Genomic DNA, 225,376 nt, shown 5'->3' on the forward strand with positions numbered 1-225,376 from the left:
CAGCTTTGGTGGCGTTGGGGTTCTGGATCGGGTTTCCGGGCATTGTCGCACACCAGGACATGGCCGGACTGGTTTCCGGAGAAGAGGGCACGGGGCCGCGCTGGGCGGCCTTCGTGGAAAAATCGGTCGCCGGTTCGATCCATCAGGCAGAGATGCCATTTGTCGATGGCGACCTGAAGACAGGCGGCATTTCCGGTTCCGGGATCGCTGCACCCGGCATCGGCAAGATCGCCTTCCGCGGCAAGAAAGGGTTCACCGGAACCACGCCCGACGAGGAGCGCATCAACCGTAAAGAAAAGACCGGGCGTCTCGTGCAGGTCGTACCTGTGCAGCCCCCGAAGCTTTTTGAAGCCGGCACCATATTTGAAAAGACCAGTTTTCTCCTCGAAAAGCCGAAATCCGATCAACCGCTGATGGCGTTTGTTGATCCCGACATCAAGGGCAAGGAAGTACGCATCGCCTCGGCATTCTATATGAAAAAGGACGAGAAGGCCGATCCTTCGCTGCCGCGGGCGATCGCCGAGCTGGTTAACAACGATCAGCCTGATGTTCTTGCCACGGCTTACGCGCCGCAGAAGCCCGACTATGCGAAAGCCTCGCCATTTGCCAGCATCCTGCGCGAAGAGGAGCCGACAGGCGGGCGGTTTATTCCACCCGTTGACGCGAAGGATCATTCCTGGGCGCGGCAACCTCTGCCGGAAACGGTGTTCTCGAAAAGTGAGCAGCAATGTCTTGCGGCCGGAATTTACTTTGAGGCGCGCGGCGAGTCCGTGAAGGGGCAGGCAGCTGTCGCCCAGGTGATCCTGAATCGCGTGCGCAACCCCACCTATCCGAACACGATCTGCGGCGTCGTCTACCAGAACGAGAAATGGCGCAACCGCTGCCAGTTTTCATTCGCCTGTGACGGGATTCGCGACCGTGTGGCTAGCCCGGCGCACTTCAAGACGGCACAGGAGGTGGCGATGGCCACGACGGCAGGCAAGATCTGGCTCCCCGAAGTAGGCTCCTCCACTCACTATCATGCGACTTATGTGCACCCGCGCTGGGCCAATGCAATGCAGCGCATGAAAAAGATCGGCCAGCACATTTTCTACCGCACTTATGGCGGCGGCTGGAACTGACCAGGGCGGCGAAATCCCTCAAATGACGGGTTGAAAAGCGGCATGACCTGCCGCGATTCCCGCTTTCAGCATGGCATTTGGCGCTGCGCGCATTGTCGCATCTAGCCATCATGTTGTTTTTCAAAGAATTTTCGACTTTGTGAATGGCGTCGACAGCGGCTTGACTGGGGCGTGGGCGCTCACTATGTTGCGCGCGACTTTCAAGCGGATAGCCGCTGACCAGCAAACCCGGTACGGAGATTGCGGTGGCCGACAAGGATCAGCCGGACGACCTGGAGCGCCGGCGCGCCGATCTGGAGAAGGCTCTCGCAGAGAAACGACCGGCCAGGCAAGACGGCGGTGAAGGGAAGACGAAGGGCGATATGGCGGGCGCCGCGCAGGCGCTCAGACTGTCCAGCGAGTTTATTGCCGGCGTGGGTGTCGGCGCTGCTCTTGGATGGTTCATCGACCATTTTGCCGGTACGTCTCCCTGGGGACTGATCATTTTCCTGCTCCTCGGTTTTGGGGCAGGTGTTCTGAATGTCCTGCGTTCGGCGGGACTTGTTGCTGAATTTGGGATCCGCTCATCGGATGACGGGCGGGATCCTGAGAAGAAGTGAACGGCGCCCGGGCGCCAGACCAGAAGTGAGGGGGGCCAGGTGGCCAACGATCCGATCCATCAGTTCCAGATCTCCAAGTGGATTCCCATTGAGGTCGGCGGACTGGATTTCTCCTTTACGAACTCGTCCGCCTTCATGGTTGCGACGGTGGTCGCTGCCGGGGCTTTTCTGTTCCTGACGACGTCGAGCCGTGGCCTGGTGCCTGGCCGCCTGCAGTCGATCTCGGAGATGAGCTACGAGTTTGTGGCTTCCATGCTGAGAGATTCGGCGGGCTCGCACGGGATGCGGTTCTTCCCGTTCGTGTTCTCGATCTTCATGTTCGTCCTGATGGCCAACCTTCTTGGTCTCTTCCCTTACTTCTTTACAGTGACCAGCCACATCATCGTCACCTTCGCGCTCGCGCTTCTGGTGATCGGAACGGTTGTCGTCTATGGTTTCTGGAAGCACGGTTTCGGCTTCCTCAGGCTTTTCGTGCCGCAGGGGGTGCCCGGTGTGGTTGTCCCGCTGGTGGTTCTGATCGAGATTGTCTCGTTCCTGTCGCGTCCGGTCAGCCTTTCGGTTCGTCTCTTCGCAAACATGCTGGCGGGACACATCACGCTCAAGGTTTTTGCCGGCTTCGTCACCTCCATGAGCGCGCTTGGTGCGGCCGGTGTGGCCGGTGCCATTCTGCCGCTGATCATGACCGTGGCGATCACCGGTCTCGAATTCCTCGTCGCCTTCATGCAGGCCTACGTCTTTGCCGTTCTGACCTGCATGTATCTGAACGATGCCGTCCATCCGGGCCACTGATCAAGAGGTTTGAAAAGTCTGGCTTCGTACTGGCCTCAAGGGTCGGTCAGAGGAAAACAGGTTTCACCGGCGGTTTCCGCCAAGTCTGAAGAAAACACGCAAATCCGCGATCACAAGGAGTTTTAAAATGGAAGTAGAAGCAGCAAAGGCTATCGGCGCCGGTATCGCTTGTTTCGGCATGGCCGGTGCAGCGCTTGGCCTCGGCAACATCTTCGGCAGCTATCTTTCGGGCGCCCTGCGCAACCCGTCGGCAGCAGACGGCCAGTTCGGCCGCCTGATCTTCGGCTTCGCCGTGACGGAAGCTCTCGGCATCTTCTCGCTGCTCATCGCTCTGCTCCTCCTCTTCACCTAAGCGCGCCTTTCGTGTGCGTGGCCGGCCGCTTTCGGGCGTCCGGCCGGTTTTAAAAGAGGTAGACAATGTTTGTGGCATCGGCATTCGCAGCCTCGGCGCAAGACGCCGCGGAAGCGACCCATTCGGAAACCGGCGTGGCGTCTGACGGCGCACACGAAGCCGGCTTCCCGCCTTTCGATTCGTCCACATTTCCGTCGCAGATCCTGTGGCTGGCGATTACCTTCGGGCTGTTCTACCTGTTCCTGAAGCGCGTCGTGCTGCCGCGCATCGGCGGCATTCTGGAAGTGCGGCGTGACCGCATTGCCCAGGATCTCGACCAGGCGGCGCGGATGAAGGAAGAGGCGGACGAGGCTGTTGCTGCCTATGAGCAGGAGCTGGCTGACGCCCGCAAGAAGGCCAATGTCATCGGCCAGGAAGCCCGTGACGCCGCCAAGGCGGAAGCGGACGCGGAACGTCGTGAGATCGAGAAGCAGCTAGACGCCAAGCTCGATGAGGCCGAAAAGCGCATCGCCTCGATCAAGGAAACGGCCATGAAGGACGTGGGTACGATTGCCGAGGACACGGCAGCCTCCATCGTCCAGGAACTGGTCGGCGGCCAGCTCGACAAGACTGCGGCGAAAGCCGCCGTCAAGTCCGTGAAGCAGTAGGAGAGGGCCATGGACGCGACATTCTGGGCGTTTGTAGCCCTGATCATCTTCCTGGGGGTCCTTGCTTATTTCAAGGTGCCCGGCATGATCAACGGGGCGCTCGACGGGCGTGCCGAACGCATCCGCAACGAGCTGGATGAAGCGCGCAAGCTGCGCGAGGACGCGCAGCAACTGCTCGCCGAGTATCAGCGCAAGCGGCAGGAAGCCGAGCAGGAGGCGCAGGACATTGTCAGCGCCGCCAAGCACGAGGCCGAACTGATCGTCAAGGAAGCCAAGCAGAAGACGGATGAATATGTCGCCCGTCGCACGGCCCTTGCCGAACAGAAGATCGAACAGGCCGAGCAGGACGCGGTGAACGAGGTGCGCGCGAGCGCCGTGGACCTCGCCGTGGAAGCCGCGCGCAGCATTCTGGCCGAGAAGGTCGATGCCAAGACCGGCGGAGAGCTGTTCAAGGCTTCGATCCAGGACGTGAAGTCGAAGCTGAACTGACGGGCTTTCGGAAGCTGAACATTTTGAAACGCCGCCGTTTCCGGCGGCGTTTCTTATTGAGCATCACACTGGTGGCTCATAGGGCACATCAAGCAGGGAACAGAGCTCGCTCAGGCATTCCTCGAACGAGGGCTCCATGTCGGTATAGGCAAAGGCGACCTGCTGGAAGACCTCCATGCACAGATGACCGTAGAGCCTGATCCAGCATTTTAAAAAGACATGGGCCGCGTCGGGCGGCAGGAGGCCGTCGATACGGCTGCTGAACGCGATGAGCTGGTCGACCTGCGTGGTCGGCATGTCGTCGAGGTCCGGGATGGGAAACCGTTGCGTGTGCCAGATTGCGGCGACCTGTTCGAGAAATACCTGACCGAACGCACCGGGGGATGCCTGTTCCGTGACATGCGGAAGCGCGGCAGCCCGACTGACGGCCACGGGGTCTGCGAACAGCCAGCCAAACTCGGCTGAGTGCGCGAGCGCCCAATGGCGCAGCGCCCGGCAGATGGCATTCAGACGGCGGCCCGGCGTGTCGGCCCCGGGATGCTTGCCAGCCGCGCGCATGAAAGCAATCAACTCCTCGAAAAACTGCTCGCGCAGTGCTTCGATCAGAGCAGCCTGGCTTGGATAATAGCGATAGAGGGCCGGGCCGCTCATGCCCATTCTGCGCGCAATCGCGTTGATGGTGACCGCGCCGCTTCCTTCATGAACAAGCAGGTCCCGGGCGATCGTATGGATCTCACGAAAAGTGGCAGCACGTAGAGCCGCTTTTCGGCTCGGCGTGCGTACTCTCTCGGCAGTTTTCATTTTCACCGCTATGCCATATAATTTTAGTTATGCTATCTAACAAAAATTAAATGTGCAAACAGGGATTGTCATGTCGGTACTCGTGGTCGGACTCCTCGTCTTTCTTGGCATTCATTCCCTGCGCATCTTCGTTCCGGACCTGCGCACCGGGGTGATGGAAGCCCATGGAGAGCGCGCGTGGCTTTTGCCCTACACCGCAGCTTCGATCCTCGGGCTCGTCCTGATCATCTGGGGCTACGGGCTGGCGCGTCTCGACCCAGCGCTGGCTTACTCGCCGCCGGCTTCGCTGCGTCACCTGGCCATTCTTCTCCTGCTGCCGGTCTTTCCCCTGCTGATCGCCGCCTATGTCCCCACGCGACTGCGAGTGGCAGTGAGGCATCCCATGCTTCTGGCCACGATTCTGTGGGGCATCGCTCATCTGATGGCGAACGGAACGCTGGCGGACCTCGCCCTTTTCGGCGGCTTCGCGGTCTGGGCGGCAATCGACTGGATCTCGGCGGCTAACAGACCAGGCAACGGCAAGATCAGACAGCCTGACGGCTGGACGCGGGATATGATTGCCATTCTAGGCGGGCTGGTGATCTATGGCCTGATTATCGGCGGCCTCCACCAGTGGCTGATCGGTGTTTCGCCTCTCTGAGGCGGGTAGCGACGGTCCAAGATCGCGCAGCGGGGCGAAGCTCATCCGGTGCAGGCGCGATACCGCGCCATGCTCGGTCAGGGCGGAGCGATGGCGCTTTGTCCCATATCCCATATGTGCCTCGAAACCGTAAGCGGGCGCGACGCCGCCGGCGCGCATCATCATGCGGTCCCGCGTGACTTTTGCGACGATTGAGGCAGCGGCTATCGACTGGCTGCGCTGATCGCCCTTCACCACGGCACGTGCCGGGCAGCAAAGCCCCGGCGGCACATCGCGGCCATCGGCCAGCGCAAACAGCGGCGTGACGCACAGCCCGGCGGCAGCTCGGCGCATGGCCTCCAGGCTGGCGCGCAGGATGTCGGACCGGTCTATGTTTGCCGCGCAGATAGACGCTACGGAGACGCTGACGGCCATCTCGATAATGGCTTCGAAGAGCCGGTCGCGCGCCTCGGCGGGCAGCCGCTTGGAATCGTCAAGCCCATCGGGCAGGCGGTTTGCATCGAGGATGACAGCGGCGGCGACTACAGGACCGGCGAGCGGACCGCGCCCAGCCTCGTCGAGACCTGCAACAGGGGCGAGACCCTCGCGCAGGAGCGCGGCCTCCATCTGGAAGTCGGGACGAACAGGCAGATCAAAAAGAGTGGGAGAATCGGAACGCGTGCGAGCCATAATGCGGCGATGCTCGCATCGCTTCCGATTCTCCGCAAGGGCCTCCCGGCAACGAGGGGGCGGATGGGCCGGGAAGCGCCCGTCGGCTACGGGGATGCAAAGCCGGACGGGAAGTGGGGGCGTGAGAAGCAGTACTTTCTCATGGAAACACGGTACCGCTCCGATGCGTCAATATTCCAATCCAAGCCTGGAACAGGCGGGCGGACCGGCCGGGAAACGGTCAAAGCAGCATGAGCTGTTCGCCTCCCGGTTGCGGTTGTTTGAACAGGTCCGTCCTCAGTTTGCGTTTTTCCTGGTTGAGCCCGAGCCGCTTTGCCGCGATCTCGAAGCGCCGGCCGATCTGCCAGGCATAGGGGCCTGTGCCCTTCATCCGCTTGCCCCATTCGGCGTCGTAATCCTTGCCGCCGCGCATGGAGCGGATCAGCGAGAGAACATGACGATAGCGGTCGGGCGCGTGGCGCAGGAGCCATTCCTTGAAGATGGGGCTGACCTCCAGCGGCAGACGCAGGATGATATAGCCCGCCTCGCGCGCGCCGGCGGTGGCTGCCGATTCCAGAATGCGCTCGATCTCGCAATCGGTGAGGCCGGGAATGACGGGGCCCATCATCACGGATGTCGGTATGCCGGCGTCGGTCAGCGCACGGATGGCTTCCAGTCGCCGCGAGGGCGTTGCCGCGCGCGGTTCCATGGTACGCGCCAGCTTGCGGTCCAGTGTGGTGACGGAAAGAGCGACCTTGGCCAGTCCCTTCTCCGCCATGCGCGAAAGAATGTCGATATCGCGCATGACGAGAGCCGATTTGGTGACGATGCCCACCGGGTGCGCGTGCGCCTCCAGCACTTCGAGGATTTCGCGCATGATGCGGTATTTTTTCTCGATGGGCTGATAGGGATCGGTGTTGGTGCCGATGGCGATCGTGCGCGGCTGATAGCCCGGTTTGGAAATCTCACGCTCCAGAAGCCGTGCGGCATCCGGTTTGGCAAAGAGCTTTGCCTCGAAGTCGAGCCCCGCCGACAGGCCCATATAGGCGTGGGTGGGGCGGGCGAAACAATAGACGCAGCCATGCTCGCAGCCGCGATAGGGATTGATGGAGCGGTCAAAGGAGATGTCGGGCGAGGTGTTGCGCGTGATGATGGTGCGCGGCCTCTCCACCTGGACCTCGGTCTTGAAGGGTGGCAATTCCTCAAGCGAGCCCCAGCCATCGTCAAAGACATGGCGGGAGACAGGCTCATAGCGGCCCGATGGATTGATGCCCGCAGCACGGCCCCGCCGGCGCTCGGAATCGATGCGAATGCCCGACCGGTCGATCACCGTGTTGGCCATCGCGGCCCCGCCGCCATCGAAGGCGGCTGCATCTGCTCTCACAATCTGTTCCATGGCTTGCTCCATGACTGAGCGATTTCGCTGGCTTTCCAGTACGCGGGGCCAGGTTATGACCCTGGAGCCGAAAGCAGAATCAGCGTCGCTGCCGATGAATCTATTCCTATTCGAATAATGAGAACAAAGCAAGAACTTTTGGCGAGATTGAGGCTGGTGAATATTCCACAGGCGTGCGGAAGGGCTGGCGGGGGCGGTGCCGCGTTCTCCGGCTTTTCAGGGGCGGGAAGGGATCAGGCGGACTTGCCGCCGCCGCGCTTCAGGTGTTCGGCAAGGCGCGGCATGATTTCCACGAAATTGCAGGGCATGTGCCGGTAGTCGAACTGGTCTTTCAGAATACCGTCCCAGGCATCACGGCAGGCGCCGGTGGAGCCCGGCAACACGAAAACAAAGGTCTGGTCGATCAACCCGGCCGTGGCGCGCGACTGGACGGTGGACGTGCCGATTTTTTCGTAGGAGATGCGGTGGAAGACCTGCGAGAAGCCATCCATGCGCTTGTCGAACAGCGGTTCCAGCGCCTCTGGCGTCACGTCGCGCCCGGTGAAGCCGGTGCCACCCGTGGTGATGACGGCATCGACGCCGGGATCGGCGCACCACAGTTTGACGGCCATCTGGATGGCTTCGATATCGTCTGCGACGATCTTTCGATCGGCGAGCGTGTGGCCGGCCTCCGCGATGCGCTCGGCAAGGGTCTGGCCGGAGCGGTCGTCCTCAAGACCGCGCGTGTCGGAAACGGTCAGCACCGCGAAGCGGACGGGGATGAATTCACGCGCGGGCGTAGTTGAAATGGGCATGGTCAGCTCGGGTGCTTTGGGACGCTCTGGTTTCGGTGGCAAGGACAAACCAGTCCGGATGGCGCTCTTCGAGAAGGGCAGCGGCCTGATATGCCTCATGACGGGAAGAAAAGACGCCGAAGCACGTGGCACCGGAGCCGGACATGCGGGAAAAGAGCGCACCGGCTCGCCTCAGCGCGCCACGGGCATCCTCGATCTGTGGCACAAGCTGACAGGCCGGCTCCTCCAGATCGTTGCGCGCCTCTTGAAGCCAGTTGGCGGCCGAAGCCGTGTCGGCAAACACGGCAAGGGCGGGCAGGGGAGGATTCTCGCGCCGCTCGAGTCTGGAAAAGACCTCGGGCGTGGAAACCGGAATATTGGGGTTCACCAGAACAAGTGGCAGGGCCGGGAATTGCGGCAGTTCCTCAAGCGCCTCGCCGATCCCGCGTGCAAGAAGCGGTTTCGATGAAAGACACATGGGGACATCCGCGCCGAGGCTGAGGCCAAGCCTGGCGAGCGCGGCTTCATCGACGTCGATCTGCCAGTGGCGGACGAGCAGCCTGAGCGCGGCAGCCGCATCTGCCGAACCGCCACCAATGCCGGAGGCGACAGGCAGGTTTTTTTCAAGGTGCAGATGAACGGGAGCGCGGGCTCTCTCCCCGAATGTTTCGCGCAGAAGATCGCGGGCGCGGGTGACGAGATTGGTCTCGCCGATGGGGACATGAGCCGCGAAATGGCCGGAAACGAAGAAATCGTCTTCCGCCCCGTCTTCCACTTCGAGCAGGTCGCCATGGCTGGAAAAGGCCACAAGACTGTCCAGCAGATGAAATCCGTCCGCACGCCGTCCAGTGACGTGCAGCGCCAGGTTCACCTTCGCAGGGGCGATCATGCTGGACATCGCTTGTCTCAGGTATCAGTCTTTGGCGACGCGGTATTCGCCGGTCTTCGGGTCGTAGACGAGCGTTCCCATGCTGCCATTCGCCGCCTCCTTGCGGGCGCGCCGGGCCTTCGCGGTCACGCGCTCTGCCTCGCGGACGAATTTGCGGTAGCCGACATAGGCCACCACGCCGACCGCGGCAAAGAAGATCAGTTGCGGCATTGTCGATCCTCCGGTTTCACGCGCGCGAGTTTAACGCCCGGTCGCGCCTCGTCAAAGTCCAAAGCGGCGCCAGAGCGCCTGTTCCTCGGCCGCCTCGATCAGACCCGTCGCGGCATTGCCGGCGATTGCAGCACCAAGATCCGGAATGCTACCGGCGCTGCCGGAAATGCCGAGCTTGCGCCCGAACAGGCCGCGCGGCTGGGTGATGAGAGCGAGCTTCGTCTTATTGCCATAGCGCTCCTTCAAAACGGAGCGCATGTCGCCGAGGCCGTCGACCAGTCCCAGTTCAAGCGCGTGCGTGCCCGTCCAGAAGGCGCCGGTGAAAAGCTCCGGATCGTCGGCGAGCTTGGCGCCGCGCCGCTCCTTGACGAGATTGATGAACATCTCGTGCATTTCGAGCTGCAGGGCCTTGAGACGCTCCACGTCTTCCTTCTTTTCCGGCTGGAAGGGATCGAGGATCGCTTTGTTCTGGCCGGCCGTGTGAACCCGGCGCTCGACGCCGATCTTCTTGATAAGCTCCTGAAAGCCGAAGCCGGCGGACACGACGCCGATGGAGCCCACGATGGAGGAAGGGTCGGCGATGATCTCGTCGCCCGCTGCGGCAATCATGTAACCGCCGGACGCAGCAACATCCTCGACGAAGATGAAGACCTTCCGGTCTTTCTCCACCGCCAGATCGCGGATGCGGCGGAAGATCAGGCGCGACTGCACGGGCGAGCCGCCCGGCGAATTGAGCGCGATGGCAACGGCCGGCGCATCGGGGACAGCAAACGCCTTCTCGATCACGGTCGCGGTGGTGGCGAGCGAGAGGTTCTGGCGCGTCAGGCTGTTGGACGGCATGATCGCGCCGGAAAGCCGGATCACCGGAATGGTGACGGCATCACCGCGAAGTTTTTTGGGGACGAGGCGGCTGACAAGGCGTCGCAAGGGCGTGCTTACTCCAGAAAAATGGAACGTGTTGCTCGTGAGCATGTAGGCATTTGCGCGGTTCGTGCAATGGCCGGGCTCGTTCAATCGCCGAAAAGCGCCGCCTGTCCGTTGGTCAGCGCCTCGGCGCGTTCGGTCACCTGGTTGTCGGCGTCGCGCAGGATGAGGGGCGGCTCCAGTGTCAGCCCGGCACGGTTGCCCTTCTGGGCACGCAGGAGGATACGGATTGCCGGGTTCCCGGAACGTCCATGCACCGGCACGATGCGTGCGGCACCGAACCGGCCCTTCAACGCGTCGAGAATGGGCGAGAGCGAAGCGGGACGGGCGATCAGCGCCAAAAACCCTCCGGGCATGGTGATGGCGGCTGCCGTGCGCAGCCAGGTTTCGAAAAGCGTGTCGTCCATCACATGGGCCACCCGTTTCAATGCATCCGGCGTGGCACGGTCGCTGGGGCTGTTGAAGGGCGGGTTCATGATCGTCGCCGCATAGGCATTGCGCAAAAGCCCGGCCCTCTCGCGTGCATCGCCTGAAAGCGTGACATCGGCCTCAATCAGGCGCACGCGGCCAGACAAAGCCGAGTTGTGCGGCAGCGCGATGCTGCGGCGGGCGCATTCGGCCATTTCGGGTGCGTTCTCGATGAGGGTCACAAGGGCTTTCCCACAGCGGGCGGCAACCGCGAAGCCGGCAGCCCCCGCGCCGGCGCCGAGATCGGCAATTGCGCCTTCAAGGCCTTTCGGGAGGGCGGAGGCGAGCAGCATCGCGTCGACGCCCGAGCGATGACCGCGACCGGCAGGCTGCACGAGCCGAAACGCATCGCGGTGGAAAGAATCGACGCTGTACCCCGCTTCGGCACTCGTGTCAGGGATTCTGTTCATCGTCGAAACGTGCTTCGTTCTCGATACCGGCGTCTTTTAGCAATTGGAGGGCCGCCGCCTGGTCATCCTCGTCGATCATGACACGGCGCGGCAGAATCCCGAGCGAACCTTCCATGATGCTCATGTTCTGGTCCGCGACGAAAAATGCAATGCCGGCGTCGCGCAGGAGGCTTTCAACGAAGGAAATGACCACGGGATCATTGGTGCGGATGAGTTCGATCATGGGCGCGACGTTGACAGTTTGCGCAACCCCTGTAAACGACTTCGTGATTGGCGGGTAAGCGCACCGTGCGCATTCGCCGCTTGCCCCGCGTGGGGGCGGGGCACTAGATTGCCGGGAAGTTTGGACGTTTCGGTCGGGTTTTTCCTGTCCGTGCCTGGTCGTGATTGGAGGACCATCTGTGGGTGTAGTGTTGAATCTCGATGGCAAGCGTGGCGCAGCCTCCGTCGCGAGCCTCATGGACCTGACCGCCGACGAAATGGCGCGCGTCAACGAACTGATTCTGTCGAAGGCGGGTTCGGATGTCGAACTCATTCCCGAACTCGCGAAGCATCTCATTGATTCCGGCGGCAAGCGCCTGCGCCCCATGGTGACGCTCGCTGCCGCACAGATGTTCGGCTATGAGGGCGAGGGGCATGTGAAGCTCGCCACCAGCGTGGAATTCATGCACACGGCCACCCTGCTGCACGACGATGTGGTGGATGAAAGCGATTTGCGCCGGGGCCGCAAGACCGCCCGCATGATCTGGGGTAACCAGGCAAGCGTTCTGGTGGGTGATTTCCTGCTTGGCCAGGCGTTTCGCATGATGGTCGAGGTCGGATCGCTCGATGCGCTCGACATCCTGTCCACGGCGGCGTCCGTCATTGCCGAGGGCGAGGTGCTTCAGCTCAGCGTCGCCAAGAATCTGGAGACGACAGAGGACGAATATCTGGCGGTCATCAAGGCCAAGACGGCTGCGCTTTTCTCGGCTGCTGCCGAAGTTGGACCGGTCGTGGCAGGTGCAACCCGCAACGACCGCGCGGCGCTGCGCTCCTACGGCACCAATCTCGGACTGGCGTTCCAGCTCGTCGACGATGCACTCGACTATGGCGGCAAGAGCTCGGACCTCGGCAAGAATGTCGGCGACGATTTCCGCGAGGGCAAGGTGACATTGCCGGTAATCCTGAGCTACCGCCGTGGCAGTCCGGACGAACGGGCCTTCTGGAAAAGCGCCATTGAGGAGAATCAGTGCGACGATGCAGCGCTCGAAAAGGCGATCGGGCTTCTGCACAAGCATGGCGCCATTGGCGACACGATCGGGCGGGCGCGCCATTTCGGCGAGATCGCCCGCGACGCGCTGGCTCCGCTCAGGCCCACCCCGCAGAAAGATGCGCTGCTTGACGTGATTGATTTCTGTATCAGCCGCGTGACCTGATAACAGGGGAGACAGTTCTCGTTGAAGCGTTTCCGCAAAAAGGCCATGCTTGTCTGCGAGGAAAGCAGGGATTCCCCAACTTCTTCGCTTCGGCAGAAAAAGGGGAGATGAGGACAAGTATGCAGCGGGATGGTCAATGAGAAAGTGCTTCAACTCGGGACTGTTGGCAACGGTCGGCCTTGCGGGGTTTCTCGCATTCGCTCCTCAGGCAGCGATGGCGAGAGAGGGAGGAGCCGACGATCGTGACCTGATCGCGATTTCCTCTTTCTCCGGTGCTTTCCTGGCCGCACGCGCTGCTGAGGCAGACAATGATTTCGAGAGCGCCATCGACTACTACGAGCGGGCGCTCGCCTTTCAGCCCGACAATCAGGCCATACAGCAAAGCCTGCTCCTTGCCCTGGTCGCTGAAGGTCGGTTTGCCGATGCACTGCCGCATGCACGAGCGCTGAAGTCCGTTCCTGAGATGGAACGCTTCTCGCGGCTTGGGCTCGCCGTCGATGCGCTACGCCATGAGAAATATGCACAGGCGGAAAACTGGCTGAAGCTGGTCCTGGAATCGGATCTTGACCGCCTGATTACATCGATCATGTCTGCCTGGGCGGAGTTGGGGCAGGGGCAGACCGACAGGGCGCTGGCATCTCTCGACGAGCTTGAAGGGCCGGACTGGTATCGCCTGTTCCGCTCCTACCACCGTGCGCTGATGCTCGCGCAGAGCGGGAAAAATGCCGATGCCGAGAAGGCTTTTGATGCCTTGTTGGGCGATGTGACAGCAGCATCGGCCGGGCCGGACACCTATATGCGCGCGGCTGAAGCCTATGCATCCTGGCTTGCCGAACGCGGCGAGAAGGACAAGGCGCTCACAGCGCTTGAAAATGGCGAGAAATACATCACCGGCCGCGCTGCCACGACAATTCTGCGCGAGAAGATCGAGGCTGGCGATACGGTGACCTTTCCGGTCCCTGATCCACGCGCCGGTGCTGCGGAAATCCTGCTCAACATCGCCACCGCTCTCAATCGCGGAGGCGGTGAGCCGTTTGTGAAGCTCTATCTGAATTATGCGCTGGCGCTAAGTCCGGACAATGACGACATCCTGATCCAGCTTGCCTCGTTGGCCGAGCAGCAGAGTGAGCCGGAAAAAGCCATCAGCTTCTATGACCGGATCAAACCCGGCTCGCCCTGGCGCCGGCTGGCCGAACTTCAGACCGGGCTGAACCTTGCCGACCTCGACCGGCATGAGGAGGCGGAAACCTATCTCAATGCCGCCATCGAGAAAGACCCTGACGATATTCGTGCCTATCTTTCGCTGGGCCGCGTTTTTGCGGTTCAGAAGGATTACCGTTCTGCCGCCAATGTCTATGATCGGGCGGTCGAGCGCATTGCAGAGCCGGAGCGCGAACACTGGAGCCTCTTCTACCAGCGCGGCATCGCCTATGAGCGGTTGAAGGAATGGGAGAAGGCAGAGCCGAATTTCTTCAAGGCGCTCGATCTGTACCCGGATCAGCCGCAGGTGCTGAATTATCTGGGTTATTCCTGGGTCGACATGAACATGAAGCTGGAAGAGGGGCTCGAGCTTATCGGCCGGGCGGTCGAACTGCGCCCCAATGACGGCTATATCGTCGATTCGCTTGGCTGGGCGCATTACAGGCTCGGCCGTTACGAGGAAGCGGCAAAGGAGCTTGAGCGTGCCGTTTCGCTGCGTCCCGAGGACCCGGTTCTGAATGATCATCTGGGCGATGCCTACTGGCGCACCGGCCGCAGGCTGGAAGCTACCTATCAATGGTCGCACGCACGCGATCTCGATCCCGAGCCCGATCTTCTGGCCGAGGTGGAGAAGAAATTGAAGGAAGGCCTGCCCGACGAAGAGCCGAAGAAAATTGCCGATGCCTCGACGCCGGAGAAGGTGATCGCCGACGGGACGGCCACCCCCGAAGAATCGCCTGCCGTAAAGGCTGCAGAGCCAGAATCCACCGAAGAGCCGAAGACCGAAACCAAGGCGGTCGAGACCCCGGAAAAGGCAGCTACGGGTGATGCATTTTATACGATCAAGGACGGTGAGACGCTCTGGTCCATCGCTGTCGACCAGCTTGGTGATGGGGAACGGTTCCGCGATATTCTGGCAATCAATCCCGATCTCCAGCGCAATCCTGACCTGCTTCGGGCCGGACAGGAAATCCGTCTCCCTTCCAAGGAACAGTGAAACAGTGAACGGGTAGGCTCATCGGGTTTCCTTCACGACAAACGGGCGGATCACGCGTGGGGATGTTTCAGAAACTGGGGCGATCGATCGCCAAACGCAGATTGACGCTGTCCTTGCCACCCATTGCACGGGAGGTGATGAGAGACGGTCTGACCTATCTGCCGCTCGAGCGCATGGCATCACTCAATTCCGAGCTTGAGCGCGTTGTAGCACAAGATGTTCCCGGAGATATTGCCGAGTTCGGCATGGCGCTGGGTGGATCCGCGATTGTGCTGGCCAGGCGTCGTGGCAGGCGACGGTTTTTCGGGTTCGACGTGTTCGGCCGGATACCCCCGCCAACCGATGACGATGGGGCGGATGCCCACAACCGGTTCAAGGTGATTGCCGAGGGAAAGTCGACCGGCATTCGCGATGGCGAATATTACGGGTACATGGATGATCTGTATGGCCGGGTCGTATCGTCCTTCGGGAAGTATGGGCTGAGCGTTGACAACCAGTCGATCATCCTTCGGAAAGGCTTGTTTCAAGACACGTTTTCTCCCTCGGAGAGCGACCGTTTCTGCCTGGTGCATATTGATTGCGACTGGTACGATCCTGTCTTCTTCTGCCTCACATCGGTGTCCCCGTGCCTGAACCCGGGTGGAGCCATCATCGTTGACGATTACAACGATTATGAAGGGTGTCGAAACGCGGTGGACAAGGTGCTGGCCGAGGATGCCTCATTGTGGCTGGAGCGCACGGTGCCGCACGCCGTCATCAGGAAGCGGCCATCATGAAAAACGCGCTGTGCCTTGACGCTCGGCAGGGCGCGGAATAGGACGTGCCGGCATCATCCGGAGAAGCATTGTGACCGCGCCAAGCACCGATCTGCCCATCACGCACCCTACGCGCTCGTTTCAGGGCCTCATCCTGACCCTGCACAATTACTGGGCTGCGCATGGCTGCGTGATCCTGCAGCCCTATGACATGGAAGTGGGCGCGGGCACGTTTCACCCGGCAACGACGCTGCGTTCGCTGGGGCCAAAGCCGTGGAATGCCGCTTATGTGCAGCCCTCGCGCCGGCCAAGCGATGGGCGCTATGGCGAAAACCCGAACCGGCTCCAACACTATTACCAGTATCAGGTGATCCTGAAGCCTAACCCCTCCAACCTGCAGGAGCTTTATCTCGGCTCGCTGGAGGCCATCGGCCTCGACATGGCGACGCATGATGTGCGCTTCGTGGAAGACGACTGGGAGAGCCCGACGCTTGGCGCATGGGGCCTTGGCTGGGAGTGCTGGTGCGATGGTATGGAGGTGTCGCAGTTCACCTATTTCCAGCAGGTTTGCGGCATCGAATGCGCGCCCGTGGCCGGCGAACTGACCTATGGTCTTGAGCGGCTGGCCATGTATGTGCAGGGCGTGGACAATGTCTACGACCTCAACTTCAACGGCCTCGAAGGCGATGCCAAGGTGACCTATGGCGACGTCTTTCTGCAGGCCGAGCAGGAATATTCGCGCTTCAACTTCGAATATGCCGACACGGACATCCTGTTCCAGCATTTCAAGGATGCCGAGGCCGAGTGCCGGGCAATTCTTGCGGCCGGCGCACCGGCGGATGAGGGGCACCTGCACAAATGCGTGTTCCCGGCCTATGACCAGTGCATCAAGGCGAGCCATGTCTTCAACCTGCTCGATGCGCGCGGCGTGATCTCGGTGACGGAGCGGCAGAGCTACATTTTGCGCGTGCGCGAACTGGCGAAAGCCTGCGGTGAGGCGTTTTTGCAGACGGATGCGGGCGGCGCGGAGAAAGCTGCTGCCTGAACAACTTCCTTTGGCGATTGAAGCGGCGGGGCGTATCATGGATGCGCCCCGTTTTTCGTACGGGGCCAAGGGAGGAAATCATGACACAGCATGGCTATTTCCACTGGAACGAACTGATGACCCGCGACACAGAGAAGATGAAGGCCTTCTATGCGGCGACGGTGGGCTGGACCTTTGAAGGCATGGATATGGGCGGCGGACAGACCTATTGGATTGCCAGGGCCGGTGGTGAGCCGGTTGCAGGGCTGTTTCCGATGGCCGGGCCGGATTTCGAAGGTGTCGAAGAGCACTGGATGCCCTATCTGGCGGTTGATGGCGTGGATGCGGTTCTGGAGAAGGCGAAGGGTAGCGGCGCCGAGGTTTTGCGCGCACCGTTTGATGTGCCCGGCATAGGCCGCATCGCCATTCTGCGCGAGCCCGGTGGCTCGAAGATCGGCTGGATGACGCCTGCCAACCCGGCTTAGCGCTCAGGATTGGACGGGGCAAACCGACGAGGGGACAGTCCCGACGCGTTTGAGAGCGTTGCGCGAAGCCCGTTGCGTTGCCCTCGTGCGTGGTTCGACAGGCTCGCCATGAGGGATGTGGTTGGCGGCAGGGAACCTGACCGAGAGTGTAGAGGCAGGCTCGAGGCAAATCCGCTCCTCATGGTGAGCCTGTCGAACCACGCACGACCATCCCGAAAATCGTCAGGCTGGATCGATCGAACCTGCAGGATGCAGGGCTTCGGCTGCAACAGCCATGGCGCGGGGCTCCTTTTGCTCTGCCGAAAGCGTCTGCAGGGCGCGGCGGATGCCGGAGGGGCGCTCGGTGCTGCCGGGCATGACCTGAAGGACCAGGCAGGCGCTGAGCGCGATGGAATGCAGAAGGGCGGGGGCGGCTGTCATTGTTCTCGTCCGGGTGGTGATCTGATACCGGTCAGTCGCAGCTGGCGACGAAAAGGTTCATTCGCACCGCGTGACGGGTGACATTGGCGGGCGGAGTTGCTATTGCCGGGCGCGATACAGTCCGCTTTTCAGAGATCTCCCAATGCCCGATCTTCTTCTCGAACTCCGCTCCGAGGAAATTCCAGCCCGCATGCAGCGCAAGGCCGCCGGCGACTTGAAGAAGCTGGTGACGGACGGTCTGGTGGATGCGGGGCTGACCTATGAGGCGGCGACCGAATACTGGACGCCACGCCGGCTGGCGCTCGATATTCGCGGCGTGACCGCCCGCTCGAAGGATGTGCGCGAAGAGCGCAAGGGCCCGCGCACCGACGCGCCGGAAAAGGCCATTCAGGGCTTTTTGCGCGGGGCGGGGCTTTCCTCCATCGATGAGGCCGAGGTTCAGAGCGACCCGAAAAAGGGCGATTTCTATGTCGCGGTGATCGAGAAGCCCGGCCGGGCGGCCGAAGACATCGTCGCCGAGATCATGCCGGGCATCATCCGCAATTTCCCGTGGCCGAAATCCATGCGCTGGGGCGCTGCATCGGCCAAACCCGGCAGCCTGCGCTGGGTGCGCCCGCTGCAATCGATCCTGTGCACCTTCGGGCCGGAAACCGAGGAGCCGGTGGTGGTGGATTTCGAGATCGATGGCATCCGCTCCGGCAATGTCACCTATGGCCATCGCTTCCATGCGCCCGACGCCATCACCGTGCGGCGTTTTGACGATTATGCGGAGAAGCTGGAAGCGGCGAAGGTCGTGCTCGACCCCGATCGCCGCAAGCGCATCATCCTCGATGACGCGCGCAATCTGGCCTTTGCCAACGGGCTGGAACTGGTGGAGGACGAGGGGCTTCTAGAAGAGGTCTCCGGCCTCGTGGAATGGCCGGTTGTGCTGCTCGGCGAATTCGAGGAAGACTATCTGACCATTCCGCCGGAGGTGATCCGGTTGACCATCCGCGCCAACCAGAAATGCTTTGTCTGCCGCCCGCAGGGCGAGACGGAAAAGCTGTCCAACCGCTTCGTGATCACCGCCAATATCGAGGCGAAGGATGGCGGCAAGGAGATTGCGCATGGCAATGGCAAGGTCGTGCGGGCGCGGCTTTCCGATGCGCTCTATTTCTGGAAGACGGACCAGGCTTCGCTACCCGATCTCGGCAAGCTTGAGGGCTCGGCAAAGACGTTCGGGCTCGATCTTTCAAAGCCGCTCGACCAGCGCATGGCGCGGCTCGACCATCTGGGCGTGACCTTCCATGCCAAGCTTGGCACGCAGGGTCAGCGCGTGTTGCGGATTGCGGCACTGGCGAAAGAGCTTGCGCCCGTGGTGGGGGCGGACCCGGCGGAGGCCGTGCGCGCGGCGCATCTCGCCAAGGCCGATCTTCAGACGGAAGTTGTGGGCGAATTCCCCGAGCTGCAGGGCTTCATGGGCCGCAAATATGCCGAATTGCAGGGCGAGAGCGATGCGGTGGCAGCGGCCATCGAGGATCACTACAAGCCGCAGGGGCCCAACGACGCCGTGCCGACCGATCCGGTGGCCGTGGCCGTCGCGCTGGCGGACAAGCTGGACATGCTCACGGGCTTCTGGGCGATTGACGAGAAACCGACGGGATCGAAGGACCCCTATGCGCTGAGACGCGCGGCGCTGGGGATGATCCGGATCGTGATTGAGAATAGGGTCACTCTTAATCTACTGGATCAATTTAGATTTTCGGAGACCAACGCTTCAGACAATGTAGACGCTGCTACGGTTGTTTCTTCGGAGGATATGCGTTCGGCCAGGAATCTGGACCTCCTCTCCTTCTTCCATGATCGCCTCAAAGTCTATCTGCGCGATCAGGGGGCGCGGTATGATCTGATCGATGCGGTGATCGCCGATGATGCCGACGATCTCCTCCTGATCGTGCGGCGCGTGGAGGCGCTTTCGGAGTTTCTGGCGACCACGGATGGCGAGAACCTTCTGGCAGGTGCCAAGCGGGCAGCGAACATCGTGGCCGATGCAGAGAAGAAGGGCACTGCCATCGCTGACAAGGTCGAGGCGAAGCTGTTTGAGACCGATGAGGAGCGGGCGCTGTTCGATAGTCTGGAAGAGGCGGAGAATTTTGCCGCTCAGGCCATCGCCGCCAATGATTATGTGAAGGCGCTCTCCTTCCTGGCGCGGCTGCGCCAGCCGGTCGATGCCTTCCTCGATGGCGTGATGGTCAATGCGGATGACGAAGCCGTCCGGGCAAACCGTCTGGCGCTGCTTTCACGCATTCGCAGCGCCACGGCACAGGTTGCCGATTTCTCCCGCATCACGGGCTAGAGCATCGGGCCGAAAAGTGGAAACCGGTTTTCGGATTATTCCGATGCTCCATCAATCGTTTAGATCGTCCATTGTGCGTCCGATGGACGCACGGCGATCTAGTCAACCGAAAACGTAGACCGCCAGCGCCACGGCGATATAGGAGGCAAGGCCCGCCAGCGGGCCGAGCCGCTGCAGATAGGCCGGTGGCGGGGTGCCGGGATGGCCGCGCCGGACGGCCATGAAACCGAGCACGGCGACGGCGAGAATGAAGGCTGCCGCCACAAGCTTGAGCAGGAAGGCGGTGCTCAAAAGCGCACCCTCATAGCGCACCAGCCATAACCACAAACCTGTCAGCCACAGGAGCACAACGCCTGAAAGCGTGATGAGCGTGAAGCGCGGGCGCAGCGCCAGAAGGCCCGGCGGCGGTGCGCCCTCGGAGCGCTTGGCCTGTATGGCCACCATCATCCCGCCCAGACCGCCGGCTGCCCCCAGCATGAGGCCGAACAGGTGCAGGATTTTCATGAAGGTCAGCATGGCGTTGGTCTCCGGACAATGATGCGCGGAGGGTGCGCCGCCCTGCGTGGAACGTCAAGCGTACCGGGAAGTGCTTTCCTGCCAGCCTGATGGCAGGAGCCTATTCGGGCTGTCCCACCGGCCCGCCGGAAGGCGGAGGTGCGGACGCAGGAGGCTTCGCCGCGGCGGTGCTTTCCGGCTCCGGCTTCGGGCGAGAGGCGGGCTTGCGCTCCGTCTGAGCTGCAGGCTCGGCCGGGGTCGGTTGGGGTGCGGTGGCCTGTCGCGGTGGCGTGGTCGCGGTTTCTCCGCCACGGATGATTTGCGGCATGCGGCGAGCGGCATGCGGGATGGCGCTCGTGGTCTCTCCGGCTTCGGGATGCATGTCGGGCAGTGCTGTTCCGATGCCTAAAATGGAGGGCGAAAGCCGAAGTTTTTCCGCCGACAGCGACGGGTTCAGCGAAGGGGCCGGGTAGGACAGGGGCACTTCAAGCAATGCAGGTGGAGCAGGGTTTTGCTGCTCGTATTCCTGCAGAGTGACTGTCGATGTTTGGTGCTGGGAAGCCTCGCCTGTCAATTGGAGCAGGGAAGTCGCGTGCGTGCCGCCCGCCAGAACGAGCAGCATGATGACGAGCAGTGGCTTGACCAGCCATGGCTGCATTCTCCCTTCCCCCCAATCATTGGCGGTTCTGGCGCGCGTATCATGGCGCATACGCCATCAAACGCGAAATGCATTAAGATTCAACAAACCCCTTCGTCGGCAAAGCTGTTGGCCCTGTCGCAGGTCTCCGGGATGTCGTTGCGAGGGACTGTGGGACCATGCCTGTCCTGTTGCCCGCGAGACCGGCCACAAACGAAATCCGCGCCGTGCCGTTTGCCATGCTTGCCCACATTCGGAAGGCGCGATACTCAACGGTGGGATTTTTGAAAGGACGTGCTGATTGGCTGACATTGTGCCGGAGAGTGAGGCGCTGCCACGGGCCGTGGAACAGCTGTGCGCGGGGGAGGCCATCGCCATCCCCACGGAGACGGTTTACGGGCTTGCCGCCGACGCCACCAATGGCGAGGCGGTGGCGCGCATCTATGAAACCAAGGGACGCCCGCAGTTCAACCCGTTGATCGCCCATGTGGCGGACCGGGAGATGGCCGAGCGCATCGCGGTTTTCAACCCGCTTGCGCATCGTTTGGCAGAGGCCTTCTGGCCGGGGCCACTGACGATTGTTTTGCCGCATCGCGCCGGTTCCGGCGTTCATCCGCTGGTGACGGCGGGGCTCGACACGATTGCGCTGCGTTGCCCGAAAGGCTTTGGTGCGCGGGTGATCGAGGCGCTGGGGCGGCCCGTTGCGGCGCCGAGCGCCAACTCGTCAGGCCGCATCAGCGGCACGACGGCTGAGGCTGTGGAGGCTGATCTCGGGTCTCGCATTCCGTTGATCGTGGATGGCGGGCCGACGCCTGTTGGGCTTGAATCCACCATCGTGAAAGTGGTGGAAAACGGCATTACGCTGCTGCGCCCGGGCGGCGTTGCAGCTGATGAGATTGAGCGTGTGGCGGGCATGGAGCTTGAACGCGGAGCCAAGGGCGTGCAGGCGCCCGGCATGCTTGCCTCCCACTATGCGCCCAGTGCCCATATGCGGCTTGGCGTGACAGAGGTGAAACCGGGAGAGGCGTTGCTGGCCTTCGGGCCTGAGCGAGCGGCGGGTGCGCAGAGCGCGGTTGCCATGCGCAACCTTTCGCAAAGCGGCGACCTGCGTGAGGCGGCGACCAATCTGTTCTCGCATCTCTTCGCGCTCGACAGGTCGGGCGCTGCCACAATCGCTGTCGAGCCGGTGCCCCTTGAAGGGCTTGGCGAAGCCATCAATGATCGCCTCGCGCGCGCTGCCGCACCCCGTGATTTTGACTATTGATGGAGCATCGGAATAACCCGAAAACCGGATTCCACTTTTGGTCCGATGCTCTAAAACTTCAGGAAACAGCATATCCATGACCATCGATGCTCGTCTTCTCGCCCGCTTTGCCGAAATCGTCGGCGAGCGCCACGCATTGACCGCTGCGGACGAGATCGCGCCTTATGAGGAAGAACCGCGCGGGCTGTTTCGGGGAAAGACGCCGCTGGTGCTGCGCCCCGGCTCGGTGGATCAGGTGAGCGCCATTTTGAAGCTTGCCAGCGAAACCGGTACGGCGATCGTTCCGCAGGGCGGGAATACGGGCCTTGTGGGCGGCCAGATGCCTGACGACGATGGCAACGAAATCGTGTTGTCGCTTTCGCGTCTCAACAGAATCCGTGAGATCGATTTGAAATCCAACACGGCGACGGTGGAGGCCGGAGTGGTGTTGCAGGTGCTGCAGGATGCGGCTGCCGAAAAGGATCGCCTTTTTCCCCTGTCGCTCGGTTCGCAGGGCTCCTGCCAGATCGGCGGCAATCTTTCGTCCAATGCTGGTGGCGTGGGCGCGCTGGCCTATGGCACGGCGCGTGATCTTTGCCTCGGTGTCGAGGTCGTTCTGCCCACGGGCGAGGTCCTTGACGATCTGCGCAAGCTCAAGAAGGACAACACGGGCTACGATTTGAAAGACCTGTTCGTGGGCGGCGAGGGCACGCTGGGCGTGATCACTGCGGCGGTGGTGAAGCTTTTCCCCATACCCAAGGGGCGGGAACTGGCCTGGGCGGCGCTGCCGACCCCTGCCGACGCGCTGCGCTTTTTCGAGCTGGCCAATGACCGCGCCGGCAACGGACTGACGGCCTTCGAGCTCATCGAGCGCACGCCGCTTGCCTTCACGCTGGCGCATGTGCCGGGCTCTGTCGATCCGCTTTCCGAGGCACATCCCTGGTATGTGATGATCGAGATTTCCTCCGGGCGTTCGGGCGACGATGCCAAGGAGCTCATGGAGGAAGTGCTGACTGTCGCCTTCGAGGAAGGGCTGGTGGTGGACGCCGCAATTGCCCAGAACGAGGGGCAGGCCAATGCCTTCCGCCATCTGCGCGAATCCATGTCGGAAGCGCAAAAGCCGGAAGGCGGCTCGATCAAGCACGATATTTCCGTGCCAGTGGCTGCGATACCCGAATTCATCGAACGTGCGGGCGAAGAGGCGCAGAAGGTCGCGCCGGGCTGCCGCGTGGTCTGCTTCGGCCATATGGGCGACGGCAATCTGCACTACAACATATCGCAGCCGAAGGATGGCGACCGCGACGCCTATCTCGCCCTCTACCGGAAGATGAACGACGCTATCCACGCCATCGTGCGCGATCTCGGCGGATCGTTCTCGGCCGAACACGGCATCGGGCGCATGAAGCGCGATGAGCTGATCGCCACGCAACCCGCCATCGCCACGGAGCTGATGCGCCGGGTGAAGGCAGCATTTGATCCCGCTGGCATCATGAACCCGGGTAAGGTGATCTGAATTCATCAGCTTTGGGCAGGGCGCGCAACGCACTCAACACTCCGGCATCGTCATGCCCGAGCTGCCCGCATTTACCTTCCGGTCATGCCTCTTGCCAGATCGTTACACTTGGTTGGAAATCGCTAACCAACTGTAAGGTCAGCAAAATTTAACCGACTTTCTAAGCCTGACGGTAACGGGCGCGGCGCTAGGGTGCCTTCCATAACGAGGCCGAAAACGGCCCGGTGAGAGAACCGGAAAACCGGCTCTCAGGAGTGACAGGAAGGCAAGAATATGAACAGTGGGCTCAAGCCAGTCTGGGCGGGCCGCGCAATGCGGCTCGACCCCTTTCGCCTGCCACAGGCGGTGAGCTATGCATCGCACGACGATTTCGGCGAAGTGTCCTTTACCGTGGACAATCGCGGCGTGCGTATGAAGCGCGTTCTCAACAAGAGCGGTCTGCCGGTGACCTTCGCACTGCCGACACGCGCGTTTCGCGGCGTTGCGGCACGCGCCATCGAGGATGATCTCGGCGATGTGACGGTGACGCTCGAACTGCTTCACACGGATGCGATGCTGTGCGTGCCGCTTCTGGTGGCGGGTGATCTGGACGATGTGGCTGCCGACTGGCGTGCATGGTCGGAGGCGCTGGGGCTTCCCATGCTGATGATCGAGGCCGACGGACTGGCCCGCCCGCTCGAAGAGAGCATTGGAGAGGTGAAGGCAAACCCGCCGAAGCACCGACGTCAGGGCCACGCGGTGCGGGCGCGCCGCCCGCGCTTCCTTGCACGCCGTCGATGCGGCAGCCTGGGTGTGCGCATGGTTGTTGGCGGAGCGGAGATCATCGCCCGCGACTGACTTGGGGAATCAGAACTGCGGGCTGATAACGGCCCACAGGCCCCCGCCGATCAGGCCGAGGAAGATCAGCCAGCCGACCACATTGTTGGAGCGGAAGAGCGCCAGACACTGATCCGGGTTGTCGATGTCGATGACCCGGATTTGCCGCGCCATATGGGCACCTGCGGCCACAAGACCGGCAAGTGCTGGCATCGGCACTTCGGCAAGCGCGAAGGCGACCGCAAAGAACAGAAGCGCGCCGCCATAAAGCGCGATCAGCCATTGGCGGGTTTTGTTTCCAAACAGGCGTGCGGTGGAACGAACGCCGACAATGGCATCGTCTTCCTTGTCCTGATGCGCGTAGATCGTGTCATAGCCGATGACCCAGAGGATCGAGCCGAAATAGAGAAGGACCGGAGCGAGCGACAGGCTCTCGAAATCAGCCGCCCAGCCCATCAGCGCACCCCAGGAAAAGGCAAGTCCCAGAAAGAGTTGCGGCCAGTCCGTGAATCTCTTCGCGAAGGGGTAAATCGCCACGACGATGAGCGAAGCAAAGCCGAGCGCTATGGCAAAGGCGTTGAATTGAACGAGCACCAGAAGCCCGAGCAGCGCCTGCGCCAGAAGGAAGGCCCAGGCCTGGCCGCGCGAAACCTGTCCGGAGGGCAGGGGGCGGGAGCGCGTGCGCTCGACCGCTTTGTCGATACGCTCATCCACCAGATCGTTATAGGTGCAGCCGGCCCCGCGCATGGCAATCGCCCCGACGAGGAAAAGCAGGATGTGCCAGAGCGAGGGAAGCACCTCGGCGAGCGGTGCGCCGGGCTGTGCATAGGCGGAGGCGGCAAGGGCGGTGGACCAGAGGCAGGGCCACAGAAGCAATTGCCAGCCGATGGGGCGGTCCCACCGCGCAAGCTGCGCATAGGGCCACATGCCGCGCGGCAGGATGCGATAGACCCAGTGGCCGGAAGGGGCATCGGCAACGCGGCCCTGACCTTGGCGGGACTGGATCTTTTCCATTGTGCAAATTGTCCGTTTTTGTGGGTCCTTCCTGCAGGGAGTGGCAAGCCCGCCTCTCCACGTCAAGCGTTTCTGTCGGGGAACGGCGGACAAGCGCCTTGATTTTCGGCGCGAAGGGCCATAGCCCGAAGCAAAGATTGAACAAGCGGGGATGCGCACGATGAATGTTCTCCTGATCGGGTCCGGTGGCCGCGAGCATGCACTGGCCTGGAAGCTGGCTGCATCTCCTGTGCTGACGAAGCTCTATGCCGCACCCGGCAATCCCGGCATGGCAGGGGATGCCGAATGCGTGGCGCTCGACGTGGCAGACCACGCGGCTGTTGTCGCCTTCTGCAAAGAAAAGGCCGTCGCGCTCGTCGTAGTCGGGCCGGAAGCGCCGCTCGTGGCAGGCCTTGCCGATGTGCTGAATGCGGCGGAGATCCGTGTTTTTGGCCCGAGTGCGGCCGCTGCCCGGCTTGAAGGGTCCAAAAGCTTCACCAAGGAACTGTGCGACCGCTATGCGATACCCACGGCAGCCTATGGGCGTTTCGACAACGCGCTGGCCGCACGCGACTATGTGCGCGAGCAGGGCGCGCCCATCGTCATCAAAGCGGACGGACTTGCTGCCGGCAAGGGCGTGACCGTGGCCATGACAGAGGATGAGGCCATCGCGGCCATCGACGACTGCTTTGACGGCAGCTTCGGCGAGGCGGGCGCTTCGGTCGTCGTGGAGGAGTTTCTTGAGGGCGAGGAGGCGAGTTTCTTCTGTCTGTGTGACGGCAGGACCGCGTTGCCCTTTGGCACCGCACAGGACCACAAGCGCGTCGGCGATGGCGATACGGGACCGAACACGGGCGGCATGGGAGCTTATTCACCGGCGCCTGTACTGGACGAGGCAACGCTTGCCCGCACCATGGCCGAGATCATCGAGCCGACGCTGAAGGGCATGGCGGAGATGGGCACGCCCTTCACCGGCGTTCTTTATGCGGGGCTCATGCTGACGAAGGACGGCCCCAAGCTCATCGAATACAATGTGCGCTTTGGCGATCCGGAATGCCAGGTGCTGATGATGCGGCTCAAGGAAGACCTCCTGCTCCTCATCAACGCGGCGGTGGACGGGCAGTTGGCGCACGTCTCGGCCCGCTGGCGCGACGAGGCTGCGCTGACGGTAGTGCTGGCGGCCAAAGGCTATCCGGCAAGCCCCGAAAAAGGCACCGTGATCGGCGGAGTGGACGCGGCGGGTGCTGATGAAGGTGTCGAGATATTTCACGCCGGCACCGCGATGAAGGATGGCGCGCTGGTGGCCAATGGCGGACGGGTGCTGAATGTCACCGCACTGGGCGGGTCGGTGAAAGAGGCTCAGGAAAAGGCTTACCGCGCGGTCGATCTGATCGACTGGCCGGAAGGTTTCTGCCGTCGCGATATCGGCTGGCGCGCGGTGGAGCGCGAAGGCTGACACGGGCGGTTCAATTCCTGTTCTGCGAACGTCCGAAATGCTCCTCGATCCGTGACTGCATGAATTCCAGGCAGATGGAGAGCATCCAGTAGATGAAAGCTGCGGTGATCAGCATTTCGATGTGCCGGAATTCGGTCTGCCCGAGGGTGCGGGCGAGATACATGATCTCCCAGACACCGACCACAGAAACCAGCGATGAATCCTTCAGCATCGAGATGAACTGGTTGCCTGTCGGGGGGATGATGACACGCATCGCCTGTGGCAGGATGATGAGAAACATCGTCTGATTGGGGCCGAGGCCCAGTGCTGACGCGCCTTCCCACTGTCCCTTGGAGATGCTCTGGATACCGGCACGGAAGATCTCTGTCATATAGGCGCCGTAGCAAAGCGAAAGCGCCATGATGCCTGCAGGTACGGCATCAATAACGAAGCCGAGTTGCGGCAGGCCCAGGTAGATTATGTAAATCTGCATCAGCAGCGGCAGGCCGCGAAACAGCGACGTGTAGAACGAGGCAAATCCGTAGATGAGCCCGTTCTTCGATAGTTTTGCGATCGCGCCGAACAGGGCGATCGTGGTGGCGATCACGATGGAAAGCACGGAGATATAAAGCGTCGTGACGACACCCTTTGTGACCAGAAATCCGATCTTCTTGGCGATGAATTCGAAGCTCAGGTCAAAGGAGTAGAAGAAGGCGAGAAGCAGGGCAAAGAGCGTGACCCAGCTGACGATGATCTGCTGACGCCTGGGCAGAAGCGAGGCTGCGCGCCAGAAGGCGGTGATGATGAGCGCGAGAACCAGCGCTCCGGACATGCTACCCAGGAGGGATGCGGGAGCAGCGGGTTCGCCAGCACCGTTCAAGGCGCTCATCACGCCTTCGCCAGCGCCCAGGAAATACAGCACCATGGACATGGCCACCATGAGCAGGGCCTGGCCGCTCCAGTACATCGCGCGCGGGTAGTCCAGCACCAGCCGGCCGATCAGCTCCATTTCCTCATCCCCCCCTTTGAGACCGCCATTCCTGCCATTTGTCCTGCATCTGCAGCTTCCAGAACGTTGCCTGGGCGACTGCAAGACCAGCCGCCCCGCCAGCCCATGAAAGGCCGAATGGCGCGAAAAGGCGCAGGCGTTCCGGTTCGCCCAGGATGGCTTCCGCGACCACTTTTCCCCCGATTGCCGTGGTGTTCATGCCATGGCCGCCAAACGCGGTGCAGTACCAGACATTGTCGCCGAGGTTTCCGATCTGAGGCATGCGATGGCGCGCGTAAGACATCATCCCCGACCAGGCGAGTTCCACCTTCAGGTCGGTGAGTTGCGGAAAGGTCGAGGTCATCTCGGCACGCAGCTCGCGCGTCAGGGCTTTGGTGTCTGCTGCCCGCGTGGTGATGCGGCCACCCCACAAAATGCGCTTTCCTTCGTCGACAAGCCGGTAATAATCCCCGGCGCGCCGGTTGTCGCCGACCGCATGGCGGGTGCGGATCGCCTGCTCGATGAGCGCCGGATTGCTCTCGCTGAGCATCACATAGGTGGCAATTGGCAGATAGGCGCGCTGCATTCGGCTCGACAGCGAACCGGTGTAACCGCCGGTGGCGATGACGAGATCGCGGACACGGACTTCGCCGTGAGCCGTTTTTATCAGCGTCGACGCGCCTTTGCGCTCGTAGCTGACAGCGCGAGACTGTTCGAATATCTCTCCGCCCGCCTTCTCAACGGCGCCGGCCAGACCGTGTACATAGTTGAGTGGGTGGAAATGGAAGGCCTGATCGTCGCGCAGAGCCTGGAAGTAGCGCTGACTGCGCAGCACTTCACGCACCTGCGAAGTGTCCATGAAGGCCAGGGGATAGTCGAAGCGCTCGCTCATGATGTCGGCATCGCGGCGCAGGCTTTCGCCCGTATCGTAGCGAACCACGCTCATGATGCCGTGCTGTGGGTCGGCGTGGCTTATGCCGAGAAGAGCGATGTGCCGGCGCACGAGCTGCATGCCTTCGATGGAAAGACGGTGTAGGTCATCGGCATGCGCCTGACCAACCATACCGGCAATGGCGGAACGACCGTGGGCGTAGCCGGGACTCACGAAGCCACCATTGCGCCCGGAAGCCCCCCAGCCCAATCGGTTTTCTTCGAGGAGAATGACGCTTTTACCGGCTTCTGCCAGATGAAATGCAGTGCTGAGACCGGCCAACCCACCGCCGATGATGCAGCAATCGGCTTCGTGCAATCCTTCAAGGCGTGGTTTTTCGCCCGATGCGGTGAGCGTGCGTGAATAGAATGTGTCGATATAATCCATGCGAACCCATCGATTGCCCCGCGGCAGGCCGCGGGGCTGACAATGATGATTACTTGTCGCTGAAGTCTTTACCGTACCATTTCTCGGTCAAGGCGCTCAGCGTACCATCGGATTTCATCTCTTCAAGCACGCCAGACACTTTGGTGACCCATTCATCATCCCCCTTGTCGGCAATCACGACCAGAGGTTCGCGGAACGCATATTCGTTTTCGATAATGCGGACCTTGTAGCCGTTCTTGATGGCGTTTTCCGCGGTCTGGACCGGTGCGATCACCGCATCAAGGCGCACGCCCGCGCCGAGGCGCAGGTCATCGAAAGGCAGCATGGAGGAGGCGTAGGTGCGGATCTCACCAGGCTCCACCTTGTATTCGATTGGAGGCATGCCCGGGGCATCGATCTCAAGACGGCGATTGATGAAATCTTCCGATGTGGTTGCCGTTTCGACCCCGATCTTGCGGCCGTTCAGCTGTTCGACGGTCTGAATGTCGGAATCTGCATGCACCACATAAACATAGGGGCTGTAGTAATAGATGCTGACGAAGTCGATCACCTTGGAGCGCGCTTTCGTCGGGGTCACCGATGCGACACCGATGTCGTAGCGTCCCTTCCAGTGACCGCCGGTCATGATTGCCCAGTCAGGGGTTTCATAGGAAATTTCCACCCCGAGGCGCTTGGCGATTTCGCCGGACACGTCGATGTCGAAGCCGGTGAGATTGCCGGAGTCGTCAAGAAAGCTCTGCGGCGGCCAGCTCGCATTGGTGGCCACCACCATGCTTTTCTTTTCCATGACCCGGTCGAGCGTTTCGCCGGCCACTGCGGTGCCTGTCAGCCCGAACAGTGCGATTGCCGTCCAGGCACCCATCTTCAGTTTCTGTAAGGTCTTCATAACTTCCCCTCCCGGTTGTTGCCTATTCCTGTGGGCCCTCGCTGACCACGAGTAGAACCCGACTTGCTGAATTGAGCCCAAGATCCTGGCGGATCACGGGGCTGGCGAGCGCCCGCGTCAGACCGGCCAGTCCGGCGCCGCCTGAAGGTGTGGTGGCAATCGCGCCTGTCTGTGCCAACAGGGCCGGCGCAGCCATCAATTGTTCTTCCGAAACGGTAATTGTTCGGGCTTTGCTTGCCTGAAGTATCCTGAGAGCAGGCGCACTCGCGCGGCCGCAGGAAAGCATGGATGCACAGGTGCGCAACTCGCCCGATATCGTCTCGGGATAACCAAGCTCCATCGCAACCTGAACGCAGGCTGCATTTGCCGGTTCGACGACCACGACGATGCCGGGGGCCTCCATGAAGGAATAAAGGCCACGTGCCATGGCGGCCGCCAGTCCACCGACGCCTGCCTGAATGAACAGATGCGTTGGTTTCTGAAAATTCTGTTGGGCATATTGCTCGCGGGCTTCGCCTGCGATCACGCCGTAGCCGGCCATCACATGGCCTGTCATCACGTCGTTTTCGTTGTCGCTCGTATCGGCGACGAGAACCGCTCCGTCGGATTTCGCTGCGTGAGCGGCCGCATTGACGGCATCATCGAAGGTCCCAGGCACGATGACGACCTGCGCACCGGTTTGCTCGATCCGGTTCACGCGGGCCCGGGCTACTTCCGAATGCAGAAAGACCTTTGCCGGTATGCCGGTGTGACGGGCTGCAGAAGCCACGGCCAGCCCATGATTGCCATCGCTGGCGCAGACCAGAAGTCGCACCGTCTCTCCCCCGGTCGCAATCGCCTCCAGCCCGGCGAAAGTGCCGCCCAGCGACTTGAAGCTGCCGAGAGGGCGCCTGCTTTCATCTTTCAGGTGAATTTCCGCAACACCCAGATGGGCGGCCAGTTTCGGAGCCGAAGACAGGGGCGAGACCTGATAGGCGCTGTCCAAACGCTTAAGGCGAGCCATGATGAGATGATGATCCGGCGCGATGTTCATGAAGTCCTCCAACTCCCAACAGCTTACAGGCGCGATCCTATGCAATTCGCCGTTTTTCGCTGTAGGATGGTGTTTTCAGGCAGAGTTAAGGCAGTTCATGACAGAATCCGTCATCATTGATCAATTTGATCGAAAGCTTCTGGCTCTTGTTCAAAAGAACAATCTGCAACCGGCACGCGAGCTGGCCGAGGCTGTCGGTCTTTCCGAAAGCGCTGTTCTTCGGCGCCTGCGGCGCATGCGCAGTGAAGGGGTGATCGTAGCCGATGTCGCCGTGGTAGACCCTGCGATTGCGGGGGAAGCGGTCACCATTCACGCGCTTGTATCGCTCGAACGCGAGCGGTCTTTCGATCTCAATGCTTTCGTCCGTAAGATCAGGCAGCGGCCAGAGGTGAAGAAGATCTGGTATGTTACCGGGGAGGTGGATTTCGTGCTGCTTCTGCGCCTTCCGGGAATGGATCAGTATGCGGACTTCGTGCAGGAGGTCTTTCACGCAGATGAGAATGTGAAGTCGTTCAGGACCATTGTCGCCATCCGCGAAATCGAGACCGGCGGAGGCGTTTAGGCAGGGGTTCGAGCAAACATCTGTTTCACGCAGATGTCTGTTTTCAGAATGCTGTCATTCGCATCGGGTAGACACATGTTGGAAACCGGAAGCGACATGTCACACATCATCTTTCTGCACGGTGCTTCGAGCAGCGGTAAGTCGACGCTTGCGCGGGCGCTTCAGGCCCGGATCGAACTGCCATTCTGGCATATTTCGATTGACCATTTGCGCGATGCCGGTGTCTTGCCATCGGAGCGTTTCCGGCGCGGCGATTTCGACTGGCCGGCACTCAGGCCAGCCTTCTTTGAGGGATTTCACAGGTCGCTGGCTGCCTATGCCGGCGCGGGAAACAACCTGATCCTCGAGCACATCCTTGACGATGAGAAATGGCTGCCCGGGTTGCAGTCTTTGTTCTCGCCGTTCGATGTGTACTTCATAGGTGTTCACTGCCCCTTGCCTGTGCTGATCGAACGTGAGGCAGGGCGGGGAGACCGCCCTCAAGGCAGCGCACAGCGTGATTTTGAAACCATCCATGCAGGAAAGACTTACGATCTGGAAGTTCAGTCGCTGGACGGTGTTTCCCTCAACACCGAACGCATTCTGAACGGCTGGAGAACGGGACGGCGGGACTCGGACTTCTCAAGAAGTGCTGGCGCCGCCTGAGAGCGCTCAGTCCTCGAACAGATGCTCCATCTCGAAGGGATCGGGAGCGGGTTTTTCAGGCACGGTGCCTTCCGCCATCCGCTTTTTATAGTGGGTGAACGAACATTCGATGGAACAGAGAATGCCGCGATCCGTCCAGTAGGCCGGACCGTTCTCGATCAGGCCTTCATGACAGGCAAAGCCCGGCGTTCCGAACATCTTTCCACATTCGATGCAGCGGTTCTTTTCCGGTCTTGCAAGCATTGAGGTTCCTTCCTTTGGACGGTTTCTATCCTTCGGGTGGCCGGGTCGCAAGGTTTTCAATATTGACGTTTACGTAAAAAGAAACTAGCAATCTTGCGCCAAGGTATGATGGCGGGGGTGTGGTCGAGCGGCTAGATTTTGGTGCCGGGCGCACGCTGGACAGTTTGGCGCGCGCCGCATTTCCAGGCGCAGGCGGGACATCAGGAGGATTGCAGCATGTATCGAGCCCCGGTCGACGAAATCGCCTTCACCCTGAAACATGTCACCGGGTTTGCCGCTGATCTGGATGCCGGCCGGTTTGGCGACCTTTCCGAAGATCTGGTCGATGCGATTGTAGGCGAGGCCGGGCGCTTTGCGGCAGAAGAAATCGCGCCGCTTGCGAAAGTGGGCGACGAAAAGGGTGCGGTTCTGAAAGACGGTACGGTCACCACGCCGCCGGGCTGGGCCGATCTCTACCGGCGCTGGTGCAAGGGCGGATGGAACGGCCTTTCAGCCCCTGAGGCATTCGGCGGGCAGGGGCTGCCAACGCTGCTCTCTGTTGCGGCCATCGAGATGTGGAATTCTGGCTCCATGGCTTTTGCAATCGGTCCGACACTGACGGTTGGCGCCATCGAGGCGCTGGAAAAGCACGCGACGCCGGAACTGCAGAAGACCTATCTGGAAAAGCTCGTCTCGGGCGAATGGATGGGCACGATGAACCTGACGGAGCCGCAGGCCGGGTCCGATCTCAATGCGCTCAAGGCGCGCGCGGAACCGGTGGGCGACGGCACCTATCGCATCTTCGGACAAAAGATCTTCATCACCTATGGCGAGCACGATTTCACCGACAACATCGTGCATCTGGTGCTGGCAAGGCTGCCGGATGCGCCGGCGGGAACGAAGGGCATTTCGCTGTTTCTCGTGCCAAAGTTTTTCGTCAATGACGACGGATCGTTGGGTGCGCGCAACGATGTCTTCTGCGCTTCCATGGAGCACAAGCTGGGCATTCATGCCTCGCCCACCTGCACCATGATCTATGGCGACGGAAAATTCGGCGAGACGCCGGGCGCTGTCGGCTGGCTGATCGGCGAGGAAAACCGGGGGCTCGCCTGCATGTTCACCATGATGAACAATGCACGTCTGGCCGTCGGTATGCAGGGCGTTGGGATTGCCGAGGCGGCAACGCAGAAGGCACTTGCCTATGCGCAGGAACGCCGGCAGGGCCGCGCCGCCGGTGCGCCCAAGGATGGCGGAATGAGCCCGATTGTCGAGCATCCCGACATCAAGCGCACGCTTTTGACCATGAAGGCTCAGACCCAGATGGCGCGCGCGATCACCTATGCCTGCGCCTATGCGATCGACCGGGCTCGGCTTGGCGAGGGCAGCGAGGCGAAAGCCTGGCAGGCGCGCGCGGATATTCTGACCCCCATGGCGAAGGCCTTTTCCACCGATGTGGGCGTGGAGGTCGCCTCGCTTGGCCTGCAGGTTCACGGCGGCATGGGCTATGTGGAAGAGACGGGGGCTGCTGCACTCTACCGGGATGCGCGGATCGCGCCGATCTATGAGGGCACCAACGGCATTCAGGCGATCGATCTCGTCATGCGAAAACTGCCGCTGCAGGGCGGCGAGGCGGTGGCGGCTCTGATTGACGAGTTGCGGGCCGATCAGAAGGCGGCTCATGCGACATCCGCTCTTGGCAAGACCGGTGAGATGCTGGCTACGGCGCTCGATGATCTCGAAGCGGCGACCGACTTCACGACCGACGCGCTTTCCAATGGTCGGGTGAACGAGGCGCTGGCGGGTGCTACGCCCTATCTGCGGCTCTTTTCGCTTGTCATCGGTGTCGCGTTCAATGCGCGTGCTGTCGCCGGCAACGAAAACCCCGGCCATGCAGCGCTGGTGCGTTTCATGGCGGAGAATCTGCTTGGTGAGACGGGTGCACTAAGACAGAGGGTGACGGAGGGGGCGGCGAGCCTCGATGCGGCGGCCGACGCCCTTCTTTCGGCCTGAGGAGACAGTCATGAGCGAGCATGTTCTCATTGAGCGGCGCGGTGCCGTACAGGTGATCCGGCTGAACCGCCCGGAAAAGAAGAATGCCATCACGCGCGCCATGTATGCGGCGATGGCCGGGGCGCTGCAGGCCGGAGATGCGGATGAAGCGGTGCGCTGCCATGTGCTTCTGGGGCAGCCCGGCGCGTTTTCGGCGGGCAACGATCTTGCCGATTTCATGGCGGTGGCCGCCGGTGGCGAAGGCGGTGAGGAGGTCTATGATTTTCTTCTGGCGCTGGCCGGGGCGGAGAAGCCGCTCGTCTCGGGCGTGGACGGTATTGCGGTGGGGATCGGCACGACGATCCACATGCATTGCGACCTGACTTTCGCCACCCCGAAAACGGTGTTTTCAACGCCGTTTGTGGATCTGGGTCTCGTGCCGGAGGCGGGGTCGAGCCTGCTTGGGCCGGCAATCATGGGGCATCAGCGCGCCTTTGCCATGCTGGCGCTGGCCGAGGGGCTGCCGGCGGAGGACGCGCGCGCGGCGGGGCTGATCCACCGCGTGGTGGATGAGGGAGAGCTGGAGAGTGCGGTCTTCAAGGCGGCGGAAGCGCTCGCCGCAAAACCGCCCGAGGCTTTGCGCATTGCCCGCAATCTGTTGCGCGGGCCGCGCGACGATGTTGTCGCGCGCATTCGCGAAGAGGGCGAGCATTTTCGCGCCCGTCTGAAATCTGATGAAGCGCGGGCTGCCTTCATGGCTTTCATGAGCCGTAAATAGGGTGGGCCTGGCCTGGTTCGAAGTTACGGATAGAGCCGTTCGGTCTGCCAGTCGCCCTTTTCGTCGCGGGTGAAAACCACGCGGTCGTGCAGGCGGAAGGGGCGGTCGTGCCAGAATTCGATGGATTGCGGAACGATGCGGAAGCCCGACCAATGCGAAGGGCGTGGAATGGTGCCGACGGCGAATTTCGCCGTGTATTCAGCGACGGCCTTTTCCAGCGCGAAGCGGCTTTCAAGCGGGCGCGACTGCTTTGAGGCCCAGGCACCGATGCGGCTGCCGCGCGGGCGCGAGGCGTAATATTCGTCGGCCTCTTCATCGCTTACAACTTCGACCGGGCCACGAATGCGCACCTGTCGGCGCAGGCTCTTCCAGTGAAAACACATGGCGGCTTTCTTCGCGCTCAGGACTTCCTGCCCCTTGGCGCTTTCGAAGTTTGTGTAAAACACAAAGCCGCGCTCATCGAAGCCCTTCAGAAGAACCATGCGCACATTGGGCATTCCATCGGGATCGACGGTGGCGAGAGCCAGCGCATTGGGATCGTTGGGCTCGGACCTGGTGGCGTCGTCCAGCCATTCGGCAAAGAGCCGGAAGGGCTCGTCGCGCTCCGTGAAGTCACCGGATTTTAACGTCTCGTCAATCATACTGGCTGCCTGTTCGCTTATTCTACGGGGAGAATGCCGATTGTCGGGGGCAACGCAAGCGCCAGTTCGGGGTGTGGCCTTGGGTCTGCGTCTTTTTCGGCGCCTCTCCGTCCCGGTTGTCCTTATCACTCTGGCCGGCTGTAGCGTATCAGCACTCGATCTTGAACAGCCGGATATCGATCCTTCCATCGTAACCGGTTCGATTAACCCTGCCGCGGAGACGTCTCAGTCCCCAATGCTGCCAGCCGGAACGGAAGCGATGCTTCATGCAATGGTGGCGGAGATGGGAGAGGGGCTGGATGGTGCGCTGCCGCTCTCATGGACGGATGAGGACAATGGTGTTCGCGGTGTTATCTCTCATATTTATGATGACGGAACGTGCCGGAGTTTTGTGACCACACGCGAAAGTTTTGATGGAATCAGCCTCTATCGCGGCACGGCTTGCCCAAGCCCCGAATTCGGATGGCAGATTCAGGCTTTCGAGGCGGTTTGACGGGCCAAACTTGAGCAGGGTCTGGAATTTCTTCCTAGCCGATCGCATATAGAAGGCGACATCCCCAATTCACGAGCGTTTTGCCCTATAATGGGTGACGACCAAAGACAGAGTTGCACATGCGCAATCCATATGACGTTTTGGGCGTGGCCAGGAACGCCTCGTCCAAGGATATAAAATCGGCTTACCGGAAGCTGGCGAAGCAGTATCACCCGGACCAGAAACCGGACGACCCGAAGGCCAAGGAGCGCTTCGCGGAGATCGGTCAGGCCTATGAAGTTCTGGGTGACGAGAAGCAGCGTCGCGCATTCGACCGTGGCGAGATCGATGCCGAAGGCAAACCCCGCTTTGCGGGTTTCGAAGGTGCCGGAGCCGGTGGCGATCCGTTTGCGGGTTTTCGCCGTTCCGCGCGGGGTGGGCCGGGTGCGCAGCATTTTGAGTTCAGAAGCGGCGGTGCCGATGGCGCAGGCTTCGGCGGCGCGGATATTTTCAGCCAGATTTTTGGTGATGCGTTCTCACAGGCCGGCAGCGGACGCGGGCGCCGTGGGGGAGCTGGCGGTCGCCCCAGTGGCATGGGCGATCTGAACGCGACGCTCGATGTGGACATCGAGGATGTGGCGAAGGCGGAGAAGGTGACGGCGATCTTCCCTGGCGGTCGGCGCATTGCGGTGAAACTTCCGCGTTATGTGGAGGATGGTCAGACCATCCGTCTCAAGGGACAGGGTGAGGAAACGCCGTTCGGCGAACGGGGCGATGCACTGGTCAAACTGCGGTTCCGGCCCCATCCGCGCTATCGGGTTGAAGGGCGTGATCTCCATGTGGATCTGCCGGTAAGCCTGCGCGATGCGGTTCTGGGAGCCAAGGTTCCGGTTGAAACACCGACCGGCAAACTGGCCCTGACGATCCCGGCCTGGACCAGTTCGGGCAAGACAATGCGTCTGAAGGGACGCGGCCTGCCGCGCAAGACCGAGGGCAATGGCGATCTTTATGCCCACATCCAGATCGTGCTGCCGGAAGGTGGGGACCCTGCTCTGGAGGCTTTGTTCCGCCAATCCGCTTGATGCCTTGGCCGCGCTGTGCGATAGGGCTGCCGGCTTATCGCATTGCGCCGTCGGAGAATCGCGGACAAGTGCGGGTGATGAACACAGGATGATGAAGCGCCGCGCCTTCAGGTGAAAGCAAGACGCTTCGGCAATTGAATTCGGAGAACCATTCCATGACAAATGGCAATGGCCTGATGGCCGGAAAGCGCGGGCTCATTCTGGGGGTCGCCAACAATCGCTCGATCGCGTGGGGTATCGCGAAAGCATGTGCCAATGCCGGTGCTGAATTGGCGCTGACCTATCAGGGAGATGCGCTGAAGAAGCGGGTTGAGCCGCTTGCCGCAGAACTGGGCGCGATTGTCGCCGGTCATTGCGACGTGACGGATATGGACAGCGTCGATGCAGTGTTCGCAAAGCTTGAGAAGGATTGGGGCAGGCTCGATTTTCTCGTCCACGCAGTCGCCTTCTCCGACAAGGACGAACTGACTGGCCGCTATGTCGACACGAGCCGCGAAAACTTCCTGCGCAGCATGGATATCTCGGTTTACTCACTGACGGCGCTTGCCAAGCGCGCCGAGCCGCTGATGAGCGACGGTGGGTCGATCCTCACACTGACCTATTACGGCGCCGAGAAGGTGATGCCGCACTACAATGTCATGGGTGTCGCCAAGGCCGCGCTTGAGGCAAGCGTGCGCTACCTGGCAGTCGACATGGGAGGCAACAACATCCGCGTCAACGCCATTTCGGCAGGTCCCATCAAGACGCTGGCCGCCTCGGGCATTGGCGATTTCCGCTATATCCTGCGCTGGAACGAGTACAACTCGCCGTTGAAACGTGTTGTTACCACCGACGAAGTGGGCGATTCGGCACTTTACATGCTCTCGCATCTCTCGCGTGGCGTGACCGGCGAAATACTGCATGTGGATTCAGGCTATCATGTTGTCGGCATGAAGGCGGTCGACGCTCCGGATATCTCCGTGGTGACGGAGTAGGTACGAAGGCGCGTCGTGCTTCCATTATTGTATGTCATTCGCCATGGTCAGACCGCGTGGAACGCCGAAGAGCGTCTCCAGGGGCAGGCCGATACAGATATCAATGCGGTGGGCCAGGTTCAGGCTGACCGCAACGGCATCCGTCTTGCCGATCTGCTCAATCACGATGCGGGTGGCTTTGATTTTGTTGCCAGTCCATTGCGGCGCACGCGCGAAACCATGGAGCGTGTGCGTGCCGGGCTTGGTTTGCCGCGCGAGGGCTATCGCACGGATGCGCGCCTGATGGAACTGAACTTCGGCGACTGGCAGGGTTTTACCTATGCCGAGCTTGAAGCGGCCAACCCGGGATGCACGGCCGGTCGTTCAGAAGACAAATGGGGTTTCGTGCCGCCTGGCGACGCGGCCGAAAGCTATGAGAAACTCGCAGAGCGCATCAAACCCTGGCTTGATGAAGTTCGGGAACCGACGATCTGTGTGACCCATGGCGGGGTCATTCGCTCGCTTCTTTATCTGACCGGAAACGCATCAAGCGATGAGGCGGCAGCCCTTGCCATCCCTCAGGACAAAATTCTTAGGTTCCAGAGCGGTTCGGCAGACTGGTTCTGAGCTTAATCGGGCAGAAGCATGTCGGTGATCTGTCTCACCCCGTTTTCCACCTCACGATAGGCAAGGATGACAGTCATCCCGGTTTCGATGGCTGAAACGTCCATCTCGCCGGGGAGTCTGTATGTCTCTCCGTTCTCAAGCGTAATGGTCAGCTTCTCGGGGTCGACATTCGTGATTCTTCCCTCGGTATCCAGGGCAAAGGCCGCGGATACAAGCATCAGTAAGCCCCCAACAGCAGCGAAAATGCGCATTCAGTACCTCTTGGGTTTCAATGTGGGCATCAATTGTCCATGACGCAGACACTGAATTTTTCTAACCATATAAATGTGTCAAAACTGGTGCGATTGGCAATGCGGTTTGACGGTGTCCGCAAACGCCAATAGAAGCGGTGCGAGCGGCTGGCGGCTTGAGCCCGATGGCCGCCATGTCTGGATCTCTGGAAGCCCACATTCATGTCTCACAACACTTTCGGCCACCTGTTTCGTGTCACCACCTGGGGCGAAAGCCACGGACCGGCTATCGGCTGTGTGGTTGATGGGTGCCCGCCCGGTATTCGTTTCACTCAGGCCGACATCCAGGCCGAACTGGACAGAAGGCGGCCCGGCCAGTCGCGCTTCGTTACCCAGCGGCGCGAGCCGGACGCGGTGAAGATTCTTTCGGGCGTGCTGCCGGAGGAAGATGGCGCAACGCTGATCACCACCGGAACTCCGGTCTCCATGCTGATTGAGAATGTCGACCAACGCTCAAAGGATTATGGCGAGATCGCGAAGCGTTTCCGGCCTGGCCACGCAGACTACACCTACGAGACCAAATATGGCCTGCGCGACTATCGCGGGGGCGGGCGGTCATCCGCGCGCGAAACGGCAACCCGGGTCGCTGCCGGCGCGCTGGCGCGCAAGGTGGTGCCGGGGATGACGGTGCGTGCTGCTCTGGTCGCCATGGGCGAGAAGGAAATCGACAGGGCGAACTGGAACTGGGATTTCATCGGCGATGCGGAGAACCCGTTCTTCACGCCGGATCCTGGTTCCATTGCAATCTTCACAGAATATCTCGATGGCATCCGCAAGGCGGGCTCTTCGGTGGGGGCGGTCATCGAGGTCGTGGCCGAGGGTGTTCCGGCGGGGCTCGGCGCGCCGGTCTATGCCAAGCTCGACCAGGATATCTGCGCCAATCTGATGTCGATCAACGCCGTGAAGGGCGTGGAGATCGGCAATGGTTTTGAGGCGGCACGCATTACGGGCGAGGAAAACGCTGACGAGATGCGCATGGGAAATGACGGCACGCCGCGTTTTCTGAGCAACAATGCAGGCGGCATCCTGGGGGGCATCTCCACCGGTGAGCCCATCGTGGCGCGCTTTGCCGTCAAGCCTACCTCGTCGATCCTGACTCCGCGTCAGAGCATCGACAGGGATGGCAATGAAGTCGATGTTATGACCAAGGGCAGGCATGATCCGTGTGTGGGCATTCGTGCCGTGCCTATTGCCGAAGCGATGGTTGCCTGCGCCATTGCCGATCATTATCTGCGCCATCGTGGCCAGACCGGCCGCATCTGACGGAGTTTGCTGATGCCCTATGATCAGAAGAAGGTCGTCGAAGCCCTTCGTGCCTTTGAAAAGGGCGAGATGGTTGTCGTCATGGACGACGATGGTCGCGAGAACGAGGGCGACATCATCGTTGCGGCAGTGCATTGCACACCCGAGAAGATGGCCTTCATCGTGCGCCATACATCCGGCATTGTCTGCGCGCCGATGCCCCACGGCGAAGCAAAGCGGCTGAACCTTGCACCGATGGTTGCCGAGAATGACGCCCCGCATTCAACCGCTTTCACGGTGAGTGTCGATTTCAAGCATGGCACCACGACGGGGATTTCTGCTGAAGATCGAACGCTGACCGTCCGCAATCTGGCAAACCCCAATGTCGGAGCGGGCGATTTCGTGCGCCCCGGACACATCTTCCCGCTGGTCGCACGTGAGGGTGGTGTGCTGATGCGCTCGGGCCATACGGAGGCTGCTGTCGATCTGTGCAAGCTCGCCGGACTGCCGCCCATCGGGGTCATCTGCGAGCTGGTGAATGATGACGGCACGGTGATGCGCGGACCGCAGGTTTCGGCATTTGCCGAGCAGCACGGGCTCCTGCAGGTTTCGGTTGCGGATCTCATCGCCTATCGCCAGCGACAGGAAACGCTGGTGGAGCGCGTGGCGAGCTTCGACATCGACACACCGAGCGGCCCGGCAAAGGCGCATGCCTACACGCTTCCCTGGGAAGCGATGCAGCACGTCGCAATTGTTTTTGGCGACATCCGGGACGGGGTGGATATTCCCGTCAGGCTCCACACCGAGGATGTGGTGACGGATGTTTTTGGCAGGGAAGAGCGGCTGCGCGAAGCCATGGAACGCATGGCGCGGCTCGGCCGCGGCGTTCTTGTCTATCTGCGTGAGGGCTCGCTGGGTGTCGCCCATGAAAACCGTCGCCGTCCAGCGGGAAGCGACCGTGAGGACCATGACGAAGCGTTGCGGCGTGAGAGTGAATGGCGCGAAATCGGTCTTGGCGCACAAATTCTCAGGGATCTCGGCATCTCTTCCATCAAACTGATGGCCTCGCGTGAGCGTCACTATGTGGGGCTTGAGGGCTTCGGCATCGAAATCGCCTCGACCGATATCGTTTGAACCCTGTGAGACAGGCCCGACTTGTCCGAGCCTGTCTCAGTATAAATTCAGGGTAAAGTCTGGATAAAGTCTGGCGGCACTATTCCGCCGGCTGGAATGTCGCACCGGCTGCCGCGCGGCGTTCGCCCGCAAGGCTTTTTTGACCGACCAGCACCGTCAACAGGGCGGAAAAGCCCGCTGCGACCGAAACCCAGAAACCGTTCTGCGGCCCGAATGCATCGATCACCCAGCCGGCGACGAACGAACCCAGCGCCATGCCGATCCCGATGCCGGTCATAACCCAGGTGATACCCTCTGTCAGCATGGCCGGGGACACACGGCGCTCGATCACGCCGAATGCGGTGATGAATGTTGGCGAGACGGCAAGGCCGCTGACAAAGACGGCCAGCGCGAGCAAGGCAACGGTGTTGGCGAAGAGAAGCGGAACCGTGGTGAACGCGATCACGGCCACTGCGATGGCGAGCTGACGTTGCAGGGGCATTTTGAGGTTGATTGCGCCGATGACGATACCAATCAGGAATGAGCCCACGGCGTAGACACCGATGACAAGACTGGCGGCACCCGGCTGGCCAAGAGCCTTGGTGATGGCCACGGAACTGACTTCGGCGGTGGCGAAGATGGCACCGACGAAGATCAGGGCAAGTGTGACGATCTGCACCGAACGCAGGCGGATCGCGGAGTGCGACGGCCCATCTTCGGCAGGACGTATGCCGGGTTCGGTCGAGCGCTGCAACACGAAAGCCGCAGTTCCGAAAGCCAGAAAGAGCGTACTGGCCAACATGCCGGCTTCCGGAAAGAGCGAGACGCTCAATCCCACCGAAAGCGAAGCGCCGGCGATATAGACCAGCTCGTCGGCGACAGATTCGAAAGCGAAGGCCGTGTTGAGTTCGGGCCTGTCGTGAAAGATCTCGGTCCATCTCGATCGCACCATTGCCGGGATGCTGGGCATGGTGGCTGCGGCGAGGGCGGCAACAAACAGTGTCCACAACGGCCAGTCACGGTTTGCTGCCGTAATGAGCAGGAAAAAAGCGATCACGGAGATGGCAGTGAAAGGCGTCAGTATGGCACTTTGGCCACGCCGGTCCACGAGGCGCGAAATTTGCGGGGCAACGAAGGCGTTGGTTAGGGCAAAGGTGGCCGAGACAGCGCCGGCGAGCCAATACTCACCGTGGGTCTGTGATAGCATGGCGACAATGCCGATGGGGGCCATGGCAATAGGCAATCGGGCGAAGAAACCGGCTGCGGCGAAGCCTTTGGAGCCCGGTGCCTTGAAAATCTGGCGATAGGGGTTGGCCATTGGAATGATCCTTGATGCAGAAGCAGGGGTGTTTTACATACGCAGCGTATGTGGATCAGATAATGACATACGTCTCGTATGTCAATTGATATACGTCGCGTATGTGAATGGAGAGTTGAATGGTGCATAAGCCGCGCAGTGAAATGATTGCCGAAACCAGAGCAAAACTGGTGGCCGCAGCGCGGGATGCCTTCGGCAGGGTTGGCTATGCGAATGCTTCAATGGATGACTTTACCGCAGGCGCAGGCCTGACGCGCGGCGCGCTCTATCACCATTTCGGCGGCAAGGAGGGACTGTTCGAAGCGGTCATCATGCAGATCGACGGGGAGATGACCGAAAGGCTCAAAGGCGTTTCACGGAGCGCCCGCGATCCCTGGCAGGGCTTCGTGAACGAATGCGTTGCTTACATCGAGATGGCTCTCGAGCCGGAGATCCAGCGCATCATGCTGCTCGACGGCCCCTCGGTCCTTGGCGATCCGTTCAACTGGCCCAATCAGCCATCCTGTATACGCTCACTGACGGCCAGCCTTCAAAGACTGGTGGCGGAAGGGCGTGCGGATGTCGCCGACCCCGAAGCGATGGCTCGTCTTGTAAGCGGGGCCAGTCTGCACGCCTCGTTATGGATTGCCAATTCGGATGACCCCGAGGAGACGTCGCAACGAGCTGTATCTGCATTCAAGCGGCTGCTTGATGGCCTTCGCAACGCGGCGCCTACTCCAGGTTGACAATCCGGCGTCATCGGTCATGATTTCGCCAATTGGCGGGGGCGGTTTGGGGCTGTTTCATGTGGGATTTCGATATTGGCAGGACGCTGGCGATCATGGGCCGGACATGGCCCTTCATCGTACTGCGCATGCTGGTCTATTTCGGAATTACCGTCGCCTATATCTTTGCCACCGGAACAGGGGCGGGCGTGGGTTATGGTGTAGGCCATGTTTCCACCGACCCCGGTGGCCCCGGCACATTTGCGCTTTGGGGCGGAATTGTCGGTTTCGGACTGGTTTCCGCAATCGTCTACTGGATTCGCGAGTACATCCTCTACATCGTCAAGGCGGGCCACATCGCGGTGATGGTGCATCTGATCGACGGGCGCGATGTGCCTGACGGCAAAAACCAGATCGCCTATGCACGGCAGGAAGTGACGGCACGTTTTGCCGAGGCGAACGTTCTTTTCGTTCTCGACCAGCTCGTAAAAGGCGTGATTCGCGTTCTGACCGGACTTCTGGGCGGCATAGCCGGCTTTCTTCCTATTCCGGGCCTCGATACGCTGGTGCGTTTCGTCAACACGGTGATCCGCATTGCGCTTACTTATGTGGACGAGATCATTCTCGGCTATAACATCCGCATCGGTTCAAGCACGCCGTTCGAGACTGCTCGGCAGGGCGTGGTGCTCTATGCCCAGAATGGCAAGACCATGCTCAAGAATGCCATCTGGCTGGCGCTCTTTATGTGGCTTCTGACCTTTGCCGTGTTCCTTGTCATGCTGGCCCCGGCCGGGGCGATCCTCTATGCCATGCCGGGGCAACTGGCGGGCTGGGCCTTTGTGCTGGCCATAGTGTTTGCCTGGGCCGTGAAAGCTGCGCTCATCGAACCTTTTGCCATTGCCGCGCTCATGTCGGTCTATTTCAGGGCCATCGAAGGACAGACCCCCAACCGCGAATGGGACGAGCGGTTGAGCAGCGCATCCAGGCAGTTCCGCGAACTGAAGGAACGGGCATTGGAGACGGTGGGTGTTCGCTCCGGTGCAGCCCCTGCAAAACCCGGCGGGTGAAAGCCTGTTGACATGCGGGCAAAGCCGGGAAACCCGTCATGGCCAAGCCATGGTTTGGCCACTACACTTGCCGGATGAAAACCCGCTTTTACACACACCCGATCTGTCGTGAGCACCTCACGCCGCCCGGCCATCCCGAGCGGCCGGATCGCCTGCGGGCGATTGTCGACCGGCTGGACGACGAGCCATTCGCCTATCTCGAGCGGCTGGAAGCGCCGCTGGCCGATGAGGAGACGGTGTTGCAGGCACATCCGGCCGAGCATCTCGAAAGGGTAAAAGCCAGCATTCCGGAAGAGGGCCTGGCCGTGATTGACGATGACACGACCGTGAGCCCGAAGAGCCTTGAGGCCGCCCTGACGGCCATTGGCGGCGCTCTGGCCGGTGTGAATGATGTGTTTTCCGGTGAGGCCGGCAATGTCTTCGTGGCGGGGCGTCCGCCTGGACATCATGCCGAGAAAAACCGTGCCATGGGGTTTTGTCTATTCAACAATGCCGCCATCGCGGCTCGCCACGCGCAGAAGAAACACGGTGCAGAACGCGTCGCGATCGTTGACTGGGACGTGCATCACGGCAATGGCACGCAGGACATTTTCTGGGATGATCCGAGCGTACTCTATTGCTCCACGCATCAGATGCCGCTTTATCCGGGCACGGGCGCAGCCCATGAGACGGGTGCCGGCAACATCGTCAACGCGCCCCTGCCTGCCGGTTCGGGTTCTGCGGCGTTTCGCGAGGCGTTCGACAAAAAGGTATTACCTGCGATCGACCGGTTTTCGCCGGACCTGATCATCATTTCTGCCGGTTTCGACGCACACCGGCGCGATCCGTTGGCGGAACTGAATCTGGAAGCCGGGGATTTTGACTGGGCGACCGGCATGCTGATGGAACGGGCCGACCGTTTGTCACAGGGGCGCCTTGTCAGCCTGCTTGAAGGTGGGTACGACCTGCAGGGACTTTCCGTGTCGGTCGCTGCGCATGTCGGCCGTTTGTTGAAGGGGTGAGAGATGGCCGAAGAAGCCAACAACGACATCAAGAGCATGAGCTTCGAGCAGGCACTTGAGGCGCTGGAGAAGATCGTTGAGGATCTCGAGCGCGGCGATGTGCCCCTCGATCAGTCGATCAAAATCTACGAGCGGGGCGAGGCGCTGAAAAAGCACTGTGACCAGCTCCTGAAGGCCGCAGAAGACAAGGTGGAAAAGATCCGCCTGTCACGTGAGGGACAAGCCGTCGGCAGCGAGCCGCTCGACGAGACTTGAGACCAAAACAATCCCGAGACAGGCAACCTCTGTACATTTGTTTGTACGGAGGTTGTTTTGTATTCTCTGACCGAAAATCAGGTTCCGGTGAAACTGTACTGTTTCATCGCATTGCGTTTACTTTGCGTGGCCGAAGCCCTATGTCGAAGTGATGCAAACAGCCGAGGTGATGTGCGTGAAATCGCCGCCCGACACTCCCCTTCTTGATACGGTCGGCACACCCGCCGATCTGAAGTGTCTTTCGCAGGATGATCTCCCCCAGCTTGCAGACGAATTGCGCGCGGAACTGATCGATGCGGTTTCGAAGACCGGTGGGCATCTTGGTGCCGGGCTCGGCGTGGTCGAACTGACCGTGGCGCTGCACTACGTGTTTGACACGCCCGGCGACCGGCTGATCTGGGATGTGGGCCACCAGGCCTATCCGCACAAGATATTGACCGGGCGGCGCGAGCGCATCCGCACGCTGCGCCAGGAGGGCGGGCTCTATGGTTTCACCAAGCGCTCGGAGAGCGAATACGATCCCTTTGGCACAGCCCACTCGTCCACCTCCATTTCGGCTGGCCTCGGCATGGCTGTTGCGCACAGGCTGAAAGACGAGAAGCGTAATGTCATCGCGGTGATCGGCGACGGTGCCATGTCTGCAGGCATGGCCTACGAGGCGTTGAACAATGCGGGGGCGCTGGGTGAGCGGTTGATCGTCATTCTGAACGATAATGACATGTCGATTGCCCCGCCGCAGGGCGCGATGAGCGCCTATCTGGCCCGCCTCGCCTCGGGGCGCACCTATCAGGGCGTGCGCGATCTCGGCAAGAAGCTGACATCCTATCTGGGAGAAGGGGTCGACCGCGCCATCACGCGCGCGGTGGAACATGCGCGCGGCTATGTTACCGGTGGGACGCTGTTCGAGGAGCTGGGCTTCTTTCACATCGGCCCGATCGACGGGCACAATCTGAAACATCTCGTACCGGTTTTGAAAAACGTGCGCGATAACGGCACCGGACCGGTGCTCATCCATGTGGTGACGAAAAAGGGCAAGGGCTATCCGCCAGCCGAGGCGGCGGCGGACAAGTATCACGGTGTCAACAAGTTTGACGTCATCACCGGCGCGCAGGCCAAGGCACCTGCCAATGCGCCGAGTTACACCAAGGTTTTCGCCCAGTCGCTCATCCAGGAAGCGCGCGAGGACGAGCGGGTCGTCGCCGTGACGGCTGCCATGCCCTCGGGCACCGGGCTCGACCTGTTCGAGAAGGAATTTCCGGAGCGGACCTTCGATGTGGGCATTGCCGAGCAGCACGCGGTTACATTCGCTGCCGGTCTCGCAACCGAGGGCTTGCGCCCGTTTGCGGCGATCTATTCGACCTTTCTGCAGCGCGGCTATGACCAGGTGGTGCATGACGTGGCACTGCAGAACCTGCCGGTGCGTTTTGCCATCGACCGGGCGGGGTTTGTGGGCGCGGATGGCCCAACCCATTGCGGCGCGTTCGACATCACCTATCTGGCCAGCCTGCCGAATTTCGTCGTGATGGCGGCTGCCGACGAGGCGGAGCTGCGGCACATGGTGCGCACCGCCGTCGAGCACGATCAAGGCCCCATAGCCTTCCGCTATCCGCGTGGCAATGGCGTTGGTATCGAGATGCCGGAACGCGGCGAAGTGCTGGAACTCGGCAGGGGACGGGTGATGCGCGAAGGCTCCAAAGTGGCGCTTCTCTCGTTTGGTAGCAGGCTGGAAGACTGTTTGAAAGCGGCCGACGAACTGGATGCGGCTGGGCTCTCGACCACGGTTGCCGATGCGCGGTTTGCAAAGCCGCTTGATCGGGAATTGATCAGGCGGCTGGCGCTGGAACACGAGGTGCTGATCACCATTGAAGAAGGTGCGATTGGCGGCTTCGGCTCGCATGTGCTCAATTTCCTGGCGCATGAGGGCCTGCTTGAAAGCGGCGTGAAGGTGCGGCCCATGGCCATGCCCGACCGTTTCGTCAACCACGCAAAGCCCGAGCGCATGGTGGAGGATGCCGGGCTCGATGCGGGCGCGATTGTGCGCACGGTGTTTGCGGCCTTGGGCCAGCGTGCGGAAAGCGCAGCGCGTGCCTGACCGCGTTCAACCGCTTCCGCAGAAAACCCATCAAGAGATGGCCGGATGAGGCTCGACCAGTTTCTCGTGGACAGGGGCTTGTTTGCGAGCCGTGCGCGGGCGCGTGATGCGATCCTGCGCGGCACGGTGAAGGTGGACGGAACACCGGCGAAAAAGCCCGGGCAGACTGTTACGCCCGCCGCCGAGGTGAAGGTGGACGATCCGGCAAGTGCTTATGTCTCTCGCGCCGCTGTGAAGCTCTTGCATGGTCTCGACGCTTTCGGGTTTGACCCGGCAGGTTGCCATGCACTCGACATTGGAGCTTCCACGGGCGGGTTCACGCAGGTGCTTCTGGAGCGCGGCGCGGCCCATGTGACGGCCATTGATGTGGGCACTGGGCAGATGGACCCGCGAATTGCAAGCGATGCACGCGTGACCTCGCTCGAAGGGGTGAACGCCCGGCACCTGACGATGGAAGATCTGACAGGGCGCGTGCCGGCTTTCCTGGTGTCGGACGTAAGCTTCATTTCACTGAAACTCGCTTTGCCTCCGGCGCTCGCGCTGGCGGCGCGAGGGACATGTGGTATCTTTCTTGTGAAGCCTCAGTTCGAGGCGGGACGAGAGGCCATTGGCAAGGGCGGTTTGCTGCGCGATCCGGCAAAGGCCGAAGAAATCGCCGCAGAGCTGGAAAAATGGCTGGGGACGAATGCCGGCTGGCGGGCCGTGGGGCTTGCGCCGTCACCCATCGAAGGCGGAGACGGAAACCGCGAATTTCTACTGGCCGGACGCAAGGACCAATGAGCGAAACGCTTACGATCGATCATCTGGGAGCACAGGGCGATGGCGTCGCGCTTACGCCCACGGGACCTGCCTATGTGCCGTTTGCGCTTCCGGGCGAAGTGGTGGAAGCGGAACTGCGCAAGGGGCGTGCTGCGAAGAGGACATTGCGCGAGGCCTCGCCCGACCGCATCGAGCCTGCCTGCCGGCATTTCGGTGATTGTGGGGGCTGCGCGGTACAGCACCTTGAGAGCGAAGCCTATCTCGCCTGGAAACGTGAGAAGGTCGTGACCGCACTGGAGACGCGCGGTATCAAAACCGAAGTGGAAGAGACGCTCGCCTGCCCGCCGCATTCGCGCCGCCGCGTGACGTTTACCGCAAGGCGGCTGGGATCCGAGGTTCTTCTGGGTTTCAATGCGGCGCAATCCCATCGCATCGTCGTGATTGAGGAATGCCCGGTGGCAACACCCGAAATTGTTGCCGCGCTTGAGGATCTGCGGGTCCTGGCCAAGGCCATCGCGGCGACGCCGAAGCCCTTTCACCTGACGGTGACGGAAACCCGCACCGGGCTCGACATTGCAGCGGTGGGCGCGGGACGGCTCGGTGAAAAACAGCGCCGGGCGGTGATCGACCTGGCGCTGGAAAAGGGATTTGCCCGGCTTTCTGCCGATGGCGAGATCATTGTGGAGGGCCGGAAGCCCAGCGTGATGTTTGCAGACGTGCCGGTGGCCATTCCGCCGGCAGGGTTTCTACAGGCCACGGTTGCCGCGGAAGAGGCGATGGCCGGATTGGTGACGGGGCATCTGGAGAGTTGCAAACACGTTGCCGACCTCTTCGCCGGCAGCGGCACGTTTGCGCTGCGGCTGGCACACAAGGCGCGGGTCTATGCGGCTGAAGGCGATGCGATTGCACTGTCGGCGCTCGATATTGCTGCGCGGCAATGGCCGTCTTTGAAGCCGGTGACGGCGGAAAAGCGCGATCTCTTCCATCGTCCGCTGCCGATGAAGGAACTGGCGCAATTTGATGGGCTGGTATTCGATCCGCCCCGCGCGGGGGCCGAGTTCCAGTGCCGGCAGATTGCACGCTCCGATGTCAAGCGGGTCGCGGCGGTTTCCTGTAATCCTGGCACGCTGGCGCGGGATCTGGCGATCCTTGTGGAAGGAGGTTATCGGGTCACGCGGGTTGTACCAATCGACCAGTTCCTCTGGTCGCCGCATGTGGAAGCGGTGGCGCTTTTGGAGAAGAAGCAGAAGCGGCGCTGATCAGCTTTTCAAAAGCATGTCGACATAGGATGGCACCACGCGGCTGGCCGGTCCGTGGATGGCCTCGTCGAAATCATCGAACGTGTCGGACGGTTCCAGATTGAGCTCGATCGTGCGCGCGCCGTGGCGACCTGCCTCCTGCACGAATTGTGCTGCCGGATAGACATTGCCTGACGTGCCGATGGAGATGAAGAGATCCGCAGCGCGGAGCGCGCCGTAGATGCGCTCCATCTGGTAGGGCATTTCGCCGAACCACACGACGTCGGGGCGCAAATGTCCGCCCGTGGCGCAGGCGGGGCAGGGCGTTTCGAGGGACATATCGCCGTCCCACGGGCTGCGATCGCCGCAATGGGTGCAGAGCGCGCTTCGGTGTTCGCCATGCATGTGGATGAGGTTTTTCGAGCCGGCGCGCTCGTGAAGATCGTCGATGTTCTGGGTGATGAGCAGGACGTCACCTGAAAATTCCCGCTCCAGTCGGGTGAGTGCGCGGTGGGCGTCGTTGGGCTCCAGCTCGGCGATCCTGCGCCGGCGCATATTGTAGAAGTCATGTACCAGCGTGGGATTGGCGGCAAAGCCCTCGGGCGTTGCCACGTCGCGGTAGTCGATCTTCGACCATAGCCCGTTCTTGTCGCGGAACGTATCCACGCCCGATTCGGCAGAGACACCCGCACCGGTGAGTATGACGATGCGCCGGTAATCCATCAGGTCTGCGTGCCGCCGACAGTCATCTGGTCCATGCGCAGGTGCGGCTGGCCGACGCCGACCGGTACGCCCTGTCCGGCCTTGCCGCACATGCCGATGCCATTGTCGAGGGTCATGTCATTGCCGACCATGGAGACGCGGTGCATGGCGTCTGGTCCATTGCCGATCAGCATGGCGCCCTTCACGGGCTGGGTAACCTTGCCGTCCTCGATCATGTAGGCCTCGGTGCAGCCGAACACGAACTTGCCGGAGGTGATGTCCACCTGACCGCCACCGAAGGACACCGCGTAAATGCCTTTCTTCACCGAGGCGATGATTTCCTCGGGCGCCCTGTCGCCACCGGTCATGTAGGTGTTGGTCATGCGAGGCATGGGCTCATGGGCATAGGATTCGCGGCGTCCGTTGCCGGTGGGGGCCATGCCCATCAGACGGGCGTTCTGGCGGTCCTGCATGTAGCCGACCAGCCTGCCGTCCTCGATCAGGACGTTGCGGCCCGACGGCGTGCCTTCATCGTCGATGGTGAGCGAGCCGCGCCGCTCCGAGATGGTGCCGTCATCGACAACGGTTACGCCCTTTGCTGCGACCTGTTCGCCCATCAGGCCGGCAAAGGCTGAGGTCTTCTTGCGGTTGAAGTCGCCTTCGAGCCCGTGGCCCACGGCCTCATGCAGCATCACGCCCGGCCAGCCATTGGCGAGCACGATATCGAAGGTTCCGGCAGGTGCGGGCACGGCGTCCAGATTGACGAGCGCCTGGCGCAGCGCCTCGCTGGCGGCGAACTGCCAGGAATCTTCGGCCAGAAACTCGCCAAAACTCTTGCGCCCACCCATGCCATAGGAGCCGGTCTCCTGCCGGTCGCCATCGCCGACCATAACGGAAACGTTGACGCGGACGAGCGGGCGGATGTCGCGGGCGATCTGGCCGTCGGCACGCACGATTTCCACATGCTGCCATGAGGCGGCGAGCGAGGCGGTGACCTGCCGCACGCGCGGGTCTTTCGCGCGAAGCCAGCCGTCGATTTCCTGCAGGAGCTTTGCCTTTTCCTCGAAGTCTGGCGAGGCAATCGGGTTCTCGTCCCCATAAAGACGCTGATTCGTGCCGGCGGGAGCTGTGGCGAGCTTTCCCGAATATCCGTCCTTCACTGTAGAGACGGCATCGGCGGCTCGGCGCAGTGAGGCTTCGGTCAACTCGCTGGAATGAGCATAGCCCGACGCTTCACCGGCAACGGCGCGCAGCCCAAAACCCTGATCGGTGTTGAAGCTCGCGGTCTTCAGGCGCCCATCGTCGAAAACAAGCGCTTCTCCTTCCCGGTATTCAAGGAAGAGTTCCCCGTCATCCGCGCCGTGGATCGTATCGGCAACGAGAGATTTCAGACGATCGGGAGAACAATCGAAGGCGTCGAGAAGCGATTTGGCGGTCATGAACAATATCCTGTCGAAACTCCCTTTCATTTAAGGGAGCACGGGCACGCAATCCAGTGCGGCTTGGACAGGAACTTCCGCGATTAGCGGGGCAGGGCGTCGAAACCTTCAGCAAAACCGTTGAGATCCACGGGGATTCCAATGCCTTCTTCCGGAGTCTGGAAGACGATGAATGTCGCGGACTGTCCGGTCTTGAAGGTTTCCACAAGCTGATCCTCGAGGATCACCTCAGCGTAGCAGCCATCCTGAAAACAGCGCACGAAATAGGCGCGGCCGATATCCTTGCCATCCACATTGAGCCCAAGGCCATTCGGCAGGAGCACACCGAGCGGAGCCAGAACACGCAGGATCTCCGCTTTTCCGTCGGCGGTGCGAAGCACGACGACTGAAAGCCCCATCTCCGGCCGGTCTTCAGCAACGACGTTTTGCATCATCGCGCACTGTTCGCTGGAGGCGCCAGCAGGCGTGTCACACAGGATCGACCACGCCCCATGAGTCGAGCGAACCGTACCGCTCTGCTGCGCATGCGCGCCCAGGACGGGGAAAACGGTCATCGCGAGCGCTACAGCGGCGCATTTGAGGAAGGACGTGCTCATGGTTCCTGGCTCCCGTACGAATCAGGGCAATTTATCCTGCGATTGCAGTTGGCGAAAAGGGAGGGCTTCGGCAAAAGATTGGGAAAACCCGATTACGCGAAAACAATAATGACATTTGCGGGCAATTCCGACCGAAATGGGACGCCCCGGTGTTTTGTGCTATTGCACTTTCAATATGGACGGCAGTATGAGCCTGCCGAAGGGGCGCAAAAATGCCGCACGTCGCATCCAACGCCTTCCTTGCGGTTCAAATGAGAGTATGGTTTGAACGCGCCTATAAAAAGCCAGAATTCCCTTTGCGGCAAAACCGGACGTTCCGGCTTGCCGTGTCGCCACGGGAGATGACGAGGGTTATGAAGAATATCGCTGTTGGCCTTGCCACTCTGCCGTTTCTCGCCACGGGCGCCGTTGCTGCGCAACCTGAGCCCTGGCAGATGCGCTTTCAACCGGCTGCAACCGGCATCATGCACGAGATCACCTGGTTCGAGGAATACACTTTGTGGTTCATCGTGCCGATCACCATTCTGGTGATGGCCCTGCTGGCCTGGTGCATTGTGCGTTTCCGCGCAAAGGCAAATCCCACGCCGTCGCGCACCAGCCACAACACACTGATCGAAGTCATCTGGACCGTTGGTCCCGTGATCGTGCTGCTGTTCCTGGCGGTGCCGTCGTTCCAGCTTCTGACGGCGCAGTACACGCCCGAGGAGGAACCGGCCCTTACCATCAAGGCCACGGGCGTGCAGTGGTACTGGGATTACGAATACCAGCTTGAAGAGCCCGTTTCCTTCAGCTCTCTCATGCTCAAGGAAGACGAGCGTGCCGACGCTGGCAAGGAAGACAAGTCTGTCTATCCGCGTCTTCTGGCCGTGGATAATGAAATCGTCGTTCCCGTCGACACCACTGTGCGCGTCCTCGTGACGGCGAGCGACGTGATCCATGCCTTTGCCATGCCGGCCTTCGGCGTCAAGGTTGACGCCGTTCCCGGCCGCATCAACGAGACCTGGTTCAAGGCCGAGAAGGAAGGCCTCTACTACGGTCAGTGCTCGGAACTGTGCGGCAAGGATCACGCCTATATGCCGATTGCCATCCGCGTTGTGGCTCAAGACCAATATGACACCTGGATCGCAGCCGCGGGTGAAGACCTCGCCGGTGCCAACAAGGCTTTGATGGCCGCGATCGAGGGCAAGACGAAAGTTGCGTCTGCTGGCGAATGAGCCGGCAGACGACCAGAGAGGAAATGGAGCGGTAGGAAATGGCAGGCGCTACAACCCATGACGCCCATGGCGAACACAAGCCAACCGGATGGACCCGGTGGGTTTATTCCACCAACCACAAGGACATCGGCACGCTCTACCTGATCTTCGCCATCTGCGCGGGTATCATCGGCGGCTTCCTGTCCGTCATGATGCGCTGGGAGCTTGCTGAACCCGGCATCCAGATTTTCCATGGCCTTGCCGCCATGGTCTACGGTTTCGAGGGCGATGCAGCCATCGACGCCGGCAAGCACATGTTCAACGTGTTCACAACGGCGCACGGCCTCATCATGATCTTCTTCATGGTCATGCCCGCGCTGATCGGCGGATTCGCTAACTGGATGGTGCCGATCATGATCGGCGCGCCGGATATGGCGTTCCCGCGCATGAACAACATTTCGTTCTGGCTTCTTCCGCCGGCTTTCATCCTGCTGCTCATGTCGCTTTTCGTTCAGGGCCCGGCCGGTGCCTACGGAACGGGTGGCGGCTGGACGATCTATCCGCCGCTTTCGACCTCCGGTCAGCCCGGCCCCGCTATGGATCTCGCCATTCTGTCGATCCACATTGCCGGTGCGTCGTCGATCCTCGGTGCGATCAACTTCATCACCACGATCTTCAACATGCGTGCTCCGGGCATGACGCTGCACAAGATGCCGCTCTTTGCCTGGTCGGTGCTGATTACCGCGTTCCTGCTGCTCCTGTCGCTTCCGGTTCTGGCCGGCGGCATCACCATGCTTCTGACGGACCGCAACTTCGGCACGACCTTCTTTGCGCCTGAAGGCGGCGGCGACCCGATCCTGTTCCAGCATCTGTTCTGGTTCTTCGGTCATCCGGAAGTGTACATTCTGATCCTGCCAGGCTTCGGCATTGTCAGCCACATCGTCTCGACCTTCTCGAGAAAGCCGATCTTCGGTTATCTCGGCATGGCCTACGCCATGGTCGCCATTGGCGCCGTCGGCTTCATCGTGTGGGCGCACCACATGTACACGACCGGCCTGTCGCTCGACACGCAGCGTTACTTCGTGTTCGCAACGATGGTGATCGCGGTTCCGACGGGCGTGAAGATCTTCTCGTGGATCGCTACCATGTGGGGCGGTTCCATCGAGTTCCGCACGCCGATGATCTGGGCCATCGCCTTCATCTTCCTGTTCACCGTTGGCGGTGTGACGGGCGTGCAGCTCGCCAATGCCGGTCTCGACCGCGCCATGCACGACACCTACTACGTCGTTGCACACTTCCATTACGTGCTTTCCATGGGTGCCGTGTTCGCGATCTTCGCTGCCTGGTACTACTGGTTCCCGAAGATGACCGGCTACATGTACAACTCGTTCATCGCCCGGGTGCATTTCTGGATTACCTTCATTGGCGTGAACGTCATCTTCTTCCCGCAGCACTTCCTGGGTCTGGCCGGCATGCCGCGCCGCTATATCGACTATCCGGATGCGTTTGCCGGCTGGAACATGGTGTCGTCCTACGGCTCCTATCTCGCGGCCATCGGTGTGCTGGTGTTCCTGTTCGGTGTCTTCGAGGCATTCGCCAAGAAGCGTCCGGCTGGCGCCAACCCATGGGGCGAGGGTGCGACGACCCTCGAGTGGCAGCTTTCTTCGCCGCCGCCTTTCCACCAGTGGGAACAGCTGCCGAAGATCCGCTGATCGCAGGCAAATTCAAAGCATGAAGGTTGCGCGGCCCGTCTTCGAATGTGCCGCGCAACCGATTAACAGAACGAAGGCACAACATGGCACTGGTTGATCAGGAGCATATGGACGATACGGGGCTGCGCCTTTCTGAGGCCGCACCCGGCGATTTCATTGCGCTGTTGAAGCCGCGCGTCATGTCGCTTGTCGTCTTTACGGCTTTTGTGGGCATGGTGATGGCTCCCGGTGTGCAAAATCCGTTGCTCGCCATGATCTCCATCGCGGCCATCGCCGTTGGTGCGGGAGCCTCGGGCGCGCTCAACATGTGGTATGACGCCGATATCGATGCGGTGATGGGGCGCACGGCCCGCCGGCCAGTTCCGGCCGGTCGCGTCACGCCGGGCGAGGCGCTTGGCTTCGGTCTGGTGCTCTCGGCGTTTTCCGTGGCCACACTCGGCCTGATGGCCAACTGGACGGCCGCAGCGCTGCTGGCCTTCACGATTTTCTTCTACGCCGTGATCTACACGATGTGGCTCAAGCGCTCGACGCCGCAGAACATCGTCATTGGCGGTGCCGCTGGCGCGCTGCCGCCGGTCGTTGGCTGGGCCGCGGTCACCGGCACGGTGAGCATGGAAAGCCTCGTGCTCTTCCTCATCATCTTCCTGTGGACGCCACCGCACTTCTGGGCGCTGGCGCTTTTCAAATCGGGCGACTACGAGCGCGCGGGCATTCCGATGCTGCCCAATGTCGCCGGACATGCCGCGACCAGGAAGCAGATTTTCATCTATGCGCTGCTTCTCGCCGCAAGCGGTATCCTGCCGGTGGTGGCAGGTTTTGCGAGCTTTGCGTATGGCGCGGTTGCCGCCATTCTGGGGGGCGGCTTCGTCTGGTATTCTTGGCAGGTGCTGCGCATGCCGGAAAGCGATACGAGCATGAAACCCGCCAAGGCGCTTTTCGGCTATTCGTTGCTCTATCTTTTCGTCCTGTTCACGGCGCTTCTCGCCGACCGGCTGCTCATAAGCCTTGGCCTGGTTTCCTGAGGTGAGATAATGGACAAGGATCTTCTCAAGCCCACCGAAGCGCAGCTCAGGGCCCGCCGCAGGCGCAACATTGCACTTGCCATCGCGCTCGCTGTCTTCGTCGTGATTGTCTATGTCGGCAGCCTGGCCAAACTTGGCCCGGGCCTGTTCGAGCGCGCGATGTGAGGTTTGACATGAGCGACGAACCGGAAATCCGGAAAGAGACAGCGGAACATCGAAATCGCAATGCCGCGATCCTTTGCGTTGCCGTGGTGGGCGGCATGGTGGGTATGGCCTACGCAGCAGTCCCGCTTTACCAGCTTTTCTGCCAGGTGACGGGTTATGGGGGAACCACTCAGCGTGTCGAGCAGTATTCCGATACGATTCTGGACCAGACCATCACCGTCCGCTTCGACGCGAACACGAACGGCGTTCCGTGGGAGTTTCAGCCGAAGCAGCGCGAGGTGACCCTGCGCCTCGGCGAAACGAAGCAGATCTCCTACGTGTCGCGCAACCTGTCCAGCGAGCCCACTTCGGGTACGGCGACGTTCAACGTTTCGCCGGCGCGGGCCGGAGCCTATTTCAACAAGGTTGAGTGCTTCTGCTTCACGGAACAGGAGTTGCAACCGGGACAATCCTATGACATGCCGGTCGTCTTCTTTGTCGACCCGGAGATCGTCAACGTGCCTGAGTTGAAGAACCTGAAAACGATTACGCTTTCCTACACATTCTTCCCGCTTGAGAAGAAGGCGCCGGTGGCTGCCGCGCCCAAGACCAACACCAATCAGAACGAGAATCTCGGGGGCTGACATGGCCGACGCGCACGCAAAACATCACGACTATCACATCATCGACCCGAGCCCATGGCCGTTCCTCGGCTCGCTCGGCGCCCTGATCATGTCCATTGGCGGCATCGCCTGGATGAAGGCGCTCAACGGCTCCGATTTCACCATTTTCGGTGTTGATCTCGCCGCGACCAACTTCTGGCTTTTCCTGATCGGTCTCTTTCTGGTGCTTTTCACCATGTATTCCTGGTGGGCCGATACGATCCGCGAAGGACATGAGGGACATCATACCCGCGTCGTTTCGCTTCATCTGCGTTACGGCATGATCATGTTCATCGCCTCGGAGCTGATGTTCTTCGTGGCGTGGTTCTGGGCGTTCTTTGATGCCAGCCTGTTCCCGGGCGAGGCCGTACAGGCTACGCGCGCCGAGTTCACCGGGGGCATGTGGCCGCCGGCGGGCGTCGAGGTTCTCGACCCCTTCCACCTGCCGCTCTACAACACGATCATTCTTCTGCTCTCCGGTACGACGGTAACCTGGGCGCACCATGCCTTGCTCGAAGACGACCGCAAGGGCCTCGTGTGGGGACTGGCTCTGACCGTGGCGCTGGGCGTGCTGTTCTCCTTTGTTCAGGCCTATGAGTACATGCACGCACCGTTTGCCTTCTCTGATTCGATCTATGGGGCAACATTCTACATGGCGACTGGCTTCCACGGCTTCCACGTGTTTGTCGGCACCATATTTCTGCTGGTCTGCCTGCTGCGCGCCATGGCCGGTGATTTCACGCCGAAGCATCATTTCGGCTTCGAGGCGGCTGCCTGGTACTGGCATTTCGTTGACGTGGTGTGGCTCTTCCTCTTCACCTTCGTCTACGTCTGGGCCTCTGCGGGCGCGACCATCGCGCATGGCTAAGAAGGCAGTGTGAGAATGCGAAAGGCGGCTGGGGAAACCTGGCCGCTTTCTTTTTTGGAGCACATTCTCGTCCTATCCCGGGGTGCGTCATGAGGCGGCGTCGACCGGGCGGGCCCGCCATGTTAGAGCGCAGGGACATTCAGTGAAACGGGCGGCGCACATCCCCGGGGCTTGCGCCGGGTTGAAACGACATGATCGAGCGACAGGAAAACTCATGCAGTGACAAACCGGTCGTCGATCGGGCGATCTGGCCACCGGTTGATCCGGTCAGCGCCGGGCTTGGCGGTCGTTGCCCGCGCTGCGGGGAAGGGCGGCTCTTTTCCGGTTTTCTGACCGTGGGACGAGAATGCCACAATTGCCGGCTGGACTATAGCTTTGCCGATGCCGGCGACGGACCTGCGGTCTTCGTCATTCTGATCATCGGCTTTCTGGTTGTGGGACTGGCTCTGTGGGTGGAAGTGTCGCTCGGCCCTGCGCTCTGGGTGCATTTCATACTCTGGATACCGCTTGCGCTGGTTCTTTGTCTTACGGCGCTACGCCTGATGAAGGGCCTGCTGATCTCACTGCAATACCGCAACAGGGCAGCGCAGGGGGAACTCGAACGATAATGACCGTGCCTGAAGTCAAATCCTCCCGGTCGGGCTTTACCTGGCTTCTGCTGCTTCTGAGCCTTATCGTACTCGTCTGCCTTCTGGCGCTCGGGACATGGCAGGTGCAGCGACTTCAATGGAAGGAGGCGCTGCTTGCGCAGATCGAGGCGCGGATCAATGCAAAGCCGGCGGATCTCGCCAGCATCGAGCGCATCTACGCTGAAACCGGTGATGTCGAGTACCGGCCGATGCGCGTTGAGGGCGCCTTCCGGCACACGGGCGAGCGCCACTATTTCGCAACCTGGAAGGGGCAGTCGGGCTATTTTGTTCACACACCGCTCAGACTTGACGACGGCCGCTTCATTTTCGTCAATCGCGGTTTCGTGCCCTTCGATCGCAAAGAGTCGGAGATGCGCACCCAAGGACAGATTGTCGGCGGCGTGCGCATCAGCGGGCTCGCCCGCAACGGGATTGGCGAGAAGCCGTCTTTCATCGTTCCAGACAATGATATCAGCAAGAACATATTCTATTGGAAGGATCTCGATGCGATGGCGCGCACTGCCGGATTGCCGGATGCCGCACGGGTTCTCCCGTTCTACGTTGACGCTGATGACACGCCCAATCCCGGCGGACTGCCCGTGGGCGGCGTAACGCGTATCGATCTGCCGAACAGCCACTTGCAGTATGCGATTACCTGGTATGGGCTTGCCCTGGCGCTATGCGGGGTGCTCTTCGTCTGGTGGCGAAGAAACCGGCGGAGCGTGTGATCGCGTTCTTTGGCTCCGGGGCCTTGACATTGAGGGCCCCACACCCCCAATTCCGGCATCAGCAAGGGGACAAGAGATGACGGCTGCCGACATGACAAGACAGAAGCTGACGGTACGGCTTTGCGGGCCTCGCGGTTTCTGTGCAGGCGTTGACCGCGCCATTCAGATCGTCGTGCTGGCGCTGAAGAAATACGGCGCGCCGGTCTATGTGCGCCACGAGATTGTTCACAACCGTTATGTGGTGGAGGGGCTCCAGGAACGCGGGGCCGTCTTCATCGAGGAACTGAGCGAAATTCCCGAAGATCATCGTGATTGCCCGGTCGTTTTTTCCGCACATGGCGTGCCGAAATCGGTCCCGGCGGATGCCCAGAACCGCAACCTCTTCTATCTGGATGCAACCTGCCCGCTGGTCTCCAAGGTTCATAAACAGGCAATGCGTCATCACCGGCTGGGCCGTCATGTTCTGCTCATCGGCCATGCGGGTCATCCCGAGGTGATCGGCACGATGGGGCAACTGCCCGAGGGCACGGTGACCCTGGTGGAGACGGTGGAAGGCGCCAACACGCTTGTACGGCCCGATGGCGCGGAACTGGGCTTTGTGAGCCAGACAACTCTGTCTGTGGAGGACACGGCAGACATTCTCAAGGCTCTGGAAGACCGTTTCCCGGATCTGCATGCGCCAGCGGCCGAATCCATCTGTTACGCGACCACCAACCGGCAGGAGGCTGTGAAAAAGGCGGCACCGGGTTCGGACCTGTTCCTCGTTGTCGGTGCACCCAACTCGTCAAACTCACGTCGTCTTGTGGAGGTTGCGGAGAGGGCAGGGGCCAAACGATCCCTGCTCGTGCAGCGGGCGTCTGAAATTCCGTGGGACGAAGTCGATGGCATTCGTGTTCTCGGCCTCTCCGCCGGCGCCTCGGCGCCCGAAATCATCGTCAACGAGATCATCGATGCATTCCGCGAGCGGTTCGACGTCACGGTCGAGCTTGCAATCACCGCCGAAGAAACCGAGAATTTTCCCGTCATGCGTGCAATCCGCGACGTGGAACTGACCAGCGCCGACATGGCCTTTGTGAATGGCAACGCATAAGCATGGCAGTCTATACGGATATCTCCGAGGTCGAGCTGGGTGCGTTCCTCAAGCAATACGATGTTGGGGACCTGCTGTCCTACAAGGGCATCGCCGAAGGTACGGAAAACTCCAACTACCTGCTTCACACCTCCAGAGCAGCCTACATCCTGACCCTCTATGAACAGCGTGTGGAACGCTCCGACCTGCCATTCTTTCTGGGTCTGATGGAGCACCTTGCGCAACATGGCGTGAACTGTCCGCTTCCGGTGCGTCGGCGCGATGGGGCCGTGGTAAGCGAAATTGCCGGTCGGCCGGCTGCACTCATCACCTTTCTGGAAGGCATGTGGCTGAGAAAGCCTGCTCCACGCCATTGCCACGAGGTGGGCAAGGCCATGGCGAGCATGCATCTTGCGGCGCGCGGCTTCGAACTGACGCGCGCGAATGCGCTCACCATCGGCGACTGGCGGCCGCTATGGGAAAAGGCGAAGTCTCGGGCAAACGAGGTGGAGGCGGGGCTGGAGGCCGAGGTGGAGGCCGACCTGGACGCGCTGAACGAAGGCTGGCCTTCGGATCTGCCTACCGGCGTTATCCATGCCGACCTCTTCCCTGACAATGTCTTCTTCCTCGGTGACAAGGTATCGGGGATCATCGATTTCTATTTCGCCTGCAACGATCTCCTGGCCTATGACATCGCCACCGGACTCAACGCCTGGTGCTTCGAAAAAGACGGTTCCTACAACCTGACCAAGGGCACGGCGCTGCTGGAAGGCTATCAGTCGGTGCGCCCTCTGGATGAGAACGAGATCGAGGCGCTGCCGCTACTGGCTCGAGGTTCCGCGCTGCGCTTCATGCTGACCCGGCTCTATGACTGGCTGACCATTGCCGATGGAGCGCTGGTGAACAAACGCGATCCCATGGAGTATATACGCCGCCTGCGCTTTCACCGGCAGATCGGATCGGCATCTGAGTACGGGATCGGCATAAAGTGACAAGCGTGGAAATTTTCACCGACGGAGCCTGTTCGGGTAATCCAGGGCCCGGTGGCTGGGGCGCGCTGCTGCGGCATAACGGCGTGGAGAAAGAACTCTCTGGCGGCGAGGCCGAAACCACCAACAACCGGATGGAATTGAAAGCCGCCATTGAAGCCCTCAACGCGCTGAAACGGCCTTGCGATGTCGATCTCTACACCGACAGCGTTTATGTGCGCGACGGCATTTCCGGCTGGATCGAGGGCTGGAAACGCAATGGCTGGAAAACGGCCGCCAAGAAGCCGGTGAAAAATGCCGAGCTCTGGCAGGCGCTGGACGAAGCAAGCAAGCGACACAAGATCAAATGGCACTGGGTCAAGGGCCATGCTGGCCATCCCGAAAACGAGCGGGCCGATGCGTTGGCGCGCGCGGGTATGGAGCCTTTCAAGAAAAAGCGGCGGTAACGCGCGTTAACGGGACTGGTGGAGCAGCGGCCAGGCGAGGCCCCTCCGTCGCACCTTTAGGGCGGAACACTATTTTTCGCTCCTGCCCGAGCTTTGCCCGGGGTATCCTCGGAGCATGGCTCCGAGGATGAAGACGCATTGGATTGCGATTCTTCAGAGAAGGGCGGTGTCTCAGCCCTGAAGTTGCTCAAGAATGCGGGCGGCACCGCTCGTTTCAGCCTGGCCCGGATTCTCCTCAATGTTGATCGCGCTGACGACACCGTCGTCCACGATCATCGAATAGCGCTTCGACCTGTTTCCGAGCCCGGCGACGGACAGATCCGCATCGAGCCCGAGTGCGCGAGTGAAGTCACCATTACCATCGGCGATAAAGGTGATCTTGTCTTCCGCGCCAGTGAAGCCGGCCCAGGCCTTCATCACGAAAGCGTCGTTCACGGAGACGACGGCGATGTCGTCGGCACCGCGGGCACGGATCGCATCACCATTCTCTACGAAACCCGGCAGATGGCTGTTGCTGCAGGTCGGGGTGAAGGCTCCCGGTACCCCGAACAGAACCACTTTGCGACCGGCAAAGAATTCGGGCGCTGCAACCTCGTTTGCACCTTCGGTGCTGACTTTCTTGAAGCGTGTATCGGGGATGCGGTCACCAACGGAAATTTTCATCAGAGGCTCCTGAAAACGATCTAGTATCAATGTGATTCAAGGGATTTGGATACCCCCCGAGACGGCCTCTCCACCGGCCGTCAGCGTATATATAAGCGGAGTGCTTTGAAGTTTCTCGATATCACCGTTCATTATTTCAACAATAAAGCTGGCCGTGTCACCCTCGCGGTTTTCCAGCCGTGGTGTACCGAGCAGGTGCGCGCGCTCGTGATCGAGAAAGAGGGTCGGATCCCGCATTGAAGCGGGGACATGGCCTCTAAGCAGAATGGCGCCGTCCGTGCTTTCAGCGGAAACTATCCCGAACGCCGCCGCTGCGGGCGACGGAAGCGATGCGAAGGCGCGGCGGACTGTAAGTGCATCGCTGACATTGTCGGCATCTGCCGCGGGATCGAAAGTGAAAGATGCCTGAAAAGGAATACAAATTGTCTCGCATATCCCCAGAAAGACATCCACATCGATCAGCGTGACAGCGTTTGCCTGATCGAGTGTGAAGGTGACAGGCAGAGCCACGGACTGCGTATAACCTGCCCATTGCGTTTCGCCATCGTGAATACGTTCCGGCGCCGGGTATTGCAGCTCGGCGGCGCTGATATGCGCACTGCGTGAGATGTCGATCTGCGGTGGAATGCCGGCAGAACCGGGATTGCGCCAATAGGTCTTCCAACCAGGCTTGAGATCGATCTCGAGGGCACCCCGCAGGCGACCGTCGTCATCTGGAAGTCCGACGGTGACGAGGCGAACCGATCCGCCTTCGCTCTCCTGCCATTGGCTGGAGGCAGCATGTACCTGCGCGCTCATCAGGAGCATAAGGATCAGGGAGGCAGTTCGAATCATGGTGAGAGATTGCAGTCGGGTCGCCCCACCTGCAAGGCACACTTCCGCACGGCAGCATCATAAATGCGTGAGCGGCATCCCGCAGCGTCGTGATATCCGTCTTTCAAGCCATGGGAAAACCGGCTAGGTTGAAACATGGAAAGCCGAGAAAATACCACAGACCAAGGGCACAGTGAGGAAATGTCGGGACTTCCATATCTGGAAAACCATTTCCTGATCGCCATGCCTGGCATGCGCGATGAGCGCTTTGCGCGGGCGGTGATATATCTGTGCGCCCATAGCGATGAAGGCGCGATGGGGCTGATCATCAACCAGCCGCAACAGCTCGCCTTTCCGGATATCCTCGTCCAGCTCGGAATTCTGGAGGAGTCGGAGGCCATCCGCCTGCCGCATGAAGCGCGAAACATGCCGGTCCGCAACGGAGGACCTGTCGACCGGAGCAGGGGCTTCGTGCTCCACACGGACGATTATGTCGTGGAATCCTCCATGCCCGTTTCCGACAGTATCTGTCTCACGGCCACGGTCGACATGCTCAGGGCCATATCGCTCGGCCAGGGCCCGCGACATGCCCTGATGGCGCTTGGCTATGCGGGATGGGGAGCCGGGCAGCTTGAGATGGAAATAGGCGAGAATGGCTGGCTGACCTGTCCGGCGACACCGGAACTTCTGTTCGAAGGCGATATCGACCAGAAATATGATGGCGTCCTGGCCTCCATCGGTATCGATGTGGCAAATCTCAGTCAGATTGCCGGCCACGCGTGACGGCCCTGCCGGATCACGCGCGCGGGCGGAAAAGCGCGGGCGAAAAAAGAGTGTTTTGCCGAGTTCTAATGCCGGGTTTCGCTGTTTAACCGCGATCCTCGGTGGCCTTCCGTCCGGCTTTCGAGAGTGAGCCCTTCTGAAGCCCGTTCGATTTGCGTCAGGACTTGGCTGCGGTCGTGTGTTCGAACAGCAGCCTGCCGATGGATTCTGCGTCTTGCGGTTCGCCGAATACAAAGCTCTGCGCGTAATCGCATCCCATCTCGGCCAGCTGCTGCGCATCCTGCTGGTCGACGACACCTTCCGCCACCACAGAGAGTTCGAGCTCCTTGGCCATCTTGACCATGGAACGCACCAGAACGATGCCGCGCGCGCTGTGATCTTCGAGGAAGCGCCGGTCGATCTTGATCGTGTCAAACGGAAAACTCGAGAGGTAGGAAAGCGACGAATAGCCAGTCCCGAAATCGTCCAGCGAGAGACCGATGCCGATGTGCCTCAGCTTCTGCAGCACGTGGGCGGATTGTTCGGGGTTGTCCATAACCACCGATTCGGTGAGTTCGAGCCGGAAGCTCTCAGGTGACACGCCTGACCGGGCGATGACGGAGCGTACGTCTCCGACGAGATCGCGGCGTATGAGCTGGCGACTTGACAGATTGACCGACATGAAGAGCGGTGTATCCGCAAACTGCTTCTGCCAGCGATAGAGGTCCTCGGCCGCCTGCTGCATGGCGAAGAGGCCGAGCTGGACGATAAGACCTGAACTCTCGGCAATTGGGATGAAGTCTGCTGGCGGAATTGCACCGCGCCTCGGGTGATCCCAGCGCAGAAGGGCTTCGAAACCGGCGATGGACTGGTCTTCAAGGCGAACGATCGGCTGATAGACCATCTTGAGCTCTGAGCGCTCGATTGCACGGCGCAGATCCGACTCCATGCGCAGGCGGTTGTTGTCGATGGAGCGGAATGCAGGCCGGAATGGCTCGATCCGGTCACCGCCGAAGCGCTTGGCCTGATACATGGCAAGCTCGGCGTCCTTGAGCATTTCCTCCGCCGATTCCTGGGTGGTGGTCCAGGAGATGAGACCGATGGAAGAGGTCAATACAATCTCGCGACGCGCGAATGTCACGGGAGTGCGGATTGCCTGCTTGACCGAATCCGCCACGGTGGCGATGCGCGCCGGCTCCTGCTCGGAGAGCAGGATCATGGCGAACTGATCGCCGGACAGGCGGCAAAGCGAATCGCGCGGTTTCAGGAGCCGGTGAAGCCTGCGGGCAATGGTGAGGAGGATCGTGTCGCCCACCGAGATGCCGAGTTCCTCATTGACCTGCTTGAAGCGGTCGATGTCGATCACGAAAACAGTTGGCCGAACCTGCTGTTCCGTGCGGGCAATGGAGATGATTGCATCGAGCCTGTTGAGGAACAGTTCGCGGCTCGGCAACCCGGTGAGATTGTCGTGGACAGCGTCATGCAGGAGGCGCTCCTCGGCCTTTTTCTGCTCGGTGACGTCGACCATCGTGCCGACGCAACGGATGACCTGCCCGTCGGAGCCGATAACGGGGCGCGCGCGCAGATCGAACCAGTGATAATGGCCGTCGGCCCCGCGCAGCCGGAAGCTCTGGGAAATTCGTCCTCGCCTTTGCTCGAGCACCACGTCCAGGGTCGTGCGAAATGTGTCGCGGTCTTCGGTATGAAGCGTGGAGAGCCAGTCTCGAGCGGGCCCGTGCAGACTTCCCGAAGGAAGCCCGAGCTGGCGGCTCACATCCGGTCGCGTGATGATGCGATCTCGCGAAACATCCCAGTCCCAGACCACATCGCCGGAACCGGAGATTGCAAGCGCCTGACGTTCCATATCGCTGAACAGGCCCTGGAAGAGAGCGCCGCCCGCGAAGGCATGCTGCATGACGGTGAATCCGATCAGCAGAATAATCAGGATGAGCCCGCCGCCAATGGCCGGCTGGACGATGTCATTGTCGAGAATTCCGGTGATCGCCATCCACGATCCGACCATCCAGGCGATGATCATGACCCAGCTGGGCACCAGCATGATGGCACGATCATAGCCCTGAAGACTGAGGTAGATAATGATGCCGAGCCCGACAACGGCCGTGGCGGCAAAGGAAATGCGCGCGATGCCGGCGGCCACGGCGGGATCGATAATAGCGAAGCCGGCGATGATGCCAAGACCCATGATCCACGCGAGCACGCCATAGCTGAAATGGTCGTGCCAGCGATTGAGATTGAGATAGGCAAACAGGAAGACGACGAGTGTGGCGGCCAGACCGACCTCGGTGCCCGCGCGCCAGATTTGCTCATTGCCCGGCGTGATCTCGATCACCTTGCTCAAAAAACCGAAATCGATGGAGATATAGGCAAGCACCGCCCAGGCAAGCGCTGCGGTGGCCGGGAACATGGATGTTCCCTTGACCACGAAAAGGATGGTCAGGAAGAGGGCGAGCAGCCCGGCAATGCCGATCACGATGCCGCGGAAAAGCGTGTAGGCGTTCACAGTGTCCTTGTAGGCGCCGGGATCCCACAGATAGACCTGCGGCAGGCTGGGCGAAGAAAGCTCGGCAACAAAAGTCACAACGGAACCGGGATTGAGGGTGACGTGAAACTCGTCGGCATCCGGGCTTTCCTGTCGATCGAGCGTGAAACCCGAACTCGGCGTGATGGCTGCGATGCGTTGGGAGCCAAGGTCGGGCCAGATGAGCCCCGAACCCACCAGCCGGAAATGAGGTGCGACGATCAGCCGGTCAAGCTGCTGATCCGTGGTGTTGGCGAGTGCGAAGACCGCCCAGTCCCCCGTGGAGCGCTCATCCTGTGCCTCAACCTCGATACGCCGGACGATGCCATCGACATCCGGCGCGGTCGACACCTGGAACGCATCTCCCTGGCCACGATAGATTTCCACCGCCCCCGACAGATCGAGCGCCACATCGTCGCGGGCGATCTTGATCGGCTCGATGGCATCTGCCGGCCCGACTGCTGAGACAAGGGTTATGACAGCAGCGAACAGGGCCACCATGAGTGCTGAGATGAGGGAACGCGACAATGCGGGGAACAAGGAAATCAGCCTCGTGATTCTAGTACAGGCACGTGATGCTCCTCGGCGATCAGCGCATAAAGATAATGATCACGCCAAGAACCATTGATCCTGAGATAGGACCTGAGCAGGCCTTCGCGCTGAAATCCGGCTTTTTCAAGTAAACCGACAGAACGTTTATTGTCTGGAATACAGGCGGCTTCCAAACGGTGCAACCGTAAGCCACCGAAAGCATAGGGAATGAGCAGCTGCAGGGCAGCCAGCATCATCCCGCGACCGGCATACCGCTCCCCCATCCAATAGCCAATGCTGGCGGTCTGAGCGACGCCGCGCCTGATGTTTGAGAGAGTGATACCGCCCGCCAACGCTTCCGTTGGTGCGTCAAAGACGAAAAAGCTGATGCCGGTTCCGTTTTCATACTCGGCACGATAACGCTTCAGGCGAAGCCGGAACGCACGTCTGGACAATTCGTCAGGAGCCCAGCTCGGCTCCCAGGGCACGAGAAACCCGCGGCTCTCATCGCGCAGGGCCGCCCATTCCGCATGGTCGTTCATGACCGGTGTTCTGAGGAACACGGTTTCGCCCTTGAGCGCCGGAGGCGGGCGGCGGAAGAAGGGCACGTCCAGCATATGTCCGCGACGGTCCTACACGGCGAGCTTGCGTGGCATTGGCCCCTGATCGGCCAGTGCATCCTGGATCGACTCGAAAGGTGCAAGGCTACCGACCGGACCAATTGCCGCAAGGGTCGGCTTGGAGGTGAAAAGGCGCTGCGAAAGATCGGTCAGCCGATCAACAGTGAGGTTCGAAAGACGATCCATCAACTCGTCAACATCGATGGGGCGGCCATAAAGCAAGAGCTGGCGAGCGATCTGCGAGGCGCGGCTTGCGGGGTTTTCGCGAGCCATCATGAGACCGGCACGATATTGCGCCCGCGCCCGGTCCAGCTCGTCCTGTCCGATGGACTGGCCAGCTTTCTGCAACTCTCCGAGGAGCAGGGGCACCAGTTGTTCAATGTCGTTCTTTCCGGTCGCCGCATGAACCCCGAAAATACCGGTATCCGAAAAACCCCAATGGAAGGCATAGACCGAATAGCAAAGACCGTGCTTCTCACGAACCTCCTGGAACAGTCTCGAGGACATGCCCCCGCCGAGGATGGTGGAAAGCACCTGGGAAGCGTAGAAGTCGCGCACATGGTAGGCGCGCCCTTCGAAGCCGAGAATAATCTGGGCATCCATCAGGTCGCGATGTTCGCGGAAATCACCACCAACATAATGCGCAAAGGGCGGTGTTTTGCCTTCGGCCTTGCTGCGGAAACTGCCGAGACGGTTCTCCACCTCACGCACGAAGTCGTCGTGCTTTAGCCCACCGGCAGCGACAATGACCATACGGTCGGCCGAATACTGACGTTCCAGAAAACCGCGCAGTTGCTCGGAGGTGAAAGACTGGACCGTTTCCGGCGTACCCAGCACGGAGCGGCCAAGTGACTGATGGCGAAACGCGGTTTCGGTAAAACGGTCGAAGACGATGTCGTCGGGAATGTCGTGCGCGGCACCGATCTCCTGAAGGATCACATGCTGCTCGCGTTCAAGCTCGTGCGGGTCAAACTTTGAATCGGTCAGAATGTCGGACAGAAGCTCGACCGCCAGCGGCATGTCCGCGTTGAGAACACGTGCATAAAAGGCTGTTGTCTCGACACTCGTCGCGGCATTGATTTCACCGCCGACATCTTCGATATCAGTCGCGATCTGGCGTGCGGTGCGCTTGCTCGTCCCCTTGAACGCCATGTGTTCCAGGAGATGCGCAATACCGTGCTCATTCTCGTGTTCGTTGCGCGAGCCGGACTTGACCCAGATGCCCAGCGCAACGGTTTCCAGATGAGGCAGGGTTTCGGTTGCGACCGTCAGGCCGTTCGACAGACGGCTTACCTCAACACCCATATGCTTTTCACTCCTTGAACAAACTCAACGCGCCGCTCTCGTATGGCGGCTAATGTGATCCTGCAGCATTCTTAAATCTGAGGGAAGGACTGTAAAGGACTCTTTCCGATTCATCAGATCACCCAGCCATTCAGGCAGAGCCGGTTCGATACCGCTGGCATCCTTGACCGCCGCCGGAAACTTCGCCGGATGGGCGGTCGACAGCACCACCATGGGCGATGCGGATGCCGGCATATCACGCGCGACCTTCACGCCGGTGGCCGTGTGCGGGTCGAGCAGATAGCCGCTCTCACGCCGAACCAGGCCGATCATTGCGGCGGTCTCCACCATGTCCGAACGGCCCGCAGAAAAGCCTTCCCGAATGACCTCCAGTGTCTTTGGCTCCACCGTGAAGTTGCCCGACTGCTTTAGCATCTGCATATAGCGCCGGATTTCATCCGAATTCCTGTTCGAAGCGAAATAGAGCAGGCGTTCGAAATTGGAAGACACCTGGATGTCCATGGAAGGAGAGGTGGTCGCAACGACCTCACGGGTCGCATATTCACCGCTCGCCAGCGTGCGGGCGAGAATGTCGTTGTCATTGGTGGCGATCACAAGCCGGTCGACGGGCAGGCCCATTTCTCTGGCTGCGTAGCCAGCGAAAATATCACCAAAGTTGCCGGTGGGTACGGTAAAGGATGCGGGCCTGTCGGGGGCGCCGAGCGAAAGGCTAGCGGTGAAGTAGTAGACGATCTGAGCCATGACGCGGGCCCAGTTGATCGAATTCACACCGGACAGGGCGACACTGTCACGGAAACCGTGATCGTTGAACATGTCCTTGAGGAGACCCTGGCAATCGTCAAAATTGCCTTTGACGGCGAGCGCATGCACGTTGGCCGCGCCCGAGGTGGTCATCTGGCGTTGCTGAACCGGGGAGACGCGCCCTTCGGGGAACAGGATGAAGACATCGGCGCGCTCAGTCCCGGCAAAGGCTTCGATCGCCGCACCACCGGTGTCGCCGGATGTTGCGCCCACAATCGTCACGCGCTCGCCGCGCTCGGCAAGAACGTGGTCCATCAGCCGCGCCAAAAGCTGCATGGCGACGTCCTTGAAGGCGAGGGTAGGACCGTGGAAGAGCTCCAGAATGAACTCGTTGGGGCCCGTCTGAACAAGGGGGCAAACGGCGGGGTGACGGAAGGTGGCGTAGCTTTCCTCAATGATGCGGCGCAACGTCGCACCGTCGATTTCCTCCCCCACAAAAGGGGACAGGACGCGCAGGGCGATCTCGCTGTAACTCAGACCGCGCATGGCACGGATGTCGTCAACCGAGAAACGCGGCCATTCACGCGGAACGTATAGACCGCCATCGCGGGCAAGCCCCGCCAGCATCGCATCGGAAAACCCAAGCGCCGGCGCGTCGCCACGCGTGCTGATATAATCTGTCGCCATTCGTCGTGTTGCCTCATGAAGTGCGAGGAGGGAGCACCGGTGCGCGCACGAGCCCGTCGCATTCCGGCTGCGCGTCTGGTATAGAGCATGATCTGGACGGGTGGGAACCGGTTTTCCACTCAAACCGCATGGAAATTGATTGTCGACGACGGGTTTTCTGGAAATTGCCGGAAAAATCTGTCATCTCTCCGCAGCCTTTCCGCATGGGCTTCACCGAATGCTTGAAGGGCGCGCAGATCCACGGGGCATGTCACTTGGTCAATTATCGTCTTTTCATAAGTTCCATCCTGCTTTCCGCCACCGCAATTGTTTCGGGCTGTCAGTCCGATAACGCCACAAGCGGTCTCGACGTTCAGAATGGGAATGTTCAACAACAGGACGAGAACGTGATCCGCGAGAGCGAACTGCGCGCTTATTGCCCGCCGGTCTCGCTGCGTGAGGGGACAGCATATTTTACCACCTATGAGAAAGGTGGGCAGGATCAGCCTGAAAGCGTTGTCTACCAGGCATCGATCAGCGATGCGACGCGCAAATGTACCTATGGCACGGGTTCATTCACGATGACTGTGGCTGTGGCCGGGCGAGTGGTGCCGGGACCGAAGGGCAGCACTGGTACGATCACGATGCCGATCCGTATCGTTGCCGTTCGCGGCGGTGAGGTGGTCTATTCCAAACTGTTCCAGCACCAGGTGGCGATCAGTGACACCGCTGGCGCGACCCTGTTCATCTTCAACGATCCGAATGTGATGATTTCGGGCGCGCCCGATCGCAGCATTCAGTTGATGGTGGGATTTGACGAGGGACCGAACGGCGGCCGCTAAGCTGCTTCAGCGTTTCGGTGAAACGGTGAACCGCGCCAGTCTGAACCATTTTGTGAGATACGCCATCAGGCATCCTCGCTCCATTCAGACAAGGCTGCAATAACAACATTGAGGTCCTGGTGGCGGTGAATGACCGTCTCGGCACCGGCCTCCATCAGGAGGTCGGCGTGCCCGGGTTGAATGTGCGACCCGCCGGTGAATCCGATGACACGCATGCCCGCCGCTTTCGCGCCGGCGGCTCCATGCACGGAATCCTCGATGACAAAACAGCGCCCCGGATCGGCTCCCAACTTTTCGGCGGCATACAGAAAAACGTCGGGGGCAGGCTTGGGGCGGCCCGTGGGCGTTTCCAGAGAAGAATATATGCGGTCTTTGAAGAAAGGCAGGAGCCGTGTGCGCGACAACATCGCCTCGACCCGCTCATGGCTTGAATTCGAACAGACGCATTTTGGCACACTGACGGCGGCGACTGCGTCATGTACGCCTTCAAGAGGTTTCACTTCCTTGCGTACCTTCTTGTCGACTTCGCTTTCGGCGCGATCGATCAGCGTGGCCTGTAGCGGTGCGTCGGCGTTTTCCTCAATGGACAAAAGGATGTCCTTGAAGGTGAGGCCGGCATAGCGGCTGGCCAACTCCTCCGGAGTGATCGCAAAACCCGCCTCAGTCAGTACCTTGGCCTCGACGCGCGAAGCAATGATTTCCGAATCGACAAGAACGCCATCGCAATCGAAGATGACGAGTTCGGGAGCTGGCATGGCAAGACCTGTTCTGATGTGGAGCCTGATGGGTGCGAGGTGGGGGCATAGCCGTTATGCCGCCCGGAGACAACTCCATAGAAACCATGCCTCAAGCCACTATTCTATGATGACCTCCGTGCGTTCGCCTGCAGTTACGGTTGCTTTCCGGCCCTCTTCCGCCCTGTCGCCTTCATAGCGAACGCGCACCTCATATTCGCCCGGATGCAAGGTCTCCTGCGCTTCCTCGTCATAAGCGCCACTCAGATTCTTCTGATTGCCCTGTATGTCCTTCTTTCCTTCCAGGAAATCGATCCTGTAGGCACCGGGAGCGGAGACGGCGAGAACGCCGGCGTTAATGTTGACGGTCGCCTCTGTGCGCTCGCCCGCCTTGACGCTGATGGGCGTCATAGCCTCGGCCTTTCCGAGCCTCGCGTGAAGCATGTAATCGCCCGGCGGAACGTCCATACCCTGCTTGCCTGGTCCATACTGGCCGCTGAGCGTCTTGCGGTTTCCATTGATGTCGGCCTTGGCCTCCAGAACCTCGAAGCGGATGGCGCTGCCTTCCACATCCGGTCCGCTTTCCGTGTAAACGGCAGAGGGGACAACAAGCCCGGAGCCGATGACCAGATCAAGCGTGAGGGTCTTGCCAGCCGCAAGTTCGTGGCTCTCTTCGATCGTGGCCTTGCCGATACGCCCGGTGACCTTGATGGGGCCTGCCTTGGCCCAGACCCGGGTCTCGCCATAGCCGCCATCATTCGTGCCGTCGAAATGCACGTCGACACGCGCACTCTGGTCGACGTCGGTATCTTCGGGGGTGCGTTTCGGGGTGACTTCGACCAGGCCTGCATCGAGCACGGCGAGCACGTCGGTCGTGGTGTCGGCAGTCAGTTCAACATCGCTCTCGACGATGATACGGCCAAGCCGCGCTTTTGCGCGGTAGGCCCCGGGCGGAACGCTGGCTGCGAACACGCCGCGATAGCCGCCTGCGGTGCTGCGATTTGCGGGTGCGCCATTCTCGCCAAGCGGAATGAAATCCCAGCGCACCTCGGTGCTGTCGGTCATGTCCGGCCCATCCCTGGAAAGGCGTGCGATACCACGCACGTTGAACTCGACGGCAGCCGGTTCCGGCTTCGGCTCGGGCTCGGGCTCGGGCTCTGGTTCGGGAGCCTTTGCAACCGTGGTCTGCAGTGCTTCGGCAAGCTGCCCTGCGTCGTCTGCCTTGAGATAGAGACCGCCCGTGTTTTCTGCCAGGCAGGCAACTTCCTGCCCTTCTTCCTCGGAAAGACCGAAGCCGACCACATGGGCCGTGAAATCGACACCGGATGCCTCAAGCTCGCGGCCGAGCGCGCAAGGGTCTGCGTTGCAGGTCTCCAGACCGTCCGTGACGAGTATCACGGTTGCCGGGTTTTCTTCTATGCGCAGTTCCCCGGCTGCCTTCCGAACGGCATCGGTGAGGGGCGTCTTGCCCTTCGGATTGAGGCTGTCGGCGAAATCCGCGACAGCGCCTGCCGTTCCCCTTGCAGGCGGTATGGCGATCTCGATGTCGGAACAGGAACCTTTTTCCCGGTGCCCATAGGCCACGAGGCCAAGCTCGGTGTCCTGCGGAAGTGTTGCCATGACCTTGCGCAGCGTGTCGCGCGCGATCTCGATCTTTGTTGTCCCGTCTATCTGGCCCCACATGGAGCCGGAGCCATCCAGAACGATGATCGTCTTGCCGGCGGCCATCGCGGGGAGGGCAAGAAGAAGGGCTGCGAATACGCTTAACAAGCGGATACGGATCATGCCGGGTCTCCATGGGTGAAACTTGACGCAAGGGAAGATTGCACAGCTTCGCATGGGCAGCAAATCGCCCGCGTCCCTTACGGAATATTTACCATCTTCCGTAACCATAACGGCAGGTAAACAGTCCGAGTTAGAGGTCAGTCCATGTCCGCCGTGCGTCGTATCGATGAGCTTGCACCCGAACCGAAAAAGGCCGAATGGCTCGATACGATCATCAAGGGGGACTGCGTCGCCGCACTTGACCGTCTGCCGGAAAAATCGATCGATGTGATCTTCGCCGATCCACCTTATAATCTACAGCTTGGCGGGGATCTTCACCGTCCGGACCAATCGCGTGTCGATGCGGTTGACGATGACTGGGACCAGTTCGACAGTTTTGCCGCCTATGACGCCTTCACACGGGCATGGATGCTGGCCGCGCGCCGCGTTCTGAAGCCCAATGGCACGATCTGGGTGATCGGTTCCTATCACAACATATTCCGGGTCGGCACGGTGATGCAGGATCTGGGCTATTGGCTGCTCAACGACATTGTCTGGCGCAAGACGAACCCGATGCCGAATTTCCGTGGCCGCCGGTTCCAGAACGCGCATGAGACGATGATCTGGGCCTCGCGCGACAAGTCCTCCAAGGGCTATACCTTCAACTATGAAGCGCTGAAGGCATCCAATGACGATGTGCAGATGCGGTCCGACTGGCTTTTCCCGATCTGCACGGGCAAGGAACGCCTGAAGAACGAGGATGGCGGCAAGCTGCATCCCACGCAGAAGCCGGAAGCGCTGCTTGCACGAGTGATGATGGCCTCGACCAAGCCGGGCGACGTGGTGCTCGACCCGTTCTTCGGTTCAGGCACGACCGGAGCGGTGGCCAAGCGGCTTGGTCGACACTTCGTTGGCATCGAGCGGCAGGACGATTACATCGAGGCGGCAAGCGCCCGCATTGCCGCCGTTGAACCGCTGGACAATATGGATCTTGCCCAGATGCAGGGAAAGCGCGCCGCACCGCGCGTCGCTTTCGGGAGCCTTCTGGAAGCAGGCCTCGTACAGCCGGGCACACAGTTGCACGATTCCAAGCGTCGATGGACGGCCAATGTACGGGCTGATGGCACGATTGCCATTGGAGACGAGGCCGGCTCGATCCACCGGATCGGTGCCCGCGTTCAGGGGCTCGAAGCCTGCAACGGCTGGACTTTCTGGCATTTTGAGGAAAAGGGCAGCCTGAAGCCGATCGACAGCCTGCGCCAGATCATGCGCGAGAACATGCAGGGCGTTGCTGCCTGAGCCTGACGGAAAAGCGGCTCCGGCGACATACCCCGGAGCCGTGAAACGCGGGTTCAATCAATGCCATGAAACGCTTTCATGAATCATTGCATGATTCGAAAGTGCATGGGTTTCTCAGACGGTGAAGCCCAACCTGGCGAGATCCTGGCGCAGCTTCTCCGCGCCACTGAAATGCACGGCCTGCCAGCCCGCATCTCTTGCCCCTTCCACGTTCTTCTCGCTGTCGTCGATGAACAGTGTCGCTGCAGGTTCAAGACCGAAACTTTCGACATGGGTGTCGTAGATCGCCCGATCGGGCTTGATGAGCCCGATTTCACCTGAAACGGTGACACCGCGCGGCCTGTTGAGGAAGGCAAAACGCCTGCGCGCCTCGACGAATGTATCGGCGGCGAAATTGGTCAGCATTGTCACGTCATGACCGGCATCGATCAAAGTTTCGAGGATGGCGACCGAAGCGTCATAGGCGTGGGGCACCATCTCGTGCCAGTGACGACGGAAGCCTCGGATGTTCTCTTCCTCGGCGGGATGCTCGGCAATCAGCAGCGCTTCGGCGTCTTCCCATTTGCGCCCCCGATCCTGCTCTACATTCCACTCGCCGGTGCAGACATTTTCCAGGAACCAGCGGCGCCGGCCATCATCCGGGATCAGGTGACGGTAGGGAATTTCCGGATCGTAGTGGATCAGCACGCGACCGATGTCGAATACGACGTGTCGAATTTGGCTCATGCGGTTCTATCCTTTGCGGCGTTTCTTCGTGGCTCCGGGTATCGCAGCTTCGATGACCTTTTTCATGACAGTGGGCAGAGCCTCCCCCGGAAGGGCGTCGGGGAGAGACCACCATCCATCACCCGGCGAAGCGTTGTCGGGGACATCGGCCTTAAAAACAAGAAGCTCCAGCGCGAAATGGGTGAACACGTGGCGGATCGAACCGGATGGGCGCCAAGCGGCGGTGAAAGGAGCGGCGGAGACATCCGTGATGCCATCATGGCGCGCCGTCCAGTGGCTGCCGGGAACCTCCGCCATTCCGCCCAGAAGGCCTTTCGCAGGGCGCTTTCGCAGGAGCACGGAACCATCGGAGCGCATGGCGACAAATGCTGCGCCGACACGCGTGGGTTTTTCTGTCTTCGGCGCCTTGACCGGAAAACGCTCGGCAATGCCTTCGCGCCGCGCCGCGCAGCTCCCGGTGATGGGGCACAACACGCAAGCCGGCTTGCGCGGTGTGCAGATGGTTGCCCCGAGATCCATCATGGCCTGGGCGAAATCGCCCGGCCGGTCATGTGGCATGGCTCTCGCAACCAAAGCGCGAATCTCGGGCTTAGCCTGCGGCAGCGGTGTCTCTATGGCGTGAAGGCGGGTGATGACGCGCTCGATATTGCCGTCGACCACCGCTGCAGGGCGGTTGAATGCAATGGCGGCAATGGCGGCGGCGGTGTAGTCGCCGATGCCGGGAAGAGCCTTGAGTCCGGCCTCCGTATCGGGAAAGCGGCCGGCATGTTCGGTCGCGACGGTCTCGGCGCATTTCTTCAGATTGCGGGCGCGCGAATAATAGCCCAGCCCCGCCCACGCCTTCATCACATCGTCGGCACTGGCAGCGGCGAGGGCCTCGATTGTCGGCCAGGCATCGGTAAAGACTTCAAAATAGCGCTTGACCGCGCCGACGGTGGTCTGTTGAAGCATGACCTCCGAGAGCCAGACGCGGTAGGGATCGGGCAGAACGCCGATTTTGGTTTCGTCCGGGGGGGTGCGCCAGGGCAGGCTCCTGTGATGGCGGTCATACCACGCAAGCAGCGGAGATGAAAAATCGGTCGAAGAAGCCTGTGCGTCGGTGACCGACGCTTCCCTGCGTGCCATACTGGAGCGGAACTCAATATGTGTTGCGGATCAATTCGAGACTTCATGTCATGACAGGGAAGAGGCAATCGGGCAATCCCGTCGCTGTCAGCGATCTTGCCACCGCTATTCTCGATCCGGTGATGCGCAAGCGTGCGGGCCTTTCCGTTGAGCTTGTCCAGTGCTGGGGCGAAATCGTTGGCGAGCGGCTGGCGCTCAGCACGCGGCCTGAAAAGCTCGCCTGGCCGCGCCGCCGGCACGAGGATGATCCGTTTGAACCGGCCACGCTGGTGATTGCCTGCGAAGGGGCGGCTGCCCTGCGCCTGCAGCACGAGACGGGTGAAGTGATCGCCAGGGTGAATGCTTTTCTTGGCTTTGCGGCGGTGGGGCGCATCAAGATCGTGCAAAAGCCCGTGGCCCAGCCGCAGACGCGCCGCGCTCCGGCCATGCGACCGCTCACCGGATCGGAGACCGCGCGGATCGACGCGCTGGTCGCCGGGGTCGAGGACGAGGGCTTGCGTCTATCGCTGCAAAAGCTCGGCGCAAGCATTCTTGGCCGCCGCAAATGAACGACGATCACCAAAACGTGATGGGGCGCCTGCTTCAGAAAATCGCGCCCCTGACCCAAATTCGCCCGAAACGCCCGCTTTGTGGCGTGAACGCAGGTAACACTCCAAGACGAACAGGTGAGATTTCATGTCCGAACTGATCCAGCGCCGCAGACTCCTTCTTTCCATGGCCGCCTTGCCGGCGCTCGGGCTGGGACTGGCCGCATGTACCGAAGGCAATGCCGAAGCGGATGCGGCAGCACCGGCCACGGATCCTGTCACCACGGCTGCGGTTGAGGCTCCACCGTCAAGCGGAACGGTGGACATGGAGAAACTGCTTGAAGAGGGTGCTCTGGAGGACAAGGTTCTTGGCGATGAAAACGCGCCGGTGACCATTGTCGAATACGCTTCGATGACCTGCAGTCATTGCGCCACCTTTCACACCAGGACCTATCCGGAACTGAAGAAAAAATACATCGAGACGGGCAAGGTGCGCTTCATCCTGCGCGAATTTCCTTTCGACCCGCGAGCGGAAGCTGGCTTCATGCTGGCGCGCTGCTCGGATGACAAGTATTTTGCCATGGTCGACGTTCTGTTCAAGCAGCAGGGCAATTGGGCACCTGTGCAGGATGCGCAATCTGCGTTGCTGAAGATTTCCAAGCTCGCCGGCTTCACACAGGAGAGCTTTGAGGCCTGCCTGACGGATCAGGAGCTTTTGAACAAGGTTCGCGCTGTGCGCGCTCGTGGTGCCAGCGATTTCGGCGTCGATGCAACGCCGACCTTCTTCATCAACGGAAAGAAATATTCCGGCGCAATGTCGATCGAGGAAATGTCGGCGGTCATTGACGGCATGCTCTGACACACGCCTGAAACGCCCGGGTTCATCGACACCACCGGCATTGTCGGTGGTGTTGTGCGTTTTGCGGCTCGTGCAGGGCCCTGGGAGACATGCGCAGGTCACCGAAAACGATCAGGCGCGAAGGCTCTATCCTGTTGAAAACCGCCCTGTATGTGGGTTTCTGGCCAGAGAATATTGAAGCTTGCTTGACGGGCCGTAAGCTTCCGGATGAAGTCAGGGAAATGCGCAATGGGGGTTGGAGCGTCCGCACAGCGAGGCTGTTCCAACATTCTTCATCAACGGGATGAAGCACTCGGGAGCCATATCGATTGACTAAATGTCGGCGATCATCGACGGCATGCTTTGGCGGGCAACGCGTTTGCCCGCGGCTTTTCTATGCGCCGGTTAAGGTGCGGCCAGCATGAAATTCACCAAGCTGCGCCTTTTGGGATTCAAGTCCTTCGTCGAACCGAGCGAGTTCGTGATCGAGAACGGGTTGACGGGCGTTGTCGGTCCGAATGGCTGTGGTAAATCCAATCTGGTGGAAGCCTTGCGCTGGGTGATGGGCGAAAGCTCGTACAAAAACATGCGCGCCTCCGGCATGGACGATGTCATTTTTTCCGGTTCTGGCACGCGTCCGGCGCGGAACACGGCCGAGGTGACGCTTTTTCTCGACAATGCCGATCGCACAGCACCTGCCGCATTCAACGATGCGGACGAATTGCAGGTCTCGCGCCGGATCGAACGTGAGGCGGGGTCGGTTTACCGGATCAACGGCAAGGAGGCACGCGCCCGCGACGTGCAGCTTCTCTTTGCCGACCAGTCAACCGGCGCACGCTCGCCCTCCATGGTGGGGCAGGGGCGGATCGGTGAACTGATCCAAGCAAAGCCTCAGGCGCGCCGCGCGCTTCTGGAGGAGGCAGCCGGCATATCCGGGCTCCATTCACGCCGTCACGAGGCCGAACTCAGGCTGCGCGCCGCCGAACAGAATCTCGAGCGGCTCGACGATGTGGTGAGCGAACTCGACAGCCAGATCGAGAGCCTCAAACGACAGGCGCGCCAGGCTTCGCGCTTCAAGAAGCTCTCCGCGGAAGTGCGCAGGGCCGAGGCGATCCTGTTGCATTTGCGCTGGTCATCCGCCAAGGCACAGGAAGCCGAAGCCCAAAGTGCGCTGTCGCAGGCGACGGCCCTGGTGGGTGAAAACGCCAGCGGCCAGATGGAAGCGGCCAAGGCCCAGGCAATCGGTGCGCACAAACTTCCTGCGCTGCGCGATGCCGAGGCAGCCGCCGCCGCCGCCCTGCAACGGCTGACCATTGCCCGCACGCAGGTCGAGGAAGAGGCCAAGCGCATTGAAGCCCGCATGCAGGAACTGAAGAAGCGCATCGACCAGTTGAATGCCGATGTTGCGCGTGAAGAGCAGATGGTGCGCGACAATGCCGACGCACTGGCGCGTCTGGCTGAAGAGGAAGACGCGCTGAAGGACGCCGAGGATGGTGCTGAAGGGCGCGAAGCCGAGTTGCAGAGTGTCTTCGAAACGGTTTCCTCAGATCTTTCGACTGCCGAAGAGCTGCTCTCGCGGCTGACAGCCGAGAAGGCAGAGGCTTCTGCCACGCGGCAACAGGCCGAGCGCGCAATCCGCGAGCAGGCAGATCGCCGTGACCGGCTTGCACGGCAGATCGCCAACATGGATGCCGAGCTCGCTGAGATCGCCAGCCGGATAGCCGGTCTGCCGGATCCTGCCGAAAAACGCATGCTTGTCGAGGAAGCGGCCGAGCGCCTTGAACTGGCGGAAGCGGCTGTCGGCGAAAGCGAAGAGCGTGTTGCCGCCGCCCGCGAAGCGGAGCAGGCCGCCCGCGCGCCCCTGCAGGAAGCACGGGCCGAGCTTGGCCGGGTGGAAACGGAAGCGCAGACCCTGCGCAAGATTTTGAATGCCGGTGGGTCGGACCTCTTCCCTGCGGTTCTGGAACAACTGCGCGTCGAACGCGGGTTCGAGACGGCGCTGGGTGCCGCATTGGGTGAAGACCTCGATGTGCCACTCGACAGTGCCGCGCCCGTCTATTGGGGACCTTCGGAGATTGCATCGGACGATCCGGCTCTTCCCGATGGCGTGATGGCGCTGGCCTCTGTGGTGAAAGCGCCCGCACAGCTTGCGCGTCGCCTTGCACAGATCGGTGTCGTGGATGCCGAGGACGGACCGCGGCTGCAAAAAAAGCTGAAGCCCGGGCAGCGGTTGGTCGCGCGGGACGGAGCTTTGTGGCGTTGGGACGGATATCGCGCCAGCGCCGACGCTCCGACAGCAGCAGCGCAGAGACTGGCACAGAAGAATCGCCTCGCCGAGCTTGATGGAGAGGTGATCGAGGCGACGGCGCGGCTTCGCGCTGCCGAAACCGCGCTGACTGATGCCGAGCAGGGCGTGAAGAGCGCGGTGGAAGGCGAGCGCCGCGCGCGCGAAGAAGCGCGCGAAGCGCAGGCCGCGCTCAGCCGTGCGCGTGAAGCGTTGGCAAGTGCCGAAAAGGCGGCCGGTGAGCTTTCAAGCCGGCGCATGAGCCTCGAAGAGGCGCGTGGCCGGGTGGTCGAAGACCACGAAGAGGCCGTGGCCGCGACCATGACGGCGGAAGAAGCGCTTGAAGGCGCGCCGGATCTGACCGAATTGCAGGCACAGCTTGAGCGTCAGTCCGCCGAGGTTTCTGCCAAGCGTGCAGCGGTGGCCGAGGCGCGGGCGGCCTATGAAGGTTTGCGGCGCGAGGCTGACGGTCGCCGGCGCCGTCTGGAGGCAATCGCTGCGGAAAGACGGAGCTGGCAGTCGCGTGCGGATAATGCCGACCGCCACACTGCCGCGCTTCTCCAGCGGCGCGCCGATACGGAAGCCGAACTTGAGGTCCTCGCAGAAGCTCCCGAAGAGGTAGAAGCGCGCGGGCGTTCGCTGCTTTCCGAGATCGCAAAGGCGGAGGCCGTGCGCAGGGAAGCCGCAGACGCGCTGCAGGAAGCCGAAAACCGCCAGACGGAGCTCGACAAGCGCGCGACCGAGAGCATTCAGGCGCTTTCTTCTGCACGCGAAGCCAGAGCCCGTGCCGAGGAGCGTGTGACGGCTGCCGAGGAGCGACGCAAGGAAGCCGAGGCCCGTATTCAGGAAGTGCTGAATGTCCCACCCCACAAGGTCCTGGCGATGGCCGAGCTGGAGCCTGACGAGGCCATGCCGGAGATCGCGGAAGTGGAGCGCCGACTGGAACGGCTGAAGATGGAGCGGGAACGGCTCGGCGCGGTCAACTTGCGTGCCGAGGAAGAACAGACCGAACTGACGGAACGTCATGGCACGATTGTCGCCGAGCGGGAGGACGTGATCGAGGCCATTCGCAAACTGCGCCACGCGATCCAAAATCTGAACAGGGAAGGGCGCGAGCGTTTGCTGGCCGCCTTTGATGTGGTCAATGAACAGTTCCAGCGACTGTTCACGCATCTCTTCGGCGGCGGCACGGCAGAACTGCAGTTGATCGAATCAGATGATCCGCTCGAGGCGGGACTTGAAATCCTCGCCCGCCCCCCAGGCAAGCGTCCTCAGACGATGACGCTTCTGTCAGGCGGTGAACAGGCACTCACCGCGATGGCATTGATATTTGCCGTGTTTCTGACCAATCCTGCCCCAATCTGCGTGCTGGACGAGGTGGATGCGCCGCTCGACGATCATAACGTCGAGCGTTTCTGCAATCTCATGGATGAAATGGCGGCATCAACGGATACCCGCTTCGTGGTCATCACGCACAATCCCATCACCATGGCCCGCATGAACCGGCTTTTTGGGGTGACCATGGCCGAGCAGGGCATCAGCCAACTCGTCTCGGTCGATCTCGAGACCGCCGAGCGCCTGCGCGAGGCAGGCTAGCATCTCCTCCCGTCCGGCGGTTTCATGCAGGCAGTGCCTGCCATTCACCAGGGGCGCGGTACTCGACGAGCTCATGTCTCGCTCCAGACCGCCAATTCATTGCCTGCCGGGTCCATGAAATGAAAGCGGCGGCCACCGGGAAAGGAAAAGATCGGCTTCACGATCTTGCCGCCGGCGTCCTCGACCGTCTTCAGCGTGGCCTCAAGGTTCTCGGAAAACAGAACGGGGAGCGGTTTATCTGTGCCGTCCGGATTGCCGTCGAACCCTCCATCCAGGCCTTCGCTGAAAGCTGAATAGCCGGGACCATAGTCAGTGAACGACCACGAAAAGGCATTGGCGTAAAACGCCTTTACGCTATCGATACTGCCGCCGCCCGCGGGCATTTCGATGTAATCGAGCTTTCCGGTCTTGCGCATGGCTCTCTCCAATGTTCTTATTTTGTTCTATTCGACATCTGGACGTTTGGCAAGGCCCGAATACCTGTTCTGGTGTGGAAGAAGGTTCATGGTGGTTGTGCGAAAAAGCATGCGGGAGGGCTGAGATCGCACTGGATCCATTCAATCTGCGGCGTTTCATCAAGGCGCAGGAGGGCGTGTTTGATACGAACTCCACGAATTGCGATCCGGCCGCAAGCGAACCCACTGGATATGGTCTGTGTTTCCGCAGTTGCACGGCCTTGGCCGTTCTCGGGACGCGACCTGCTACGGCATTTCCTTCTTGCAGGAAGCACACGCCTGTCTTGCGCATCCGGTTCTGGGGCCGCAACTGCAGGAAGCGACAAGGGCGCGATGCTGAAGGCATCTGGCCAGTCTCTGGCGGCCATCCCTGGGGCTCCGGGCGATCAGAAATTCTGTTCATGCATGACACTTCTCGCGCAGGCTTCGCGAGAGGAGGACGCCCTTTTTTCCAAGGGGCTTGCACGGTGGTGTGGTGGGGCGATGGATGAGGCCACGCTTCGCCTCACAGGGCTTTCGAAGCCGGAGCGGAAGGATGATGGCCCGTAGCGGCAGGGCGCGATCGGGGCTGCGCGACGCGCACCGCGCCTGGTGGCTTCCCGATGATGCGCTTGAAAGCGCGACTGAATGCGGCCTGGGAACCGTATCCCAAGCGTTGCGCTGCCGTCTCTATGGGCATGCCTTCGCGGCTGATCCACTGCGCGGCAAGCCGCATTCTCAGTTCTGTGAGATACCGGACCGGTGTCATGCCCGTGACGGCCTGGAACCGGTCTGCGAAGACGGACCGGGAACTGCCCATCTGTGCGGCCAGTTCAGCCACCGTCCAGTCACGGCCGGGATCGCGGTGAAGGGCTGCAATGACACGTCCCAGACGCGGATCGCGCAAGGCTGCCACCCAGCCGCGGGTGCCGCCGCAGCCGCATTCCACCCATGCCCGCACGATGAAGGCTGAAACCACGTCGGCGAGCCGGGCAAGAATGCCCGCAAAGCCGGCGCGATCTTCATTCGCCTCGCGCTCCATGGCATCAAGGATCGGCAGGATTTCCGGGTAGCGCTCCAACAGGGTATTGACCTGCATGACGTCTGGCATCAGGGCGACAAGCGGATGCATGCTTCCAAGGTCAAACTCCATACAGCCCGAGAAGATCAGGACATCGGGTGACTGGTCTCGCTCATTCGGGCGCGCCATGATCTCGCTGACGTCTCTGCACAGCGCTTTGGGCTGAAACTCTGTAATGCACTGACACTTCAGCTTCGGATCCGAGACAAGTGAATGCTCTCCACCGCGCGGAAGAAGGACGGCATCGCCTGTATCCAGTGCATGAAGCGCCTCACCGGGACCGCGCAGATACACCGGCCCCCGGCCCACGAAATGAAATTGAGCGCGCCCCTCAATGGCGGGAAACCGGAGGCCAAAAGGGGGCGAGACCTGGGTGCGATTGTACTCGAGCCCATAAAGGCGCATCCCCATCAACAGGTCGCTGACCAGATCGGGATTGGCGTGCGTCGATGAATTTTCGGCGTTTCGATCAATCATTTCGGATTTTCTGACATGGTACGTCCGAAAAGTCCAGTCTATCTCTTTTGCACTGCACAACAGATTGCATTTTGAAAGGACAGACAGATGGACGAAGTCCCGCAGCGGACCACTGCCCAGGCCAGCCGGACGCCAGCCTGGGGAGCGGTGATTTCCATGGCGCTTGGCGTGTTTGGACTGGTGACGGCGGAGTTTCTGCCCGCAAGCCTTTTGACGCCCATGGCGCAGGAACTGGAAGTGTCGGAAGGGATGGCCGGCCAGGCGGTGACGGCCACGGCCGTGGTGGCACTGATAACGAGCCTGCTGGTTTCGGCTGCAACGCGCAACATCGACAGGCGGCACGTTCTGCTCGGCTTCACCGTGTTGCTGATGGCCTCGAACCTCATGGTGGCTTTCGCGCCAGACATCATGGTGTTGCTTGTCGGGCGGGTTCTCCTCGGTATCGGTCTGGGTGGTTTCTGGACCATGTCGACGGCGGTCGCCATGCGGCTTGTGCCGGATGCTCTGGTGCCGAGGGCGCTGTCGATGATCGTCAGCGGCGTGGCCGCCGCCACCATCATTGCCGCGCCCGTCGGCAGCTATGTGGGCGACATGTTCGGTTGGCGCAGTGTCTTTCTGCTGGGAACCGGGCTGGGCGCCATCACCTTTGTGGTCCAGTTTGCCACGCTGCCGAGCATGGCTCCAAATCCGGCAACCCGGCTGCGCACGCTGCTTGATGTTCTGGTGCGTCCGGGCGTTGGGCTGGGCCTCTTGTCGGCGATGCTGGTTTTTGCCGGCCACTTCGCGTTCTTCACCTACATCAGGCCGCATCTGGAAAACATCACGGATGCAAGCATTACGGCGGTCTCGGGAATGTTGCTGGGGTTCGGTCTTGCCAATTTCCTGGGCTCGTTGTTCGGCGGCTTTCTGGTCGAGCGGAGTTTGCGCCGTACGCTGATGACCGTTCCGCTGGTGTTGAGCATTCTCGGCTTCGGGCTGATCTCGGTCGGCTCCACGCCCGCGGCCAGTGCTGTGATGATCGCTCTCTGGGGGCTTGCGTTCGGAGCTGTTCCGGTTGGCTGGTCCACCTGGTTGGCACGCACCGTACCCGATCAGGCCGAAAGTGCCGGCGGTCTGCTGGTGGCTGCCATCCAGCTTGCGATCGCCCTCGGAGCAGCCGGCGGCGGGCTGATCTTCGACACCAGCGGCGCACAGGGCGTGTTCAGTGCGGCAAGCATTGTGCTGGTGCTGGCGGCGGCGATGATCTTTGTGGGGGTTCGCCCACGAGCTGTTATTGCCACGGCGTGATCTTGTTGTAGCGCGGCGGCCCGGACGAGGCGGTGAGCATTCGCCGCCTCGCACCGTCTGAACGGCCCTGCCGCTCCACCTTGATATGGCCAGCCGAGAAAAAAATATTCTCTTCAATCGATAAAGCGGCGGATGGCGTGGAAGCTGGCCTTGCCTTGGCGCGCGCTGCCGCTTAACGCTGCGTCCCGAGGCCGGTGCATCATGGTTCCAGCGCCGGCAAATCGACCGGAAGGGGAATGCAGCATGACCAAGTGGGTCTATGTGTTTGGCGATGGGCGTGCCGAAGGCAGCGCGGGCGACAAAAATCTGCTCGGCGGCAAGGGCGCAAACCTGGCGGAGATGTGCAGCCTGGGGCTGCCGGTACCGCCCGGCTTTACGATCACCACCGAACTCTGCTCCCACTATTATGCCAATGGCCGTACCTATCCGGACGAACTGAAAACACAGGTTGAGGCGGCTCTTCAAGAGGTGGGGCGGGTTGCCGGCCGCCGTTTCGGCGATCCGCGCCAACCGCTTCTGGTTTCCGTTCGCTCAGGCGCGCGTGCTTCGATGCCCGGAATGATGGACACGGTGCTCAACCTCGGCCTGAACGATGCGACAGTTGAAGCAATTGCCGCGGAGGCGGGAGATGCGCGCTTCGCCTATGACAGCTACCGCCGGTTTATTCAGATGTACTGCAACGTGGTGCTCGGGCTCGACCATGATGTCTTCGAGGAAATTCTCGAAGAAGAAAAAGCGCGGCTCGGCTATGAGGTCGACACCGAATTTTCCGCCGGGGACTGGCAGAATGTGATTGTGCTCTACAAGGGGCGGATCGAGATCGAACTGGGGGCACCGTTTCCGCAGGATCCGCATGAGCAGCTCTGGGGCGCGGTCGGCGCAGTTTTTTCATCATGGATGAACCCGCGCGCGGTGACGTATCGCCGGCTGCATGACATTCCAGAGAGCTGGGGCACGGCGGTTAACGTGCAGGCCATGGTGTTTGGCAACCGGGGTGAGGATTCGGCGACCGGTGTGGCGTTCACGCGTGATCCCTCCACCGGCGAAAAAGCGCTCTATGGAGAGTTTCTCGTCAATGCGCAGGGCGAGGACGTTGTGGCCGGCATCCGCACGCCGCAAAACATCACCGAGGCGGCACGGCTCGCCGCTGGCTCCGACAAGCCTTCGCTGGAAAAGCTGATGCCAGAGGCGTTCGCGGCCTTCATCCAGATCGCCGACACGCTCGAGCGGCATTACCGCGACATGCAGGATCTGGAATTCACCATCGAGCGTGGCAAATTATGGATGTTGCAGACCCGCTCGGGAAAGCGCACGGCCAGCGCCGCTCTCAAGGTTGCGGTCGACATGGCCAATGAGGGGCTCATAACGAAAGAAGAGGCGGTGGCGCGCATCGATGCTGCATCGCTCGACCAGCTTCTGCATCCCACCATCGACCCCTCCGCCCCGCGCGACATCATCGGCATGGGCCTGCCGGCGTCCCCGGGGGCTGCAACAGGCGAAATCGTGTTTTCCTCGGAAGCTGCCGAAGAAGCCAAGGCCGAAGGCCGCAGGGTGATCCTGGTGCGGGTGGAAACGAGCCCGGAAGACATTCACGGCATGCATGCCGCAGAAGGCATTCTAACCACGCGTGGCGGCATGACGAGCCACGCGGCGGTGGTCGCGCGCGGTATGGGAAAGCCCTGTGTCTCGGGCGCCGGCTCCCTTCGCGTGGACCACAAGAAGGGTGTCCTCCTGGCCATGGGGCAAACGTTCAAGGCCGGCGATGTCATCACCATTGACGGCGCGACGGGACAGGTTCTGAAAGGCTCCGTACCCATGCTGCAGCCGGAGCTTTCTGGTGATTTCTCCACCATCATGGGCTGGGCGGACGAGGTGCGGCGCATGCGGGTGCGTGCCAATGCCGAAACGCCGGCCGATGCCCGTACCGCAAGGTCCTTTGGGGCGGAAGGCATCGGTCTTTGCCGCACCGAACACATGTTCTTTGACGATGGCCGCATCCTTGCGATGCGCGAGATGATTCTGGCCGACAGCGAGACCGATCGCCGGGCGGCACTCGCCAAGCTGCTGCCCATGCAGCGGTCGGACTTTATTGAACTCTTCGAGGTGATGGCGGGGCTTCCCGTTACCATCCGTCTGCTCGACCCGCCACTGCACGAGTTCCTGCCCAAAACCGAGGAAGAAATCGCCGAGGTGGCAGAGGCAATGGGTGTTTCGGCAGACAGGCTGCGCCAGCGGACCGAAGCGCTGCACGAATTCAACCCGATGCTCGGCCATCGAGGCTGCCGGCTTGCGATTTCCTACCCGGAAATAGCAGAGATGCAGGCACGCGCGATCTTCGAGGCGGCTGCAGATGCGGCCGAAAAGGCCGGTAAGCCTGTGGTGCCCGAGATCATGGTGCCCCTTGTGGGCATCTCCGCAGAGTTGACCTTTGTGAAGGATCGTATCGATGCGGTGGCGAAGACGGTCATGGGAGAGCGGGGCGTAACGTTCGATTATCTCGTGGGGACGATGATCGAATTGCCGCGTGCCGCTCTCAGAGCGGGCGAAATTGCCGCCAGCGCAGAGTTCTTTTCCTTCGGGACCAACGATCTCACCCAAACCACGTTCGGCATCTCCCGGGACGACGCTGCCTCATTCCTGGAGACCTACCGTACGCGCGGCATCATCGAGCAGGATCCGTTCGTTTCTCTGGACGTCGACGGTGTTGGCGAGCTGGTGCGGATTGCCTCCGCCAAGGGGCGGGAGGCCCGCTCTGAAATCAAGCTTGGCATCTGTGGGGAACACGGGGGCGATCCCGCTTCGATCCGCTTCTGCGAGAGCGTAGGGCTCGATTACGTATCGTGCTCGCCCTTCCGCGTTCCAATTGCCAGACTGGCCGCAGCTCAGGCTGCGATCAGTGAAACCAGGGCGAGTGCCTAGCGTTCTTCAATATCAACGAGCTCGGCGTAAAACGCGCCGTGCTCCTTGATTTCCAGAGCTTCGTCATAGGGGTCTGGATAAGCCCACATGATGTCTCCGCCCGGTCTTCCAGCACCGGTCAGCCGCCAATAGGTGGCGTCGCCCTTGTAGGGGGAGTGGGCTCTGGTCCGGGTTTGTTCGAGGCACGCAAAATTGATGTCTGCGAACGGAATGTAGAGCACGTCCCGGCACCCGGTCTCGCGCAGGATCTTCGCGGCTTCCGTCACTGCTATTTCAAGCTCATCCGCTTTCACGCAGACCGTCTTGTCATGCGGGGCGATGGTCATGCGCTTGTTGGGATTGCGCCGGAAACCGGGGGCTGGATTTTTGTTTTCCGTCATGGCGTACACTCCGTTGCAGAGGCAACGCGACGGTATCCCGCCGGTTCCTCGCCAAGGAGTAACGCCTTGTTACGTGATGTGCTGCATCACTGCACGCCATCCAGCGTTGTCATCAAGCCAGCATAGGCAGTGACGATCCGAGCCACCGGCAACTCACTTGTCTCAATGTCTTCGATTTCGAGCGAACCGCTACCTGTCCGTTGCACCACAAGAGCATAGGCAGCATCTCCATGCTCCTCCAGAACGACAGCGGCTACCCAGTCGCAATCATTCATTCCGTCTAGCCGCATGTGGAAAAGCAAACGCCCGTTTGTCTGATCCAGTGCCTGTTGGACGGCACCTTCGAAGCCGAGTTCGACAAAATCCTGATGCTTGAGAGCAAGCTCCAGCTCGACCAGCTCCAACGAGTTCGAGGCGGCTTCATCGTGTTCTGGAAGCAATGTCTGCATGGCTGAACCTCACAACTTTCTTCCACGCACTCCCTCCGCCATTGTCATTCTGCTGGTCAGCATGGCCGGAATGTGGCGTGTTATCTCCACCAAAGGAAACGCTTTGGGGAGCAGAACGTTGCATGGGCCGATGCTTTTCAGGGAAGTTGAATCAGTTTCGCAGCCAAGTTGCGCAAGAGTCTGAAACCCCAAGGAATATACGCGAACCACATTTCGCGCGAGCCAGCATTGAGTTAAGAGGACCTATCGTCAGCCGCAAGACATGCGTGGTCCGTCACATGAACGCAATTCTGCTACCGCAACGAGCACCAGCGGCTCCATGGAGCCTCAGGTTTGCAATATTCGCCGCGGTGCTTCTTGTCGTATCGGGAACCGGACACAGGTTTGGGCTGGTGGAGACGGTTCCGTTTTTCTGGCTGCTCGGACTTTCCGGTGTGCTCGCCTTCGCCGGTTTGGCGCTCGGTGCGATCGCGCTGGTCCAGATATGGGAGCACGGTTCGTCGGGTGCGTCGATTGCGAGCGCTGGCATACTGGTCGCCGCCATTGCACTGATCCCTTACGGGGTGTCGGGGCTTCGTCTTGTGGGCCATCCGAGGCTGGTCGACATCTCCACCGACCTCGAAAACCCTCCAGAAATGCCGTTGGCAGCGGCTGCGCGCAGCGGGCTTATGAACCCGGTTGCAAATATCTCTCAGGAGGACCGTGCGCTACAGGAAGAAGGCTATCCTGAAGTCGCCGGACGCCGTTATGAGCACACGGCTGACAAGGTTGTCGAGGTGGTGCGTTCCATGATGCAGGACAGGGGGTGGCAGCCCCGTGGGGCGGAAGGCCAGCAGCTCGCCGGTGGCAGTGTCACACTGGAGGGGGTGGCTCACTCCTTCATTATGGGATTTCCGGCAGACGTCGCGATCCGGATAGAAGATGATCAGACGGCTACTTTTGTCGATATGCGCTCCGCATCGCGCTACGCACGTCACGATCTGGGGGACAATGCTGCTCGCATTCAGCGGTTTCTCAAAGAGCTCGATGACAGAATGACATTGCTGGCGGCGATTTAGCCAGAGACAGAATCAGCCAGGCAGATAGACCGCATCGATGGAGGGTTCTGTTGCGGTTGTGACAACCCCGCGCGCAACAAGGTCTTCCAGATGGGCGAGCACAGAAAGGGCTGCTGCCCCATGCAACCTGGGATCCGTGTCCCGGTATATGGAGCTGACCATCTCGGGGATTGTCCGGTCTCCGCGCGTAACGCGATCCAGAATTGCACGCTCACGCATTTTGCGGTGGGCCTTCAATCCACGCATGAAGCGCTGCGGGTTTTTGACCCTGCCACCATGACCGGGAAAAAACACCGTGTCGTCACGCGCCAGCAGGCGATCGAGCGAGGCCATGTAGTCCGACATGGCTCCATCTGGCGGTGCGACGATGGAAGTCGCCCACGCCATGACGTGATCCGCGGAAAAGAGTATGCCAGTGTTTTCAAGCGCAAACGCGGCATGGTTGGCGGCATGGCCGGGTGTATGAATGGCTCGAATGGCCCAGCCGTCGCCCTCGACCAGTTCATCGTCGGCGAGCGCGTGGTCCGGTGCAAAGTCCGTATCCGCACTTGCATCAAGGGGATTGGTCTCACCGATTCTCAATGGCCTGGCAGCGCGGTGAGGGCCTTCCGCACAGACAAGCGCCCCCGTTTCGCTCGCCAGCCTGGAGGCGAGCGGAGAGTGGTCCCGGTGTGTATGGCTAACGAAGATGTGGCTGACCGGCCTTCCGTCAATGGCCCTGAGAAGTGACTGCAGATGGCCTTCGTCTTCCGGGCCGGGATCGATGACGGCGAGGGTGGATCTGCCAACGATGTAGCTGTTTGTGCCGTGGAATGTGAAGGCGCTGGGGTTGTTGACTGTGACGCGCAGAACATCCGGTGCCACCTGGACCGCCTCGCCATAGGCGGGGTCGAAACGTGTTTCAAATTCGAGAGCCATTGGCAGTTTGTCCGGAAACGGTGAGGACTGCACGGTACGAAGCCGCATTCAGGTTGCCGCATATCATGGAAGCTTCTATAGGAGAAGGAACGTGCAATATTTCGTAAAGAGCCTGAACGGAGGAGCTATGTCGCTCGCTATCGCCTCAAAATCGCTCGTTTCGCGGACGCTTCCGCACAACGCAACGCAGCGTTTGATTACGCAGCTTTTCCTTGCCATTGGCGCAACGGTGGTTCTCGCCCTATCGGCGAAGACCCGAGTGGTGCTTGGGCCAGTCGATCTTTCTCTTCAGACATTGGCTGTTCTCGTCATCGGCGCGACGTTCGGCATGCGCCTCGGTGTCGCGACGCTTCTCCTTTACATGGCTGAGGGCGCCATGGGCCTCCCGGTGTTCCAGGGGACGCCCGAGAAGGGAATTGGCTTCGCTTACATGATGGGGCCGACGGGCGGATACCTGCTCGGGTTCGTGGCTATGGCGGCAATTGCCGGCTGGGCCGCCGACCGCGGATGGGACCGCAACCCGCTGAAACTTGGCGGTGCGATGCTGGTGGCAGAAGTCGCTATGATGACCCTTGGATTTGTCTGGCTTGCCGGCTTGATCGGTGCGGACAAGGCCTGGCAGTTCGGTGTCGCTCCGTTCATCCTTCCCGACTTGATCAAAGTTGCCCTGGCCGCCTGCTTCATGCCGGCAGCGTGGGCCTTGCTGCGGGGTCTGGGAGGCTCAGGGCGTTAAGCCTTCGGGACCTTTTGAGCCAATAAACCTGTTTGTGTCGGGCTGGATGGTGATGTCTGGCCCGATTTCTTGAGGGGACGGGAATGAGTGTTTTGGTCACCGGTGGTGCCGGTTACATTGGCAGTCACATGGTCTGGGAACTGCTGGATCACGGTGAAGAGGTTGTGGTTCTCGATCGTCTCAGCACCGGCTTCGATTGGGCTGTGGCGGGGGCTGCAACGCTGATTGTCGGAGACATTGCCGACCAGGAGCTGGTCGAGAATGTCATCCGCGAGCACGATGTCGATTCGATCATTCATTTTGCCGGATCCATCATCGTTCCCGAATCGGTATCGGATCCTCTGGGCTACTACCTCAACAATACGGTCAAATCCCGCAGCCTGATCGAGAGTGCTGTGCGGTGTGGCGTGCGGCACTTCATTTTTTCTTCGACGGCAGCCGTCTATGGAAGCCCGAAACATTTTCCCGTGGGCGAGGACACGGAACTGCGGCCGGAATCACCCTACGGCACATCGAAAATGATGACCGAACTGATGTTGCGCGATTGTGCGGCTGCCTACGAATTCGATTACACGGTGCTGCGTTATTTCAACGTGTCGGGGGCGGATCCGGACCAGCGAACCGGCCAGTCCACCAAAGGTGCGACACATCTGATCAAGGTCGCGTGCGAGACGGCCACGGGCAAGCGCGACCATATGGAAGTATTCGGCACGGACTATGATACGCCGGATGGGACCTGCGTACGCGATTACATTCATGTTTCTGATCTCGTCAATGCGCACTATCTTGCGCTTAAGCGCATGCGTGACGGAAAAGGCAGCCTCGTTGCCAATTGCGGTTACGGAAACGGTTATTCGGTGCTTGAGGTCATCAATGCGGTGAAAGATGTAGCCCAGAAGGATTTCGAGGTGCGTGTTTCAGGGCGCCGTCCCGGCGACGCGGTGGCGATCGTTGCCGAAGCCGAGCGATGCCGACGGGAACTGGAGTGGAAGCCACGCTTCGATGATCTGAATACGATTGTGGAGCATGCTCTCAACTGGGAAGCCAAACTCGCCAAACGGAACCGGGAATGACGTATCGCGGGGTCAACCGACTCTTCACCCTGGCCGTGTTTGCCATGCCGCCGGTCGCCGGCTCGGTTTCCAGCGTGGTATGGCATGGCGGGGCGCTCTGGTGTGCCTTTGAAGTCCTTACCGGCCGGCGCCGTCTGAGTCCCGACATAGCGATGCGGTGGATCGCGCTGTTGATGCTGGTTTATGTCGCAGCCAACCTCGTTGCGTTCCTTGCCAATGAGCCGTCCCTGGGCATGGCGTACAAACTTTTGCCTCTCGCCACATTTCTTCTGTTTCCCTTCTCCTACTCGGTCTGGACCATATCGGACAGGGAAGAGGTTGCTCATGCGCTTCTTGCCGGCTGTGCGCTGGCGAGCTTCGGCGCGCTTGTGCTGGCGGTTGTCCAGTACTTCTTTCTGGACATGCGGGCCGAAGGCGGTGCCGGCAATGCATTGGTATTTGCAGATGTGGCCTGCATGGCAGGGCTTTCCTGCCTGGCGGGCGCACTCGCCTTCGAGAATCGCCGCCCCCTCTTGCTGAGCGTTGCTTTCGTAGCTGCTTTCGCTGCCGTGACCCTGTCCGGCTCCCGCTCGGTGTGGGTGTTGATGATCGTCCTCACATTGGTTCAGCTGTTCATTTTCCGAAGATTTGTGGCGACCCTGCTGAAGGGGCGGATGCTCGCACTTGCAGGCCTCGTTATTGTTATAACTGTACTGGCTTCCGGCCTTATCGTGGATCGGTTCGAAACGCTCTGGCACAATGTGGAGAGGCTGACAGAGGGGGGATACTACAATACGTCTGTTGGTCTGCGTGTTGCTCTTTGGAAAACGGGCGCGCAGCTCTTCGCCGAAAATCCTCTCATTGGCCACGGAATGCAGAATGTAACGGCGCTGATCCATCAACGTCTGCTGGATGATTTTGGTCTGAAAGTGGGCTTCACCCATTTTCACAACGGATTTCTCACCATCTTTGTCGAGTCGGGCATTGTGGCCGGCTGCGCGATCATCGCCATGTTCGCCCTGATCGCCTTTTTGGCGGTACGCAGCCTGAACCACGGACGGGACCGACTGGCGCGCCTGGGCGGAACTCTGCTGTTGATGCTTGTTGTGGTCTATGCTGGCGGGGGAAGCGTGAACCTCATTTTCGGCCACGACATCCTCGACACCGTCTTCATGATGTTCCTGATAATCGGGCTCTTTCTTGCGCAGGGTACCTCGCGGCTGCCCGACAGGCAGCAGGAGCGGGAGAGCGTGGCGTTTTCCGGACCCGAGAGCCGCCTCTGAACAGAGGCGGGCAGGGCTTTCCTTGCAGATCTTTGGACAGCGCCGCTCCTTCAGATGCGGCCGTAGCGATCTTCAAGGCGGATGATGTCATCTTCACCGAGATAGGAACCGGACTGCACCTCGATCAGTTCCAGCGGGATCTTGCCCGGGTTTTCCAGCGCGTGGATCTCGCCCAGTGGAATGTAGGTCGACTGGTTCTCGGTCAGCATGATTGTCTCTTCGCCCTTCAGGACCCTTGCCGTTCCCCGCACCACGACCCAGTGTTCGGCCCGATGATGGTGCTTTTGGACCGAGAGCTTCGCACCTGGCTTCACGGTGATCCGCTTGACCTGGTAACGATTGCCGATATCGATGGAATCATAGTCGCCCCAGGGCCGGTAGACCCGTCGATGATCCACGTGCTCGGTGCGGTCTGCCGCCTTGAGCTGGCCGACGACCTCCTTGACGTTTTGCACCGCATCGCGCCTGGCCACCAGAACGGCGTCCGCCGTCTCGACCACAACCAGATCTTCCACGCCGACAATCGCGACGAGGCGTTTCTGGGCAGAGACGATCGAGTTCCTGGAAGCAACCTGCAACACGTCGCCGGTCAAAGCGTTTCCGTTGGCGTCTTTGGTCTGTGCCTCCCATATGGCGGACCACGAGCCGATGTCGTTCCAGCCGGCATCGAGCGGGACGACAGCCGCCCTGTCGGTCTTTTCCATCACCGCATAGTCGATGGAATCGGCCGGGCAGGCCTCGAAAGCCTCCCGTTCCGGCCGGAGGAAATAGTCGTCGCTTTCCACGCCCGCCATGGCTGCCTTGCAGGCATCGAGTATCGCCGGAGCATGGGTGTGCATCGCTTCCAGATACGTGCTGGTCCGGAACATGAACATGCCGCTGTTCCAGTCATATCCGCCATCTTCCAGATAGGCCTGTGCGGTGGCCAGGTCGGGCTTTTCCTCGAAACCTGAAACGGCAAACCCGGTCTCGCCGATCCTTTCACCGCGACGGATATAGCCAAATCCGGTCTCGGGACTGGTCGGCACGATGCCGAATGTCACCAGCCGGCCCTCCCGGGCCAGAATTTCGGCCTTGGCAACCCCTTCATGGAATGCAGGCAGGTTCTGAATGAGATGATCGGCGGGCATGACCAGAAGCAACGGGTCTTCCCCGTTGGCCGCGGCCTGCAGCGCGGCAAGTGTGATGGCCGGCGCGGTGTTGCGGCCCACCGGCTCAAGCACGATGGGAGCCTTTTCGATGCCGGCCTGCCGAAGCTGTTCGGCGGCGAGAAAGCGATGCTCTTCATTGCAGACTGTAAGCGGAGCCGCACAATCGAGGCCAACAAGCCGCGCCATGGTCTGTTGCAACATGGTCGTTTCGCCGACCAGCGTGCAAAACTGCTTGGGATAGTGTTCGCGCGAAACCGGCCATAGCCGCGTTCCCATTCCGCCTGCCATGATCACCGGTACAAACATCAATCGACCCCACCATCATCGTCTAGATTACGTTTCCCTGACCGTGAATGCGCTGAAGCGCTTTTCGACGTTTCAAAATGCATACACGTAGATTGCTCCGACATTAGATTGGAAACGTTGACGCCGGGTGTAGGCAATAAGTCCATCAGTGGATTTACGGCATCCATGGGGAGAGGGCGCTACCCCGACGAGCTTTTTTACCCCACGGCAAGCCGTGAAAGCAGCCAAAAGTGAATGTGTTTTGCCTCCTTTGCCGGGGAAAGCGGTAACGCTCTGCGGCAAGTTTATCCCCGCGCGCCCGGGCGCCTCTAGACTCGTGCTCTCACAAGGAACGGGCCGCCATGGAACAGACTGCAAATCTCAACCTCCCTTACATCATGCCCTCTCAGGCGCAGAAGCATGTGACACACAACGAAGCCATTCGTCTGCTCGATGGGTTGGTGCATCTCGCCGTGCGCGACCGCGATCTCTCGACGCCGCCTTCCAGCCCGGATGATGGCGCGTGCTACATCGTCAGTACCGCCGCCTCGGGAGCCTGGAGCGGGTGGGAAGACCAGATTGCCTATTTCGTGGACGGGGCCTGGGAAAGGCTTGCGCCTGTGACCGGCTGGCGCGCATGGGTCATCGATGAATCGCGGCTTGTGGTTTTCGACGGAACGGCTTGGCAGCCGATCGACGGTGTGCCCGAAAGCGGGGCCGAGATCCAGAATGCAGCCCTGTTCGGGCTTGGCACGAGTGCCGATGCCGTAAACCCTTTTTCCGCAAAGCTCGACAAGGCGCTCTGGACAGCCCGTTATGCTGCCGAAGGGGGCACGGGCAGCCTGCTCTATACGATGAACAAGGAATTGCCTGCCAGCGATGTCGGTTTGCTGCTGCAAAGCGGCTTTCTCACTCGTGCGATGATGGGGCTTTTCGGCTCGGACGGCTGGCGGCTTGCCGTTTCGGCAGACGGTTCCACTTTCAACGACGCGATTTTGACAGACGAGAACTCCGGTCGTGTCGCGCTGCCATCGAACCCGAAATTTCTTGGCTTCATCAACTACGACCAGTACATCGCCGCCGACACCTGGCAGACCGTGGCGATCAACAACACGGTGGCGAACGGCCAGGCTGCCTTCGACACGGGGACGAACCGTTTTACCGCGCCGACCGACGGGCTTTATCGTTTTGGAGCGATGATTGGCTGGAAACAGAACGGCACCAATGTTCCCTCCGCACTCAAGGCGAAACTGGTGCTGAATGGATCGGGCGACCTTTGCGCGCCTTTGGTGTCGGCCGGTGTGGCCAGTCTCGCGGTCGATGGTTCGGAGGCCGCGTTGCACCTTCACGTGATGGCGGGGCTGACGGCGGGCGACACGGTTGAGCTGGCACAGTTCTTCGGCGGGCTCGACGGCTATGTGCCGGCGTCGATCACCCGGTTCTGKGGTGAGTGGGTGGCCTGACCAGTCAGGAAAGGGAAAGCACGCGCTCCACAGAAAGGCTGAAGACGACTGCTTGTCGTGGGGCCGTGCTTCTGCTATCCACCGCTTCGCTCGGTCTTGGGGCGTCGCCAAGTGGTAAGGCAACGGTTTTTGGTACCGTCATTCGCAGGTTCGAATCCTGCCGCCCCAGCCATGACCTATTTTGTAAAAAAAATCAGATACTTAGACGAAGGACAGGAATGCCGTGTGTTACAACTATGTGGGTATTCCACATGGTTTAGGGCCTGTGGATAATCTATCTGCGACGGGCCAACGGGCACGAATATTGACAAGCCATTTTCAAGTAGTGAACTTGTCACCCGGTAACATTATTCGGATGAGCAATGGTCAACTTAGTTCCCTTTTTCCGCTTCTATCAGTTTACGCACGGCATTCGGATGCTGAAAAAAGGATACACAGCGGCACGGGACTCCTTGGAGGCAGAAATCAAAGGCACGCAAGCGAAAGCCGCTGCCTACCAAGAACATTTGGCCAATGGGGGAGAACGAATTTGCGAGTATGATGCGGATGGGTATCTCCTGTGGGAGCAATCCCAAGTGTATGACATCGAAATCGAAGACGCGCGCAAAGCGATCTTCGAAATTCGCAAGGCTTTGGTCATTGCCCTATATCATCACTGGGAGCATTCGGCCGCCAGTTGGAAAGGCAGCGATGCCTCCCACGGCAAACTTGCGGAGTTCTGCATTGAGGAAGGCTACGGCCCGTCACCTGACCTTAGTGCAGTGCAATACCTTGTAAACTATCTAAAGCATGGCTCAAATTCGAGAACGGATTGGCTGAAGCGATTGAGAAATGAATATCCTTGTTTTCTTACACAGCTGCCCGGCAACGAACTTAGGCTATCGGAAGTTGATCTAGACAGGGTAGCCGCCGCAATCGAAGCTACCGGCCCGAGTTCGCCGGCAATTATTGTCGAAAAACAATAGTGCCGCATTCTTGGGGAAGCCATAAGAGCCCGTCGTGCGAGCGGCGGAATTAGGCCGGCATGATGCAATATGCCTGCACTGCCGAACCTAGAATGCAAATCGCTGAGAGAATCCCCGACGCTATGCCGGTCCAATGCGTCCGCGTGATCCAGCGATTTGTGCCGTCATCGAACTTCGGCCAATGCTCATCATCGTAGATCATACCGGGGTTCACGGCTTCATAGATAGCCGCGTGAAAGCTCCAATTTGCCCAGACAAGGAAGCCGCATAAGAAGGCCAGGAGCAGCCCGGCAACGTGCCACCAAAACACCGAAGGAAGCACTGTCGACGCCAGCCGTTCATTCTGCGCGAGGAACGCGATGGCAGCGCCATGCACAAGCAACAGCGATGCTATCAGCCACCGCCCATAGTCAGCATTTAGCTGAAACGCGTGGCGCTTGCTCTTTTGGTAATCCTCATATCGGAGTTTCCGAACTTCGATTACTTCGTCGCGTGTCATTGGCACGATTACCCCTCCCGCTTCCATCTATATCATTGGCGGGGTACGACGAAAAATAAAAGCCCGCCGGAGATGCGGCGGGCTTCGGCCGGATTCGCACGGTGCGTACGATCAACCAGCCTGCTCGATCATCCCCCGCAACTCGTCCACCTTGGCCTTCAACAGCGCCTTGTCGCCGCGGGTTTCCACGTTGAGGCGCAGCAGGGGTTCGGTGTTGGAGGCGCGCAGGTTGAAGCGCCAGTCATCGAACACCATGCCGAGGCCGTCCTGGTTTTCGATTTCCGGGTTCTGCGGCAGATAGTGGTCGGAAATGCGCTTCTGGACCTCGGCTGCATCCGAAACGGTGAAGTTGATCTCGCCGGAGCACGGATAGGCCGCGATGCGCTCTTCGAGGCGCTCGGCGAGCGTGGTGCCGCTGGCCGAAAGGTCCGCCACCACATCGAGCCACGCAAGCATGCCCGAATCGCAATAGGCGAAATCGCGGAAATAATGGTGCGCGCTCATCTCGCCGCCATAGATGGCATTTTCCTCGCGCATCATCTGTTTGAAATAGGCGTGCCCCGTGCGGCAGGGTTTTGCCACGCCGCCGGCGCTCTCCACCATGTCGATCGTGTTCCAGGTCAGGCGCGGATCGTAGAGGACGGTGCTGCCGGGATGTTTGCCAAGCAGGGTCTGGGCGATCATGCCAACCAGGTAGTAGCCTTCGACGAACCGGCCCTTGTGATCGTACAGGAAGCAGCGGTCGAAATCGCCGTCCCAGGCGATCGCCAGATCGGCACCGTGTTCGATGACCGCCCTGCTGGCCTTTTCGCGTTTTTCCGGCAACAGCGGATTGGGCACGCCATTGGGCAGGCGCGGGTCGGGCTCATGGTCGATCTTGATGAAGGTGAAGGGCAGGTGCTCTTCCAGAAGATCGATGATCGGCCCGGCACAGCCATTGCCCGCGTGGCAGACGATCTTCATCGGTTTCAGGTCCTGACCGGCCACCTCGTTGAGAAGGCGCTCGATATAGGCATCGCGGTCGCAAACATCGTGCAGGGTGCCGCGTGCGGCATAATCGGCGACCGGATGAAGCATCGCGTCGGAGCGCATGATTGCCTCGATCGCGTTGAAGGCATTGTCCGGCGTCGCGGCTGATGCGCCCTTCAGCACCATCTTGATGCCGTTGTAGTCTGGCGGGTTATGGCTGGCGGTCACCATGAGGCCGGCATCCGCGCCGCTGGCAGCGGTATGGAAATAAACCTCTTCCGTGCCGCAACGGCCAACCGGCCTCACGCTTACGCCGCTATCAAGGAGGCCCTGGGTCAGCGCTTCGGCGAGAGCCGGGCTGTCCATGCGCATGTCATGACCGACAACGACCGTGCCGGGGTTGAGGCTCTGCTTGAGCGCCTGTGAAAAGCGATAGGCGAAGGGGATATTGATTTCCTCGGGGATTCGACCACGAACGTCGTACGCTTTGAAAGGGGCGCCCATACTTTCCTTCCTGGATGTTACTTGAAGACGAACAATGCGCTGTTGCCGTGGAGCATTGCAATGATTGATTGAAGTTTTGTTAGGTTTGCGAGAAAGAGCACATCACCGGATTCGCGGCGGCAAATGCGCACGCCCTTCAAATACACAAGGGGCTGAAACGGTTGCAGACTGCCTTGTTCACCTCTTGTAACAGCTGAGGTGTCAGTTTGAAGGGCACCCTTGGTTGCGCTACGCCTGCTGCATCCCTATTCAACGAGCGGGGCTGATGCGGAATCATCCCGCAACTGATTGGGCAACAAATGCAATTTATCGATCTCGGCGCTCAGCGTGAGCGCATCAAGGACAGGCTCGCAGCTGCAATCGACACGGTCGTGGCAGAAGGACGCTATATTTTAGGACCGCAGGTTGCCGCTTTCGAGGAGCAGCTTGCAGCCTATGTCGGAACGAAGCACGCAATCGCGTGCGCCAACGGCACGGATGCGCTGTTGATGCCATTGATGGCCTACGGAATCGGACCAGGCGACGCCGTTTTCTGCCCAAGCTTCACCTTTGCCGCAACGGCGGAAGTGGTGGCGCTGGCCGGTGCCGAGCCGGTGTTCGTGGAGATCGACGCCGATACCTACAATATGGATCCCGGTAGCCTCACGGCAGCCATCGAATACATCAAGTCGGAAGGCCGGTTGACCCCGAAGGCGGTGATCCCGGTCGATCTTTTCGGTCTGGCCGCCGATTATGGCGCGATCGAAGGCATCGCCGCGCGCGAGGGGTTGCGTATCATCGAGGACGCTGCGCAATCCATCGGTGGCACACTCAACAACAAGCGCTGCGGCGCGTTCGGCCACGTGGCGTCCACCAGCTTCTACCCGGCCAAGCCGCTCGGCTGCTATGGTGATGGTGGCGCGATGTTCACCGACGATGATGAGCTTGCCGGCGTGCTGCGCTCAATAGCCTTTCACGGCAAGGGCGAGAGCCAGTACGATAATGTGCGCGTGGGCCTGAATTCGCGCCTCGACACGATCCAGGCCGCGATCCTGATCGAGAAGCTGGCGATCCTCGAAGACGAGATGGAAGCGCGCCAGAAGGTTGCCGCACGCTATGCTGAAGGTCTTGGCGATGTGGTGAAGGTTGCGGTAACGCCGAAAGGGCACCGCTCGGCCTGGGCGCAGTATGCCATAGAGACCGAGAAGCGCGATCTCGTGCGCAGGCGCCTCGGCGAAGCGGGTATACCCTCTGTCGTCTATTACGAGAAGCCGCTTCATCTGCAGAAAGCCTATGACATGTATGCGAAGGCGCCGGGCGGGCTTGCCATCTCGGAGAGCCTGCCGCACCGCATCCTGTGCCTGCCGATGCACCCGTACCTGGCCGAGAGCGATCAGGACCGTGTGATCGAGACCATTCGCAAGGCTGTCGCGGAGTAGACGGAAAACGGTTTTCAGGGCTTTGGCTGCGCTCTGGCGGCGGGCCTACACCAATTCTGAAATGTCTTTTCCCTTGCATTGGGAACAACGCAAAATGCGCCTCGCAAACCGGGGGTCGGTGGGAGAGTGCGCTCCTTGATAGGCCAAATACCGCGTGATACCTAAAGGCACAATCCAGACGCAGCCAAGGACCCGGCCGCATCGACACAGACAAGAAGGCGAGAAAATGCCGGCAGCCCTCACTCATCTCGGCAGGCTGGAAGCCGAGGCGATCCACATTTTCCGCGAAGTGGCGGCGACGTTTTCCAAACCCGTGATGCTCTATTCCGTCGGCAAGGATTCCTCGGTGCTGATGCATCTGGCGATGAAGGCGTTCTATCCCGCCAAGCCGCCATTTCCTTTCCTGCATGTGGACACCACCTGGAAATTCCGCGAAATGATCGCATTCCGGGATCGGATGGCCAAGGAAAAGGGCTTCGACCTCCTCGTCCATATCAATGAGGAAGGCGTGCGCGACGGCATCAACCCGTTCGATCACGGTTCCAACACCCACACCCATGTGATGAAGACGGTGGCACTGCGCCAGGCGCTCGACAAATATGGCTTTGACGCGGCCTTTGGCGGCGCGCGGCGCGACGAGGAAAAGAGCCGCGCCAAGGAACGCATTTTCTCATTTCGCTCCGCAGGACATGCCTGGGACCCCAAAAACCAGCGGCCGGAGATGTGGAAGATCTACAACACCCGCGTTGCGACGGGTGAATCGATCCGCGTTTTCCCGTTGTCCAACTGGACCGAACAGGACATCTGGCAATACATCCTCCAGGAGAACATTCCCATCGTTCCGCTATATTTCGCTGCCAGGCGGCCTGTGGTGGACCGGGACGGCATGACGATCATGGTCGATGACGACCGGATGCGCCTTCTGCCGGGCGAAAAGGTGGAAGAGCGCATGGTCCGTTTCCGCACACTTGGCTGCTACCCGTTGACGGGTGCTATTCCTTCGAATGCGACCACCCTTGAAGAGATTGTCGGCGAGATGCTGACGGCCCGTACGTCTGAACGGCAGGGACGTCTGATCGACCGCGATGAGGCGGGCTCGATGGAAAAGAAGAAGCGTGAAGGGTATTTCTGATCATGTTGACCGGCAACAAAGCGCCCGTGGGTGAAGAAGACACGGCTCCGGTCGATATTCGCGACTACGTGGCAGGGCAGGAGAACAAGGGGCTCTTGCGCTTTTTGACCTGTGGATCGGTGGACGATGGCAAGTCGACGCTGATCGGACGCCTCCTGTTCGACACCAAGCTGATCTTCGAAGACCAGCTGGCAGCTCTTGAAAACGATTCCCGCAAGCATGGCACGGCTGGCGACGAGATCGATTTCGCGCTTCTCGTAGACGGGCTGGAGGCGGAACGCGAGCAGGGCATCACCATCGATGTGGCCTATCGCTTTTTCTCCACGCCGCGGCGCAAATTCATCGTGGCCGATACGCCGGGCCACGAGCAATATACCCGCAACATGGCGACGGGTGCCTCCACAGCCGATCTCGCCATCGTTCTGGTGGACGCGCGGCAGGGCATCCTGCCTCAGACACGGCGGCATTCGATCATCGCCTCGCTTCTGGGTATCCGCCATATCGTGGTGGCGGTGAACAAGATCGACCTCGTTGGTTTTGACGAGGCCGTGTTCGAGCGGATTGCAGGCGAGTATCGCGCCTTTGCCGAGGAGCTCGGTTTCAACTCGATCCAGCCTATCCCCATGTCCGCACGTTATGGGGACAACGTTACCCGTTCTTCGGACCAGACACCCTGGTATGACGGACCGTCGCTGCTCGAGCATCTGGAAACAGTCGATATCGAGGTCGAAGCAGAAGGCCGTCCGTTCCGCTTTCCCGTGCAGTATGTCTCCCGGCCCAATCTGGATTTCCGCGGTTTCGCAGGCACTGTTGCCTCCGGCCATATCGGTGTCGGCGATCCGGTAACCGTTGCCAAGTCGGGGAAACAGACACGCATTCGCCGCATCGTCACCCAGGACGGCGATCTAGACGTTGCGTCCGAGGGGCAGGCCGTGACGCTTGTGCTTGAGGATGAGGTAGAGCTGTCTCGCGGCAATATGCTGGTGACGCCGGAAGCGCGTCCTCATGTGGCCGATCAGTTCGCTGCAACGCTGGTATGGTTCGATGAAAACCCGCTTCTTCCGGGGCGTTCCTACATCCTGCGCACCGAGACGGATGAAGTTTCGGCCACGGTGAGCCACCTCAAGCATCGCCGCAACATCAACAATTTTGCCGAAGAAGCGGCCACATGCCTCAACCTGAATGAGGTCGGGCTATGCAATTTCTCGACACAGGCGCCCATAGCCTTCGATGCCTTCCGCGACAATCGCGTTACGGGTGCATTCATCCTGATCGACCGGCTGACCAACGCGACGGTCGGCGCGGGAATGATCGAGTGGCCGCTGCGCCGCGCCGCCAACATTCACTGGCAGGCGCTCGATGTCACACGTCAGTCCCGCGCGGCGCTAAAGCATCAGAAACCGGCCGTGCTCTGGTTCACCGGGCTATCCGGTTCGGGCAAGTCGACCATCGCCAGTCTGCTTGAAAAGAAGCTGCACGCATCCGGCCGACACACCTATGTGCTGGACGGCGACAATGTCCGCCACGGATTGAACCGCGACCTTGGCTTCACGGATGCCGATCGGGTGGAGAATATCCGCCGTGTGGCCGAAACCGCGAAACTGATGGCGGATGCCGGACTGATCGTGCTTGTCTCGTTCATCTCGCCTTTCAGGGCGGAACGGCGCATGGCGCGTGAGCTGATGAACGAGGGCGAGTTCGTGGAAGTCTTCGTGGACACGCCGTTCGAGGATTGCGCCCGACGCGACCCGAAAGGTCTTTATGCCAAGGCGCTCAAGGGTGAAATCAAGAATTTCACCGGTGTCGACTCCCCCTATGAGACACCGGAAAAGGCTGATATCCACGTCAAGACGGTGGCCCGCGCGCCGGAAGATCTGGTCGATGAAATTGAAGCCTGGCTCCGGGACCGCGGCTACTGCTGATCTCTTGAACGCGAAAGACAGACTGTTTCATGGGTATGTTGAAGGATGATGCGGCGCTCCTGGCGCTGTTCGAGCAATTGGCGCTCGCCGCAGGAGCCGCGATCATGCAGCATTATGATGCCGGCTGCGAAGTCCATCAGAAAGCCGATGATACTCCTGTAACGGCGGCCGACCGCGCGGCTGAAAAAGTGATCCTCGACGGGTTCAGGAGTGCCGGGCTTGGAACTCCCTGTGTCTCGGAAGAAGCGGCGTCGGGAGGCGTTATCCCGGCGTGCGGAGATGGCGACTTCATCCTGGTGGACCCGCTGGATGGCACGCGGGAGTTCATCGCACAGCGCCCGGACTTCACGGTCAATATCGGTTTGATCCGTGATGGAGAGCCGGTCGCGGGGGTAATCTTCGCGCCAGCGCGTGATCTCCTTTATTCCGCACGCCCAGGCGCTGCATTTGAAGTCCCGGTGGTCGATGGGCGACCGGCGGAACGCCACACGATCAGGACTCGTCCGCGACAGGACCCGCCTGTTATCGTCGCCAGCCGGTCGCACTGCACTGATGAAACCCGAGCCTTCATCGACCGCCATCCCGGCGCCGAAACGACCTCGATCGGCTCGTCGCTGAAATTCTGCATGCTCGCCCGGGGCGATGCGGATCTCTATCCGCGCTTCGGTCGCACGATGCAGTGGGACACAGCGGCGGGTGATGCGATTTTGCGGGCGGCTGGTGGCATCGCCCGTACGCTGGACGGCGCCCCGCTTACTTATGGCCCAAAGGGCGGAGAGGGGCTGGACGCTTTCGCGAGCCCCTTCTTTATTGCCGAGGGTGCGCCGGCCTGATCAGGTCGGCGGAAGCTCGTTTCTCCATGGCGGATTGGCCCCGGCGCGCGAGACGGTGACGGCGGCGGCGCGCGATGCAAAGGCAATTGCTTTTGCAATCTGCGGGTCATCAAGCGCGGCGATTTTCTCCTTTGTCAGAAGACCTTGCAACTCGAGGGCAGCCAGGAGCGCGCCGTTGAAAGTGTCGCCGGCGCCGACCGTATCGACCACCTCGACGGGCGTTGCCGGTACGAACTGCTTTTGCGATTTGGTGTAGGCGGTTGCGCCCTTGCCGCCATCGGTCAGGATGATCAGGCTCGGGCCTCGTTCGAGCCATCGCGCGATGATCTCGTCTGTGCTGCCGGTTTCTGCAAACCATTCGAGGTCGTCCGCCGAGATCTTGATGATATCGGCCTTTTCGACCATGCGGGCGATGCGCGCGCGGTGGCTGTTCGCATCGGCGATGAATGCGGGGCGAATATTGGGATCGAGCATGACAACACGGCTTTCGGCTTCGCGCGCCATGAGCGTCTCATAGGCCGAACCGCAGGGTTCTGAAACCAAACTGATGCCGCCGAAGAGCATCGCCGAGACGTCGTTTGCGATATTGGGCAGATCTGATGGCTCGATCATGCGACCGGCAGTGCCTTCGTCATAGAAATTATACTCGGCTTGCCCGTCCGCGAGGGTGACGAAGGCGAGCGTGGTGGGGCGGCTTGATATCTGCGCGAGGGAAAGATCCACATGGCTTTCCGCGAGCTTCTCCTTCAGCATCCGCCCAAAAAGGTCGTCTGAAAGCCCGGTGAAAAATCCGCACGCCACGCCAAGGCGCGCAATGGCAATGGCGCTGTTGAAAACCGCGCCTCCCGTATAGGGCGCGAAAGCTGCCTCGCCCTGGCCTGTCTGGCGCGGCAACATGTCGATCAGCGCCTCGCCGCAGCAAAGGATCATGAAAGCCTCCCGTGTGTTTCCTTTTCAGGGGGCTCCCCCTGACAACAAGGAGCCGTCTGGTTACGCGGAAAGGCCTCTCCTTTCAATGGAAATTCCGGCCCTTGGGCAGCACGCGCACATCACGCGGATGCCGCCAGAGGTTCTGCGTGGTGCCAGGCTTTTCCTCCTGTGTCTTAACGCCCTGATCGGACATTGCGGCCATCAGGTCCGGCGTCGTGTCGATGAGACGCCGTGCGACCACGTGGATGACATTGCTTTCCTTCTGCAGAATGCCCTCTACCGTCACCATGCGTGCACCGAAGACGATACGACGAAAACGCTGGAAGACACGCGGCCAGACGATGATGTTGGCGATGCCGGTTTCGTCCTCCAGCGTCATGAAGATCACGCCGCTGGCGGTACCGGGACGCTGGCGTACCAGAACAAGGCCCGACACGCGCACAAAGCGGCCGGCCGGGGTTTCGGCAAGGGCGCAGGTTCTCAGGACGCGGCGTTTTTCGAGCTTTCGACGCAGGAAGGAGACGGGATGCGCCTTGAGCGAAAGACCGAGCGTGCCGTAATCCTCCACCACCTGTTCGCCGGGAAGAAGGTCCGGCAGCGCGACGCTTTCCTCTTCCTGAAGGGGCGTTGCGGCTGCGTTTTTGGCGCTGGAAAAGAGTGGCAGTTCCTCCGCTGCCGCGCGCACGCCCTGATGGCCGCTCAGACCACGCACTTCCCAAAGGGCGGCGCGCCGGTCAAGGCCCAGCGAGCGGAAGGCATCGGCCTCGGCCAGCCGGCGCAGCGAAAACATGTCGATGTCGGACCGGAAATAAAGATCGCGCACATTGGCGAAAGGGCCTGCTTCACGAGCGGCCATGATCTTCAGGCCCACTGCCTCGCGCATGCCATCCACCTGGCGCAAGCCGAGCCGCAATGCATGGCTGATCGCACCGGGCTTTGCTGCCGGCTCCAGCGAGTGGTCCCAGTCGCTGTGGTTGATATCGACAGGTCGCGTCTCGCCGCCATGATCGCGAAAATCACGCACGATGGAGGAGGCAGAATAGAAACCCATGGGCTGTGAATTCAAAAGCGCACACGCAAAAACGTCCGGGTAATGGCATTTTAGCCAGGAGGAGGCGTAGGCGAGCAGCGCGAAACTGGCCGAGTGGCTTTCGGGAAAGCCGTAATCGCTAAAACCTTTCATCTGGTTGAAACAGCGCTCGGCGAAATCGGGCGTGTAATTGTTGGCCAACATGCCTTTGATGAAATCATCGCGAAACTGGTCGATCGTGCCTGTACGGCGGAAGCTTGCCATGGCCCGGCGCAGACGGTCGGCCTTTTCCGGCGAGAAACCCGCGGCCACGATGGCGATCTTCATGGCCTGCTCCTGAAAGAGCGGGACGCCGAGTGTCTTCTGGAGCACGGCACGCAATTCTTCGGAAGGGTAGTCTACATCTTCCTCGCCATTGCGCCGACGCAGATAGGGATGGACCATATCTCCCTGGATGGGGCCGGGGCGGACAATGGCGATTTCGATCACGAGATCGTAGAAGTTTTTCGGTTTCAGACGCGGCAGCATCGACATCTGGGCCCGGCTTTCGATCTGGAAGACGCCGACCGTGTCGGCCCGCTGGATCATGGCGTAGGTGGGACCATCGTTGCGGGGCACGGTGGCAAGCGTGTGGGTTATTCCGTAGTGCTCGTGCAAAAGGTCGAAACTCTTGCGCAGGCAGGTCAGCATGCCAAGTGACAGTACATCCACCTTGAGCATGTTGAGCGCATCCAGATCGTCCTTGTCCCATTCCACCACGGTACGGTTTTTCATGGCGGCATTGGCAACGGGCACGATCTCGCTCAAGGGCGAGTGTGTGAGCACAAAGCCGCCCACATGCTGGGAGAGATGGCGGGGAAAGCCGATCAATTGCCTGACAAGCAGCAAAGTCTGGCGCAGCCGCGGGTCGGTGGGATCGAGGCCGGCTTCGCGCACTTGATCGGCGGCGGGCGTTTTTTCCGAATGGCCCCAGACAAGCCCGGTCATGGCGGCCACCACATCGGGCGAAAGCCCCATGGCCTTGCCCGCCTCGCGCACGGCGCTGCGCGTGCGGTAGGAGATGACGGTGGCGGCAAGCCCGGCCCGGTGGCGACCGTATTTGTCGTAGATATACTGCATCACCTCTTCACGCCGCTCATGCTCGAAATCGACGTCGATGTCCGGCGGCTCGCCGCGCTCGGCGGAAATGAAGCGCTCGAACAGAAGATCGATCTCGGTTGGGTTGACCGAAGTGACGTCAAGGCAATAGCAGACAACCGAATTGGCCGCCGAACCGCGTCCCTGGCACAGGATGGGCGGGTTTTGCGAGCGGGCGAAGCGCACGATATCGTGCACGGTAAGAAAGTAGGCGGCATATTCAAGCTGGCCGATCAGCTTCAACTCATGATCGATAAGAGCTCTGACTTTTGAGGGGATACCTTCCGGGAAACGTTCTTTTGCACCGAGCCAGGTCAGACGTTGCAGCTCTTCCTGTGGGGTGGCGCTTTCACCGTTCGATTCCTTCGGGTAGTCGAAGGACAACGCGTCGAGCGAAAAACGGCAATCATCCATGAGCGTCACGGAGCGGGCAATGGCCTCCTCATGGCCGCGCAGGAGGCGCGCCATCTCTTCCGGAGGCTTGAGATGCCGCTCGGCATTGCGCTCAAGGCGAAAACCCGCATCGTCGATGGTGCAATGGCTGCGAATGCAGGTGAGAAGATCCTGCAAGGGACGGCGCGCCGGCGTGTGATAAAGCACGTCATTGGTGGCGACGAGCGGCGTGCCGCACGCACCTGAGAGTGTGGCAAGACGTTGCTGGCGGGCGCCGTCATTGGCCCGCCGACAGGGCGTGAGCGCCAGAAAGACATCGCCGGGAAAGAGGGTGGCAAGGCGGTGCAAATTTTCCTCGAAATCGGAGCCGAAGTCATAGGGCGGCATGGCAATGAGGCGCTGGCCATGGTCGAGCGCTGCAAGATCGTCCATATGCAGGTGACACTCGCCCTTCGGCGCGCGGCGGTTGCCATCGGTCAAGAGCCGGGTGAGGCGGCCATAGGCCTTCCTGTCAGTTGGGAAACACAATGTTTCAAAACCATCCATAAGCACCAGACGCACACCGACCACGAGGCGGATATTCTGGGCTTTTGCTTCGACATGGGCGCGCACGGCGCCGGCCAGCGTGTTGCGGTCGGCGATACCGACGGCGGCATGGCCAAGCCGGGCGGCCTCGGCCACCAGTTCGCGCGGATGGGAGGCGCCGTGTAGAAAACTGTAATTGCTGGTGACGCCAAGTTCGGCGAAGGCAGGGGGAGGCGGAGCAGAGCGCGATTGGGGTATGGATGCGGTGGCAGAGATGTCGCTATCTGCCCCCCTGGGCTCTTCAAAGGTGATGACCGGCTCGGTGGTTTTCCCGTTCATGCGAAGACCCCGTGAAGGAACCAGCGGGGGGCTTCCTCATCGCGCTCGTAGAGCCCGTCGCGGAAAAGCCAGAAGCGCCGGCCTGTATCATCCTCGATACGAAAATAGTCGCGTGTCTTGCGGCTGGCACCGAATGGCGCGCGCCACCATTCGGGTGCGATGCGTTCCGGTCCCTCGGCGCGGATGACGCGATGCATCACACGCCGCCACTCAAACCGGGTGGGCGGCCCGTCGGGCACTCCGGCAAGCGTGGTGACGAGCTCGGGTACAGAAAAGAGAAAGAGTGGCCGGGCAAAAGAGGCCCCATCCTGAATATGCTGAAGGTGAGCCTGCCAGTCATGCTCCCCGGCTCCATTGAGAACCGGGATGGAATGGCTCGCGCGTTCAGGCAAAAAGCTTTCATGGGGTGCAGCCCGGGTGACATTCTGCGCGCCGAAACGGTTGACGAGCCGGTCCAGAAGGGGAGCAAGGTCGCCAACGCGGATGGCGCGCAGATCCTCGCCCAGATCCTCCTGTCGCATGGTGAGGGTTTCAACGGTCAGGGCAGTGAGGCTCGCTGCCTCGAAGCCGAAACCAGCGCGATCGGTGATGCGCTCGAGACGCTCGCCAAGCAGTTGGGCGAGGTGTCCGGCATCGCGCGTGGCTGTGCTGGTGGCAAGCGGCAGGGCCTCGAACCAGCCATCGACACGAAACAGGCGCAGCTCCACCCGACGCGCGCCTTTTCCAGCCTTTTCCAGCTTCACACACAGGTCGCATGCAAGGCGCTGAATGGCGATTTCGATTGCCTCCTCCGTGACAATGGGCTCGGCAAAACGGCAGTGCGCGGCATGAAGAAGGGGCGGATTGAGCGGGCGAAAGCTTTCTTCTTCATGACCAAGCGCTTCGTCCAGCCGACGCAGGGCAAATGGCCCAAAGCGGGCGGCGAGCGGCGCCCGCGGCCTGCCGATCAGGTCTCCCACATGTTTGAGACCCAGCTTCTCCATGGCCTCGACAGTGTTCTGTTCCAGCCGCAGGGCACACACGGGCAGGGGCATCATATGCTTGTGGAGCGTGTCGCGCGATACGATGAGCTTTTCGACCGGCGCGTGGCGGGCCAGCGCCCATGCGCCGCCAATGGTGGGCGCCAGAGCTAGCCGTGCGGTGAGGCCGAAGCCGTCGAGTTTTTTTGCCAGCGTGTCCACCAATGCGGCCTCACCGCCGAAGAGATGGGCGCAGCCGGTGATGTCGAGGCTTACCCCGTCGGGGAAATCAGGCCGCGTGAAGGGTGAAAAACACTGGCACCAGAGCGCCAGGCGGATGAGCGCGCGCTCGTCACCCTGAAGATCGGCATGAGCGACCCTGAGGGCAGGGTGAATGGCGCGCGCATCCGCCAGCGCCATCCCCGGCAAAAAGCCGAGCGCTCCGGCTGCCCGGTTGAGAGCGGTGATACGTTGTCCGCTGTCCGTGGTGGTGACGAGGACCAGCGGCTCATCGTCACGAGGCTGCCGCCCAGGTCCGGGAGGTGTCGCGCTGCCAGAACGCATGGTCCGGCGCTGGATCGGCCAGCGGGGCAGGAAGACGGAAAGAAAGCGTTTCATGATCCCACTCCACATCCCAGTGTTGCGATAAACGGCGGGAGAGGCCTTGCCTGCATTTGAGAAGCTGAAGCCGCCAGTGCGGCGCTCCAGGCCCTGCCTGACCGGGGTAGAACTTATGGCTGGGCAGAGTGCTGACAGACCAGCGGGTTTCAGCGGCCGTGTTTTCGGCGCAGGTCTGGCGACCGCGCATGAGGAGGGCCGTGACGCCATGACGTGCCGCTCGCAGGCCAAGACGGCGGCTGGCGGCAAAGTCATAGGCGCGGGCCTGGTCCGGCAAGAGGCCGGCGACGGCGGCAAGAGGGGCATGGGAAAGCCCTTCCTCAAGCGCCCAAAGCACATCGATCGGCTTGCGTGCCTCCACCTGGATCAGCCGGTTCGGGTCAAACCCGAGGGCTGCAAGCCCGGGTGGATAAAGCGCGCCGGCGTTGCTGGAAAGATGCGCAGGAACCACCAATAAGACGGGTCCCGGCCGCTGACGGAGAAGGCGTGCCAGAAGACAGACGCCGAAGCCGATTCCGGCAGTGAAATCGCCATGACCGGCCGGCAGGACCTCGTGCAGCGCGCCGGTCTTGAGACCGTGACCGGGCAGGGCGCCATCAAGCGCTTCCGGTCCGAGCGAAAGAGAGGGACGGGGCGCTGAAGCAAACCTTTCCTGAGGGGCAATGCGGCTGCGCAGGGCCTCAAGAACGCTGCCCATTTTTTCGGGTGGTGTCGTGGCTGCTCTTTCTCCGCTGGTATGCTGAACCGGGCCAGCGCCAGGGGGAAAAGTTTCCTGAACCGGCTTCACTTCAACGGCCTGTTTCATGGCGCAGCCTCCTGGCGTAGCCCGAAAGGCGTGGCAGGCCCCACGGAGTTCTGCGCCATTGGCCGCATCGTCGATTTTTCCGGATTCAAGTTTTCAGCACCCGCCTCCAGCAGGTTGATTGGATTCACCTTTTCTCTCTTGTCAGGGAGGGGTGGCGGTATGTGAAGAAAATCTTCCAGCAGACGCTCAGGCTGGTGCGCCGGGTTGCGGACGCCATGAGCGCAAAGCCTGGCGAAGGGGCAGGCCGTCCTGTTTTTTCTGGCGCAAAAGTTTCGTCCGAGCTCCTGCATCAGAATGTGGTGCTGTTCGGTCTCTCCCGCTCCCCACCGGTCAGGAACCTGTCGGTTGAGAAGACGAATCGACCGTTCCGGCGACGCCTGTTCGGGGATAAGTCCAAGACAGTTGGCGGCGCGCCAGTGGGCCGTGTCGACGACAAGGACGCGCTTTCGCAATGTGCTCATATTGAGGGTGGCCGTGCTGGTTTTGGGACCGACACCATAAATACGCTCCAGCCAGGACAAGGCATCATCGACCGGCCAGCCATGCAGGAAATCGAGACTGAGACCCCCGCTCAGGCTGGCGATCTCCTGCAGGGCACGGGGCAGGGCAACGGCTTTGCGATCCGCATGGGTAATGCCTTCGAGCAGGGGATCCAGTTCGTGAAAAGAAGCTTCGGCCAACCGGGCCCAGGAGCCTTTGAACCTTGCCACTTCGAAATGTTCGACAAGCCTGACAAACACCGCCAATGCTGCCTCATTGCGTGTTCTGGCGCTAAGCATCGCCAGAAGCATTTGACTGACCGGATCGAGACGCACGAAAGCGGCGGGCGGTCCGAAGACAGCCAGCAAGCGCTGATGGAGGCTTTCGAGCCGATCGAAAGGCACAAGAGGCAGAGTGTATTGCATCCCCGCACAATAAGAACAAAAAGAGAACAAATCAATCGTTCTATGTCCCCGGAATGGGGCTGTGTGGAGAAATAAAAAGCCGCCAGACGCTCGGCCCCACGGCAGGCACGATCTGTCTGACGGCTTACTCCAGCGCTCTTATGGCGTTTTCCTGGAGAGTCCCCTCCGGACTCACAGGAAGAGAAGCATCAAGCGTGCCAAACTCGCTTCGCTCCGTTTTTTGACGGATTTTCATAGGGTTGGCCGAGCTGTGTCTGGCTGTGTGCAAAGTGTTTTGAGGATATGATGGCGCGCAGGCAGGCACTCTGCCCAGATTAGAGGCAGAAGGCATCTCCCGTGCGCGGAAAGATCTTCAGTTTCAGACGGCCACTTCCAGCCGGTTACGTCCGGTGGATTTGGCACGGTTGAGCGCCGTGTCGGCCTGCCCCAGTGCAATCCAGAAACTTTCCTTGCGAGGAAGTGGCGTGTGCAGCCCCACACTGACGGTCAGCTCAATCTCGATGCCGTCCAGATGAAATGGCGTCTCGGCAACCGCTTTCTGGATGCGCTCAGCGAGCCCGAGGGCGCGTTCAGCATCGTAGGCCGGCAGAACAAGCGCAATGGCCTGGCCGCCGAAGCTCGCCACCATGTCAGTCTGCCGAACGGCGGACTGAACGACTGAGGCCACATGGCGCAATGTCTGCTCGCCGGCCGCATGACCATGGGCTTCGACCACCTGGTCAAACGCGTCGATATCGATCAGGGCCATGGAGTAGGGCTGACCCGCCCAGTTCATGGCGGCTGCAAGTTCCGGCCCCAGCTTGTCGAAAACCCGTCTGTTCAATAGTCCGGTCGTGGTATCCGTGGTTCCCAATGGTGCCTCCTTCAAGCGCTGCGGGCCGACATGCGAGCGCTGCAATTCGAGAATGCGGCCAATGACCACCGCGGCGATTACATTGGCGACAATAGCAACAGGCGCGACTTCTCCCAAGGCCTTCATGGCGATTTCCCTGGGCAAGAGGAAAACCGGGATCAATGTGACCGATGTAAGAAGCCCGATGCCGACCAGCGCCGGCATCGATACACGGCGTCCCTTCACCATCTGGGCAAAGGCGACACTGATAACGCTGCAGATCAACACCGCCAGCACACCGCTTGCCACCGCGGTTCCGCCAAGCCACAGACGACCGAGGATCGCCACCAGAGCGGTGGCGGTTAACGTGATCCAGCCACCATAGGTCATTGCAAGAACGACAAAGACATTGCCAATGTCAAAGGAGAGGCCGGACGAGGACGCGGCGGAGAAGAAGACAGGGCCTGTTGCGCCCAGCGAAAACAAAACAGATACAAGAAGATGGCGCTGCAATGATGTCAGGGGTAGCCGGGCGGCGCGTTCATAAAGAAGCGCTGCGATAACAGCAACACCCAGGCCTTGCAGGAATTCGGACGCCAGAGAAAGCATATCCATAAGGTCAATCTCCGCAGATGCCTTATCATTGCTGGGACGCGACAAGCCAGTCCAGGGCCTTGAAAACAATTATTTCCAGGCGGAGGGTCAAAGGCGGATTCTTCTCGAATTCCGACAGAAACCCCATGCTTCTTCAGGAAGCATAACCCCTGTTACTTCATCTGCTTCGCAGTATGACTGATAAGGTGGAGAAATTACAATAAAATCCCGGCATTCGGTTCCGTTTTGAGAAGAATGCATCGCCGGTAGATGGCACCTTCCGTAAGGTAACATCATCTTTACGAGATCGAGCTAATCCTATGCGGCAAATGGGGCGGTGGGATGAGCTGGTTTCAGTCGGCGTTTGACAGATTTTACAAACTGCGGATCTGGCAGCAGGCCTGCTTTGTCACGCTCTTTTCCGTTGTGGCTGCCGAAGCGCTTACCTTCGTCTTCTACTCCATCTTCTTTTCAGACCGCCTTTTACTTGATCTGATGCTGACCGCGTTCATCACGATCGTGATCGCCTATCCCATCTCCTACATCTTTCTGCGCAAGACGGCGATGGTTGCCAAACTGGCTGCGGAGCTGGACATGGCAGCTACCACGGATTTTCTGACAGGTTTGCGCAACCGGCGGGATTTCATGCGGATTGCCGGTGAAACGATCAGCTCGACAGCCTCATCGGCGGGCGCCGTCCTGATTATCGATGTGGATCATTTCAAGCGCATCAACGACCGTTTCGGCCACGCAGAGGGCGACCGCGTTCTTGTCCTGATTGCCGAAGCCATCCGGCAGAGCGTCCGCGCAAACGATGTCTGCGCCCGCATTGGCGGGGAGGAGTTCGCGGTTTTCATGCCGGGCGCCGATCTGCCGCTTGCTCGCGCGATTTGCGAGCGCATTGCGATTACCTGCCGCCTTGTCGGTTGCGGCACCAGCGTCGAGGGAATCTCCACGACCGTCAGCATCGGTATTGCAGTTCATGGCCCCTTGCAGTCTCTGGACGAGGTTATCAAGGAGGCCGATGCGATGCTCTACAAGGCGAAACAGAATGGCCGTGACCGTGTCATGCATCATGCACCGCACGAGATCGTCGCGTAGCCTGCTCCCGATCCGTACTGAAGGATCTACTCTATCTCGATGTGAAAGACCGACCAGACCCAGCTGCGCTCTTCCTCTTCGGGTGCCTTTCGGCCGCTCGTGTCATAAACAAGCCAAAGGGGCCCGAGCCCGCCGATCCCGAGCGGCTCTCCCCCGACCTTCATGGCAAGAACCCATTCACGCGACGCCATTTTTTCCGCGCTCATCTCCAGACCGAAGCCATCAAGTGCATAGAGCGTGGCCGTATCACCAGCCGCACCGGCTGTGGTGAGTACATCCTTCAAAAGCGGGCCTTCCATCGTCAGTGGGCGTGGCCAGTCTTCGGTATCTGCATTCACCGTGACGGATTTTTGCGGAAGAGCTGCAAGGGCCTCCCAGTCGAATGAGTAGGCCTTTTCGAAGGTCTTGTCGTGAAACTTGAGAAAGCCATCGAAAAAAGGATCGAACGCTTCCCGGTTGGTTTTGCCGATGGCACCGCTGACAGTAAGAAGTGTGCCCTCGGCAAGCGCAGTAGGCACAGCTGAGCAGAACAGCGGGACGACGACGGACATTGAAGTCAGAAGAGTGCGCATGATCCCCTCGGATAATGTCGTGTCAGGTTGAATGGCGAGCCTAAACGCACGCTCTTAACGTCGTGTTAAGAAATGGAACGGGCTGATAAGGCGCACCGCATCTACCAGCCTGGCGTTACCGGCCACTGCCGTCTCGCGAAGGCCAGTTGCCAGCTTCGACACTGGCAAGCAGCGCACGCGCCTTGGCCAGCCATTCCGCTCGTACAGACGGAGGTTGCGCCTTCCAGTTTCCGCGTTCCAATGCTGCAAACATAGTCCGCGCGGTGATCTCATATCTATCCATAGCGGAAGAACTAGCGCTGCACGGCCTGACGACAATGGCGCAAACGAGGAATGCTGACATGTATCTTCAGCATCCCATGAGGGCAGCGCAACGAAATTTCGCTTTTGCGGGAAAACTGGTCGGAGTGGCAGGATTTGAACCTGCGACCCCCTCGTCCCGAACGAGGTGCGCTACCAGGCTGCGCTACACTCCGTGACCAGACGGCGGGCTTATAGCCGCCGTCTCTCGACTGCGCAAGATCAAACCGTCATCAATATGGGCTTTCAACGTTTCCCATTTCCACATAGACGGATTTGACCTGTGAATAATGGGTGAGTGCCGCCATGGCATTCTCGCGCCCGAAGCCGGACTGCTTCACGCCGCCGAAGGGAAGTTCGACTGGTGTCAGATTGTAGGTGTTGATCCAGCAGGTTCCAGCCTTCAGCGCCCCGATCACACGGTGGGCGCGGGCGAGATCCTTCGTGAAGACGCCGGCTGCCAGTCCGAAAGGTGTGTCATTGGCGCGCTCGACCACCTCATCCTCGTCGTCGAAGGTCAAAACGCTCATGACCGGACCGAAAATCTCCTCACGGGCAATGCGCATCCGATCGGTGACGTTCGTGAAGATGGTCGGCTCGACATAAAAACCGTCTTCGAGGCCCTGAAGCCGTGGCGTGCCGCCGCCGTGATGCAGGGTCGCGCCGTCCTCGCGGCCGATCTCGATATAGCGCCGTACCTTGTCATACTGCGCCTTGCTGACGAGCGGGCCAAGATGGGTTTCGGGATCGAGTGGATCGCCCAGACGAATGGCGCTGGTACGCTCGGTGAGGCGTGACAGGAAGCGTTCATGGATGTCTTTCTGGACGAAGACGCGGGTTCCGTTGGAGCAGATCTGGCCCGTCGAATAGAAATTGCCGAGCATGGCGCCGCCAATGGCGTTTTCCAGATCGGCATCATCGAATACGATCAGCGGCGACTTGCCGCCGAGCTCCATCGTCGCCGGTTTCATCTCGCCGCCGGCAAGCGCCTGAACCTTTTTGCCGGTCTCGACGGAACCAGTGAGCGAGACCTTGGCGACTTCTGGATGGGAAACAAGCGCGGCGCCGACATCGCCCAGCCCCTGAACCACATTGAAGAGGCCGTCGGGCAGGCCGGCCTCGGTGAAGATTTCTGCCAGTCTTAGGGCTGAAAGCGGGGTCACCTCGGACGGCTTGAACACCATCGCATTGCCCATGGCCAGCGCAGGACCGGATTTCCAGCCGGCGATCTGGATCGGATAATTCCAAGCGCCGATACCGATACAGACCCCGAGCGGCTCGCGGCGCGTATAACCGAAAGACCCGCCAAGCTCGACCTGCTCGCCATTGAAGGTGGCGACCGCCCCGCCGAAGAATTCGAGCGCCTCGGCAGCGGAGGGCGCGTCGGCGACAAGCGTTTCCTGCAATGCCTTACCAGTGTTCAGCGTTTCGAGCCTGGCAAGCTCCTCATTGTGCTCAAGCAGAAGATCTGCCGCCCGGCGCAGGATGCGGCCGCGCTCGACCGGCTTCAGCTTCGCCCATGCGGGCTGGGCAGCGCGCGCCGCCTCGATGGCGAGCTCGACAATGTTAGGCGTAGCCGAATGGACGCGGGCGATGATCTCGCCGGTGGCGGGATAGACGACCTCTATCACCTCGCCCTGTTCGTCCTCGACATGTCGGCCATTGATGTAGTGCGATGCTTTGGGCTGCGCGCGCATGAATTCTCCAGCTTCCGGAACGGGGCATCGTTTCATGAAAACGCGGTCCCGATCCATTCAATTTTCCGCGTGGGTTTTCTATCGGTCCGCCTCCCGCCAGCGCGGGTTGATCCAGGGCTCCTGATTGGACGGGCTGAGTGGGGTGAGACCAAGGATATGGTCGGCAGCCTTTTCGCCGACCATGATCGACGGGCCGTTCAGATTGCCATTGGTGATACGAGGGAAAATCGACGAATCTGCGACCCGTAGACCTTCGACCCCGATTACCCGGCATTCGGCATCCACCACGCTCATGGCGTCGTTCGCCGCTCCCATGCGGCAGGTGCCGCAGGGGTGATAGGCGCTTTCGGCGTGTTCGCGGATAAAGGCGTCAAGGTCGTCATCGTTCTGAACAGCCTCGCCCGGCGCGATCTCGCGGCCGCGATAGGGGGTGAAGGCGTTCTGCGAGAAGATCTCGCGGGTGATGCGAATGCAGTGACGGAAACCGCGCCAATCGTCCGGATGGGACATGTAATTGAACCGGATTTCCGGTTTCTCCCACGCATCGCCCGATCTAAGGCGGACCGTGCCGCGCGACTTCGACCGCATCGGCCCGACATGGGCCTGGAAACCATGACACTTCGCTGCTGCCTTGCCGTCATAGCGGATGGCGACAGGCAGGAAGTGGAACTGGATGTCGGGATAGTCGACCCCGGCAGCAGAGCGCACGAAGGCACCGGCTTCGAACTGGTTTGAGGTGCCAAGCCCCGATTTCAGGAACAGCCATTGCGCGCCTATCAACGCTTTGGAAAGGAGATTGAGCTTTGAGTAGAGCGTAATCGGCTGAAGTGATTCCTGCTGGATATAGAGTTCCAGATGGTCCTGCAGATTGGAACCGACACCGGGGCGATCCGCCACCACATCGATCCCATTGTCTCGCAGATGCTCTGCCGGGCCGATGCCCGACAGCATCAGGAGTTTTGGCGAATTGATCGAGGAAGCTGCGACGATGACCTCACGTCGTGCTTTAACGACATGAATCTTTTTATGAACTTCGATCTCGACCCCGACGGCACGTTGATTCTCCATGACAATGCGCCGGGCGAAGCCTTTGACGAGACTCACATTCTTTCGTTTGAGCGCTGGCTTCAGATAGGCATTGGCGGTGGACCAGCGCCGGCCCTTGTGAATGGTCTGCTGAAGCGCGCCAAAACCTTCCTGTTTTGATCCGTTGTAATCTTTCGTGGTCTCGAAGCCCGCCTGGCGGCCGGCTTCGATGAAGGCTGAAAAGAGCGGGTTGTCGCGTGGTCCCTTGCGGACATGGAGCAGGCCTTCCGTGCCGCGCCAGCCGGGTTCGCCATCGGCCATCGTCTCCATGCGCATGAAATAGGGAAGGACGTCCGCATAGGCCCAGCCAGTCGCACCCTCATTGGCCCAGTGGTCGAAGTCGCGCGCATGGCCGCGCACATAGACCATGCCGTTGATGGAGGAGGAACCGCCGACCACCTTGCCGCGCGGCGTGGCGAGCACGCGTCCGCCCAGGTGCGGTTCGGGCTCGCTCTCAAAGCCCCAGTCATAGCGCGACATGTTCATGGGGAAGGAGAGGGCGGCGGGCATCTGGATGAAGGGGCCGAAATCGCTGCCACCATATTCGATTACGATAACGGAGTTTTTACCGTCTTCGGAAAGGCGGTAGGCGAGCGCGGCACCGGCGGAGCCGGACCCGATGATGACGAAATCGGCCTCATGCATGGGGCAGGCTCCCATGGAACGGATGCGAGGCAAGCGCCATGTCGAGATAGTCTTCGACAAGGACGATGGCAGTGGCCGAATCCTCGACGCCCTCGCCAAGCGCGCGGCGCAGATAAAGACCGTCGATGAGGGCGGCGATGCCGTGCGCGATGCGGATGGCGCTTGCGCGGGGAAGATGAGAAAGCCCGCTCATCAGGTCGCTGTGCAGGCGGCGCACATAGATGCGGAAGAGGCGGCCGAGTGCGGCATCGCGCCGGGCCTCCACATAGAAGGCGAGCCATGCGGCGATGATCTCGGGCCGGAACTGTTCGGGCGACAGGTTCACCGCGATGATCGTGCGGACCCGCTCTGGACCGGAAAGGGGCGCGATGGCAGGGCGGACTTCCTCGCCAAGCTGCGCCAGGATGTGGCGCATCGTGGCGAACAGAAGATCATCCTTGCCGCCGAAATAATGATGGGCAAGGGCGGTCGAGACGCCGGCGCGGCCGGCAATGTCTGACATGGTGACGTTGAGCGCACCGCGCTCACCAATGGCGCTGATGGCCGCATCGATGAGGGCGCGGCGGCGTATGGGTTCCATTCCGATCTTGGGCATGGGTATCATTTATTATTGATTGACTAGTCAATCAAGAAAATTTCTCAATTTATCGGTGGTGTTTTGGGTTGAAACTCAGGAATTGTAGACTTCGTTGAACCGGCTACATGCCGATACCCAGGCATGAGTGTCGAGACACATCCATTCAATCGCCTCTAGCGCCTCCGCGTGCATTTGTAGGGCGCTCCCAAAAATTGGTTCATGGTGGGCAACTCGGTTGCGGAACCGGCGAAGCGCATTCATACGACCGTGGACATCCTTTCGCTTCTTACCCGTCTTGGCCTTAAAGCCCTTGTGCAGGGCATTTCGCCAAAGACTGGCATCGTAGCGTTGGGCAAGTAAGCCAACCCAGAACGAAAACTTCAGTTCGGCAACAATGTCACCCTGCTTGGGGTTACCCAATTTTGCAATTGCATCCTGAATCGCCATGTGGGCATCTTGCTGGAGTGGAGGCTTTCCATTTGTGAGCCAATCGCAACCGTAAACAGCAGACATTTCATAGTCGATCGAATTGCGAAGGCATATTTCGAGCCCCTGCAATGTGGTGTAAAGTGCTTCTGAAAGACGCGTGTTTCGTTCGTAAAGGCCGATAGCGGCGTCGAGATTTTCATCAGTCGCAACAAGATATTTGCCTAGACGCGCGCGGGAAATGGTGCGTTGAAGAGATTGATTTATTGCCGCCGTTCTCAAGTCGTTCACTTGCCCTTCATAAAAAACGTGCTATATCCACTAGCGTATACCCCGGGTCGGCCTCTGCTGAAAAGCATGCTCCCGGGGTCAGTCATTTTTGGGCTCAGCTTTTTGCAACTGCTACTCGGGTTCAGCTTAGGCACCTGAGAATTTAACAATTCCAACGCCCAGTCAAAGTCTTCCACTGTATCCACAAGTTCTGCTTCAATGGCGGGAGTAACACACTGCAACCTATGGATTTTGCAGAAGATGTAAAACTCAGTGCATAGAGCAGCCAACCGCATGTGGTTGTCGAACGCCTTTGAACAATTCGATGGTCAGTCGGGTGAAGGGACGCAAACGCATCTTGTTCGTGAAGTTCTGGTACTCTGAAATAGAACTCAGATGCCCCGGCAAATGCAGGGTCTGCCTTGTATGCGCGGTTTCTTGGCGCTGGTGCATTGCCGTAGAGCTTCGCCAACTGAGCATGGTTAACGTCACAACCCAGATTTCAGACTGGGAGACGATCCCGCAATCGCTCGAGTAAGGAACATCAGTCAGCGAACAGGGGCTTTGCGGAAAATAGTTCATGCTTGAACAAAGTCGTCGGCGGATTTATGGTGCCGCTCACATGTTTGCTCTAATCTGCGGCATAAAATGCCGCCCTCCGGGAGAGACGCGATGACCGCATGCATTGTGGGCTGGGCCCATTCAAAGTTCGGCAAGCTGACGGATGACACGCTTGAAGGGCTGATCGTTCAGGTGGCGCGCGAGGCGCTGGACCATGCCGGCATTGGGCCCGAGGATGTGGACGAGATCGTGCTCGGCCACTTCAACGCCGGTTTCTCACCGCAGGATTTTACCGCCAGCCTCGTGCTGCAGGCCGATGACCGGCTGCGTTTCAAACCGGCCACGCGGGTGGAAAACGCCTGCGCGACCGGCTCTGCCGCTGTGCGGCAGGGCGCTCGCTCCATCGCTGCGCGCGACGCCCGCATCGTGCTCGTGGTGGGCGCGGAGCAGATGACAAAAACACCCGGTCCGCAAATTGCAGAAAACCTGCTGAAAGCGTCCTATTTACCGGAAGATGGCGAGATTCCGGGCGGTTTCGCAGGCGTGTTCGGAAAAATCGCCGATGCCTATTTCCAGAAATATGGCGACCAGTCGGACGCGCTGGCGACGCTTGCGGCCAAGAACCACAAAAACGGTGTCGAGAACCCGTTTGCGCAGATGCGCAAGGATCTGGGTTTCGACTTCTGCCGGCAGGAGAGCGAGCGCAATCCCTATGTGGCCGGTCCGCTGAAACGCACCGACTGTTCGCTCGTTTCGGATGGTGCGGCTGCGATCGTGCTGGCAGACACGCAGACGGCACTTTCGATGCGCCGCGCGGTTGCGCTCAGGGCAAACGAACATGTGCAGGACTTTCTGCCCATGTCCAAGCGCGACATCCTCAAATTCGAGGGGTGTGAGGAAGCCTGGAAGCGCGCGTTGAAAAGCGCGGGCGTGACGCTGGACGATCTCTCTTTCGTGGAGACCCATGACTGTTTCACCATTGCCGAACTGATCGAATATGAGGCGATGGGGCTGGCAAAGCCGGGCGAGGGCGGAAAGATTGCGCTCGAAGGCCAGACCGAGAAGAACGGGCGGCTGCCGGTGAACCCCTCAGGCGGGCTAAAGGCCAAGGGGCACCCGATCGGTGCGACCGGCGTTTCCATGCATGCGCTGACGGCGATGCAGCTGACCGGGGAGGCTGGCGGTATCCAGATCCCCGACGCGAAGCTGGGCGGCATCTTCAACATGGGAGGCGCCGCGGTCGCCAACTACGTGTCGATCCTTGAACGGATCAAGTAGCGGGCGAAGGCTTTTCGCTCGCCGTTGCGGACGGCCATAGATCGACGCGGCCAAAACCCGGCACCTTTAGCGCCGGGCGGCGCAGATCGAGGCCTGCGACCAGCCCGAGAAAATGCAGCTCGACACCGGAGCGCAGGCCGGCGGCAAGGCCGGCAAGCCCGCCGAGCGAAACATGGATGTCGCTCCAGTCGGGCGTGTGATCGAACGCCAGCAGGCCCGGACGATAATCGCGCCCGACAGCGGTTGGTGGCAGGGCGATGTCGAGATCAGGCACGTTGCGCAACACATGCGCGGTGAAGGAATTTGAATTCGGTCCGGGCCAGATCCCGTAGTCACCGCGCTGCGAGAAGGGATAGCTGGCGATGGCTGCTTCCACCTGCGGCATGAGCCGCTCGGCTTCTTCTCCCTTGATGGCAGCCACGACATAAGGTGTGTTGGAATACCAGCGCCCGTCTGCCAGGTAGGCGTTGCGGCGCACGGGGCTGCCCCAGCCGACCTTGTCATAGCGATCATAGCTTGATGCATCTGCGTATTTGAGCACGAGCCAGCTATGGACCGAAAGAGCGCCCTTCATGCCGCCGGTGCGGGCGGCCATGACATAGATTGCAGCCTGTGGATCGTCGGTCGCTTGCGGAAGAACGCCGCTTGCCGACCAGTCGGCGCTGCGCCACGAGCCCGGCCTGTCTTGCATGGCCCACCATGCCAGCGAGGCGAAGGCCGGCAGAATGAAGACAAGGGTGATAAACAGCAAAGTCCGCTTGAAAAAACGCATGAGGGCCAGTCTATTGCGGTTGGCTTGATTTGAAAGTGAATCCCGCAAAATACGGTGAAAACATGGGCAATCCGGTTCTGGTGGAAGTGCTGCGCGGTAACGTTGTCGAGAGCAGACATCGTGGCGCGATCGCCGTTTTCGATGCGGATGGCGGAAAGGTGATGAGCCTTGGCGACACTGATCGGCCCGTGTTTCCACGTTCTGCCGTGAAAGCCATTCAGGCGCTGCCATTTGTGGAAAGTGGGGCGGCGGATGCGTTCGGCTTCGGCAATCGAGAGATCGCGCTTGCCTGTTCGTCGCATTCGGGCGAGCCCGAACACGCGGCGCTGGCGGTTGCCATGCTTGAGCGAGCAGGGCTTGGAAGCGATGCCTTCGAATGCGGGGCACATTGGTCATCAGAGCAAAATGTGCTGATCGAGCAGGCGCGCGATCTCTCGGAGCCGACGGCGGCGCATAACAATTGTTCGGGAAAACACGCGGGTTTTCTGTGTACCTGTGCGCATCTCGGCCATGACCCGCGTGGTTACGTGGCGTTTGGGCACCCGGCACAGGAAGCCGTGAAGGCGGCCATGGAGGAGGTGACGGGCGCGGCGCATGAGAGCGATCAGTGCGGCACGGATGGCTGTTCCATACCCACTTATGCGGTGCCGTTGAAGGCGCTTGCACAGGGGTTTGCGCGGATGGCGACGGGGACCGGGTTCGCGCCGGACCGGGCGAAAGCCGCAAAGCGCATTTTCGCAGCCTGTATGGCGGAGCCATTTTATGTGGCAGGCAGCGGGCGGGCCGATACGCGCATGATGGAAGCAGGCAAGGGACGCATCTTCACCAAGACGGGGGCCGAAGGCGTGTTTTGCGCAGCTGTTCCCGAGAAGGGGCTCGGCATCGCGCTCAAATGCGATGACGGCACGACACGGGCCGCAGAAGTGATGGTCGCCGAAGTGTTGGCTCAGCTTCTGGATGGTGATGCATTGGCCGAGACGCTGCGTGAGATGGCCCGACCAGTTCTCACCAATCGGCGCGGGTTCGAGGTGGGGTCTCTGCGGCCCTCGGAAGCGCTGGTCGTGCGCGCGGATTAACTTGAGCGGTTGCCCGCAAGCGTCAGATGCGAAATGGTCTCGCTGCCGGACTTCAGCAGATCGCCGGTGGCGGGCTCTGCCCAGCGATGGCCGACCACTGCGCCATTGGGTGTTTCCTCGAAGACATTGCCGGAAATGACGGCTGCGCCTGAACCTTCGACCACGGAAATGATGATGCCGGTTTTCGCCTTGCGGATGACATTGCCCGAAGCCGTGACGTTGCGCAGGAAGGGGCCCCAGCCCATGCGGATGCCGGCAAGCGGTGCGTTTTCGATGATGTTGCCGGTGACCGTGCTGTCGGCCTCGACATTGATGCCGATGCCGAAACCGGCCATGGGTGAGGGATAGGGGCCATTTTCTGACAAGTTGCGGATGATGTTGCCGGTGCAGGCGCAGAGCCGTCCACCCTTGTCGAAATTGGCCATGGAGATGCCGTGGGCAGCCCCATCCACCAGATTGCCGCTGAGAACGGCACCCTGAAAGGCGAATTCCGCGTAAAGTGCGGTTTCGCCCGAGCGCAGGCAGGTGTTGCCGTATATCTGGAGATTGCCGGCGCTGTTGCCGCGTATGGCTGAGAAGGCGCAGTCCGCAATTTCATTGTCCGACACACGGACATTGTCGGCGCGATATGCATTTATGCCATTGCCGTACTGGCCGGTGCCGCCCCTGTCGGCGCGGATGCGGCTGATGCGGTTTCCAGAAACACGGCTGCCGTCCGCGCCTGGAGCGCTGCGGTGGATCAGAATGCCGCCATTGCCGCATTCGGTGACGGTGTTTTCAATGACATCAAGGCCACCCGAATCCAGTGCGTAGAGCGCGTAGTCGGTTACGCCGGTGATGGCGCAATCGCGGACGCTGCCCTGTGTGCGGCGGAGCGAGAGGCCATTGCCGCCGCTGTTGGCGAAGACACAGTCCTCGATGGCAATGTGGCGGGTATCTTCAATGTCGAGCAGGCCGCCGCCTGAACCGGAAGGCGGCATGAGCCTGCCATCGAATGCGAGACCGGAAAGCGCGAGATGGTGACTGTCTCGCGCAGTGAACATCGATCCAAGGTTATCCTGCTCCAGATGCGTGGCTCCCGGAACGCCGAAAAGACGGGTTTGCCGGGGAAGCGCGAGGTCGGAGAGACGGTAGCGGCCCGGTGGCAGGAATATGGGAATGGAGTCCGCGCTTGCCCGTTCAAGCAGGTCCTGGAGGGCTGCAGTCTGGTTCTGGGCTGCGTTGGGTGTGAGGCCGAATTCGGCTGCGTTTGCGGCACCCGTTGCAGCGCGTCGCAGTGCGGCGTCAGCAAAGGCTGTGCGCGGCATCGCAAGACCGAGAACGGCAAATCCTGCAGTGGCTTTCAACAGGCGGCGGCGGTTCATATTGGTACAACTCCGACTTTGCCCGCTGTTAAATGCAGGTTTCGTGCCGCAGCGTCAGGTGTCTAGCGGGACGGTATGGTCGCGGAAAAAACGGGCGGCGCCTTCTTCGTCGATCTCGCCGGCGGCGAGGTCCATCACGAAAGTGTATAGCAATCCGTCATTGGCAGTCATGCGGTAGCCGTGAAGCAGGAGAAACGTACCCGCTGCAACGATTGCCGTGCGCTTGTTGCCATCCACAAAGGCGTGGTTTCGTGCAAGATCGAATGCGTAGGCGGCGGCGAGCGCGTGGACGTCCGGCGTTTCATACAGGGCCTTGTTCTCTGCTCTTGCGAGAGCGGATTCAAGGGCGTTATCATCGCGGACGCCGCGCGCGCCGCCGTGCCTGCGCAATTGCTCTTCATGCATCGCTTCCACGGCAAGCCGGGAGAGGAATGTCCAACTCATTCGGCTAGCTTTTGCAACGCGACCTTGTATCGATCCATGAACTGCCGCGCCGCTTCCATCTGACGTTCGAACTGATCGTCGGCTGCGGCGAGAGACACGCCATTGTCGGTCTCCGTGAGCACCAGTTGGTCTCCCGATTTCAAGCCTTTCCGCTCAAGCACCTCCTTCGGCAGGATGACACCTTCCGAATTGCCGATCTTGCGAATGGTTACGTTCATGGCTTTGGCTCCGTGTGTTATAACTTAAGGTATAACATGGCGCCGGCCATTTCAAGATCAGGGCGTCAGCCTGATTTCAGCAGTCGGTCGAGCAGTTTTTCGGCGGCTTCGGGAATGACCGTTCCGGGCGGGAAGATTTCGGCCGCACCCGCCTCGCGCACCGCTTCGAAATCGTCGGGTGGAATGACGCCGCCGGCGACGAGAAGAATGTCGCCATGGCCGCGCTTTTCAAGCGCCTGCCTCAGCTCGGGAATGAGGGTCAGGTGACCGGCGGCAAGCGAGGAGGCACCGACGATCTGGACGTCGTTGGCGATGGCAAGCTCGGCCACTTCCTCAGGTGTCTGGAACATCGCGCCGACCGTGACGTCGAACCCGAGATCGCCAAAGGCGGTGGCAATGACCTTCTGGCCGCGATCATGTCCGTCCTGACCGATCTTGGCAATCAGGATGCGCGGGGCGGATCCGGTCTTCTTGCGGAATTTTTCCACCTTCTGCTGCGCCTGTTCAAAAGCGGTGAGGTCGCCCACTTCCTTGCGGTAGACGCCGGAAATGGTGCGGATCTCCGCGACATGACGGCCAAAGGCCTTTTCGAGGGCGGAGGAGATTTCACCCACCGTCGCGTTGGCGCGGGCGGCGCGCACGGCGAATTCGAGAAGGTTTCCGTTCCCGGCGGCCGCATTGGTCAGAGCTTCCAGCGCGCTTTCGGTTTCAGCCACATCGCGTGTGCCCTTGAGCTGCTGCAGCTTGGCGAGCTGGCGGGCACGCACTTCGGCGTTGTCCACCTTGAGCACGTCCACCTTGGTGTCGCGCTCAGGCTGGAAGCGGTTGACGCCGACCACTGTCTGCTCGCCGGAATCGATGCGCGCCTGGGTGCGGGCTGCAGCTTCCTCGATACGCATTTTCGGAACACCCTTTTCGATGGCCGCAGCCATGCCGCCGAGGCTTTCCACCTCTTCGATGTGTTTGAGCGCACGATAGGCGAGGTCGTGGGTAAGGCGCTCGACAAAATGGGAGCCGCCCCATGGATCGATCATGCGCGTCGTGCCGGATTCAAGCTGCAGGACAAGCTGTGTGTTGCGGGCAATGCGCGCGGAATGGTCGGTCGGAAGCGCCAGGGCCTCATCGAAGGCATTGGTGTGCAGCGACTGGGTGTGACCCTGGGTGGCGGCCATGGCCTCGACCATGGTGCGCACGATGTTGTTATAGGGATCCTGCGCCGTCAGTGACCAGCCGGAGGTCTGGCAATGGGTGCGCAGGGAGAGTGAACGCTCGTTCTTCGGCGCAAAGTTCTTCTGGAGAAGCGTCGCCCACAAAAGTCGTGCGGCGCGCATCTTGGCCACTTCCATAAAGAAATTCATGCCGATGGCCCAGAAGAAGGAGAGGCGCGGCGCGAAACGGTCGATGTCGAGGCCGGCGGCGATGCCGGCACGCGCATATTCGATGCCGTCGGCGATCGTGTAGGCAAGCTCCAGATCCGCCGTCGCGCCGGCTTCCTGCATGTGGTAGCCGGAAATCGAGATCGAGTTGAACTTGGGCATTTTCTCCGCCGTATAGGAGAAAATGTCCGAAATGATCCGCATCGATGGTTTGGGCGGGTAGATATAGGTGTTGCGGACCATGAACTCCTTCAGAATGTCGTTCTGAATGGTGCCCGAGAGATTTTTCTGCGCTACACCCTGTTCTTCTGCCGCGACGATATAAAGCGCCATGATGGGCAGGACCGCGCCATTCATGGTCATCGATACGCTCATTTTATCGAGCGGGATGCCGTCGAAAAGCTGGCGCATGTCGAGAATGGAATCGATGGCGACGCCTGCCATGCCCACATCGCCGGCAACCCGCGGGTGGTCGCTGTCATAGCCGCGATGGGTGGCGAGGTCGAAGGCGACGGAAAGGCCTTTTTGCCCGGCGGCAAGGTTGCGCCGGTAGAAGGCGTTGGATTCTTCCGCCGTGGAAAAACCTGCATATTGGCGGATCGTCCAGGGCCGGCGCGCATACATGGTGGGGTAGGGGCCGCGAATGAAGGGTGCGGCGCCCGGATAGGTATCCAGAAAGCGCAGTCCCCTCACATCATCTTCAGAATAGAAGGACTTGATCTCGATGCCCTCGGGCGTTGCCGCGGGCGGTGCCTCAGAGGGAAGAGGCGAGGTTTCCGGATCCGACCAGTCGATGCTGGCGAAATCCGGGATCATGCGATGCCTCCTCCGGTCTCATCGAGACGCTGGGCGAGAAGCGGCTGACAACGCACCGCAGCTGTTTCTCCCGAGAAGTCGGGCGACTGAGCCTTCAGCGTCTTCACCGGGCGCTCTTCGGCTGCCGGGTAGATCGTGGTGCCGACAATGGGTTTCTTGCCGTCGTTGATGCGTTGCTCACGGCGCTCACGCATTTCCAGAACACGTTCCTGAATATGGCCATTCATCAGGCTGCGCAGCACGCCGCCTTCACTCTCGATACGGCGGAATTCGTCCCACGCCTTTTCGCACAGGGCGGCAGTGAGCGTTTCCATGCCGCCGGCACCGGCGGCCGGATCGATTATGAGGTCGAGATGGCTTTCGCCGGACAGAATGAGCTGCGTGTTGCGGGCAAGCCGCCTTGCATCTTCGTCCGGCAGACCGTGAACGATGGTGTGCGGCAGGACCGACAGCGAATCGGCACCGCCGACAGCCGCCGCAAACGCAGCGATGGTGGTGCGCAGCGTGTTGGTTTCCGGATCCTTCGCCGTCATCATCCGGTAGGAGGTTTCGGCGTGGATCGTGGCGAGCGAGGGTTCGATGGAGCAGGTCTCCTGGACCCGCGCCCAAAGGCGGCGCAGCGCCCTTATCTTGGCGATCGACAGGAACTGATCCTGATCTACACAGAGAGAAAACCCGATATGCGGTGCGGCATAGACGAGCGGCTGGCGCGCCTGCTCGAACATGCGCAGATGCGAGACGGCGGAGGCCAGCATGATGCCGAGCTCCTGAGCCTCGGAGGCGCCCGCATTGTGGAACACGCGGCCATCGCCCTCAAGCAGGATGCCGGGCAGGTCCATGGCGAAGAAGCCCGCAAAGGACTGCGGCATGGATGCTTCCAGCGCCTCGATCGACATGCGCAGTTTGCCGGTACCGGCAAAGGTGGCCGCAGGTGAAATGCCGAAGGAAAGCGTCATGGCGGCCGGGTTGATGCGGCGCTCGGTGAAGATCTGGGTCAGCCAGTCGACGATGGCGCGGCTGCTGGGATTGGCGTCCATGCGCAGGTAGAGCCCCTGAAGGTCTATGCCTTCGAGCGCTTTGGCAACCGCTTCGGGCGTGGCTGGAAGCCCGTAGCCGAATGCGTTGGGCGCGCCTTCAAAGACGAGGGCGAGGCCCGTCGCGCCCTGGGCGATGTCTTCCTTTGCCTGGCGGTTCGCGCGAACCGGATCGGGGTCGTCCATGCGCTGGACCGCTGCCCAGCCGGACTTGTCGCGTCCACGGGCGAGCGGCTTCGCGTCCTGCATGCGCTCATAGAGCGCGCGCATGGAAATATTGTCATCCGTTTGCCACGAAAGTGCCTCGGGACCGGCTTCGCCTTCCAGGGATTCGATCACGAGATCGCGCCAGCGCTCCTGGTCGATCTGAGGAAATTTCACTTTTTTCAGGATCGCGCGATCCATCATGCCTCCCGATTCGCCGTTGGCCCGGAACTCTGCCCGCCCGATGGGCATCAGACCTCAAGGGCAACCAACCTGTCATTGCAAGGCAAGTTTAGGACGCCATAGGAGACGCCGCAATGCACAATAGGCCGAATAGCCGGCTAGCGTTGCAGGAAAGCCGCGCTTTACTTCACGCACAACGACATTGAGACTTTCCGCGAGGCTGACTATACCGGGGAACCACAGAATTCAGCGGGACCGGCAAGCGAGGCGGAGTGCAAATGGCGGAAGACAGCATCTTTCTGGGGGCCAGCCGGCATCCCGACGACAGCTACCAGCAGGCCGAACGCCTACTGCTCAGATATGCCAACCGGCATGGCCTCGTCACCGGCGCGACCGGCACCGGCAAGACGGTCACCCTCCAGATTTTAACGGAAGGCTTCTCCAATGCGGGCGTTCCGGTATTCTGCGCGGATGTGAAGGGCGATCTCTCCGGCATTGCGATGATGGGTGAGGAAAAGGATTTCCTCACCAAGCGCGCCGATACGATCAAGCTCGATCCCTATGAATTTCAGGAGTTCCCGGTCATCTTCTGGGACCTTTTCGGGGAAAAGGGACACCCGATCCGCACAACGATTTCGGAGATGGGGCCTCTGCTTCTGTCACGGTTGATGAATTTGACCGATGCGCAGGAAGGCGTCTTGAACATCGCTTTCCGGATTGCAGACGAGGAAGGTCTTCTGCTTCTGGACATGAAGGATCTGCAGGCGCTTCTCGTTCATGTCGCCGACCGCGCCGACGAGATCGGCGCGCGTTACGGCAATGTGTCAAAACAGTCGGTGGGGGCAATCCAGCGGACATTGTTGGTGCTGGAACAGCAGGGCGCAAATTTCTTCTTCGGCGAGCCGGCCTTGAAGATCAGTGACATCATGCGCACCACGCCGGATGGTCGCGGTGCCATCAATGTGCTGGCTGCCGACAAGCTGATGATGAACCCGCGCCTTTATGCCACCTTCCTGCTGTGGCTGCTGTCAGAGCTTTTTGAAGAATTGCCGGAAGTGGGCGATCCGGACCGCCCACGGCTCGTGTTCTTCTTCGATGAGGCGCATCTGCTTTTCGACGAAGCGCCGAAAATCCTGGTCGACCGCGTGGAGCAGGTGGTGCGGCTCATTCGATCAAAGGGTGTCGGCGTGTACTTCGTCACGCAGAACCCTCTGGATGTGCCTGAAACCGTGTTGAGCCAGCTCGGCAATCGTATCCAGCACGCGCTGCGCGCCTATACGCCGCGCGAGCAGAAGGCGGTGAAGACAGCCGCTGACACGTTCAGGCCCAATCCCGAATTCGACTGCTTTGAAGCAATTACCAAGCTCGGGGTAGGTGAGGCGCTGGTGTCCACGCTGGAAGCAAAAGGCGTTCCGGCGATGGTGCAGCGGACGCTCATTCGCCCACCGGCGTCCAGACTGGGACCAATCACAGACGTGGAACGCGACAGGCTGCTGAAGGCAAGTCCAGTGTTCGGTCAGTATGACGAGAGCATCGACCGCGAATCAGCATTCGAGATTCTGCAGAAGAAGGCGGAGGACAAGGCCAAGGCCGAAGCCGAGGCGCAAAAGGCAGAAGAGGCAGGCGCGGCGGAAGAGCGCTCTCGCTGGTCGCTTCCCGATTTCGGCGGCAGTGGCACCACAACCACCACAAAACGCAAGACCACCACAAGGCGGCGCACATCCAACCGTCAGTCGGTCAGTGAGGCTGCGCTCAAATCCGTGGTGCGTTCGGTGGGGACGTCGCTCGGCCGGGCATTGGTGCGCGGCATTCTGGGGAGTTTGAAAAAGGGGCGCTGATGGCGCCCCTTTGAATTTCTGATCCTGACAGAAACGCAGGTCTAGACGCTGCGAAGGCCGGAGGTGACGAGGATCGGCGAACCGTCCGGGACGCGGTTGTAGAGATCAATCACATCCTGGTTGATCATTCGCACGCAACCTGAGGAGACCGATTTGCCGATGGTCCACCATTCCGGAGAACCGTGAACGCGGTAGAGCGTATCCTTGCCGTTCTCAAAGATATAAAGCGCGCGGGCTCCGAGCGGATTGGCAACGCCCGGCTGCATGCCGCCGACCCATTTATCGTTGGCCTTGTCATATTCCGCGCGGTATTTTTCCAGCTCGGGACGACGGTCGATCATTTCTGCCGGCGGGAACCAGCGCGGCCACTGCTGTTTGTACTTGATCTCCGCGCGGCCTGCCCACTCGAACCCGGCGCGGCCAAGGCCGACGCCGTAGCGCATGGCACGACCACGCTCGCGAACGAGATAGAGAAAATGATTGGCCGTATCGACCACAATGGTGCCGGGACGCTCACCCGTCGGGTCAGCGACTTCCTGGCGATAATAGCGCGGATTGATCTTGTCGATCGGAACTGCGGGAATGTCGTATCCGGCATCCGTAACCGCTCCATACATGGAGCTGTACTGCGTCGGCCCTGGCTCGGGTTCGCGCCGCGGCGCCACGCTGGGCGTATCGCCAGAGGTGCTGACACATGCGGAAAGGCCAAGTGACGCGGCGCCAGCGGCGCTTATGGACAAAAAGCGGCGCCGGTTGAGAGATCGTGCGGCAATGGGGGAATTGGACATGGTTTCTTCGTATACTCGCGTTTCGTCAGGACCGGTGAGTGCGACAACCCTTTCGGATGCATCGCCTCCCTTTTGGGGATAACCCCAAGCTTCCCTCCCTGGGTTCCGAAAACATATCGGAGTGTGCTTGATAGACCGAGTAAACTTGACTTGAAGGTGAAAAATGCCGCACCCACACGAGTTATCGGGCAAGTGTGTTATAGATGCATCATAATCAAGAGGTCTCGGGCGCGGCACACTCGCTAAGCAACAAGCCCCTCCAGTGAAGGAAGGATGAGATCGGGCGGGAAGTCTTCATATTCGTCGGGCTGGTCGGTTCGGTTGAGCCAAACGGTGCGAAACCCGAATTGCCGCGCTCCGGCGATATCCCAACGGTTGGAGGATTGAAAAGATACGGTTTCCGGGTAAAGCCGCCAGGCGTTGGTCACCATCTCGTAAACGCTTTGGTCGGTCTTGAAACGGCGAACGGACTCCACCGAGAAGACTTCATCCAGAACGGAATCGAGGGCTGACGAACGGATGGCCGATTCGAGCATGGCAGGGGACCCGTTTGACAGAATGGCGAGCCGTGCCCCACCTGCCTTGAGCGCCTTAAGCACCGCCGGCACTTCCTCGTAGCAATCCAGTTGCCAGTAGGCGTCGAGCAGGTCCTGCCGCAGTCGCCGATCGATCGAGGGAATCTTTGCAAACGCATAATCGAGCGCCCGCTCTGTCATGGTCCAGAAATCCTGATACTGGCCCATGAGTGTGAATACCCAGGAATATTCAAGCTGCTTTGCCCGCCATAATTCCGAAAAACGCTGTCCTTCGGGCCCGATCTCGCCGGCGTGACGGCGCACAGCCGCATGCACATCGAACAGCGTACCATATGCATCGAAGACGAAAGCTGCGTGCCGCATGAAAACTCCCTGTTTGTGTCATCCACTTGACCGCACCTGCAAACGGCGGTCAAGAAACGCCCTCTGGCCTCATCGATAGCGATGCCGAGACGATTGACGAAATCCGATAAAGCCATTTCGATGCATGGCACAAGGAACTGAAGAATTTGCATCTCTGCCGGGATACGCAAAGAAGCACAGGAAGGGAAACACAGCATGACCGTGGTGAGCGAAGTCCAATCGACGACCTGGACCTATGTTGACGGCGATTGGCATGAGGGAAACGTACCGCTCATCGGCCCGCGCAGTCATGCCATGTGGCTGGGCTCGACCGTGTTCGATGGCGCCCGCTGGTTTGAGAATGTCGCCCCCGATCTTGATCTTCACGCCAAACGCGTCAACGCGTCGGCTGCCAATCTTGGCCTCACACCCAAGGTTTCGGCCGATGAGATCATCGGACTGGCCAAGGATGGTCTGAAGAAGTTCGACGGCAAAACGGCCGTTTATATCCGGCCCATGTACTGGGGCGAACATGGTGGCTATATGGGTGTTCCCGCCGACCCGGATTCAAGCCGCTTCTGCCTTTGTCTTTATGAAGCACCAATGCTGGAACCGACGGGATTTTCGGTGACCGTCTCCCCGTTCCGCCGGCCGACCTTCGAAACGGCGCCGACCAATGCAAAGGCCGGGTGCCTTTATCCCAACAATGGTCGGGCAATCATGGAAGCGCGCAGCCGCGGCTATGACAACGCACTGGTACTGGACATGCTTGGCAACGTGGCCGAAACTGGCAGCTCCAATATTTTCATGGTGAAAGACGGTGTGGTCTTCACACCAGCGCCGAATGGTACTTTCCTTTCAGGTATTACCCGTAGCCGCGTGATCATGCTTCTGCGGGACGCGGGCGTCGAGGTGGTCGAGAAGACACTTTCGGTGAAGGATTTCCTCGACGCGGACGAAGTATTTTCTTCGGGAAATCATTCAAAGATCGTCCCCGTCAGCAAGGTCGAAGACCAGAATTATCAGGCTGGACCTGTGGCCAAAAAGGCGCGTGAGCTCTATTGGGAGTGGGCCCATTCCGGGTTGCCCGTCTGATACACCGGGAACAATCGGGAGCGATGGGTATTGTCTCACCAGAGGCGCAACCCCATCTGCGTCCTGCAGAATTCAACCACCTGTACGAGGGAGTTTACCACCATGGCTTTTGAACTGCCGGATCTGCCTTATGATTACGAGGCGCTGCAGCCCTTCATGTCGAAGGAGACGCTGGAATACCACCACGACAAGCACCACAAGGCCTATGTCGACAATGGTAACAAGCTTGCGGCAGAAGCAGGCATGGACGGCCTTTCCCTCGAAGAGGTCGTCAAGCAGTCCCATGGCAAGAATGCCGGGCTCTTCAACAACGCTGCCCAGCACTACAACCATGTCCATTTCTGGAAATGGATGAAAAAGGGCGGCGGCGGCACAAGTCTTCCGGGTGCCCTTGCCAAAGCGATCGACAGCGATCTCGGCGGCTATGACAAGTTCCGCGCCGACTTCATCAACGCCGGCACCACGCAGTTCGGTTCAGGCTGGGCATGGCTCGCCGTCAAGAACGGCAAGCTTGAGATCATGAAGACCCCGAATGGTGAGAATCCGCTCATTCATGACGCCAAGCCGATTCTGGGTGTCGATGTGTGGGAGCACTCCTATTACATCGATTATCGCAATGCCCGTCCTAAATATCTCGAGGCGTTCGTCGACAGCCTGATCAACTGGGATTACGTACTGGAGCTTTACGAACAGGCGTCGTAACAGCGTTTTGCGATTTCACAATCAATACAGTTTCGGACTGTACGAAAGGCCCGGTCGATGCCGGGCCTTTTTTTGATTCGGAAAGGCCTTCACGAAACCGTGAGCGCGCGTTCCGGAATAAATGCGGGTCACAGGCGTTGATCGGGGTATTGTTCGAACAAATCATCGGAGGGTTCTCATGAAGAAAATTGCGCTTGCCGTTTCAGCTCTTTGTTTATCGATCTCGGGCGTCGCCGCTGCTGATGATCCCATTGCCGTTCGCAAGACGATCATGCAGGCGAACGCTGCCTCCGCGGGCCTGGCGGGCGCGATGCTAAAAGGGGAACTGCAGTACAATCCCGCGATTGCCAAGGCCGCTATCCTTACCTTGAGCGCGAGCGCGAAATCATTCGGTGAGTTCTTCCCCGAAGGTTCGGGTGATGGCGACACGACGGCAGCCCCCGCTATATGGGATGATCCCGAGGCCTTTCAGGCCGCACTCGACAAATACATGACTGACACGGCGGCTGCTGCTGAAGCGTCCGGCAAAGACGGACCCGCTGATCTAGCGACGTTTCAGGCCGCGATCGGACCGGTTTTCGGAAACTGCAAGAGCTGCCACGAAAAATTCCGCGTGCAGAACAACTGATCCGGGGTCTTCGGGATTGTCATGAAAAAGACGTTGCTTGCTTCGGCCTTCGTGATCATCGTGGGCGGTGGAGCGGCGTTCTGGATACTGAGTGCTCCGACCCCGCTTGAGGCCGGGGCACTTGGTGCTCTGGAAGTGCCAAGTACAGAACGCGGCGAACAGGTGTTTTGGGCTGGGGGGTGTGCTTCCTGCCACGCGCGCCCCGGGGCTGACGGCGATGCGCGGCTGGAGCTTGCAGGAGGCGTTGAGCTGAAATCCGATTTCGGCACCTTCGTTGCGCCCAACATCTCAACACATTCAGAGGACGGTATCGGCAACTGGAGCGAGATGGATTTCGCCAATGCGATGCTGCGCGGCATTTCCCCTGATGGTGAGCACTATTATCCCGCATTTCCTTATCCGTCCTACGCAAGGATGACGGCACAGGATGTGAGCGATCTTTTCGCCTTCCTGAAAACGCTGCCGGAAGTGGAAGGGCAAGCCGGAGAACACCAGCTTTCCTTCCCGTTCACAATGCGCCGTGGTGTCGGCCTCTGGAAACTCGCCTTCATGCATGACGAGCCGGTCGTCCCGCTGACGACGGACGCGTCCGAGGCGGAAAAGCGCGGGCGGTATCTCGTTGAAGGCCCTGGGCATTGCGGCGAATGCCACACGCCGCGGAATTTCGCCGGAGGGCAACTCTACGATCAGTGGCTTGCAGGAGCCGTGTCAGCCGAAGGCGAGGGGATCGTACCCAACATCACCTCCGGGGAAGGCGGCATCGATTCCTGGTCGACGGGGGATATCGCCTACTATCTGGAGAGCGGGTTCACGCCGGAGTTCGATTCCGTTGGCGGGGCCATGGTCTCCGTTCAGAAGAACATGGCCCACCTTGCCAAGGAAGATCGCGAAGCGATTGCCGCCTATCTCAAGTCGGTGCCGGCCAGAGCTAACGGCTATCCATCTTCCCGGTGACCTTCAAAACGAAGGCATAGGTAAGCGCCTTTTCCTCGAGCCGTGAAAAACGGCCCGAGGCTCCGGCGTGACCGGCATCGAGATTGGTTTTCAGGAGGACCGGATTGTCGCCCTTTTTCCGATCGCGCAGCCGGGCCACCCATTTCGCGGGTTCCCAGTAGGTAACGCGCGGATCTGTGAGGCCGGCAAGGGCCAGGATGGGTGGGTACTCTTTCGCGCTTACATTGTCGTAGGGAGAATAGGCGGCAATGGTGTCGTAATCCTCACGCGAGACGATGGGATTGCCCCATTCCGGCCATTCGGGCGGGGTGAGGGGCAATGTGTCGTCGAGCATTGTGTTGAGCACATCGACGAAAGGCACGGCGGCGACAATGCCCCCAAAGGCTTCCGGCGCCATGTTGGCAACCGCGCCCATCAACATTCCGCCGGCCGACCCGCCCTCCGCAACGATGCGGTCGTGGCTGGTGTATCCCTCGGCCACGAGATGACGGGCGGCGGCGATGAAATCGGTGAACGTGTTGACCTTTTTTTCGCGTTTTCCGTCCTCGTACCAGGCGTAACCCTTTTCCTTGCCTCCGCGGATATGCGCGATGGCGTAGACGAAACCACGGTCGACCAGAGACAGGCAGTTCGTATTGAAAGAGGCGGGCATCGCCATGCCATAGGCTCCATAACCGTAGAGCAGGCAGGGGGCTGAACCGTCGAGCGCTATACCCTTGCGATAGACCAGAGACACCGGCACCAGTTCGCCATCGGGCGCAGGCGCCATCAGACGACGCGTCACATAGTCGTCCGCATTGTGCCCGGACGGTACTTCCTGCGTTTTCAGGAGCGTGCGGGTGCGAGTGCGCATGTCGTAGTCAAACACCTGCTCCGGCGTGGTCATTGATGAATAGGAGAAACGCAGCGTATCGGTCGCGTATTCGTAGGATCCCTGAAGCCCAAGCGAATAGGCCTCTTCGTCGAAGGCGATGGTATGCTCGGAACCATTGTGGCGATCGCGAATAACGATGCGCGGCAGTCCATCTTTGCGTTCGAGGCGGACGAGATAATCGGCGAAGGCCATGATCGCGAGGATCAGGCGGCCGGGCTCGTGAGGCACGAGATCCTGCCAGTTTTCGCGCGCGGGGTTGCTGGCCGGTGCGGTGACAATCTTGAAATCCTTGGCGCCATCCGCATTGGTCAGGATGAAGAAGATATCGCCGCCTTCCTCGAGATCGTATTGAAGGCCGGTTTCGCGTGGCGCGACCAGGCGTGGCGCGGCTTCCGGATCGTTGGCCGGCAGGATGAGGCATTCCGACGTTTCGTGATCGTGGGCGGAAATATAGATCCACTCCTGCGTGCGGCTGCCGGAAACGCCGACGAAAAACCCTGCATCGGCTTCTTCATAGACGAGGCGGTCGGAGGCAGGCTCCGCGCCAACGCGGTGGAAAAACACTTTCGAAGGACGATGGTTCTCATCGAGACGCGTGTAGAAAAAACCATCGCTCGCCGCATCCCACACACCACCGCCGCCTGTCTCGGCAACGATGTCGGGCAGGTCTTCGCCGGTGGCGAGGTCGCGCACGCTGATCGTGTAGAGTTCAGAACCCTTGTCGTCATGGCCCCACAGAAGACGTTTGTGATCGGGCGAATGATCGACCCCGCCGACGCGGAAATAGCTCTTGCCCTCGGCTTCTCGGTCACCGTCCAGCAGCGTCTCCTCCGCGCCGCCGCCGCTGGGCAGGCGGAAGAAGCGCGGATACTCGCCTCCGGTCCGGAACCCGGCGGCATAGGCATAGGGGCCATCTCTGGAAGGCACGGACGTCTCATCTTCCTTGATGCGGCCGCGCATCTCGGCGACGAGAGTCTTCTGCAACTCTTCCGTATCGACCATGAGCGCTGCCTGATAGGCATTCTCGGCTTCGAGATGGGTACGGATGTCGTCGGCAAGGAGGCTCGGGTCGCGCAGGACCTCCTGCCAGTTTTCAGCACGCATCCAGGCATATTCATCCGTGCGCTCGATGCCGTGGCGCGTGTCCTTCACGGGATGTGCGCGCGGCGAGGGGGCTTTTGCGTCCATGGCGAACGGTTTGGAAGTCATGAGGCTACCTTGTGAATATCTGCGAGAAGCGAGTGCGGCGCGCCGCAGGGAATGCCTCCTTCATGTCCCGAGCGAATAGGGCATGGCAATGGCTTATTGTGTTTTTCCCGGCGCTTCCCTGCCCCAGGTCCGGCCCGATGAGCGGATTTTGCATCTGGCCTGTCCCGTGGTTTAAGCTGTGTAATCTTCTGTGAATGGCGGCGTTTCATCGCGCTTTGCAGGTCGGTTTACGCCTTGTGGTGCCTGAGGCGAGTGTTTATGTCACCGTAGGATTTAAAAATGTGGCCTGAAACACGATTTCAAGTGGGGAGAGTTCATGACGGCAGACAGCCAGTGGCTGACATTTCTTGCTCTGTTGCTGCCGTTTGCAGCCGCCGCCATCGCACCAGTGCTTACAAAAGCGCTGAAACACAATGCGGCGTGGATCCTGGCCCTGGCTCCTGCTCTTATCTTTCTTCATTTTAGCGGATTCGTTGGAAACATCTCCGAAGGAGAAACGCTTTCGGCCGGATATGTCTGGATTCCGAGTCTTTCGGTAGACTTCTCCTGGTTTCTTGACGGCCTGTCCGTCACCTTCGCACTTCTGATTACCGGCATAGGTACGCTGATCGTGCTCTATGCGGGCGGGTATCTGAAGGGACATGAGCATCAGGGGCGCTTTTTCTCCTTCATACTGATGTTCATGGGGTCCATGCTGGGATTGGTAGTGGCCGATTCCTTCCTGACCCTGTTTGTTTTCTGGGAGCTGACCTCGATCACCTCGTTCCTGCTGATCGGTTTCGATCATTCACGCGAAGCCTCGCGCCGTGCGGCGTTGCAGGCGCTGGTCGTGACCGGGCTTGGCGGGCTTTCACTTCTGGCGGGGCTTCTGGTAATCTGGGGAGCCACAGGTGTCACTTCCCTGTCTGCTCTGCTTGCAAGCGAAAGCGCGCTGCGCGATGCGCCGCTTTATATGGCTGCACTGCTTTTGATCCTCGGCGGTGCATTCACGAAATCGGCGCAGTTTCCCTTCCATTTCTGGCTGCCGAACGCGATGGAAGCACCCACTCCGGTTTCGGCCTATCTGCACTCTGCAACAATGGTGAAAGCGGGCGTCTATCTTCTGATGAGGCTTAACCCCGTGCTGGGTGATACGGTCGCATGGGAAACGATCCTGCCTGTTTTTGGCGGTGCCACGCTGCTCGTCGGTACACTCCTGGCTATGCGCCAGACAGATCTGAAGCTGATGCTCGCTTATACGACGGTAGCCTCGCTCGGGCTGCTCGTCATGCTGACGGGTGTGGGCTCGGAGAAGGCTGTTGAAGCGGCAGTGCTCTATCTGGTGGCACACTCCATGTTCAAGGGCGCGCTCTTCATGGTTGCGGGATTGGTGGATCACGAGGCCGGCACACGCGATGTCACCAGACTGGGCGGCCTGCGAAAGGCGATGCCCATCACCTTCACGGCGGCGGTTCTGGCTGCCGCGTCGATGGGCGGTGTCCCGCTGTTCTTCGGCTTTCTTGCGAAAGAAGAGATCTATGCCGGCCTGGGTTTCACCGATGGCTGGACCTCGTTGCTGACGCTGGTCGCGCTCACTGGCAACGGGCTGATGTTCGCGATCGGCTTTGCCGTGGCCCTGAAGCCATTTCTTGGAAACAAGGTAGAGACCCCCAAACACGCCCACGAAGGGCCGGTCCTGCTTTGGCTCGGGCCGCTCGTTCTCGGCGGCCTCGGGCTTGTGTCTGCTCTGGTATCAGGTCTCAGCCACGAGCTGGTCAGCAGCCCGATGTCGAGTGCAGTGCTAGGCGAGCCTGTAACGGTGACGATTTCGACCGTGCCGCATATCGGCATGCCGCTCGTCCTCTCGGTGGTGACGGTCGCGTTGGGTGCTTCGGTATTCGTCATGCTGGAGCGCGGGCGTGCTGCCATGGCCGGCATTCTGACCGCCATCGGCTGGGGACCGGACCGGGGCTTCGACCAGGTGATGCGCGGTCTGACCCGGCTTTCGTTCCGTGTGACCAATATCATTCAGAATGGTCGCCTCGATTACTACATGACGGCAACCTTCGTTGCGGTCGCTGCCGCAGTGTTGATTCCGATGGGGCTTTATGACGAATGGCCGACACCCCCCCAGCTTCCCCGGATGCCCTTCTATGAGTGGACCGTCCTGCTGATCGCCCTGATCGGTCTTGGTGCGGTGATCTATGCGCGTGACCGGCTGACTGCGATCGTCTCACTAGGTATTCAAGGGTTTGCCGTGGCTCTTATATTCATGCTGCTTGGTGCTCCGGATCTCTCTTTCACCCAGTTCATGGTCGAGACGCTGTCCGTGGTGATCCTGGCCCTTGTCATGACGCGGCTGCGGCTCTCGCCGACGGATCACCGCCCGACAGGCGAAAAGGTGCTTGACGTTGCCGTGGCCGGAACCTGCGGTGCCGCGCTGGGCCTGATGCTTTTGCGCGTGACCCAGGTGCCGTTCAACACCGAGCTCAGTGATTTCTTCTCGCAGTATTCCCGCGTGATCGCTCATGGCCGGAACATCGTGAATGTGATCCTCGTCGATTTCCGCGGCACGGATACGTTGGGCGAGATTGCCGTGGTGATGATCGCCGGCCTGGCCATTCTGGCGCTGGTGCGGATCCGCAGCGTCAAGCCGATCACAGAAAACAGGGAGGAGGGGTGATATGCGTACATTGATCTTCCGCACGGTCGCGCCCTATCTCACAAGCCTGATGATCCTGTTTTCCATCTTTGTGCTTTTACGGGGCCACAATGAGCCGGGCGGTGGTTTCATCGGCGGGCTGATCGCCGCATCGGCATTTGCGATCTACGGCATCGCCTGCGGAGTTTCGCCGGTGCGCCGCGCCCTCTATTTTCATCCAATGGCGATTTCGGGTTTCGGGCTTCTGGTGTCGGCAATTTCCGGCTGGCTGTCCCTTGCCTTCAAGGTGCCGTTCATGACGGGCCTGTGGACCAAGGTCAGCGTGCTCGGTGTTCCCGTGGACCTATCCACCGTGCTGTTCTTTGACATTGGCGTTTATCTTGTCGTTCTCGGGTCGATCACATCTGTCGCACTTGCCCTTGAAGAAAGGGAGCACGGGTAATGGAAGTCGCTCTCTCCTTTGTGGTCAGCGTGTTCTTCGCTGTCGCCATCTATCTGATGCTGTCGAAGCACATCATCCGCATTCTCCTCGGGGTCTCGATCTTCGGCAATGCGGTGAACCTGTCGATCTTCACGGCTGGTAGGCTGATGCGTGAGGTTCCGCCGATCATTCCCGAGGCGCTGCCGATCCCGGAGGCGGCGACGGCAAACCCGCTGCCGCAGGCACTCGTTCTGACGGCGATCGTAATTTCGTTCTCGCTCTTCGCTTTCCTCCTGGTGTTGGCGTTCCGTGCCTATCAGGAGTTGGGAACCGACGACACGGATGGAATGCGCGTTGCCGAACCCGAGGGCGAACCAATGCCCCCGCTTGGATACTGAGGCACCGATGGCTGCTGAATCGATTGACATTTCCAACGCAATGCTGACGGAGCCGACGGCGCTGGGTGACTGGATGCTTGTGGCACCGGTCGGGCTGCCGATTCTCTTTGGCGCGGTCCTGCTCATGGTGCGCCACGAAACCCGGCTGCATGCAGGCATTGCCATTGCGGGGCTGCTTCTGACCCTTGGCGCGAACGCTGCACTCCTTCTGCAGGTGCTGGCAGACGGTCCGAAGGTGATGACCATGGGGCGCTGGCTGCCGCCCTTCGGCATATCCTTTACCGCGGACGCGCTCGGAGCATCGCTTGCCCTTGTGGCGACGCTGGTTGCCAGTGTGTGTGCTCTCTACGCGATGAAGGACATCGGCGCGACGGGTCGCCGCTACGGCTTTTATCCGTTTCTGATGCTATTGATGGCGGGCGTGGGAGGGTCGTTTCTGACCGGTGACATTTTCAACCTGTATGTCTGGTTCGAGGTGTTTCTGATCTCCTCCTTCGGTCTCCTGATCCTGGGGTCGACCGACCGTCAGCTCGACGGCGCAACCAAGTATGCCATTCTGAACCTGGTGGGGACGACGCTGTTTCTGACCGCGACCGCGTATCTTTACGGCACGTTTGGAACGCTCAACATGGCCGATATCGCCCGAAAGGCGGATGCCATGCGCGAGACAGGTCCGTTGATGACCCTCGCAGTCCTCTATTTGCTTGCCTTCGGCATGAAAGCGGCTGCGTTCCCGGTGAACTTCTGGCTGCCAGCCTCTTATCACACACCGCGCATCGTCACGGCGGCGCTGTTTGGCGGTGTGTTGACCAAGGTCGGAGTTTACGCGCTGCTGCGCGTTCTGGTGATGCTGTTTCCCGTTGAGCGGGCGGAGCTATCAGGTGTGATTGCCTGGGTGGCGGCGGGCACGATGGTGCTCGGGATTATGGGCGCTATTGCCCAGTCCGATATTCGCCGGGTGCTGGGGTTTGTGGTTATCTCTGGCGTTGGAGTGATGCTTGCAGGGCTCGCGCTGGGCACCGAGATCGGGCTGACGGGCACGATTCTTTATGCATTCCACTCCGTTCTCGCAATGACCGCGCTTTACCTTCTGGCCGGCGTCATCAAGGAGCTTGGCGGAAGCTACTCACTGCATGAGCTGGGTGGGCTTTACCGAGCCTATCCGGCGATGGGGGCCTTTGCGCTGGTTCTGATGCTTGCGGTGGCAGGACTGCCGCCGGCATCCGGGTTGTGGCCCAAAGTGCTGCTCGTGCGGGCTTCGCTCGAAGCAGGATGGCCCTGGCTCTCTTTTGCCATTTTGTTGACCGGCCTTCTCACCACGATTGCGCTCGGGCGTGTGTATATCCTTGCGATCTGGCGCAACGGCCCTTCCGGAGTTCCTGCCGATGCAGCCACGGGTGCCCCCGGATATGGCTACGCCTCAATGGCCTTGCTGTGTGTTCCGATCATACTGCTCGGCATTTACCCTGAACCATTTATCCGGGTGGCTGAAGCGGCTGCGGTCGGGCTCCTGGATGCATCAGGCTATATCGGTGCGGTCTTTCCTGCGGAGGCGGTGCAATGAGACTGTCCCTGATCAATATCATCCTGGCGCTGATCTGGACCGCGGTCAGCGGCTCTTTCACCCTGCCGAACTTTATTTTCGGCTTTCTCCTTGGGGCGGCAGCACTTTACCTGATCCGGGAACAGGTCGGATCTCTGGGATATTTCGCCCGCAGTATGCGGGTCATATCACTTGCCCTGCTGTTTCTCTACGAACTGGTACTTTCTGCCTGGCGGGTTGCGCTTCTTGTTTTGTCGCCGAGGATGAACCTTCGGCCCGGCATTTTCGCGTATCCTCTCAAGGTGGATCGGGACTTCGAGATCACGCTTTTGGCAAATCTGATCACGCTGACGCCGGGGACCCTGTCCGTCGACGTTTCGGAAGATCGCCGCTTTCTTTATGTTCATGCGATCGATTGCTCGGATCCGGAACAACTGCGCCGCGACATTGCCGAAGGCTTCGAACGCAAGATCATGGAGGCGTTTCGATGAGCGCCAGCGAAGAATTTCTCGTTTTTGCCGAGTTCATAGCGCTCGCGCTGTTGAGCCTGTCTTTCCTGCTGACTGTCATACGCGTCCTTGTGGGGCCGAGCCTGCCCGACCGGGTTCTCGCCCTTGATATGCTGGTAACCATTGCAATCGGCTTCATTGCGGTCATTGGCATTCGTACAGGCTTCACGCTTTATCTCGACATCGCCATCGCCCTCGGCCTTGTCGGCTTTCTGGCGACAGTTGCTTTTGCCCGCTTCGTTCTCAGTCGACGTTATGAACAGGAGTTCGTGAAGCGCGACACGCTCGGCATCTACGGCGACAAGGAGCAGTGATGGACGACGTGTTCAACATACTCACAGGCATTCTTGTCATCATCGGTGCAGCTTTCACCCTGATCGCTGCGATCGGCATTCTGAGGCTCCCCGACCTCTATACGCGCATGCATGCCGCCTCGAAGGCCGGGACGCTCGGATCGGGGCTTATGCTTGTCGCGCTGGCAATATTTGCGCAGGATCAGGCGATCGTCACCCGGGCATTGGCGGCGGTGGTGTTCTTTCTCCTGACGGCGCCCATTTCCGCCCACCTTCTGGCGAAGGCGGCCTATGCCGCAGGCTACAGACTCTGGGGGCGTTCGGTGCATGACGATATGGCGTCTCCCGAGCGTGTGGCCTCAGACGGTATCGACGGAAAAAGTAATAAAGAAGATTAGATAGACTATTTTCTTCTATACTTCATATTCCTCGCGCTGCTTCGTGTATTCCCTGCCAATCTGTCGCACCACAGACAATTCCTTGTGGTGGCTGCATTGACGGCGGCGCATACGCATTCGTTCTTTTTTGAACGATAGAGCCGGGCGCGTTAAAAACGCTAAGGTCGGCTTAGTTGAGTACCGAGATTAATTTTAAGCTGATCTGATTTTTGGAATGAAATACGATTTTTTGAGATGTGATAAACAATCAGCCGCAGGTATCTGGTAGTATTAATTTGAAATTGTGAGTTGACCGGTCGAACGAAAAAAACGATATGATTGCTGCCTTCTCGGGAATCGGCAAAAAAATGCCTGTAGAATAGGGATTCCTATAGACACCTCATCACTGGCGGCATGAGGTTGTGGATTTGAATAGACGTTGGGGCAAGGTAACGAAATGAACGAAGATTCTGTAAAAAACGACGATACTCTTATTGAACTGACCGCAGACGTTGTTGCTGCTTATGTCAGCAACAATCCTGTTCCTGCATCCGAACTTTCCAACTTGATTTCAGACGTTCATGCAGCGCTCGGCCGTGTATGTGGCACTCCAGAAACACCGCCTGCTGAAAAGCAGAAACCGGCCGTGAATCCGAAGCGCTCTGTACACGAAGACTATATCATCTGTCTCGAGGACGGAAAGAAGTTCAAATCGCTGAAGCGTCACCTGATGACGCATTACGGCATGACGCCTGAACAGTATCGGGAAAAGTGGGGGCTTGACGCCAATTACCCGATGGTGGCTCCGAGCTATGCCGTGGCGCGTTCGAAACTGGCCAAGCAAATGGGTTTAGGACGCAAGCGCAAGGAAAAGTAGCATTTGGCTGGCGCCGGGCGCCAGCGCGATGTTTCCGTGTTCAGGCGGCGCTTCCGGCGCCGCTTTTTTTGTGCGTTCGGCGATCGTCTCAGGGGAGCAGGTCAGAGGCTCCGCGTGATGGTGCCCATTCATGGACGAAAGGAGGGCCCCGACCGCGTTGTCGCAGTCAATCGCTTGAATGCCTGGCTCAGGGCTATGTGGCGATTGAGGTCGTAGCTCCAATGGTTACGGACCCCTTTCAGGCGCTCTCTCTCGATCAACCGTTTCAGGCGACGAAGCACGTTGTCGCGCTCGGGGCCGGAGCTGTTCTGCGCCTCCTCAAGATCCAGCCCACCGACTAGGAAAAGTGCGGCCGTCTGCCGCGCGTCTTCATACCGTTTCCGCTTGGCCTGGAGGAAGGCGATGCTCTCCATCTTTACCGTAGTCATGCTCAACCCTTCATGTCGTGAGCGATAACTATGAAGCGCGCAGTGGGAGCGGGGATAAACCAACAGGGGAAATTCGTGCGGAATTTTGTTTTAATAATAATTTCAGTAGTTTAAGGAGTTTCTGGTTTTTATCTGTTCGTAATTTGTTCCCGCATATGCGTGTGTGAGGTATAAGAATTTATTCCTCTTTCCTGTGAAGGGATAAAGTCTGTGCTTTCAAACGCTGCCAAATCGACGGAACAAGAAGACGGGCGAGTTAAAACGCCTGAAGATCAATCACCGGTAACGCTGCACCGCCGTCTCAGTCCGATTCCCGAGGAGCGCGTCGGGGACGTTTGTGAATGTGTTCTCGACATTGTTGGCGCACTGTTCAATGTGAGCGGGCGCGAACTGCGCGAAACGCGCCGTTCATCGACAAGCGTAACGCGGGTGCGCCAGATCGGAATGTATGCCGCACATGTGGTTCTCGGGCTCAACATGAGTGAAGTCGGACGCGGGTTCGGTCGTGACAGAACCACCGTCCAGTATGCGTGTCATATTATTGAGGACATGCGTGACGACGAGGAGTTTGACCGGATCGTTTTGATGACGGAGCGCATCACTGCGGCTGCGTTCCGCAACACGGAGCTGCGCTGACATGGCTGTTTACAAAGAAGAGTTGCGCCATGCGCGCGAGCGTAGCCGCTGTCTGCGATTTCTGCAGAAGGGAGAGGCGTGGTTGCAACCCGGCGCAAAGGAGGGGAGCATGCTTCTCGACGGAGGGGAGCGGGGAACGGTCTCCATATCGCTTGGCGTTTTGAAGGCGCTGGAGAAAGACGATCTCGTGTGCCTGCGCGAAGACAAGGCTGCCGTGACGGCTGCTGGCATCGCCAGTGCGCGTCGATTGGCTGCGAAGCGGGAACCTTTTGCAAGCCAGCATCGGGAGATAGAGCGCAGGGTCATAAAGCAGGGCGCCGAGAAGACGATCATTGCCGCGACGCTGAGCGAATCTCCTCTGGCGCAGCTTGCGAACCGGCGCACCCGCAATGGTGAACCGTTCCTGACGATCGCGGAGTTCGACGCCGGTGAGAAACTGCGTGCCGATTACACACGCGGACAGATCATGCCACGCCTGAGTGCCAACTGGATGGCGTCAGTAACGGGAAGGAAACGCGGCAACGGGGCCGGAGGTGGCGTTGAGCTTACGGAGGCCGCAGTGGGCGCGCGTCAGCGTGTCGACCGGGCGCTTGAGGCCGTCGGACCGGAGCTGGCGGGTGTGCTGGTGGATATATGTTGTTTCCTGAAGGGATTCGAGCAGGTGGAAATCGAGCGGGGCTGGCCCGTGCGCTCGGCCAAGGTGGTGCTCAAGACCGCACTGGGCGCGCTGGCCCGCCATTATGAGCCCCCTGCTCGCAAGAAGCGCGAAACGCACAGGCCGATTCTGCACTGGGGCGCGCAGAATTTTCGGCCGAAGCTCGCCTGAACAATTTGCTGATTGCCTGAAAACGGGCAATCAGCCTGCTGCGGGTGCCACCTCTGTGGCTTCTTTTTTTATGCGCTGAACCATCGAACGCAATCCATTGGCGCGTTGCGGTGTGAGATGTTCGTCAAGGCCGAGTTTGGCCATCACGTCTTCGGCATCAATTTTCAGGATCTCGCTGGCGCGCCTGCCTGAAAACAAAAGGAGCATGATGGCGACGAGACCCCGCACGATATGGGCGTCCGAATCGCCTTTGAAGGTGAGGACGGGGTCGTTGCCTTCTCCACGTTCCGTATATAACCACACCTGGCTGACACAGCCACGCACCCGGTGTGCCTCGTCGCGCGCGGCTTCCGGATAGGAAGGCAGATTGTTGCCAAGGTCGATGATATATCGGTAGCGTTCTTCCCAATCGTCGAGGAAGGCGAAATCGTCATAAAGGGTGTCAATCGTAGTGCTCATTGGGCCGGATATAGTGATTGGCCGGCCATTCGTCACGGAAAACCTTTGATTGCCCCAAAATGTCGAGGGATCTATTGATCGGCAGGGCGCTCTGGAACACTTCCGGTTGTTAAAGGTGCCGATGCAGCGCTGGCGGCGGCCTCGGGCGGAGTGTCCGTCGGCTCTTCGAGCATTTCATATGCAAAACGGGCACTTTCACGGGCCCGGGCCCCGATCGTCTGAAGTGCGGCGCGCCCGGTTGCACAGACTTCGGGCTTTCGCTCGCAGATGCCAACCATGTCTGTAATGGCTTCGCGGGCCGCGCCCAGTGCCTGCAGGGCGCCGACCTGTGGCGTCTCCGCGCTGTCCTGGCTGCCTGTTCCCCCAATAGGCAACAGTAGCAGCACCAGCGAAAGCCAGAAGATCGAGCGGATTATAAAGCCCATGACGTCCAGTCCCGTTTTGCCCCGAAGGATGTCCCTGGCGGGCACAATGTCATGCCTCCGCCAAGAAGCTCTTGAGAATTCTCCTAAAATTGAAAGCAAACTTTTTAAAAGTTCGGAAATGTCCGCCTTTGAAGCAAAGCCGTTTCAAACCCGCGGAAACATCGTTACGCTTTGTTTGGCATCTAATGATCTGAGGCAATTGTCTTTTTTCCGGGGCACGGCCTGTTTAAAGGATTTTTGGGCTTGCTGTTTTGGCGGCTATTTTGTTCAGCGCGCGTTAACCATGACGGCATTCACCACGCTTTGATGGGTCGATTTCTCTCATTTTTGCGCTTGCCGCCGGCCCTTTGACGCCTGCGTTTATCCTTTCCTTAAACGCTCGATGCGAGTTTCGTCAGGAACAAGAACCCGCCGAACGGACAAAGCAAGAGCGCGTCGAGTTGAGTTCACGAGTAGCATCATATCAAGAATGGCTGGCAGCCCTTTCAGCCGCTTGCGAAAGGCTGATCCACCCCAGTGTTGAAGACGGGGTGGAGCGTTCGCGCCAATTGCGGCTTGCCGGCGTGCTTCTGACGGCCCCCTTCTTGTTTGCGGGCGCGGCCGCGCTGCTTCTCGCCGGCACTCTGGGTTTCGCTCCGACGCTGGCGCTCGCCAGCGCCGGCTTTGCGGTGAGCTGGCTGGCCGCAGCCGGCCTGTTTGCAAGCGGGCGCCGTGAAATGATCGAAGCGCTCGCGCTTGTTCTTGGAATTACCGCCATCAGCGCGGTGATTGTTCTTTCCGGTGGTTTTGCGTCTCCGATGACAGCCCTGATAGCGGGGCTTGCAGCAGAAAGTGTCTGGATTGCACGGACGCGCCGCGCTCTTTTGGCGGGTGGTCTCGCCGGTGTGGTTTCTCTCGGACTGGCCGCTCTTGGCGGGGTTTTGGGTGTTCATTTTTCTGCATCGCTGCCGCTCGCCGTGCTCTGGCTGATCCCGCTGGCTTATGTGGCCACACTCGCCCTGCGCTTCGGGACGTCGCAGGCGGAGCGAATGAGCAATTCCGCATCCTCGAAAGGCGTGGGCATAGAAACGATGATGAGCGCGCTGGTGCTGCGCCTTGAGGGCACCGGTGATGTGGTGGATGCGTCCCATCAGGCCGAGGGGGTCTTGAATGTCCGGTCCGACATCCTTCTGGGGACAGGGTTTTTCGAGCGTATTCATGTGGGTGACCGCGTGGCTTATCTGTGCGCGGTCTCTGAAGTGAGTGGTGGTGCCGACCGGCGAACGATCAGTATCCGACTGCGCATGCCTGCGGAAGAAGATGGGGTTCGCGCATCCGGTTATCGTCAATTCGGCGTAGAGCTTCTGAAACTGGAAGATGCTGCGCAGGTCGTGGCGATCGTGCGCGACGAAAGCGAGCGGGCCGCACTGGAGCACGACCTGGCGCGCGCACGGGAAGAGGCACGTGTCGCAAAGGTCGAGAGCAAACGAATGCTGGCAGCCGTCAGCCATGAGCTTCGCACGCCGCTGAATGCAATTCTCGGCTTTTCCGACACGCTTCAGACGGAGATTTTCGGACGCTTCTCCAATGATCGGCAGCGCGAATATGTGCGGCTCATTCACGAGGCAGGCGAACATCTGCTCTCGGTGGTGAACTCCACGCTGGAAATCTCCAAGCTGGAGGCAGGCACCTACACGCTTCACCCGGAGGCGTTCAGTTTCTCGGATGCCGTGGATACCAGCGTGGCATTCGCCCGGGCGGATGCGACGGCGCGTGCGGTGGATGTGGATGTGGCGATCGCGGACAACGTCGGCGTCGTCTATTGCGACCGACGTGCGGTGCAGCAGGTGTTGATAAACCTTCTCTCGAATGCGGTTAAGTTCTCGCACGCCAACGGCCGTGTGAGGGTGACGGCGGAGCGGACCGGCAATCGCCTTGACTTCAGCGTTGCCGATAATGGTATCGGGATTTCCGCCGATGACCTCGAGCGAATCGGCGAGCCTTTTGCTCAGGTCCGAAGCGAAGCGACGAGGCATGTTGAGGGAACCGGTCTCGGTCTGGCGCTGGTAAAAGGGCTTGTAAGTCTTCAGGGTGGTGGCATGACCATCGACAGCGCACCGGGTGAGGGCACACGTGTGAGCATTTCGCTGCCGGTGGGTGTAGGGGCGGAAAAGGACAAGACGGGCCGGGGTGGCAAACCGGGAATTGATAATGAGTGGGGTAATGAAGAATACCGCAAGACGGCCTGAACCGGAGGTCACGTTTGGAACTCTGCTACGCGCCGGAGCAGCCGGGGCGGGGATGGCGATCGTTCGCAACCCGGTGGCAGTCGGTGGTGCAACGGCCTTTGCTGTCGCATTCTCCTTCGTTTCGGCCAACGCGCTCTGGTATCAGCCGCATTTCCATTCCGGGGCTTTGATATCGACCCGTACACCGGTGTTCACCGAACCACGGAATGTGCCCGATCCCGAGCGGCCTGTCATTTCTGAGGAGACACCACGTCAGGCTCCGCGTCAGGTGGTCCCCGATCAGGACACGACCGGGGCGATCCCGGTCGAGCGCCCGGAAGAGGTGGCCGGTGGGGATTCGACCATACGCCAGGTGCAGTCGGTGCTTCAGGAACTGGGGCTGTACCGCGGTACGATTGACGGTCTTGAGGGCCCTGAGACCCGCACGGCAATCGAAAACTACCGCCGTATCGTGGATCTGGATCCAACACCGACCGTCGATGAAGCGCTGCTGCGTCAGCTTGGGCTCTCGGCAGCGCCGCAGGCGGCGGGAAACGCGCCAGATCTGTCGGCAGCGCCGGCAATAATACCCCCTGTCGCACCGACGCCGACACCACGCCCGGCCTATCAGCGTTCGGCTTCAGCTTCCGCGAACGCGGAGCCGGCGGGAGCACGGGTTCCCGTACCGACGGCGAACGTGCCGCAGGCGCGTGTTCACACGGCGGCCCTTGAAACCAGCGAGGCGGACCCCACAATCATGCGCGTGCAGGCCGGTCTGAAGGCCTTTGGCAATGACGGGATCGAGGTTGACGGCCTTCTAGGCCAAAATACCCAGGCTGCCATTCGCGAGTTTCAGAGCCTTTTCGGGCTCCCCGTCACCGGGCAGCCGGACCAGGCGCTTCTTGCAAAAATGCGTGAGGTTGGTCTGACCAACTGACGTGGGCTGGGGCCCTCCCGGCAGGTTGATCTTCCGCCGGCACCAAGGAGACGCTGCCCATGCGCCTGACCAGCGAATTCTGGGTTTCTGCACTGACAAAGCGTCTCTTCGCAGAGGGTGGTTTTGCCACGGTTCTGCAAAAAGGCGCGCGGGAGGCTGGAACCATTTTTATTCTGTTGCGCAATCGTCTTGGCGAGCAGGCGCTTTATGGCCCCGCAGCACAGGCCTTCTATGACGAGGCGCGGCCCAATGAGCGACGCTTTGCGCTGATCGCAAAAGATGACGACCAGGCGATCGACACGCGTCTTGAACGAGAGCGTCGGTTCGATCCGGACTTCTGGCTGGTCGAAATCGAGGTGACGGACCTTGATGAGGCAGAACGCTATTTCGAGATTGCTGCCGGCTGAGGCGTGTGCCCGGGACAGCCCAGCCCACTTTGCCAATCGCTCAGCCTTTGCCGCGCGGTAGCTGGCGAAAGGGCCTTGTAGCGTTCCAGAAAGAATGTGATCGCGCTGCGCTGCGTGAAGAGCCCCGGAAAGGCCGCAGCGGAAAGAAGAAACGCTTCCGCTTCCTCAATTTCCAGCGCTTTCAACGCCACGATAAGTTCACCATAGGTGGGAAAGCCGGTGATCTCGCGGGCAGCCCTTTGCGGAATGCCCAGAACCGACGAGAGCGCCTTTTCAAGTGCATCCTGTTCCCCGGAAAAGGCTGCAGCCCGCAACGTTCTGGCCGCATAATCTGCGGCAGGAAGTGCCGGGCGGGCTTCCTGCGGTGCGGGTGGGCTCTGGGAGTTGGCCGCACGCATGATAAGACGCAAGCGCTGACGCACCTCCGCTTCAACAGAACTGCCACCTGTCTCCGCCTCGTCGCTGGTTTCATCATTTTGAGCAGTGAGCGCACGTGTAAGCGCTGCAATTGCCGGATTGAGACCAGCTCGACGTCCGATAACACGGGCATGGCCCCGACCATGACGGGCAAGAAGACCGATCAGGTCCACATCCGAGAGAACCGGGGAACGCATTAATAGGGGAGCGGATATCTCCGCAGGCTCGTCGGCAAGCTTCCTGAGCAAACCCTTTGGCGGGTTCTGGCACTCTGACAGGATCGCAGCCGCGTAACGGCGCGTTTCCGTGGAGATCAAGGGATACAGTGGAAGGGCAAGATCATCCAGTTGGGCGATTTCGCGCCGGGTAGGACGTGTAAGGGATGCAAATGCGGAGACTGCGGCGCGAAACAGCCGCTCGGGTCTGTGCGCTTCCCCGCCAGAAGCCAGTTGCCTGAATACAGCGGACGACACGCAGATCAAACCCTCCGAAACGCGAGTGATTACAAGATACGCCATCGGCAACAAGAACGACGAGCCGACGATTGACGAGATTTACAGCAATTCCCTTAGCAAGCTGTTAACCGGTTTCTTTAGACTTCCGTTCAGACTTTCAGGTTCGCCCGGATTGATGGGAGAGGCTGTTCGTAACCGGTAACGAAACGTTAACCATGTGCTGCCTTACTGGAAGGAGGAGGCGTTGCGTACCACTCCGTCACAGAAAGGGACGCGATGTCATGGCTACGATATTGAGCTTTGCAACGGCTGCGAAACGAACGACAGCGGTTGCGTCGAAAAGGCGACCTTCCAGCGCTTCGATCATCATCTTTCCTGGCGTGCGCTATGAGAGACGACCGGAAAGCGATCCCGATAACGGCGGAGACGACCGTCCGCAGGATGTCCGCCGACGCTCGACCAAGGGGTGAGACCTGCAAAGAGAAGGTTTCGGAAGACGAGCGGCCTGAAGCTCAGCCTTCGCCATCCCTGTTGTGAAGCATGATCCCGACATTCAGAGTGCTTCGCAGCGCAGACCCTCGAAGAAGCGCTCAACAATAATCCGCCAGCTCTCGTCGGGAACGAAGGCGCGGATCACAACCATGCCTTCTCCTATCGTCGTCTGAGCAATCAGAGAGGACGCGAGTGTCTCGGGCACGCCCTTGCGCAGTTCCAGCAATTGGGCGGCGTTCACGACGAGTGCGTCCAGCTCACTGTTGGTTGCGCTGCGGTCATTCGCGTTGAACACGTTGAAGCCATCCCGGTCATAAACTGAAAATGACCAAAACGGCACGCGCTCTGCAGCCGTCAATCGTACCATTCCGTTTTCAAGATCAAATCGGCAGGCGGCGGTTTCGAAGAACGGATTCTGTTCTTCGGCAAGGAGAGGATTTGCATTGCCTTTGCCCAGTCTGACGAGCGCATAAGGGTCCGCTTCCTCCGCCATCGCAGCCCAAACATCGCGCTCCGAATAAGTGGGCAGCAGGAACAGGATGGCGATATGAACGGCGGCTGCCCCGAAGAGCCCCAGCATAAGTGCATGAAGGAACTTAAGCATCGCAGCCCACCCGGGTGATCGCCGGCAATCTGGTTTCCCCAACGCGCGCGCCTGTCGAAATGGGTGTGTCCACGAGGGTCAGAACCAGTTCCATCGACCCACTCCCGGCGACCGCCATCCAGTTGTCAGGCTGGGGGTGCGGGGAGATCGTCATCTCCAAGGTCTGACCATGGCGCCAAAGGAGGTCCTGCGAATGGAGCGCCGAAGGAAAACGCGCCGGCGCAGACAGAATCTGCCGGTTTTCACCCGTGGCATGAAGGGTGAAGAAGCGCGTCGGGGGAAGATCACCCTGAAGGCGATAACTGCATTGGCGCAGAAGCGGGCTTCCGTCACTGTCTGTCGCTGCAACAAGAACCACGCCTTCCGCCTGCCCGAGGCTGAGTTGACCGAGCCTTGTGCTTCTCGCTCTGGAATAGGGGTCGGCTTCGCGTGTCCCCTGATTGGGGAAGGTGACCCAGGGCCCGATTTCCACGGAACCGATGGTGCGTGTCGATTCAAGCGCCAGCCATGCGCTGCCCGTACCGCCGCCGAGCGCGATGAGAAGAACGAAGACAATGAAGACAATGGTTTTCAGCATGCGCGATCCGGCAGGCTACGGACGCATCCGGATACTTCAACTCGAACGGGTGGTTCAAGCCTTTTGCGGTGGGCTTTACGCAGCATTACAGGGCGGATAGCGTTTCGTGAGAGGCGGGTTTGCGCAGGCGCGGCGCTGCCTCGAAGTTCTTTGCGAGCTCCTTGAGGAATTGTGATGTTCGAGCCGAGAGAGCCAGGGGAAGGCTGTCGTTCTCCTGAAGCTCTCCTGCGCCATCTTCACTGGCTGTTTCAACTGCCTCCGTTTCGATACGCATCGGGCCGTCGATACCGGGGAGGGGTTTGATCTCAACGTTCTGATGCGCGTAGGACATCAGACGCTGCCACACCATGGCGGGCAGGGAGCCGCCGGTCATGCGCCTCGTGGGATGAAAATCGTCATTGCCCAGCCAGACAGAGGCGACATAGTTTCCGGTGTAACCCACATACCACCCGTCTCTATAGGACTGGGTGGTGCCGGTTTTTCCTGCCGAGCGTGTCATCGGCAGAGCCGCGCGGCGACCCGTCCCCTGTTCAGGGACAAGGATAAGCATCTGATTCATTGAAGCAGCGGCTTTTTCCGACAGCACACGGCGCGGTGGCGGGGCATCGCGACCATGGTCATAGATGAGATTCCCCGAATGGGTCATCAGCTGCACGACCGCGAAACGGGTATCGGCATAGCCGCCATTGGCGAAAACGGAATATCCGGTCGCCTGATCGAGCGCGGTCATGCCGGACGTGCCCAAAACCATTGTTTTGTGGCCGTTGATGGGGGATTCGATGCCAAAGGACTTGATCAGGTCGATGATGGGATCGATGCCCAGATGATCGCGGGCGAGGCGAACAGGAACGGTGTTGTAGGACTTTATCAGCGCGTGAGTGAGCGTGACCCTGCCGGCATAGCTGCGGCCGTAGTTGCGCGGCGACCAGCTACCCCATGAAATCGGACCATCGGAAATGACGGAGCCGGGTTCGAACCCGCTCTCCATCGCCACCGCGTAGACATAGGGCTTGAAGGAGGAGCCGGTCTGGCGCTCGGCCTTGGTGGCGCGGTTGAACTGGCTTGTGCCGTAGTCGCGGCCACCGACGATGGCACGGACCGCGCCTTCAGTGTCCATCAGAACGATGGCGCCTTCGGATACGTCATAGTCTTTTCCGTGCTGACGCAGGTGGAACTCGAGCGATTCTTCCGCGGCCTTCTGGAGGTTCGGGTCGAGCGTGGTGCGTGCGACAAGCGAATGGGTGGCGCTGCGCGGGACGACACGCTTCACCTCCTCAAATGCCCAGTCGAGGAAATAGTCAGGTGTGTCGGCACCTTCGCGATCAACGGCGGTTGCCGGGTGGAGGCGGGCGGAGAGTATYTGTCCTTCGCTCATGAAGCCGGCCTGCACCATATTGGTGAGGACCTCGTTTGCGCGGGCACGAGCGGCGGGAAGATTTACATGAGGAGCGTAGCGGGCAGGGGCCTTGAAGAGACCGGCGATCATCGCTGCCTCGGCAAGGTTTAAATCCTTGACCGGCTTGTCGAAATAGAAATCTGCCGCGGCAGAGATGCCAAATGTACCGCCACCCAGATAAGAACGGTCGAGATAGTACTGGAGGATCTCGGTTTTTGACAGGTTCATCTCAAGCCAGATCGAAAGGAAGGCTTCCTTGATCTTGCGCTCGAGGGTTCGCTCGTTGGACAGAAACAGGTTCTTGGCGAGCTGCTGGGTAAGCGTGGAACCGCCCTGTACGACGGAATTGGCGCGTACATTTTCGGTAAGAGCGCGGGCGAGGCCAAGAAAGTCGATGCCGAAATGCTCGAAAAAGCGCCTGTCTTCCGTGGCAAGAACGGCCTTGATAACGTGGTCGGGAAGCTCATCCACGGGCACGGAATCGCGCTGGATGATGCCGCGTTGGCCGATCTCATTTCCATAGCGGTCCAGAAACGTAACGGCGTAGTCGTCCTGGGCGCGCCAGTCACCCGCGGTCTCTTCGAACGCGGGCATGGCAAGCGCCAGCATGACGACCGACCCGATCGCCCCCAGTGTGGCGCCTTCGCTGAAGAGTTCGACCACGGCGCGTTTGAAGCCATAGACACGGAAGCGGCGAAAGAAGATCGTTACGCCTTCCCAGAATTCGGCGAGCTTGAAGCCCGCTTCATAAAGCGTGGAATCGATCCAGGCATCGAGCGCCAGCAATCTGGTCGCCCGCGGCGCCTTGCTCTGCCGTTTTTCGCGCGGCATTTTCACCCAAACTCCCGTCCGGCCGTTCACGGCCAACCCGATCGAACCCGTTTTGCGAAATCGCCAGCCGAACACGACCCCACATCGCAGTCCGGTACATAACGGCTATTCTAGCGGATTGTTATGTGAGTTTCTTCGCATTTCCGTCTCTTCCGCAAGGGAAAAACACCGAAATGGCTAACGCATGGACTTCCTGTACAAGAGAATAGGAAAAAATTCCTAATTATATACTTGACGTACTAGAAGGCGAAATGCAATGCTTCGTAAGCGTGACAGGCTGGCACCAAAAAGCGAGCAGGAAGAGCGATTAGCACAGGATGTCGCCAGAATGCTTGCGGAATGGGAGGATAGCGCGGAGTTGGCTATGGACTTTGCATATCGTCTGATTGAGCACGTTCGCGGGCGTACCTAGAAATAGCCTCGATCCACTGGAATATGGAGTGGCTAAGGGACTCGATTCTTCTAGCCGTATCCATGACGGAATCTGTGGTTACAGTTACGGGTTTTTTCCCGAGTGACTCGTCGGAGTAGAGGAACCTAATCAGCTTGATCTCTTCTGCATCTTCGGCGTGCTCGACCACTGCCCCGTGGATGATGTCGTGTCGCTTCTCGGCCAGCTCGTTTATGGCCCTGAACAAGGTGCGGTAGCCATCCATACCGTCATCCGGCATGTTCAGGGATTTGAAGAACTTGCGAAGGTATTCGATCTTTCGCTTAAGGGAGCGTGGTCGCACTGGGTCAACCTTGCCCCACCCTAGATTGCGCGCGATATCGACTTTGATATCTAAGGCTGATTCTAGATGTGCCCATGCGACAGCCATCCGGCCAATGGCAGCGAAGAAAAGAATATCCTTGTGACTTGGGAATTCCGACATGACAAAGACCACTAAGGACCAGGAAAAGGGCGACGAGGTATTGCGCCGTATGCTGCGGACGCCACCGCAGCCGAAAAAAGAGGAAGGCGGGGTCAAAGACCGCCGCCCCCCTGTATCAAGCGAGGATCAGGAAGAGGATGAAAGCGACCGCCCGTAAGCAGCCCGCCACATCCACCGTCACCCCTACAGTTATTGAGACCGTAGTTTTCATAACGAAATCTCCGGTCCGTGGCCACGGAACCAAAAAGGTTTCGTGAGTCGCGGTAGCGTTACGGATAACCCGCCGTTCGCTCACTCTATCGGGGCACCATCCACATATGCATCTGCTTCCGGTACGTCCTGTGCGCCTCTTGGAGTTCGCTCCGCTTGGCCGGATGAACGGCTGCATTGCGGCCCAAGCACAGGCTGCAGGGTAGCCTCTCAGCGTTCTCCAGTTGGCAATTGGGCGCGAGAGAGGAGCCGCAGTAATTGAGATCGTACGCCGAACTATTTATCTGAGTCGAATCGAGCCTTCATGCGCCTGTGGAGAAGTCGTCGCGCTTTCTGCTTAGGCGTAACTAGCTTCACCAATCCGCCGATAAGTAAGGCGCTTACCCCGCGCCATGCGCAGAAGGTCTTCGGCGCGCTCTGCATCGCTAATCTTTAGCGCCGTACGGCGGTTATAGCGGAAATCAAACTCGGCAAGGTAGCGATGCAGATGCGCTTCGCCGCAATGCTGGTAGACGCCAATCATGCCGCGCTTGAACACAGAGAACACGTTCTCAATCGTGTTGGTGTGCACAACGGTATCGCCTTCGTGACGGGCATATTCCTTTGCGGAGTGCTTCACGGTGCCGTGCTTCGCGTACTCCTTGCCCGTGGTCGGGTAGAGGTTGCTTTCGTCAGTGTAGAGGATGGATTTACGGTCAGCATTGCGCACGAGAATGTCGCGCACGCTGTCTTTGGTAGCGTGCTTCACATGAAAGGTGCGGACACGACCACCACGCTCCACCAGCCCAACAATGGTGCGCTTGAGGGGCTTCTTGCGCTTTAGGTAGGGACGGCCCTTACGCTGCGGTGAAACATAACCGTCTTCACGGCGACCGTGATAGGTCTCGTCAGCTTCAACGGTCTTGCCTTCACCACCAAGGGGACCGGAGGTGTCGTTATCCTCTTTCATTGCTTCGCGGATGCGATGGGCCATGAACCACGCGGTCTTGTAGGTGACACCAAGCATGCGGTGTAGTTGGTGCGCGCTCATGCCCTTCTTGGAAGCAGCCATGAGATGCGATGCCAGAACCCATTTGTTCAGCGGGATTTTGGAGCGTTCAAACACTGTGCCAACGGTAACGGAAAATGGCTTGCGGCATTCATTGCACTTGTAGACGCCGGGTCGAGTGGACTTGCCCTGCATCTTGGTGATGCGCTCAGCGTTGTTGTTGCCGCAATGGGGGCAAACTGGACCGTTCGGCCAATGAATGGCCTCCAGATGTTCACGAGCCTTGTCTGTGTCGGTGTAGATTTCGTTGGTGAGATCAAACATCACGGTAACTCCTTGGTATCGTTATCGCAAATGCTCAATGGTACGTCAAGTATATAATTAGGAAAAAATTCTTGACAGCGTGACGGTCGTTTGATAGGGTTCAGGCATGGTCGCACAGTTGCGGCGTTTCGAGGCGGGTCCTTTCGCAAGGGCGCGCTTTTTTTGTTTTTGGACATGGGTGAGACGTTATGGGCAAGACTGGTGCTGCCGATCTGATGGCGGTGCGTGCGCTGCGGGAAGGTGCGCCACCCTCCTTTGATCTGTTGGCTCTTGCGAGCGGGCGCTCGGAGCGGCTTTTGCGCAAGCGGGCGCAGGAGGAGGAATGGGGAACGCCCGACGATCCCCCGCGTCCGCCATCAATCGAGCGGACGCAAAGCATGATTGGGATGCTTTTCAATCAACTCCAGCGTTCGATTGAGGATGCGGTTCATCGCGATCTATTCGACAAGGGGCGGATTGAGGGCCTGGGTTCGATGCTCAAGATCGTGGAAAAGATGAACGAGATCGCGATCGAGCAGCAGGACATGAATGGAAAGCACGCCCCCAGCGATGAAGAAATGGCCGCCGCACTCGACCGCATTGACGACCGGATCCGCCGCCTTGCTGCAGAACTTGCAGAAAGGATGGGCAAGGCTGAACCTGCAACAGGAGCTCGCACACGCCATTGAACGGGAATGGCTGGGTGTCGCGCGGCTCGCGCAATATCCGCTAGGTGCGATTTTCGACAGCTGGCTGGTGATGGGTGGCCGAGGCGCCGGCAAGACGAGGCTGGGCGCGGAATGGGTGAATGCGCTGGTGCGGGGGCTCCCGCCCTTTGCCAGGGGGATACAGTATGGCCGACTGGCCCTGATCGGCGAAACGCTCTCTGACGCGCGCGAAGTGATGGTGGAAGGTCCCTCGGGGATTCTGGCGGTTTCGCGGGGCGTACGGCCGCGCTTCGAGGCGAGCAGGCGGCGCCTCGTGTGGGACAATGGCGCGGTGGCGCAGATTTTTTCAGCAGAAGACCCTGACAGTCTGCGCGGGCCGCAATTCGATGCGGCCTGGTGCGATGAACTGGCAAAATGGAGACAGGCCGATGCGACATTCGACATGCTCCAGTTCGGCTTGCGGCTGGGAGAGCGGCCCAGGCAGCTCTTCACCACAACGCCGAGGCCGATCCCGCTGATCCGCAAGCTGATGGACGATCCGCATGTGACGGTGACCCGCATGCGGACGGATGAAAACCGGCACAATCTGGCACCGGGCTTCATACGGGCGATCAGGCAGCGCTATGCGGGTACGCGGCTTGGGCGGCAGGAGCTTGACGGTGAACTGATCGAGGATCGGCCCGATGCGCTCTGGACGCGGGCGATGCTGGAGAAGGTTGGTGCTTGTGAAAAGGCGAGTGAAGTGAAGCGCATTGTCGTCGCGGTGGATCCTCCGGTGGCATCGAGCCGCAGGTCGGATGCCTGTGGGCTTGTCGCAGCGGGCGTCGATGCGGGCGGCTGCGGCGTGGTATTGTGCGATGAGACGGTGAAGGGTGCCAAGCCACAGGAATGGGCGGCGCGCGCGGTGGCGCTCTATCATCGGCTTGAAGCCGATTGTCTTGTGGCCGAGGTGAACCAGGGCGGCGAAATGGTGGCGACGGTAATCGCCACGGTGGACGCGAGTGTGCCGGTGAAGGCCGTGCGGGCAACGCGGGGCAAATGGCTGCGGGCGGAGCCGGTGGCCGCTCTTTATGAGCAGGGGCGGGTGCGCCATGCGGCGCGCTTTCCCGAACTCGAGGACGAGATGTGCGATTTCGGCCTCGACGGTCTCTCGGGCGGGCACTCGCCGGACCGGGTGGATGCGCTGGTCTGGGCCTTGAGCGAACTCATGCTTTCGAACCGGCGGGAGCCGCGCGTGCGCGCACTCGGTTGAGCAGACAAAGAAACACAGATCGGGAAAATCACATGGCTTGGTATTGGCCCTGGGCAAAGCGTCCGGGAGGTGCTGTCGCGCCGGTTGAAACCAAACAGATGCATGCCGGCGGTTTCGTCGCGCTGCACCGGGAGGCGGAAGCGCGGTTTACGCGGCGCGACTATGCTGCAATGTCGCGCGAGGGGTTTATGGCCAATCCGATCGCGCATCGTGCCGTGCGGCTGGTGGCGGAGGCGGCGGCGGCGATCCCCTGGCTGCTTTACGAGGGTGCGCGGGAGCACGACGCACATCCGGTGCTGGAGATGATGGCCCGGCCCAACCAGCGCCAGGCTGGCAGCGGCTTCATGGAGGCGCTTTACGGGTATCTGATTCTGTCGGGCAACGCCTATCTGCGCATGCTGGAAACGGGCACCGGAACGCGCGAACTGCACCTGCTGCGGCCGGACCGGGTGTCGGTGGTGGCGGATGCGGGCGGCTGGCCGGTGGCGCTGGACTACCGGGAGGGCAAGGCGCGCGAACGTGTGCCGCTGGAGGCTGGGGCGGCTCTACAACTCACCCTCTTTCACCCGCTCGACGACCATTACGGCTTCGCGCCGCTGGGTGCGGCGCTGATGGCGCTCGACACGCACAACCAGGCGGCGCGCTGGAACAAGGCGCTGCTCGACAACTCCGCGCGGCCTTCGGGAGCGCTGGTCTATGCGCCGAAAGAGGGCGGGAACCTTTCCGACGACCAGTTCGACCGGCTGAAGGTGGAACTGGAACAGGGCTATGCGGGTGCCGCGCGCGCCGGACGGCCGCTGCTTCTGGAAGGCGGGCTCGACTGGAAGGCGATGAGCCTTTCGCCGCGCGACATGGACTTCATGGCGGCGAAGAATGGCGCTGCCCGCGACATTGCGCTGGCGCTTGGCGTGCCGCCCATGCTGCTCGGCATTCCCGGCGACAACACCTATGCCAATTATCAGGAGGCGAACCGGGCCTTTTACCGCCTGACCGTGCTGCCGCTTGTGGGGCGGGTGGCGAAGGAGTTTTCGGCCTGGCTCCAGCCGGTGTTCGGCGCTGGCGTGCGGCTCTGGTACGACGCCGATGGCATCGAGGGGCTGGCCGCCGAGCGCGAGGCGCTGTGGAGCCGGGTGGGCGCTGCCGACTTCCTGAGCGACGAGGAAAAACGCCGGGCCGTGGGCTATGGCCCGCATGGCGAGTGAGGCGCTTTATGGTGGATACGGAAATGCTTGCCGCCCGAATGCGCGGGGAGGCGGCATGGGTCCGGCTGCTCGCTGCTGCAGGGCGGCTGGAACGGGCACTGAAACACAACCCCAGATGGCATCTTCAGCCGCGCGTGCCGGCGGGAAATCCTGGTGGCGGGCGGTGGACGGACGGGGGCACTGGCTCCGGCGCTATGGGGCGGGATAAAGCACCTGTCCTGCAAAGATCGGCAGACAGGAGAAGAAGTATACTCAAGGATGCGCCCGCAGTCTTTGAGGTTGAGGCGAACCCAGAAGCAAACGGCAGCAAACCGATCTACGAACTCCATGAGATGAACGAGGTGTTTGAGCATGCCGTGGACATTCTGAAGGAGGCGTCGGCACAAGATGTCGATCACCGGTTGGTGATGGCCATCGTCTACATGGAGACCACGCATGGGTATTATGATCAATTGCACCCTCGGCCCAAGACGGTTTTGCCGATGAATGTCCATGTGTCATATTGGTCGGGCTTTGGCTGGAGTCGGGAAGATCTACAGGTTCCGGCGACCAATATTCGAGCCGGAGTGACTTTGCTGAAGCGCATATCAGAGCGGGTGAAAGAACCTACGGTTGCAAAGGTTGCAACGCTGTACAACAATCTGTCGGCAGAGCAGGTTTCAGACTATGGGGCGCGTGTTCAGAAAATCTATGAAGAAGAACCGTGGTGGGATTTGTGAGAATTTTTCTTTTGGGAAAGTTTTAATATTTTCCCTTATTCTATCGGTTTTGATATCTATTTATATTGCTTATATAGCTCTTGATCATAATCCTCAGTCTTCATATTGCGTTTCACAGGAAGGTTTTAATTGCACGTTTAGAGGTGGTTTTAGTTTTGTTTTTGATTTGGTGTCGAAGTCAGATTTTGTAAATTGGGAAAATTTATTTTTATTGGCCTTGTCATGGTTCTTTGCCTCGTTCTCGATTTTATTAATCGTTAGTTCTATGGTTTTGTGCCTTGTGCGGTATTTTCTCCGGCACACATAGGGCACTGCCTTGATTGGTTCCCTTCCGGGGACCGCAGAACACGGCCGGGAGAAAGACAGTGAATGTTCCAGACGCTTTTTCTCGCATGGCGCGCCATATGCATGCCGATGTGGAGCTTGTCGTTCGATCTGATGACGAGTTGCCAGCCTATCTTGCTCGGTCCTTGACCGCGCAAGAAAAGGAAATTGCATCCGGTTTTATCGAACGGTTGCTGGCGGACGGGCTGAACGATGAGGATTTGGTGAAAATCTGGTCAGAAACGGGCTCTGATTGCTACCTTCGCAAAGGGTATGCGGAGCTTTTTTATCGGGAGCTCCTTGAGGCACTGCGCGCCGGGTAGATTGGCTATGACGAGGTGAGTGATGGAAGTTCCCGAGGTTTTTGCCGCCTGGCTGAAGGGATGAATCTCGTAATGGAACTTTCCGGCGATGATCGGGAGGCGCTGTGGAGCCGGGTGGGCGGCGCGGATCGACAAGCGCCACGTCCACCATACACGGTGAAATACTTCATTTCGAAGCTGTTGCTCGACAGGCGCGTGAACGATTTCACGAGCTGACCCGCGGGGCGGTCCCCCATTTTAATCCTCTCTGGGGATGCAGGCGGTTACTGAAAGAGCTCTTTCGAAGCGGGTACAGATTTGAGCGCAATGCCAAAAGKGGAGATGGTGTGATCTACCGCAACCAGCATACCGGCGAGGCGGTTCGCATCATGGCAAGCCCCCGGGGGAATTCCCGCACTAAAGTTGACGCGAAAATCCTTTCAAAATTCTACTACAGATATAGGATGAGGGATGGTCTCAAAGAACAGCCGCACACACCCATTCCTGACACCGATTGAGACAGCGACCCATGAATATGATCGATGAAATCTGCGACCGTATTCTCGCCACGCTTGAGGAAAGTTGGGAACAGAACATTTTTACCCTGATCAATACGGTGTTCGAGCCACCTTCCCGTAGTGATCTGGTTGAGTTTTGTGAGGCGGTTAGGTCTCTGCACCGGAAAGGACTTGCGCAGTTCTCGTGGGATACGGTGAAACCTGGCACGTGTCCTCCCATGTCGGAGGCTGAAACTGTGGAGTTTCTGCGTTCCATGGAGAGCTGGTTTGTCCTTGCGGATGACGGCTACTGGACCTGCAGCAAGGGCGATTTTGGCAGAATGAACATTCCGCAGGTCGTCATCGGGGAGGCGGGTGCTCTTATCGGTCAGAAGCTCGAATATGAACGCGGGACTGAATGGTGGACCGCGCGCAGCCAGACGCTGGACCGCATCCTGTGCATTCTTCTGGCGGAGTGGAAGCCGGAACTGGTGGAGAATCTTACAAAGCTCGACCGCACCTACACCGATCAGATGTGGACTTTTTACGGCTTGCTGGAAGATGGCGTTTCGGCGGAGGACCTGAAGTATCATCTGCTTGCTGCGGAGCGCATGCTTCCTGAGCTGGTGCCGGACTGGAAGAGGATCGATCGGCTGGCCGGGCAGCTGCTGCAAGTGGACATTCCAGAGGACCGGTAGAACCCGCAATCGGTGTGATGACGGGTTGTCTTGCTCTCGGGTGGGGGGCGCGGATCGACATGCGCTATGTCGACCATACGCGGTGAAATAACTCATTTCTAGGCTGTTGCTCGACAGGCGCGTGAACGATTTCACGAGCTGACCCGCGGGGCGGTCCCCCATTTTAATCCTCTCTGGGGATGCAGGCGGTTACTGAAAGAGCTCTTTCGAAGCGGGTACAGATTTGAGCGCAATGCCAAAAGGGGGATGGTGTGATCTACCGCAACCAGCGTACCGGCAGTGAGGCGGAACTGTATCGATATCTGGCGAAGGCTGTCGCCAAGCATGAGCGCCGGGAGTGCGCCTGCTTTGCTGCGAAAGAAGACTGCTTTAGCGCCTGTTTGATGATCCCGGCGACAGGCTCACCATGAGTGCTGCCTGACGTTTGGATGCTGCGTAGGCGGCCGGGCATTTGAGCCCGGATATTTCAACAAGATCCCGAACGAGGATTTTTCCGATGACCGACATGACCCATGCGGGCTGGATATGGCTCGCAAAGGGGGCTGGCGCTGTGGCCGGCTCCGCCATTTCGCTTGCCTATATCCTGCCCAATCACCGGCGCGATGCGGCGATCCGCTTTGCGGTCGGTGTGGTGTGCGGGATGGTTTTCGGCGGGGCGACGGGGCTGAAGCTTGCCGAAATTCTGGAACTGACGGAACGGCTGGGCGCGGCCGAAACCATGCTGATGGGAGCGGCTGTTGCGAGCCTTTGCGCCTGGAGCGCCATCGGCCTGGCGCTACGGTATTTTCAGGCGCGCCCGGTTGCGCCGCTGCCGCATGGCCGTACCGACACTCTTCACGATGAGAAAGGACGCTAGAGCATGCAGGCAAAGATCGCGCCAATGCCCGATGAGCGCAAATATGCCGGGCTCGATATCGAGACGGTCGAGGCGGACGGGACGTTCTCTGGCTATGCGAGCCTGTTCGGGAAGGTCGACCTTGGCCGTGACGCGGTGGAGCGGGGCGCGTTTGCGCGCTCGCTCGAAAAACGCGGGGCGGCCGGGGTGCGCATGCTTTTCCAGCACGACCCGAACCAGCCCATCGGCACCTGGGAGGAACTGCGCGAAGACGCACGCGGCCTTCTGGTGCGGGGAAGGTTGGCGCTTGGTGTCGCCAGGGCACGGGAGGTCTGGGAGCTGATGCGCGACCGGGCGCTCGACGGGCTTTCCATTGGCTTTCGCACCGTAAAGGCAAAGACGGAGGCCAAAACCGGTGTGCGCCGGATCGTGGAAGCGGATCTCTGGGAGATTTCCGTGGTCACCTTTCCCATGCTGCCGGAGGCGCGTGTGGAAGAGGTGAAGACGGAGGGAAGGGGCGCGCTGTTGCCCACGGCGCGCGACTTTGAGCGTTGGCTGACGCGGGATGCCGGCCTGACGCGGCGCGAGGCCCGAATGGTGATCGCCAAGGGTTTTGGCGCCTTGAGACGCGAGCGGGACGCCGCGCGGGGCATTGATGACGGGCTGGCGGCGGTGATCCGTCAGGCGGCCCGCATGTTCAACGATTGAGGATGAAGACATGACGGCAGGACTGGCAAAACGCGCGCCGGAGGTGAAATCGGCGCTGGACGAGGGTGACGTGACGGGCGCCTTCCATGAATTCATGCACGCGTTCGAGAGCTTCAAGGAAGCCAACAACCAAAAGCTGAAGCAGCTGGAAACGCGTAGCGCCGATGTGGTGACATCGGAGAAGGTGGAGCGCATTTCGCGAGCGCTGGACGAGCACAAGCAGGCGCTTGATACGCTGGTCCTGAAGAGGACACGGCCCGTCCTGGGGCGCGGCGGCGCGACGGCGCTGCAGGATCTCGAACGCAAGCAGGCATTTGAGGCCTACATGCGCTCCGGCGATGAGCGCGACCTGCGTTCGCTGGAAGAAAAGGCAATGTCCTACGGTTCGGCACCGGATGGCGGCTATCTGGTGCCAAATGAGACCGAAGCGGCCATCGGCACACGGCTTTCAGAGCTTTCACCAATCCGCTCCATTGCCTCGGTTCGGCAGGTTTCGAGCGCGGTGTTGAAAAAGCCGTTTGCCGTGTCTGGCCCGGCGGTGGGCTGGGTGGCCGAGACGGCGGCGCGCCCGGAGACGGCGGCGGGCACGCTGGATGAGCTGCAGTTTCCCACCGCTGAGCTCTATGCCATGCCGGCGGCGACCGCGATGCTTCTGGATGACGCCGTGGTCGATCTCGACCAGTGGATTGCCAGCGAAGTGGAGACCGCCTTTGCCGAGCAGGAGGGTGCGGCTTTCGTTAACGGTGACGGGATCAACAAGCCGAAAGGCTTCCTCAGCTATCCGCAGACGGACGAAACCGGCTGGAGCTGGGGCAATGTCGGTTACAATGTGACCGGTGTCAGCGGCGACCTCCCTGTAAGTGATGCATCCGACGTCCTTGTCGACCTGGTCTATGCCGTCAAGGCCGGCTACCGCCAGAACGCAAACTGGGTAATGAACCGCAAGACCCAGGCGACTCTGCGCAAGCTGAAGGACGCAGACGGCAACTATATGTGGCAGCCGCCCGCCACGCCCGGAAGCCGTGCCATGCTGATGGGATTCCCGCTGGTTGAAGCAGAGGATATGCCTGACATTGGCGCGGACGCAACACCAATCGCTTTTGGCGATTTTCGCCGCTTCTACCTGGTGGTGGATCGGGCCGGCGTCCGCGTGCTTCGCGATCCGTACTCTGCCAAACCCTATGTGCTGTTCTACACGACGAAGCGTGTGGGCGGTGGCATCCAGGATTTCGATGCGGTGAAGCTCCTGAAATTCGGCACGGTGTAACCCTCCCTGCACGACCATGCCGACGCGGCCCCGGGAAGCTTTTCCGGGGCCGTTTTCTTTGAACGGGAGTTTCTGCATGACGCTATTTCGAACGGTCGACCCGCTGGTCGAACCGGTAACGCTCGCCGAGGTGAAGGCGCATCTTCGTCTTGAGCAGGTGAGTGAGGATGTGCTCATTGAAGGGCTGATCCGCGCCGCGCGCGAGGAGGTGGAGAAGACGACCGGACAGGCACTGATCGACCAGTCATGGCGGCTGACCCTGGACGACTGGCCGCCAGGCGAAGTGTTGTATCTGCACCGGACCCCGGTGCGGGAAGTGCTATCGGTAACGGTGTTCGACGCAGACGGAGCCGCTTCGATTGTCGATCCATCAACCTATCGGCTGGATGCGCATTCCGAGCCGGCTCGACTGGCTTTGAAGGCGCGGCCGCTACCGGGCCAAAGGCTGAACGGCATCGAGATCGATTTCAGGGCCGGCTACGGAGAAGCGGGGACGGATGTCCCGGATCTTCTGCGGCGGGCCATTCTCATTCTGGTGACGTACTGGTTCGAGTTCCGGGCCGCATTTGATGCTGGAGACCAGCCCGTATCGCTGCCATCTGGCTTTCAGCGGCTCGTGAATGGCTATCGAAAGCCGAGGCTGTGATGCGTGTACAGTTCATCGATCCAGGCGCATTCCGGACGGAACTCAGCCTGCGGCGGGCGGCGCTTGTCTCGGACGACGCTGGCGGACACACGGAAAACTGGAGCGAGGTCGCGACAGTTTTCGGTTTCATCGAACCAGTGAGGGCAGCGGCGCCCTTCGGTGCGGGACAAAGCCACGAACGGGTGACCCACCGCATCACGCTGCGGTTTCGGTCCGGCGTGACAGGTGGCATGCAGCTCGCACGGGGACCGCGGAATTTTTCCATTCTGACGGCACACGATCCCGATGAGACAGGCCGCTACCTGGTCTGCCTCTGTGAGGAGGAGCAGACATGAAGATGAGCATGCGACTGACTGGCGAAGGGCTGGGCCGGGCACTGCGGCGGCTATCGCACCAGGTGGCCGAGGTGGGAGAAATCGCACGGCGTGCAGAGCACAAAGAGCTGAAAGCGGATGTAAAAACGCAGGAGCGTGACGATGCTCGCCGCCGCGTTTGAACTGCAGAAGGCGGTGTTTGGGACGCTGGCTGCAGATGCAGGGCTGACAGGCGCATTGGGCGGCGAAAAGTTTTACGATCTGGCGCCAGCGCGAACGGCTTACCCATATGTCACATTCGGACCAACCAGCACTCACGACTGGAGTACGGATACCGAGGAAGGCAGCGAGCACTTCTTCACAATCAACGTCTGGGCGAACGGCAAGGGCCGACGCGAAGCGCTGCAGCTGATGGATCGAGTCGACAAGGCTCTTATGACCGCGCCGCTGGCGGTCGCTGGACACCATCTGATCAACCTGCGCCGTGAGGGCAGTGAAGTCCACTTCGACGAAGACCTCATTGCCTATCACGGGCTGATGCGCTTTCGCGCTGCGATAGAGCCGGTTTGACACATCAACATTTCCCTGGAGGACAAGCATGGTTGCCAAGAAAGGCAAGGACCTGCTCCTGAAGCTCGATACGAGCGGGGCCGGAACATTCACCACCGTTGCAGGACTGCGTGCCAAGCGCCTTGCCTTCAACAGTGAGACTGTAGACGTGACGAATGCGGACTCGGCTGGCCGTTGGCGGGAGCTGCTTTCCGGCAGCGGAGTGCAGCGGGCCGCAATCAGCGGTTCCGGCATCTTCAAGGACAGCGCTTCGGATACCGCGATTCGCAGCCGGTTCTTTGGCAGTGAGATAGCCGACTGGCAGTTGACGATACCGGATTTCGGGGTCGTGTCTGGGCCGTTCCAGATCACCGCGCTGGAGTATGGCGGCAATCACGATGGTGAGGTGACCTTCGAGATCGCTCTGGAATCGGCCGGTGCCGTGAACTTTGCGGAGGTCCCATGATCAGCGTCAACCGCAGGCGTGGCGAGGTGGCGGCGCGGATCGACGGCACAGACTACACGCTTTGCCTGACACTGGGAGCTCTGGCCGAACTCGAAGATGCCTTTGCGGCAGACGACCTTAGCGAACTCGCGAAACGGTTTTCGAGTGGGCGCCTCTCGGCGCGTGACATGCTGCGTGTAATCGCTGCCGGTTTGCGTGGCGGCGGTCACGCGGTGAGCGACGAGGATGTGCGTGCGATGCGTTGCGAAGAGGGTGCGGCAGGGCTTGCGCGGGTTGTAAGCGCTTTGTTGATCGCGACTTTCGGCGGCGCGGAGGGCCCCACTCAAAACCCTTGAACGCCGCAGCAGCCCCCGCAAGGCCTTTTCCCTGGGATGAGGTGATGGGATTTGCTTTTGGGATGCTGCGGCTTTCACCCGGTGCGTTCTGGTCCATGACGCCGCGTGAACTGAACTGTGCCCTGCAGACGCTGCAGGGCGGCGTCCCAGGTGCACCGGCGCGCAATGATCTTGACCTACTGATGCAACGGTTTCCGGACCGTGACGTCGGAGAATGAGCGGAGGCTGTTTCCTTGGAAGACATGACTTTTGAAATCCGCGCGGACACCAAGCCGTTTGCGGAGGCGCTGGGCGAACTGGAGAAACTGGCGGATGGCTTTGGGCGGCAGATGACCGGGGCGCTGAAAAGCGCGGTGGTGAGCGGCAAATCGTTTGAGGATGTGCTGCGCAGCATCGGCCTAAACCTGGCAAGCATGGCGCTTTCGCAGGCGCTGCAACCCCTCGCAGCGCTGGGCTCGTCGCTTTTCTCAAGTGCGTTCGGTGGCATGACGCCCTTTGCCAAAGGGGGAGTTGTACCCTTTGCCGACGGCGGGGTCGTCTCCTCGCCAACCTATTTCCCGATGGGAGGCAGGGTAGGATTAATGGGGGAGGCAGGCGCAGAAGCGATCTTGCCCCTGCAGCGTGGTGCCGACGGGCGGCTGGGTGTCGCTTCAGGAGGCGGTGCGCCCGCTGCAAACATCGTTTTCAACGTTTCGACACCGGACGCGGCATCGTTCCGCAAGTCGCAGGCCCAGATCACCGGCATGCTGGCGCGCGCCGTATCGCGTGGTGCGAAGACCTTTTGAGGCAGGAGAAGAACCGGCATGAACGCCTTTCACGATGTGCGGTTTCCCGTGGCTATTTCGTTTGGAGCCACGGGAGGACCGGAACGACGTAACGAAATCGTGGAACTGGTGTCTGGCCGCGAGAAGCGCAATGCGCGACAGGCGCTGGCTCGGCGGTATTACGATGTTGGCACGGGGTTGCGTTCGCTCGACGATGTGCATGAGGTCATCGCATTCTTCGAGGCACGGCGCGGTTCGCTTCACGGATACCGGTTTCGCGATCCTTTTGACATGAAGTCGTGCGCGCCGTCAGGAACGCCGGCCGCAAATGATCAGATTGTGGGCACAGGTGACGGCGTTACGGTCCGCTTCGGGCTTGTGAAGACATATGGTGAGGGCCCCGACGCGGTGAAGCGCCCGATCACCCACCCCGTCGCGGATACGGTGCTTGTCGCCGTCGACGGTGTACTTCAGCAAACCTCGCTCGACTATGCAATCGACAGTCTTACCGGAGAACTGGTGTTTCAGCCCCAGGCCGTGCCCGCTGAGGGCGCCATTGTAACGGCCGGGTTCGAATTCGACGTGCCGGTCCGTTTCGATATTGAAAGACTGTCCGTCAGCCTCAGCGCTTTCAAGGCAGGGCAAATTCCGACGATCCCGCTGGTGGAGATACTTGCATGACTTCAACAGGCGAAGCACTGAAAGCGCATATTCAGGGAGAGGTCACAAGCGTCTGCCATTGCTGGCGATTGAGCCGGTCCGACGGTGTCGTGCTTGGTTTTACGGATCATGACAGGCAATTGCACTGCGATGGCACAAGCTTCGATCCGCAGACGGGTTTTACCGCAAGCGAGGCCAGATCATCATTCGGGCTCTCGGTCGATACGGTCGACGTGGCTGGAGCGCTCTCTGCATCGGAAATCCGGGAAGAGGACATTCTCTCAGGCCTCTACGATGGCGCAAGGGTTGAGACACTGCTCGTGAACTGGCGGGACCCGTCGATGTTTCAAAGACTGCGTGCTGCGGTGATCGGCAAAGTGACGCGGCAGGACGGGAGCTTCGTCGCCGAACTGGAGAGCGAGGCATGGGCGCTCGATCAGCCGAGTGGGCGAACCGTGGGACGCGGATGCGATGCCGAACTGGGCGACCAGCGCTGCGGGGTGGACCTGAACGATGATCATTTTGCGGGCAGCGGCACTCTCCTCGACACCGAGGACGGAAACGCTCTTGTCGTCAATGGTCTCGATGCTTTTGAGGCTGGCTGGTTCGACAACGGCGTTCTCACCTGGACCGGTGGCGCGCAATCAGGCCGCAAGGAACGGATCACCGCCCATGTGAAGGCAGGGAGCGGGGTCCGGCTCTCACTCTGGCGCGAAGCGCCGCTGACTGGAGAAACGGGGGACCCTTTCACAGTTGTCGCGGGGTGTGACAAGCAGTTTGCCACCTGCAAGGCGAAGTTCGAAAACTTCTTGAACTTTCGCGGGTTCCCGCATTTGCCCGGCGATGATGCGGCCTACAATTATGTGCGCGACGAGGGTATCTTCGACGGCAAGGCTCTGGTGAGATGATATATCCGACGGAAGAGGCCCTGCGAGACGCCATTCTGGACGAAGCGTCGAGTTGGATCGGCACGCCCTATCGTCATCAGGCGAGCAGGAAGGGCGTGGGTTGCGACTGCCTTGGTCTGTTGCGTGGCGTGTGGCGTAGCGTCCTGGGCTGCGAGGCAGAGAACCCGGGTGTTTATAGCGCTGACTGGGCCGAGTGTTGCGGAGAAGACCGTCTCCTTGCCGCTGCCAGGCGACACTGCCTGGAACGGGTGCAGAATGACCCTCAACCGGGCGATATCGTGCTGTTTCGCTGGCGTTCACACCTGCCGGCCAAGCATATCGGCATCATGACGGCGGCGGACGCCTTTGTGCACGCCTATGAGGGGGCCGCAGTCGTGGTCTCACCGCTCGTACCGCAATGGCGCAGGCGCATTGCAGGCGTATTTGCCTTTCCAATGCCCGCATCCTCGATATCCGGAAAGTAGAAGTTCATGGCTACACTCGTCTTGCAGGCCGCCGGTGCTTTCATCGGTGGCGTTCTTGGCCCTGTTGGCGTGACCCTGGGGACCGCCGCTGGCGCTTTGGCCGGCTATATGGTGGATCGGGCTCTCTTTGGAGGGGCGCAGCACTATGAAGGGCCGCGCCTTTCCGCAGCGAGACCTTTTTCCGGGGAAGAAGGTTCCCCTTTGCCAAGACTGTACGGAACCGTTCGCACCGGCGGCACGCTAATCTGGGCAACGCGTTTCGAAGAATCCAGCACCACGGAGCGCCAGGGTGGCAAAGGTGGGCCAAAGATGACCACCTACTCGTATTTCGCGAATGCTGCCTTTGCGATCTGTGATGGGGAGATCGCCGGCGTCCGTCGCATCTGGGCCGACGGGCAGGAGGTGGATCAAAGCAAGGTCAATATCCGGGTTTATCGTGGCACCGAGGACCAGTCTCCCGATCCGCTGATCGAGGCAAAGCAGGGGGCGGGCAACGCGCCAGCCTATCGGGGGACCGCTTATGTCGTCATCGATCGTATGCCGATCGATGATTATGGACGACGCATTCCGCAGCTTCAGTTTGAAGTGCTCCGGCCGGTTGCCGCGTTGAATGAGAAGATTGGTTCTGTGGCCCTTATCCCCGGGTCCACGGAGTACGGGCTTTCACCGACAGCTGTCGAGGTCCGCAGCAGCCCGGGCAAGCACACCATCGTGAACCGTAACACCCGGGTCGCAGATAGCGATATCGAAGCTTCGCTCGACGAGTTGCAGGCACTGATGCCGAACCTCAAGAGCATTTCGCTTGTCGTTTCCTGGTTCGGGACGGATCTGCGGGCAGGACACTGCCAGATCAAGCCCATGGTTACCTTTCATGACAGCAGCACCTATCCGCTGGACTGGGAGGAAATCTGGACACTCATGGGCGTGCCGCCGCTATTCATAGAGCAACTTTCGGGCGGCGAGGGGAATGAAAAGTGGGAGGTTTCCAGCCTGGAGCGCAAGGATGCCCAGATCGTTTCGTACACCCAACATGGTGCCGCCTATGGGGGGACCCCTTCCGACCATACGGTGATCGCTGCGATCAGAGCGATCAGGGCGCGGGGGCTGAAGGTCTGGCTCTATCCGTTCATCATGATGGATGTGCCTGCGGGGAACACTCTTCCCAGTCCGGACGGGGAGGCGCATCAACCGGTTTACCCTTGGCGCGGTCGTGTCACATGTCACCCGGGGCCGGGGCGTCCGGGCACTGCAGACAAGACCGCAGCCGCAGACGCACAGATCACTGCCTTGCTCGGCAGTGCAGACACGACCGCATACACGCCCGGAGATGATTCGGTCGACTTCACCGGTGACCCGGACGACTGGGGCTATCGACGGTTTCTGCTCCACTACGCCCATCTGGCCGCCGTGGCTGGCGGTGTGGACGGCTTCCTGATCGGGTCAGAACTGCGTGGATTGACACGGCTGCGTGACCAGAACGGTCAGTTCCCCTTTGTCGAGGGACTAAGGGTTTTGGCCAATGAAGTACGCGGGCTTGTGGGAGCGCAAACCACGATTACGTATGGTGCCGACTGGAGCGAGTATTTTGGGCATCAGCCTGCCGATGGCAGCGGTGACGTCCTGTTTCACCTCGACCCCCTTTGGGCGGATGATGCCATTGATGCGGTGGGTATCGACAATTACATGCCGCTGTCCGACTGGCGCGACGAAGACCATGCGGGCGGCAACCCGGATGGCTTCTATGCGCCTTACGATCCCGCGAAGCTCAAGGAAAACATTGCCGCCGGCGAGGGCTTTGACTGGTATTATGCAAGCGAGGCAGACAGACGCGCCCGGCTCCGCACCCCAATTACCGACGGGGCATACGGGAAACCGTGGGTGTTCCGTTACAAAGACCTTGTTGCATGGTGGTCGAACCCTCATTTCGACAGACCTGGCGGGGTGGAACAGGCTTTGCCGACCGCCTGGGTACCTGCATCCAAGCCAATCATCTTTACCGAGCTTGGTTGTCCCGCAGTCGACAAGGGGCCCAACCAGCCGAATGTGTTTCCGGACTTGAAGTCCTCCGAAAACGCGCTGCCTTACTTCTCCAATGGCGGACGCTCCGACCTCGCCCAGCATCGTCTGCTTGGGGCGCATTTTGACTACTGGGCCGAAACGGGCCCGCACAACCCCGTCTCTCCCATTTATCAGGCACCCATGGTCGACCCGCAGATGTTCAGCCTGTGGGCCTGGGATGCGCGTCCCTTCCCGGCGTTTCCCATTCTTGGAGATGTCTGGGGGGACGGTGACAACTGGGCCACCGGGCATTGGCTCAATGGTCGCGCAAGCAGCGCGACGGCCGGGGACCTGATCAACGCCATACTGGACGATCATGGGCTGGAGAAAGCTGAAACGGAGAATGCCGACGGTTGGGTCGCCGGCTATATGGTCGTCAATCCGACCACCGCACGGGCCGCGATCGAACCGATACTCGATGTCTGCGGCATTGGTGCCCGTGAGCGCGAGGGAAAGCTCAACTTCCGATCGCTGGGATCAGCATTGAACGATACGCAGGAGATCACCGAACTGGCGATGCAGGACGACGGCGTGGTGGTCGAGCGGATGCGGGATCCCGACCATGGCTTGCCTGCCGAACTGCATTTGGATTTTCGCGACGAGATGCGCGACCACCAGGCCGCCACCAAGCGTGTGGTGCACATAGGCGCAAAGGGGCGGAGAACCCATTTCCTGAGTTTTCCAGGTGTGCTGACAGCATCTGAAGCTGAGATGCAGGCGAAAGAATGGCTCCTGCGCCAATGGGCTGCGCGGGAGGAAGCCCGCTTCGCATTGTCGCCTGCAGAACATCACGTGGAGCCCGGTACGATCCTGCGCCTTCCGGAGGTTTTGGGATCAGCCCGGTACCTCGTCACCGAAGTGGAAGATGGTTTGCTGCGCCGGGTAAAGGCAAGGCGTGTGCATGCAAATCCACCGCCGGCGACGGGCTCGGCGCCATCACTCCCGACCGACAATGTCGAGCAGGGGGAAAGCGCGGCCTTTGCTTTGATGCTGGACCTGCCTTGGCAACCGGACACGGAAGACGCACAAGACCAGTTTCGGCTCGCCGTTCATTCTACGCCCTGGAGCAGCCATGTTGCTTTTGCCTCACCCGAGGGAAGCGGCTTTGAAATGCGCAGCCGAATCGAAAAGCGCGCCACTATCGGATTTCTCAAAGAGGGGCTCGGAAGCGGTGTCTCGGGACGGCGTGACCGAAGCCGGGAAATTACCGTCGAACTCCTTTCCGGTGCTTTAGAGAGTGTTTCGCTGGCCCAGCTCGTGAATGGTGCAAACGCGGCCGCCGTTTTCAGTCAGGCGGGAGTTTGGGAGGTTTTGCAGTTCACCACCGCCGAAGAGACCGAGCCATCGGTCTGGCGGCTCGGCGGGCTTTTACGGGGACAACTGGGTACCGACGACGCCATGCAGGCGGGTGCACCGGCAGGATCAGGGTTTGTCCTGCTTGACCAGGCCGTGCAGGCGGCGGGGCTGCGCGCGGCGGAGGTCGGGCTTGAACGAAATTGGCGTATAGGGCCAGCCGGTGAGGCCTTTGGCAGCACGCGCTTCTTCCAGACACAGGGCACAGGTGGTTTGAGAGCGCTGACGCCTTTGTCTCCGGTCCACCTCAGGGCTCGGGAAACGTCCACGGGCGCGGTGCTTCTTTCCTGGATACGGCGCGGACGCACGGATGCCGATAGCTGGCTTGGAGACGATGTTCCCCTCGGCGAGGCAAGTGAGCGCTATCGCATCGACATTGCCGACGACAATGGAGCGGTGCTGCGCAGCGTCACGTCCACGAGCGCTGACTGGACCTACACACCCGAAATGAAGGCTGAGGATTTCGCGGTGACGCCAGCCGATATCCGCTTCTCGGTGCGCCAGCTAAGCGAGCGGGTTGGCCCGGGAGTACCGGCGACAATTACCCTGGCAGGTTGAGTGTTCAACGAGAGAGAGAGAGAGGAAAAGCGATGAGTGACAGCAAACCCTGGTACCTGTCCCGCACGATCTGGGCATCCATGGTAACAATCGCGGCCACGGCTGCAAGCATGCTCGGTTATCCATTGGGCGATATCGACAGTTCCGCCGTGTCTGATGAACTTCTGCGGGCGGTCACAGCAGTCTCCGGACTGATCGCCATTTTCGGCCGGGTTCAGGCCCGCAGCCTTATCCGATAACAATCGGGAGTAGCGGTGAAACCGGGGGGATACACCGCTGCCCTGTCTGTATCCGGTAAGTGGCCATACGGGGCTGGGTAGGGGTAAAATGACATGCTGTTCATTTCCTATTCAGCCTCGATAGGTTACATCGGAGACATGTTCTGGCATCGCGCACATAAACTCGGCTTCCTCGTTGCACTGGCTCTCTTGCCGGCGACGGCCTGGCCCACGGCATCTCCAGCCCAGTCGGGTGTGGATTGTTACTCCGTAGGTTCGCGGGTCGCCTCACAAAATGGCGGTACGCTGGTTCAGGCAACACCCGAGAACCGCGGAGGACAGACGGTCTGCAGGGTTGTGGTCGTGATCCCCGGGGGGAATGGGGAACGCCCGAAGCGCGCGGAATTTGTGGTACCCGCAAATTGACGTCGCACGGCGGCGGCGACAAAAGCAAATTTTGAAACAAACGATGTTGAGGGGTTCATGCGCATTCTCGTTGTCGAAGACGACAAGGACCTGAACCGGCAGATATGCGAAGCGCTGACTGACGCCGGCTACGTTGTGGACAAGGCGTTTGACGGCGAAGAGGGGCACTTTCTCGGCGACACGGAGCCCTATGACGCGGTGGTCCTCGATATCGGTCTGCCGCAGATGGACGGCATCAGTGTGCTGGAACGCTGGCGCCAGGATGATCGCAAGATGCCCGTTCTGATACTCACCGCCCGCGATCGCTGGAGCGACAAGGTGGCCGGCATTGACGCCGGGGCCGACGACTACGTGACGAAACCGTTTCATATCGAGGAGGTGCTCGCGCGTCTGCGCGCGCTCATCAGGCGTGCAGCAGGTCATGCTTCAACGGAGTTGCGTTGCGGACCGGTGCGCCTCGACACCAGGGCCTCGAAGGCGGACGTCGATGGGGTGCCGCTGAAACTGACCTCCCACGAATACCGACTGCTCGCCTATCTGATGCATCACCGGGATACGGTTGTTTCAAGGACGGAGCTCGTCGAACATCTTTATGATCAGGATTTTGACAGGGATTCCAACACAATCGAGGTTTTTGTCGGCCGCCTGCGCAAGAAGCTCGGGGATGTGGATCTGATCGAAACGGTACGCGGTATGGGGTATCGATTGCGCGAACCGGAGGTTGGCTAGGCCCTCCGGCGATGGCGGATCAGCAGAAGCAGTCCTGGCTTATGCGGATTGTGACACGCTCGCTCGCGGTCCGTGTCATCGCTTTCTCTTCCTTTTGGGCGGTCATCGCACTTGTGGTTATCGCAACCATCATCTCAGCCTTGTTTCGGCAGGTTTCCGAGCGCGGTTTCGATAGCGTTCTGTCTGCTTATCTCAACAATGTCATCGGCTCGGTAGGCGCCGCTGAAGACGGTACATTGCAGGGCAGGCCCAATCTCGACGATCTGCGTTTTCTGCAGCCCCAATCTGGCTGGTACTGGGCGGTGGAGCCGCTAACCAACGACCTGGGAAACGCAATACGCTCGCCCTCCATGGTCATGGCCATCCCTTCGCCGAGCATCAATGATGTACCGTTTAACGCCGGATTTCAGCGCAGCTATATGGCCATGGGACCAGGCGGCGAGACCATAGAGGTGGTAGAGGCGGAACTGGTTGTGGGCGAACAGGGGCAGGTAGCTCGCTTTCGGGTCATGGGGAACCGAAGCGAGTTGGAGGATGAGGTCAGCCAGTTCGTTCGCAGGCTCTACGGTTATCTCGCAATATTCGGCCTCGGCATGATTGCCATCAATGTTTTTGCCATTCTTTACGGCTTGCGCCCCCTCAACCGTGTTCAGCGGGCTTTGTCGGATATTCGGGCAGGCTCTGCGCAGCGATTGGAGGGCCCGTTCCCGACTGAAATTGAATCGCTTGCGGATGAGACGAATGCGCTCATTGACAACAATCGACGTATCGTTGAGCGCTCACGCAAGCAGGTTGGCAATCTTGCCCATTCCCTGAAAACGCCTCTCGCTGTTCTCATGAACGAGGGGCATGCGGTCGGCGGCGAGCGGGGAAAGCTCATCACCGCCCAAGCCACCGCGCTGCAACAACAGCTTGATCATTATCTGCAGCGAGCCCGAGCGGCTGCCCAGCGCGACAGTCTTGCATTTCGTACATCGGTCAAGGCATCGCTCGAGCGCATGGCGCGGGTCATGGGCAAGCTGAACCCCACGATCGACCTTGAAGTGCAGTTTCCCGATGATCCCCTGATCTTTGCCGGGGAGCGGGAAGACCTGGAGGAAATCAACGGCAACCTGATGGAAAACGCTATGAAATGGGCAAGAACGCGCGTTCGCCTCACCGCTAGAGACGGGGAGCTGGAAGGCGACGGCCGCGGAATTCTTGTTGTCATTGAAGATGACGGACCGGGTATTCCCGAAGAGAAAGCCCGGGACGCATTGAAGCGGGGCCGACGGCTCGATGAAACCAAACCGGGAACCGGGCTCGGGCTTGCGATTGTCGCGGATCTGGTGGAAGAGTATGGTGGTTCTCTCGCTTTGGAACGATCTTCGCTTGGTGGGCTCAAAGTCGTTGTTGCCCTGCCACGAGCGGAAGCCCAGAGTGCCAGTTGAGCAGAGTTGCCCAATTTGGGCCAAACCGTCGCTTTAAATGCATTGCAAACGACAAGTGTCTCAGGGGACCATTGGTATCAATGAAACTCTCAGCAGTTCTTGCAGTAGCGCTTTCCGCGATCTTGTCCGGCTGCCTGAGCAGCGGCATGTCGAGCGCGCAACTAGAGCCCAATCAGTTTGCGGCATCCCAGGCGGCAACCGACAGTTCCGCCATACTGGGCATGGAAGGTGGCGGCCTCGTTGGGGGGGAATTTGGCGCGGCATTGTCACGTCGGCAGAAACGCATCGCTATAGAGGCGGAGTACAAGGCACTTGAAAGCACACCGGCGGGACAGGACGTATCGTGGCAGGACAGCGGTTCAGGCAGGACCGGGACCGTGCGCGCGGCGCAGCCTTACCGCGTTGGTTCGCAGGACTGCCGGCAATATACGCACACCATCCAGATCAACGGGACGCCGCGCGAAGCGCGCGGAACTGCGTGCCGCAATGAGGATGGAAGCTGGATGCTGCTGGGATAAGATCTTCCGAGATAAACTCGGGGTTTGGGAAGGCGGGTCGGCCAGTTTGCCAAATGGCCGCAGGTGCGCCGAGTTGGCAGCACGTCCCCCGGCAGCTATTTAGGATCCATGTTGTTCTGGATCCTCGCAGCTCTTCTGACCTTTGTCGCCGCTTTCGCAGTGTTGCGACCCTTTGCCATGCGGCAAGCCCCCACCGAAGATGCACGCGCTTATGATATCGAAGTCTATCGCGACCAGCTTGAGGAAGTCGACCGTGACGCGAAGCGGGGATTGATCGGCCAGCAGGAGGCCGAACAGGCCCGCGCAGAGATCGGCCGCCGCATATTGCAGGTCTCTGAGACTGCTGATGGTCGCAATGAGAAGAGGGCCAACCGGCGCGTCACCCGGCTGACGGCTGCGGCTTCGGTTCTTGCAGTTCCATTGGTTAGCTGGGGGCTTTATGTGCTCACCGGGTCACCTGACATGCCTGCGCAACCTCTGCATGCGCGAACAGCCGCCGAGCCCGCCGATGCGTCGATCGACGAATTGGTCGCACGTGCAGAGACGCACTTGGCGACCAATCCTGACGATGCGCGTGGCTGGCAGGTGCTGGCGCCGGTTTACATGCGCCTGGGGCGTTTCGCAGATGCGCAGACTGCACTGCAGAACATCATGCGGCTTTCAGGCGAAACATCGGACATGAAAGCGGCTCTGGGAGAGGCGATGGTCGGTGCTGCGCGGGGCATGGTGACAGCCGAGGCCGAGGAGGTTTTCGAGCAAGCGCTTGATCTTGACCCAAGGGAGCCGAAGGCGCGCTTCTTCCTCGGGCTGTCGCGCGCTCAGGAAGGCGCAGCCGAGGAGGCGCAGACGATCTGGCGCGGGATGCTGGAAAATCTTCCGGAGGCCTCGCCGTGGCGTGAGGCGGCGCAGCAGGCTATTGCGCAATCCGGAGGCGCGGGCGCTGCTGATCGCGGGCCAACTGAAGACCAGGTGGCTGCTGCCACGGACCTTTCCGAGACCGATCGTCAGGCGATGATTGAAGGCATGGTGAAAGGGCTGGACGAGAAATTGCGTCAAAATCCTGCCGATCTGGAAGGCTGGCGGCGTCTCATCCGTTCATACATTGTGCTGCAGCGTCCCGACGCTGCGAAGGAAGCGCTTGTGCGGGCCGTGGCGGCATTCGGCGCCGAAACTCCCGAAACCGGCGAGCTGAAGGAGTTCGCGGCCAATCTTGGCGTGACGATCGAATAGGTTAGATGTGACACGGAAACAAAAACGACTGGCGCTAATCGCAGGCGCCATCGGCTTTCTCGGAGCTGCCACGGGGCTTACACTCTATGCTCTGGGCGAGCAGACCTCCTATTTTTACATGCCCGGCGATCTGGCTGAGAATCCGGTTGCTGCCGGCCAGCGCATCCGTCTTGGCGGTCTCGTGGAAAAGGGATCGATTGAGCGCTTTGATGATACCCATGTGCGCTTTGCGGTGACCGATGGGAGCGATACGGTGACGGTGCGCTACAATGGCATCCTGCCCGACCTTTTTCGCGAGGAGCAGGGTGTGGTCACCGAGGGTGTATTCGACGGCAGCCAGATCTTTGTTGCCGATACCGTGCTAGCCAAGCATGACGAGAATTACATGCCGCGCGAAGTGGCCGACAGTCTCAAGGAAAAGGGTGTCTGGCAGGAAAACTGACGCAGTTGTAACGCGTCAGGACCAGCCGGAACGGATCGATTGGAGTGGATGACACAATGAGCATTGAATTCGGTCATTTTGCCCTTGTCCTCGCCTTCGCGCTGGCGCTTGTTCAAATGACGGTACCCATCATTGGGGCGCAGTTCAAAAACGACACGCTGATGCGCGTGGGTGAGCCGGCGGCCCTGACCAACTTCATGCTGGTGGCGCTGTCCTTCATGGCGCTGACCTCTGCCTATATCCAGTCAGATTTTTCCGTATTGAACGTCTGGGAGAATTCGCATTCGGCCAAGCCGCTTCTCTACAAGATCACCGGTACATGGGGGAACCATGAGGGGTCGATGCTCCTGTGGGTTCTGATCCTTGTTTTTTTCGGTGCACTGGTGGCGGTTTTCGGGCGTAACCTTCCTCTGTCGCTGCGTGCCAATGTGCTCGGGGTACAGGGCGCGATCAGCTGTGCCTTCATGATATTCATTCTGGCGACGTCCAACCCGTTTGCCCGTCTCGACCCGGCGCCGATGGAAGGGCGTGATCTCAACCCCATCCTGCAGGACATCGGCCTCGCCGTTCATCCACCTCTGCTTTATCTCGGCTATGTCGGTTTTTCCGTCGCGTTTTCCTTTGCCATCGCTGCTCTGATCGAAGGCCGGCTTGATGCGGCCTGGGCTCGTTGGGTGCGGCCGTGGACGCTGGCGGCCTGGATGTTTTTGACCGGAGGCATCGCGATGGGTTCCTACTGGGCCTATTACGAGCTCGGCTGGGGAGGCTTCTGGTTTTGGGATCCGGTCGAAAACGCCTCCCTGCTGCCGTGGCTCGGAGGTACGGCGCTGCTTCACTCCGCTCTGGTGATGGAGAAGCGGTCGGCGCTGAAAATCTGGACGGTCCTGCTCGCGATCCTGACATTCTCACTGTCGCTTCTGGGAACGTTTTTGGTCCGTTCGGGGGTACTGACCTCCGTCCATGCCTTTGCCACGGATCCGGCACGCGGCGTTTTCATTCTCGGGATTCTCGTGCTGTTCATTGGCGGATCGTTGGCGCTTTTTGCCTGGAGAGCGGCGACGCTGACGCCGGGCGGCCTCTTTCAGCCGATCTCGCGGGAAGGGGCCCTGGTCCTCAACAATCTGGTTCTGACGACGGCGACGGCAACGGTGTTGATCGGCACGCTTTACCCGCTTCTGGTCGAGGCCGTGACCGGCGACAAGATTTCCGTCGGAGCGCCGTTTTTCAATCTCACCTTTGGTCCCCTTATCCTTCCTCTTCTGGTGATCGTGCCCTTTGGCCCGCTTCTTGCCTGGAAGCGTGGCGACATATGGGCCGTGTCTCAACGGCTCTTCTGGGCCTTTGGTGCTGCGCTCGTGGTTGCGCTTCTTGCTTTCGTTATGGTTGATGGGGCTTCGGTTCTGGCAGCGCTGGGTATCGGACTGGGGGTCTGGCTGGTGCTGGGTGCGTTGACCGATCTCGTCGTCAAATCCGGTTTTGGCAAGGCTGCGCCGTCCGTGGTTTTCAGCCGTTTCAAAGGTCTGCCGCGCTCGGTGTTTGGAACAGCGCTCGCACATGCCGGTATAGGGCTGACCACAATAGGCATCATTTCCGTGACAACCTTGGAAACCGAACGCATCGCAGCGATGCAGCCAGGTGAAACCGTCGAAATTGAGGGATACAATCTACGGTTCGACAGCCTGCGACCCTTCACCGGGCCGAATTTCACGGAAGACCAGGCAACCTTCGTCCTGTCCCGGGTGACCGGAAAATCTCTGGGCGAGGTGGTGTCCTCCAAACGCCTTTACACAGCCCGCCAAATGCCGACCACTGAGGCTGGCATCAGAACGCTGGGCCTGAGCCAGCTTTATGTTTCCCTTGGCGATCAGACCCCCAACGGCAAGATCGTCGTGCGCATCTGGTGGAAGCCCATGGTCACGCTGATCTGGCTCGGCTCCCTCGTGATGATGGTGGGCGGGACCGTGTCGCTTCTCGATCGCCGATTGCGGGTCGGCGCGCCGATGCCGCGCAGAAAGCCGGCGGTGCAGGGTGGAGTGGCATGAGGAGATTGATCATTGGCGTGCTCGTCGCTGCCTCGGGGGTCTTGCACCTGGCACTGCAGCCTGCCGCGGCGGTCCAGCCTGACGAGATTCTCGATGACCCGGTGCTTGAGGCTCGGGCGCGTGAGCTCTCTACCGAATTGCGGTGCATGGTTTGCCAAAACCAGTCAATTGACGATTCGGATGCAGAGCTTGCTCGGGATCTGCGGGTTCTCGTACGCGATCGCCTGAAGGCAGGCGACAGCAACGAGGAGGTGATCGCCTATGTGGTGGATCGCTATGGGGAGTTCGTTCTCCTGAAACCACGGTTCAGCTATCGCAACGCGCTGCTTTGGGGCACCCCGGTGATATTGCTGGTGGTGGGGGGCGTCCTGATTGTCACCAGTGCGCGGCGCAGAATGACCGGCGGCGCTGTTTCGAGCCTGAGCGCGGAGGAGAAGAAGCGCCTTGACCAAATCTTGAACGAAGGTGAATGAGTTTCCTGCTCACAAACCTGTACGGGGGAACCGGATCCACTTAGCCTGAAACCGGGCTGCCAGACGGCAGGATCGGGATACATGCGAAAGGGACCCCATGACGGCGATAACCCAGAAGCTCACGTTCAAAGGCCACTCTGGCGCGGATCTTGCCGCCCGGCTCGATTTGCCCAACGGACCGATCAGAGCCTATGCGCTTTTCGCGCACTGTTTTACCTGCTCGAAGGATCTGCTCGCGGCGCGGCGCATTGCCGCCGAACTGGCGCGTGCTGGGATCGCCGTACTGCGCTTTGACTTCACTGGTCTGGGGTCCAGCGACGGAGAGTTCGCATCGACCAACTTCTCCACCAATCTCGAAGATCTGGTCAGCGCGGCAGCCTTCCTTGAAGCGCATTATGAAGCACCGTCCGTGCTGATCGGCCATTCGCTTGGTGGAGCGGCTGTCCTTGCCATTGCCGGAAAACTGGCCTCGGTGAAGGCGGTTGCGACCATTGGCGCGCCTTCCGATACGGCGCACGTGCTGAAGAATCTGGGCACTTCGCTGGAAGATATCCAGCAGGACGGCGAAGCGGAAGTCTCACTGGGCGGCCGGGCGTTCCGCGTAAAGAAGCAGTTTGTCGAGGATGTGCGGTCACACAGAGTTCTCGATGCCGTTGCCGGGATGCATAAACCGCTTCTCATCCTCCATGCTCCGCTTGACGAGATTGTCGGGATTGACAATGCGACGCAGATTTTTCTCGCGGCGAAACACCCCAAAAGCTATATCTCACTGGATCAGGGTGACCACCTGCTGACAAACCCTGAGGATGCCGCCTTTGCCGCGAGTGCGATGTGCGGCTGGCTTTCGCGCTATCTGCCGGGCGACGAACCGCAGGGCGAAGTGCCGATCGAGCATGTGCGCGTCATGGAGACGGGGCAGGGTACTTTCCAGAATGCCGTACAGGCCGGCAGACATCGCCTCTTCGCCGATGAACCGGTGAGTTTTGGCGGACTGGATACGGGGCCTTCGCCTTATGATTTTCTTTCCATAGCCCTTGGCGCCTGCACCACGATGACGTTGCGCCTCTACGCCGAGCGCAAGAAGCTGGACCTTGGACGCATCAGTGTCGACGTCTCCCATAAGAAGATTCACGCCAGGGATTGCGAGGATTGTTCCGACGCGGCGAAGGCACAGGGACGCATTGATAGATTCGAGCGCGTAATCGATGTGGAGAAGGCTGTATCGCCCGAAAATCGCGACAAACTGATCGAAATTGCCGGCAAATGCCCGGTCCACAGAACGCTCGAGAGCCTCGTTCACGTTCACACCGCCGTGCGCGGGGACACGTGAGAAGAAATCGGCCCAAACATTACGAAAATTTCATCGGCTGGAAATGGCGTTGTAATGTGTGGATCGCTATGTCTTCACCCAACACGCCTTTGCGCGCCAACTCAATACGCGTTTGCGCGCTGAAGTGAAATTTTTCCAAGAGGACAGGTTGCTATGCATCACGACGCGGAAAACAAGGCATCGGAGAAAGGCATTATCGGTGGCAGGCGGGGGCGCCTGATGGCGACCATCGCGTCTGTCGCAATCGCCGGAGCGATAGGGCTGGGTGCCGTCACGAGCGGCACGGCACCGGTCATGGCGGAAGCGGTTCGACTTGATCAGCCAGTTCAGGCTCCAAGCTTCGCAGATATCGTGGAAAAGGTATCGCCCGCTGTCGTCAGCGTACGGGTGAAGGCCGATGTGGAGATGACTTCGAACCGTGGCGGTCCGGGTTTGTTCGAAATGCCGGGCTTTGAAGAGCTGCCGGACGGGCACCCGCTAAAGCGCTTTTTCCGGGAGTTCCGCGGTGATCGCGGATTTGAGCAGGATCGCCGCTCCGAGCGTCGCCGCCCCCGTCCTGTCTCGCAGGGATCCGGTTTCTTCATTTCCGAGGACGGTTATCTGGTTACGAACAATCATGTCGTCGATGGTGGCAGCAACTTTACCGTCGTCATGGATGACGGCACGGAGATCGACGCCAAGCTCGTCGGAACCGACCCGCGCACCGACCTTGCCGTTCTGAAAGTCGAAGAGGAACGCAAGTTCACCTATGTCGATTTTGCCGATGACGAGAAGGTCCGGGTAGGTGACTGGGTGGTTGCCGTCGGCAATCCCTTTGGCCTTGGCGGCACCGTAACGGCTGGTATTGTTTCTGCGCGTGGCCGCGATATCGGCGCCGGCCCCTATGACGATTTCATCCAGATTGACGCGGCGGTAAACCGTGGTAACTCCGGTGGCCCGGCCTTCAATCTCAGTGGTGAAGTCGTTGGCATCAACACGGCAATCTTTTCGCCATCGGGCGGCAATGTCGGCATTGCGTTCGCCATTCCGGCCTCTGTGGCAAAACAGGTCGTTGGCGATCTGATCGAGGACGGTACGGTTGAGCGTGGTTGGCTCGGTGTCCAGATCCAGCCGGTCTCCAGGGATATCGCCGAATCTGTCGGTCTTGACGAAGAAAAAGGCGCGCTGGTCGCCGATGCGCAGGAAGGCGAGCCAGCAGCCAGGGCCGGAATCCGCTCCGGCGACATCATCATCGCCGTGGACGACAAGCCGGTCTCTTCGCCAAAAGAACTGGCGCGTCTGATCGCCGGTTTTGCGCCGGGCAATGAGGTCGATGTGACGCTTTGGCGTGACGGCGAGACCGAGACCGTCAAGGTCACGCTTGCCGAGATGCCGGGCGTCGAGACGGTGGCATCAGCGCGCGGTGGCTCTCAGTCGGGCACGATGGATGCACAATTCGGTCTGAAGGTCACGCCGGCAGAGGATGGCGATGGTCTGGTCGTTACGGATGTGGAACCCGACAGCCCGGCGGATGACCGCGGTATCCGCCCCGGCGATATCATTCGCACCGTCAATTCCCAGACAGTCAAAACGGGCAAGGATGTCGAAAACGCCGTTGCTGCTGCAGTGAAAGCCGGTCGCAAGGCCGTTCTTGTGCAGATCGAGCGCGACGATGCGAGCCGCTTTGTCGCCCTTCCAACCAGCGAAGGCTGATCATCTGTAAAATCCGGCTCCCCTCGCGGCTTCTCCGGGGGAGCCGGGCTTTGTCCCGGTCTTTCGGGAAGACGTTTTAGCGCTGAACGGGTTATAACGACCGTATGAAGATTCTTGTCATAGAGGATGATCGGGAAGCGGCGGACTATCTTAAGAACGCTTTTGCCGAAGCAGGTCACACCGCAGACATTGCCCGCGATGGCGATAGCGGTTTCACCATGGCCGAAACAGGCAGCTATGATGTCTTCGTCGTTGATCGCATGCTGCCGCGCCGTGACGGTCTTTCCATCATCGCCGAGCTGCGGGAGGGCGGCAACGATACGCCCGCGCTCATCCTTTCAGCACTTGGAGAGGTCGATGACCGCGTGACCGGCCTGCGCGCGGGTGGCGATGACTATCTGACCAAGCCCTACGCCTTCTCCGAGTTGCTCGCACGCATCGAAGTGTTGCGCCGGCGGGCGGGGACCAAGGATGTCGAAACCGTTTACAATGTCGGCGACCTCGAGCTTGATCGACTGTCACACACGGTACGCCGCGCCGGCCAGGAAATCATCCTTCAGCCGCGCGAATTCCGTCTTCTAGAATACATGATGCGCCATGCCGGACAGGTGGTAACCCGGACCATGCTTCTGGAGAATGTCTGGGATTATCATTTTGACCCGCAGACCAATGTGATCGACGTTCATATCTCTCGCCTGCGCGGCAAGATAGAGAAAGGCTTCGACAAGCCACTGCTGCACACGGTGCGAGGCGCCGGCTACATGCTGAAGGACTGATGGCGCGGCTTCTGTCTATTCTCAACACGACCGCAGCGCGCCTCTCCGCGCTGTATCTCATTCTCTTCGCCGTCTGCGCCACGTTTCTGGTCATCTACATGACCTCGCTTTCGGCCCGTATGCTTGTCACCCAGACACGCGAAGCGATCAATGAGGAGGTGCGCGGTCTCGATCGCGCCTACCGTCGGGGCGGGTTGCCGTTCCTCGTTCGGGTCATCGAATCGCGCGCGCGGCAGCCCGGCGCGAATCTCTATCTCCTCGCCGACGCGAATGGGCGGATTCTCTCCGGCAACGTGGAAAGCCTGCAGCCTGGCGTTCTTGACGTGATGGGGTGGACGGAGAGGCCTTTCACCTACAGCCGCTTTGGGGAGGGAGAAGCCCGCCTCGAACCACGCGCAAACAGCGGTGAGCACAGGGCGATGGCGGTCGTCTTCCGTCTGCCCAACCAGATCATCGTCATGGTCGGGCGCGATCTGGGCGAACCTGAAAAGTTCCGCAGCGTGATGCAGCGCGCCCTTGTGGTCACGCTTGCCATCATGTGCGCGGGTGCGCTGCTGATCTGGTATTTCGTCGGTCGGCGTGCGCTGAAGCGCATTGACCGCGTGTCCGAGGCGAGCCGTAGCATTATGGGTGGTGATCTGAGCCGGCGGCTGCCTGTTTCGGGAGCTGGTGACGAGTTTGATCGTCTTTCCGACAATCTGAACAAGATGCTGGATCGTATCGCTGCATTGAACGAAGGGCTGCGCGAGGTCTCCGACAACATCGCCCATGATCTCAAGACGCCATTGACGCGTCTGCGCAACAGAGCGGAAGCCGCGCTTGCTGGGAAGCCAGAAACGGCGGATTATCGTGCCGCGCTGGAGCGGACCATTGCCGAATCCGACCAGCTTATCCGCACCTTCAACGCCATTTTGATGATTTCACGGCTGGAGGCAGGGTATTCAGCAGAAGCCACCTCGACCATTGATCTGCGAGCTATTCTCGCAGACGTGGTCGAGCTCTACGAAGCCCTTGCCGAGGAACAGGGCGTGGCGCTTGAAGCCGAGGTCAACGAAGCCGTGACCCTGCAGGGCAATCGTGAACTCGTCGGGCAGGCCTTGTCGAACATCGTCGATAATGCGATCAAGTATTCAGCGGGGTTTGGCGAGAATCCGGCTGTGCGGGTTTCCCTGCAAAGCGGACCTTCCGAGATTCGACTGACGGTGCGGGACAATGGTCCAGGTGTTCCCGACGCGGACCGTCGCCGCGTGACCGAACGCTTCGTACGCCTTGAGGAAAGCCGCACCCAGCCGGGTTCCGGCCTCGGTCTCAGCCTTGCCAAGGCTGTCATGACATTCCATGGTGGGCGTCTCGAACTGGCCGATAACGAGCCCGGTCTCGTCGTGACAATGGTCTTTCCAGCCGAAGCGTCGAAACGGAAAGTTGAAACGGTCTTCAGGAAGCGTGAAGCCTCCGACTGACGTGGCCGGGCGAGCGGACTTGCTTGACCGAAGAGGGGGCCTTGATGGGGCGTGGTGCGATTTCTGATGGAAGTCTCTGGTTTGGATCGCCGGTTCTTGTCCTGAAGCCGGTGAACGACGATGAGGCCGCCGAATCGCTTGAGATGGTCCGCGAAGCGGCTGAGGCTGCTCAATGTGCCCGGCTGTACGACCTGATGGGAAACAGCACTGGTTTAACGGGATTTCTCGCGGCGGTGTTCGAGCTTTCGCCATTCCTGCGTGACTGTGCGCGTCGCAATCCGCACGCTCTGGAAGCCCTGTTCGACGCGACGGCCGACGAACGGCTCAGAATGCTGTTCGAGCGCATCGATGCGAGTGCCTTTGCCGAGGAACAGACCGAAAGCGGTCAGATGAAGGCGCTGCGCGACCTGAAAGCGGAGGCGCATTTTCTCATTGCACTCTGCAGGCTTGCCGATGTTTCGGACACGGCCAAAACGACGGAGCGGCTCAGCGCTTTAGCAGATAAATGCATTCGGGCCGCCGTCAATTTTTTGCTTCTCGATGCGGATCGGGCAGGGAAACTGAAACTCCCGGACCGCACAAGACCCGCTGAGGGCAGCGGTTGGATCCTGCTTGGTATGGGCAAGCTCGGTGCCAATGAACTCAATTTCTCCTCCGATATCGACCTGATCGTACTGGTCGATCCGCAAGCGCCGGCCATCATCGAAGCCTATGAGGCTGTCGATCTCTTTGTTCGCTTGACACGCAGACTGGTGCGGATCCTTCAGGACCGGACAGAACATGGCTATGTGTTTCGCACCGACCTGCGGTTGCGCCCCGATCCGGGCTCCACGCCGCTTGCGATACCGGTAGAGGCGGCGCTTCACTACTACGAAAGCCGCGGCCAGAACTGGGAACGGGCGGCGATGATCAAGGCACGGCCCATTGCCGGTGATCTTTTGGCGGGCGAAAACTTTCTGAAGGAACTGCAGCCCTATGTGTGGCGCAAATATCTGGATTATGCGGCCATCGCCGACGTCCATTCGATCAAACGCCAGATCCACGCGCACAAGGGACACGGCGAAGTTGCCGTTCGTGGTCACAACGTGAAGCTCGGGCGCGGCGGCATCCGTGAAATCGAGTTTTTCGTCCAGACCCAGCAATTGATTGCCGGTGGACGCTTTCCGGAATTGCGTGGCCGGCGGACGGTCTCCATGCTGGAAGAGCTCGCCCGCTGCGGGTGGATAGACGAGGAGGCGAGGGAAGCGCTGACGCGTCAATACTGGTTCCTGCGTGATGTCGAACATGCGCTGCAGATGGTAGCGGATGAGCAGACGCACACGCTTCCTGAAGAAGACGAGGAACTGGAGCGCATCGCGCACCTGCTCGCTTTCGACAACGCAGAAGCGTTTTCGGCAGTTTTTCGCGAAAGCCTTCGCCTCGTGGAGCAGCACTATGCGGACCTTTTCGAGACGGCACCTCAGCTTTCGCGCGGCGTCGGCAATCTGGTCTTCACCGGCGATGTGGACGACCCGGGCACTCTGGAAACCCTGAGCGAACTCGGCTTCGAACGGCCGAGCGACATGTGCCGTGTGATCCGCGGTTGGCATTATGGCCGCTATCGGGCAACGCAGTCGGCAGAAGCACGCGAGCGCTTGACGGAGCTGACACCGGCGCTTCTGGAAGCCTTCGGAAGCACGCGGCGGGCCGATGAGGCACTCTTGCGCTTCGACACGTTTCTGGCAGGGCTTCCCGCCGGCATCCAACTTTTCTCACTGCTTCAGTCCAACCCGGCCTTGCTTAATATGCTGGTCAGCATCATGGGTGCTGCGCCGCGCCTGGCAGCGATCATCACGAAACGTCCGCACGTGTTCGACGGCCTTCTGGATCCGGCACTTTTGTCCGAGCTTCCCGATCGGGCCTATCTGTCCGAACGGCTTCTAACATTTCTGGCTGGCGCCCAGATCTACGAGGAGATCCTCGACCGGTTGCGCATCTTTGCAGCCGAACAGAAGTTTCTGATCGGCATCCGGCTCCTGACGGGAACCATAGACTCCGCGCGTGCCGGCAAGGCGTTTTCAGATCTGGCCGATCTCACGGTTGAGGCGGCTCTCGAAGCCGTGGTGGAAAACTTCGCCGAGCGCCATGGCCGGATAGCCGGCGGGCGTGTGGCCATTCTGGGGATGGGCAAGCTCGGCAGTCGCGAATTGACGGCAGGGTCCGACATAGACCTGATCCTGCTCTATGATCACGAGCAGGATGCGGACTATTCGGATGGGCAAAAGCCGCTGGCACCCTCGGAATATTATGCGCGGCTGACCCAGAGATTGATTGCCGCGGTATCTGCTCCGACTGCGGAAGGGGTGCTCTATGAGCTCGACCTGCGGCTCCGCCCATCGGGCAACAAGGGGCCGGTCGCCACCCACATAGACGCTTTTGCACGCTATCAGCGTAACGATGCCTGGACCTGGGAGCACATGGCGCTCACGCGCGCACGGGCCTTCGCCGGCGACAAGGCGCTGATCGGGCGTGTCGAAAATGAGGTGCACGACATCCTCGCCCTGCCGCGCGACACACAGAAGATCCGCAAAGAAGCAGCCGAGATGCGCAGGCTACTGGAAGAGGAGAAGCCTGCCCGTGATGTATGGGACCTCAAACTGGTCCCGGGCGGTCTCATCGATCTGGAGTTCATCGCCCAGGTGGCCGTGTTGACCAGAAACACATCGGCCGAACGCGAAACAAGTGCCACCGGCGATGTGCTGAACTCCCTCTCAGAGGCGTTTTGCGCGCCTCAGGCGCGGCAGGAACTCGTTGATGCGCACCATCTCTATATGACGCTCACGCAGACCACTCGGCTTTGCCTCGAAGGCGGTTTTGTTCCAGAGGAAGCGCCGCCGGGCTTCGCCGACCTGCTATTGCAGCAGACCGATCTGCCGGAACTGGGCATCCTGGAAGCGCATGTCGAAGAGACGGCGGGCAGGGTGCGTCGACTGTTTGGAGAACTGGTCGGCTCGGTCGGTTAACCTCAGGCGGCAACGGCCGGTTTCTTGCGTTCCCCGGCGGGCAGGCGGACGGATACGATGGTGCCGACGCCCTCCGTCGAGCGGATCTTCAGCACGCCGCCATGCAACTCTGCCAGCGAGCGGGAAATGGCAAGGCCAAGTCCCGAGCCCGTGTGGTTTTTGGAAAACTGGTTTTGAACCTGTTCGAAGGGACGCCCGAGCTTCTTCAGTGCGTCCCGTGGAATGCCGCAGCCTGAATCTTCAATGGTGAGCGTCACCGCAGGCCCGACCTTGCGTGCACGCAGTGAGATATGTCCCCCTTCGCCGGTGAACTTGACGGCGTTTGACAGCAGATTGATGACGATCTGTTTGATCGCACGCCGATCGGCGAAAACCTGCATCCTTTCGGGAATATCCATTTTCATGGCGATTGATTTTTCTGCCGCCTGCAACTCCACCACCCGCACCGTTTCGCGGATCAGCGGGCACAGGTCGATTTCCTCACAATCGACGGAGAACTGGCCGGCTTCGATCTTCGACATGTCGAGAATGTCGTTGATGACACCGAGCAGGTAGGACCCGCTCGAACAGATGTCGCGCACATATTCCTCGTAGCGCTCGGAACCCAGTGGCCCGAACATGCCCGACTCCATCACTTCCGAGAAACCGATAATCGCATTGAGCGGCGTTCGCAGCTCGTGCGACATGTTGGCCAGGAATTCGGATTTCGCGCGGTTTGCCGCCTCGGCGCGTTCGGTCTCGCGCATGTATTTGCGGTTGAGCTCACTGAGTTCGCGCGTGCGTTCCTGCTCGGCACGGCGCGCCAGGCTGAGATCGTGAATGGTGGCCATCAGCCGACGCTCGCTATCCACCAGCTTGCCCTGATGCTGCTTGAGCTGGGTGATGTCGGTTCCGACCGAAACCGTGCCACCATCTCGTGTCTTCAGCTCCGTCACCTGCAGCCAGCGTCCGTCCGCGAGCTGTCGCTCATAGGTCGCGCCATTGCCATTCCCGGACGGTACTGCCAGTCGGCGTTCGGAGCGGAATGCAGGCGCCAGGGCTTCGATATCGCGACGCCGCGCTCCGGTAACGATCAGGCTCTCGTCGACGCCCAGATCCTGCTTGTACTTGGTGTTGCACATGACAAGCCGCTCGGCGTAGTCCCACAGCACGAAGGATTCACCGATGCTTTCGATCGCGGTGCGCAGCCGCTGATCGGCAGCTTCCGTTTGCTGCACGAGTGTACGCTGCTCGGTAACATCCACGGCGATGCCGATCAGGTGCAGTTCCGGTGCATCGGGATCCACGACCTGCGCCCGCGCACGCACCCATACCCATTGCCCGTCGGCGCGCTTCATCCGGAAGACGCGGTCCACGTGATCAATCTCACGCGCCATGATGCGGTTGGCCAGTTCGAAGAGATCGCCATCGTCAGGATGGATGATCGCCGCCACCTCGCCGAATGAGAGCATTTCGTCGGTGGTTTCATAACCGAGCATTTCAAACATGGAGCGCGACCAGAACATCTTGCCGCGGACCATATCCCAGTCCCACAGGCCGCATTTGCCGCGCACCATGGCCATATCGATGCGCTGATGGGCCTCCATATAGATGCGGTCGGCCGCCTGCGCGCGGGCTGCCTGGCTGAAGTATGCATAGAGGATGACCATCAGGATGCCCGCCGTCAGGGCAAACAGCGATACATTCATCGAGACGGAGCGGCGCCAGTCGGCAAAGAGGCTATCGCGGGAGGTGAGGGCGACCGCAGCGCCATCCTGGCCTGCGACATGGACAAGCGAGGCGAGCCACTGTTCTCCCCCGATTTCAACATTCATCACTCCGGCGCGCGCGCCGAACAGGAAGAGCGGCTGCCCGCCCGTCAAAACGTCTTCCAGCGAGCGGCCGACCAGCTTTTGTCCGTTGGGCGAACTCGCCAGAACTTCAAACTGTTCGTCGGTAATGGCAAGCACACGCTCATCCTCAGAACCGGCACGCCGCATTGCCTCTTCGATAAGCATGCGTGCCCTGTGCTCGGGCGCCATCTCGCTGGTGTCGATTGCTGCGTTTGCGGCCAGGGAGTCCGCGGCCAGCGCCAGCATGGTCCGGGCATCGCGCTCGATATCGTCGCGCCAGGTGAAGAGAGAAAGAAGCCGGGCTGCCGCCAGAACCAAAAGAAAGATGATGATCAGAACGGGAATGGAACGGCGCAGATACGGCTCAATCGCCAAAAGACGTTCATAGGCCGGAGCTGCAATAATCTTGGCGTTGCCTGCCAGTCCCATGCGCCTAACGCGTCGGGTTCGCGGCCCGGCTGCCATGCCCGCAATCAGGGGCAAAGCCCATCCCCCTGCCTTCGCCATCCGACGGGCTCCCTCGTTCCTCGTTAAGTTCGGTGATTCGGCTCCGCCTGCTGCCGAATCACCTATAAGGAATCAAAGGTGATTCGCCTTGTCCAGAGGCCTTGGTAAAAAAGATATTAATGGACCGCTCAGGCGAGGGTTCGTTCCAGAATATCCGCCAGGTCTCGAGAGAGATCGTCGCGCTTGGCAATCTCCGAGAGGAGCTTGCGTGCATGCTCACGTCTGCCCTTTTCCAGCGAGCGCCAGGAACGGAACGCGGTGGCCAGACGTGCCGCCACCTGCGGGTTGTGGCCGTCAAGCGCAGTGACCGTTTCTGCAACGAGGCGATACCCTTCGCCATCGGCGCTGTGGAAGGCCGTCTGGTTCGCCATCGAGAATGTACCCACCAGGGCGCGCACCCTGTTTGGATTGGCGAGCGAAAAATGCGGATGCTTCATCAGGTGGCGGATCAATGAAACCGTTTCTGCGGCAGGGATCATCGCCTGGATCTGGAACCACTTGTCGAGCACCAGCGGATTACCGCCATAGCGTTTCTCGAATGCCGCCAATGCGGCTCTGCCCTCGTCGGTATCATGAAAATGCTGAGCAAGAACCGTGAGCGCACCGGCGCGCTCTGTCATGTTGTCGGCGTCCTCAAACTGCCTGTATGCGGCGGTGGGAGTGGCGGCACCCAGCGTCAGAAACTCAATCAGTGTATTGCGCAGCGCGCGGCGCCCTGCGCTGCGGGCGTCCGGCGAGAACGGCGCATTGTCGAGCAGACCCTCGTAAATCTCGCGGAAGGTTTCACCGCCCGCCTGCGCAATGGCAAGGAGAAGCGCTTTGCGGGCGGCGTGGATCGCATCCGGGTCAATATCCCGCCCGAGTTCACGCGCCACATCGGCCTCGCCAGGAAGGCTCAGGGTCAAAGCCCGAAAAGCCTCCTCCAGCGTTTCATCGGAGGCGAGGTCTGTCGTGACCGAGATAATCTCGTCATCGAACACCGGTTTCTTGCCACCGCGCACTGCCTTGCTGGCGGCAATCAAAGCGCCGGTTAGCAGCGTGTTCAGCGCCTGCCAGCGGGAGAACGGATCGCTGTCATGACGAGCGAGGAACAGTTGCTCGTCGGCCCTGCTCTCGATTGAGAGGGTGACTGGAGCGGAGAAGCCCCGGTTGATCGACAAGACCGGCCGCGCCTTCACGCCCTTGAAGGTGATCTGGTGCCGGCGTTTCCGCAGGTGGATCACACCGTTTTCGACACTCGCCCCCTCCACACTCTCGTAGTCGAGATCTGTTCCGTCCGGACCGACCAGGCCGAAGGCGAGAGGAATGTGCATCAGGCGTTTGCGGTTTTCGGAGGGCGTTGGCGATACCGACTGCTCGATCTCTACCGTCAGCGTCTTCTCCTTGGCATCGTAGCGTGAGGAGAGTGCAACATTGGGGGTCCCGGCCTGATGGTACCAAAGCGAAAACTGGCTGAGGTCCTGCCCGGAAGCGTCCTCGAAAGCCTTTACGAAATCTTCGATGGTCACGGCTTGACCGTCATGCCGATCGAAATAGAGATCCATCCCGGCCCGGAACGCGTCCTCGCCCAGAACTGTGCGCAGCATGCGGACAACCTCCGAGCCCTTCTCGTAGACCGTCGCCGTATAGAAATTGTTGATCTCACGATAACGGCGCGGCCGCACCGGATGCGCGAGAGGCCCCTGGTCCTCGGGAAACTGATGTGCGCGCAGGCCACGCACTTCGGCGATACGCTTGACCGCACGCGAGCGCTGATCAGCGGAGAACTCATGATCGCGGAAAACGGTGAGGCCTTCCTTCAGGCAGAGCTGGAACCAATCCCGGCAAGTGATTCTGTTGCCTGTCCAATTGTGAAAATACTCATGCGCGATGATTGCCTCGATATTGGCGAAATCGGCATCGGTGGCTGTGTCATCGTCTGCGAGAACGTACTTGTCGTTGAAGACGTTGAGCCCCTTGTTTTCCATTGCGCCCATGTTGAAATCCGAAACGGCGACAATGTTAAAAACATCGAGATCGTATTCTCGCCCGAACTGTTCTTCGTCCCAGCGCATAGACCGCTTCAACGCATCCATCGCATAGGTCGCGCGCTCTTCCTTCCCATGTTCGACATAGATTCCAAGATCGACTTCACGTCCCGATGCGGTGGTAAAGCGGTCCTTCACCACGCCGAGATCGCCGGCGACGAGCGCGAACAGATAGGAGGGTTTGGGGAAAGGGTCATGCCAGACGGCGAAATGACGCCCATCCGCGAGATCTCCGTTTTCCACCGGGTTGCCGTTTGACAGGAGGAGCGGCGCTTCTACACGGTCCGCCTCCATGCGCACCGTATAGACCGAGAGGATATCGGGCCGGTCGAGAAAATAGGTGATGCGGCGGAACCCTTCGGCTTCGCATTGTGTGCAGAAAACGCCGTCCGAAACATAGAGCCCCATCAACGTCGTGTTCATGGATGGCGCGATGCGCGTCACGATGGTCAGTTCGAACTGCGGCGAAGCCGGCAGGCGTGTGATTGCCAGGCGATCCGGGGAGACTTCGTAGCAGCCCACTGCGGCCTCCGCTCCGTTGATCCGCAGTGCTTCGAGCGTCAGCCCGTCACCGTCGAGAACCAGTGGGGCATCGGCTGGAGCTCGGGCGATCCGTTCAACCCGCAGGGTGGCCGTCACCAGCGTTTCCTGAGGGTCCAGCCTAAAATCAAGCGCTATCTCGGGAATGAGATAATTGCTTGGCTGATAGTCCTCGAGACGAAAAATCTGGCCGCTTTCTGTACGCATCGTTACTCTTTCTATGGCCTGGCGCGCAGGCCGGCAATCTGTGGGCTGTCTGGTCCAACAAAATCGGATTGCTGCTCTTTACACAATCATCAGGCTCGACAAAACTAAGACAGCATATGTCGCTCGACTGTTTCCAGCCAGCTTACCGAACATCGGTCAAACCACGATTGACCAGAAGGGATTCCGCATGACTGTGATGACGCCGAAATTCGGGATGGGTGCTTCCGTGCGCCGCAAGGAAGATGCGGCATTCATCACGGGGCGGGGGCGTTATACGGATGATTTCCTGCCCGAAGGCACACTGCATCTCTACGTGGTGCGTTCGCCCGTGGCCAAGGCGAAATTTACCATCGCTTCGGTCAAGGAAGCGCAGGCCGCGCCAGGCGTCCGTCTGGTCCTGACAGGTGCCGATGTGGCGCATCTCAAGGATCTGCGCTCTGGCGCCATGCAGAAGCAACCGGACGGAACGCGCGCGCCCACGCGCGACATTCCGATTCTGTGCCGTGACCGTGTGCAGTATGTGGGCGACGCGGTAGCGATGGTGGTCGCCGAGAGCCGTGCCCAGGCGCAAGATGCTGCGGAGCTGATCGAAATCGACTTCGACGACGAGGAAGCCATAGCTTCAACGGCAGCCGCTCTGTCCGAGGATGCCCCGCTGGTCTGGCCGGAACTCGGATCGAATCGTGCATTTCTCTATCATGTGGGTGACAAGGAGAAATCGGATGCGGCGTTCGCCAAGGCCGACCATGTGACCCGCATCCAGTTCGTGAACAACCGTCTCGTGTGCAACTACATGGAGCCGCGTGCAGCATTGGCCGAATGGCGCGACGACGAAAACCGCTACGTGTTGACCACCGGCTCGCAGGGCGTTCATTCCATGCGTGGCATCCTGTGCAAGACTTTTGGCATCGAGCCCGAAAATCTGCGCGTGATAACGCCGGATGTCGGTGGCGGCTTTGGTCCGAAGACCTTTGTCTACCGTGAATACGCCATGGTCATGGAAGCGGCGAAACGGCTTGGTCGTCCGGTCAAATGGACCGGTGATCGTAATGAGCATTTCATGACTGATGCTCAGGGACGCGACAATGTGGTGACTGCCGAAATGGCAATGGACAGTGAAGGGCGATTCCTTGGTCTACGGGTCGATCTCACGGCCAATATGGGCGCCTATATCTCGCAATACGGTCCCTTCATCCCGTTTGTTGGCGTCTCCATGTCAACAGGCGTCTATGACATTCAGGCGCTCGATGTGACGATCAACGGCGTCTACACCAACACCTGCCCGGTGGATGCCTATCGCGGGGCGGGCCGTCCGGAGGCTGCATTCCTGCTTGAGAAGCTGGTGGATGCCTGCGCGCGTGATCTGGGACTTGGCCGGGAAGAAATCCGTCGTCGCAACTTCATCAGGCCCGAACAATTTCCCTATCGTACCCAGACCGGCCGTCTCTACGACGTTGGCGAGTTTGAGGGGCACATGAACAAATGCATGGAGAACGCCGGCTGGGCCTCGTTCGAAGAGCGGCTCGAGGAATCTCGGCGCAACGGAAAACTGCGCGGCATCGGCATGGCCACCTATATTGAAGCCTGCGCTTTTGCCGGTTCGGAGCCGGCCCACGTCCGACTGAACGACGATGGGAGCGTCACGCTTCTGATCGGCACTCAGTCCAACGGTCAGGGTCACGCCACCGCCTACGCTCAGTTCGTAGCTGACAAGCTCAGTATCGACATCGATAGGATCACCGTGCGCCAGGGCGACACGGATGAATTGGCCTCCGGCGGCGGCACGGGCGGCTCGCGCTCCATTCCGCTGGGCGGTGTCTCTGCCGCGCGGGCGGGTGAAGACCTCGCCGAGAAAATCCGCAGGCTGGCGGCAGACGAACTGGAAGCGTCGGTCGATGATATCGAACTGTCCGGTGGGGCCGCGCGCATCGTCGGCACGGACCGCGCCGTGGACTTTGCAGCCATCGCCAGGGCAGCAAAGGCACCTGAAGATCTGGAAGGCTTCGGTGAGTTCGTGCAGGAAGAGGCGACCTATCCGAACGGCACGCATATCTGCGAGGTCGAAATTGACCCGGAAACCGGGCGCACGGAGGTGTTGGCTTATTGGATCGTTGATGATTTCGGCGCGACAGTGAACCCGATCCTTCTGGCTGGTCAGGTTCATGGTGGTGTTGCGCAGGGGCTTGGGCAAGCCCTGACGGAAGACACGGTCTACTCCGAGGATGGGCAACTCGTCACCGCAAGTTTCATGGACTATGCGATGCCACGGGCGGATGATCTGCCGTTCATCCATTTCGAGACCCGCAACGTGCCTTCGACCACCAACGCCATGGGCATCAAAGGGGCTGGCGAGGCCGGCACGATCGGTGCCACGCCGGCTGTTCTCAACGCCGTGACGGATGCGCTCTACCGCGCCTACGGCATCACCCATATTGACATGCCCACCACGCCTTCGCGGGTGTGGGAGACGATCCGACAGGCCAGAGAGGCGGCATGATGGCATCGTCGGCGATGATTTCGCTCCACCCTCCCGCTTCTTTATCGGCCTTATAGGATATCAGATCATGCCCGCTGAGACCGAAGTCGGTGCCGAAGGCAAACCACTGATCGGCATCGCGCTTAAGGTCATTTCGGTCTCGGTTTTTGTCATGATGTCCTCGCTGATCAAATCGGCGGGGATGGTGCCTTCGGGCCAGATTGTCTTCTTCCGCTCGTTCTTTGCGATATTCCCGATCATCGCCATGCTGGCCTGGCGGCGTGAGTTGGCGACAGCTTTCCGCACCACACATCCCGTCAGCCACATCATGCGCGGCCTTGTGGGCGTTACCTCCATGGGCCTCGGCTTCTTTGCGCTGACGCGCCTGCCTCTGCCCGATGCGATTACGCTCAATTACGCGCAGCCGCTCATTGTTGTCGTCTTCTCGGCAATCTTCATGGGCGAGGTCGTGCGCATCTACCGCTGGAGCGCAGTGGCGGTCGGCTTCCTGGGGGTCATCATCATCGCCTGGCCAAAACTCACCCTTCTGACCGGGGACGCCGGCCTTGAGGCGGCTGAGGCGGTGGGTGTCATCGCGGCCCTTTGCGGCGCGACCGGCTCTGCCGTCGCCATGCTTCTTGTTCGACGGCTTGTCCAGACAGAAAAGACGGCCACCATCGTTCTGTGGTTCTCGGTTACCGCCACCGTGCTCTCCCTCTTCACCATCCCTTTCGGATGGGCAGAGTTATCGCGCGGTCAGTTTCTCGCTCTGGCCGGCGCGGGAATTTGCGGCGGGGTGGCACAGATCCTCATGACCGAGTGCTATCGTCATGCGGAGCTATCCACCATCGCGCCTTTCGAATACACGTCGATGCTCCTTGCCATCGTGATCGGCTATTTCGCTTTCGGCGACGTGCCGACCCTTTACACGCTGGTGGGCGGAACGATTGTGATCGGGGCTGGTCTCTTTATCATCTGGCGCGAGCGTCGACTCGGCCTCAGACGGGTGGCTGCCCGCCGTTTCGTGCCGCCTTCCTCATGACCCCTTGCCTTGCGACTGCCTTAGAAAGGCAGCGGTTGTAGCGTCGGTTGGGAAAAAACTTTCAATGGCAAGCTCCGACAGCGTCACGTCGAGTGGTGTGCCAAACACGGTCGTCGTGGTGATGAAGGAAAGTTCGGTTGCTCCAAGGCGCAGTCGAAGGGGAACGGCGATCATGTCCGCCGCGCCGGGTTTGAGCTCCGGCCCGGTTTTTTTGACCGGGTAGCCAGCCAGTTCCTTTTCCAGCGCCATGAGTTGTGGATCGGCCGAGTGGTCAATCAGGAGGCGCAGTCGTTCCAGCACATGTGCGCGCCACGAGGCCAGATTGACGATGCTCGGTGCAACACCCTCGGGATGCAGGCTCAGGCGCAGGACATTCACCGGCGGTTTTAGCAACTCCGCATTGGTCACAACCTCGAGCAGCGGTGCGATGGCCCGGTTTGCGGCGACCATGGTCCAGTGCCGGTCGATCGCGATTGCAGGGTTGGGCGCGTGGCCATCGAGCACGGCCTGTACGACGTTCATTGCAGGCTTCAAAGCCGGATCGTGAATATCGCGTTCTGAGAAGCCCGGTGCATGGCCCGAGGCAAGGAGGATGCGATTGCGCTGCCGAAGCGGGATGGAAAGACTGTCCGACAACAACAGGACCATCTCTCGCGACGGATTCGAGCGGCCTCGTTCCAGGAAGCTGAGGTGGCGCTGGGAAATGCCCGCCTCCAGCGCAAGATGAAGCTGGCTCATGCGCCGTCGCTCCCGCCACTCCCTGATGAGCGCACCGGCGCTGGTCTTTCTGGGTAAGGTATTTTCTGTGTTCATGAGAACACTGTAGAGCCGAGCGGCACGCATTTCCATTACCTCTCGGGTAATCGCCCGAGGGCGCTCCATCGGTCAGGTTCCCAGGCATCGAGGTCGACATCCGACCCGCCAAACCCGGTCTGAAGAAAGGAAACCGTCATGCCACTCACGCTCACACCCGCTCTGAGAAAATCACTTCAGCTCGACGCTGTCATGAGTGGAGCCGCAGCACTCCTGCTTCTTTTCGCGGCGCCGCCGCTATCACGGCTTCTCGCCTTGCCCGAAGACCTGCTGTTTTGGGCCGGTGTGGTTCTGGTGCCTTTCGTGATGATGCTGTTGATGATCGCCGCCCGGACAACACTGTCCCGTCTTCTGCTCATAGACGTGATTTTGCTTAACGCAGGCTGGGTCGTGTTGAGCTTCGCGCTGCTCGCAAGTGGATGGGTCTCTCCCAATTTACTTGGAACCGCTTTCGTCAGCCTTCAGGCCTGCGCGGTTGCCCTTTTTGCCCTGCTTCAGTTCGCGGCGATGCGTAAGGCGCAATGCTGAAAGGCACGGGCCCGCCTAATAGCGCGGCCCGGCCGTTCTGCATTCAATAATTCAGTAGTTGAGATAGGGCGCGGCGGTCCAGAGCGGACCGTTGCGCTCTTCTTCCCGCAGGCTGGTAGAGCCGAAATGGTAGCGAAAACCCGCTACAATACCGTGAGATGTTGTCTCACCGGCATGCACATCGCCCGATGTCAGCGAGGATGAGCGAAATCGATATCCTCCGAATGCGGTTACCGGCTTGTCCGAAAGCCGATAATTGGCAGCCGTTGATATGGAGTAGGTTTTCAACGCAGCATCTTCACTCAGCAATTGCTCAAAGCCTGCGTCGAGATCGAAGCGCAGGTTGTCTGTGTAATAATACCGTGCGCCGAGGATACCATTGAGCTTGGATGCCTCCTGCTCTTCCAGATGCGCCTGGCCGAGACCGATTTGGCCCAGCACAGTTGTCTGGCTAAGAAAGAAGGCACCTTCCAGTCCGGCCGAAATTTCCGTCGGCCCCACCGCCAGGGTTTCGTTGGAGATACGCTCATACTGGGCATAGAGGCCAATGGCGTAGCTGTCCGGCTTGCGGTAGTAGCCATGTGCGCCGAACTCCATGGTCTGGTCGGAAAGATCCTCGAACTTCAGTTTTTCTAGCCGGCCGTCGAGCTGGACGTTAAAGCGCTCTCTGACGGGCAGGTTTGCCACGCCGCGCAGCGCCCATCCGCTGCTCTTGACAGGTTCTTCCACCAGATTGGCTTTGCCCAGTGCCGAATTCACTTCGACAAAGCCGGAAAAGCGCCGGCCGAACTTTAGAAGCAATGGCGCGTTCTCCACGTTGGGAGGAACCGGTGGATCGGATGTCACCAGATCCGCGGCAGGCGCGGGATGCGATCCCAGGGTAAGGAAAGAGAGAAGGAAAAACAGGCGCCCCCCGGACGTGACGCGAACACACATGCTCGACTCCGGGACGTTGTTACGAGACGCTACCTTGCGCCAACAGCGTTAATGCGCGCTTAATTCGCGCAGTTCTGTCGTCTCAGTGAGCGCTTTCCAGCTTCAGTTTGATTTGCAGAAAATCCTGCCAGGCGAGCTTCTTGTGGGCCGGATTTCGCAGAAGATAGGCTGGATGCAGCGTCGGCATGGTGGGTATTTCGATGCCTGAAGGTGTCTTGTGTATGGCCCAGTTGCCGCGCATCCGCATGATGCCGGTCTGTGTGTTCAAAAGGAGCTTCGTCGACGGGTTTCCGAGCGTCACCAGCACCTTGGGTGCAACGAGCTCGATATGCCGCTCGATGAAAGGGCGACAGATTTCCGTTTCCAGAGGGGAGGGGTCCCTGTTTCCCGGCGGTCGCCACGGGATCACGTTGGAAATATAGACGGTGGTGCGGTCGAGACCTATGGCCGCCAACATGCGATCCAGCAGTTTGCCGGACCGACCGACGAAGGGCAGGCCCTGGATATCCTCGTCGCGGCCCGGCGCTTCTCCGACGAACATCACGCTGGCCTGCGGATTGCCGTCGGCAAATACGGTGTTTTTTGCCGTGGTCTTCAGATTGCAGCCGTCGAAACCTGTCAGCTGCTCGCGCAGTGTATCGAGGTTTTCCGCGCTTCTGGCGATCTCACGCGCCCGCGCGGCCTGTGCATCGTCCGGAACCGCGGCCTTGCCTGCAGCCGGAGCAGCGGGGCGGGGCTGCATGGTCGCCACTGGTTTCTGCTGCGTTGGCTGCTGCCGTTGCGCGGCTCTTTTTTCCGCCTCCGCGCGCGTTTCCTGAAACCGGTCAGGCGCTTCATCCATAAGAGGTTCGTCCACGCCGGCATCGGCGTAGAATGTCAGAAGCTCCCTTAGTTCAGCGGAATCCATTGCGTCCGAAATCCTGAGCGTCGGCGAGGACGAAAGAAAGCATTTTCTCTTTCTTTGCCGCTGGTTGCAAGCTCAGGAAGCGGGAATGCGCGGGTCCTGCACCAGATAAAATACCGGTTTCGGGGTCAGGTCGGTGATCAGCAGTCGAAATGTCACGGAATGAGCTGCGTTGACGGTACCTGACTGGAACAGAAGGCGGTCATAGGGTTCTAGTTTGCGATCGTGCACGGCAAACGCACTGGAGCCGATGTGATCGGACCCCGCATTTCTCTGATCGAAAGAGAGACCGTCTCCATAGACGCTCGAGACGCCGCGCATCTCCTGAAGCTCGAATTCAAACTCGACCCAGGGCAGGTTGCTTGCATTCAGTGTGTCGATTTCCATGAAGAGATAGCCTGCGCCCGCCCTTTCGTCATAGGCATATCGCGGGACATCCCCGGTCGCCCTGATGACAAGCACGACGGCGGCAGCCGTATAAAGCTCCTGTTTTAGAAGCACCGGGTCGCTGCGTGAGCCTGTGCCTGAAACCGCCAGAATGCGGAAGCCGCCAAGCTCATCGGAAAAGGAATAGTGTCCGGCCTGCCAGCGTCCGTCATCTCCCGGGCCCGCGCCAAGAAGGACGGCGAGCAGGGGGAACAGGATTATGGAGACGGCACGGGGCAGGACAGCACCTCCCTTCCTGCCGCATTATACCGCCATTTCTCGCTCTGGAGAACGGGAAAGCATGCCCTCAGCCACCAGTCTGCCAGTTGGAGACCGTCTGTGAGGGGTAGACAAGCTGAAGAATGTTGAGCGTGAGATTGTCGCGGATCATGACCGCCATGAAAATTTCCGTCGCAACGACCAGAAGAATGCTGACCCATAGAGGCGAAACGCGTGCGACGAAAAAACCGGTGATGGTGGCAAGTGTGTCGGAGAGCGAATTGATCACGCTGTCTCCGTAGTAGCCCTGCGCAAGTGCCGATTCCCTGTAACGGTTGATTACCATGGGTGTGTTTTCCGCCATCTCCCATGCAGCCTCCAGCCCCACTGCAAGTGCAAGTCGGTAGCCGAGCGGCATGCGCGGCGCGACAAGCCAGATAAGCCCGTAGAAGAGCAATCCGTGCAGAAAGTGCGAGTAGGTGTACCAGTCGCCGATATGCTGTGAAGTCTCGGGGCCGGAGGGGTCCGAATACCAGAGCTTCACCGTTCCGCAGTCGCAGATCGTCGTCTGACCCATGAGTTTCAGGAACAGCGCCTGAAGGGCGAGGATGGCAAGCACACAAAAGGCGGTAACGGCGACCGGCCTCTGCCTGTAGGCGACCAACAGTCGATTTTCGCGCATCCCCATGCTCCTTGCCAATGCCCCTTAAATTGCACCAGTCCCTTAACGTATCTGCTTCCACAGTGTCCCGAACGGCTTCAGAACCGTCTGCCTGCTCTCATGCGGGCCCTGCCGAACCGTGGACCACTCCCATCAGAGATACCTCATGGTCGAACATGTTCGACATAGGTTCGTGTTCCGCACGGTGCGCGTATTGCACCTTCCATCAACAGAGCGGCTGAAATTGCTCGGATTCGATCCGGGAGGCAAACAGGAATTGCCCGCGGGAAAATTGTCAATTATTGACGTTTACGTTAAAGTAATATCAGTTTGCGGCAATCAGGAATGGATTGATGCAACTTCTCTGGTTTCGACAGTCGCGCGGATGCGCTATAGCCCGGCGTTGAAACCGTTATGCGGGACTGATGGGTATCCGGATCGCGCCGGCGCCAAACGAGAGCAGGGCGCGCGAGAGAAAAAGACTGCGGAGGGTGGAATGAGCGAAGTGGAACGCGAAAGCATGGAATTCGATGTGGTCATCGTCGGCGCAGGTCCGGCGGGGCTGGCCGCGTCCATCCGGCTCAAGCAGCTGAACCCGGAGCTTTCCGTCGTTGTACTCGAAAAGGGCGGCGAAGTCGGTGCGCATATTCTTTCAGGCGCCGTGGTAGATCCCATCGGCATCGACCGGCTCTTGCCGGAATGGCGAGAAGACCCCGATCACCCGTTCAAGACCCCCGTCACCGACGATCAGTTCCTCGTTCTCGGGCCGGCGGGCTCCATGCGGATTCCCAATTTCCTGATGCCGCCGCTGATGAACAATCACGGCAATTACGCCGTATCGCTCGGCAATGTCTGCCGCTGGCTTACGGGCTACGCGGAGGGACTGGGCGTTGAAATCTATCCGGGCTTTGCCGCCTCCGAAGTGCTCTACAACGACGAAGGCACGGTCATTGGCGTCGCCACCGGCGATATGGGCGTCGAGCGCGATGGCTCGCACGGCCCCAACTATCAGCCCGGCATGGCGCTCCTGGGCAAATATGTCCTGATCGGCGAGGGCGTGCGCGGCTCGCTCGCCAAGCAGCTGATTGAAAAATTCCGCCTGTCCGAGGACCGCGAGCCTCAGAAATTCGGCATCGGCCTGAAGGAACTCTGGGAGGTCAAGCCGGAGAACCACAGGCCGGGTCTCGTCCAGCATTCCTTTGGCTGGCCGCTCGACATGAAGACCGGCGGCGGCTCCTTCCTCTACCATCTGGAAAACAATCAGGTGGCGGTCGGTTTCGTGGTTCACCTGAACTACAAGAACCCGTTCCTGTCGCCGTTTCAGGAGTTTCAGCGCTTCAAGACGCACCCCGCGATCAGCAAAACGTTTGAAGGCGGCAAGCGCATCTCCTATGGCGCCCGCGCCATCACCGAGGGCGGCTGGCAATCCGTGCCGAAGCTTGTGTTCCCGGGCGGGGCCCTCATCGGTTGCTCGGCAGGCTTCGTCAACGTCCCGCGCATCAAGGGGTCTCACAATGCGGTCCTCTCGGGCATGCTTGCCGCCGAGCATGTTGCGGAAGCGCTGGGCGAGGGACGCGGCAATGATACGCTGGAAGGCTACGAGGCCGCCTGGCGCGCCTCGGACATCGGCAGGGACCTGAAAAAGGTGCGCAACGTCAAGCCGCTCTGGTCGCGCTTCGGCACGCTTCTGGGCGTCGGCATTGGCGGCTTCGACATGTGGATGAACTCGCTGTTCGGCTTTTCGCTGTTTGGCACCCTGAAACATGGCAAGACCGATGCGGCTTCGCTGGAGCCGGCCGCAAAGCACAAGCCGATAGACTATCCCAGGCCCGACGGCGTGCTCACCTTCGACCGTCTCTCCTCGGTGTTCCTGTCCAACACCAATCACGAGGAGGAGCAGCCGGTTCATCTACAGGTGAAGGACATGGAACTGCAGAAGACGTCGGAATACGCCGTCTATGCTGGTCCGTCTTCGCGCTATTGTCCCGCGGGGGTCTATGAATGGGTGGATGCTGACGGCAATGCGCTCACCGATGGCAGCGATGTGGCTGACGCCCGCTTCGTCATCAACGCGCAGAACTGCGTCCACTGCAAGACCTGCGACATCAAGGACCCGAACCAGAACATCAACTGGGTGCCGCCGCAGGGTGGCGAGGGCCCTGTCTATACCGGGATGTAACACCATTGTCCGAGCCCGAACCCGAAAGCGGCACCGCCAGCCCCATCGATGAAGAGGCGCTGGCCGAGGCCTATAACCGCGCCCTCGCGCTCGAAAAGGCCGGCGACCTCGATGCAGCCGCTGCCGCCTATCGGGAGGTGCTTGCTCTCGATCCTGCCGACCATGGCGGTGCCGCGGTGCGGCTTGCGTCTATGGGACGGGGCGAGACACCCTCACGGGCATCGGAAGCCTATGTGGCGACCCTGTTCGATCAGCACGCCGGCGCGTTTGAGAGCATTCTGGTCGATCAACTCGGCTACGACGTGCCGGCACTGACCCGCAGGGCGCTGGATGAGGTGGCGCCGGGGCCGTTCAGCCGCATGCTGGATCTCGGTTGTGGAACTGGGCTTGCCGGAGAGGTTCTGCGCGACATCGCGGACCACATCACCGGCATTGATCTTTCGGAGACCATGATCGAGGTCACCGACGAGAAGGAGGTCTACGACGCGCTCTATGTGGGCGATGCAGTGGACTTTCTCCATCACGCGGATGTCGAACCTTTCGATCTGATCACCGCGACCGATGTTTTGCCCTATCTGGGCGATCTGGATGCTTTCTTCGCCGGCGCGGCGGAACTCGCCATGGACGGTGCGGTCCTCGCCTTTTCAAGTGAGACCCTGCCGGACGACGTGCTTGCCGGTCGCGCCTTCATGGTCGGGCCGCATCAGCGTTTTGCCCATTCCGAGAGCTATCTCGCCGAAATGCTCGCCACACACGGCTTTGCGGGGCTTGCCATAGGCAACATCGTGGTGCGACACGAAAAGGGAAAACCGGTTCCCGGTCACCTGGTCATCGCGCGCAGGAAGCCCACCGCTTAACGTCTGTTTCGTGCCAGCTTCACTTCAATCACGTCTTCGGGCTGACCGTCGGGCATGACGCCGAATTCGAGCAGAACGGGCAGGTGATCGGACCCCACATCTTCGAGCCGCTCGACCGTGAGTGGCACGATGCGGCCCTTGGTGAAAAGATTGTCGATGGGCAGTCCCACCAGCCGGCGGAGCCGTTCTGGGAGGATGGGCTTCATCCATGTGGGGCCGATGCCGGGCATGAGATTCATCTGGCCGGCGGCGGCCACACGGTGCGCAGTCACACTCCAGGGGGTTGCGTTCAAATCGCCGGCGAGGATGGCAGTGTCGGGAAATCGTTCAAGCACTGGCGTGACCCGGCTTACCTGATGGTGCTGTTCGAAAGGCCAGGGCCAGCCGAGATGCAGGGCCCCGACCTCCACTGCTTCCGCACCCAGCCGAACGGTCGCCACAGCCATGGAACCGCGATCATAGCAGGCAAAGGCTTCTGGATCGGCGAATGGTCGGCGCGAGAGAATGGCAACGCCGCCAATGCGGGCCGGCGGCGGGCAAATTACCCGGTAGGGATAGGTGGCTTCGAGGAACTCGAGTTCCTTCATCCACATGCCGGACACTTCGTTCAGCGTCACGATATCCGGTTTTGTGCGACCGATCAGTGAAAAGACCCGCTTGGGAGTGGCGTTGTCATATCTGAGGTTGAGCTGCAGAAGCCGATAACGCGCCGCTGGCGTGTCGGTGGGTTCTGCTCTCGCCGAACCGGCGGCAGACTGGAAAGAAAGCAGCGTTGCACTCAGGGTCGCGATGCCGAGCACGGTTCCCGCCGCACCGATCTGACGCCAGCCTTTCACGAACAGCAGCGGTGCCGACAAAAGAGCGATGAGCACCGCAAGATGAAGACGGAAATGCGCCATGGAATCGAGGGCCGGGTGCAGCCTCCCCCAGAAACCGGCGACCAGCGGGAGCGAAACCGCAAAAACCCCGAGGGCCAGAACAGCCGGCAGGATTGTAGCGATCCTCAATTTCTTCATCGCTTTGCGCCCATGGATCTGAGTGTGAATGCAGCAGCGCCTATCCGCATTTTCGGGCTATTGAAAGGCGGTTTCGAAAAAGCTCCTCAACTTGCGCGAATGAAGCCGCTCGGGGGGCATCGCTGCAAGCTTTTCCACGGCTCGCATCCCGATCTTGAGATGCTGGGAGACCTGCCTCTTGTAGAAATCAGTGGCCATGCCCGGTAGCTTCAGCTCGCCGTGGAGTGGCTTGTCGGAAACACACAGTAAAGTGCCGTAGGGCACACGGAAGCGGAAGCCGTTGGCGGCAATCGTGGCCGATTCCATGTCGAGCGCGATCGCGCGCGATTGCGACAGGCGCTGCACCGGGCCGCGCTGTTCGCGCAGTTCCCAGTTGCGGTTGTCGATGGTGGCGACCGTACCGGTCCGCATGATGCGCTTCAGCTCATAGCCGGAGAGCCCGGTGATCTCGGCCACCGCTTCCTGCAGCGCCACCTGTACTTCTGCCAGTGCTGGCAGGGGCACCCATACGGGAAGATCGTCGTCGAGCACGTGATCCTCGCGCACATAGGCATGGGCCAGAACATAGTCGCCAAGCGCCTGTGTGTTTCTCAGCCCCGCGCAATGGCCGAGCATGAGCCAGGCATGAGGGCGAAGCACCGCCACATGGTCGGTGATTGTCTTGGCGTTGGAGGGCCCAACACCGATGTTGACCATGGTGATGCCCGCATGGCCGTCGCGCGTCAGATGATAGGCCGGCATCTGCGGCAGACGTGCAAGAGCGCTCGACGACGGGCTCGTCTCCCCGGCTTTGGTGATGACATTGCCCGGCTCCACGAAGGCGGTGTAACCGTTTCCGCCCTCGGCCATCATCTCGCGGGCGAGCGCACAGAATTCGTCGATGTAAAACTGGTAGTTCGTGAACAGAACGAAATTCTGGAAATGCACCGGTGCCGTGGCGGTGTAGTGCGAGAGACGGTGCAGGGAATAATCGACGCGCTGCGCGGTGAAGGGGGCGAGCGGCAGGGGTTCCCCGGGCGGCGCTTCATGTGTGCCGTTGACAATGTGGTCGTCCGTGGCGTTCAGATCCGGCACATCGAAGAGATCGCGCAGAGGCCGTTTCAGCCGGTCCGCGATCGACCCTTCCACATAGGTGTCCTGAAGGAACGCAAAATGCAGCGGTATCGGTGTTTCCGATTCGCAGATGGTGACGGGAACGCCATGGTTGCGGATCACGAGGCTTAGCTGGTCGATCAGGTAATCCTCAAAGAGATCCGGCCGGGTGATCGTGGTGGCATAAACGCCGGGCGCCGCCACATGGCCATAGGCAAGTCGCGTATCGATCTGGGCATAGGAGCCGGTGGCGAGGCTGACTTCGGGATAGAAGGCGCGAAAGCGGCGGTCGCTTTCGCCGTCCTTGGCAACCTGCGCAAAGGCATCGCGCAGGAATGCGGTGTTGCGCTCGTAGAGCGCCTTCAATGCCGCAACGGCTTCGCGGGCATCGGTAAAGCTTTTCCGGGCAAACGGCTCGGGGCTTGAAATCGTCTGAATAGGCTGAGGGTATATTCTATGTTCCATGGCCTTTTATATGGATATTCTTCTTCTTCTCAAGGCCTGAGCCTACCTTGAACGTTTCAGACTGACCATCAGGACGAGGCCGGCACCGCTCGAGCGCTCATAGTTTCCTTCAATGATGTTTTCATTACCAGCGCGGACGTTCTGAACCGCAAGCAGCGGTGAGCCGATTAGGGCAGCAAACATCAATCCCCGGGCCATGTGTGTAATCGTCCGCATCGTCTCATACCTCAATTCATCTTGCTCAGCGCAGCGCCGTTCTGCCGCAAAGGGCTGTCTGCTCACCGGAGCAGGAGAACGGCCGATTGTTCTGCCAGGGATCGGAAGGCCTGCTGGCTTCTGCAACCAGTATGGCGAGTGCCATGCCGAAGATGGCGGTGATCAGACAGACAATTGAAAAGCGGCGCATCAACATTGGTTTGTCCTCAGTGTCGCCATCACTGTGGCAGACGCGGACTGAACCGATACTGAGAGGAGCATTCATCCAGGGTTCAGCAGTGTTAACACCGTGATTATGAGAAGATAACGGATCGTTTACCGGCAGGCGCGTTGCAAAGTCGGCAGCCGGTGCTTACTTGCCCGGGTATTGCCGCATTCCTCCCCCGACTGCGCGGCATCCAACACCTGGAGGCAACAAAGCATGACCACCCAGACCAAGCCGATCGAGCTCCACTACTGGCCCACGCCCAATGGCTGGAAAATCACCATTTATCTTGAAGAGACCGGGCTTCCCTACGATGTGCACTATGTGAACATCGGCAAAGGCGAACAGTTCGAACCTTCCTTCCTCAAGATCGCGCCGAACAACCGCATGCCGGCGATTGTCGACCCCGAAGGTCCGGGCGGCGAGCCGATCTCGGTGTTCGAATCGGGTGCCATTCTGCAGTATCTGGGTCGCAAGACGGGCAAGTTTTATCCGACTGACGAACGGTCCCGTGTGGAGGTGGATCAGTGGCTCTTCTGGCAGATGGGCGGGCTCGGCCCGATGGCCGGACAGGCCCACCACTTCCGCAAATATGCCCCGGAAAAGATTGCCTACGGCATCGAGCGCTATACCAATGAGGTGAACCGCCTCTATGGTGTCATGAACAAGCGCCTCGCAGACCGGCCCTTTCTCGCCGGCAACGAGTATACGATCGCCGATATGGCGAGCGTCGGCTGGGTGAAGCCCTATGAACAGCAGGGGCAGGACCTCAACGATTTTCCAAATCTCAAGCGCTGGTTCGAGACGATCATGGCGCGGCCAGCGGTCGTGCGCGCGCTCGAGGTCGGTCAGGAGCATCGCCGCAACATCGCCGAAGACAAGGAAGCACAAAAGGTGCTCTTCGGTCAGCGCGCCAGCTAACGACGGGCTTGCACGGTTCAGACAGGGCGGGCGTCCATTGGGCGCCCGCCCTTTGCTATTTCGACTATCCGAGGCGGATCAGCAGAATGGCGAGGATGAGAATGCCCACGCCCAGCCAGCTCGTCAGATTGAGCCGGTGTCCGAAGACGAGCCAGACAGCAAGCGCCGTTCCGAGGATCGAGAGTACGCCCCACACCGCATAGGCGATGAAAAGGTCCATGCCGGTGACAGCGAGCGCCAGAAGCGCAAAGGCCGCCATGATGAGCAGGACGGCTGCAGATCCCCACCCCCTGCGCGCAAAGCCGCCGGATTTCTCCAGAGCCAGATTGGCGAGGATGTCCAGTGCCACCGATCCCAGAACATAACCCATATAGATGTTCATCTCGTTTCGCCCTGCTGGTGGTGGCCATAGTTGATCACCGCGATCCCAAGCAGCGCCACGCCGATGCCGATGCCCTGCATCGGCGAGATCGTCTCGTCGAAAAGGTGAAGCGACACGAGCGCGATCATGATCATGCCGAAACCTTCCCAGAACGCATTGGCCAGCGCAACGGGGATGCGAAGCGTCGCGCGTCCCAGAAAGAGATAGGCGATGCCGATCATGGCAATCGCCGCCATCGTTCCCTGAAGAAGCGCGCCGCCGGATACCAGGAGTTTCATGAGTGTGGTTCCGACCACTTCTGCAAAGACCGCAGCGATCAGATAGAACCAGTGCAATTTCGACCTCATATTGTCAGATCAAGTTTTATGTCACTCGATTGAGATATCTGCCCAATTGCCATATGGAAAATCGCTGAGCGACAGGATTTTTGACGAAGAAGCTTTGCCGTGAGACTGGATTATCTGGAGTATTTCGTGGCCGCGGCGCGCGCGGGCTCCATCTCGGGTGCCGCGCTCCAGCTTGGGCGCAACCGTTCCACGGTCAGTATGGCAATCGCGGCGCTTGAGGATGAGCTTGGGGCCGCGTTGTTCGTGCGGCGCGGCAACAGCCTTGCCCTCTCGCCGGTCGGCGAGCACATTCTCGATGACTGCGCCCGCATCGTCGCGCTTTCAAACAGCATCATCGAGCGTTGCGCGCGCGGCGAGGAGACCGCAGGTCAGGAGTTGCGGATTGGCCGTGACGACGTTCTATCGGAAAACTTCTGGCGTCACGTGATCCGGGCCATCCGAAAGGCGCGGCCCAATGTGCGCCTCAGCATGCGTTATGCCGAAAGCGATGTGCTTCCCGAACTGGTGCGTGAGGGCCAGCTCGATATTGCCTATTTCATTGCTTCAGGCCGTGCCGGTCCCGCTCCAGGGCTTTACAGCCGCGTAGTCGCGCGCATCGGCATGCGAATGATGGTGGCAAGAACCCATCCGCTCCACTCCATGAGCTATGTCGCCGACGACGATCTCGCCATCCTGCCGCAGATCACCTATCTCGACAGCACGCAGCGCGAGCGGTTTCATCTTGAGGCGATGGGCAGCGAGCGCATTGCACTCAGCAGTTTCGAGCTGGGAAAAGACGCGATCTGTGATGGTCTGGGATGGGGGTATGTGCCGGAGTCTCTTTTGTCGGCAGAAGATGATGCGCAACTTGGCCAGATCAATCACGGACTGGGCGCTGCCTGGTATCCTTATTTCGTATGCAGCCGGGAGCCGCTCACCATCGGGGGGAGGGCGGGTGCTGCTTTGCAATCATGTGCCCACGGCATCATTCTTGCTCAAATGCGCAGCGAAGGCCTCATAGCAGATTGAGCCCCCACGCGTTTCGCAGGGAGGAAACGCATGGGGGCTCCGACTGGAGACGGTATTCATTGTGCGAATGGCAATCTGGGCAGCGTCTGGTTCAAAGGCGCGACCACGTCTGGTTTCGGCAAATCAGTCCGCCGAGAACGCAGCCGCCCATCTTGAGACTGTTGCCGGAGAGCGTGCCCTTGCCGGAATAGGTCTTGTCGTTGGCCGGATCCGTGATCTTACCGGTATATCTGCTGCCGCCGGCCGCCTGAAACGTGCCGATCTTCTTGCCTGCGTGCTTGCCGCTTTTCAGCGTGATGCAATAAGATCCGCCGCACGATGCAATCTGAGCCGTCGCACCGGACTCCGTCCGCCAGTTCCCTTCGATAGGGTCGGCCATGGCAATCCCGCCCGCCAAAAGCAGCGCTGCGCTACTTAGAACAAGTCTGCCAATCATCACTCTTCCTCCCAATGATGTTGCAAGTGCAGCTTACGCAAACGTAAACGTAATACAACTGCTTTCTGCACTCGCACTTTCAAGGGGCTGTTCGCCTGGTCGGCGGTGCTGCGGATCACTCGAGACCGTAGAGCCGGGCGATATCTTCGAGCATGAGCCGCGCGGCCAAAACACCGCCCGCTGTATTCCAGATCGTGTCGTCAACCTCGTGAACATTGCCGGCCTTCACCGCCGAAAGCGTTTGCCAGAGCGGATCCCGAAGCACCTCATCGGAAAGTTTTGTCGCCTCGCCATCGCCGGGCTCATAGGTGAAATAGAAGATGCGGTCGCCATCCATGTCCGGAATGCTTTCCTTGCCCACCTTCAGCACGAAGCTGTCGACATCCTGGTTCTCGGGCCGTTTGAAACCGATCTTTTCGAGAACGAAGCCGGAAAAACTGTCTTTCTGATAAATGCGGATGTGACCCGGCATGAAGCGGACGACAGAGACCTTTTCGTTCACTTTCTCTCCCAGGGCGTCCGCAAGTTGCCGGACGCTCGCGTCGAAGTCCGAAAGCACTTTCTCGCCCGCTTCCTCTTTGTTCACGGCCTTCGCCCAGAGCTGGAAGTTCTCACGCCAATCGCCCCGTAGTCGCTCAGATATGACAGTGGGCGCAATTGCCGAAAGCTGCTCAAAGATTGCCTCATGGCGGAGCTTGGTTCCAAGAATGAGATCGGGCTCCAGAGCGGCGATCAGTTCCAGATTGACCGCACTTTCCTTGCCGACCGGTTCCACATCGCTCATTTTCTCGGAGATGTGATGGTACCACGGGTCGCCATTCCACGAATTGGCGGCACCCACAGGCTTCACGCCAAGCGCCAGCAACGCTTCGGTACCCTCGTTGGTGAGAACGACGACGCGTTGCGGTTCATCCGGAACCGTTGCCACCCCCATGGCATGCTCGATCTCGGCAGCACTTGCCGACATGGCGAAACCCGCAATCAATGCGGCCGATAAAAAAGGCAGAAAGCGCATCTACGTCTCCTGTTGTGGCGCGACGTCCTGTCGAAGGCATCGTCCAAACAAATGTTGTATAATAATGTCAAGTTTTAAGTTGACATGGCTTTCCCATTTCTGAAATGCAGCGGGGTGAAGATGAGATCGACGCCGCGCCATTTACCGCATGTTCTGATGCTCGGGCTGATCGCTGTCCTGGCGGTCGTCAGTCTGCATGTGGGGATTCGGTTCACGCCTGCGAGCGAGGTCTGGCGCGCCTTGACCGAAGGTGGAGAAGATCAAACGGCCTTGATCGTCAACACGCTCCGTGTGCCTCGCACCCTGATTGCCATGGTGGTTGGCGGTGGGCTCGGACTTTCGGGGCTTCTGCTCCAGACTGCAAGTCGCAACCCGCTGGCCGAACCCGGCCTGCTTGGCATCAATGCCGGGGCGGGGCTGGCCGTGGTGTTGCTCGTCGTCTGCGCAGGAACCAGTTCGCTCACCCTGATCGCGGCAGCGGCCTGTCTGGGCGCGCTGTTATGCGCGCTCCTTGTCTTCTCTCTGGCATTTTCGGCAGGTGGGATAGCCTCCCCGTCCTACCTGCTGCTCGCCGGCGTCACGGTTGCAGCGCTTCTTTCCTCCGGGATTCAGATCATCATGGTGGCCGATGAACGAACCATGGAGGAGCTGATCTTCTGGCTGTCAGGAGGCTTCGCTGACCGGAATGCTGACCTTCTCTATCTAGCAGCACCGGCCATCGGCGGATGCGCGCTGATCAGTGCGCTGCTTTATCCAATGCTGGATGCGCTGCTTACCGATGACATGACAGCTCAATCTTTGGGCGTTCCGGTTGTTAAACTTCGTCTGGCAGCGCTCATTCTGGCGGCGCTCATGGCCGGGATCGGCGTCTCGGTCGCGGGGCCGGTGGCGTTCATCGGCCTTGCCGCGCCACATCTTGCAAGGCTCACCGGCCTGCAGAGCCATCGGGATCTCATCCCTCTATCCCTCCTGACAGGTTCCGCACTCGCGTTGGCGGCAGACATTGCCGCTCGTTTCGTCATCTATCCGTCTGAAGCGCCCGTCGGTGTGCTTCTGGCGGCGGTGGGAGTGCCGGTGCTGCTATATCTTCTGCAGAGAAAACGGATTGGAGGCGCGGCGTGAGGGCAGCCAGTCCTGTATACTTTTCCACTCCCGTCGCATCGCGGATCATGGTTCTTGCCCTCTGTGTGTCGGTCGTTTGCCTTCTGGGGCTTGCCGGTGTTGCGCTGGGAAGTTCCGGCATGCCGCTGAACCGCGTGGTGTCGGCCATTTTGGGAATGGGGGAGCGGAGCGATGGCATCATCATCTGGTCATTGCGCATGCCCCGTCTGCTGATGGCTGGGTTGAGCGGCGTGGCGCTCGCGCTCGCCGGTTTCATCCTTCAACGGGCAACGCGTAATGAGCTTGCTTCCCCAGCGGTGCTCGGCATTGTCGATGGCGCGGCGCTGGGTGTGATGTGCTTCCTTTTCATGTTCAGCAATGAATCGAACGCTCTTGTTGTCAGCATCATGTGGCAGCCACTGGCTGCCGCACTGGGGGGCATATTCTTCGCGAGCGTCGTCATCATTCTCGCTGTGCGCACGGAAGCGCCGCCATTACGCACCATTCTCTATGGTGTGGCGCTGGGAGCGCTGGCAAAGGCGGGAGTGACGCTCTTTCTTGTCGATGGACCTGTGCATCGCGCCAGCCAGGCAGCCATGTGGCTCGCAGGCTCAGTTTATCAGGCGCGCTGGGCAGACGTCGAGGTGATGGCCATGGTGCTTGTCATTCTTGTGCCGCTCACCTTTCTGTTTTCACGCCGCATGGATCAGCTGCAGCTCGACGAGATCAGCGCACAGGCAAGTGGTCTGCCCGTGCGCTCCACTCAGTTGATGCTGTTTGCGCTCGCGGCATTCCTCACCGCTGCCGCCGTTTCCTTTGCCGGCGCCATCGGTTTTGTCGGTCTCATGGCTCCCCACGTTGCGCGCCTTATTTTGCCGGGGCGCGCCGGCACGCAGATGCTGGCTGCGGCATTGGTGGGCGGGGCGATGGTTATGGCAGCCGATATCGTGGTGCGGATCCTGTTCGCCCCGCTTGAGGTTCCCGCCGGCGCGGTGACGGCAGTAATCGGTGCGCCGTATTTCCTTTTCATTCTCATACGTGCGGGGCGCGTTCATGCATAACGATCAACGAAATGAGATTGAGTTGCGCTCCGTTACGCTCGGCTATCCGGGCAAACGTGTGTTCAGCGACCTGAACCTCTCGATCCGTCCTGGGAGGCTGACGGCCTTCTGTGGGCCCAATGGCTGCGGCAAATCAACGGCGTTGCGCGCCATGCGGGCGCTCCTGCCGGCAGATGCCGGTTTGGTGCTGCTGCGCGACACGCCCATTACCGATCTGCCGGTGAGGGCGCTTGCCCGTGAAATCGCCATGCTGACGCAAAGCCCCACAGCACCCGGGGAACTGTCTGTTGAACAGCTGGTCACACTTGGCCGCTATGCACACCGCAGGGCCTTTACCTCTGCCGCAGGGAGTGACCGCACAGCCGTTACAAATGCGCTGCGGGAAACGAATCTGGCGGATATGGCCGACCGCCCAATCGGCACGCTGTCGGGTGGGCAGCTTCAGCGGGTCTGGATTGCGATGGTTCTGGCGCAGGCATCTCCTGTCATCCTGCTGGACGAGCCCACCAACCATCTTGATATTGCGCATGCTCTGGAAGTGCTGGCGCTGGTGCGTCGTCTCGGCGCGCAGGAGGGCAAGACGGTGGTGGTCGTACTCCATGATTTGAATCTGGCTGCACGTTTCGCCGACGATATCGTCTTCTTTCGCGGGGGCGAAGTAGCTGGATCCGGCCCGGTGGAAGAAGTCTTCCGTCAGGAACTCATCCAAGATGTGTTCGGGATCGAATGCATCGTGCGGCAGGAAGAGGTGTCTCAACGGCCTTTCTGTGTGCCTATCGCTGCCTGTCCCGGACGCCGGGATCGCCTGGTTCAGGACTAGAATTTTCAGGAAATGCTTCGCCAAAGCGTTTCGCATGGTTATCAGAACCTTGCTGCGACCGTTAACGATTTGAGCTTGTCCGTCTGCCCAAAACCCATGACCGGCAGGGCTTTGCGGTGCTTAACAAAAACAGGCATTTACTGAAAATTTGAACTTTGTTTTCTTCAAATTAAGCACAAGATTTAACGGCGATTTCAGCCGCACCCTGCATTCTCGAAAGCATCGAAGGGCTGGCCCGACAGGGACAAAACAAAAGGCTCTCGGGAGTAAAAACAGGGATCTTGAATTATGGCACGTTACGATGTTCAGGAAGCAGGCTTCGGTACGGCTGGTTCGTCCACCCAGGCCGACGTGCTGTTTCAACTTGGAATGATGTATGCGACCGGTCGCGACTGCGACGTCGATCTGGTGGCCGCGCACAAATGGTTCAATATTGCAGCCATCAAGGGTTCTGAACGTGCGGCTGAGCTGCGCTCGGAACTGGCGGCGGGCATGTCCAAGCCAGAGCTCGCCAGAGCGCTGCGCGATGCCCGTGAATGGATGACGATGCACTGATGCGGTGGGGGCGGACCGTTCAGGGCCTGGCCTGAAACTGGCCGGGCCCTGAGCGCAAGGCACCATCAAAAACTGGCCGCCTATTCGGCGCCCTGAAAACGGACGAGCATTGCACCATCGTTGACCTGCGCACCCTCAGCCGCGATCTCGGCGATGACACCGTCATGCGGCGCGGTAATGGTGTGCTCCATTTTCATTGCTTCGAGCACCAGTAGTGGCTGGCCTTTCTGCACCGTTTCGTTGACCGCGGCACGGACCAGCTTCACCAGACCGGGCATCGGCGCCCTTAGTCGGTCGCCACCGCCACTTTCTTCAGCGGCCTGCAAAGGGTCCGGCACTTTCAACGTCAGCGCATCGGCACCCTCAAACACTGTAATGTGCCCTGGCCACGAGGCAATGCGGGTGGGATCGTCACGTCGCACGATGATGGGTTGAGCGGATTGATCATCGCCAAGGCGAATGGCCAGCGCGCCATCGGCCTGGGCCGAGACGCAGGCTTCCACAATGTCCTCATCATGCATTACCGTCCGCTTGTGAATGAGCGGCCTGAAATGGCCATAGCCCGAAATTGCGGAGAATGGGCTGGCCGTGTCTTCCGAACGATCAGTGCTGCTCGTTGCAGCGATGGCTGCTGCAAGATGTCTTTCCTGCAGCGCCGCGGTCTTGGTCAGAACGTCCTGCTTGCGGCCGATCAAGCCGGTTTCAAGCCGCCCGGCATAAAAATCATCGTCGCGCAGCAGCCGTGTTAGAAAACCGAGATTGACGGTGGAGCCGGCAACTTCGGTTTTCTCAAGCGCGGTTGCCAGTCCGTCAATGGCGCCCTCCCGCGTCGGGGCATGGACGATCAGCTTCGCGATCATCGGATCGTAAAAGGGAGTGATCGCATCTTTCTCCGCGACACCGGCATCAATGCGCAGCGTTGCGGTGTCGAGCCTGTCTGGGAACCGCAAATGGTGCAGCGTTCCCGTGGCCGGGAGAAAATCCCGTGTCGCATCCTCCGCGTAAAGACGCGCTTCGACCGCATGGCCGGTCAGGGTGATCTCCTCCTGGGTGCGGGGCAGGGTCTCGCCTGCAGCCACCCGCAACTGCCACTCTACGAGGTCAACGCCTGTGACCATCTCGGTCACGGGGTGCTCCACCTGCAGCCGCGTGTTCATTTCCATGAACCAGAAGCGATCCGGTCGTAGCCCTTCCGAAGCATCGACGATGAACTCGATCGTGCCGGCGCCGCTATAGGAAATGGCCCTGGCCGCCTTCACGGCGGCTTCCGTCATCGCGATACGTGTTTCCTCGTTCATTCCGGGCGCAGGAGCCTCTTCGATCACCTTTTGATGCCGGCGCTGGGCCGAGCAATCGCGTTCGAAGAGGTGGACGGCGTGACCGTGCCTGTCCCCGAAAACCTGCACCTCGATATGCCTCGGTGACTGAATATACTTTTCGACCAGCACGCGCTCATCGCCGAACGCCGCCTTTGCTTCCCTTTGGGCGGCCGCCAGCGCATCGGGAAAGGCGTCGGGGTCGGATACCAGCCGCATGCCCTTTCCCCCACCGCCCGCGCGTGCCTTGATGAGCACCGGATAGCCGATTTCATTGGCCTTGGAGGCAAGGGCGACAAGCGCCTGCGTGTCACCATGATAACCCGGCACGACTGGGACCCCGGCCTTCTCCATGAGCCTTTTTGCGGCATCTTTCAGGCCCATTGCGCGGATGGCTTGCGATGACGGGCCGACAAAGATCAGACCCGCCGCCTCCACCTGTTCAACGAAGTCCGGATTTTCTGACAGAAAGCCATAGCCTGGATGGATGGCCTGCGCGCCGGTTTCACGAGCAGCGGCAATGATTTTCTCACCATTGAGATAGCTTTCCGCAGCCGGGGCAGCACCGATGCAGATTGCCTGGTCAGCGACACGCACATGCAGTGCGTTCCTGTCCGCATCTGAATAGACCGCCACTGTAGCGATCCCCAGACGTCGTGCGGTTCTGATGACCCGGACGGCAATTTCTCCGCGATTGGCAATGAGAATTTTGTCGAACATGCAGAACGTTCCTCCTACGAAGCAGCAATACCATAGTGTGTTGAGAGCGGTTTGTGGCGGGAAATTTGCCGCTTATTCCATCCGTTCTGCGCGGCTCCCATATCGCTTGCGTCTCTTGGAAAATTTCTTTCCTCGGCACGGAATATTTGAAGTGTATCTCACCCGAAAGTGGGTAAGCCATACAGTATTGATGACCCCCGCATCCGGTAATGATACCCAGAACTACTGCGACATGGCCGATCCGATCAAATATGTTTTGGTGAAAGTGCCGGGGGTTTTTTGTAGCGCCTGCATGCTCCTCATATGCCTTGCAGGGGGAGAAAATCGGCTCCTCGGCAAATGGAATACTACTGTGTGTGTCCCGAGACGGCCGCAGTGCGAAGCGCGTGTGGCTCCGCCTGCCCGGGATACTTCAGAAACAGCCGGTTCGCGTTCGACGTAGTTTGACCTTGAAATCCTGTGCGCGGGTATGAGCTGCTCGAGTGGAATAGCGTTGCAACGCCGGGAAACGGTGTTCTGGGCAAACGAGTAGCGAAAACCATTGGCGAGAAAAAAGCGGATCGGTGGGTTGAGCCCGCCGCGAGCCGTAGCGGCCGCGCGTATGACAGTGAGTCGGGAATGTTCGGAGGCGTGAAGCGGAGCAATTCGCTGAATTTGTCAGCAGATAACAGATGGAAATTCCATGATGAAATATTCACCATCCCGCTTTCTGTTCGCCAGTAGTCTTGTATCTATTTCGGCTACTCTGCAAATCGGACCGCTCTTCGCAGCGGATATGCAGGGGACGGAGCCCATTCCTGAGCCACCAATATTCTCTTCCTCACCCTTGCGGCAGAATGCGCGCATTGTGGGAGGTGCTCCCATGGGGGGGACGGTTGGTGGAGCCCCTATGCTCGTGCCTGGAGATGCGGTTCCCGTATACAAAGGGGACGAGATGCCGCCGCTTGTCGATCTGGAAGGAAACTGTGGCGGCGTTCCCTGTCCTGCGGCGATGCGCGGAAAGATGCTGGACAACAGTTCCGTAGGAAAGTTGCGGATCGGTGAGAACACGGAACTCGCTGGACCAGGCGATCGACCGGCTGTTCCGTTCGTCATTTCCGTTGATGGGCAGATTGTCGATGAAAGCGGTCAGATCACGAATGAGGGCATGTTCGGCGTTTCACCGAATTCGCGACCGGTCGACAAGCAGCGCAAAACCGATCTCGACCTCAGCTCCGTGGATATTCAGATCAAGTTCGACGGGTTGGACACGGAACCATTGCTCAATGTGTCGACCGTGCCCGTGCAGCGGATCTTTCGCGAAGGAGAGCCTGTTCGTTTCTACGCCACCTCCAATTACCCTGCATTCATCACGCGCGCGGAAATTCGCATCTACGAGAGCAACGTTGCCTGGAGCAACCGGCCTTTGGCGGTCGTTCCCATCAATGTTAATGGCGAGGCCAGCTGGGTTATGCCTGCCCGAAGTGGCCGTGAGTTCCACTATGTGTTGCGTGTCTACGATGCCAAGGGTCGCTTCGACGAAACAGTACCGCTGAGCATCGCCAGCACGCGCGGCGAGTTTCTATCCGATTCGGGATACGGCGTGGCTCCAGGCAAAGCGGAAGACAGGACCGCATTTCGCAATATTCCGGTCTACGGCGGTGCCATAACGGTCTACGGAAAGAACGTTCCTGAAGGCTACGGTATCGTCGCATTCGATGAACTTGTTCCCCTGGACCCCAACGGGACATTTGTCACCCAGCGCATTATGCCTCCGGGGCAGCACGTGGTCGACGTTGCTGTTGATGGTGGCTCGAAGGCCGGTGGCCTTTACTTCAGCCGCGACGTGAACATTCCGACCAATGATTGGTTCTATGTTGCGCTTGCAGATTTCACTATCGGCAAGCGAACCGGCGATAGCGGTATCGAGGAAGTGCGGACAGGTGAGTTTGACAAAGTGTGGAACACAGGTCGCCTCGCGTTCTATCTGCGTGGTAAGATCAAGGGTAAGTTCCTGCTGACGGCAGCCGCTGATACAGGCGAGAACGAGGTCAAGAACCTCTTCCGGGATCTCGATGCGCGAGATCCGAGGGAGCTTCTGCGTCGTATCGATCCCGACAAGTATTATCCCGTCTATGGTGACGATTCCACCTCGGTCGAGGACGCGCCCACCAACGGGAAGTTCTATGTGCGCCTGGCCCGTGGTGAGAGCCACGTGATGTGGGGCAACTACAAGACAAAGATTTCGGGGACACGCTTCCTCCAGGTGGACCGTGGTCTTTATGGCGCCGAGATGGTTCTGCGTTCAGCGGGCAATAACGCGAACGGCGAGCCCAAATTCACAGCAACGGCCTTCGCGGCAAAGCCAGAAACGCTCCCACAGCGGGACGAGTTTCTTGGCACTGGTGGTTCGGCATACTTCCTCAAGCGACAACGCATCATAGAGGGGTCGGAGACGCTTCACATTGAATACCGCGACAAGATTACAGGGCGAGTTATCGAGAGGCGCGCTCTGGTCTATGGCGAAGACTATACCATCGACTATCTGCAGGGCGTCGTCATTCTCGATGCACCGCTGTCTTCCGGTTCCATTGATGACGGTGCGGTTCGTGAGGGTGCTCTGGGTGGCTACAAGGCCTACATGATCGCCCAGTACGAGTATCGTGCACGAGCCGGTGATATGGAAAACTATGTCTATGGTGGTCGT

General features: G+C 60.1%; 220 protein-coding genes and 2 tRNA genes (2 of these 222 cut by a window edge). 135 read left to right on the forward strand and 87 right to left on the reverse strand.

Annotated elements, in window-relative coordinates:
* The 6 genes from HF949_RS08040 to HF949_RS08065 all read left to right on the forward strand — a co-directional run.
* Window positions 1–1,121, forward strand: the 3' portion of a protein-coding gene (locus HF949_RS08040) for a cell wall hydrolase (protein ID WP_292899711.1). It extends 64 nt beyond the left edge of the window; the window shows 1,121 of its 1,185 coding nt (coding positions 65–1,185); its start codon lies off the left edge, out of view; the stop codon is at window positions 1,119–1,121.
* 245 nt (window positions 1,122–1,366) lie between these two features.
* Entirely contained in the window at window positions 1,367–1,720 is a 354-nt protein-coding gene (locus HF949_RS08045) for an AtpZ/AtpI family protein (protein ID WP_292899713.1), read from the forward strand.
* A 39-nt stretch (window positions 1,721–1,759) separates the two neighbouring features.
* Complete coding sequence (locus HF949_RS08050) at window positions 1,760–2,509, forward strand: F0F1 ATP synthase subunit A (RefSeq protein WP_292899715.1); 750 nt, start codon at window positions 1,760–1,762, stop codon at window positions 2,507–2,509.
* Window positions 2,510–2,636: 127 nt separating this feature from the next.
* Window positions 2,637–2,861 carry a F0F1 ATP synthase subunit C gene (locus tag HF949_RS08055; protein WP_065816112.1) on the forward strand — a complete coding sequence of 75 codons (225 nt, stop codon included), beginning with the start codon at window positions 2,637–2,639 and terminating at the stop codon, window positions 2,859–2,861.
* A gap of 65 nt (window positions 2,862–2,926) precedes the next feature.
* On the forward strand, window positions 2,927–3,508 hold the full coding sequence (locus HF949_RS08060) for a F0F1 ATP synthase subunit B (protein WP_065816111.1): 582 nt from the start codon (window positions 2,927–2,929) through the stop codon (window positions 3,506–3,508).
* Window positions 3,509–3,517: 9 nt separating this feature from the next.
* A complete protein-coding gene (locus tag HF949_RS08065) occupies window positions 3,518–3,997 on the forward strand; it encodes a F0F1 ATP synthase subunit B (RefSeq protein ID WP_292899721.1) in 480 nt (159 codons plus the stop codon).
* A 63-nt stretch (window positions 3,998–4,060) separates the two neighbouring features.
* On the opposite strand, the gene HF949_RS08070 is transcribed toward HF949_RS08065, so the two are convergent.
* Complete coding sequence (locus tag HF949_RS08070; protein WP_292899723.1) at window positions 4,061–4,798, reverse strand: TetR/AcrR family transcriptional regulator; 738 nt, start codon at window positions 4,796–4,798, stop codon at window positions 4,061–4,063.
* Between the two features lie 70 nt (window positions 4,799–4,868).
* Here HF949_RS08070 and HF949_RS08075 point away from each other — a divergent pair, with 70 nt between their 5' ends.
* Window positions 4,869–5,438 (forward strand): NnrU family protein, encoded by a 570-nt coding sequence (locus HF949_RS08075; RefSeq protein ID WP_292899725.1) that lies wholly within the window; start codon window positions 4,869–4,871, stop codon window positions 5,436–5,438.
* Here the strand turns inward: HF949_RS08075 and HF949_RS08080 are convergent.
* The 8 genes from HF949_RS08080 to HF949_RS08115 form a co-directional block, all read right to left on the reverse strand.
* Complete coding sequence (locus HF949_RS08080) at window positions 5,364–6,107, reverse strand: ribonuclease HII (protein ID WP_292899727.1); 744 nt, start codon at window positions 6,105–6,107, stop codon at window positions 5,364–5,366. The genes HF949_RS08075 and HF949_RS08080 overlap by 75 nt on opposite strands.
* A 220-nt stretch (window positions 6,108–6,327) precedes the next feature.
* Window positions 6,328–7,482: a PA0069 family radical SAM protein gene (locus HF949_RS08085; RefSeq protein ID WP_292899729.1), complete on the reverse strand. Its 1,155-nt coding sequence runs from the start codon at window positions 7,480–7,482 to the stop codon at window positions 6,328–6,330.
* 233 nt (window positions 7,483–7,715) lie between these two features.
* A complete protein-coding gene (moaB, locus tag HF949_RS08090) occupies window positions 7,716–8,276 on the reverse strand; it encodes a molybdenum cofactor biosynthesis protein B (RefSeq protein ID WP_292899731.1) in 561 nt (186 codons plus the stop codon).
* Window positions 8,248–9,144, reverse strand: a complete 897-nt coding sequence (locus HF949_RS08095; protein WP_292900072.1) for a 4-(cytidine 5'-diphospho)-2-C-methyl-D-erythritol kinase — start codon at window positions 9,142–9,144, stop codon at window positions 8,248–8,250. The genes moaB and HF949_RS08095 overlap by 29 nt, the downstream gene beginning before the upstream one ends.
* A gap of 24 nt (window positions 9,145–9,168) precedes the next feature.
* Window positions 9,169–9,354 carry a hypothetical protein gene (locus HF949_RS08100; protein ID WP_292899733.1) on the reverse strand — a complete coding sequence of 62 codons (186 nt, stop codon included), beginning with the start codon at window positions 9,352–9,354 and terminating at the stop codon, window positions 9,169–9,171.
* Between the two features lie 51 nt (window positions 9,355–9,405).
* On the reverse strand, window positions 9,406–10,281 hold the full coding sequence (locus HF949_RS08105) for a S49 family peptidase (protein WP_292899734.1): 876 nt from the start codon (window positions 10,279–10,281) through the stop codon (window positions 9,406–9,408).
* An 83-nt stretch (window positions 10,282–10,364) separates the two neighbouring features.
* Complete coding sequence (locus tag HF949_RS08110; protein WP_292899736.1) at window positions 10,365–11,156, reverse strand: tRNA1(Val) (adenine(37)-N6)-methyltransferase; 792 nt, start codon at window positions 11,154–11,156, stop codon at window positions 10,365–10,367.
* The gene (locus HF949_RS08115) at window positions 11,140–11,379 is read right to left on the reverse strand and encodes a putative signal transducing protein (protein WP_292899738.1); all 240 of its coding nucleotides are present in this window, start codon (window positions 11,377–11,379) and stop codon (window positions 11,140–11,142) included. The genes HF949_RS08110 and HF949_RS08115 overlap by 17 nt, the downstream gene beginning before the upstream one ends.
* 178 nt (window positions 11,380–11,557) lie before the next feature.
* Here HF949_RS08115 and HF949_RS08120 point away from each other — a divergent pair, with 178 nt between their 5' ends.
* The 5 genes from HF949_RS08120 (at window position 11,558) to HF949_RS08140 (ending at window position 17,032) form a co-directional block, all read left to right on the forward strand.
* Window positions 11,558–12,571 carry a polyprenyl synthetase family protein gene (locus HF949_RS08120; protein WP_292899740.1) on the forward strand — a complete coding sequence of 338 codons (1,014 nt, stop codon included), beginning with the start codon at window positions 11,558–11,560 and terminating at the stop codon, window positions 12,569–12,571.
* A 136-nt stretch (window positions 12,572–12,707) separates the two neighbouring features.
* On the forward strand, window positions 12,708–14,768 hold the full coding sequence (locus HF949_RS08125) for a tetratricopeptide repeat protein (RefSeq protein WP_292899742.1): 2,061 nt from the start codon (window positions 12,708–12,710) through the stop codon (window positions 14,766–14,768).
* Between the two features lie 137 nt (window positions 14,769–14,905).
* Window positions 14,906–15,544 (forward strand): TylF/MycF/NovP-related O-methyltransferase, encoded by a 639-nt coding sequence (locus HF949_RS08130; RefSeq protein ID WP_292899744.1) that lies wholly within the window; start codon window positions 14,906–14,908, stop codon window positions 15,542–15,544.
* Between the two features lie 97 nt (window positions 15,545–15,641).
* Window positions 15,642–16,568: a glycine--tRNA ligase subunit alpha gene (locus HF949_RS08135; protein WP_229448103.1), complete on the forward strand. Its 927-nt coding sequence runs from the start codon at window positions 15,642–15,644 to the stop codon at window positions 16,566–16,568.
* 80 nt (window positions 16,569–16,648) lie between these two features.
* Complete coding sequence (locus HF949_RS08140) at window positions 16,649–17,032, forward strand: VOC family protein (RefSeq protein WP_292899746.1); 384 nt, start codon at window positions 16,649–16,651, stop codon at window positions 17,030–17,032.
* A 222-nt stretch (window positions 17,033–17,254) separates the two neighbouring features.
* Here HF949_RS08140 and HF949_RS08145 read toward each other — a convergent pair whose 3' ends face one another.
* On the reverse strand, window positions 17,255–17,452 hold the full coding sequence (locus HF949_RS08145) for a hypothetical protein (protein WP_292899747.1): 198 nt from the start codon (window positions 17,450–17,452) through the stop codon (window positions 17,255–17,257).
* Window positions 17,453–17,594: 142 nt separating this feature from the next.
* Between HF949_RS08145 and glyS the strand changes: the two genes are divergently transcribed.
* Complete coding sequence (gene glyS, locus HF949_RS08150; protein WP_292899748.1) at window positions 17,595–19,787, forward strand: glycine--tRNA ligase subunit beta; 2,193 nt, start codon at window positions 17,595–17,597, stop codon at window positions 19,785–19,787.
* A 102-nt stretch (window positions 19,788–19,889) separates the two neighbouring features.
* Here glyS and HF949_RS08155 read toward each other — a convergent pair whose 3' ends face one another.
* Together HF949_RS08155 and HF949_RS08160 are read right to left on the reverse strand one after the other, a co-directional pair.
* Window positions 19,890–20,303, reverse strand: a complete 414-nt coding sequence (locus tag HF949_RS08155; RefSeq protein WP_292899750.1) for a hypothetical protein — start codon at window positions 20,301–20,303, stop codon at window positions 19,890–19,892.
* Between the two features lie 100 nt (window positions 20,304–20,403).
* Window positions 20,404–20,940, reverse strand: coding sequence for a hypothetical protein (locus HF949_RS08160; RefSeq protein WP_292899752.1), 537 nt, complete (start codon window positions 20,938–20,940; stop codon window positions 20,404–20,406).
* A gap of 280 nt (window positions 20,941–21,220) precedes the next feature.
* On the opposite strand from HF949_RS08160, the gene HF949_RS08165 reads away from it, so the two are divergent.
* The 3 genes from HF949_RS08165 to HF949_RS08175 all read left to right on the forward strand — a co-directional run bounded on the left by HF949_RS08165 (window position 21,221) and on the right by HF949_RS08175 (window position 24,512).
* Window positions 21,221–22,183 (forward strand): L-threonylcarbamoyladenylate synthase, encoded by a 963-nt coding sequence (locus HF949_RS08165; RefSeq protein WP_292899754.1) that lies wholly within the window; start codon window positions 21,221–21,223, stop codon window positions 22,181–22,183.
* A 76-nt stretch (window positions 22,184–22,259) separates the two neighbouring features.
* Window positions 22,260–23,675, forward strand: coding sequence for an FAD-binding oxidoreductase (locus HF949_RS08170; RefSeq protein WP_292899756.1), 1,416 nt, complete (start codon window positions 22,260–22,262; stop codon window positions 23,673–23,675).
* Window positions 23,676–23,948: 273 nt separating this feature from the next.
* Window positions 23,949–24,512 carry a DUF6101 family protein gene (locus HF949_RS08175; RefSeq protein ID WP_025029476.1) on the forward strand — a complete coding sequence of 188 codons (564 nt, stop codon included), beginning with the start codon at window positions 23,949–23,951 and terminating at the stop codon, window positions 24,510–24,512.
* A gap of 9 nt (window positions 24,513–24,521) precedes the next feature.
* Here the strand turns inward: HF949_RS08175 and ubiA are convergent, their stop codons facing one another.
* The gene (gene ubiA, locus HF949_RS08180; RefSeq protein WP_292899759.1) at window positions 24,522–25,505 is read right to left on the reverse strand and encodes a 4-hydroxybenzoate octaprenyltransferase; all 984 of its coding nucleotides are present in this window, start codon (window positions 25,503–25,505) and stop codon (window positions 24,522–24,524) included.
* A gap of 160 nt (window positions 25,506–25,665) precedes the next feature.
* Between ubiA and purD the strand changes: the two genes are divergently transcribed.
* A complete protein-coding gene (gene purD, locus HF949_RS08185; RefSeq protein ID WP_292899761.1) occupies window positions 25,666–26,940 on the forward strand; it encodes a phosphoribosylamine--glycine ligase in 1,275 nt (424 codons plus the stop codon).
* A 10-nt stretch (window positions 26,941–26,950) separates the two neighbouring features.
* Here purD and HF949_RS08190 read toward each other — a convergent pair whose 3' ends face one another.
* Genes HF949_RS08190 through HF949_RS08205 form a run of 4 tightly spaced genes read right to left on the reverse strand, consistent with a single transcriptional unit; the run spans window position 26,951 to window position 31,144 of the window.
* Window positions 26,951–27,928: an amino acid ABC transporter permease gene (locus HF949_RS08190; RefSeq protein ID WP_441338393.1), complete on the reverse strand. Its 978-nt coding sequence runs from the start codon at window positions 27,926–27,928 to the stop codon at window positions 26,951–26,953.
* A 4-nt stretch (window positions 27,929–27,932) separates the two neighbouring features.
* Window positions 27,933–29,225 (reverse strand): NAD(P)/FAD-dependent oxidoreductase, encoded by a 1,293-nt coding sequence (locus HF949_RS08195; protein WP_292899763.1) that lies wholly within the window; start codon window positions 29,223–29,225, stop codon window positions 27,933–27,935.
* 49 nt (window positions 29,226–29,274) lie between these two features.
* On the reverse strand, window positions 29,275–30,087 hold the full coding sequence (locus tag HF949_RS08200) for a transporter substrate-binding domain-containing protein (protein WP_404934982.1): 813 nt from the start codon (window positions 30,085–30,087) through the stop codon (window positions 29,275–29,277).
* Window positions 30,088–30,133: 46 nt separating this feature from the next.
* A complete protein-coding gene (locus HF949_RS08205) occupies window positions 30,134–31,144 on the reverse strand; it encodes a pyridoxal-phosphate dependent enzyme (protein WP_292899767.1) in 1,011 nt (336 codons plus the stop codon).
* A gap of 97 nt (window positions 31,145–31,241) precedes the next feature.
* Here HF949_RS08205 and HF949_RS08210 point away from each other — a divergent pair, with 97 nt between their 5' ends.
* Window positions 31,242–31,706: an Lrp/AsnC family transcriptional regulator gene (locus tag HF949_RS08210; RefSeq protein ID WP_292899768.1), complete on the forward strand. Its 465-nt coding sequence runs from the start codon at window positions 31,242–31,244 to the stop codon at window positions 31,704–31,706.
* A gap of 96 nt (window positions 31,707–31,802) precedes the next feature.
* Window positions 31,803–32,351, forward strand: coding sequence for a chloramphenicol phosphotransferase CPT family protein (locus HF949_RS08215; protein ID WP_292899770.1), 549 nt, complete (start codon window positions 31,803–31,805; stop codon window positions 32,349–32,351).
* Window positions 32,352–32,357: 6 nt separating this feature from the next.
* Here the strand turns inward: HF949_RS08215 and HF949_RS08220 are convergent, their stop codons facing one another.
* The gene (locus tag HF949_RS08220) at window positions 32,358–32,594 is read right to left on the reverse strand and encodes a hypothetical protein (protein ID WP_292899772.1); all 237 of its coding nucleotides are present in this window, start codon (window positions 32,592–32,594) and stop codon (window positions 32,358–32,360) included.
* A gap of 216 nt (window positions 32,595–32,810) precedes the next feature.
* On the opposite strand from HF949_RS08220, the gene HF949_RS08225 reads away from it, so the two are divergent.
* Complete coding sequence (locus tag HF949_RS08225) at window positions 32,811–34,583, forward strand: acyl-CoA dehydrogenase (RefSeq protein WP_292899774.1); 1,773 nt, start codon at window positions 32,811–32,813, stop codon at window positions 34,581–34,583.
* A gap of 10 nt (window positions 34,584–34,593) precedes the next feature.
* Window positions 34,594–35,340 (forward strand): crotonase/enoyl-CoA hydratase family protein, encoded by a 747-nt coding sequence (locus HF949_RS08230; protein ID WP_292899776.1) that lies wholly within the window; start codon window positions 34,594–34,596, stop codon window positions 35,338–35,340.
* A 23-nt stretch (window positions 35,341–35,363) separates the two neighbouring features.
* Here the strand turns inward: HF949_RS08230 and pdxH are convergent, their stop codons facing one another.
* Complete coding sequence (gene pdxH, locus HF949_RS08235) at window positions 35,364–35,981, reverse strand: pyridoxamine 5'-phosphate oxidase (protein WP_292899778.1); 618 nt, start codon at window positions 35,979–35,981, stop codon at window positions 35,364–35,366.
* Between the two features lie 79 nt (window positions 35,982–36,060).
* Between pdxH and HF949_RS08240 the strand changes: the two genes are divergently transcribed.
* The 4 genes from HF949_RS08240 (at window position 36,061) to HF949_RS08255 (ending at window position 39,115) form a co-directional block, all read left to right on the forward strand.
* The gene (locus HF949_RS08240; protein ID WP_292899780.1) at window positions 36,061–36,474 is read left to right on the forward strand and encodes an RT0821/Lpp0805 family surface protein; all 414 of its coding nucleotides are present in this window, start codon (window positions 36,061–36,063) and stop codon (window positions 36,472–36,474) included.
* Between the two features lie 119 nt (window positions 36,475–36,593).
* On the forward strand, window positions 36,594–37,535 hold the full coding sequence (locus HF949_RS08245) for a DnaJ C-terminal domain-containing protein (protein ID WP_292899782.1): 942 nt from the start codon (window positions 36,594–36,596) through the stop codon (window positions 37,533–37,535).
* 155 nt (window positions 37,536–37,690) lie between these two features.
* On the forward strand, window positions 37,691–38,509 hold the full coding sequence (fabI, locus tag HF949_RS08250; RefSeq protein ID WP_292899784.1) for an enoyl-ACP reductase FabI: 819 nt from the start codon (window positions 37,691–37,693) through the stop codon (window positions 38,507–38,509).
* A 15-nt stretch (window positions 38,510–38,524) separates the two neighbouring features.
* Window positions 38,525–39,115 (forward strand): histidine phosphatase family protein, encoded by a 591-nt coding sequence (locus HF949_RS08255; RefSeq protein ID WP_292899786.1) that lies wholly within the window; start codon window positions 38,525–38,527, stop codon window positions 39,113–39,115.
* 2 nt (window positions 39,116–39,117) lie between these two features.
* Here the strand turns inward: HF949_RS08255 and HF949_RS08260 are convergent, their stop codons facing one another.
* Complete coding sequence (locus HF949_RS08260; protein ID WP_292899788.1) at window positions 39,118–39,333, reverse strand: DUF1344 domain-containing protein; 216 nt, start codon at window positions 39,331–39,333, stop codon at window positions 39,118–39,120.
* A gap of 234 nt (window positions 39,334–39,567) precedes the next feature.
* Here HF949_RS08260 and aroC point away from each other — a divergent pair, with 234 nt between their 5' ends.
* Window positions 39,568–40,668, forward strand: a complete 1,101-nt coding sequence (aroC, locus tag HF949_RS08265; protein WP_292899790.1) for a chorismate synthase — start codon at window positions 39,568–39,570, stop codon at window positions 40,666–40,668.
* A 12-nt stretch (window positions 40,669–40,680) separates the two neighbouring features.
* On the forward strand, window positions 40,681–41,781 hold the full coding sequence (ribB, locus tag HF949_RS08270; RefSeq protein WP_292899792.1) for a 3,4-dihydroxy-2-butanone-4-phosphate synthase: 1,101 nt from the start codon (window positions 40,681–40,683) through the stop codon (window positions 41,779–41,781).
* Between the two features lie 79 nt (window positions 41,782–41,860).
* Here ribB and HF949_RS08275 read toward each other — a convergent pair whose 3' ends face one another.
* Window positions 41,861–43,078: an MFS transporter gene (locus HF949_RS08275; RefSeq protein WP_292899794.1), complete on the reverse strand. Its 1,218-nt coding sequence runs from the start codon at window positions 43,076–43,078 to the stop codon at window positions 41,861–41,863.
* A 119-nt stretch (window positions 43,079–43,197) separates the two neighbouring features.
* Here HF949_RS08275 and HF949_RS08280 point away from each other — a divergent pair, with 119 nt between their 5' ends.
* The 7 genes from HF949_RS08280 to HF949_RS08310 all read left to right on the forward strand — a co-directional run bounded on the left by HF949_RS08280 (window position 43,198) and on the right by HF949_RS08310 (window position 50,215).
* The gene (locus HF949_RS08280) at window positions 43,198–43,803 is read left to right on the forward strand and encodes a TetR/AcrR family transcriptional regulator (protein ID WP_292899796.1); all 606 of its coding nucleotides are present in this window, start codon (window positions 43,198–43,200) and stop codon (window positions 43,801–43,803) included.
* A 59-nt stretch (window positions 43,804–43,862) separates the two neighbouring features.
* The gene (locus HF949_RS08285) at window positions 43,863–44,849 is read left to right on the forward strand and encodes a hypothetical protein (RefSeq protein ID WP_292899798.1); all 987 of its coding nucleotides are present in this window, start codon (window positions 43,863–43,865) and stop codon (window positions 44,847–44,849) included.
* A gap of 74 nt (window positions 44,850–44,923) precedes the next feature.
* The gene (locus HF949_RS08290; protein ID WP_292900076.1) at window positions 44,924–45,850 is read left to right on the forward strand and encodes a histone deacetylase family protein; all 927 of its coding nucleotides are present in this window, start codon (window positions 44,924–44,926) and stop codon (window positions 45,848–45,850) included.
* Window positions 45,851–45,853: 3 nt separating this feature from the next.
* Window positions 45,854–46,105 (forward strand): exodeoxyribonuclease VII small subunit, encoded by a 252-nt coding sequence (locus HF949_RS08295; protein WP_292899800.1) that lies wholly within the window; start codon window positions 45,854–45,856, stop codon window positions 46,103–46,105.
* A gap of 175 nt (window positions 46,106–46,280) precedes the next feature.
* The gene (gene dxs, locus HF949_RS08300; RefSeq protein ID WP_292899802.1) at window positions 46,281–48,197 is read left to right on the forward strand and encodes a 1-deoxy-D-xylulose-5-phosphate synthase; all 1,917 of its coding nucleotides are present in this window, start codon (window positions 46,281–46,283) and stop codon (window positions 48,195–48,197) included.
* Between the two features lie 45 nt (window positions 48,198–48,242).
* On the forward strand, window positions 48,243–48,977 hold the full coding sequence (locus HF949_RS08305) for a TlyA family RNA methyltransferase (RefSeq protein ID WP_292899804.1): 735 nt from the start codon (window positions 48,243–48,245) through the stop codon (window positions 48,975–48,977).
* Window positions 48,974–50,215, forward strand: coding sequence for a class I SAM-dependent RNA methyltransferase (locus HF949_RS08310; RefSeq protein ID WP_292899806.1), 1,242 nt, complete (start codon window positions 48,974–48,976; stop codon window positions 50,213–50,215). The genes HF949_RS08305 and HF949_RS08310 overlap by 4 nt, the downstream gene beginning before the upstream one ends.
* Here the strand turns inward: HF949_RS08310 and HF949_RS08315 are convergent, their stop codons facing one another.
* The 3 genes from HF949_RS08315 to HF949_RS08325 form a co-directional block, all read right to left on the reverse strand.
* Window positions 50,216–50,917 (reverse strand): NAD-dependent deacylase, encoded by a 702-nt coding sequence (locus HF949_RS08315; RefSeq protein WP_292899808.1) that lies wholly within the window; start codon window positions 50,915–50,917, stop codon window positions 50,216–50,218.
* Window positions 50,917–52,335: a metalloprotease TldD gene (gene tldD, locus HF949_RS08320; RefSeq protein WP_292899810.1), complete on the reverse strand. Its 1,419-nt coding sequence runs from the start codon at window positions 52,333–52,335 to the stop codon at window positions 50,917–50,919. Before tldD ends, HF949_RS08315 begins: the two co-directional genes overlap by 1 nt.
* Before the next feature lie 83 nt (window positions 52,336–52,418).
* On the reverse strand, window positions 52,419–52,889 hold the full coding sequence (locus tag HF949_RS08325; RefSeq protein ID WP_244423510.1) for an invasion associated locus B family protein: 471 nt from the start codon (window positions 52,887–52,889) through the stop codon (window positions 52,419–52,421).
* A gap of 395 nt (window positions 52,890–53,284) precedes the next feature.
* Between HF949_RS08325 and coxB the strand changes: the two genes are divergently transcribed.
* The 11 genes from coxB (at window position 53,285) to rnhA (ending at window position 62,393) form a co-directional block, all read left to right on the forward strand.
* Entirely contained in the window at window positions 53,285–54,145 is an 861-nt protein-coding gene (coxB, locus tag HF949_RS08330; protein ID WP_292899812.1) for a cytochrome c oxidase subunit II, read from the forward strand.
* 38 nt (window positions 54,146–54,183) lie between these two features.
* Window positions 54,184–55,836, forward strand: a complete 1,653-nt coding sequence (ctaD, locus tag HF949_RS08335) for a cytochrome c oxidase subunit I (RefSeq protein WP_292899814.1) — start codon at window positions 54,184–54,186, stop codon at window positions 55,834–55,836.
* 83 nt (window positions 55,837–55,919) lie between these two features.
* Window positions 55,920–56,858, forward strand: a complete 939-nt coding sequence (locus HF949_RS08340; protein WP_292899816.1) for a heme o synthase — start codon at window positions 55,920–55,922, stop codon at window positions 56,856–56,858.
* A gap of 9 nt (window positions 56,859–56,867) precedes the next feature.
* A complete protein-coding gene (locus tag HF949_RS08345; protein ID WP_292899818.1) occupies window positions 56,868–57,023 on the forward strand; it encodes a hypothetical protein in 156 nt (51 codons plus the stop codon).
* A gap of 8 nt (window positions 57,024–57,031) precedes the next feature.
* On the forward strand, window positions 57,032–57,646 hold the full coding sequence (locus HF949_RS08350) for a cytochrome c oxidase assembly protein (protein WP_292899820.1): 615 nt from the start codon (window positions 57,032–57,034) through the stop codon (window positions 57,644–57,646).
* 1 nt (window position 57,647) lies between these two features.
* Entirely contained in the window at window positions 57,648–58,532 is an 885-nt protein-coding gene (locus HF949_RS08355) for a cytochrome c oxidase subunit 3 (RefSeq protein ID WP_292899822.1), read from the forward strand.
* 191 nt (window positions 58,533–58,723) lie between these two features.
* Window positions 58,724–59,140, forward strand: coding sequence for a DUF983 domain-containing protein (locus HF949_RS08360; protein ID WP_292899824.1), 417 nt, complete (start codon window positions 58,724–58,726; stop codon window positions 59,138–59,140).
* On the forward strand, window positions 59,140–59,889 hold the full coding sequence (locus HF949_RS08365) for an SURF1 family protein (RefSeq protein ID WP_292899826.1): 750 nt from the start codon (window positions 59,140–59,142) through the stop codon (window positions 59,887–59,889). The genes HF949_RS08360 and HF949_RS08365 overlap by 1 nt, the downstream gene beginning before the upstream one ends.
* A 76-nt stretch (window positions 59,890–59,965) precedes the next feature.
* The gene (ispH, locus tag HF949_RS08370; protein WP_292899828.1) at window positions 59,966–60,979 is read left to right on the forward strand and encodes a 4-hydroxy-3-methylbut-2-enyl diphosphate reductase; all 1,014 of its coding nucleotides are present in this window, start codon (window positions 59,966–59,968) and stop codon (window positions 60,977–60,979) included.
* A 2-nt stretch (window positions 60,980–60,981) separates the two neighbouring features.
* Window positions 60,982–61,950, forward strand: coding sequence for a homoserine kinase (locus tag HF949_RS08375; RefSeq protein ID WP_292899830.1), 969 nt, complete (start codon window positions 60,982–60,984; stop codon window positions 61,948–61,950).
* Window positions 61,947–62,393, forward strand: a complete 447-nt coding sequence (gene rnhA, locus HF949_RS08380) for a ribonuclease HI (protein WP_292899832.1) — start codon at window positions 61,947–61,949, stop codon at window positions 62,391–62,393. Before HF949_RS08375 ends, rnhA begins: the two co-directional genes overlap by 4 nt.
* A 171-nt stretch (window positions 62,394–62,564) precedes the next feature.
* Here the strand turns inward: rnhA and HF949_RS08385 are convergent, their stop codons facing one another.
* Both HF949_RS08385 and HF949_RS08390 read right to left on the reverse strand, forming a co-directional pair.
* Complete coding sequence (locus HF949_RS08385) at window positions 62,565–63,056, reverse strand: peroxiredoxin (protein ID WP_292899834.1); 492 nt, start codon at window positions 63,054–63,056, stop codon at window positions 62,565–62,567.
* Between the two features lie 36 nt (window positions 63,057–63,092).
* Window positions 63,093–63,890, reverse strand: a complete 798-nt coding sequence (locus HF949_RS08390) for a protein-disulfide reductase DsbD domain-containing protein (RefSeq protein WP_292899836.1) — start codon at window positions 63,888–63,890, stop codon at window positions 63,093–63,095.
* Window positions 63,891–64,025: 135 nt separating this feature from the next.
* On the opposite strand from HF949_RS08390, the gene HF949_RS08395 reads away from it, so the two are divergent.
* Entirely contained in the window at window positions 64,026–64,652 is a 627-nt protein-coding gene (locus HF949_RS08395; protein WP_404933414.1) for a YqgE/AlgH family protein, read from the forward strand.
* Window positions 64,653–64,809: 157 nt separating this feature from the next.
* Here HF949_RS08395 and HF949_RS08400 read toward each other — a convergent pair whose 3' ends face one another.
* From HF949_RS08400 to thrC, 4 genes are read right to left on the reverse strand one after another with little or no spacing between them, the layout of a single operon-like run.
* The gene (locus HF949_RS08400; RefSeq protein ID WP_292900081.1) at window positions 64,810–67,671 is read right to left on the reverse strand and encodes a sensor domain-containing phosphodiesterase; all 2,862 of its coding nucleotides are present in this window, start codon (window positions 67,669–67,671) and stop codon (window positions 64,810–64,812) included.
* A 44-nt stretch (window positions 67,672–67,715) separates the two neighbouring features.
* Window positions 67,716–68,318 carry a GNAT family N-acetyltransferase gene (locus HF949_RS08405; RefSeq protein WP_292899840.1) on the reverse strand — a complete coding sequence of 201 codons (603 nt, stop codon included), beginning with the start codon at window positions 68,316–68,318 and terminating at the stop codon, window positions 67,716–67,718.
* Between the two features lie 15 nt (window positions 68,319–68,333).
* Entirely contained in the window at window positions 68,334–69,626 is a 1,293-nt protein-coding gene (locus HF949_RS08410; RefSeq protein WP_292899842.1) for a M16 family metallopeptidase, read from the reverse strand.
* A gap of 24 nt (window positions 69,627–69,650) precedes the next feature.
* Window positions 69,651–71,054: a threonine synthase gene (gene thrC / locus HF949_RS08415; protein ID WP_292899844.1), complete on the reverse strand. Its 1,404-nt coding sequence runs from the start codon at window positions 71,052–71,054 to the stop codon at window positions 69,651–69,653.
* A gap of 254 nt (window positions 71,055–71,308) precedes the next feature.
* Between thrC and HF949_RS08420 the strand changes: the two genes are divergently transcribed.
* Window positions 71,309–71,875 carry a hypothetical protein gene (locus tag HF949_RS08420; RefSeq protein ID WP_292899846.1) on the forward strand — a complete coding sequence of 189 codons (567 nt, stop codon included), beginning with the start codon at window positions 71,309–71,311 and terminating at the stop codon, window positions 71,873–71,875.
* Window positions 71,876–71,940: 65 nt separating this feature from the next.
* On the opposite strand, the gene HF949_RS08425 is transcribed toward HF949_RS08420, so the two are convergent.
* Complete coding sequence (locus tag HF949_RS08425) at window positions 71,941–72,630, reverse strand: HAD family hydrolase (protein WP_292899848.1); 690 nt, start codon at window positions 72,628–72,630, stop codon at window positions 71,941–71,943.
* A 99-nt stretch (window positions 72,631–72,729) separates the two neighbouring features.
* Complete coding sequence (locus HF949_RS08430; protein WP_292899850.1) at window positions 72,730–74,394, reverse strand: vWA domain-containing protein; 1,665 nt, start codon at window positions 74,392–74,394, stop codon at window positions 72,730–72,732.
* Between the two features lie 144 nt (window positions 74,395–74,538).
* Here HF949_RS08430 and HF949_RS08435 point away from each other — a divergent pair, with 144 nt between their 5' ends.
* Window positions 74,539–75,672: a site-specific DNA-methyltransferase gene (locus tag HF949_RS08435; RefSeq protein ID WP_292899852.1), complete on the forward strand. Its 1,134-nt coding sequence runs from the start codon at window positions 74,539–74,541 to the stop codon at window positions 75,670–75,672.
* A gap of 114 nt (window positions 75,673–75,786) precedes the next feature.
* Here HF949_RS08435 and HF949_RS08440 read toward each other — a convergent pair whose 3' ends face one another.
* Window positions 75,787–76,398 carry an HAD family hydrolase gene (locus HF949_RS08440; RefSeq protein WP_292899854.1) on the reverse strand — a complete coding sequence of 204 codons (612 nt, stop codon included), beginning with the start codon at window positions 76,396–76,398 and terminating at the stop codon, window positions 75,787–75,789.
* 6 nt (window positions 76,399–76,404) lie between these two features.
* Entirely contained in the window at window positions 76,405–77,523 is a 1,119-nt protein-coding gene (mutY, locus tag HF949_RS08445) for an A/G-specific adenine glycosylase (protein ID WP_292899856.1), read from the reverse strand.
* A gap of 50 nt (window positions 77,524–77,573) precedes the next feature.
* Between mutY and HF949_RS08450 the strand changes: the two genes are divergently transcribed.
* The 3 genes from HF949_RS08450 to smc all read left to right on the forward strand — a co-directional run bounded on the left by HF949_RS08450 (window position 77,574) and on the right by smc (window position 82,768).
* Window positions 77,574–78,071 (forward strand): DUF721 domain-containing protein, encoded by a 498-nt coding sequence (locus HF949_RS08450; RefSeq protein WP_292899858.1) that lies wholly within the window; start codon window positions 77,574–77,576, stop codon window positions 78,069–78,071.
* Between the two features lie 127 nt (window positions 78,072–78,198).
* The gene (locus HF949_RS08455; protein WP_292899860.1) at window positions 78,199–78,909 is read left to right on the forward strand and encodes a DsbA family protein; all 711 of its coding nucleotides are present in this window, start codon (window positions 78,199–78,201) and stop codon (window positions 78,907–78,909) included.
* Window positions 78,910–79,309: 400 nt separating this feature from the next.
* Window positions 79,310–82,768 (forward strand): chromosome segregation protein SMC, encoded by a 3,459-nt coding sequence (gene smc / locus HF949_RS08460; RefSeq protein WP_292899862.1) that lies wholly within the window; start codon window positions 79,310–79,312, stop codon window positions 82,766–82,768.
* A gap of 71 nt (window positions 82,769–82,839) precedes the next feature.
* Here the strand turns inward: smc and HF949_RS08465 are convergent, their stop codons facing one another.
* Complete coding sequence (locus tag HF949_RS08465; RefSeq protein WP_292899864.1) at window positions 82,840–83,184, reverse strand: VOC family protein; 345 nt, start codon at window positions 83,182–83,184, stop codon at window positions 82,840–82,842.
* A 238-nt stretch (window positions 83,185–83,422) separates the two neighbouring features.
* Here HF949_RS08465 and HF949_RS17610 point away from each other — a divergent pair, with 238 nt between their 5' ends.
* Together HF949_RS17610 and HF949_RS17615 are read left to right on the forward strand one after the other, a co-directional pair.
* Entirely contained in the window at window positions 83,423–83,563 is a 141-nt protein-coding gene (locus tag HF949_RS17610) for a DUF1810 family protein (RefSeq protein WP_366931303.1), read from the forward strand.
* Window positions 83,557–83,772, forward strand: a complete 216-nt coding sequence (locus HF949_RS17615) for a DUF1810 family protein (RefSeq protein ID WP_366931304.1) — start codon at window positions 83,557–83,559, stop codon at window positions 83,770–83,772. Before HF949_RS17610 ends, HF949_RS17615 begins: the two co-directional genes overlap by 7 nt.
* Here HF949_RS17615 and HF949_RS08475 read toward each other — a convergent pair.
* The gene (locus tag HF949_RS08475) at window positions 83,729–84,760 is read right to left on the reverse strand and encodes an AraC family transcriptional regulator (protein ID WP_292899866.1); all 1,032 of its coding nucleotides are present in this window, start codon (window positions 84,758–84,760) and stop codon (window positions 83,729–83,731) included. The two genes, HF949_RS17615 and HF949_RS08475, sit on opposite strands and share 44 nt — an antisense overlap.
* A gap of 87 nt (window positions 84,761–84,847) precedes the next feature.
* Here HF949_RS08475 and HF949_RS08480 point away from each other — a divergent pair, with 87 nt between their 5' ends.
* Window positions 84,848–86,047, forward strand: a complete 1,200-nt coding sequence (locus tag HF949_RS08480) for an MFS transporter (protein WP_292899868.1) — start codon at window positions 84,848–84,850, stop codon at window positions 86,045–86,047.
* Window positions 86,048–86,290: 243 nt separating this feature from the next.
* The gene (gene ppdK / locus HF949_RS08485; protein WP_292899870.1) at window positions 86,291–88,966 is read left to right on the forward strand and encodes a pyruvate, phosphate dikinase; all 2,676 of its coding nucleotides are present in this window, start codon (window positions 86,291–86,293) and stop codon (window positions 88,964–88,966) included.
* Here ppdK and HF949_RS08490 read toward each other — a convergent pair.
* Window positions 88,963–89,346, reverse strand: a complete 384-nt coding sequence (locus HF949_RS08490) for a DUF427 domain-containing protein (protein ID WP_292899872.1) — start codon at window positions 89,344–89,346, stop codon at window positions 88,963–88,965. The genes ppdK and HF949_RS08490 overlap by 4 nt on opposite strands.
* An 86-nt stretch (window positions 89,347–89,432) precedes the next feature.
* Window positions 89,433–89,795 carry a hypothetical protein gene (locus tag HF949_RS08495; RefSeq protein WP_292899874.1) on the reverse strand — a complete coding sequence of 121 codons (363 nt, stop codon included), beginning with the start codon at window positions 89,793–89,795 and terminating at the stop codon, window positions 89,433–89,435.
* Between the two features lie 278 nt (window positions 89,796–90,073).
* Here HF949_RS08495 and HF949_RS08500 point away from each other — a divergent pair, with 278 nt between their 5' ends.
* The gene (locus tag HF949_RS08500) at window positions 90,074–90,853 is read left to right on the forward strand and encodes a DUF1499 domain-containing protein (RefSeq protein WP_292899876.1); all 780 of its coding nucleotides are present in this window, start codon (window positions 90,074–90,076) and stop codon (window positions 90,851–90,853) included.
* Between the two features lie 12 nt (window positions 90,854–90,865).
* Here the strand turns inward: HF949_RS08500 and HF949_RS08505 are convergent, their stop codons facing one another.
* Window positions 90,866–91,771 (reverse strand): MBL fold metallo-hydrolase, encoded by a 906-nt coding sequence (locus HF949_RS08505; protein WP_292899878.1) that lies wholly within the window; start codon window positions 91,769–91,771, stop codon window positions 90,866–90,868.
* Between the two features lie 127 nt (window positions 91,772–91,898).
* Here HF949_RS08505 and HF949_RS08510 point away from each other — a divergent pair, with 127 nt between their 5' ends.
* From HF949_RS08510 to HF949_RS08520, 3 genes are all read left to right on the forward strand, one after another.
* Window positions 91,899–92,504: a biotin transporter BioY gene (locus HF949_RS08510; RefSeq protein ID WP_292900083.1), complete on the forward strand. Its 606-nt coding sequence runs from the start codon at window positions 91,899–91,901 to the stop codon at window positions 92,502–92,504.
* A gap of 83 nt (window positions 92,505–92,587) precedes the next feature.
* Complete coding sequence (galE, locus tag HF949_RS08515; RefSeq protein ID WP_292899880.1) at window positions 92,588–93,577, forward strand: UDP-glucose 4-epimerase GalE; 990 nt, start codon at window positions 92,588–92,590, stop codon at window positions 93,575–93,577.
* Complete coding sequence (locus HF949_RS08520; protein ID WP_292899882.1) at window positions 93,574–94,839, forward strand: O-antigen ligase family protein; 1,266 nt, start codon at window positions 93,574–93,576, stop codon at window positions 94,837–94,839. The genes galE and HF949_RS08520 overlap by 4 nt, the downstream gene beginning before the upstream one ends.
* Before the next feature lie 50 nt (window positions 94,840–94,889).
* Here HF949_RS08520 and HF949_RS08525 read toward each other — a convergent pair whose 3' ends face one another.
* Complete coding sequence (locus HF949_RS08525; RefSeq protein ID WP_292899884.1) at window positions 94,890–96,296, reverse strand: mannose-1-phosphate guanylyltransferase/mannose-6-phosphate isomerase; 1,407 nt, start codon at window positions 96,294–96,296, stop codon at window positions 94,890–94,892.
* 341 nt (window positions 96,297–96,637) lie between these two features.
* Here HF949_RS08525 and HF949_RS08530 point away from each other — a divergent pair, with 341 nt between their 5' ends.
* The 3 genes from HF949_RS08530 to HF949_RS08540 all read left to right on the forward strand — a co-directional run bounded on the left by HF949_RS08530 (window position 96,638) and on the right by HF949_RS08540 (window position 98,703).
* Window positions 96,638–97,738 (forward strand): DUF2793 domain-containing protein, encoded by a 1,101-nt coding sequence (locus tag HF949_RS08530; RefSeq protein ID WP_292899886.1) that lies wholly within the window; start codon window positions 96,638–96,640, stop codon window positions 97,736–97,738.
* Between the two features lie 97 nt (window positions 97,739–97,835).
* Window positions 97,836–97,910, forward strand: a tRNA-Gln gene (locus HF949_RS08535).
* Window positions 97,911–98,100: 190 nt separating this feature from the next.
* On the forward strand, window positions 98,101–98,703 hold the full coding sequence (locus HF949_RS08540) for a hypothetical protein (RefSeq protein ID WP_292899888.1): 603 nt from the start codon (window positions 98,101–98,103) through the stop codon (window positions 98,701–98,703).
* Window positions 98,704–98,752: 49 nt separating this feature from the next.
* Here the strand turns inward: HF949_RS08540 and HF949_RS08545 are convergent, their stop codons facing one another.
* Complete coding sequence (locus HF949_RS08545; RefSeq protein WP_292899890.1) at window positions 98,753–99,202, reverse strand: hypothetical protein; 450 nt, start codon at window positions 99,200–99,202, stop codon at window positions 98,753–98,755.
* 111 nt (window positions 99,203–99,313) lie between these two features.
* Window positions 99,314–100,675 (reverse strand): phosphomannomutase, encoded by a 1,362-nt coding sequence (locus HF949_RS08550; RefSeq protein WP_292899891.1) that lies wholly within the window; start codon window positions 100,673–100,675, stop codon window positions 99,314–99,316.
* A 299-nt stretch (window positions 100,676–100,974) separates the two neighbouring features.
* Here HF949_RS08550 and HF949_RS08555 point away from each other — a divergent pair, with 299 nt between their 5' ends.
* From HF949_RS08555 to cysQ, 4 genes are all read left to right on the forward strand, one after another.
* Window positions 100,975–102,093: a DegT/DnrJ/EryC1/StrS family aminotransferase gene (locus HF949_RS08555; protein WP_292899893.1), complete on the forward strand. Its 1,119-nt coding sequence runs from the start codon at window positions 100,975–100,977 to the stop codon at window positions 102,091–102,093.
* A gap of 226 nt (window positions 102,094–102,319) precedes the next feature.
* The gene (gene cysD, locus HF949_RS08560; protein ID WP_292899894.1) at window positions 102,320–103,225 is read left to right on the forward strand and encodes a sulfate adenylyltransferase subunit CysD; all 906 of its coding nucleotides are present in this window, start codon (window positions 102,320–102,322) and stop codon (window positions 103,223–103,225) included.
* Between the two features lie 2 nt (window positions 103,226–103,227).
* Window positions 103,228–105,147, forward strand: coding sequence for a sulfate adenylyltransferase subunit CysN (gene cysN, locus HF949_RS08565; protein ID WP_292899896.1), 1,920 nt, complete (start codon window positions 103,228–103,230; stop codon window positions 105,145–105,147).
* Window positions 105,148–105,176: 29 nt separating this feature from the next.
* Window positions 105,177–105,980 carry a 3'(2'),5'-bisphosphate nucleotidase CysQ gene (gene cysQ / locus HF949_RS08570; protein WP_292899898.1) on the forward strand — a complete coding sequence of 268 codons (804 nt, stop codon included), beginning with the start codon at window positions 105,177–105,179 and terminating at the stop codon, window positions 105,978–105,980.
* Here the strand turns inward: cysQ and HF949_RS08575 are convergent, their stop codons facing one another.
* The 6 genes from HF949_RS08575 to HF949_RS08600 form a co-directional block, all read right to left on the reverse strand.
* Window positions 105,981–106,910: a carbohydrate kinase family protein gene (locus HF949_RS08575; RefSeq protein ID WP_292899900.1), complete on the reverse strand. Its 930-nt coding sequence runs from the start codon at window positions 106,908–106,910 to the stop codon at window positions 105,981–105,983.
* An 82-nt stretch (window positions 106,911–106,992) separates the two neighbouring features.
* A complete protein-coding gene (locus tag HF949_RS08580; RefSeq protein ID WP_292899902.1) occupies window positions 106,993–110,334 on the reverse strand; it encodes an error-prone DNA polymerase in 3,342 nt (1,113 codons plus the stop codon).
* A complete protein-coding gene (locus HF949_RS08585; protein WP_292899904.1) occupies window positions 110,331–111,911 on the reverse strand; it encodes a Y-family DNA polymerase in 1,581 nt (526 codons plus the stop codon). The genes HF949_RS08580 and HF949_RS08585 overlap by 4 nt, the downstream gene beginning before the upstream one ends.
* Entirely contained in the window at window positions 111,808–112,716 is a 909-nt protein-coding gene (locus HF949_RS08590; protein ID WP_292899906.1) for an ImuA family protein, read from the reverse strand. The genes HF949_RS08585 and HF949_RS08590 overlap by 104 nt, the downstream gene beginning before the upstream one ends.
* Entirely contained in the window at window positions 112,713–113,621 is a 909-nt protein-coding gene (locus HF949_RS17640; protein WP_441338394.1) for an endonuclease III domain-containing protein, read from the reverse strand. The genes HF949_RS08590 and HF949_RS17640 overlap by 4 nt, the downstream gene beginning before the upstream one ends.
* 358 nt (window positions 113,622–113,979) lie before the next feature.
* Window positions 113,980–115,068, reverse strand: a complete 1,089-nt coding sequence (locus HF949_RS08600) for a diguanylate cyclase (RefSeq protein WP_292899910.1) — start codon at window positions 115,066–115,068, stop codon at window positions 113,980–113,982.
* 321 nt (window positions 115,069–115,389) lie between these two features.
* Here HF949_RS08600 and HF949_RS08605 point away from each other — a divergent pair, with 321 nt between their 5' ends.
* Entirely contained in the window at window positions 115,390–116,148 is a 759-nt protein-coding gene (locus HF949_RS08605; RefSeq protein WP_292899911.1) for a GGDEF domain-containing protein, read from the forward strand.
* A gap of 26 nt (window positions 116,149–116,174) precedes the next feature.
* Here the strand turns inward: HF949_RS08605 and HF949_RS08610 are convergent, their stop codons facing one another.
* The 6 genes from HF949_RS08610 to HF949_RS08635 form a co-directional block, all read right to left on the reverse strand.
* On the reverse strand, window positions 116,175–116,720 hold the full coding sequence (locus tag HF949_RS08610; protein ID WP_292899913.1) for a hypothetical protein: 546 nt from the start codon (window positions 116,718–116,720) through the stop codon (window positions 116,175–116,177).
* A gap of 399 nt (window positions 116,721–117,119) precedes the next feature.
* A tRNA-Pro gene (locus tag HF949_RS08615) sits at window positions 117,120–117,196 on the reverse strand.
* Between the two features lie 57 nt (window positions 117,197–117,253).
* A complete protein-coding gene (gene betB, locus HF949_RS08620) occupies window positions 117,254–118,717 on the reverse strand; it encodes a betaine-aldehyde dehydrogenase (protein ID WP_292899915.1) in 1,464 nt (487 codons plus the stop codon).
* A gap of 78 nt (window positions 118,718–118,795) precedes the next feature.
* Window positions 118,796–120,448, reverse strand: a complete 1,653-nt coding sequence (gene betA / locus HF949_RS08625; protein ID WP_292899917.1) for a choline dehydrogenase — start codon at window positions 120,446–120,448, stop codon at window positions 118,796–118,798.
* Window positions 120,441–121,043 (reverse strand): transcriptional regulator BetI, encoded by a 603-nt coding sequence (gene betI / locus HF949_RS08630; RefSeq protein ID WP_292899919.1) that lies wholly within the window; start codon window positions 121,041–121,043, stop codon window positions 120,441–120,443. The genes betA and betI overlap by 8 nt, the downstream gene beginning before the upstream one ends.
* Before the next feature lie 75 nt (window positions 121,044–121,118).
* Window positions 121,119–121,742 carry a hypothetical protein gene (locus tag HF949_RS08635; RefSeq protein ID WP_292899920.1) on the reverse strand — a complete coding sequence of 208 codons (624 nt, stop codon included), beginning with the start codon at window positions 121,740–121,742 and terminating at the stop codon, window positions 121,119–121,121.
* A gap of 651 nt (window positions 121,743–122,393) precedes the next feature.
* Between HF949_RS08635 and HF949_RS08640 the strand changes: the two genes are divergently transcribed.
* Window positions 122,394–123,560, forward strand: coding sequence for an acetyl-CoA acetyltransferase (locus HF949_RS08640; protein ID WP_292899922.1), 1,167 nt, complete (start codon window positions 122,394–122,396; stop codon window positions 123,558–123,560).
* On the opposite strand, the gene HF949_RS08645 is transcribed toward HF949_RS08640, so the two are convergent.
* Window positions 123,553–124,332 carry a DUF3750 domain-containing protein gene (locus HF949_RS08645; RefSeq protein ID WP_292899924.1) on the reverse strand — a complete coding sequence of 260 codons (780 nt, stop codon included), beginning with the start codon at window positions 124,330–124,332 and terminating at the stop codon, window positions 123,553–123,555. The genes HF949_RS08640 and HF949_RS08645 overlap by 8 nt on opposite strands.
* 62 nt (window positions 124,333–124,394) lie before the next feature.
* Here HF949_RS08645 and HF949_RS08650 point away from each other — a divergent pair, with 62 nt between their 5' ends.
* Window positions 124,395–125,408: an asparaginase gene (locus HF949_RS08650; protein ID WP_292900085.1), complete on the forward strand. Its 1,014-nt coding sequence runs from the start codon at window positions 124,395–124,397 to the stop codon at window positions 125,406–125,408.
* On the opposite strand, the gene HF949_RS08655 is transcribed toward HF949_RS08650, so the two are convergent.
* The 5 genes from HF949_RS08655 to HF949_RS08675 form a co-directional block, all read right to left on the reverse strand.
* Window positions 125,405–126,772: a TIGR03808 family TAT-translocated repetitive protein gene (locus tag HF949_RS08655; RefSeq protein WP_292899926.1), complete on the reverse strand. Its 1,368-nt coding sequence runs from the start codon at window positions 126,770–126,772 to the stop codon at window positions 125,405–125,407. The two genes, HF949_RS08650 and HF949_RS08655, sit on opposite strands and share 4 nt — an antisense overlap.
* A 54-nt stretch (window positions 126,773–126,826) precedes the next feature.
* Entirely contained in the window at window positions 126,827–127,216 is a 390-nt protein-coding gene (locus HF949_RS08660; RefSeq protein WP_292899927.1) for a type II toxin-antitoxin system death-on-curing family toxin, read from the reverse strand.
* Entirely contained in the window at window positions 127,213–127,434 is a 222-nt protein-coding gene (locus HF949_RS08665; RefSeq protein ID WP_292899929.1) for an AbrB/MazE/SpoVT family DNA-binding domain-containing protein, read from the reverse strand. Before HF949_RS08665 ends, HF949_RS08660 begins: the two co-directional genes overlap by 4 nt.
* 65 nt (window positions 127,435–127,499) lie before the next feature.
* Window positions 127,500–129,626 carry a methylmalonyl-CoA mutase gene (gene scpA / locus HF949_RS08670; RefSeq protein WP_292899931.1) on the reverse strand — a complete coding sequence of 709 codons (2,127 nt, stop codon included), beginning with the start codon at window positions 129,624–129,626 and terminating at the stop codon, window positions 127,500–127,502.
* On the reverse strand, window positions 129,623–131,068 hold the full coding sequence (locus HF949_RS08675) for a methylmalonyl-CoA mutase family protein (RefSeq protein WP_292900087.1): 1,446 nt from the start codon (window positions 131,066–131,068) through the stop codon (window positions 129,623–129,625). Before HF949_RS08675 ends, scpA begins: the two co-directional genes overlap by 4 nt.
* A gap of 257 nt (window positions 131,069–131,325) precedes the next feature.
* On the opposite strand from HF949_RS08675, the gene HF949_RS08680 reads away from it, so the two are divergent.
* Entirely contained in the window at window positions 131,326–132,885 is a 1,560-nt protein-coding gene (locus tag HF949_RS08680) for a helicase HerA-like C-terminal domain-containing protein (protein WP_292899933.1), read from the forward strand.
* A gap of 41 nt (window positions 132,886–132,926) precedes the next feature.
* Here HF949_RS08680 and HF949_RS08685 read toward each other — a convergent pair whose 3' ends face one another.
* Both HF949_RS08685 and HF949_RS08690 read right to left on the reverse strand, forming a co-directional pair.
* Entirely contained in the window at window positions 132,927–133,673 is a 747-nt protein-coding gene (locus HF949_RS08685; protein WP_292899935.1) for a L,D-transpeptidase, read from the reverse strand.
* Between the two features lie 242 nt (window positions 133,674–133,915).
* A complete protein-coding gene (locus HF949_RS08690; RefSeq protein ID WP_292899937.1) occupies window positions 133,916–134,572 on the reverse strand; it encodes a haloacid dehalogenase type II in 657 nt (218 codons plus the stop codon).
* A 195-nt stretch (window positions 134,573–134,767) separates the two neighbouring features.
* Here HF949_RS08690 and HF949_RS08695 point away from each other — a divergent pair, with 195 nt between their 5' ends.
* The 4 genes from HF949_RS08695 to HF949_RS08710 all read left to right on the forward strand — a co-directional run bounded on the left by HF949_RS08695 (window position 134,768) and on the right by HF949_RS08710 (window position 137,930).
* Window positions 134,768–135,646, forward strand: coding sequence for a branched-chain amino acid aminotransferase (locus HF949_RS08695; protein WP_292899939.1), 879 nt, complete (start codon window positions 134,768–134,770; stop codon window positions 135,644–135,646).
* Window positions 135,647–135,748: 102 nt separating this feature from the next.
* Entirely contained in the window at window positions 135,749–136,348 is a 600-nt protein-coding gene (locus HF949_RS08700) for a superoxide dismutase (RefSeq protein ID WP_292899941.1), read from the forward strand.
* A gap of 178 nt (window positions 136,349–136,526) precedes the next feature.
* Entirely contained in the window at window positions 136,527–136,976 is a 450-nt protein-coding gene (locus HF949_RS08705; RefSeq protein WP_292899943.1) for a c-type cytochrome, read from the forward strand.
* Window positions 136,977–136,997: 21 nt separating this feature from the next.
* On the forward strand, window positions 136,998–137,930 hold the full coding sequence (locus HF949_RS08710; protein ID WP_292899945.1) for a cytochrome c: 933 nt from the start codon (window positions 136,998–137,000) through the stop codon (window positions 137,928–137,930).
* Here HF949_RS08710 and HF949_RS08715 read toward each other — a convergent pair.
* The gene (locus HF949_RS08715; protein ID WP_292899947.1) at window positions 137,905–140,013 is read right to left on the reverse strand and encodes a S9 family peptidase; all 2,109 of its coding nucleotides are present in this window, start codon (window positions 140,011–140,013) and stop codon (window positions 137,905–137,907) included. The genes HF949_RS08710 and HF949_RS08715 overlap by 26 nt on opposite strands.
* A 316-nt stretch (window positions 140,014–140,329) precedes the next feature.
* On the opposite strand from HF949_RS08715, the gene HF949_RS08720 reads away from it, so the two are divergent.
* The 8 genes from HF949_RS08720 (at window position 140,330) to HF949_RS08755 (ending at window position 147,072) form a co-directional block, all read left to right on the forward strand.
* Window positions 140,330–142,675: a putative monovalent cation/H+ antiporter subunit A gene (locus HF949_RS08720; protein ID WP_292899949.1), complete on the forward strand. Its 2,346-nt coding sequence runs from the start codon at window positions 140,330–140,332 to the stop codon at window positions 142,673–142,675.
* 1 nt (window position 142,676) lies between these two features.
* The gene (locus HF949_RS08725; protein WP_292893180.1) at window positions 142,677–143,096 is read left to right on the forward strand and encodes a Na+/H+ antiporter subunit B; all 420 of its coding nucleotides are present in this window, start codon (window positions 142,677–142,679) and stop codon (window positions 143,094–143,096) included.
* Window positions 143,096–143,473, forward strand: a complete 378-nt coding sequence (locus tag HF949_RS08730; RefSeq protein ID WP_292893182.1) for a Na+/H+ antiporter subunit C — start codon at window positions 143,096–143,098, stop codon at window positions 143,471–143,473. Before HF949_RS08725 ends, HF949_RS08730 begins: the two co-directional genes overlap by 1 nt.
* A 7-nt stretch (window positions 143,474–143,480) precedes the next feature.
* Window positions 143,481–145,037, forward strand: coding sequence for a Na+/H+ antiporter subunit D (locus HF949_RS08735; RefSeq protein ID WP_292893185.1), 1,557 nt, complete (start codon window positions 143,481–143,483; stop codon window positions 145,035–145,037).
* The gene (locus HF949_RS08740) at window positions 145,034–145,507 is read left to right on the forward strand and encodes a Na+/H+ antiporter subunit E (protein ID WP_292893187.1); all 474 of its coding nucleotides are present in this window, start codon (window positions 145,034–145,036) and stop codon (window positions 145,505–145,507) included. The genes HF949_RS08735 and HF949_RS08740 overlap by 4 nt, the downstream gene beginning before the upstream one ends.
* On the forward strand, window positions 145,504–145,839 hold the full coding sequence (locus HF949_RS08745; RefSeq protein ID WP_292893190.1) for a cation:proton antiporter: 336 nt from the start codon (window positions 145,504–145,506) through the stop codon (window positions 145,837–145,839). Before HF949_RS08740 ends, HF949_RS08745 begins: the two co-directional genes overlap by 4 nt.
* Window positions 145,839–146,216, forward strand: a complete 378-nt coding sequence (gene mnhG, locus HF949_RS08750) for a monovalent cation/H(+) antiporter subunit G (protein WP_292893193.1) — start codon at window positions 145,839–145,841, stop codon at window positions 146,214–146,216. The genes HF949_RS08745 and mnhG overlap by 1 nt, the downstream gene beginning before the upstream one ends.
* Window positions 146,217–146,652: 436 nt before the next feature.
* On the forward strand, window positions 146,653–147,072 hold the full coding sequence (locus tag HF949_RS08755; RefSeq protein ID WP_292893196.1) for a MucR family transcriptional regulator: 420 nt from the start codon (window positions 146,653–146,655) through the stop codon (window positions 147,070–147,072).
* A gap of 128 nt (window positions 147,073–147,200) precedes the next feature.
* On the opposite strand, the gene HF949_RS08760 is transcribed toward HF949_RS08755, so the two are convergent.
* Window positions 147,201–147,500 (reverse strand): cytoplasmic protein, encoded by a 300-nt coding sequence (locus tag HF949_RS08760; protein ID WP_292893198.1) that lies wholly within the window; start codon window positions 147,498–147,500, stop codon window positions 147,201–147,203.
* Window positions 147,501–147,710: 210 nt separating this feature from the next.
* Here HF949_RS08760 and HF949_RS08765 point away from each other — a divergent pair, with 210 nt between their 5' ends.
* Window positions 147,711–148,136 (forward strand): helix-turn-helix domain-containing protein, encoded by a 426-nt coding sequence (locus tag HF949_RS08765; protein ID WP_292893200.1) that lies wholly within the window; start codon window positions 147,711–147,713, stop codon window positions 148,134–148,136.
* Between the two features lies 1 nt (window position 148,137).
* Window positions 148,138–148,962 (forward strand): DUF6456 domain-containing protein, encoded by an 825-nt coding sequence (locus HF949_RS08770; protein WP_292893202.1) that lies wholly within the window; start codon window positions 148,138–148,140, stop codon window positions 148,960–148,962.
* Between the two features lie 30 nt (window positions 148,963–148,992).
* Here HF949_RS08770 and HF949_RS08775 read toward each other — a convergent pair whose 3' ends face one another.
* Complete coding sequence (locus HF949_RS08775) at window positions 148,993–149,421, reverse strand: SufE family protein (protein WP_292893204.1); 429 nt, start codon at window positions 149,419–149,421, stop codon at window positions 148,993–148,995.
* 71 nt (window positions 149,422–149,492) lie between these two features.
* Entirely contained in the window at window positions 149,493–149,846 is a 354-nt protein-coding gene (locus HF949_RS08780; protein WP_292893206.1) for a DUF5330 domain-containing protein, read from the reverse strand.
* Between the two features lie 530 nt (window positions 149,847–150,376).
* Here HF949_RS08780 and HF949_RS08785 point away from each other — a divergent pair.
* Genes HF949_RS08785 through HF949_RS08795 form a run of 3 tightly spaced genes read left to right on the forward strand, consistent with a single transcriptional unit; the run spans window position 150,377 to window position 153,397 of the window.
* Window positions 150,377–152,074: a sensor histidine kinase gene (locus HF949_RS08785; protein WP_292893208.1), complete on the forward strand. Its 1,698-nt coding sequence runs from the start codon at window positions 150,377–150,379 to the stop codon at window positions 152,072–152,074.
* Window positions 152,049–152,990 carry a peptidoglycan-binding protein gene (locus tag HF949_RS08790; protein WP_441338352.1) on the forward strand — a complete coding sequence of 314 codons (942 nt, stop codon included), beginning with the start codon at window positions 152,049–152,051 and terminating at the stop codon, window positions 152,988–152,990. Before HF949_RS08785 ends, HF949_RS08790 begins: the two co-directional genes overlap by 26 nt.
* A 59-nt stretch (window positions 152,991–153,049) precedes the next feature.
* A complete protein-coding gene (locus HF949_RS08795) occupies window positions 153,050–153,397 on the forward strand; it encodes a DUF1491 family protein (protein ID WP_292893212.1) in 348 nt (115 codons plus the stop codon).
* On the opposite strand, the gene HF949_RS08800 is transcribed toward HF949_RS08795, so the two are convergent.
* The 5 genes from HF949_RS08800 to HF949_RS08820 form a co-directional block, all read right to left on the reverse strand.
* Complete coding sequence (locus HF949_RS08800; protein ID WP_292893214.1) at window positions 153,373–154,011, reverse strand: hypothetical protein; 639 nt, start codon at window positions 154,009–154,011, stop codon at window positions 153,373–153,375. The two genes, HF949_RS08795 and HF949_RS08800, sit on opposite strands and share 25 nt — an antisense overlap.
* Before the next feature lie 811 nt (window positions 154,012–154,822).
* A complete protein-coding gene (locus HF949_RS08805; protein ID WP_292893216.1) occupies window positions 154,823–155,365 on the reverse strand; it encodes a DUF1254 domain-containing protein in 543 nt (180 codons plus the stop codon).
* Window positions 155,358–155,942, reverse strand: a complete 585-nt coding sequence (locus HF949_RS08810; RefSeq protein WP_292893218.1) for a DUF1214 domain-containing protein — start codon at window positions 155,940–155,942, stop codon at window positions 155,358–155,360. The genes HF949_RS08805 and HF949_RS08810 overlap by 8 nt, the downstream gene beginning before the upstream one ends.
* Before the next feature lie 85 nt (window positions 155,943–156,027).
* Window positions 156,028–158,169: a transglycosylase domain-containing protein gene (locus HF949_RS08815; protein ID WP_292893220.1), complete on the reverse strand. Its 2,142-nt coding sequence runs from the start codon at window positions 158,167–158,169 to the stop codon at window positions 156,028–156,030.
* Between the two features lie 362 nt (window positions 158,170–158,531).
* Window positions 158,532–159,044: a hypothetical protein gene (locus HF949_RS08820; RefSeq protein ID WP_292893222.1), complete on the reverse strand. Its 513-nt coding sequence runs from the start codon at window positions 159,042–159,044 to the stop codon at window positions 158,532–158,534.
* Here HF949_RS08820 and HF949_RS08825 point away from each other — a divergent pair.
* Window positions 159,043–159,201, forward strand: coding sequence for a hypothetical protein (locus tag HF949_RS08825; protein ID WP_292893224.1), 159 nt, complete (start codon window positions 159,043–159,045; stop codon window positions 159,199–159,201). The two genes, HF949_RS08820 and HF949_RS08825, sit on opposite strands and share 2 nt — an antisense overlap.
* Window positions 159,202–159,591: 390 nt before the next feature.
* Here HF949_RS08825 and HF949_RS08830 read toward each other — a convergent pair whose 3' ends face one another.
* Window positions 159,592–160,566 carry an IS1595 family transposase gene (locus tag HF949_RS08830; protein WP_292893227.1) on the reverse strand — a complete coding sequence of 325 codons (975 nt, stop codon included), beginning with the start codon at window positions 160,564–160,566 and terminating at the stop codon, window positions 159,592–159,594.
* A gap of 188 nt (window positions 160,567–160,754) precedes the next feature.
* Between HF949_RS08830 and HF949_RS08835 the strand changes: the two genes are divergently transcribed.
* From HF949_RS08835 to HF949_RS09005, 35 genes are all read left to right on the forward strand, one after another.
* The gene (locus HF949_RS08835; RefSeq protein ID WP_292893230.1) at window positions 160,755–161,234 is read left to right on the forward strand and encodes a hypothetical protein; all 480 of its coding nucleotides are present in this window, start codon (window positions 160,755–160,757) and stop codon (window positions 161,232–161,234) included.
* Complete coding sequence (locus HF949_RS08840; protein WP_441338353.1) at window positions 161,167–162,465, forward strand: DNA-packaging protein; 1,299 nt, start codon at window positions 161,167–161,169, stop codon at window positions 162,463–162,465. The genes HF949_RS08835 and HF949_RS08840 overlap by 68 nt, the downstream gene beginning before the upstream one ends.
* 32 nt (window positions 162,466–162,497) lie before the next feature.
* Complete coding sequence (locus HF949_RS08845; protein WP_292893232.1) at window positions 162,498–163,667, forward strand: phage portal protein; 1,170 nt, start codon at window positions 162,498–162,500, stop codon at window positions 163,665–163,667.
* Window positions 163,668–163,861: 194 nt separating this feature from the next.
* Window positions 163,862–164,386, forward strand: a complete 525-nt coding sequence (locus HF949_RS08850) for a hypothetical protein (RefSeq protein WP_292893235.1) — start codon at window positions 163,862–163,864, stop codon at window positions 164,384–164,386.
* 365 nt (window positions 164,387–164,751) lie between these two features.
* Entirely contained in the window at window positions 164,752–165,033 is a 282-nt protein-coding gene (locus tag HF949_RS08855; RefSeq protein WP_292893238.1) for a hypothetical protein, read from the forward strand.
* Between the two features lie 72 nt (window positions 165,034–165,105).
* The gene (locus tag HF949_RS08860; RefSeq protein WP_292893240.1) at window positions 165,106–165,249 is read left to right on the forward strand and encodes a hypothetical protein; all 144 of its coding nucleotides are present in this window, start codon (window positions 165,106–165,108) and stop codon (window positions 165,247–165,249) included.
* A gap of 292 nt (window positions 165,250–165,541) precedes the next feature.
* Window positions 165,542–166,207 (forward strand): hypothetical protein, encoded by a 666-nt coding sequence (locus HF949_RS08865; RefSeq protein ID WP_292893242.1) that lies wholly within the window; start codon window positions 165,542–165,544, stop codon window positions 166,205–166,207.
* Between the two features lie 496 nt (window positions 166,208–166,703).
* A complete protein-coding gene (locus HF949_RS08870; RefSeq protein ID WP_292893245.1) occupies window positions 166,704–167,063 on the forward strand; it encodes a DUF6107 family protein in 360 nt (119 codons plus the stop codon).
* Between the two features lie 3 nt (window positions 167,064–167,066).
* Window positions 167,067–167,750 (forward strand): HK97 family phage prohead protease, encoded by a 684-nt coding sequence (locus HF949_RS08875; protein WP_292893248.1) that lies wholly within the window; start codon window positions 167,067–167,069, stop codon window positions 167,748–167,750.
* 10 nt (window positions 167,751–167,760) lie between these two features.
* Window positions 167,761–169,017, forward strand: a complete 1,257-nt coding sequence (locus HF949_RS08880) for a phage major capsid protein (protein ID WP_292893251.1) — start codon at window positions 167,761–167,763, stop codon at window positions 169,015–169,017.
* A 76-nt stretch (window positions 169,018–169,093) separates the two neighbouring features.
* The gene (locus tag HF949_RS08885; protein WP_292893254.1) at window positions 169,094–169,663 is read left to right on the forward strand and encodes a head-tail connector protein; all 570 of its coding nucleotides are present in this window, start codon (window positions 169,094–169,096) and stop codon (window positions 169,661–169,663) included.
* Window positions 169,663–169,998: a phage head closure protein gene (locus HF949_RS08890; RefSeq protein ID WP_292893257.1), complete on the forward strand. Its 336-nt coding sequence runs from the start codon at window positions 169,663–169,665 to the stop codon at window positions 169,996–169,998. Before HF949_RS08885 ends, HF949_RS08890 begins: the two co-directional genes overlap by 1 nt.
* Window positions 169,995–170,159 (forward strand): hypothetical protein, encoded by a 165-nt coding sequence (locus HF949_RS08895; RefSeq protein WP_292893260.1) that lies wholly within the window; start codon window positions 169,995–169,997, stop codon window positions 170,157–170,159. Before HF949_RS08890 ends, HF949_RS08895 begins: the two co-directional genes overlap by 4 nt.
* Window positions 170,140–170,547 (forward strand): DUF3168 domain-containing protein, encoded by a 408-nt coding sequence (locus HF949_RS08900; RefSeq protein ID WP_292893263.1) that lies wholly within the window; start codon window positions 170,140–170,142, stop codon window positions 170,545–170,547. Before HF949_RS08895 ends, HF949_RS08900 begins: the two co-directional genes overlap by 20 nt.
* Before the next feature lie 28 nt (window positions 170,548–170,575).
* Window positions 170,576–170,992: a phage major tail protein, TP901-1 family gene (locus tag HF949_RS08905; protein ID WP_292893266.1), complete on the forward strand. Its 417-nt coding sequence runs from the start codon at window positions 170,576–170,578 to the stop codon at window positions 170,990–170,992.
* Window positions 170,989–171,327 (forward strand): gene transfer agent family protein, encoded by a 339-nt coding sequence (locus HF949_RS08910; protein ID WP_292893269.1) that lies wholly within the window; start codon window positions 170,989–170,991, stop codon window positions 171,325–171,327. The genes HF949_RS08905 and HF949_RS08910 overlap by 4 nt, the downstream gene beginning before the upstream one ends.
* Window positions 171,324–171,545, forward strand: a complete 222-nt coding sequence (locus HF949_RS08915; RefSeq protein WP_292893272.1) for a rcc01693 family protein — start codon at window positions 171,324–171,326, stop codon at window positions 171,543–171,545. The genes HF949_RS08910 and HF949_RS08915 overlap by 4 nt, the downstream gene beginning before the upstream one ends.
* Window positions 171,546–171,569: 24 nt before the next feature.
* Window positions 171,570–172,112 carry a phage tail tape measure protein gene (locus tag HF949_RS08920; RefSeq protein ID WP_292900091.1) on the forward strand — a complete coding sequence of 181 codons (543 nt, stop codon included), beginning with the start codon at window positions 171,570–171,572 and terminating at the stop codon, window positions 172,110–172,112.
* Window positions 172,113–172,130: 18 nt separating this feature from the next.
* The gene (locus tag HF949_RS08925) at window positions 172,131–172,772 is read left to right on the forward strand and encodes a DUF2460 domain-containing protein (RefSeq protein ID WP_292893275.1); all 642 of its coding nucleotides are present in this window, start codon (window positions 172,131–172,133) and stop codon (window positions 172,770–172,772) included.
* Window positions 172,769–173,659 (forward strand): DUF2163 domain-containing protein, encoded by an 891-nt coding sequence (locus HF949_RS08930; protein ID WP_292893278.1) that lies wholly within the window; start codon window positions 172,769–172,771, stop codon window positions 173,657–173,659. The genes HF949_RS08925 and HF949_RS08930 overlap by 4 nt, the downstream gene beginning before the upstream one ends.
* Complete coding sequence (locus tag HF949_RS08935; RefSeq protein WP_292893280.1) at window positions 173,656–174,123, forward strand: NlpC/P60 family protein; 468 nt, start codon at window positions 173,656–173,658, stop codon at window positions 174,121–174,123. Before HF949_RS08930 ends, HF949_RS08935 begins: the two co-directional genes overlap by 4 nt.
* Before the next feature lie 6 nt (window positions 174,124–174,129).
* Window positions 174,130–178,092, forward strand: coding sequence for a baseplate multidomain protein megatron (locus HF949_RS08940; protein ID WP_292893283.1), 3,963 nt, complete (start codon window positions 174,130–174,132; stop codon window positions 178,090–178,092).
* 32 nt (window positions 178,093–178,124) lie between these two features.
* Window positions 178,125–178,331: a hypothetical protein gene (locus HF949_RS08945; RefSeq protein WP_292893286.1), complete on the forward strand. Its 207-nt coding sequence runs from the start codon at window positions 178,125–178,127 to the stop codon at window positions 178,329–178,331.
* Between the two features lie 462 nt (window positions 178,332–178,793).
* Window positions 178,794–179,465, forward strand: a complete 672-nt coding sequence (locus HF949_RS08950; protein ID WP_292893288.1) for a response regulator transcription factor — start codon at window positions 178,794–178,796, stop codon at window positions 179,463–179,465.
* An 11-nt stretch (window positions 179,466–179,476) separates the two neighbouring features.
* Window positions 179,477–180,895, forward strand: coding sequence for an ATP-binding protein (locus tag HF949_RS08955; protein ID WP_292893290.1), 1,419 nt, complete (start codon window positions 179,477–179,479; stop codon window positions 180,893–180,895).
* A gap of 80 nt (window positions 180,896–180,975) precedes the next feature.
* Entirely contained in the window at window positions 180,976–181,413 is a 438-nt protein-coding gene (locus HF949_RS08960; protein WP_292893292.1) for an RT0821/Lpp0805 family surface protein, read from the forward strand.
* A gap of 108 nt (window positions 181,414–181,521) precedes the next feature.
* Window positions 181,522–182,643, forward strand: coding sequence for a c-type cytochrome biogenesis protein CcmI (ccmI, locus tag HF949_RS08965; RefSeq protein WP_292893295.1), 1,122 nt, complete (start codon window positions 181,522–181,524; stop codon window positions 182,641–182,643).
* A gap of 7 nt (window positions 182,644–182,650) precedes the next feature.
* Window positions 182,651–183,085 (forward strand): cytochrome c maturation protein CcmE, encoded by a 435-nt coding sequence (ccmE, locus tag HF949_RS08970; RefSeq protein ID WP_292893298.1) that lies wholly within the window; start codon window positions 182,651–182,653, stop codon window positions 183,083–183,085.
* 56 nt (window positions 183,086–183,141) lie between these two features.
* Window positions 183,142–185,127, forward strand: coding sequence for a heme lyase CcmF/NrfE family subunit (locus HF949_RS08975; RefSeq protein ID WP_292893300.1), 1,986 nt, complete (start codon window positions 183,142–183,144; stop codon window positions 185,125–185,127).
* Window positions 185,124–185,600: a cytochrome c-type biogenesis protein gene (locus tag HF949_RS08980; protein WP_292893303.1), complete on the forward strand. Its 477-nt coding sequence runs from the start codon at window positions 185,124–185,126 to the stop codon at window positions 185,598–185,600. Before HF949_RS08975 ends, HF949_RS08980 begins: the two co-directional genes overlap by 4 nt.
* Before the next feature lie 97 nt (window positions 185,601–185,697).
* Window positions 185,698–186,930, forward strand: coding sequence for a bifunctional alpha/beta hydrolase/OsmC family protein (locus HF949_RS08985; protein WP_292893306.1), 1,233 nt, complete (start codon window positions 185,698–185,700; stop codon window positions 186,928–186,930).
* Between the two features lie 153 nt (window positions 186,931–187,083).
* Window positions 187,084–188,622 carry a DegQ family serine endoprotease gene (locus HF949_RS08990; protein WP_292893309.1) on the forward strand — a complete coding sequence of 513 codons (1,539 nt, stop codon included), beginning with the start codon at window positions 187,084–187,086 and terminating at the stop codon, window positions 188,620–188,622.
* Between the two features lie 104 nt (window positions 188,623–188,726).
* Entirely contained in the window at window positions 188,727–189,398 is a 672-nt protein-coding gene (locus HF949_RS08995) for a response regulator transcription factor (RefSeq protein WP_292893311.1), read from the forward strand.
* Window positions 189,398–190,858: a sensor histidine kinase gene (locus tag HF949_RS09000; RefSeq protein ID WP_292893313.1), complete on the forward strand. Its 1,461-nt coding sequence runs from the start codon at window positions 189,398–189,400 to the stop codon at window positions 190,856–190,858. The genes HF949_RS08995 and HF949_RS09000 overlap by 1 nt, the downstream gene beginning before the upstream one ends.
* Before the next feature lie 44 nt (window positions 190,859–190,902).
* Window positions 190,903–193,860, forward strand: coding sequence for a bifunctional [glutamine synthetase] adenylyltransferase/[glutamine synthetase]-adenylyl-L-tyrosine phosphorylase (locus HF949_RS09005; protein WP_292893315.1), 2,958 nt, complete (start codon window positions 190,903–190,905; stop codon window positions 193,858–193,860).
* 2 nt (window positions 193,861–193,862) lie between these two features.
* Here the strand turns inward: HF949_RS09005 and HF949_RS09010 are convergent, their stop codons facing one another.
* Both HF949_RS09010 and pepN read right to left on the reverse strand, forming a co-directional pair.
* Complete coding sequence (locus tag HF949_RS09010) at window positions 193,863–196,199, reverse strand: PAS domain-containing sensor histidine kinase (protein WP_441338355.1); 2,337 nt, start codon at window positions 196,197–196,199, stop codon at window positions 193,863–193,865.
* Between the two features lie 128 nt (window positions 196,200–196,327).
* A complete protein-coding gene (gene pepN, locus HF949_RS09015; protein WP_292893318.1) occupies window positions 196,328–198,973 on the reverse strand; it encodes an aminopeptidase N in 2,646 nt (881 codons plus the stop codon).
* A 187-nt stretch (window positions 198,974–199,160) separates the two neighbouring features.
* Between pepN and HF949_RS09020 the strand changes: the two genes are divergently transcribed.
* Window positions 199,161–201,470, forward strand: coding sequence for a xanthine dehydrogenase family protein molybdopterin-binding subunit (locus HF949_RS09020; protein WP_292893321.1), 2,310 nt, complete (start codon window positions 199,161–199,163; stop codon window positions 201,468–201,470).
* 67 nt (window positions 201,471–201,537) lie between these two features.
* Complete coding sequence (locus HF949_RS09025) at window positions 201,538–202,491, forward strand: DMT family transporter (RefSeq protein ID WP_292893324.1); 954 nt, start codon at window positions 201,538–201,540, stop codon at window positions 202,489–202,491.
* Here the strand turns inward: HF949_RS09025 and HF949_RS09030 are convergent.
* A complete protein-coding gene (locus HF949_RS09030) occupies window positions 202,486–203,304 on the reverse strand; it encodes a helix-turn-helix domain-containing protein (protein WP_292893327.1) in 819 nt (272 codons plus the stop codon). The genes HF949_RS09025 and HF949_RS09030 overlap by 6 nt on opposite strands.
* A 138-nt stretch (window positions 203,305–203,442) precedes the next feature.
* Between HF949_RS09030 and HF949_RS09035 the strand changes: the two genes are divergently transcribed.
* Window positions 203,443–203,832, forward strand: a complete 390-nt coding sequence (locus HF949_RS09035; RefSeq protein ID WP_292893329.1) for a hypothetical protein — start codon at window positions 203,443–203,445, stop codon at window positions 203,830–203,832.
* Between the two features lie 51 nt (window positions 203,833–203,883).
* On the opposite strand, the gene HF949_RS09040 is transcribed toward HF949_RS09035, so the two are convergent.
* The 4 genes from HF949_RS09040 to HF949_RS09055 form a co-directional block, all read right to left on the reverse strand.
* On the reverse strand, window positions 203,884–204,768 hold the full coding sequence (locus HF949_RS09040) for a hypothetical protein (protein ID WP_292893332.1): 885 nt from the start codon (window positions 204,766–204,768) through the stop codon (window positions 203,884–203,886).
* Window positions 204,769–204,850: 82 nt separating this feature from the next.
* The gene (locus HF949_RS09045) at window positions 204,851–205,675 is read right to left on the reverse strand and encodes a uracil-DNA glycosylase (protein WP_292893334.1); all 825 of its coding nucleotides are present in this window, start codon (window positions 205,673–205,675) and stop codon (window positions 204,851–204,853) included.
* A 72-nt stretch (window positions 205,676–205,747) separates the two neighbouring features.
* The gene (locus HF949_RS09050) at window positions 205,748–206,173 is read right to left on the reverse strand and encodes a hypothetical protein (protein WP_292893338.1); all 426 of its coding nucleotides are present in this window, start codon (window positions 206,171–206,173) and stop codon (window positions 205,748–205,750) included.
* A 232-nt stretch (window positions 206,174–206,405) separates the two neighbouring features.
* Window positions 206,406–207,005, reverse strand: coding sequence for a DUF2585 family protein (locus HF949_RS09055; RefSeq protein WP_292893341.1), 600 nt, complete (start codon window positions 207,003–207,005; stop codon window positions 206,406–206,408).
* Window positions 207,006–207,474: 469 nt separating this feature from the next.
* Here HF949_RS09055 and HF949_RS09060 point away from each other — a divergent pair, with 469 nt between their 5' ends.
* Together HF949_RS09060 and HF949_RS09065 are read left to right on the forward strand one after the other, a co-directional pair.
* Window positions 207,475–209,157 (forward strand): electron transfer flavoprotein-ubiquinone oxidoreductase, encoded by a 1,683-nt coding sequence (locus HF949_RS09060; RefSeq protein ID WP_292893343.1) that lies wholly within the window; start codon window positions 207,475–207,477, stop codon window positions 209,155–209,157.
* A gap of 5 nt (window positions 209,158–209,162) precedes the next feature.
* The gene (locus HF949_RS09065) at window positions 209,163–210,014 is read left to right on the forward strand and encodes a class I SAM-dependent DNA methyltransferase (protein WP_292893346.1); all 852 of its coding nucleotides are present in this window, start codon (window positions 209,163–209,165) and stop codon (window positions 210,012–210,014) included.
* Here HF949_RS09065 and HF949_RS09070 read toward each other — a convergent pair.
* The 3 genes from HF949_RS09070 to HF949_RS09080 all read right to left on the reverse strand — a co-directional run bounded on the left by HF949_RS09070 (window position 210,011) and on the right by HF949_RS09080 (window position 212,999).
* A complete protein-coding gene (locus tag HF949_RS09070) occupies window positions 210,011–211,030 on the reverse strand; it encodes an endonuclease/exonuclease/phosphatase family protein (protein ID WP_292893349.1) in 1,020 nt (339 codons plus the stop codon). The genes HF949_RS09065 and HF949_RS09070 overlap by 4 nt on opposite strands.
* A gap of 57 nt (window positions 211,031–211,087) precedes the next feature.
* The gene (locus HF949_RS09075) at window positions 211,088–212,587 is read right to left on the reverse strand and encodes an AMP nucleosidase (protein WP_292893351.1); all 1,500 of its coding nucleotides are present in this window, start codon (window positions 212,585–212,587) and stop codon (window positions 211,088–211,090) included.
* 241 nt (window positions 212,588–212,828) lie between these two features.
* A complete protein-coding gene (locus HF949_RS09080; protein WP_292893354.1) occupies window positions 212,829–212,999 on the reverse strand; it encodes a hypothetical protein in 171 nt (56 codons plus the stop codon).
* A gap of 225 nt (window positions 213,000–213,224) precedes the next feature.
* On the opposite strand from HF949_RS09080, the gene HF949_RS09085 reads away from it, so the two are divergent.
* Window positions 213,225–213,929 carry a glutathione S-transferase family protein gene (locus HF949_RS09085; RefSeq protein ID WP_292893356.1) on the forward strand — a complete coding sequence of 235 codons (705 nt, stop codon included), beginning with the start codon at window positions 213,225–213,227 and terminating at the stop codon, window positions 213,927–213,929.
* A 64-nt stretch (window positions 213,930–213,993) separates the two neighbouring features.
* Here HF949_RS09085 and HF949_RS09090 read toward each other — a convergent pair whose 3' ends face one another.
* Complete coding sequence (locus HF949_RS09090; protein WP_292893359.1) at window positions 213,994–214,311, reverse strand: SMR family transporter; 318 nt, start codon at window positions 214,309–214,311, stop codon at window positions 213,994–213,996.
* Window positions 214,308–214,658 (reverse strand): DMT family transporter, encoded by a 351-nt coding sequence (locus tag HF949_RS09095; protein ID WP_292893362.1) that lies wholly within the window; start codon window positions 214,656–214,658, stop codon window positions 214,308–214,310. The genes HF949_RS09090 and HF949_RS09095 overlap by 4 nt, the downstream gene beginning before the upstream one ends.
* A gap of 99 nt (window positions 214,659–214,757) precedes the next feature.
* Between HF949_RS09095 and HF949_RS09100 the strand changes: the two genes are divergently transcribed.
* Window positions 214,758–215,666, forward strand: a complete 909-nt coding sequence (locus HF949_RS09100; protein ID WP_292893365.1) for a LysR family transcriptional regulator — start codon at window positions 214,758–214,760, stop codon at window positions 215,664–215,666.
* Between the two features lie 91 nt (window positions 215,667–215,757).
* On the opposite strand, the gene HF949_RS09105 is transcribed toward HF949_RS09100, so the two are convergent.
* Both HF949_RS09105 and HF949_RS09110 read right to left on the reverse strand, forming a co-directional pair.
* The gene (locus HF949_RS09105) at window positions 215,758–216,102 is read right to left on the reverse strand and encodes a DUF2147 domain-containing protein (protein ID WP_292893368.1); all 345 of its coding nucleotides are present in this window, start codon (window positions 216,100–216,102) and stop codon (window positions 215,758–215,760) included.
* Window positions 216,103–216,217: 115 nt separating this feature from the next.
* Window positions 216,218–217,117 carry an ABC transporter substrate-binding protein gene (locus HF949_RS09110; RefSeq protein ID WP_292893371.1) on the reverse strand — a complete coding sequence of 300 codons (900 nt, stop codon included), beginning with the start codon at window positions 217,115–217,117 and terminating at the stop codon, window positions 216,218–216,220.
* A 120-nt stretch (window positions 217,118–217,237) separates the two neighbouring features.
* Here HF949_RS09110 and HF949_RS09115 point away from each other — a divergent pair, with 120 nt between their 5' ends.
* From HF949_RS09115 to HF949_RS09130, 4 genes are all read left to right on the forward strand, one after another.
* Complete coding sequence (locus HF949_RS09115) at window positions 217,238–218,239, forward strand: FecCD family ABC transporter permease (protein WP_292893374.1); 1,002 nt, start codon at window positions 217,238–217,240, stop codon at window positions 218,237–218,239.
* On the forward strand, window positions 218,236–219,279 hold the full coding sequence (locus HF949_RS09120; protein ID WP_292893377.1) for a FecCD family ABC transporter permease: 1,044 nt from the start codon (window positions 218,236–218,238) through the stop codon (window positions 219,277–219,279). Before HF949_RS09115 ends, HF949_RS09120 begins: the two co-directional genes overlap by 4 nt.
* Window positions 219,272–220,099: an ABC transporter ATP-binding protein gene (locus tag HF949_RS09125; protein WP_292893380.1), complete on the forward strand. Its 828-nt coding sequence runs from the start codon at window positions 219,272–219,274 to the stop codon at window positions 220,097–220,099. The genes HF949_RS09120 and HF949_RS09125 overlap by 8 nt, the downstream gene beginning before the upstream one ends.
* A 288-nt stretch (window positions 220,100–220,387) precedes the next feature.
* Entirely contained in the window at window positions 220,388–220,654 is a 267-nt protein-coding gene (locus HF949_RS09130) for an SEL1-like repeat protein (protein WP_007008458.1), read from the forward strand.
* Window positions 220,655–220,734: 80 nt separating this feature from the next.
* Here HF949_RS09130 and HF949_RS09135 read toward each other — a convergent pair whose 3' ends face one another.
* Entirely contained in the window at window positions 220,735–222,690 is a 1,956-nt protein-coding gene (locus tag HF949_RS09135) for an acetyl/propionyl/methylcrotonyl-CoA carboxylase subunit alpha (RefSeq protein ID WP_292893389.1), read from the reverse strand.
* A gap of 862 nt (window positions 222,691–223,552) precedes the next feature.
* Here HF949_RS09135 and HF949_RS09140 point away from each other — a divergent pair.
* On the forward strand, window positions 223,553–225,376 hold the start of the coding sequence (locus tag HF949_RS09140; protein ID WP_292893391.1) for a TonB-dependent receptor. 1,887 nt of this gene lie beyond the right edge of the window; 1,824 of the gene's 3,711 nt are visible here — the first part of the coding sequence; its start codon is at window positions 223,553–223,555; its stop codon lies off the right edge, out of view.

It is taken from the genome of Nitratireductor sp., assembly GCF_017794765.1.
In the GTDB taxonomy this organism is placed as follows: Bacteria; Pseudomonadota; Alphaproteobacteria; order Rhizobiales; family Rhizobiaceae; genus Nitratireductor.

Excerpts from the sequence above, each read along its gene's own strand:
- HF949_RS09055 (WP_292893341.1), bottom strand. The coding sequence starts at position 207,005 with ATGGGGATGCGCGAAAATCGACTGTTGGTCGCCTACAGGCAGAGGCCG.
- betA (WP_292899917.1), bottom strand. The coding sequence starts at position 120,448 with ATGCATGAGGCCGATTTCGTCATCATCGGGTCCGGCTCCGCCGGTGCC.
- HF949_RS08345 (WP_292899818.1), top strand. The coding sequence starts at position 56,868 with ATGGACAAGGATCTTCTCAAGCCCACCGAAGCGCAGCTCAGGGCCCGC.
- moaB (WP_292899731.1), bottom strand. The coding sequence starts at position 8,276 with ATGCCCATTTCAACTACGCCCGCGCGTGAATTCATCCCCGTCCGCTTC.
- HF949_RS08205 (WP_292899767.1), bottom strand. The coding sequence starts at position 31,144 with ATGAACATCGCGCCGGATCATCATCTCATCATGGCTCGCCTTAAGCGT.
- pepN (WP_292893318.1), bottom strand. The coding sequence starts at position 198,973 with ATGCGTACAGAAAGCGGCCAGATTTTTCGTCTCGAGGACTATCAGCCA.
- HF949_RS08985 (WP_292893306.1), top strand. The coding sequence starts at position 185,698 with ATGACGGCGATAACCCAGAAGCTCACGTTCAAAGGCCACTCTGGCGCG.
- HF949_RS08555 (WP_292899893.1), top strand. The coding sequence starts at position 100,975 with ATGCAATTTATCGATCTCGGCGCTCAGCGTGAGCGCATCAAGGACAGG.
- HF949_RS08155 (WP_292899750.1), bottom strand. The coding sequence starts at position 20,303 with ATGCTGACCTTCATGAAAATCCTGCACCTGTTCGGCCTCATGCTGGGG.
- HF949_RS08940 (WP_292893283.1), top strand. The coding sequence starts at position 174,130 with ATGGCTACACTCGTCTTGCAGGCCGCCGGTGCTTTCATCGGTGGCGTT.
- HF949_RS08800 (WP_292893214.1), bottom strand. The coding sequence starts at position 154,011 with ATGCGTTCCCCGGTTCTCTCGGATGTGGACCTGATCGGTCTTCTTGCC.
- HF949_RS08065 (WP_292899721.1), top strand. The coding sequence starts at position 3,518 with ATGGACGCGACATTCTGGGCGTTTGTAGCCCTGATCATCTTCCTGGGG.
- cysQ (WP_292899898.1), top strand. The coding sequence starts at position 105,177 with ATGGGTATGTTGAAGGATGATGCGGCGCTCCTGGCGCTGTTCGAGCAA.
- HF949_RS08605 (WP_292899911.1), top strand. The coding sequence starts at position 115,390 with ATGAGCTGGTTTCAGTCGGCGTTTGACAGATTTTACAAACTGCGGATC.
- HF949_RS08845 (WP_292893232.1), top strand. The coding sequence starts at position 162,498 with ATGGCTTGGTATTGGCCCTGGGCAAAGCGTCCGGGAGGTGCTGTCGCG.
- aroC (WP_292899790.1), top strand. The coding sequence starts at position 39,568 with ATGTCTCACAACACTTTCGGCCACCTGTTTCGTGTCACCACCTGGGGC.
- HF949_RS08910 (WP_292893269.1), top strand. The coding sequence starts at position 170,989 with ATGATCAGCGTCAACCGCAGGCGTGGCGAGGTGGCGGCGCGGATCGAC.
- HF949_RS09070 (WP_292893349.1), bottom strand. The coding sequence starts at position 211,030 with ATGAAGAAATTGAGGATCGCTACAATCCTGCCGGCTGTTCTGGCCCTC.
- HF949_RS08545 (WP_292899890.1), bottom strand. The coding sequence starts at position 99,202 with ATGACACGCGACGAAGTAATCGAAGTTCGGAAACTCCGATATGAGGAT.
- HF949_RS08775 (WP_292893204.1), bottom strand. The coding sequence starts at position 149,421 with ATGAGCACTACGATTGACACCCTTTATGACGATTTCGCCTTCCTCGAC.
- betI (WP_292899919.1), bottom strand. The coding sequence starts at position 121,043 with ATGCCCAAGATCGGAATGGAACCCATACGCCGCCGCGCCCTCATCGAT.
- HF949_RS08790 (WP_441338352.1), top strand. The coding sequence starts at position 152,049 with ATGAAGAATACCGCAAGACGGCCTGAACCGGAGGTCACGTTTGGAACT.
- HF949_RS08905 (WP_292893266.1), top strand. The coding sequence starts at position 170,576 with ATGGTTGCCAAGAAAGGCAAGGACCTGCTCCTGAAGCTCGATACGAGC.
- HF949_RS08890 (WP_292893257.1), top strand. The coding sequence starts at position 169,663 with ATGCGTGTACAGTTCATCGATCCAGGCGCATTCCGGACGGAACTCAGC.
- HF949_RS08510 (WP_292900083.1), top strand. The coding sequence starts at position 91,899 with ATGTCGCTCGCTATCGCCTCAAAATCGCTCGTTTCGCGGACGCTTCCG.
- HF949_RS08935 (WP_292893280.1), top strand. The coding sequence starts at position 173,656 with ATGATATATCCGACGGAAGAGGCCCTGCGAGACGCCATTCTGGACGAA.
- HF949_RS08175 (WP_025029476.1), top strand. The coding sequence starts at position 23,949 with ATGAACAGTGGGCTCAAGCCAGTCTGGGCGGGCCGCGCAATGCGGCTC.
- HF949_RS08115 (WP_292899738.1), bottom strand. The coding sequence starts at position 11,379 with ATGATCGAACTCATCCGCACCAATGATCCCGTGGTCATTTCCTTCGTT.
- HF949_RS08085 (WP_292899729.1), bottom strand. The coding sequence starts at position 7,482 with ATGGAACAGATTGTGAGAGCAGATGCAGCCGCCTTCGATGGCGGCGGG.
- HF949_RS08190 (WP_441338393.1), bottom strand. The coding sequence starts at position 27,928 with ATGGAGCTGATCGGCCGGCTGGTGCTGGACTACCCGCGCGCGATGTAC.
- HF949_RS08390 (WP_292899836.1), bottom strand. The coding sequence starts at position 63,890 with ATGATTCGAACTGCCTCCCTGATCCTTATGCTCCTGATGAGCGCGCAG.
- HF949_RS08825 (WP_292893224.1), top strand. The coding sequence starts at position 159,043 with ATGACAAAGACCACTAAGGACCAGGAAAAGGGCGACGAGGTATTGCGC.
- HF949_RS08735 (WP_292893185.1), top strand. The coding sequence starts at position 143,481 with ATGGCTGCTGAATCGATTGACATTTCCAACGCAATGCTGACGGAGCCG.
- HF949_RS09005 (WP_292893315.1), top strand. The coding sequence starts at position 190,903 with ATGGGGCGTGGTGCGATTTCTGATGGAAGTCTCTGGTTTGGATCGCCG.
- HF949_RS09035 (WP_292893329.1), top strand. The coding sequence starts at position 203,443 with ATGCCACTCACGCTCACACCCGCTCTGAGAAAATCACTTCAGCTCGAC.
- HF949_RS09135 (WP_292893389.1), bottom strand. The coding sequence starts at position 222,690 with ATGTTCGACAAAATTCTCATTGCCAATCGCGGAGAAATTGCCGTCCGG.
- HF949_RS09110 (WP_292893371.1), bottom strand. The coding sequence starts at position 217,117 with ATGCGCTTTCTGCCTTTTTTATCGGCCGCATTGATTGCGGGTTTCGCC.
- HF949_RS08745 (WP_292893190.1), top strand. The coding sequence starts at position 145,504 with ATGAGCGCCAGCGAAGAATTTCTCGTTTTTGCCGAGTTCATAGCGCTC.
- smc (WP_292899862.1), top strand. The coding sequence starts at position 79,310 with ATGAAATTCACCAAGCTGCGCCTTTTGGGATTCAAGTCCTTCGTCGAA.
- HF949_RS08810 (WP_292893218.1), bottom strand. The coding sequence starts at position 155,942 with ATGCTGAAAACCATTGTCTTCATTGTCTTCGTTCTTCTCATCGCGCTC.
- HF949_RS08220 (WP_292899772.1), bottom strand. The coding sequence starts at position 32,594 with ATGCTTGCAAGACCGGAAAAGAACCGCTGCATCGAATGTGGAAAGATG.
- HF949_RS08705 (WP_292899943.1), top strand. The coding sequence starts at position 136,527 with ATGAAGAAAATTGCGCTTGCCGTTTCAGCTCTTTGTTTATCGATCTCG.
- HF949_RS08755 (WP_292893196.1), top strand. The coding sequence starts at position 146,653 with ATGAACGAAGATTCTGTAAAAAACGACGATACTCTTATTGAACTGACC.
- HF949_RS08850 (WP_292893235.1), top strand. The coding sequence starts at position 163,862 with ATGGGGCGGGATAAAGCACCTGTCCTGCAAAGATCGGCAGACAGGAGA.
- HF949_RS08450 (WP_292899858.1), top strand. The coding sequence starts at position 77,574 with ATGACAGGGAAGAGGCAATCGGGCAATCCCGTCGCTGTCAGCGATCTT.
- HF949_RS08405 (WP_292899840.1), bottom strand. The coding sequence starts at position 68,318 with ATGCTGGACGTGCCCTTCTTCCGCCGCCCGCCTCCGGCGCTCAAGGGC.
- HF949_RS08245 (WP_292899782.1), top strand. The coding sequence starts at position 36,594 with ATGCGCAATCCATATGACGTTTTGGGCGTGGCCAGGAACGCCTCGTCC.
- ccmI (WP_292893295.1), top strand. The coding sequence starts at position 181,522 with ATGTTGTTCTGGATCCTCGCAGCTCTTCTGACCTTTGTCGCCGCTTTC.
- HF949_RS08290 (WP_292900076.1), top strand. The coding sequence starts at position 44,924 with ATGAAAACCCGCTTTTACACACACCCGATCTGTCGTGAGCACCTCACG.
- HF949_RS08695 (WP_292899939.1), top strand. The coding sequence starts at position 134,768 with ATGACCGTGGTGAGCGAAGTCCAATCGACGACCTGGACCTATGTTGAC.
- HF949_RS08725 (WP_292893180.1), top strand. The coding sequence starts at position 142,677 with ATGCGTACATTGATCTTCCGCACGGTCGCGCCCTATCTCACAAGCCTG.
- HF949_RS08500 (WP_292899876.1), top strand. The coding sequence starts at position 90,074 with ATGAACGCAATTCTGCTACCGCAACGAGCACCAGCGGCTCCATGGAGC.
- HF949_RS08360 (WP_292899824.1), top strand. The coding sequence starts at position 58,724 with ATGATCGAGCGACAGGAAAACTCATGCAGTGACAAACCGGTCGTCGAT.
- coxB (WP_292899812.1), top strand. The coding sequence starts at position 53,285 with ATGAAGAATATCGCTGTTGGCCTTGCCACTCTGCCGTTTCTCGCCACG.
- HF949_RS08975 (WP_292893300.1), top strand. The coding sequence starts at position 183,142 with ATGAGCATTGAATTCGGTCATTTTGCCCTTGTCCTCGCCTTCGCGCTG.
- HF949_RS09115 (WP_292893374.1), top strand. The coding sequence starts at position 217,238 with ATGAGATCGACGCCGCGCCATTTACCGCATGTTCTGATGCTCGGGCTG.
- HF949_RS08210 (WP_292899768.1), top strand. The coding sequence starts at position 31,242 with ATGACAGAATCCGTCATCATTGATCAATTTGATCGAAAGCTTCTGGCT.
- HF949_RS08690 (WP_292899937.1), bottom strand. The coding sequence starts at position 134,572 with ATGCGGCACGCAGCTTTCGTCTTCGATGCATATGGTACGCTGTTCGAT.
- HF949_RS08080 (WP_292899727.1), bottom strand. The coding sequence starts at position 6,107 with ATGGCTCGCACGCGTTCCGATTCTCCCACTCTTTTTGATCTGCCTGTT.
- HF949_RS08440 (WP_292899854.1), bottom strand. The coding sequence starts at position 76,398 with ATGAGCCAAATTCGACACGTCGTATTCGACATCGGTCGCGTGCTGATC.
- HF949_RS08795 (WP_292893212.1), top strand. The coding sequence starts at position 153,050 with ATGCGCCTGACCAGCGAATTCTGGGTTTCTGCACTGACAAAGCGTCTC.
- ispH (WP_292899828.1), top strand. The coding sequence starts at position 59,966 with ATGACGGCTGCCGACATGACAAGACAGAAGCTGACGGTACGGCTTTGC.
- HF949_RS08715 (WP_292899947.1), bottom strand. The coding sequence starts at position 140,013 with ATGACTTCCAAACCGTTCGCCATGGACGCAAAAGCCCCCTCGCCGCGC.
- HF949_RS08375 (WP_292899830.1), top strand. The coding sequence starts at position 60,982 with ATGGCAGTCTATACGGATATCTCCGAGGTCGAGCTGGGTGCGTTCCTC.
- HF949_RS08830 (WP_292893227.1), bottom strand. The coding sequence starts at position 160,566 with ATGTTTGATCTCACCAACGAAATCTACACCGACACAGACAAGGCTCGT.
- HF949_RS08280 (WP_292899796.1), top strand. The coding sequence starts at position 43,198 with ATGGTGCATAAGCCGCGCAGTGAAATGATTGCCGAAACCAGAGCAAAA.
- HF949_RS08710 (WP_292899945.1), top strand. The coding sequence starts at position 136,998 with ATGAAAAAGACGTTGCTTGCTTCGGCCTTCGTGATCATCGTGGGCGGT.
- mnhG (WP_292893193.1), top strand. The coding sequence starts at position 145,839 with ATGGACGACGTGTTCAACATACTCACAGGCATTCTTGTCATCATCGGT.
- HF949_RS08610 (WP_292899913.1), bottom strand. The coding sequence starts at position 116,720 with ATGCGCACTCTTCTGACTTCAATGTCCGTCGTCGTCCCGCTGTTCTGC.
- HF949_RS08990 (WP_292893309.1), top strand. The coding sequence starts at position 187,084 with ATGCATCACGACGCGGAAAACAAGGCATCGGAGAAAGGCATTATCGGT.
- HF949_RS08395 (WP_404933414.1), top strand. The coding sequence starts at position 64,026 with ATGGAAAGCCGAGAAAATACCACAGACCAAGGGCACAGTGAGGAAATG.
- HF949_RS08580 (WP_292899902.1), bottom strand. The coding sequence starts at position 110,334 with ATGAACGGGAAAACCACCGAGCCGGTCATCACCTTTGAAGAGCCCAGG.
- HF949_RS08880 (WP_292893251.1), top strand. The coding sequence starts at position 167,761 with ATGACGGCAGGACTGGCAAAACGCGCGCCGGAGGTGAAATCGGCGCTG.
- HF949_RS08955 (WP_292893290.1), top strand. The coding sequence starts at position 179,477 with ATGGCGGATCAGCAGAAGCAGTCCTGGCTTATGCGGATTGTGACACGC.
- HF949_RS08070 (WP_292899723.1), bottom strand. The coding sequence starts at position 4,798 with ATGAAAACTGCCGAGAGAGTACGCACGCCGAGCCGAAAAGCGGCTCTA.
- HF949_RS08950 (WP_292893288.1), top strand. The coding sequence starts at position 178,794 with ATGCGCATTCTCGTTGTCGAAGACGACAAGGACCTGAACCGGCAGATA.
- HF949_RS08340 (WP_292899816.1), top strand. The coding sequence starts at position 55,920 with ATGGCACTGGTTGATCAGGAGCATATGGACGATACGGGGCTGCGCCTT.
- HF949_RS08285 (WP_292899798.1), top strand. The coding sequence starts at position 43,863 with ATGTGGGATTTCGATATTGGCAGGACGCTGGCGATCATGGGCCGGACA.
- HF949_RS08665 (WP_292899929.1), bottom strand. The coding sequence starts at position 127,434 with ATGAACGTAACCATTCGCAAGATCGGCAATTCGGAAGGTGTCATCCTG.
- HF949_RS08230 (WP_292899776.1), top strand. The coding sequence starts at position 34,594 with ATGAGCGAGCATGTTCTCATTGAGCGGCGCGGTGCCGTACAGGTGATC.
- HF949_RS08870 (WP_292893245.1), top strand. The coding sequence starts at position 166,704 with ATGACCGACATGACCCATGCGGGCTGGATATGGCTCGCAAAGGGGGCT.
- HF949_RS08430 (WP_292899850.1), bottom strand. The coding sequence starts at position 74,394 with ATGATCCGTATCCGCTTGTTAAGCGTATTCGCAGCCCTTCTTCTTGCC.
- HF949_RS09095 (WP_292893362.1), bottom strand. The coding sequence starts at position 214,658 with ATGAGGTCGAAATTGCACTGGTTCTATCTGATCGCTGCGGTCTTTGCA.
- HF949_RS09080 (WP_292893354.1), bottom strand. The coding sequence starts at position 212,999 with ATGTTGATGCGCCGCTTTTCAATTGTCTGTCTGATCACCGCCATCTTC.
- HF949_RS08760 (WP_292893198.1), bottom strand. The coding sequence starts at position 147,500 with ATGACTACGGTAAAGATGGAGAGCATCGCCTTCCTCCAGGCCAAGCGG.
- HF949_RS08875 (WP_292893248.1), top strand. The coding sequence starts at position 167,067 with ATGCAGGCAAAGATCGCGCCAATGCCCGATGAGCGCAAATATGCCGGG.
- HF949_RS08640 (WP_292899922.1), top strand. The coding sequence starts at position 122,394 with ATGACCGCATGCATTGTGGGCTGGGCCCATTCAAAGTTCGGCAAGCTG.
- HF949_RS08540 (WP_292899888.1), top strand. The coding sequence starts at position 98,101 with ATGGTCAACTTAGTTCCCTTTTTCCGCTTCTATCAGTTTACGCACGGC.
- HF949_RS08140 (WP_292899746.1), top strand. The coding sequence starts at position 16,649 with ATGACACAGCATGGCTATTTCCACTGGAACGAACTGATGACCCGCGAC.
- HF949_RS08495 (WP_292899874.1), bottom strand. The coding sequence starts at position 89,795 with ATGCAGACATTGCTTCCAGAACACGATGAAGCCGCCTCGAACTCGTTG.
- HF949_RS09085 (WP_292893356.1), top strand. The coding sequence starts at position 213,225 with ATGACCACCCAGACCAAGCCGATCGAGCTCCACTACTGGCCCACGCCC.
- HF949_RS08200 (WP_404934982.1), bottom strand. The coding sequence starts at position 30,087 with ATGGGTGCCTGGACGGCAATCGCACTGTTCGGGCTGACAGGCACCGCA.
- HF949_RS08730 (WP_292893182.1), top strand. The coding sequence starts at position 143,096 with ATGGAAGTCGCTCTCTCCTTTGTGGTCAGCGTGTTCTTCGCTGTCGCC.
- HF949_RS08525 (WP_292899884.1), bottom strand. The coding sequence starts at position 96,296 with ATGTTTGTACCGGTGATCATGGCAGGCGGAATGGGAACGCGGCTATGG.
- HF949_RS08505 (WP_292899878.1), bottom strand. The coding sequence starts at position 91,771 with ATGGCTCTCGAATTTGAAACACGTTTCGACCCCGCCTATGGCGAGGCG.
- HF949_RS08170 (WP_292899756.1), top strand. The coding sequence starts at position 22,260 with ATGACCATCGATGCTCGTCTTCTCGCCCGCTTTGCCGAAATCGTCGGC.
- HF949_RS09020 (WP_292893321.1), top strand. The coding sequence starts at position 199,161 with ATGACTGTGATGACGCCGAAATTCGGGATGGGTGCTTCCGTGCGCCGC.
- HF949_RS08410 (WP_292899842.1), bottom strand. The coding sequence starts at position 69,626 with ATGGGTGTTGAGGTAAGCCGTCTGTCGAACGGCCTGACGGTCGCAACC.
- HF949_RS08590 (WP_292899906.1), bottom strand. The coding sequence starts at position 112,716 with ATGAAACAGGCCGTTGAAGTGAAGCCGGTTCAGGAAACTTTTCCCCCT.
- HF949_RS08075 (WP_292899725.1), top strand. The coding sequence starts at position 4,869 with ATGTCGGTACTCGTGGTCGGACTCCTCGTCTTTCTTGGCATTCATTCC.
- HF949_RS08920 (WP_292900091.1), top strand. The coding sequence starts at position 171,570 with ATGACTTTTGAAATCCGCGCGGACACCAAGCCGTTTGCGGAGGCGCTG.
- HF949_RS08225 (WP_292899774.1), top strand. The coding sequence starts at position 32,811 with ATGTATCGAGCCCCGGTCGACGAAATCGCCTTCACCCTGAAACATGTC.
- HF949_RS08805 (WP_292893216.1), bottom strand. The coding sequence starts at position 155,365 with ATGCTTAAGTTCCTTCATGCACTTATGCTGGGGCTCTTCGGGGCAGCC.
- HF949_RS08740 (WP_292893187.1), top strand. The coding sequence starts at position 145,034 with ATGAGACTGTCCCTGATCAATATCATCCTGGCGCTGATCTGGACCGCG.
- HF949_RS09030 (WP_292893327.1), bottom strand. The coding sequence starts at position 203,304 with ATGAACACAGAAAATACCTTACCCAGAAAGACCAGCGCCGGTGCGCTC.
- scpA (WP_292899931.1), bottom strand. The coding sequence starts at position 129,626 with ATGATCCCGGATTTCGCCAGCATCGACTGGTCGGATCCGGAAACCTCG.
- HF949_RS09125 (WP_292893380.1), top strand. The coding sequence starts at position 219,272 with ATGCATAACGATCAACGAAATGAGATTGAGTTGCGCTCCGTTACGCTC.
- cysD (WP_292899894.1), top strand. The coding sequence starts at position 102,320 with ATGCCGGCAGCCCTCACTCATCTCGGCAGGCTGGAAGCCGAGGCGATC.
- HF949_RS08350 (WP_292899820.1), top strand. The coding sequence starts at position 57,032 with ATGAGCGACGAACCGGAAATCCGGAAAGAGACAGCGGAACATCGAAAT.
- HF949_RS08520 (WP_292899882.1), top strand. The coding sequence starts at position 93,574 with ATGACGTATCGCGGGGTCAACCGACTCTTCACCCTGGCCGTGTTTGCC.
- HF949_RS08145 (WP_292899747.1), bottom strand. The coding sequence starts at position 17,452 with ATGACAGCCGCCCCCGCCCTTCTGCATTCCATCGCGCTCAGCGCCTGC.
- HF949_RS09040 (WP_292893332.1), bottom strand. The coding sequence starts at position 204,768 with ATGTGTGTTCGCGTCACGTCCGGGGGGCGCCTGTTTTTCCTTCTCTCT.
- HF949_RS08945 (WP_292893286.1), top strand. The coding sequence starts at position 178,125 with ATGAGTGACAGCAAACCCTGGTACCTGTCCCGCACGATCTGGGCATCC.
- ppdK (WP_292899870.1), top strand. The coding sequence starts at position 86,291 with ATGACCAAGTGGGTCTATGTGTTTGGCGATGGGCGTGCCGAAGGCAGC.
- HF949_RS08355 (WP_292899822.1), top strand. The coding sequence starts at position 57,648 with ATGGCCGACGCGCACGCAAAACATCACGACTATCACATCATCGACCCG.
- HF949_RS08465 (WP_292899864.1), bottom strand. The coding sequence starts at position 83,184 with ATGCGCAAGACCGGAAAGCTCGATTACATCGAAATGCCCGCGGGCGGC.
- HF949_RS08680 (WP_292899933.1), top strand. The coding sequence starts at position 131,326 with ATGGCGGAAGACAGCATCTTTCTGGGGGCCAGCCGGCATCCCGACGAC.
- HF949_RS08475 (WP_292899866.1), bottom strand. The coding sequence starts at position 84,760 with ATGATTGATCGAAACGCCGAAAATTCATCGACGCACGCCAATCCCGAT.
- HF949_RS08425 (WP_292899848.1), bottom strand. The coding sequence starts at position 72,630 with ATGCCAGCTCCCGAACTCGTCATCTTCGATTGCGATGGCGTTCTTGTC.
- HF949_RS08835 (WP_292893230.1), top strand. The coding sequence starts at position 160,755 with ATGGGCAAGACTGGTGCTGCCGATCTGATGGCGGTGCGTGCGCTGCGG.
- cysN (WP_292899896.1), top strand. The coding sequence starts at position 103,228 with ATGTTGACCGGCAACAAAGCGCCCGTGGGTGAAGAAGACACGGCTCCG.
- HF949_RS08060 (WP_065816111.1), top strand. The coding sequence starts at position 2,927 with ATGTTTGTGGCATCGGCATTCGCAGCCTCGGCGCAAGACGCCGCGGAA.
- ubiA (WP_292899759.1), bottom strand. The coding sequence starts at position 25,505 with ATGGAAAAGATCCAGTCCCGCCAAGGTCAGGGCCGCGTTGCCGATGCC.
- tldD (WP_292899810.1), bottom strand. The coding sequence starts at position 52,335 with ATGACCGCCAAATCGCTTCTCGACGCCTTCGATTGTTCTCCCGATCGT.
- HF949_RS09105 (WP_292893368.1), bottom strand. The coding sequence starts at position 216,102 with ATGATTGGCAGACTTGTTCTAAGTAGCGCAGCGCTGCTTTTGGCGGGC.
- HF949_RS09000 (WP_292893313.1), top strand. The coding sequence starts at position 189,398 with ATGGCGCGGCTTCTGTCTATTCTCAACACGACCGCAGCGCGCCTCTCC.
- HF949_RS08215 (WP_292899770.1), top strand. The coding sequence starts at position 31,803 with ATGTCACACATCATCTTTCTGCACGGTGCTTCGAGCAGCGGTAAGTCG.
- HF949_RS08100 (WP_292899733.1), bottom strand. The coding sequence starts at position 9,354 with ATGCCGCAACTGATCTTCTTTGCCGCGGTCGGCGTGGTGGCCTATGTC.
- HF949_RS09060 (WP_292893343.1), top strand. The coding sequence starts at position 207,475 with ATGAGCGAAGTGGAACGCGAAAGCATGGAATTCGATGTGGTCATCGTC.
- ctaD (WP_292899814.1), top strand. The coding sequence starts at position 54,184 with ATGGCAGGCGCTACAACCCATGACGCCCATGGCGAACACAAGCCAACC.
- HF949_RS08960 (WP_292893292.1), top strand. The coding sequence starts at position 180,976 with ATGAAACTCTCAGCAGTTCTTGCAGTAGCGCTTTCCGCGATCTTGTCC.
- purD (WP_292899761.1), top strand. The coding sequence starts at position 25,666 with ATGAATGTTCTCCTGATCGGGTCCGGTGGCCGCGAGCATGCACTGGCC.
- HF949_RS09010 (WP_441338355.1), bottom strand. The coding sequence starts at position 196,199 with ATGGCGAAGGCAGGGGGATGGGCTTTGCCCCTGATTGCGGGCATGGCA.
- HF949_RS08685 (WP_292899935.1), bottom strand. The coding sequence starts at position 133,673 with ATGTCCAATTCCCCCATTGCCGCACGATCTCTCAACCGGCGCCGCTTT.
- HF949_RS09130 (WP_007008458.1), top strand. The coding sequence starts at position 220,388 with ATGGCACGTTACGATGTTCAGGAAGCAGGCTTCGGTACGGCTGGTTCG.
- fabI (WP_292899784.1), top strand. The coding sequence starts at position 37,691 with ATGACAAATGGCAATGGCCTGATGGCCGGAAAGCGCGGGCTCATTCTG.
- HF949_RS08275 (WP_292899794.1), bottom strand. The coding sequence starts at position 43,078 with ATGGCCAACCCCTATCGCCAGATTTTCAAGGCACCGGGCTCCAAAGGC.
- HF949_RS08490 (WP_292899872.1), bottom strand. The coding sequence starts at position 89,346 with ATGACGGAAAACAAAAATCCAGCCCCCGGTTTCCGGCGCAATCCCAAC.
- HF949_RS08055 (WP_065816112.1), top strand. The coding sequence starts at position 2,637 with ATGGAAGTAGAAGCAGCAAAGGCTATCGGCGCCGGTATCGCTTGTTTC.
- HF949_RS08400 (WP_292900081.1), bottom strand. The coding sequence starts at position 67,671 with ATGGTGGCCCTGTTCGCTGCTGTCATAACCCTTGTCTCAGCAGTCGGG.
- HF949_RS08925 (WP_292893275.1), top strand. The coding sequence starts at position 172,131 with ATGAACGCCTTTCACGATGTGCGGTTTCCCGTGGCTATTTCGTTTGGA.
- HF949_RS08770 (WP_292893202.1), top strand. The coding sequence starts at position 148,138 with ATGGCTGTTTACAAAGAAGAGTTGCGCCATGCGCGCGAGCGTAGCCGC.
- HF949_RS09075 (WP_292893351.1), bottom strand. The coding sequence starts at position 212,587 with ATGGAACATAGAATATACCCTCAGCCTATTCAGACGATTTCAAGCCCC.
- HF949_RS08305 (WP_292899804.1), top strand. The coding sequence starts at position 48,243 with ATGAGGCTCGACCAGTTTCTCGTGGACAGGGGCTTGTTTGCGAGCCGT.
- HF949_RS08365 (WP_292899826.1), top strand. The coding sequence starts at position 59,140 with ATGACCGTGCCTGAAGTCAAATCCTCCCGGTCGGGCTTTACCTGGCTT.
- HF949_RS08260 (WP_292899788.1), bottom strand. The coding sequence starts at position 39,333 with ATGCTTGTATCCGCGGCCTTTGCCCTGGATACCGAGGGAAGAATCACG.
- HF949_RS09090 (WP_292893359.1), bottom strand. The coding sequence starts at position 214,311 with ATGAACATCTATATGGGTTATGTTCTGGGATCGGTGGCACTGGACATC.
- HF949_RS08480 (WP_292899868.1), top strand. The coding sequence starts at position 84,848 with ATGGACGAAGTCCCGCAGCGGACCACTGCCCAGGCCAGCCGGACGCCA.
- HF949_RS08820 (WP_292893222.1), bottom strand. The coding sequence starts at position 159,044 with ATGTCGGAATTCCCAAGTCACAAGGATATTCTTTTCTTCGCTGCCATT.
- HF949_RS08385 (WP_292899834.1), bottom strand. The coding sequence starts at position 63,056 with ATGAAAATTTCCGTTGGTGACCGCATCCCCGATACACGCTTCAAGAAA.
- HF949_RS08865 (WP_292893242.1), top strand. The coding sequence starts at position 165,542 with ATGAATATGATCGATGAAATCTGCGACCGTATTCTCGCCACGCTTGAG.
- HF949_RS08995 (WP_292893311.1), top strand. The coding sequence starts at position 188,727 with ATGAAGATTCTTGTCATAGAGGATGATCGGGAAGCGGCGGACTATCTT.
- HF949_RS08895 (WP_292893260.1), top strand. The coding sequence starts at position 169,995 with ATGAAGATGAGCATGCGACTGACTGGCGAAGGGCTGGGCCGGGCACTG.
- HF949_RS08130 (WP_292899744.1), top strand. The coding sequence starts at position 14,906 with ATGAGAGACGGTCTGACCTATCTGCCGCTCGAGCGCATGGCATCACTC.
- pdxH (WP_292899778.1), bottom strand. The coding sequence starts at position 35,981 with ATGATTGACGAGACGTTAAAATCCGGTGACTTCACGGAGCGCGACGAG.
- HF949_RS17640 (WP_441338394.1), bottom strand. The coding sequence starts at position 113,621 with ATGCAATACACTCTGCCTCTTGTGCCTTTCGATCGGCTCGAAAGCCTC.
- glyS (WP_292899748.1), top strand. The coding sequence starts at position 17,595 with ATGCCCGATCTTCTTCTCGAACTCCGCTCCGAGGAAATTCCAGCCCGC.
- HF949_RS08780 (WP_292893206.1), bottom strand. The coding sequence starts at position 149,846 with ATGGGCTTTATAATCCGCTCGATCTTCTGGCTTTCGCTGGTGCTGCTA.
- HF949_RS08930 (WP_292893278.1), top strand. The coding sequence starts at position 172,769 with ATGACTTCAACAGGCGAAGCACTGAAAGCGCATATTCAGGGAGAGGTC.
- HF949_RS08655 (WP_292899926.1), bottom strand. The coding sequence starts at position 126,772 with ATGAACCGCCGCCGCCTGTTGAAAGCCACTGCAGGATTTGCCGTTCTC.
- HF949_RS08660 (WP_292899927.1), bottom strand. The coding sequence starts at position 127,216 with ATGAGTTGGACATTCCTCTCCCGGCTTGCCGTGGAAGCGATGCATGAA.
- HF949_RS08885 (WP_292893254.1), top strand. The coding sequence starts at position 169,094 with ATGACGCTATTTCGAACGGTCGACCCGCTGGTCGAACCGGTAACGCTC.
- HF949_RS08315 (WP_292899808.1), bottom strand. The coding sequence starts at position 50,917 with ATGGATTACCGGCGCATCGTCATACTCACCGGTGCGGGTGTCTCTGCC.
- HF949_RS08160 (WP_292899752.1), bottom strand. The coding sequence starts at position 20,940 with ATGCAGCCATGGCTGGTCAAGCCACTGCTCGTCATCATGCTGCTCGTT.
- HF949_RS08720 (WP_292899949.1), top strand. The coding sequence starts at position 140,330 with ATGACGGCAGACAGCCAGTGGCTGACATTTCTTGCTCTGTTGCTGCCG.
- HF949_RS08455 (WP_292899860.1), top strand. The coding sequence starts at position 78,199 with ATGTCCGAACTGATCCAGCGCCGCAGACTCCTTCTTTCCATGGCCGCC.
- HF949_RS08675 (WP_292900087.1), bottom strand. The coding sequence starts at position 131,068 with ATGATGGATCGCGCGATCCTGAAAAAAGTGAAATTTCCTCAGATCGAC.
- HF949_RS09045 (WP_292893334.1), bottom strand. The coding sequence starts at position 205,675 with ATGGATTCCGCTGAACTAAGGGAGCTTCTGACATTCTACGCCGATGCC.
- HF949_RS08125 (WP_292899742.1), top strand. The coding sequence starts at position 12,708 with ATGAGAAAGTGCTTCAACTCGGGACTGTTGGCAACGGTCGGCCTTGCG.
- HF949_RS08645 (WP_292899924.1), bottom strand. The coding sequence starts at position 124,332 with ATGCGTTTTTTCAAGCGGACTTTGCTGTTTATCACCCTTGTCTTCATT.
- galE (WP_292899880.1), top strand. The coding sequence starts at position 92,588 with ATGAGTGTTTTGGTCACCGGTGGTGCCGGTTACATTGGCAGTCACATG.
- HF949_RS08195 (WP_292899763.1), bottom strand. The coding sequence starts at position 29,225 with ATGGATTATATCGACACATTCTATTCACGCACGCTCACCGCATCGGGC.
- HF949_RS08860 (WP_292893240.1), top strand. The coding sequence starts at position 165,106 with ATGGAACTTTCCGGCGATGATCGGGAGGCGCTGTGGAGCCGGGTGGGC.
- HF949_RS17615 (WP_366931304.1), top strand. The coding sequence starts at position 83,557 with ATGCTGAAGGCATCTGGCCAGTCTCTGGCGGCCATCCCTGGGGCTCCG.
- HF949_RS08110 (WP_292899736.1), bottom strand. The coding sequence starts at position 11,156 with ATGAACAGAATCCCTGACACGAGTGCCGAAGCGGGGTACAGCGTCGAT.
- HF949_RS08575 (WP_292899900.1), bottom strand. The coding sequence starts at position 106,910 with ATGATCCTTTGCTGCGGCGAGGCGCTGATCGACATGTTGCCGCGCCAG.
- HF949_RS08650 (WP_292900085.1), top strand. The coding sequence starts at position 124,395 with ATGGGCAATCCGGTTCTGGTGGAAGTGCTGCGCGGTAACGTTGTCGAG.
- HF949_RS08600 (WP_292899910.1), bottom strand. The coding sequence starts at position 115,068 with ATGGATATGCTTTCTCTGGCGTCCGAATTCCTGCAAGGCCTGGGTGTT.
- betB (WP_292899915.1), bottom strand. The coding sequence starts at position 118,717 with ATGCGCGCGCAGCCCAAAGCATCGCACTACATCAATGGCCGACATGTC.
- HF949_RS08325 (WP_244423510.1), bottom strand. The coding sequence starts at position 52,889 with ATGACCGTTTTCCCCGTCCTGGGCGCGCATGCGCAGCAGAGCGGTACG.
- HF949_RS08435 (WP_292899852.1), top strand. The coding sequence starts at position 74,539 with ATGTCCGCCGTGCGTCGTATCGATGAGCTTGCACCCGAACCGAAAAAG.
- HF949_RS08095 (WP_292900072.1), bottom strand. The coding sequence starts at position 9,144 with ATGATCGCCCCTGCGAAGGTGAACCTGGCGCTGCACGTCACTGGACGG.
- HF949_RS08980 (WP_292893303.1), top strand. The coding sequence starts at position 185,124 with ATGAGGAGATTGATCATTGGCGTGCTCGTCGCTGCCTCGGGGGTCTTG.
- HF949_RS08585 (WP_292899904.1), bottom strand. The coding sequence starts at position 111,911 with ATGAAACGCTTTCTTTCCGTCTTCCTGCCCCGCTGGCCGATCCAGCGC.
- ribB (WP_292899792.1), top strand. The coding sequence starts at position 40,681 with ATGCCCTATGATCAGAAGAAGGTCGTCGAAGCCCTTCGTGCCTTTGAA.
- HF949_RS08700 (WP_292899941.1), top strand. The coding sequence starts at position 135,749 with ATGGCTTTTGAACTGCCGGATCTGCCTTATGATTACGAGGCGCTGCAG.
- HF949_RS08295 (WP_292899800.1), top strand. The coding sequence starts at position 45,854 with ATGGCCGAAGAAGCCAACAACGACATCAAGAGCATGAGCTTCGAGCAG.
- HF949_RS08900 (WP_292893263.1), top strand. The coding sequence starts at position 170,140 with ATGCTCGCCGCCGCGTTTGAACTGCAGAAGGCGGTGTTTGGGACGCTG.
- mutY (WP_292899856.1), bottom strand. The coding sequence starts at position 77,523 with ATGGCACGCAGGGAAGCGTCGGTCACCGACGCACAGGCTTCTTCGACC.
- HF949_RS08550 (WP_292899891.1), bottom strand. The coding sequence starts at position 100,675 with ATGGGCGCCCCTTTCAAAGCGTACGACGTTCGTGGTCGAATCCCCGAG.
- thrC (WP_292899844.1), bottom strand. The coding sequence starts at position 71,054 with ATGGCGACAGATTATATCAGCACGCGTGGCGACGCGCCGGCGCTTGGG.
- HF949_RS09025 (WP_292893324.1), top strand. The coding sequence starts at position 201,538 with ATGCCCGCTGAGACCGAAGTCGGTGCCGAAGGCAAACCACTGATCGGC.
- HF949_RS08310 (WP_292899806.1), top strand. The coding sequence starts at position 48,974 with ATGAGCGAAACGCTTACGATCGATCATCTGGGAGCACAGGGCGATGGC.